The 230,686-nt window shown below is 46.9% G+C and carries 215 protein-coding genes, 4 pseudogenes, 2 riboswitches and 1 other annotated feature (1 of these 222 cut by a window edge); of the genes and pseudogenes, 89 read left to right on the forward strand and 130 right to left on the reverse strand.

Annotated features, from left to right (window positions below; genetic code table 11):
- Positions 1-314: 314 nt before the first annotated feature.
- On the reverse strand, positions 315-1,220 hold the full coding sequence (locus tag D328_RS0113465; protein ID WP_018885547.1) for a glycosyltransferase family 2 protein: 906 nt from the start codon (positions 1,218-1,220) through the stop codon (positions 315-317).
- Positions 1,221-1,317: 97 nt separating this feature from the next.
- Positions 1,318-2,505, reverse strand: coding sequence for a glycosyltransferase family 4 protein (locus D328_RS0113470; RefSeq protein WP_018885548.1), 1,188 nt, complete (start codon positions 2,503-2,505; stop codon positions 1,318-1,320).
- A gap of 269 nt (positions 2,506-2,774) precedes the next feature.
- On the opposite strand from D328_RS0113470, the gene D328_RS0113475 reads away from it, so the two are divergent.
- Both D328_RS0113475 and asd read left to right on the forward strand, forming a co-directional pair.
- The gene (locus tag D328_RS0113475) at positions 2,775-3,893 is read left to right on the forward strand and encodes a YheC/YheD family endospore coat-associated protein (protein WP_018885549.1); all 1,119 of its coding nucleotides are present in this window, start codon (positions 2,775-2,777) and stop codon (positions 3,891-3,893) included.
- A gap of 447 nt (positions 3,894-4,340) precedes the next feature.
- Positions 4,341-5,132: an archaetidylserine decarboxylase gene (gene asd, locus D328_RS0113480; protein WP_018885550.1), complete on the forward strand. Its 792-nt coding sequence runs from the start codon at positions 4,341-4,343 to the stop codon at positions 5,130-5,132.
- Between the two features lie 606 nt (positions 5,133-5,738).
- Here asd and D328_RS0113485 read toward each other — a convergent pair.
- Entirely contained in the window at positions 5,739-6,524 is a 786-nt protein-coding gene (locus D328_RS0113485) for an AraC family transcriptional regulator (RefSeq protein WP_018885551.1), read from the reverse strand.
- Positions 6,525-6,530: 6 nt separating this feature from the next.
- Positions 6,531-8,117, reverse strand: a complete 1,587-nt coding sequence (gene pdxR, locus D328_RS0113490; protein WP_033413037.1) for a MocR-like pyridoxine biosynthesis transcription factor PdxR — start codon at positions 8,115-8,117, stop codon at positions 6,531-6,533.
- A 156-nt stretch (positions 8,118-8,273) separates the two neighbouring features.
- Here pdxR and D328_RS0113495 point away from each other — a divergent pair, with 156 nt between their 5' ends.
- The gene (locus D328_RS0113495) at positions 8,274-8,891 is read left to right on the forward strand and encodes a pyridoxamine 5'-phosphate oxidase family protein (protein WP_018885553.1); all 618 of its coding nucleotides are present in this window, start codon (positions 8,274-8,276) and stop codon (positions 8,889-8,891) included.
- 146 nt (positions 8,892-9,037) lie between these two features.
- Positions 9,038-10,330 carry an aminotransferase class I/II-fold pyridoxal phosphate-dependent enzyme gene (locus tag D328_RS0113500; protein ID WP_018885554.1) on the forward strand — a complete coding sequence of 431 codons (1,293 nt, stop codon included), beginning with the start codon at positions 9,038-9,040 and terminating at the stop codon, positions 10,328-10,330.
- Positions 10,331-10,730: 400 nt separating this feature from the next.
- On the opposite strand, the gene D328_RS0113505 is transcribed toward D328_RS0113500, so the two are convergent.
- The 6 genes from D328_RS0113505 to D328_RS0113530 all read right to left on the reverse strand — a co-directional run bounded on the left by D328_RS0113505 (position 10,731) and on the right by D328_RS0113530 (position 16,797).
- Positions 10,731-11,510 (reverse strand): hypothetical protein, encoded by a 780-nt coding sequence (locus D328_RS0113505; protein ID WP_018885555.1) that lies wholly within the window; start codon positions 11,508-11,510, stop codon positions 10,731-10,733.
- A gap of 174 nt (positions 11,511-11,684) precedes the next feature.
- On the reverse strand, positions 11,685-12,899 hold the full coding sequence (locus tag D328_RS0113510) for an ABC transporter permease (RefSeq protein ID WP_018885556.1): 1,215 nt from the start codon (positions 12,897-12,899) through the stop codon (positions 11,685-11,687).
- Positions 12,900-12,903: 4 nt separating this feature from the next.
- Positions 12,904-13,656: an ABC transporter ATP-binding protein gene (locus D328_RS0113515; protein WP_018885557.1), complete on the reverse strand. Its 753-nt coding sequence runs from the start codon at positions 13,654-13,656 to the stop codon at positions 12,904-12,906.
- Between the two features lie 69 nt (positions 13,657-13,725).
- Complete coding sequence (locus D328_RS0113520; RefSeq protein ID WP_026281167.1) at positions 13,726-15,252, reverse strand: DEAD/DEAH box helicase; 1,527 nt, start codon at positions 15,250-15,252, stop codon at positions 13,726-13,728.
- Between the two features lie 231 nt (positions 15,253-15,483).
- Positions 15,484-16,263, reverse strand: coding sequence for an SDR family NAD(P)-dependent oxidoreductase (locus tag D328_RS0113525; protein ID WP_018885559.1), 780 nt, complete (start codon positions 16,261-16,263; stop codon positions 15,484-15,486).
- A 78-nt stretch (positions 16,264-16,341) separates the two neighbouring features.
- Positions 16,342-16,797, reverse strand: coding sequence for a chemotaxis protein CheX (locus tag D328_RS0113530; protein WP_018885560.1), 456 nt, complete (start codon positions 16,795-16,797; stop codon positions 16,342-16,344).
- A gap of 593 nt (positions 16,798-17,390) precedes the next feature.
- On the opposite strand from D328_RS0113530, the gene D328_RS0113535 reads away from it, so the two are divergent.
- From D328_RS0113535 to D328_RS30685, 5 genes and pseudogenes are all read left to right on the forward strand, one after another.
- Positions 17,391-18,293, forward strand: a complete 903-nt coding sequence (locus tag D328_RS0113535; protein WP_018885561.1) for a LysR family transcriptional regulator — start codon at positions 17,391-17,393, stop codon at positions 18,291-18,293.
- Between the two features lie 18 nt (positions 18,294-18,311).
- The gene (locus tag D328_RS0113540; RefSeq protein WP_018885562.1) at positions 18,312-19,121 is read left to right on the forward strand and encodes a histidinol-phosphatase; all 810 of its coding nucleotides are present in this window, start codon (positions 18,312-18,314) and stop codon (positions 19,119-19,121) included.
- 394 nt (positions 19,122-19,515) lie between these two features.
- Entirely contained in the window at positions 19,516-20,064 is a 549-nt protein-coding gene (locus D328_RS0113545) for a sigma-70 family RNA polymerase sigma factor (RefSeq protein ID WP_018885563.1), read from the forward strand.
- Entirely contained in the window at positions 20,036-21,106 is a 1,071-nt protein-coding gene (locus tag D328_RS29100) for a DUF4179 domain-containing protein (protein ID WP_018885564.1), read from the forward strand. Before D328_RS0113545 ends, D328_RS29100 begins: the two co-directional genes overlap by 29 nt.
- Positions 21,107-21,183: 77 nt before the next feature.
- Positions 21,184-22,123, forward strand: a pseudogene (locus tag D328_RS30685) (IS1595 family transposase).
- A gap of 12 nt (positions 22,124-22,135) precedes the next feature.
- Here the strand turns inward: D328_RS30685 and D328_RS0113555 are convergent.
- The 8 genes from D328_RS0113555 to D328_RS0113590 form a co-directional block, all read right to left on the reverse strand.
- On the reverse strand, positions 22,136-22,582 hold the full coding sequence (locus D328_RS0113555; RefSeq protein WP_018885565.1) for a DinB family protein: 447 nt from the start codon (positions 22,580-22,582) through the stop codon (positions 22,136-22,138).
- Between the two features lie 321 nt (positions 22,583-22,903).
- Positions 22,904-23,500: a GNAT family N-acetyltransferase gene (locus D328_RS29105; RefSeq protein WP_018885566.1), complete on the reverse strand. Its 597-nt coding sequence runs from the start codon at positions 23,498-23,500 to the stop codon at positions 22,904-22,906.
- 65 nt (positions 23,501-23,565) lie between these two features.
- Positions 23,566-24,300 carry a metallophosphoesterase family protein gene (locus D328_RS0113565; protein ID WP_018885567.1) on the reverse strand — a complete coding sequence of 245 codons (735 nt, stop codon included), beginning with the start codon at positions 24,298-24,300 and terminating at the stop codon, positions 23,566-23,568.
- A 60-nt stretch (positions 24,301-24,360) separates the two neighbouring features.
- Positions 24,361-25,323, reverse strand: coding sequence for a metallophosphoesterase (locus tag D328_RS0113570; protein ID WP_018885568.1), 963 nt, complete (start codon positions 25,321-25,323; stop codon positions 24,361-24,363).
- Between the two features lie 19 nt (positions 25,324-25,342).
- Positions 25,343-26,158: an aminoglycoside N(3)-acetyltransferase gene (locus D328_RS0113575; protein WP_026281168.1), complete on the reverse strand. Its 816-nt coding sequence runs from the start codon at positions 26,156-26,158 to the stop codon at positions 25,343-25,345.
- A 253-nt stretch (positions 26,159-26,411) separates the two neighbouring features.
- Positions 26,412-27,167: a succinate dehydrogenase iron-sulfur subunit gene (gene sdhB, locus D328_RS0113580; RefSeq protein ID WP_018885570.1), complete on the reverse strand. Its 756-nt coding sequence runs from the start codon at positions 27,165-27,167 to the stop codon at positions 26,412-26,414.
- Between the two features lie 83 nt (positions 27,168-27,250).
- Positions 27,251-28,996 carry a succinate dehydrogenase flavoprotein subunit gene (sdhA, locus tag D328_RS0113585; protein ID WP_018885571.1) on the reverse strand — a complete coding sequence of 582 codons (1,746 nt, stop codon included), beginning with the start codon at positions 28,994-28,996 and terminating at the stop codon, positions 27,251-27,253.
- A gap of 84 nt (positions 28,997-29,080) precedes the next feature.
- Complete coding sequence (locus D328_RS0113590) at positions 29,081-29,749, reverse strand: succinate dehydrogenase cytochrome b558 subunit (protein WP_025680175.1); 669 nt, start codon at positions 29,747-29,749, stop codon at positions 29,081-29,083.
- Positions 29,750-29,999: 250 nt separating this feature from the next.
- Between D328_RS0113590 and D328_RS0113595 the strand changes: the two genes are divergently transcribed.
- Complete coding sequence (locus tag D328_RS0113595) at positions 30,000-30,905, forward strand: LysR family transcriptional regulator (RefSeq protein ID WP_025680176.1); 906 nt, start codon at positions 30,000-30,002, stop codon at positions 30,903-30,905.
- 143 nt (positions 30,906-31,048) lie between these two features.
- Here D328_RS0113595 and D328_RS0113600 read toward each other — a convergent pair whose 3' ends face one another.
- The 4 genes from D328_RS0113600 to D328_RS0113615 all read right to left on the reverse strand — a co-directional run bounded on the left by D328_RS0113600 (position 31,049) and on the right by D328_RS0113615 (position 34,124).
- A complete protein-coding gene (locus tag D328_RS0113600) occupies positions 31,049-31,543 on the reverse strand; it encodes an imm11 family protein (RefSeq protein WP_018885574.1) in 495 nt (164 codons plus the stop codon).
- 148 nt (positions 31,544-31,691) lie between these two features.
- On the reverse strand, positions 31,692-31,874 hold the full coding sequence (locus D328_RS0113605) for a hypothetical protein (protein ID WP_018885575.1): 183 nt from the start codon (positions 31,872-31,874) through the stop codon (positions 31,692-31,694).
- Positions 31,875-32,058: 184 nt separating this feature from the next.
- Positions 32,059-32,724 carry a potassium channel family protein gene (locus D328_RS0113610; protein ID WP_018885576.1) on the reverse strand — a complete coding sequence of 222 codons (666 nt, stop codon included), beginning with the start codon at positions 32,722-32,724 and terminating at the stop codon, positions 32,059-32,061.
- Between the two features lie 59 nt (positions 32,725-32,783).
- Positions 32,784-34,124 (reverse strand): TrkH family potassium uptake protein, encoded by a 1,341-nt coding sequence (locus D328_RS0113615; protein ID WP_018885577.1) that lies wholly within the window; start codon positions 34,122-34,124, stop codon positions 32,784-32,786.
- A gap of 776 nt (positions 34,125-34,900) precedes the next feature.
- Here D328_RS0113615 and D328_RS0113625 point away from each other — a divergent pair.
- On the forward strand, positions 34,901-36,589 hold the full coding sequence (locus tag D328_RS0113625; protein WP_018885579.1) for a CPBP family intramembrane glutamic endopeptidase: 1,689 nt from the start codon (positions 34,901-34,903) through the stop codon (positions 36,587-36,589).
- Here D328_RS0113625 and uvrC read toward each other — a convergent pair.
- From uvrC to D328_RS0113645, 4 genes are all read right to left on the reverse strand, one after another.
- Positions 36,561-38,714: an excinuclease ABC subunit UvrC gene (uvrC, locus tag D328_RS0113630; protein ID WP_018885580.1), complete on the reverse strand. Its 2,154-nt coding sequence runs from the start codon at positions 38,712-38,714 to the stop codon at positions 36,561-36,563. The two genes, D328_RS0113625 and uvrC, sit on opposite strands and share 29 nt — an antisense overlap.
- A gap of 455 nt (positions 38,715-39,169) precedes the next feature.
- Complete coding sequence (gene trxA / locus D328_RS0113635) at positions 39,170-39,484, reverse strand: thioredoxin (protein ID WP_018885581.1); 315 nt, start codon at positions 39,482-39,484, stop codon at positions 39,170-39,172.
- 110 nt (positions 39,485-39,594) lie between these two features.
- Complete coding sequence (gene dnaI, locus D328_RS0113640) at positions 39,595-40,545, reverse strand: primosomal protein DnaI (RefSeq protein WP_018885582.1); 951 nt, start codon at positions 40,543-40,545, stop codon at positions 39,595-39,597.
- Between the two features lie 81 nt (positions 40,546-40,626).
- Entirely contained in the window at positions 40,627-42,141 is a 1,515-nt protein-coding gene (locus tag D328_RS0113645) for a replication initiation and membrane attachment family protein (RefSeq protein ID WP_026281169.1), read from the reverse strand.
- 422 nt (positions 42,142-42,563) lie between these two features.
- Between D328_RS0113645 and hemQ the strand changes: the two genes are divergently transcribed.
- Complete coding sequence (hemQ, locus tag D328_RS0113650) at positions 42,564-43,331, forward strand: hydrogen peroxide-dependent heme synthase (RefSeq protein ID WP_018885584.1); 768 nt, start codon at positions 42,564-42,566, stop codon at positions 43,329-43,331.
- Positions 43,332-43,432: 101 nt separating this feature from the next.
- Here hemQ and D328_RS0113655 read toward each other — a convergent pair whose 3' ends face one another.
- A complete protein-coding gene (locus D328_RS0113655) occupies positions 43,433-44,626 on the reverse strand; it encodes an NAD(P)/FAD-dependent oxidoreductase (RefSeq protein WP_018885585.1) in 1,194 nt (397 codons plus the stop codon).
- Between the two features lie 207 nt (positions 44,627-44,833).
- Between D328_RS0113655 and D328_RS0113660 the strand changes: the two genes are divergently transcribed.
- The gene (locus D328_RS0113660) at positions 44,834-45,838 is read left to right on the forward strand and encodes an NAD(P)/FAD-dependent oxidoreductase (RefSeq protein WP_018885586.1); all 1,005 of its coding nucleotides are present in this window, start codon (positions 44,834-44,836) and stop codon (positions 45,836-45,838) included.
- Between the two features lie 184 nt (positions 45,839-46,022).
- Here the strand turns inward: D328_RS0113660 and sda are convergent, their stop codons facing one another.
- Together sda and D328_RS0113670 are read right to left on the reverse strand one after the other, a co-directional pair.
- On the reverse strand, positions 46,023-46,166 hold the full coding sequence (sda, locus tag D328_RS0113665) for a sporulation histidine kinase inhibitor Sda (protein ID WP_018885587.1): 144 nt from the start codon (positions 46,164-46,166) through the stop codon (positions 46,023-46,025).
- A gap of 253 nt (positions 46,167-46,419) precedes the next feature.
- Positions 46,420-47,079, reverse strand: a complete 660-nt coding sequence (locus tag D328_RS0113670) for a YheC/YheD family protein (protein ID WP_018885588.1) — start codon at positions 47,077-47,079, stop codon at positions 46,420-46,422.
- Positions 47,080-47,275: 196 nt separating this feature from the next.
- On the opposite strand from D328_RS0113670, the gene D328_RS0113675 reads away from it, so the two are divergent.
- Entirely contained in the window at positions 47,276-48,808 is a 1,533-nt protein-coding gene (locus D328_RS0113675) for a Ppx/GppA family phosphatase (protein WP_018885589.1), read from the forward strand.
- Here D328_RS0113675 and ppk1 read toward each other — a convergent pair.
- Positions 48,774-50,912, reverse strand: coding sequence for a polyphosphate kinase 1 (ppk1, locus tag D328_RS0113680; RefSeq protein WP_026281170.1), 2,139 nt, complete (start codon positions 50,910-50,912; stop codon positions 48,774-48,776). The two genes, D328_RS0113675 and ppk1, sit on opposite strands and share 35 nt — an antisense overlap.
- A gap of 365 nt (positions 50,913-51,277) precedes the next feature.
- Here ppk1 and D328_RS0113685 point away from each other — a divergent pair, with 365 nt between their 5' ends.
- The 4 genes from D328_RS0113685 to D328_RS0113700 all read left to right on the forward strand — a co-directional run bounded on the left by D328_RS0113685 (position 51,278) and on the right by D328_RS0113700 (position 54,239).
- A complete protein-coding gene (locus D328_RS0113685; RefSeq protein WP_018885591.1) occupies positions 51,278-51,523 on the forward strand; it encodes a hypothetical protein in 246 nt (81 codons plus the stop codon).
- Between the two features lie 168 nt (positions 51,524-51,691).
- Positions 51,692-52,369 (forward strand): futalosine hydrolase, encoded by a 678-nt coding sequence (locus D328_RS0113690; RefSeq protein ID WP_033413044.1) that lies wholly within the window; start codon positions 51,692-51,694, stop codon positions 52,367-52,369.
- Complete coding sequence (locus D328_RS0113695) at positions 52,369-53,205, forward strand: 1,4-dihydroxy-6-naphthoate synthase (RefSeq protein ID WP_018885593.1); 837 nt, start codon at positions 52,369-52,371, stop codon at positions 53,203-53,205. The genes D328_RS0113690 and D328_RS0113695 overlap by 1 nt, the downstream gene beginning before the upstream one ends.
- Positions 53,206-53,312: 107 nt before the next feature.
- Positions 53,313-54,239, forward strand: a complete 927-nt coding sequence (locus D328_RS0113700) for a copper amine oxidase N-terminal domain-containing protein (protein WP_018885594.1) — start codon at positions 53,313-53,315, stop codon at positions 54,237-54,239.
- A 179-nt stretch (positions 54,240-54,418) separates the two neighbouring features.
- Here D328_RS0113700 and D328_RS0113705 read toward each other — a convergent pair whose 3' ends face one another.
- The 7 genes from D328_RS0113705 to D328_RS0113735 form a co-directional block, all read right to left on the reverse strand.
- Positions 54,419-54,730, reverse strand: a complete 312-nt coding sequence (locus tag D328_RS0113705; RefSeq protein WP_018885595.1) for a hypothetical protein — start codon at positions 54,728-54,730, stop codon at positions 54,419-54,421.
- A 261-nt stretch (positions 54,731-54,991) separates the two neighbouring features.
- The gene (locus D328_RS0113710; protein ID WP_233426199.1) at positions 54,992-55,273 is read right to left on the reverse strand and encodes a hypothetical protein; all 282 of its coding nucleotides are present in this window, start codon (positions 55,271-55,273) and stop codon (positions 54,992-54,994) included.
- An 88-nt stretch (positions 55,274-55,361) separates the two neighbouring features.
- Positions 55,362-58,241 carry an ATP-binding protein gene (locus D328_RS0113715; protein WP_018885597.1) on the reverse strand — a complete coding sequence of 960 codons (2,880 nt, stop codon included), beginning with the start codon at positions 58,239-58,241 and terminating at the stop codon, positions 55,362-55,364.
- Positions 58,238-58,600 carry a response regulator transcription factor gene (locus tag D328_RS0113720; RefSeq protein WP_026281172.1) on the reverse strand — a complete coding sequence of 121 codons (363 nt, stop codon included), beginning with the start codon at positions 58,598-58,600 and terminating at the stop codon, positions 58,238-58,240. The genes D328_RS0113715 and D328_RS0113720 overlap by 4 nt, the downstream gene beginning before the upstream one ends.
- A 25-nt stretch (positions 58,601-58,625) precedes the next feature.
- The gene (locus D328_RS0113725) at positions 58,626-60,266 is read right to left on the reverse strand and encodes a GGDEF domain-containing response regulator (RefSeq protein WP_018885599.1); all 1,641 of its coding nucleotides are present in this window, start codon (positions 60,264-60,266) and stop codon (positions 58,626-58,628) included.
- A 231-nt stretch (positions 60,267-60,497) separates the two neighbouring features.
- Positions 60,498-60,800 (reverse strand): hypothetical protein, encoded by a 303-nt coding sequence (locus D328_RS0113730; protein WP_154659060.1) that lies wholly within the window; start codon positions 60,798-60,800, stop codon positions 60,498-60,500.
- A gap of 232 nt (positions 60,801-61,032) precedes the next feature.
- Positions 61,033-61,389 carry a HesB/IscA family protein gene (locus D328_RS0113735; RefSeq protein WP_018885601.1) on the reverse strand — a complete coding sequence of 119 codons (357 nt, stop codon included), beginning with the start codon at positions 61,387-61,389 and terminating at the stop codon, positions 61,033-61,035.
- A gap of 347 nt (positions 61,390-61,736) precedes the next feature.
- On the opposite strand from D328_RS0113735, the gene mqnE reads away from it, so the two are divergent.
- Together mqnE and D328_RS0113745 are read left to right on the forward strand one after the other, a co-directional pair.
- Positions 61,737-62,843 carry an aminofutalosine synthase MqnE gene (mqnE, locus tag D328_RS0113740; RefSeq protein WP_018885602.1) on the forward strand — a complete coding sequence of 369 codons (1,107 nt, stop codon included), beginning with the start codon at positions 61,737-61,739 and terminating at the stop codon, positions 62,841-62,843.
- A 204-nt stretch (positions 62,844-63,047) separates the two neighbouring features.
- Positions 63,048-64,115, forward strand: coding sequence for an NAD(P)/FAD-dependent oxidoreductase (locus D328_RS0113745; protein WP_018885603.1), 1,068 nt, complete (start codon positions 63,048-63,050; stop codon positions 64,113-64,115).
- A 91-nt stretch (positions 64,116-64,206) separates the two neighbouring features.
- On the opposite strand, the gene D328_RS0113750 is transcribed toward D328_RS0113745, so the two are convergent.
- Entirely contained in the window at positions 64,207-64,461 is a 255-nt protein-coding gene (locus tag D328_RS0113750) for a YuzB family protein (protein ID WP_018885604.1), read from the reverse strand.
- An 88-nt stretch (positions 64,462-64,549) separates the two neighbouring features.
- Here D328_RS0113750 and D328_RS0113755 point away from each other — a divergent pair, with 88 nt between their 5' ends.
- Positions 64,550-64,798 (forward strand): NifU family protein, encoded by a 249-nt coding sequence (locus D328_RS0113755; RefSeq protein ID WP_018885605.1) that lies wholly within the window; start codon positions 64,550-64,552, stop codon positions 64,796-64,798.
- Between the two features lie 152 nt (positions 64,799-64,950).
- Here D328_RS0113755 and D328_RS0113760 read toward each other — a convergent pair whose 3' ends face one another.
- From D328_RS0113760 to D328_RS0113795, 8 genes are all read right to left on the reverse strand, one after another.
- Positions 64,951-65,757: an SDR family oxidoreductase gene (locus D328_RS0113760; RefSeq protein ID WP_018885606.1), complete on the reverse strand. Its 807-nt coding sequence runs from the start codon at positions 65,755-65,757 to the stop codon at positions 64,951-64,953.
- A 169-nt stretch (positions 65,758-65,926) separates the two neighbouring features.
- Positions 65,927-66,772 carry a MetQ/NlpA family ABC transporter substrate-binding protein gene (locus D328_RS0113765; RefSeq protein WP_018885607.1) on the reverse strand — a complete coding sequence of 282 codons (846 nt, stop codon included), beginning with the start codon at positions 66,770-66,772 and terminating at the stop codon, positions 65,927-65,929.
- Positions 66,773-66,833: 61 nt separating this feature from the next.
- Positions 66,834-67,502: a methionine ABC transporter permease gene (locus D328_RS0113770; RefSeq protein WP_025680200.1), complete on the reverse strand. Its 669-nt coding sequence runs from the start codon at positions 67,500-67,502 to the stop codon at positions 66,834-66,836.
- A complete protein-coding gene (locus tag D328_RS0113775; RefSeq protein WP_018885609.1) occupies positions 67,502-68,518 on the reverse strand; it encodes a methionine ABC transporter ATP-binding protein in 1,017 nt (338 codons plus the stop codon). Before D328_RS0113775 ends, D328_RS0113770 begins: the two co-directional genes overlap by 1 nt.
- Positions 68,519-68,635: 117 nt before the next feature.
- Positions 68,636-68,774, reverse strand: a riboswitch (SAM riboswitch).
- Positions 68,775-69,025: 251 nt separating this feature from the next.
- Positions 69,026-70,132: a rhamnogalacturonan acetylesterase gene (locus D328_RS0113780; RefSeq protein WP_051091153.1), complete on the reverse strand. Its 1,107-nt coding sequence runs from the start codon at positions 70,130-70,132 to the stop codon at positions 69,026-69,028.
- Positions 70,133-70,406: 274 nt separating this feature from the next.
- On the reverse strand, positions 70,407-71,132 hold the full coding sequence (locus D328_RS0113785) for a Cthe_2314 family HEPN domain-containing protein (RefSeq protein ID WP_018885611.1): 726 nt from the start codon (positions 71,130-71,132) through the stop codon (positions 70,407-70,409).
- A 401-nt stretch (positions 71,133-71,533) separates the two neighbouring features.
- Entirely contained in the window at positions 71,534-72,397 is an 864-nt protein-coding gene (locus D328_RS0113790; protein WP_154659085.1) for a COX15/CtaA family protein, read from the reverse strand.
- A gap of 354 nt (positions 72,398-72,751) precedes the next feature.
- On the reverse strand, positions 72,752-73,096 hold the full coding sequence (locus D328_RS0113795; RefSeq protein ID WP_018885613.1) for a thioredoxin family protein: 345 nt from the start codon (positions 73,094-73,096) through the stop codon (positions 72,752-72,754).
- 325 nt (positions 73,097-73,421) lie between these two features.
- Here D328_RS0113795 and D328_RS0113800 point away from each other — a divergent pair, with 325 nt between their 5' ends.
- Positions 73,422-74,717, forward strand: a complete 1,296-nt coding sequence (locus D328_RS0113800; RefSeq protein WP_026281173.1) for a DUF2515 family protein — start codon at positions 73,422-73,424, stop codon at positions 74,715-74,717.
- 1 nt (position 74,718) lies between these two features.
- Here the strand turns inward: D328_RS0113800 and D328_RS0113805 are convergent, their stop codons facing one another.
- The 9 genes from D328_RS0113805 to D328_RS0113845 all read right to left on the reverse strand — a co-directional run bounded on the left by D328_RS0113805 (position 74,719) and on the right by D328_RS0113845 (position 85,766).
- Complete coding sequence (locus tag D328_RS0113805; RefSeq protein ID WP_018885615.1) at positions 74,719-76,356, reverse strand: putative polysaccharide biosynthesis protein; 1,638 nt, start codon at positions 76,354-76,356, stop codon at positions 74,719-74,721.
- A gap of 20 nt (positions 76,357-76,376) precedes the next feature.
- Complete coding sequence (locus D328_RS0113810) at positions 76,377-76,856, reverse strand: DUF456 domain-containing protein (RefSeq protein ID WP_018885616.1); 480 nt, start codon at positions 76,854-76,856, stop codon at positions 76,377-76,379.
- Between the two features lie 79 nt (positions 76,857-76,935).
- Positions 76,936-77,679, reverse strand: coding sequence for an HAD family hydrolase (locus D328_RS0113815; protein WP_018885617.1), 744 nt, complete (start codon positions 77,677-77,679; stop codon positions 76,936-76,938).
- A 271-nt stretch (positions 77,680-77,950) separates the two neighbouring features.
- Positions 77,951-80,002 carry a peptidoglycan D,D-transpeptidase FtsI family protein gene (locus tag D328_RS0113820; RefSeq protein WP_018885618.1) on the reverse strand — a complete coding sequence of 684 codons (2,052 nt, stop codon included), beginning with the start codon at positions 80,000-80,002 and terminating at the stop codon, positions 77,951-77,953.
- A gap of 307 nt (positions 80,003-80,309) precedes the next feature.
- Positions 80,310-80,708: a YmaF family protein gene (locus tag D328_RS0113825; RefSeq protein ID WP_018885619.1), complete on the reverse strand. Its 399-nt coding sequence runs from the start codon at positions 80,706-80,708 to the stop codon at positions 80,310-80,312.
- A gap of 185 nt (positions 80,709-80,893) precedes the next feature.
- Entirely contained in the window at positions 80,894-81,712 is an 819-nt protein-coding gene (locus D328_RS0113830; protein ID WP_018885620.1) for a DUF2935 domain-containing protein, read from the reverse strand.
- A 238-nt stretch (positions 81,713-81,950) separates the two neighbouring features.
- Complete coding sequence (locus D328_RS0113835; protein WP_026281175.1) at positions 81,951-84,044, reverse strand: peptidoglycan D,D-transpeptidase FtsI family protein; 2,094 nt, start codon at positions 84,042-84,044, stop codon at positions 81,951-81,953.
- Positions 84,045-84,092: 48 nt separating this feature from the next.
- Positions 84,093-85,271, reverse strand: a complete 1,179-nt coding sequence (locus D328_RS0113840; protein WP_018885622.1) for a transglutaminase domain-containing protein — start codon at positions 85,269-85,271, stop codon at positions 84,093-84,095.
- 54 nt (positions 85,272-85,325) lie between these two features.
- Positions 85,326-85,766: a hypothetical protein gene (locus D328_RS0113845; protein WP_018885623.1), complete on the reverse strand. Its 441-nt coding sequence runs from the start codon at positions 85,764-85,766 to the stop codon at positions 85,326-85,328.
- A 260-nt stretch (positions 85,767-86,026) separates the two neighbouring features.
- Here D328_RS0113845 and D328_RS0113850 point away from each other — a divergent pair, with 260 nt between their 5' ends.
- The 3 genes from D328_RS0113850 (at position 86,027) to D328_RS0113855 (ending at position 88,072) form a co-directional block, all read left to right on the forward strand.
- Positions 86,027-87,160 carry an MFS transporter gene (locus D328_RS0113850; RefSeq protein ID WP_018885624.1) on the forward strand — a complete coding sequence of 378 codons (1,134 nt, stop codon included), beginning with the start codon at positions 86,027-86,029 and terminating at the stop codon, positions 87,158-87,160.
- A 163-nt stretch (positions 87,161-87,323) separates the two neighbouring features.
- Positions 87,324-87,410, forward strand: a complete 87-nt coding sequence (locus tag D328_RS31535) for a YjcZ family sporulation protein (RefSeq protein ID WP_231505463.1) — start codon at positions 87,324-87,326, stop codon at positions 87,408-87,410.
- A gap of 317 nt (positions 87,411-87,727) precedes the next feature.
- Positions 87,728-88,072, forward strand: coding sequence for a toprim domain-containing protein (locus tag D328_RS0113855; RefSeq protein ID WP_018885625.1), 345 nt, complete (start codon positions 87,728-87,730; stop codon positions 88,070-88,072).
- Between the two features lie 98 nt (positions 88,073-88,170).
- On the opposite strand, the gene cyoE is transcribed toward D328_RS0113855, so the two are convergent.
- Positions 88,171-89,109, reverse strand: coding sequence for a heme o synthase (gene cyoE, locus D328_RS0113860; protein WP_018885626.1), 939 nt, complete (start codon positions 89,107-89,109; stop codon positions 88,171-88,173).
- Positions 89,110-89,255: 146 nt separating this feature from the next.
- Here cyoE and D328_RS0113865 point away from each other — a divergent pair, with 146 nt between their 5' ends.
- Positions 89,256-90,239, forward strand: a complete 984-nt coding sequence (locus D328_RS0113865; RefSeq protein WP_018885627.1) for a metal-dependent hydrolase — start codon at positions 89,256-89,258, stop codon at positions 90,237-90,239.
- A 349-nt stretch (positions 90,240-90,588) separates the two neighbouring features.
- Here the strand turns inward: D328_RS0113865 and D328_RS0113870 are convergent, their stop codons facing one another.
- Positions 90,589-90,822: an alpha/beta-type small acid-soluble spore protein gene (locus D328_RS0113870; protein ID WP_025680214.1), complete on the reverse strand. Its 234-nt coding sequence runs from the start codon at positions 90,820-90,822 to the stop codon at positions 90,589-90,591.
- A gap of 118 nt (positions 90,823-90,940) precedes the next feature.
- On the opposite strand from D328_RS0113870, the gene D328_RS31250 reads away from it, so the two are divergent.
- On the forward strand, positions 90,941-91,108 hold the full coding sequence (locus D328_RS31250; RefSeq protein WP_018885629.1) for a hypothetical protein: 168 nt from the start codon (positions 90,941-90,943) through the stop codon (positions 91,106-91,108).
- A gap of 346 nt (positions 91,109-91,454) precedes the next feature.
- Here the strand turns inward: D328_RS31250 and trpS are convergent, their stop codons facing one another.
- On the reverse strand, positions 91,455-92,438 hold the full coding sequence (gene trpS / locus D328_RS0113880; RefSeq protein WP_018885630.1) for a tryptophan--tRNA ligase: 984 nt from the start codon (positions 92,436-92,438) through the stop codon (positions 91,455-91,457).
- Between the two features lie 79 nt (positions 92,439-92,517).
- Positions 92,518-92,802: a binding site (T-box leader), on the reverse strand.
- 144 nt (positions 92,803-92,946) lie between these two features.
- Between trpS and D328_RS0113890 the strand changes: the two genes are divergently transcribed.
- Positions 92,947-93,912 carry an aldose 1-epimerase gene (locus tag D328_RS0113890; RefSeq protein WP_018885632.1) on the forward strand — a complete coding sequence of 322 codons (966 nt, stop codon included), beginning with the start codon at positions 92,947-92,949 and terminating at the stop codon, positions 93,910-93,912.
- Between the two features lie 88 nt (positions 93,913-94,000).
- Complete coding sequence (locus D328_RS0113895; RefSeq protein WP_018885633.1) at positions 94,001-94,240, forward strand: alpha/beta-type small acid-soluble spore protein; 240 nt, start codon at positions 94,001-94,003, stop codon at positions 94,238-94,240.
- Between the two features lie 128 nt (positions 94,241-94,368).
- Here D328_RS0113895 and D328_RS0113900 read toward each other — a convergent pair whose 3' ends face one another.
- The 10 genes and pseudogenes from D328_RS0113900 to D328_RS0113940 all read right to left on the reverse strand — a co-directional run bounded on the left by D328_RS0113900 (position 94,369) and on the right by D328_RS0113940 (position 110,388).
- Positions 94,369-94,773, reverse strand: coding sequence for a hypothetical protein (locus tag D328_RS0113900; RefSeq protein ID WP_018885634.1), 405 nt, complete (start codon positions 94,771-94,773; stop codon positions 94,369-94,371).
- A 412-nt stretch (positions 94,774-95,185) separates the two neighbouring features.
- Positions 95,186-96,991 (reverse strand): M3 family oligoendopeptidase, encoded by a 1,806-nt coding sequence (locus D328_RS0113905; RefSeq protein WP_018885635.1) that lies wholly within the window; start codon positions 96,989-96,991, stop codon positions 95,186-95,188.
- Between the two features lie 114 nt (positions 96,992-97,105).
- Positions 97,106-97,393: a hypothetical protein gene (locus D328_RS0113910; RefSeq protein ID WP_018885636.1), complete on the reverse strand. Its 288-nt coding sequence runs from the start codon at positions 97,391-97,393 to the stop codon at positions 97,106-97,108.
- 45 nt (positions 97,394-97,438) lie between these two features.
- Entirely contained in the window at positions 97,439-97,849 is a 411-nt protein-coding gene (locus D328_RS0113915; RefSeq protein WP_018885637.1) for a hypothetical protein, read from the reverse strand.
- Positions 97,850-98,087: 238 nt separating this feature from the next.
- A pseudogene (locus D328_RS30295) lies at positions 98,088-98,650 on the reverse strand (CatB-related O-acetyltransferase).
- 192 nt (positions 98,651-98,842) lie between these two features.
- A complete protein-coding gene (locus D328_RS0113925) occupies positions 98,843-99,175 on the reverse strand; it encodes a hypothetical protein (RefSeq protein WP_018885640.1) in 333 nt (110 codons plus the stop codon).
- Positions 99,176-99,189: 14 nt separating this feature from the next.
- A complete protein-coding gene (locus D328_RS30690) occupies positions 99,190-99,339 on the reverse strand; it encodes a pre-toxin TG domain-containing protein (protein ID WP_081625278.1) in 150 nt (49 codons plus the stop codon).
- A gap of 326 nt (positions 99,340-99,665) precedes the next feature.
- Positions 99,666-100,460, reverse strand: a complete 795-nt coding sequence (locus tag D328_RS0113930) for a hypothetical protein (protein ID WP_018885641.1) — start codon at positions 100,458-100,460, stop codon at positions 99,666-99,668.
- Between the two features lie 28 nt (positions 100,461-100,488).
- Positions 100,489-109,605 carry a polymorphic toxin-type HINT domain-containing protein gene (locus D328_RS30300; RefSeq protein ID WP_018885642.1) on the reverse strand — a complete coding sequence of 3,039 codons (9,117 nt, stop codon included), beginning with the start codon at positions 109,603-109,605 and terminating at the stop codon, positions 100,489-100,491.
- 15 nt (positions 109,606-109,620) lie between these two features.
- Positions 109,621-110,388, reverse strand: a complete 768-nt coding sequence (locus D328_RS0113940) for a hypothetical protein (protein WP_018885643.1) — start codon at positions 110,386-110,388, stop codon at positions 109,621-109,623.
- 380 nt (positions 110,389-110,768) lie between these two features.
- On the opposite strand from D328_RS0113940, the gene D328_RS30695 reads away from it, so the two are divergent.
- Both D328_RS30695 and D328_RS0113950 read left to right on the forward strand, forming a co-directional pair.
- A complete protein-coding gene (locus tag D328_RS30695; protein WP_018885644.1) occupies positions 110,769-110,936 on the forward strand; it encodes a YycC family protein in 168 nt (55 codons plus the stop codon).
- Complete coding sequence (locus tag D328_RS0113950) at positions 110,933-111,163, forward strand: hypothetical protein (RefSeq protein WP_018885645.1); 231 nt, start codon at positions 110,933-110,935, stop codon at positions 111,161-111,163. The genes D328_RS30695 and D328_RS0113950 overlap by 4 nt, the downstream gene beginning before the upstream one ends.
- Positions 111,164-111,307: 144 nt before the next feature.
- Here D328_RS0113950 and D328_RS0113955 read toward each other — a convergent pair whose 3' ends face one another.
- On the reverse strand, positions 111,308-112,009 hold the full coding sequence (locus D328_RS0113955; RefSeq protein WP_018885646.1) for a DUF2225 domain-containing protein: 702 nt from the start codon (positions 112,007-112,009) through the stop codon (positions 111,308-111,310).
- A 36-nt stretch (positions 112,010-112,045) separates the two neighbouring features.
- The gene (locus D328_RS0113960) at positions 112,046-112,423 is read right to left on the reverse strand and encodes a globin domain-containing protein (RefSeq protein WP_025680219.1); all 378 of its coding nucleotides are present in this window, start codon (positions 112,421-112,423) and stop codon (positions 112,046-112,048) included.
- A gap of 439 nt (positions 112,424-112,862) precedes the next feature.
- Between D328_RS0113960 and D328_RS0113970 the strand changes: the two genes are divergently transcribed.
- Both D328_RS0113970 and D328_RS0113975 read left to right on the forward strand, forming a co-directional pair.
- The gene (locus tag D328_RS0113970; RefSeq protein ID WP_018885649.1) at positions 112,863-114,155 is read left to right on the forward strand and encodes a nucleoside recognition domain-containing protein; all 1,293 of its coding nucleotides are present in this window, start codon (positions 112,863-112,865) and stop codon (positions 114,153-114,155) included.
- A 184-nt stretch (positions 114,156-114,339) separates the two neighbouring features.
- A complete protein-coding gene (locus D328_RS0113975; RefSeq protein ID WP_018885650.1) occupies positions 114,340-115,143 on the forward strand; it encodes an NAD kinase in 804 nt (267 codons plus the stop codon).
- 62 nt (positions 115,144-115,205) lie between these two features.
- Here the strand turns inward: D328_RS0113975 and D328_RS29125 are convergent, their stop codons facing one another.
- A complete protein-coding gene (locus D328_RS29125; protein WP_233426201.1) occupies positions 115,206-116,144 on the reverse strand; it encodes a YutD-like domain-containing protein in 939 nt (312 codons plus the stop codon).
- A gap of 33 nt (positions 116,145-116,177) precedes the next feature.
- Complete coding sequence (lipA, locus tag D328_RS0113985) at positions 116,178-117,077, reverse strand: lipoyl synthase (RefSeq protein WP_018885652.1); 900 nt, start codon at positions 117,075-117,077, stop codon at positions 116,178-116,180.
- Between the two features lie 210 nt (positions 117,078-117,287).
- Between lipA and D328_RS0113990 the strand changes: the two genes are divergently transcribed.
- Positions 117,288-118,343, forward strand: coding sequence for a M23 family metallopeptidase (locus D328_RS0113990; RefSeq protein ID WP_018885653.1), 1,056 nt, complete (start codon positions 117,288-117,290; stop codon positions 118,341-118,343).
- Between the two features lie 194 nt (positions 118,344-118,537).
- Here the strand turns inward: D328_RS0113990 and D328_RS0113995 are convergent, their stop codons facing one another.
- A complete protein-coding gene (locus D328_RS0113995) occupies positions 118,538-118,780 on the reverse strand; it encodes a hypothetical protein (protein WP_018885654.1) in 243 nt (80 codons plus the stop codon).
- A gap of 345 nt (positions 118,781-119,125) precedes the next feature.
- Here D328_RS0113995 and D328_RS0114000 point away from each other — a divergent pair, with 345 nt between their 5' ends.
- Genes D328_RS0114000 through mnhG form a run of 6 tightly spaced genes read left to right on the forward strand, consistent with a single transcriptional unit; the run spans position 119,126 to position 124,978 of the window.
- Entirely contained in the window at positions 119,126-121,993 is a 2,868-nt protein-coding gene (locus D328_RS0114000) for a Na+/H+ antiporter subunit A (protein ID WP_018885655.1), read from the forward strand.
- 2 nt (positions 121,994-121,995) lie between these two features.
- A complete protein-coding gene (locus D328_RS0114005) occupies positions 121,996-122,337 on the forward strand; it encodes a Na(+)/H(+) antiporter subunit C (protein WP_018885656.1) in 342 nt (113 codons plus the stop codon).
- Positions 122,334-123,848 carry a Na+/H+ antiporter subunit D gene (locus D328_RS0114010; protein ID WP_018885657.1) on the forward strand — a complete coding sequence of 505 codons (1,515 nt, stop codon included), beginning with the start codon at positions 122,334-122,336 and terminating at the stop codon, positions 123,846-123,848. Before D328_RS0114005 ends, D328_RS0114010 begins: the two co-directional genes overlap by 4 nt.
- A 5-nt stretch (positions 123,849-123,853) precedes the next feature.
- Positions 123,854-124,333 (forward strand): Na+/H+ antiporter subunit E, encoded by a 480-nt coding sequence (locus D328_RS0114015; protein ID WP_018885658.1) that lies wholly within the window; start codon positions 123,854-123,856, stop codon positions 124,331-124,333.
- A complete protein-coding gene (locus D328_RS0114020) occupies positions 124,330-124,623 on the forward strand; it encodes a Na(+)/H(+) antiporter subunit F1 (protein WP_018885659.1) in 294 nt (97 codons plus the stop codon). The genes D328_RS0114015 and D328_RS0114020 overlap by 4 nt, the downstream gene beginning before the upstream one ends.
- Positions 124,607-124,978, forward strand: coding sequence for a monovalent cation/H(+) antiporter subunit G (mnhG, locus tag D328_RS0114025; protein WP_018885660.1), 372 nt, complete (start codon positions 124,607-124,609; stop codon positions 124,976-124,978). Before D328_RS0114020 ends, mnhG begins: the two co-directional genes overlap by 17 nt.
- 286 nt (positions 124,979-125,264) lie before the next feature.
- On the opposite strand, the gene D328_RS0114030 is transcribed toward mnhG, so the two are convergent.
- The 7 genes from D328_RS0114030 to D328_RS0114060 all read right to left on the reverse strand — a co-directional run bounded on the left by D328_RS0114030 (position 125,265) and on the right by D328_RS0114060 (position 135,829).
- Positions 125,265-126,188 (reverse strand): bifunctional helix-turn-helix transcriptional regulator/GNAT family N-acetyltransferase, encoded by a 924-nt coding sequence (locus D328_RS0114030; protein ID WP_018885661.1) that lies wholly within the window; start codon positions 126,186-126,188, stop codon positions 125,265-125,267.
- Between the two features lie 259 nt (positions 126,189-126,447).
- On the reverse strand, positions 126,448-129,435 hold the full coding sequence (locus D328_RS0114035; RefSeq protein ID WP_018885662.1) for a S8 family serine peptidase: 2,988 nt from the start codon (positions 129,433-129,435) through the stop codon (positions 126,448-126,450).
- Between the two features lie 345 nt (positions 129,436-129,780).
- Positions 129,781-130,251, reverse strand: a complete 471-nt coding sequence (locus tag D328_RS0114040; RefSeq protein ID WP_018885663.1) for a C40 family peptidase — start codon at positions 130,249-130,251, stop codon at positions 129,781-129,783.
- A 5-nt stretch (positions 130,252-130,256) separates the two neighbouring features.
- Positions 130,257-130,389: riboswitch (cyclic di-AMP (ydaO/yuaA leader) on the reverse strand.
- A 352-nt stretch (positions 130,390-130,741) separates the two neighbouring features.
- A complete protein-coding gene (locus tag D328_RS0114045; protein WP_018885664.1) occupies positions 130,742-131,269 on the reverse strand; it encodes a DJ-1/PfpI family protein in 528 nt (175 codons plus the stop codon).
- Positions 131,270-131,580: 311 nt separating this feature from the next.
- Positions 131,581-132,708 carry a carboxynorspermidine decarboxylase gene (gene nspC / locus D328_RS0114050; RefSeq protein ID WP_018885665.1) on the reverse strand — a complete coding sequence of 376 codons (1,128 nt, stop codon included), beginning with the start codon at positions 132,706-132,708 and terminating at the stop codon, positions 131,581-131,583.
- Between the two features lies 1 nt (position 132,709).
- Positions 132,710-133,909: a saccharopine dehydrogenase family protein gene (locus D328_RS0114055; RefSeq protein ID WP_018885666.1), complete on the reverse strand. Its 1,200-nt coding sequence runs from the start codon at positions 133,907-133,909 to the stop codon at positions 132,710-132,712.
- A 687-nt stretch (positions 133,910-134,596) separates the two neighbouring features.
- Entirely contained in the window at positions 134,597-135,829 is a 1,233-nt protein-coding gene (locus tag D328_RS0114060; RefSeq protein WP_018885667.1) for a Ger(x)C family spore germination protein, read from the reverse strand.
- A 226-nt stretch (positions 135,830-136,055) separates the two neighbouring features.
- Between D328_RS0114060 and D328_RS31885 the strand changes: the two genes are divergently transcribed.
- Both D328_RS31885 and D328_RS30305 read left to right on the forward strand, forming a co-directional pair.
- Positions 136,056-136,289: an HAD hydrolase family protein gene (locus D328_RS31885; protein WP_154659062.1), complete on the forward strand. Its 234-nt coding sequence runs from the start codon at positions 136,056-136,058 to the stop codon at positions 136,287-136,289.
- A gap of 83 nt (positions 136,290-136,372) precedes the next feature.
- Positions 136,373-136,597 (forward strand): HAD family hydrolase, encoded by a 225-nt coding sequence (locus D328_RS30305; protein WP_018885668.1) that lies wholly within the window; start codon positions 136,373-136,375, stop codon positions 136,595-136,597.
- Here D328_RS30305 and D328_RS0114070 read toward each other — a convergent pair.
- On the reverse strand, positions 136,586-137,056 hold the full coding sequence (locus D328_RS0114070) for a DUF2798 domain-containing protein (protein ID WP_018885669.1): 471 nt from the start codon (positions 137,054-137,056) through the stop codon (positions 136,586-136,588). The two genes, D328_RS30305 and D328_RS0114070, sit on opposite strands and share 12 nt — an antisense overlap.
- A gap of 139 nt (positions 137,057-137,195) precedes the next feature.
- Between D328_RS0114070 and D328_RS0114075 the strand changes: the two genes are divergently transcribed.
- The gene (locus D328_RS0114075; protein ID WP_018885670.1) at positions 137,196-137,615 is read left to right on the forward strand and encodes a MarR family winged helix-turn-helix transcriptional regulator; all 420 of its coding nucleotides are present in this window, start codon (positions 137,196-137,198) and stop codon (positions 137,613-137,615) included.
- A gap of 104 nt (positions 137,616-137,719) precedes the next feature.
- Here the strand turns inward: D328_RS0114075 and D328_RS0114080 are convergent, their stop codons facing one another.
- The 6 genes from D328_RS0114080 to D328_RS0114105 all read right to left on the reverse strand — a co-directional run bounded on the left by D328_RS0114080 (position 137,720) and on the right by D328_RS0114105 (position 145,383).
- Positions 137,720-138,739 carry a Gfo/Idh/MocA family oxidoreductase gene (locus D328_RS0114080; protein WP_018885671.1) on the reverse strand — a complete coding sequence of 340 codons (1,020 nt, stop codon included), beginning with the start codon at positions 138,737-138,739 and terminating at the stop codon, positions 137,720-137,722.
- 142 nt (positions 138,740-138,881) lie between these two features.
- Positions 138,882-140,267 (reverse strand): glycoside hydrolase family 1 protein, encoded by a 1,386-nt coding sequence (locus D328_RS0114085; RefSeq protein WP_018885672.1) that lies wholly within the window; start codon positions 140,265-140,267, stop codon positions 138,882-138,884.
- 39 nt (positions 140,268-140,306) lie between these two features.
- Positions 140,307-142,229 carry a beta-glucoside-specific PTS transporter subunit IIABC gene (locus tag D328_RS0114090; protein WP_018885673.1) on the reverse strand — a complete coding sequence of 641 codons (1,923 nt, stop codon included), beginning with the start codon at positions 142,227-142,229 and terminating at the stop codon, positions 140,307-140,309.
- 112 nt (positions 142,230-142,341) lie between these two features.
- On the reverse strand, positions 142,342-143,178 hold the full coding sequence (gene licT, locus D328_RS0114095) for a BglG family transcription antiterminator LicT (RefSeq protein ID WP_018885674.1): 837 nt from the start codon (positions 143,176-143,178) through the stop codon (positions 142,342-142,344).
- A 504-nt stretch (positions 143,179-143,682) separates the two neighbouring features.
- Entirely contained in the window at positions 143,683-144,477 is a 795-nt protein-coding gene (locus D328_RS0114100) for a TrmH family RNA methyltransferase (protein ID WP_018885675.1), read from the reverse strand.
- 243 nt (positions 144,478-144,720) lie between these two features.
- On the reverse strand, positions 144,721-145,383 hold the full coding sequence (locus D328_RS0114105; RefSeq protein ID WP_018885676.1) for a potassium channel family protein: 663 nt from the start codon (positions 145,381-145,383) through the stop codon (positions 144,721-144,723).
- 131 nt (positions 145,384-145,514) lie between these two features.
- On the opposite strand from D328_RS0114105, the gene D328_RS0114110 reads away from it, so the two are divergent.
- Complete coding sequence (locus D328_RS0114110; protein ID WP_018885677.1) at positions 145,515-145,748, forward strand: small acid-soluble spore protein SspI; 234 nt, start codon at positions 145,515-145,517, stop codon at positions 145,746-145,748.
- A 136-nt stretch (positions 145,749-145,884) separates the two neighbouring features.
- On the opposite strand, the gene D328_RS0114115 is transcribed toward D328_RS0114110, so the two are convergent.
- The 9 genes from D328_RS0114115 to D328_RS0114155 all read right to left on the reverse strand — a co-directional run bounded on the left by D328_RS0114115 (position 145,885) and on the right by D328_RS0114155 (position 154,285).
- Complete coding sequence (locus D328_RS0114115) at positions 145,885-147,468, reverse strand: peptide chain release factor 3 (protein ID WP_018885678.1); 1,584 nt, start codon at positions 147,466-147,468, stop codon at positions 145,885-145,887.
- A 426-nt stretch (positions 147,469-147,894) separates the two neighbouring features.
- Positions 147,895-149,442, reverse strand: a complete 1,548-nt coding sequence (gene zwf, locus D328_RS0114120) for a glucose-6-phosphate dehydrogenase (RefSeq protein ID WP_018885679.1) — start codon at positions 149,440-149,442, stop codon at positions 147,895-147,897.
- 162 nt (positions 149,443-149,604) lie between these two features.
- Positions 149,605-150,261, reverse strand: a complete 657-nt coding sequence (locus tag D328_RS0114125; protein WP_018885680.1) for a response regulator — start codon at positions 150,259-150,261, stop codon at positions 149,605-149,607.
- The gene (locus D328_RS0114130; RefSeq protein ID WP_018885681.1) at positions 150,251-151,318 is read right to left on the reverse strand and encodes a sensor histidine kinase; all 1,068 of its coding nucleotides are present in this window, start codon (positions 151,316-151,318) and stop codon (positions 150,251-150,253) included. The genes D328_RS0114125 and D328_RS0114130 overlap by 11 nt, the downstream gene beginning before the upstream one ends.
- Before the next feature lie 17 nt (positions 151,319-151,335).
- Positions 151,336-151,983: a cell wall-active antibiotics response protein LiaF gene (gene liaF, locus D328_RS0114135; RefSeq protein WP_018885682.1), complete on the reverse strand. Its 648-nt coding sequence runs from the start codon at positions 151,981-151,983 to the stop codon at positions 151,336-151,338.
- 148 nt (positions 151,984-152,131) lie between these two features.
- Entirely contained in the window at positions 152,132-152,830 is a 699-nt protein-coding gene (locus tag D328_RS0114140; protein WP_018885683.1) for a PspA/IM30 family protein, read from the reverse strand.
- A 2-nt stretch (positions 152,831-152,832) separates the two neighbouring features.
- A complete protein-coding gene (locus D328_RS0114145; protein ID WP_018885684.1) occupies positions 152,833-153,270 on the reverse strand; it encodes a PspC domain-containing protein in 438 nt (145 codons plus the stop codon).
- A gap of 7 nt (positions 153,271-153,277) precedes the next feature.
- Positions 153,278-153,949: a PspA/IM30 family protein gene (locus D328_RS0114150; protein ID WP_018885685.1), complete on the reverse strand. Its 672-nt coding sequence runs from the start codon at positions 153,947-153,949 to the stop codon at positions 153,278-153,280.
- Positions 153,950-153,973: 24 nt separating this feature from the next.
- On the reverse strand, positions 153,974-154,285 hold the full coding sequence (locus D328_RS0114155) for a LiaF transmembrane domain-containing protein (protein ID WP_025676927.1): 312 nt from the start codon (positions 154,283-154,285) through the stop codon (positions 153,974-153,976).
- Between the two features lie 405 nt (positions 154,286-154,690).
- Here D328_RS0114155 and D328_RS0114160 point away from each other — a divergent pair, with 405 nt between their 5' ends.
- On the forward strand, positions 154,691-156,451 hold the full coding sequence (locus D328_RS0114160; protein WP_018885687.1) for a proline--tRNA ligase: 1,761 nt from the start codon (positions 154,691-154,693) through the stop codon (positions 156,449-156,451).
- 206 nt (positions 156,452-156,657) lie between these two features.
- Here D328_RS0114160 and D328_RS0114165 read toward each other — a convergent pair whose 3' ends face one another.
- Together D328_RS0114165 and D328_RS0114170 are read right to left on the reverse strand one after the other, a co-directional pair.
- Complete coding sequence (locus D328_RS0114165; RefSeq protein WP_018885688.1) at positions 156,658-156,948, reverse strand: hypothetical protein; 291 nt, start codon at positions 156,946-156,948, stop codon at positions 156,658-156,660.
- 95 nt (positions 156,949-157,043) lie between these two features.
- A complete protein-coding gene (locus tag D328_RS0114170) occupies positions 157,044-158,504 on the reverse strand; it encodes a lipase family protein (protein ID WP_018885689.1) in 1,461 nt (486 codons plus the stop codon).
- A gap of 218 nt (positions 158,505-158,722) precedes the next feature.
- Between D328_RS0114170 and D328_RS29135 the strand changes: the two genes are divergently transcribed.
- Positions 158,723-158,998 carry a hypothetical protein gene (locus D328_RS29135; protein ID WP_018885690.1) on the forward strand — a complete coding sequence of 92 codons (276 nt, stop codon included), beginning with the start codon at positions 158,723-158,725 and terminating at the stop codon, positions 158,996-158,998.
- Positions 158,999-159,353: 355 nt separating this feature from the next.
- Here the strand turns inward: D328_RS29135 and D328_RS0114180 are convergent, their stop codons facing one another.
- From D328_RS0114180 to D328_RS0114200, 5 genes are all read right to left on the reverse strand, one after another.
- The gene (locus D328_RS0114180) at positions 159,354-160,250 is read right to left on the reverse strand and encodes a metal ABC transporter permease (RefSeq protein ID WP_018885691.1); all 897 of its coding nucleotides are present in this window, start codon (positions 160,248-160,250) and stop codon (positions 159,354-159,356) included.
- A gap of 2 nt (positions 160,251-160,252) precedes the next feature.
- Positions 160,253-161,182, reverse strand: a complete 930-nt coding sequence (locus D328_RS0114185; protein ID WP_018885692.1) for a metal ABC transporter permease — start codon at positions 161,180-161,182, stop codon at positions 160,253-160,255.
- Positions 161,179-161,913: a metal ABC transporter ATP-binding protein gene (locus D328_RS0114190; RefSeq protein WP_018885693.1), complete on the reverse strand. Its 735-nt coding sequence runs from the start codon at positions 161,911-161,913 to the stop codon at positions 161,179-161,181. Before D328_RS0114190 ends, D328_RS0114185 begins: the two co-directional genes overlap by 4 nt.
- A 1-nt stretch (position 161,914) precedes the next feature.
- Positions 161,915-162,874: a metal ABC transporter solute-binding protein, Zn/Mn family gene (locus D328_RS0114195; RefSeq protein ID WP_018885694.1), complete on the reverse strand. Its 960-nt coding sequence runs from the start codon at positions 162,872-162,874 to the stop codon at positions 161,915-161,917.
- A gap of 257 nt (positions 162,875-163,131) precedes the next feature.
- Positions 163,132-163,740 (reverse strand): LysE/ArgO family amino acid transporter, encoded by a 609-nt coding sequence (locus D328_RS0114200; RefSeq protein WP_018885695.1) that lies wholly within the window; start codon positions 163,738-163,740, stop codon positions 163,132-163,134.
- 108 nt (positions 163,741-163,848) lie between these two features.
- On the opposite strand from D328_RS0114200, the gene D328_RS0114205 reads away from it, so the two are divergent.
- Positions 163,849-165,288 carry an aminotransferase-like domain-containing protein gene (locus D328_RS0114205; protein ID WP_018885696.1) on the forward strand — a complete coding sequence of 480 codons (1,440 nt, stop codon included), beginning with the start codon at positions 163,849-163,851 and terminating at the stop codon, positions 165,286-165,288.
- 115 nt (positions 165,289-165,403) lie between these two features.
- Here D328_RS0114205 and D328_RS0114210 read toward each other — a convergent pair whose 3' ends face one another.
- The 4 genes from D328_RS0114210 to D328_RS0114225 form a co-directional block, all read right to left on the reverse strand.
- Positions 165,404-167,140: a hypothetical protein gene (locus tag D328_RS0114210; RefSeq protein ID WP_026281179.1), complete on the reverse strand. Its 1,737-nt coding sequence runs from the start codon at positions 167,138-167,140 to the stop codon at positions 165,404-165,406.
- A complete protein-coding gene (locus D328_RS0114215) occupies positions 167,137-173,781 on the reverse strand; it encodes a DUF7507 domain-containing protein (protein WP_233426194.1) in 6,645 nt (2,214 codons plus the stop codon). Before D328_RS0114215 ends, D328_RS0114210 begins: the two co-directional genes overlap by 4 nt.
- Positions 173,782-173,947: 166 nt before the next feature.
- A complete protein-coding gene (locus D328_RS0114220; RefSeq protein ID WP_018885697.1) occupies positions 173,948-174,601 on the reverse strand; it encodes a class I SAM-dependent methyltransferase in 654 nt (217 codons plus the stop codon).
- A gap of 78 nt (positions 174,602-174,679) precedes the next feature.
- Positions 174,680-175,372 (reverse strand): Crp/Fnr family transcriptional regulator, encoded by a 693-nt coding sequence (locus D328_RS0114225; protein WP_018885698.1) that lies wholly within the window; start codon positions 175,370-175,372, stop codon positions 174,680-174,682.
- A gap of 134 nt (positions 175,373-175,506) precedes the next feature.
- Here D328_RS0114225 and D328_RS0114230 point away from each other — a divergent pair, with 134 nt between their 5' ends.
- The 9 genes from D328_RS0114230 to D328_RS0114270 all read left to right on the forward strand — a co-directional run bounded on the left by D328_RS0114230 (position 175,507) and on the right by D328_RS0114270 (position 182,538).
- Entirely contained in the window at positions 175,507-175,845 is a 339-nt protein-coding gene (locus tag D328_RS0114230; RefSeq protein WP_018885699.1) for a D-lyxose/D-mannose family sugar isomerase, read from the forward strand.
- A gap of 17 nt (positions 175,846-175,862) precedes the next feature.
- A complete protein-coding gene (locus D328_RS0114235; RefSeq protein WP_018885700.1) occupies positions 175,863-176,210 on the forward strand; it encodes a cupin domain-containing protein in 348 nt (115 codons plus the stop codon).
- 12 nt (positions 176,211-176,222) lie between these two features.
- Entirely contained in the window at positions 176,223-176,978 is a 756-nt protein-coding gene (locus D328_RS0114240; RefSeq protein ID WP_018885701.1) for a class I SAM-dependent methyltransferase, read from the forward strand.
- Between the two features lie 216 nt (positions 176,979-177,194).
- On the forward strand, positions 177,195-178,328 hold the full coding sequence (locus tag D328_RS29140; RefSeq protein ID WP_026281182.1) for an ABC transporter substrate-binding protein: 1,134 nt from the start codon (positions 177,195-177,197) through the stop codon (positions 178,326-178,328).
- Positions 178,303-179,052: an ABC transporter permease gene (locus tag D328_RS0114250; protein WP_018885703.1), complete on the forward strand. Its 750-nt coding sequence runs from the start codon at positions 178,303-178,305 to the stop codon at positions 179,050-179,052. Before D328_RS29140 ends, D328_RS0114250 begins: the two co-directional genes overlap by 26 nt.
- 41 nt (positions 179,053-179,093) lie before the next feature.
- Entirely contained in the window at positions 179,094-179,789 is a 696-nt protein-coding gene (locus tag D328_RS0114255) for an ABC transporter ATP-binding protein (RefSeq protein WP_018885704.1), read from the forward strand.
- A 495-nt stretch (positions 179,790-180,284) separates the two neighbouring features.
- Complete coding sequence (locus tag D328_RS0114260) at positions 180,285-181,076, forward strand: ParA family protein (RefSeq protein ID WP_018885705.1); 792 nt, start codon at positions 180,285-180,287, stop codon at positions 181,074-181,076.
- On the forward strand, positions 181,066-182,094 hold the full coding sequence (locus D328_RS0114265; protein ID WP_018885706.1) for a ParB N-terminal domain-containing protein: 1,029 nt from the start codon (positions 181,066-181,068) through the stop codon (positions 182,092-182,094). The genes D328_RS0114260 and D328_RS0114265 overlap by 11 nt, the downstream gene beginning before the upstream one ends.
- A gap of 3 nt (positions 182,095-182,097) precedes the next feature.
- Positions 182,098-182,538 carry a DUF6075 family protein gene (locus D328_RS0114270; protein ID WP_018885707.1) on the forward strand — a complete coding sequence of 147 codons (441 nt, stop codon included), beginning with the start codon at positions 182,098-182,100 and terminating at the stop codon, positions 182,536-182,538.
- An 11-nt stretch (positions 182,539-182,549) separates the two neighbouring features.
- Here the strand turns inward: D328_RS0114270 and D328_RS29145 are convergent, their stop codons facing one another.
- Positions 182,550-184,583 carry a hypothetical protein gene (locus tag D328_RS29145; RefSeq protein WP_018885708.1) on the reverse strand — a complete coding sequence of 678 codons (2,034 nt, stop codon included), beginning with the start codon at positions 184,581-184,583 and terminating at the stop codon, positions 182,550-182,552.
- A gap of 103 nt (positions 184,584-184,686) precedes the next feature.
- Here D328_RS29145 and D328_RS29150 point away from each other — a divergent pair, with 103 nt between their 5' ends.
- A complete protein-coding gene (locus tag D328_RS29150) occupies positions 184,687-185,310 on the forward strand; it encodes a DUF3991 and TOPRIM domain-containing protein (protein ID WP_081625279.1) in 624 nt (207 codons plus the stop codon).
- Positions 185,311-185,383: 73 nt separating this feature from the next.
- On the opposite strand, the gene D328_RS0114285 is transcribed toward D328_RS29150, so the two are convergent.
- The 4 genes from D328_RS0114285 to D328_RS0114300 are packed head-to-tail and all read right to left on the reverse strand — an operon-like array spanning position 185,384 to position 190,705.
- Entirely contained in the window at positions 185,384-186,205 is an 822-nt protein-coding gene (locus tag D328_RS0114285; protein WP_018885710.1) for a YecA family protein, read from the reverse strand.
- 9 nt (positions 186,206-186,214) lie between these two features.
- The gene (locus D328_RS0114290) at positions 186,215-186,730 is read right to left on the reverse strand and encodes a hypothetical protein (RefSeq protein ID WP_018885711.1); all 516 of its coding nucleotides are present in this window, start codon (positions 186,728-186,730) and stop codon (positions 186,215-186,217) included.
- A gap of 29 nt (positions 186,731-186,759) precedes the next feature.
- Positions 186,760-188,751, reverse strand: coding sequence for a UvrD-helicase domain-containing protein (locus D328_RS0114295; protein WP_018885712.1), 1,992 nt, complete (start codon positions 188,749-188,751; stop codon positions 186,760-186,762).
- Positions 188,744-190,705: an ATP-dependent nuclease gene (locus D328_RS0114300; RefSeq protein ID WP_018885713.1), complete on the reverse strand. Its 1,962-nt coding sequence runs from the start codon at positions 190,703-190,705 to the stop codon at positions 188,744-188,746. Before D328_RS0114300 ends, D328_RS0114295 begins: the two co-directional genes overlap by 8 nt.
- 444 nt (positions 190,706-191,149) lie before the next feature.
- On the opposite strand from D328_RS0114300, the gene D328_RS0114305 reads away from it, so the two are divergent.
- The 10 genes from D328_RS0114305 (at position 191,150) to D328_RS0114345 (ending at position 198,561) form a co-directional block, all read left to right on the forward strand.
- Positions 191,150-191,632, forward strand: a complete 483-nt coding sequence (locus D328_RS0114305) for a hypothetical protein (protein ID WP_018885714.1) — start codon at positions 191,150-191,152, stop codon at positions 191,630-191,632.
- A complete protein-coding gene (mobP3, locus tag D328_RS0114310; RefSeq protein ID WP_154659066.1) occupies positions 191,541-192,848 on the forward strand; it encodes a MobP3 family relaxase in 1,308 nt (435 codons plus the stop codon). The genes D328_RS0114305 and mobP3 overlap by 92 nt, the downstream gene beginning before the upstream one ends.
- A 300-nt stretch (positions 192,849-193,148) precedes the next feature.
- On the forward strand, positions 193,149-193,856 hold the full coding sequence (locus D328_RS0114315; protein ID WP_018885716.1) for a hypothetical protein: 708 nt from the start codon (positions 193,149-193,151) through the stop codon (positions 193,854-193,856).
- 37 nt (positions 193,857-193,893) lie between these two features.
- Positions 193,894-194,754: a hypothetical protein gene (locus D328_RS0114320; RefSeq protein WP_018885717.1), complete on the forward strand. Its 861-nt coding sequence runs from the start codon at positions 193,894-193,896 to the stop codon at positions 194,752-194,754.
- On the forward strand, positions 194,748-195,266 hold the full coding sequence (locus tag D328_RS29155; RefSeq protein WP_205622128.1) for a hypothetical protein: 519 nt from the start codon (positions 194,748-194,750) through the stop codon (positions 195,264-195,266). Before D328_RS0114320 ends, D328_RS29155 begins: the two co-directional genes overlap by 7 nt.
- Positions 195,217-196,818: a VirD4-like conjugal transfer protein, CD1115 family gene (locus tag D328_RS29160; protein ID WP_051091147.1), complete on the forward strand. Its 1,602-nt coding sequence runs from the start codon at positions 195,217-195,219 to the stop codon at positions 196,816-196,818. The genes D328_RS29155 and D328_RS29160 overlap by 50 nt, the downstream gene beginning before the upstream one ends.
- Positions 196,818-197,156, forward strand: a complete 339-nt coding sequence (locus tag D328_RS0114330; RefSeq protein ID WP_018885718.1) for an Mbov_0395 family pilin-like conjugal transfer protein — start codon at positions 196,818-196,820, stop codon at positions 197,154-197,156. The genes D328_RS29160 and D328_RS0114330 overlap by 1 nt, the downstream gene beginning before the upstream one ends.
- Positions 197,157-197,218: 62 nt before the next feature.
- Complete coding sequence (locus D328_RS0114335; protein WP_018885719.1) at positions 197,219-197,449, forward strand: DUF6133 family protein; 231 nt, start codon at positions 197,219-197,221, stop codon at positions 197,447-197,449.
- A 62-nt stretch (positions 197,450-197,511) separates the two neighbouring features.
- Complete coding sequence (locus tag D328_RS0114340; protein WP_018885720.1) at positions 197,512-198,348, forward strand: conjugal transfer protein TrbL family protein; 837 nt, start codon at positions 197,512-197,514, stop codon at positions 198,346-198,348.
- Between the two features lie 3 nt (positions 198,349-198,351).
- Positions 198,352-198,561: a hypothetical protein gene (locus D328_RS0114345; RefSeq protein WP_018885721.1), complete on the forward strand. Its 210-nt coding sequence runs from the start codon at positions 198,352-198,354 to the stop codon at positions 198,559-198,561.
- Between the two features lie 91 nt (positions 198,562-198,652).
- On the opposite strand, the gene D328_RS0114350 is transcribed toward D328_RS0114345, so the two are convergent.
- Positions 198,653-199,909, reverse strand: coding sequence for a HipA domain-containing protein (locus tag D328_RS0114350; RefSeq protein WP_018885722.1), 1,257 nt, complete (start codon positions 199,907-199,909; stop codon positions 198,653-198,655).
- 141 nt (positions 199,910-200,050) lie between these two features.
- On the opposite strand from D328_RS0114350, the gene D328_RS0114355 reads away from it, so the two are divergent.
- The 17 genes from D328_RS0114355 to D328_RS31540 all read left to right on the forward strand — a co-directional run bounded on the left by D328_RS0114355 (position 200,051) and on the right by D328_RS31540 (position 214,583).
- A complete protein-coding gene (locus D328_RS0114355; protein WP_018885723.1) occupies positions 200,051-200,383 on the forward strand; it encodes a hypothetical protein in 333 nt (110 codons plus the stop codon).
- Entirely contained in the window at positions 200,380-200,805 is a 426-nt protein-coding gene (locus tag D328_RS0114360) for a prepilin peptidase (protein ID WP_018885724.1), read from the forward strand. Before D328_RS0114355 ends, D328_RS0114360 begins: the two co-directional genes overlap by 4 nt.
- A 39-nt stretch (positions 200,806-200,844) precedes the next feature.
- Entirely contained in the window at positions 200,845-201,603 is a 759-nt protein-coding gene (gene cpaB / locus D328_RS0114365; protein WP_018885725.1) for a Flp pilus assembly protein CpaB, read from the forward strand.
- Positions 201,593-202,441 (forward strand): ParA family protein, encoded by an 849-nt coding sequence (locus D328_RS29165; RefSeq protein WP_018885726.1) that lies wholly within the window; start codon positions 201,593-201,595, stop codon positions 202,439-202,441. Before cpaB ends, D328_RS29165 begins: the two co-directional genes overlap by 11 nt.
- Positions 202,441-203,784 (forward strand): CpaF/VirB11 family protein, encoded by a 1,344-nt coding sequence (locus D328_RS0114375; RefSeq protein ID WP_018885727.1) that lies wholly within the window; start codon positions 202,441-202,443, stop codon positions 203,782-203,784. Before D328_RS29165 ends, D328_RS0114375 begins: the two co-directional genes overlap by 1 nt.
- Positions 203,781-204,719, forward strand: coding sequence for a hypothetical protein (locus D328_RS0114380; protein WP_018885728.1), 939 nt, complete (start codon positions 203,781-203,783; stop codon positions 204,717-204,719). The genes D328_RS0114375 and D328_RS0114380 overlap by 4 nt, the downstream gene beginning before the upstream one ends.
- Before the next feature lie 12 nt (positions 204,720-204,731).
- On the forward strand, positions 204,732-204,941 hold the full coding sequence (locus tag D328_RS0114385) for a hypothetical protein (protein ID WP_018885729.1): 210 nt from the start codon (positions 204,732-204,734) through the stop codon (positions 204,939-204,941).
- The gene (locus D328_RS0114390; RefSeq protein ID WP_018885730.1) at positions 204,941-205,687 is read left to right on the forward strand and encodes a JAB domain-containing protein; all 747 of its coding nucleotides are present in this window, start codon (positions 204,941-204,943) and stop codon (positions 205,685-205,687) included. The genes D328_RS0114385 and D328_RS0114390 overlap by 1 nt, the downstream gene beginning before the upstream one ends.
- A 17-nt stretch (positions 205,688-205,704) precedes the next feature.
- Positions 205,705-206,577 carry a hypothetical protein gene (locus D328_RS0114395; RefSeq protein WP_018885731.1) on the forward strand — a complete coding sequence of 291 codons (873 nt, stop codon included), beginning with the start codon at positions 205,705-205,707 and terminating at the stop codon, positions 206,575-206,577.
- A 36-nt stretch (positions 206,578-206,613) separates the two neighbouring features.
- Positions 206,614-207,006, forward strand: coding sequence for a DUF4320 family protein (locus D328_RS0114400; RefSeq protein ID WP_018885732.1), 393 nt, complete (start codon positions 206,614-206,616; stop codon positions 207,004-207,006).
- A complete protein-coding gene (locus D328_RS0114405; RefSeq protein ID WP_018885733.1) occupies positions 207,003-207,545 on the forward strand; it encodes a hypothetical protein in 543 nt (180 codons plus the stop codon). The genes D328_RS0114400 and D328_RS0114405 overlap by 4 nt, the downstream gene beginning before the upstream one ends.
- Before the next feature lie 128 nt (positions 207,546-207,673).
- Positions 207,674-208,288 (forward strand): DUF6550 family protein, encoded by a 615-nt coding sequence (locus D328_RS30310; RefSeq protein WP_018885734.1) that lies wholly within the window; start codon positions 207,674-207,676, stop codon positions 208,286-208,288.
- Between the two features lie 79 nt (positions 208,289-208,367).
- Positions 208,368-210,110: a hypothetical protein gene (locus D328_RS0114415; RefSeq protein ID WP_018885735.1), complete on the forward strand. Its 1,743-nt coding sequence runs from the start codon at positions 208,368-208,370 to the stop codon at positions 210,108-210,110.
- 18 nt (positions 210,111-210,128) lie between these two features.
- Positions 210,129-210,800: a hypothetical protein gene (locus D328_RS0114420; RefSeq protein WP_018885736.1), complete on the forward strand. Its 672-nt coding sequence runs from the start codon at positions 210,129-210,131 to the stop codon at positions 210,798-210,800.
- A 198-nt stretch (positions 210,801-210,998) separates the two neighbouring features.
- On the forward strand, positions 210,999-211,625 hold the full coding sequence (locus D328_RS0114425) for a C39 family peptidase (RefSeq protein ID WP_018885737.1): 627 nt from the start codon (positions 210,999-211,001) through the stop codon (positions 211,623-211,625).
- A 13-nt stretch (positions 211,626-211,638) separates the two neighbouring features.
- On the forward strand, positions 211,639-213,456 hold the full coding sequence (locus D328_RS0114430; RefSeq protein WP_018885738.1) for a VirB4 family type IV secretion system protein: 1,818 nt from the start codon (positions 211,639-211,641) through the stop codon (positions 213,454-213,456).
- Positions 213,457-213,551: 95 nt separating this feature from the next.
- Positions 213,552-214,583 carry a hypothetical protein gene (locus tag D328_RS31540; protein WP_018885740.1) on the forward strand — a complete coding sequence of 344 codons (1,032 nt, stop codon included), beginning with the start codon at positions 213,552-213,554 and terminating at the stop codon, positions 214,581-214,583.
- Between the two features lie 506 nt (positions 214,584-215,089).
- Here the strand turns inward: D328_RS31540 and D328_RS31820 are convergent.
- The 15 genes and pseudogenes from D328_RS31820 to D328_RS0114505 form a co-directional block, all read right to left on the reverse strand.
- Positions 215,090-215,923: a methyl-accepting chemotaxis protein gene (locus D328_RS31820; RefSeq protein ID WP_018885741.1), complete on the reverse strand. Its 834-nt coding sequence runs from the start codon at positions 215,921-215,923 to the stop codon at positions 215,090-215,092.
- A gap of 294 nt (positions 215,924-216,217) precedes the next feature.
- Positions 216,218-217,048, reverse strand: coding sequence for an oxidoreductase (locus tag D328_RS0114450; protein WP_018885742.1), 831 nt, complete (start codon positions 217,046-217,048; stop codon positions 216,218-216,220).
- A 72-nt stretch (positions 217,049-217,120) separates the two neighbouring features.
- Positions 217,121-217,957: an SDR family NAD(P)-dependent oxidoreductase gene (locus D328_RS0114455; RefSeq protein WP_018885743.1), complete on the reverse strand. Its 837-nt coding sequence runs from the start codon at positions 217,955-217,957 to the stop codon at positions 217,121-217,123.
- Positions 217,958-218,010: 53 nt separating this feature from the next.
- On the reverse strand, positions 218,011-218,751 hold the full coding sequence (locus D328_RS0114460) for an SDR family oxidoreductase (protein WP_018885744.1): 741 nt from the start codon (positions 218,749-218,751) through the stop codon (positions 218,011-218,013).
- 58 nt (positions 218,752-218,809) lie between these two features.
- On the reverse strand, positions 218,810-219,943 hold the full coding sequence (locus D328_RS0114465; RefSeq protein WP_018885745.1) for an NADH-dependent flavin oxidoreductase: 1,134 nt from the start codon (positions 219,941-219,943) through the stop codon (positions 218,810-218,812).
- 302 nt (positions 219,944-220,245) lie between these two features.
- Entirely contained in the window at positions 220,246-220,818 is a 573-nt protein-coding gene (locus D328_RS0114470) for a TetR/AcrR family transcriptional regulator (RefSeq protein ID WP_026281187.1), read from the reverse strand.
- Between the two features lie 40 nt (positions 220,819-220,858).
- A complete protein-coding gene (locus D328_RS0114475) occupies positions 220,859-221,449 on the reverse strand; it encodes an NAD(P)H oxidoreductase (RefSeq protein WP_018885747.1) in 591 nt (196 codons plus the stop codon).
- A gap of 346 nt (positions 221,450-221,795) precedes the next feature.
- On the reverse strand, positions 221,796-222,233 hold the full coding sequence (locus D328_RS31550; RefSeq protein ID WP_233426195.1) for an aminotransferase class I/II-fold pyridoxal phosphate-dependent enzyme: 438 nt from the start codon (positions 222,231-222,233) through the stop codon (positions 221,796-221,798).
- Between the two features lie 54 nt (positions 222,234-222,287).
- Positions 222,288-222,548, reverse strand: coding sequence for a beta C-S lyase family protein (locus tag D328_RS31555; RefSeq protein WP_233426196.1), 261 nt, complete (start codon positions 222,546-222,548; stop codon positions 222,288-222,290).
- A gap of 268 nt (positions 222,549-222,816) precedes the next feature.
- Entirely contained in the window at positions 222,817-223,230 is a 414-nt protein-coding gene (locus D328_RS0114485; RefSeq protein WP_233426203.1) for a TetR/AcrR family transcriptional regulator, read from the reverse strand.
- 51 nt (positions 223,231-223,281) lie between these two features.
- Positions 223,282-223,389: pseudogene (locus D328_RS31770) on the reverse strand (TetR family transcriptional regulator); the annotation flags it as partial.
- Positions 223,390-223,425: 36 nt separating this feature from the next.
- Complete coding sequence (locus tag D328_RS0114490; protein ID WP_233426204.1) at positions 223,426-224,124, reverse strand: DUF4405 domain-containing protein; 699 nt, start codon at positions 224,122-224,124, stop codon at positions 223,426-223,428.
- A 79-nt stretch (positions 224,125-224,203) separates the two neighbouring features.
- A complete protein-coding gene (locus tag D328_RS29185; RefSeq protein ID WP_018885753.1) occupies positions 224,204-224,815 on the reverse strand; it encodes a flavodoxin in 612 nt (203 codons plus the stop codon).
- 41 nt (positions 224,816-224,856) lie between these two features.
- Positions 224,857-225,705: pseudogene (locus D328_RS30050) on the reverse strand (DUF3737 family protein).
- Between the two features lie 249 nt (positions 225,706-225,954).
- Positions 225,955-226,299 carry a winged helix-turn-helix transcriptional regulator gene (locus D328_RS0114505; protein WP_018885756.1) on the reverse strand — a complete coding sequence of 115 codons (345 nt, stop codon included), beginning with the start codon at positions 226,297-226,299 and terminating at the stop codon, positions 225,955-225,957.
- A 208-nt stretch (positions 226,300-226,507) separates the two neighbouring features.
- Between D328_RS0114505 and D328_RS0114510 the strand changes: the two genes are divergently transcribed.
- Complete coding sequence (locus D328_RS0114510; protein ID WP_018885757.1) at positions 226,508-227,614, forward strand: Gfo/Idh/MocA family protein; 1,107 nt, start codon at positions 226,508-226,510, stop codon at positions 227,612-227,614.
- A gap of 130 nt (positions 227,615-227,744) precedes the next feature.
- Here D328_RS0114510 and D328_RS31890 read toward each other — a convergent pair whose 3' ends face one another.
- Together D328_RS31890 and D328_RS0114520 are read right to left on the reverse strand one after the other, a co-directional pair.
- Complete coding sequence (locus tag D328_RS31890; protein WP_407667791.1) at positions 227,745-228,110, reverse strand: TVP38/TMEM64 family protein; 366 nt, start codon at positions 228,108-228,110, stop codon at positions 227,745-227,747.
- A complete protein-coding gene (locus D328_RS0114520; protein WP_018885759.1) occupies positions 228,111-228,368 on the reverse strand; it encodes a hypothetical protein in 258 nt (85 codons plus the stop codon).
- A gap of 347 nt (positions 228,369-228,715) precedes the next feature.
- On the opposite strand from D328_RS0114520, the gene D328_RS0114525 reads away from it, so the two are divergent.
- The 4 genes from D328_RS0114525 to D328_RS0114545 form a co-directional block, all read left to right on the forward strand.
- On the forward strand, positions 228,716-229,105 hold the full coding sequence (locus D328_RS0114525) for a sigma-70 family RNA polymerase sigma factor (RefSeq protein ID WP_018885760.1): 390 nt from the start codon (positions 228,716-228,718) through the stop codon (positions 229,103-229,105).
- An 83-nt stretch (positions 229,106-229,188) separates the two neighbouring features.
- Positions 229,189-229,386 carry a helix-turn-helix domain-containing protein gene (locus tag D328_RS0114530; RefSeq protein WP_018885761.1) on the forward strand — a complete coding sequence of 66 codons (198 nt, stop codon included), beginning with the start codon at positions 229,189-229,191 and terminating at the stop codon, positions 229,384-229,386.
- Positions 229,387-229,960: 574 nt separating this feature from the next.
- The gene (locus D328_RS29195) at positions 229,961-230,242 is read left to right on the forward strand and encodes a helix-turn-helix domain-containing protein (protein ID WP_018885763.1); all 282 of its coding nucleotides are present in this window, start codon (positions 229,961-229,963) and stop codon (positions 230,240-230,242) included.
- A gap of 75 nt (positions 230,243-230,317) precedes the next feature.
- On the forward strand, positions 230,318-230,686 hold the 5' end (the start) of the coding sequence (locus D328_RS0114545) for a tyrosine-type recombinase/integrase (RefSeq protein ID WP_018885764.1). It continues 843 nt past the right edge of the window; the window shows 369 of its 1,212 coding nt (coding positions 1-369); its start codon is at positions 230,318-230,320; the stop codon falls past the right edge of the window.

A 230,686-nucleotide genomic window follows, 5' to 3' on the forward strand; every position in this document is an offset into this window, starting at 1 on the left:
TGTCTGATATGGCGTCGAGGATGACGAACGGTATGGAAGGCCGTGTGATGTATAGTGTGATTTTTTGTTCGATGTACGATTGGATGTACGGTGTGATGATCGATGGAGTGGTTGTATTGCTAATTTAGAGACTGACTTGTGTAACGCCCCGAACGATGGCTTGGATGCGGCTCTCCCGCTCCACCGAGCGAGGGAAGGTGAGAGGGCCTTACGAGCGGACGATCTAACTGACAATCCTCCAGCTCTTCTTCCTGATTTTGTGCTACTTCTCGCTGTGCCTCCACGTTGCCTTTTATTTCTGCTGTGGCTTTGATTCATGATCGGATCACATCCATATGACGGAGCCGTTGCATAGCATCATATCCCATGCGCAGGCCTCTATGCTCCGCTAATCGTCTCCACGCCTCTTTATGATCTTCCACTACAATGTGCTGTAGTGGGTCCACACCACGAGTCGTTCGTCTAGGGTTCCAGCTTCCCACTGGAACGGACGCTGCCAGGCTCAGCTTCAAGCCATTCAGGACGGCCATCGCTTGCGCCAGCGGCGGTCTCTCCAGCACCTCATAGCCAAGCGTCTGGAGTGCTGTGCGGCTAAGAGCATGAGGCACCGCTGTCAGTGAGGCTCCACGCAGGTCGGGCCGTTGCAGCAACATATTCAACATATGCTTCGCTTCCACTACCGGGTGAACATTCCACGTCCGGACGGGGCCACTGTAATCGTTCAAAGCGATATCTGCCCCCTCCAATATAGCTCTTATGAAAGGCTGAAGGAGAACAGCGGGAATGATCATGTCTGCGTCCAGAAAGAGCAGGATCTCCCCTTTTGCCACCTCTGCTCCGATACGGCGTCCGATATCATGCCCCAAAGGATGCTCGTAGGAGAGAACCCTGGCTCCAGCGGCGGCGGCAAGATCACCCGTGCCGTCCTCGGAGCCATTATCCACGACGATCACCTCAACTGGCGAACTGACCAGCTGAGCCTGCGTCACCACGGAGGCAATGGTTCGGCTCTCGTTCATCGCCGGGATGATGACGGATACGAGCGGACGTGCTTCATGCAGCCAATCTGCCCGGATACTGTCCGAATGCTGCGCAGACCGAGCAGGTCTGCTCTTTCGGGACGACCTGGCATTTGTGGTGGTCACGCTTCTTGTCATGGAGCGATGCTTCATTTTGTTGTCCGATACTCCAGCTGATATTCTCTTCTTCTTCCGATTCATGCCTACCCTCCTGCTTTCCCGCTTCGGTGGTCGGTATCCGAACAGTTCCACACATGTTATGCTCCCCTTGATGGGGCGGTAACGGCATTTGTACTGGCTATCGAGTCCACCTTCTCCCAGAAGGAGGCTTGACGGCAAGCATCTGCTGTACCACATGATCCCAACGTTCTGCCGTGTGCTTCCAGAGCAAGCGCCTGCTAACCTCCCGTTGTCCTGCCATCCCCATGCTTCTGGAGCAGTGTGGATTTCTGAGCAGGTATGTGATGGCCTCTGCCAACTCCTCTGCCATGCGGGAAGGCTCTACCAGAAGACCCGTAATCCCATTCTGGACTACCTCTGGAATCCCCCCAATTCGTGAGGCTACCACCGGAATTCCTGTAGCCATGGCCTCGACATTCACCAAGCCAAAGGCCTCCTCTCCACAGGAAGGAACCACTGCGACCTCCGCAAGCATATATAACTCGGCAAGGGCAGGATGGGGCGTGTAGGGAAGGAAGACCACATGCCCTGGCAAGGCAGCAGCCTGTCTTCTCAGCGCAGACAGATAGGCTGTCTCCATATTTCTGCCATATCGAGGGCTACCGACGATGAGCAGCAGGACATTGGGGCACTGCCTGATAACATGCGGAAGCGCATGTAGCAGATGGTGAACTCCTTTTCCCGGTATCAGGCGCCCCGTATACAGAATAATGCGGCGGGAGGACCAGCCCAGCTGCTGCAATCTGGCCTCTCGAAGCAATTCAGTCTCTGGAAGACCACGCCTGGCGAAGTCCCGGGGGTCCACTCCTGGCAGATTGACGAACAAGCGACCTTGGGATTCAGGAGCCAGCCGCAGCACCTCATCTCTCAGAAAGCTGCTGTTCACTATGATCCCGTCGATGCTTCGCAGCATCGCTCGTAGTCGGCGCCGGGAGATCAGTGGCGGCTTGATGAACGTCGTGGAATGGAGTGTCAGCAGGACCTTCATACGGGGAAAGGCCTTCTTGATCCGCCAGGCAATGGCTGGCCTATTATGCACATCTGCCACCTCGGGCTGCTGGGCTGCCATAGCTCGCATGACGACACGCGTATAGCCTTTACCACGGGATACGCGTACGCAATGAACTCCGTGCACCTCTCCCCGCCGCGGCAGACCCTCTCCACGAATTCCATAAATGATAGTCTGCTCCCGATACACAGAGAGCGGTACCGTATGCTCGATGATGCGTTCTACAGAGCTGCTGTGTGCAGACGGCACCACGAACGATCCCGGCGAGATGACGGCGATTCTTGCAATCTCCCTCATGGGCGTCATCCTCCAATTCTGTTGCGGATACCCTACATCATATACAGAGAGAGCAGCGTATGGACACGGAGTATGTACCTATAAGGAGATTTTGGGCCAAGGCCTTCAGCCGTTGTCCATTACAGCAGGACAAGGACCTTCATATACTGCTAGGGACAGACACGTTCTGATTCGACACGCAAGCGAGGCATTCAGCCAATGGCAACGATCAGATGAAAGTACAAGGCTAATGAACTGTTGATCCAGGGATAACGTAAGGAGGAACGGTCATGCAAATGCAGTACGCCGGTATCTTACTGAATTCAGCACTATACCGGGGCATAACGACAGGAAGGACGGGGACAGAAGCCCTTGGACACTATGTAGAGGCAGCCCGAAAGTATGGGGTCATCCCCTGCTTTCTTCGACTGGAGGATATTCATCCGACGAAGCGTCATTGTGTAGCACAAGTACCAGTTGATGGAGGCTATCAGCGGATGCTTGTTCCGGTTCCTACGGTCATTCACAATCGGGCCATGTATAAGCATCGTCGTAGCTGGCAGCGACTGGAGGCGCTAAGAAGACGCGGTGTTCATATTTTCAACGGATATACCCGCTTTAATAAATACGACGTTCACCAGCTGCTCACGCGGGACCGCTCACTCCTTCCCCACTTGCCAGCCACGCACAAAGCATCCTCTGCAAGTATTACGAAGCTGCTGGAGGAGCATGGAGATGTCGTCCTCAAGCCCTGCAATGGCAGTATTGGCAAAGGCATCATGCGGTTGTACAAAGGCAGTGAATACTGGATGATGCAATACAGAGAACGTGCAGGAGAGCGAAAATGGCTAAATGCACCGCTGCTGAATGGACAGCTGCCTTACTGGATGCTTCAGCGTATGCACTCACAGGCTTACATTGTGCAGCAGACGGTTCCTCTGGCGCAGTATCACGGTCGTCCATTCGATATTCGCGTGACCGTGCAGCGTGGATATGGTGGTAGTTGGGGAATTACCGGCATGTTCGCCAAGGTAGCACCACCGAACAGCTTCGTATCCAACGTAGGACAAGGCGGAAGTGCGATCCACGTGGAGGAGGCTCTGGCCTTCAATTTCCCGCCTTATCAGGTGAGACTTCTGCTCTCCAGACTGGAAATGCTGGCCATACGCATAGCCCAATCCCTGGCATCCTCTCTGGTTCATAGCGGACCCTTAAGTCCTTTGGCCGACGTAGGGCTCGATCTGGGAGTAGATCAACGTGGTGAGCTGCACTTTATCGAATGTAACGGCAGAGACCAGCGCTATGGCTTCCGTGAGGCAGGTATGCCTGAGATCTGGCAGGAGACCTACGACAAACCTGTCGCATATGCCAGCTGGGTACTCCATCAACTGGCCCTGAAGCGTATGTGATGGGTCCAAGGCTACCTTGGCACAGCAGCCTACTAAGTGGGCAGAGATAAGTTGAATATCTAATTATTGGGCATTGAGGTGCTGATGTTGAGGTACTGATGTTGATGTACTGATGTACTGATGTACTGATGTACTGATGTACTGATGTACTGATGTACTGATGTATTGATGTACTGATGTATTGAGGGCGGAGGTACTGAGTATTGACGTATTGAGGTGCCGAAGAACGGAAAATATGAGGTGTAGGGCGGTGATGGGACTCGGGTCTGTGTTACCACCGCCTCAAATTCTCTTGCTCCATCGTGGTGCCAGCCCCCTGTTTATGCGGGTTGGTGCACCGATGTACTCCAAAATATTGATTTACATAACATTATGTGGCAATATAATGCAGTAGTGGCCGGATACGCTTCGGTTCATGGCCCGGAACAACCACAAGGGGGATCTGTAATGGCAAAACAATGGCTCCGGCTGATGACAGAGCTCTCATCACGCAAATGGGTCTGCCGATTAGTGGGAGGCTTCGCCCAGAGTGGCGCCAGCCGACATGTAATACCCACATTTATCCGTACATACCGTATTGCCGCTGAAGAGGCGGAGCGAGATTGGACTGATTATGCTTCGTTGAATGAGTTTTTCACACGGCGGCTGAAGCCGGGAATGCGTCCGGTAGATGAGACTCCGAATACGCTCGCAAGTCCCGTGGATGCCTTGATCACATTCGCAGGTGACGTCGAGGCTGGCACAATGCTGAATGTCAAAGGACAGGATTATTCCGTGGAGGAGCTGCTGAACTATTCTCCACGCTTCGAAAAATACAAACACGGTTATGCTTTTGTACTATACCTGAGTCCGACAGATTATCATCGGATTCATTGTCCAGTGACTGGCAAGCTGGTCGAGAAAGAGCACATCAAGGGCAAAGTCTACCCTGTCAATGATTTCGGTCTGACACATATGAGGACTGTGCTTAGTCGAAATGAACGGAAGATCGCCTACATCCAGCATAATTATGGTGAATTGGCACTCATTAAGGTTGGCGCAATGAACGTCAGCAGTATTCAGTATACCGATGAGCAGGCGAAATCCTGGACCAAGGGGGAGGAGCTAGCCTTTTTCCAATTCGGTTCAACAGTCGTGCTCATTACGGAAGACGACACCTTCAAGCCGCTGGAATCCGCGGTGGTCGGCAGTCGAATCAGAATGGGGCAGTCATTGGGTCACTTCGTAGGCCAAGCCTGACTTCGCTGATCTAAGAAGCTATCGAGGACATCATCTGCCCGCGTATGATATTCGATCATTTCGTCCATCCTCCACCAACATAAAAGGTCGAGACAGTAGCTACTCAGCTCCTGTACTCGACCTTTTTGTACGTCTGGCATTGCGACAATACGTGTTACCCCAATACTGTATGTATGACATGCCCTTTCAGGCTGTCGTATGCATAACGTGTTCGATTAGCGTCTCATTGTGTACGCCCTACGCAGATCAGAACCATACACTTTGTGGCTCTGCTATCCTAATTCTGCGCTGCCGAAAACGGGACTTCACCAGCCCGGAGCCGTTGCCTCTGCGTGTCAGCATTCTGCGTCGTCTGTTCATACCGATGTCTCCCTTCTCTATGTATCCCAGACCTTGCCGGGTGCTCTTAGAGAGGATTACCCAGCAGCTCTTGAATTGAAACGACGAGCAAGAAGTGAAGCTCCTTGCTAGAAGGGCACATTCGATTCGGATGATCCAGCAGTCAAATAGCCCTTTGAGCCAGTCAAATGTACGTATACAGCTGCCGCGAGTGGAAAGCTCCGTCAACCACGGTTCAACCTGCTGTTTTTTGAACGAAGATCATGGCTAACGTATCTCCGATGGGCTTTTCCCCGTATATTGCTTGAACTGTCGGCTGAAGAAAAAGATGTCCCTGTAGCCTAGCGCCTCCGCTACCTCCGTAACATTCATACCTGCATGCAGGAGCAGATGCTGCGCACGCTCAATTCGCATACGGATGATATGAGCTTGCACCGATATCCCGGTCAGCTCTTTGAATTTGATGGAGAAGTATCTCGGAGACAATCCGACCCGGGCCGCCAGCTCCTCCACGCGATGCTGCATACCTGGATGCTGACGAACATAATTGGCGATCTCATAGATCCCTTCCTCCAGATGATGGCTGACGGTACGGACTACCTTCTCCTGCCGATCTGCCCGCAGCAGATGGATAAGCAGTTGTTGCAGCAAGAGCCGCCCTTCCTCAATAGCGCCATAGGCTTGCTCCAAAGACAGTCGTACATACCTGGACAACATATGCTCGAAGTCCACCGTCTCCTCCAGCACCCGATAACGCTCAGGCACAGGCTCGGGGGTGGCCTCGACATCAAAATGAATATACGTAAGAACAAGTGGGCGCTGCGGATTGTGCACGGCACTTGTATAATCTCCAGGCCTGAACAGGAAGCAGCTGCCGGCTCCCACCTCATAATTCTCTTGATTGACCGTGACCGTGCCTTCCCCACTCCATACATAGAACAGATCGTAATTAGGCATCGGCTTCTCACGCGGCTGCCATCTCCAGCCTGGTTCACATACGATTTTGGCAAATGCCGGGAGCAGCACAAGCTGCGATGGTTGCATATGAAGCACTTCTTCCTACCTCCTGTCCAAATCCTGTTGTTCGCCTTGCTTCTGCAAGTCCAGCACATCCTGCCATGCCAGTTGCATACGCCGGGCCCCTTCCTCCAGCTGCTGTTCATCCAGATGCGAGAAGCCGAAGCTCACCGCTGGAACCGAGGGAGACAAGCTATAGTCCTTCATGTCCCTCATCCAGACACCACGCACAGCTGCAGCTCGCCTGAACACCTCGTAGCTCGCCGGGTCCTGCCGCCAGCGTCCGAAGACATGTAGACCTGCATCGGTTGGCTCCAGGTCAAATAATGAATCTGTATAATACTTCATCCATGTAGTGAAGACAGAATATCGTATCTCATACAAGCGCGTAAGACGACGCAGATGGCGAGCATAGCTACCTCTCGTCATGAAATAAGCCATAGCCCGCTGCTCCAGCTGCCCGGAAGGGATCGGATCATATAGCTGCTTGGCCGACAGCAAAGGTTCCACTAGTGAGGGAGGTACTACAGCGAAGCCTACACGGAAATCCTCCGGCATCGTCTTGGAGAAGGACCCTACATAGATCACGCGTTCCTCTGTGTCCAGTGCCTTCAAGGGCTCGATCGGCCTGCCTCCCCAGCGGAATTCGCTGTCGTAGTCATCCTCTACAATGACGGCCCCCGTTCGCGAAGCCCAGCTTAACAGCTCTCTTCTGCGCTGCAGACTTAGCACTGCTCCAGTGGGAAATTGGCGGGCTGGTGTCACGAATAGCAGCCGAGCCTTCCAGTCGTCCGGGATGATCCCTTCCCGGTCAAGCTCTGCGGCTACAATCCGCCCATCACAGACCGCGACTGCTCTGCGAATTCCAGGATAGCATAGCTGCTCCAGCACCACCTCATCCTGCTCCTGTATAAGCAGCTGCGTCAGCAGCGCAATGCCGTGCATTGAGCCATTGAACAAAATAATTCGCTCTGCCAATGTACGGATACCTCGTGTCAGGCGCAGGTGGGCAGCGATGGCTTCCCGCAATTCAAGGCTTCCTTTCGCATCAGTCACCCCTCGATTCACTGCGCTAGCCGCTGCAGCTGCTGAAAGCGACCTTCGCCATTCTGCATCGGGAAAATGATCCTCTGGCATGCGGCGAGGCACAAAGCTGATGTCGCTTGGGCTCGGAGCATCCGCAGTGCCTGGCGTGTGTATGGCACCCCCAAAGGAATACTGTGACGCCTCAGCCTCAGGTAAACGGTTTGACGACGTAAAGGAAGGGCACAGCCTACCTTCATCCTGCTGACGAGGGGGCAGCTTCGTGCTCATGACTCGTCTGGCCCATGGAGAGAGAAGGATCGGCGCTTCCTCTGTTGGACTGGAGACCGAGGTCGCTGCAAACGCTACGTAGGTACCGCTTCCGATCTCGGTGTGCACATAGCCATCCGCCTGTAGCATCTCATAAGCCTCGGCTACCGAACCACGCGAAAGTCCATAATGCTTGGCCATCCAGCGCGAAGACGGAAGACGCGTGCCCTCCTCCAATCTCCCCTCCCAGATGGCATCCTTGAGCGCATGGTAGAGCGCAGCATATTTATACCGATACCGCTCTATATAAGATTCCAGCGGCAGCATAAAGTCCATGATCTTCAACTCCATAAGAGTCAAAATTGACTCCAAATAAGTGGCCTATACAAATTACTTTAAAGTGGATCTATTTTCATGTCAATTTTCGTTTTATGCTAGTTACATATCTCGAACCGGCCGGCTAGAGCATACGATGAAGGAGGCTATTTGAGTATGCGAAGAAAAGAATTCAGCGTAGAAGAGGAGCAGGATATTCAGGAATTTCTGGATCATATGACGTTCGGCTTTCTGGGAACCGTGACCCAAGAGGGAGAGCCGCGCGTGACTCCACTTAATTTTGTGTATGAGAACGGAATTATTTATTTTCATGGTAGCTACGCTGGAGAGAAAATGAAGAATATAAAGGCTCATGCTCAGGTCAGCTTCACCGTGGCTGAGGAATATTCGCTCATCCCCTCCTACTACACAGATGCGGAGCTTGCCTGCCCAGCAACCGCGTATTTTAAAAGTGTTACCCTACTCGGACATGCGGAGGCTGTCACGGATCTGGAGGAGAAGGCAGCCGTACTCGGCGCATTCATGCGCAAGCTCCAGCCAGAGGGCAGATATGCCCCTATTCAGGCCAGTGATGAACGCTACCGTGTTGCACTCAAGGGCGTGTCCGTAACCCGGATCATGCCTTCCTCGCTGACAGCCAAGTTCAAATTTGGGCAAAACCTGAGTGCAGGGGCCCGGAAGGAGATGACTGAACGACTGGAGGAACGTGCTCAAGGTAAGGACTTTCAGACTGCAGAGCTCATGCGTAAATATTGTCCTTTCCATTCTTCTTGATTTTCCCTGTGACGATGCGCTTTTTCGGGTGACTGTGCCGCGGTGAAATGCTATAATGTATGGCAATTAGTAATTAGAACTAGATGGTGCCATGCTGCCCTGCGGTACAGGGTCATGCATTTCCATCGACTGGAAGGATGAACCGAATGAATTCATTGGCTGAGCAATTGAATCACACGCTTCACACCGAGCAAGTGCATGTATACGAAATGCTCTCCACCCTCGGCAAAGAAATCTACTTTCCGAAGGAAGGTATTCTGAGTCAATCTGCCGAAGCAGGGAAGCTGGCCCAAAAATACAATGCCACCATTGGTATCGCTACTGAACAAGGCGGCCCAATGCACCTGAGTGTCATTCAGGAGAAGCTGTCGGCTTTCCAACCGAAGGATCTGTATCCTTATGCCCCTCCTGCGGGCAAGCCTGAGCTGCGTACAGCTTGGCGTAGCAAAATGCTGGTGGAGAACCCATCCTTACAACATAAATCCTTCGGCACTCCCATCGTGACGAATGCATTGACCCACGGTCTCAGTATCGTGGCTGATCTGTTCGCTGACGAAGGCGATGCTGTCATTTATCCGGACAAGAACTGGGAGAACTACGAGCTGACCTTCGGTGTCCGTCGTCATGCTCGTCTCGTCAATTATCCGCTGTTCACAGAGGATATGCGGTTCAACAGTCAAGGCTTGCGCGAGGCGCTCATGGCTCAGCAGGAGCAGGGCAAAGCGATCGTGCTGCTCAACTTCCCGAACAACCCGACTGGCTACACTCCGGGTCTTGAGGAAGGTAACGAGATTGTTGCCGCCATCCGCGATGCTGCTGAAGCCGGGATCAACGTCGTGGTGGTTACGGACGACGCCTACTTTGGACTATTCTTTGAGGAATCCTTGCAGGAGTCCCTTTTTGGCAAACTTGCAAATATCCACCCACGGGTGCTGGCTGTCAAAATTGACGGTGCCACCAAGGAAGAGTATGTATGGGGCTTCCGCGTCGGCTTCATCACCTATGCTTCTGACAGCAGCGAGGTCCTCTCCGCTCTGGAGCAAAAGACACTGGGTATCATTCGTGCCACCATCTCCAGCGGTCCACACCCGTCCCAGACCTTCGTGCTGGATGCGCTGCAGTCACCGGAATTCGAAGCCCAAAAGGCTGAGAAATTCGCAGTGATGAAGGGTCGGGCGAACAAGGTCAAGGCATTGCTGGACACAGGCAAGTATGATGATGCATGGGAATACTATCCGTTCAACTCCGGCTACTTCATGTGTCTGAAGCTGAAGAAGGTCCATGCCGAGGAACTGCGCACTCATCTGCTGCAGCAATATGGCGTAGGCACCATCGCTCTTGGTGAGCATGATCTGCGCATTGCTTTCTCCTGTATTGCAGAGGAGTATCTGGAGGATCTGTACAATCTTGTGTACCAGGCCTATCAGGATTTGGTGTAATTACTGGAACTAGAAGAGGGCGATCACGCGTATGTACGCAGTGATCGCCCTTGTTTTTGCTCTGTTTATACAAGATATATTAAAGTCTAGAAGGAATTAATCCATAAAATAAAAGTCGTCCTCTATTCCCCCATCAAAGTTAAATAACACTCTGTGTAGTCCTATATTTTTACCACGGTACCTTATCGGAATAGATACAGCTACATGATTATAGTTGAAATGCGGATAATTTGAATATATTATGGACAATGATTGGATTTTCATTTCTAAGAAAGCAGTTGAATAATCAGGAAAATCCCCCACAAATTCTTACGGATATTTTTTCTATAACTTTTCCCTTGATTCAGTTCTCTCCTGACAAGTGAGGTGCTTACTGGAATATTGGCTCAATCCACCCCTTCTATTTAAAAGTACCATCCTGTAACTCACTAAGACTAATCTCGAACTCCGCATGGTCTCCAATCGCATGGGGTACTTCAAAGGAGATGCCCAATGAGTCATTCGTAATATATGTGTAGATACCTAATTCGTTCTGCTCGCTAAACTCATCAGAATGTTCCAAATAGGAAATTAACTCATGATTAGTATAACTATTAAAATAATCCTTAGCTTCTGATTCAACTTCTAAATCTGGATCATATGTTACATATTTTGCTTTTCTCAGCAGTTCCAAAAAAGTATCGTTTATAATTAACAAGTCTGTAATTCCGATCCTCTTCTCAGTGATTAAATCAACATTAGTTGTAAAAGAAATATTAACAGGGTAAGCGCCAGTTGTAGTGTAACTAGTACCCAGGTATTGAATACTCAGCAATTCTTTTCCGATGCGACGTGGAGTGAAGTCCAGTTGAATTTCCATGTCTGGATTATCCTCTATATAACTTTCCAAGGCTCTCAAAACATCATTTTTCAGCATTTTGTTGATTCTATTTTGTTTTTCTGAATCTTCTAAATGAACAAGCACAGGGTATAGACTCTTTACATTACCGTGAGTATAAATTGCCTTCTGGAAGTATTGTTTATTCTCACTTTGGTCAACGCTTTCTTTCCTAGTCTCTACATCCTTAAAATCTCTTGATAAGTTAGTAGATGTTTCGTTCTCGCTAGTCGGCAATCCATTGTTACTTAATCCACAAGAAGTCAGGATACACACGAAGATGATCATCATACACAATTTCATAAAGAAACTCCCTACCTAATCTAGTGTGTGTCTGTTCAGTAAACCCACTGTAGAATTGTTCATGGTACTTCCAAAATAAAACAAGGGAGCCTGACTTCGGCTCCCTCTCACTTTATAAATTCTATATTTACCTCGCTATCCCAACTCCCAACTAACCTCGCCAGACAAGCTCTGCTACTCATCCTCTTCCGCCTTAGCCCAGCGTCTGGCCTGAGAAGCTCTCATCAACAGCAGCACAACTCCACCGCCAGCCAAGGTCAATACACTCATCCCCAATCGCTCCATTCCGCCGCTAAGCAAAGGGAGCCAGAGCAAGATAACGATTGGTAGGATCATGCGCGTAATAAAACTAAGGAAAGCCTGCTTGCGCTGCTCCGACGTAATCGGATATAGCTGTAGCCACAGCGATTCCTGATGACTGCGACGCAGAGAGGTGATCTGAAGACCAATGAGCAACAGGAAGAGCAGGTACAACAGACTGCCAAGCCATCCGGATGCCGTAAAGCCAACGAGCAAGAGACCAAGCACCAATAAGCGGATGACAATCCCCGCAGCCTCGGTGCGAGTGAAGGTCTTGGTTAAGAGAAAGCGATAAGCATTGGCTCGATTCCAGCCCATCCCGGCTCCTAGCCAGGAAAGCCAACTGCGTGATGTAATCTGCTGTCCCAATGCGGGCACATCTACGAACCAGCTTAATACGCGCATCAGTCTGCCACCATTGCTCTTCTCTTGGGCGATCAACAGCTCCCATGGCACCGGATGCTTGATGGGGAGGCGCAGCAGAATCAGATACAACACAGCAATGAGCACAATGAATGGAAGGCTCCGCAATGGCGGATACCACCACCAGGCTCCCAGAATGAGCAGGGCAAGCACCCATCTACCTACTGCAAACACTCTTCGCAGTGATGGAGAGACCATTCTAAGCTCCTGCCATCCGCCATAGCCTGACAAGCCCTTAACCAACAGGAGCAGGACGACTGACAGAATCAGTTCTCTCGGCTCTACCTCACTGCGCACGTACAGCGGCCACAGGATCATCAGCAGCAATAGCATACCTATTGCCTTATAGGTGACTCCTCTTGTATGTACACTCCGAAAATAAGCCTGCATTCGATACTCTTGCGGACGCAGGAAGACGATATCCGCATCCGTCAGATAGGTCCGGTAGCTGCTATAAGCAACAGGAATCAGTACGAGCAGCATGATCCAACGGATGGGCAGTTCCGCTGGAACGTTCTGCAGCAGCGAGGTGTACCATGCTGCGAATGCAATCATGATAAAGGCAAACACAGCAGCAAGTCCACTCTGCAGCACATACCCGAGATAAGGTAGGATTTGCTTCCAGAACGACGCTCTTCTGTCTTGCAGAAGCTTGTTCAAGTCCATGGCTTTAATCCCTGTCCTGTACTAGAGAATAGAATACTTCCTCCAGCGGGACGCCCGGTTTCCCTGCCTGTGCTCTGACCTCATCCAAAGTGCCCTTGGCAATGATGGAGCCATGATGCAGCACCACGAACCGATCACAATAATTCTCAATGGTAGACAGAATATGTGAGCTAAGCAGAATGGACGAGCCTGAATTCCGAATCTCCAGCATGAAATCCAGCAAAGACCGTATCCCCAGCGGATCTAGTCCCAGAAATGGTTCATCAATGATATACAGCGGTGGCCTTGCCAAAAAGGCGCACATAATCATCACCTTCTGACGCATCCCCTTGGATAAGTGGATCGACAGACTGCCGCTCTTCTCCTTCATCCGGAACAAATCCAACAGCATCGCTGATCTCGTGCGAAAATCCTCCTCACTCACACCATAAGCACGAGCTGTGAACTCCAGATGCTCCATCACTGTAAGCTCTGGATATAGCTCAGGTGCCTCCGGGACAAAAGCGATTCCGGCCTGATATTGCTCCGGCTGCTGTTCCCTGGTCGAGCCCTGTACCCGAATTACTCCGCTATGCGGCGTCATGAGTCCCAGAATATGCTTCATGGTCGTGCTCTTGCCTGCTCCATTCAGGCCGATCAGACCGATCATCTCCCCGGGACGTACCTCCAGTGAGATATCGTGCAGTACAGGACGCTTGGCGCTGTAGCCGCCCGTCAGTCCGCTAATCTCCAATACAGGCTTCTGTTCCTGTTGCATGGCTTCCCCTCTTTTCCGTTCCGGGCGCCGCGACACATGACTCTCGGCAGCGCCTGCGTATTGATCTATTTATTCACGGGTTGATTCATCTGAGCGGGATGCTTTTTCCTTGAGCCACTTCGGTGCTCCTTTATTCTTGCGATCCCGATCCCGATCACGCTGACTCTTCAGCGGACTGCGACCAGATGTGTTGGCACTTCTCCCTGCACGTTCCGATCGCTCAGGGGACGGACCTGTACGACTGGTGCTCTTACGACCGCCATTCGTGGTGCTGGTGGTCTTACCGCTATTACTATTACTGCTATTATTCCCATTACCGCTGTTACCGCTGTTGCTCCTATTACTGCTACTACGTTTGCTGCTATCCTGCTTATGGCTATCTTGCTTACTGCCATTACTCATATTGTGACTGGCGCTGCCCGTTCTGGCATGTCGCGGGGCGGAGTAGGCCTTCTGCTCATCCAGACTGAGCACCTTGCCGTCCTGAAGCACACGCTGCTGAATGCTCTCCCCGATCTCCCGTGAGAATTTGCGCATAATGAATTCTTCGCGCTCAGTGACGATGGAGACCACCGTTCCCTTTTTACCCATCCGACCTGTGCGGCCTGCCCGGTGCACATAGTGCTCGGCATCGGTAGCCGGGTCATAGTGGATAACCATGTCCAGCCCCTCGACATCCAGTCCGCGAGCCGCCACATCCGAGGCGATCAGCAGCTTCAGCTTGTCATTGCGGAATTGCGACATGACGCGAGCCCGGGTGACCTTATCCGCATCCCCGTATAGAGCCGCAGCACTTAAGCCTACATAGTTCATCTTTGCTTCGACTTCGCCCAGATCGTCCGTGACGTTAACGAAGACAATGGCTTTGCGCGGATTATATTGCCTTACGATCCGGCGAAGCATATCCGCCTTGTCACGCTCCTCGCACACAAAATAAAGATGCTGAAGCCCCTCAGCCGTTACTCGGCTCGGATCAATACCTACCTCAGCTGGCTCTCTCATCTCCTGACGGGCCAGTCCCCGAATCTCATCATTCAGCGTAGCAGACAGGAAGACCAGCTGGCGGTCCCGAAGAGCGCTCTTCAGAATGTTGCGTACCTCGCCAGAGTCTCCGAGCTTGAACATCTGATCTACTTCATCCACGACGATCGTAGATACCTTGTGCATCTTCAGCTTACGCAATGCAAGCAGCTCACGCACCCGTCCAGGGGTACCGACCACCAAGGCTGGATGTTCACGCAGCTTGTCAATCTGGCGCTTGACTGCCGCTCCGCCGATCAGACCAAGCACCCCGATGCCCAGACTCTCACCGTAACGCTGCGCCTCACGGACGATCTGCATGGCAAGCTCCTGACTGGGAGCCAGCACCAGCTTCTGGGTACTCTTTTCAGCAGGATTAATAGACTGAAGAAGGGGCAGCAAGTATGCCAAAGTCTTCCCTGTACCCGTCTGCGATCTGGCGAGCACATCCCGTCCCTCCAGAATTAGCGGGATGGTCTCCTGCTGCACTGGCGATGGCTGCGTAATGCCATGCTCTGCAAGCTTGTCCGTAAGTGATTGTTGTATATTCAATGCTGTAAAATTCAATTCTGTCAAGATCGTCCAACCCCTATACATATTTTCACCGTTGTTCATCAACAGCTTTCCTGAAGTTCAGTCTTACATACTAGCTGCACTATTTTGCAGGTGAAAGCTCTGATTCATCATCATCTTCCATTATATGCGAAAAGAGCTCCCTGACCAAATTACGTTCTTTACAGGTCCAGGAAGCCTACATGCAGACAGCCCTTCTCACGCAAAAAAACCGGCTGTCAGTACACAGCCAGTCTATTTCTGATTCATAATCCCATGGGTAAGCCGATCGGCCAGCCTGGGAAATAGCTGATACAGCCGGATCGCCGCGGAGGCCAGTCTCGGCAAGTTGACCTCTTCCTTACGCTTCTCCATCGCACGTACAATCTGTTCTGCGACCTGCTCCGGCTTGAGCATCATCCATCTGACGTTGCTGACATAGCTTCCATTGGGATCGGCGATATCGAAGAAGGGCGTGTCTATCGGTCCAGGATTAATCGTTGTTACAGTGATCCCCGTCCCACGCATCTCCTGACGCAGTGCATTGCTGAATCCAAGCAAAGCATGCTTCGTGGCCGTATACGAAGTGGATTTGGCTGTCCCGATCTTTCCTGCCATAGAGGCGACATTGACGATTTGACCGTCCCTCCGTGCAAGCATCGCTGGCAACACAGCCTGAATGCACCGCACCGCTCCCATATAATTCACGTCCATCATACGTCCATATTCCTCAATGGGCATATCCGTGATCGCCTCAAATTTTCCATATCCAGCATTATTGAGCACGATATCTACCGCTCCGAACTCTTGCTGGATACGGGCCGCGGTCTGGGCGACCTCTTCATCACTTGTGACGTCCATGCTCATCCACTGGTGTCGGCCTTGCAGACGAGTGGAAATCGCTTGTAGCTTCTCTGCTGATCGGGCCGTCAGAACGGGAATGGCACCTCGCTGCTCAAGCAGCTCCGCACACATGGCTCCTATGCCGCTGGATGCTCCTGTAATCCATACAACCTTGTCCTTCAGCCTACTCATGATCGGTGCTCCTTTGACCTATCAGCATCCTGCATCGTCCATGCAACATGTCTGATTAGAAGAATGATATCTTCTATATTAGGAGATCATCACCTGAATATCCAGTTCACCGATTCCATCCATGACAAGAGGTATGCATAGCGCACGCTGTGGACTGATGTTGAGACTTGAGGAATTCACAACCTGCGGAGGAGTAATGTCTACTGCGACCCCTTGATTGGACAGAATCGTGCTTGCGTTACCGCTAATCATGTTACCCAGCTCGGAGATGGCACTTTTGCTCATTTCATCCATTTCTGTAATCACAAAGCCACCCATCATCGCTGACACGATCTTGAGGGCCACCTGCTCCTGAATACCGAACATCACATTACCACTCAATTGGCCCGTCATCCCGATCATGATCCAGATATGCCCGTCAATCACCTCGATGTCCTTGATACCGAGGGCTCCTGTCGAGGGAGAAATTTGAATCAACTGCTCAATGACATTACGAGCCGATTCCAGAAAAGGATTAATTACTTCCGCCTTCACGTTACCTTGCACCCCTTCGCTTATGGGTTTTTAGTCACACAACAAAAGTCCCATTTATCATTATTTGTATTATACTGTAAGATCAAAAACAATTCATTATAAATTAAAATAACACGTCACTTCTTCCTTATCGTCAAAAGGAAAGCCATTTTTTATAGCAAAAAGTACAATTTATACGAACTTTGTCCTATACGAAAATTTCACCAGTGATATTGGTAGTCTGTACCAAATTTAATTCTAAAGGACTTTAGTCTTATGTAATTTTTCGGGCAAATGAATGAGGGTATATAGCTTTCTCACATACTATTCACATACTTAAACGGTACAAGTGCTACATAAATGTAAACTACGGTCAGAGACAGGAGCATTGGGGGAAATAGCTCACTTATCCCATGATTTTCCGTTCATTTAATGAAGGAACACAATAACATGTGAGGAACCCGTAGCAGTAATTCCAGCTTGCACATGAAAAAAATAGCTGCTTTTATCACGTTCCGACGGCTCTCTCATTGCCCTAGCGCCTGGATTCACCTATAATTTAGGGATAGAAAAAAGAATTCCGGCATTGTGAACAACAGATTAGGAGGGATTCCATGAATATCAGCCAATTGGAGACCCTGCTTACCATCTCCAAAACCATGAGCTTTCGCAAGGCGGGAGAGCTGCTAAATCTGACTCAGCCTGCGGTATCCGCCCAGATCAAGAGCCTGGAGGATGAGTTCAAGACCGTGCTCGTCGATCGGAACCAGCCGGTGACCTTAACGGACCCGGGAAAGGTATTTTTAGAGCATGCCGAACGAATACTGGATGTCGTGGAGGAGCTACGCCAGAAGCTGACCGATCTGAAAGAGGTACCTCAAGGTCAGATCATTATGGGCACGACCACATCCATAGCCATTCAGATTTTACCGCGAGTACTCTCCTATTTTCAGGACCAATTCCCTCTGATCAAGACCTCCATTCAATCCATGCCCTCATCAGCCATTTATCAGCAGGTGGAGAGTGGACTGATCGATGTAGGAATCGGGTATTTGATTGAGCGCAATCCGAACCTCAGTACTTCGATTTTGTATTACGATACCTTCGAGCTTGTTGTCTCGCCCCATCACCCCTTGGCATCCAGGCCACAGGCGACGATGGAAGCTCTGCGCGAGATTCCCCTGATTCTCTTGTCACCTGATACGGTAGGCCGCCGCTTCGTTGATGATGTATTTAAGAAATTCAATATTGAGCCTCATGTAGTGATGGAATTGTCCAGCAGTGAAGAAGTAAAGCGGATGGTTGAGATTAATCTTGGAGCTGCCATCATTTCCAAGCAATCCGTAACAGCCGAGATGCGTGCCGGGACGCTCAAGCTAATCCCTGTTCGTGAGCTGGAAGTTAGTCATCCTGTAGGAGTCATCTATAAATCCACCCGTTATCTGAACTCTGCCATGCAACAATTTTTAAGCGACCTGAAGGGAATGCCGGAGACGCATTTTATCAGCTCCGAGTGACAAGGAGGAACAGACAACATGAAGTTTGACCTGCATACTCACCATTTCCGCTGCGGACATGCAGACGGCAACATAAGGGACTACATAGAAGCTGGCATAGCAGCAGGATTACAGGTGATCGGTATATCTGATCATTCCCCATACTTGTGCAGTGACAAGGATCAGGCATTCCCACAAATCTACATGGCGAAATCACAGCTAAGTGGCTACGTTGAAGAGGTTCTGAAGCTGCAGCGCGAATATGCAGGACGAATTGATGTACTGCTCGGTCTGGAGACAGACTATTTTCCGGAGCACTTCGAATTGTATCGAACAACGCTCGCTGCCTATTCATTTGATTACCTGATCGGCTCTGTACATCATGTGGAGGGTGTCAGCATTTTCAATGAGCGCCGCTGGAAGGGTCTTAGCACGGAGAAGCAGCAGGAGGTCAAGAACACCTATTACAGAATGATCAAGGATTCTGCACGGAGTGGTATGTTCCAGATTCTAGGGCATATCGACGCTATGAAGGGCAACTATCCTGCATTCTCGGATATCGAGGCCGAAGCAGCTATAGACGATACCCTGCAGACGATTGCTTCCTGCGGCATAGCCATTGAGATTAATACCTCTGGGAAGACCAAGCGAGTCGGTGGATGGTATCCGTCGAATAGCATTTTGGAACGTGCTTGTCATTATGGAGTCGAGGTTACCTTTGGTTCGGACGCTCATGTACCATCCCGTGTCGGTGATGACTGGGAGGAAGTACGCAGCCTGCTGAAGGAGATTGGCTATACATCCTGGGTATACTACAAGCAGCAGCAGAAGGTGACGGTTCCACTATAAGCTAGCTCAAGCAATCTCTCATTAGAAATGGGTCTGATCGTCACGGGCAGCCACTACGGCACTCTGGTGTGAAGGCCCATTTTTGTTTTGCGTTCTTGTTTTGCGTTCTTGTTTTGCGTATTTGTCTCACTTTTGCTTTCTTATCTTACTTTGTCCAGCTATTTTATCCTACTTTCAGGAACGTTCTAATCATTTCCATGCCTCTTCGTATCCTTCTCACCTCATGCTCTTTTCCCTGCGTATTCTTCTCCCTGTATGCCCTGCCTCCTCAATATGCCTCCCCTTATCCAGTATTGGGTTCTATATGACTCCTATGACAGCCCATTTCAAAGAATTTTGAAACGTTTTGCCAGCCTAATCTCTCTAATTCAGAGAAGAAGGAGGTAAATTAGCCTTGAGTACATATTCAGAACTGATTATCCGAGCCAAGCAGGGTGATCCGAAAGCATTTCAGGAGCTGGTCCACGCTGACAAAGAAAAGCTCTACAGAATGGCCTATATCTATATGGGGAATGAAGAGGATGCGTTGGAGGTTTTTCAGGAAACGATATATAAGGCTTTCAAGTCGATCTCCACGCTTCAGAACAACCAATACTACTCCACATGGATGACGCGGATTCTGATTAATACAGCTCTTGCCCTTCTAAGAAGAAAACAGAAAGTGATCCCTTTTAGTCCAGAAATACTTGAAAATCACGCCAGCACGGACAATGGACAGCTTGAAGATCAGCTTGATCTGCTGCAAGCACTGGACACGCTGGAAGAGAAATACAAGTCGGTGCTACTGCTACGCTTCTATAAAGATTTCACGATCAAGCAGATTGCCGAGATCCTGGATATTCCTGAAGGTACGGTCAAGACTCATATCCATCGCGGCTTGTCCAGCCTTCGCCAACAACTGAAAGGAGCCTATGATGAAGACAGAACAGATTCCTTCCTTTAAAAAGGAGATCGACAGCATCCCCGTGCCGATAGATCGACTCGATCAGATCATTTCAGCTACCTGTCAAGAGGAGCATCCGAGAAGACCATCGCCCACCCGGCTACGAAAAAAAGTGTTGTATCGTGCAAGCGCCGCCGTGGCCACACTTGGTCTGCTGCTTGGCTCAGGCTTCGTCTCTCCGGCTATGGCCAGTATCATGGCGCAGATTCCCGTAATCGGTTCAATATTTGTTCAGCAAGGAGATCCCGGGCTGAGGAATGCCAGTGAGCAGGGCTTAACTACGGCCATTGGAGAGACCCGAACCAACGATGGTACTTCGATGACCATTAACGAGGTGTTTTACGACGGAATAAGACTATCCGTGGCCTATTCCTTGGTATCGCAGCAGCCACTGGACTGGGATGCCCAACTAAGGACTGACATTACCGTGAACGGCAAAGAAACTTTCTTCAACAGAGGCCAGACCCGAACAGAAATAACACCAACCTATCATGTCGGAATTATTGACATCGACCCACCTGCTGATCTGCCGGATCAGTTCGAGCTAGGCCTTCTCTTCCATGAGGGAGAGAACAGGCAATGGAAGTTCAATATTCCTGTAATCATGCAGACTGACACGCAGCTCATTACAGTGAACCATAAGCAACGAGTAGCAGATATTGAGTTGAACGTGGCTAACATCAAAAGCAGTGCGGCTGGCATGCTGTTGACCTATAATACAATAACGAGCGAAGATGATCATTCAGATTATAGGATAACCTTTAAAGTGAAGGATCAGGAAGGCAGAAGGTTGGTAACATCTTCAGGAGGAACCAGCGTCGAGGTTCGTGATGGTATCCGTTACTCGTCCAGCACAAAATTGTTTGCACCGCTTGGTGCAGACGTCACAGCACTGACAATCACGCCATATCTGTCTTTTCCCACCAGTGGTGAAGGGGTTGCTATTGATGAAGGTCACAAGGAATCTCTGCCCGAACAGAGGTCCGCATCCAATCAGATACAGGCTACAGAACTCGACAGCTTCACGGTTATAATCCCCTAACAAAAAGGCTTTGTTAAACTTTGTTGTTGATATTTGATAATAACGAACAAACGTTCCATAACATAGGCAATATCACTATTCGGAGATGGTTTACCTATGGATTTAAAGGAACTGAAAAGCTTGCTACTGCCTTAAACGATAGCGAAAAACGAGAACTTGTTTACTTTTTGCAGACTCGAACGACGTGGATTGCTAATCAAATACCGGCAATTGATGAAATTCAAGAGCAGAAGCACAAAGATGGGCTTGTTTGTCCGCATTGTAAAAATCATTCTGTCTTGCGATTTGGAAAGTACGCTGTAAAAACATGCACTGGAGAGGTTAAACGTCAACATTACCGTTGTAAGTCCTGTCGCCAAACGTTCAATGACCTTACAAACACCCCTCTTCAACGCACGAGAAGACCTCATATTTAGGTTCGTTTTATTGAATGCATGATTGAGGGCTTTTCTCTGAGAAAATGTGCAGAGCAGTTAAACGATGAAGTCACGCATGTTCACCAAACGCAAGCCACGTAAACGTGGAGGTAAAGCTAATTATTGTGGTATAAGCCACGATCAAGTGTGCGTACTGGTTGCTCGTGACCGTCAGAAAATGACCTACTCTGGTGTGCTTGGGCGTGGACGTATTCGAACTACATAATTGGACGAAGCAATTGGCGGTCATCTCTCCGACTCAAACGTGCTATGCACTAATTCGTGGAGGGCATTCAGTTCCTATGCGAATTCAAAAGGCTTGGCTCATTATCGATTCAAGCCCGACGGAAAACAGCGTGTGAAAGGCATATACCATATCCAAAACGTAAACAGCTACCACAGCCGCTTGAAGAAATGGATGGATCGCTTTAATGGTGTTGCAACGAAATATTTGCAACATTATTTGGCTTGGTTTCGATACTTAGACAGCAAGGAATATGAGAATACCGCATCGAATAAGAAAAATATGTTGGTCAAATCGTGCTTGTTTACTGTAACCGACACGAATACCAAACTTCGGATTTCTGCTTATTCTTGTTAAGCTAGCTGTCAGTTATGTACTAAAAATTTGTTCGAGATGGTGTTCCAAGTGCTCAACATAGTCTTTTATAAGCCACTCTAACGTAACAAGTTTTTCTTCACCAATGTCGCATAAATACAGCAACTTGTCTTCAGGAATGTTTGCAATGACTTCAGCCACTTGCTTATTCAACATAACCCAAAGAGCCAAAATATGATCAATACTTAGGTTTTGGTAATTCATGAGTTCCACCCAATGATTCTGGGCGTATTTTAACACTGAGTAAGGTTGAGATTCATATTGAGAACGCACAAATCGTTGTAAATTAGTAAGTGCGGAGTCACACAGATGCCCTAGTATTTCCTTTTTTGACCAACTGTTTGGTCGGGTCCGAATAGAAAAATCGAGTTCAGAATAAGTATGGATTCTGGATGGAACATCCGTAATCCTAAAATTAAGATGTTGTAAGATGGCTTCCATGGTATCTCCTCCAATTTGTTTTATAGATTGTACCAACACTATTATTGTGGGTCAACAATTGGTTATTACGTGCAGGTAATTCTTAAACAAACGGGTACGATAGCTAATGAACCGCCTTTCAACTGAGGCGGTTTTCTTATGGTCAAATATCAACATTAGAATTTAACATAGCCAACAAAAAAAGTGGACCCGAAGCTTCGGGTCCCAAAATTTATAATATTCAAAAGGGGGTCATGTCATCATTGTACCCGTTGTCTGTTAGAGTCTTTTTGCATCTATATTTCAATTGTGTAACAAAACATAACGATAAGAAATCAGAGCTCAATATCGCGCTTGGTGAGTCCCCTCATTCGAAGTGATGAACTCCTCCGCATTGATGCCATAAACCTCTACGATCGTGCCTTCGTTTCCGATACCGTGATAGCCTAGCTTACGATCCAGCTTCATTCCGTTCTTCAGCAGCACACGTGCCGAAGCTCCGTTCTGCTCATGGCATCTGCCCTCGACTCGTTTGAAGCCCAGATTGCTAAAGCCCAGAGCTAGCCACTCCTTCACGATCTCACTTGCCAGCCCCTGCCCCCAATAGTCCCGCTCCAGAATATAGCCAATCTGCACCTGACCATTCCGCTCATTCCAGTGCTGATATGAGATCAGCCCAATCACCGTCTCATGCTCACGGAGTGTGATTACATAATGTAAGGCCTCCAGAGCGGCTGCGCTGGTATGGATTTGCTGTACAAGTCGAAGAGCCCGTTCCTCAGGTGGCTTGTTATTACGATTGACATATTGGACTACGAGCGGGTCTGACAGCAGCTGCCTCAGCCTGCCTCCATCCTCTGGACGCAGCTTGCGCATTCTGGTCCTTGCTGAATATAGCTCGGGAAGTGAAGCACGAATTGTCTGTTTCGTCAGCACCATATTACCTCCTTGGGTACCTCCGGTGGGCGTCCACAGCCTGACATTCATATCGCGGGACCGGAAGCTTAATCCTGCAAGCCTCTGTATATGGCAGTCCGTAATTCTCTGATGTAATAATTCAATGATGGCACCTTGGCCTCTTCAGCCTGTCTTACAGCCAGTTCAATATCGTACGGGACTCGAATGAACTGGATCGAGAAGCCTTCCCGTGTAGTGTCTCCTATATGCCCCTCCAGGATACAATACGAAGCCTCCGTCATATCCAGCGGATTGCCCACACTGCCTACATTGAATAAAGTTCTGCCGTGCAGGTGTTGCAGAAATGCATTATGTACATCTCCATACCCCACGGTATCAGGTTCGAAACGGCTGTCTTCCTGCTCATCGGGTGTTGGATCGAACATCCCCATTCGACTTTCAGCGGAATCCCACGGTTGTACCCGGTGGTAGACGCTCTGCGGAGAAGCATGGACAAGCCGAATACGGCGCCCACTCATTAGAAAATCATAATGGAATGGCAGCTCCCCTAGCTCACGAACTCGCTGTGGCCCCAATAGCTTCGCATGCCAACTGAAGTTCTCGTCCGATTCTCGTCCGATAAGCTCATCCCAGTTCCCTCTAATCATGATCCTGCAGTGCTTACGTGCACTTTCAAATACCTCTACAGGGTTCGGCCCTTTACCGACCAGATCTCCCAGGCAGTAGATTTCCGTAACCCCTCGTACAGATATATCCTCCAGTACTGCATTCCATGCAGCCAGATTGCCGTGCAAATCCGAGACTATAGCAATTCGTTGCATCCTGATTCCTCCTTCATCTCTAACCTCGCTGAACGAATTGCACCCTGAGCACTCCAGACGCTACACATCCTGTCCTCTTCGGAGCGTAAGCACCGTAAGCTCAGGCGGACACAATACCCGGACAGGCAGTTGGGTCATCCCGATACCTCGATTTACGTATACTGGCATCTTACGCTCTCCTACGCTATATAGCCCCTGCACGTACTTGCGTCCACCAGGTGGAGTCTTGAGCGCACCAAGGAACGGGGCCCGAATCTGCCCTCCATGGCTGTGCCCAGACAGCTGCAAATGAATGCCAGCTTCTGCAGCCTGATCTGCAAAATCAGGCGCATGCATGAGCAGCAGCTTGAACATGGTGGCTGGAATCCCTGCTATGGCTCTAGACAGATCCGGCTTGCTAAGCAGCAAATCCTCCAGGCCAACAATAGCTAATCGCTCTCCGTGACGCTCAAGGATCTCGTGTTCATTTTTGAGCAAGCGAAATCCAGTATGCTTATATAATGCCTGCACTCCTTCGGGTATACCCCGATAATCATGATTACCTAGCACAGTGTACTTCCCCAGCGGGGCCTCCATTGCAGCCAGCAAGGGAAGGTAGTCCTGCATGGAATCAGCATAATCATCGACAATGTCACCCGTGAAGCACAGCAAATCTGGCTGAAGCTGTCGAATAGCCTCTGCCATATTGTCAATATGATCATCATTCGTAAAGAAGCCCAGATGCATATCGCTGAAATGCACGATACGCATACCATCAAAGCTACTCGGCAGCCCCGGGAAGCTGAGCGACAACCGGGTAATCTCCAGCCTGTGTGGCTCCCAGACACTGGCATATCCGCCCGTCAGCAGGGCCATACCTACCGCCGCAACAGCCCCCTTCTTCAGAAAGCTTCGCCGTGTCATCTTGAGCTCTCCAGAGGCTACTGTCGGCCCAGATGTCATCTCATCCAGACCCTGCCTAGTATCTGTAGCTTCCTTCTCCCTATCCGACTCAGGCCTCCCTGCATGCGGTTTATCCACCATATGCATCAGGCCTCCTTATTTATAAAGTTCGGTTGACCGGTAGCCATGCTTGAGCATAATCGACTAACACCCGCTGTCGGCCCAAGAAACAGGATGCCTGACCGATCTCCATACGCCGAGCCTCACCTGGGTAATCCCGCTCAAAATCTGCCCCCAGGCGGTCAAAATCATCTGACGTAATATTGATATCCCGACGCTTAACCCATTGCTTGTTCCCCTGCTGTAGCACAGGCGCCAGAAGCTCCTGCTCTTCTTTCCCTGCATAATCCGTCCTGTACTCTGCAAGATGCAACGAGGTATTACTGTCATGTCCGCAGCCTAACAGTAACACATAAGCATCGTTCTCATACATTCTTGCCAGTGGAGAAGCCTCGCCAAGTGCAAAATCAAGACTGTGCTCAGCTAGCAAGGCCTCTGCAAATGGACCTTGAGCAGCAAAGGAGAGCTGGGGATGCATGCTACGTATCACTCCAGGCAACAGCCGAAACAGCTCGGCGACTCGCCCCATGCCATTTGTAACCGTCAAGTATGGATCATAAGCCGGCATCTCCTCGCGGATCAGATTCCACCATTTCGGATCTGCCGGAGGAGCCTGCCATGTTGCAGGATCTGTCAGATCACTCGATTGCGTCGGCATGACCAGCGTTCCTTGCGGCCCCAATGCGAGTCGGAGCGCCGTAATGACAGTGCTCGCGTCGCCTGGAATATATCGTCCGAAGCTGCGCAGCGAAGTATGTACGAGCAGTGTCATGCCTTCACGAACACCCAGATTATGCAGGGAACGCACAAGCTCCGTCTGCGTAAGGGGCTGCTCAATGATCATGTTATGAGTCATACGCTCAATTCCTTTCAGCTTGCTGTTCAAACCGCTATTCACCTTAAATCATGGAACAGCAGGCTTAAGAGCGTTCGACAAGGCTCACCGCTTGCGGCGACTCTATACTCAGCTGTAATCTGATTAAGGTACTGGGTCGTTTTTATTACACGTAGTATATCATAAGCCGGAAGTCTATTGAAAAAAAACGCTCCCCGCCAGACAACTGCTGTGCAGTTCTCATGACAGGGAGCATTTCAAGGATGCTGTACCGTTACACCGTCAGCCAACGCTTAAACATGTGCTTGGTCGTTTCCTTGTTCATTTCAGCAATTGAAGTTGTCAATGGAATACCTTTCGGACAAGCGCGTACACAGTTCTGTGAGTTGCCGCAGCCTTCGATTCCACCAGCCTCCATGAGCGCCTCCAGACGCTCATCCTTGTTCATCTCACCTGTAGGATGACTGTTGAATAGACGAACCTGAGAGATCGCCGCAGGTCCAATGAAGTCTGTCTTCTCATTCACATTCGGACAAGCCTCCAGGCAGACGCCGCAGGTCATACATTTGGACAGCTCATAAGCCCATTGTCGTTTCTTCTCATTCATTCTCGGACCGGCACCCAGGTCGTAGGTACCGTCGATTGGAATCCATGCTTTTACCTTCTTCAGTGCATTGAACATCCGTCCACGGTCAATGACCAGATCCCGTACTACAGGGAAGGTGCTCATCGGTGCCACCTGTACCGGCTGCTCCAGTTGATCGATCAACGCCGCACAAGCCTGACGCGGCTTGCCGTTAATCACCATGGAGCAGGCACCACATACCTCCTCCAGACAGTTGGATTCCCAGCATACTGGTGCTGTATCGCCCCCTGAGCTGGTGACTGGATTCCGCTGAATCTCCATCAGAGCACTGATGACATTCATGCCAGAGCGGTAAGGAATCTCGAACTCTTCCTTATACGGTGCCGACTCCGGCTGATCCTGACGGGTAATGACTAGCTTAAGCGTTTTTTTCACATCGGCCATCCTATTTCATCCTTTCCTCCGGCTGCCCGTTAATATAGGCGCAGACAGACCGGGTAGTCGTCACTTCAGCCATCTTGGCCGAATTATTTGCTCTTGGAATAGTCACGTACACGCGGTGGAATGAGAGATACGTCCACAGGCTCGTACGAGATTTGTGGCCCTTCCGGAGTCCAATCCGCAATGGTCGTCTTTAGGAACCCTTCATCATTCCGATCCGGGAATTCCGGCTTATAGTGTGCACCACGGCTCTCATCACGCAGCAGCGCACCCTTGGTCATCGCCTCTGCCAGCTCCAGCATATTCCACAGCTGACGTGTGAAGGCTGCGCCGGTATTGTTCCAGCGCGATGCGTCATTGATGTTAATTTTGCGGTAGCGCTGCTTGAGCTCCTTGATTTTGTTGATCGTCGCTTCGAGCTTATCGTTGTAGCGCACCACTGTCATATTGTTGGTCATCCACTCGCCAAGCTCTTTATGAATGACATAGGCGTTCTCGTTACCATCGTTGGTCAGAATACCTTCATATTTATCTACCTGCTGCTTGCGTTGCCCCTCGAATACAGAGGAAGCTACATCGCGAGCCGATTTCTTAAGCCCCTTGATGTACTCTACTGCTTTCGGGCCAGCAACCATGCCGCCATAGATAGCTGATAGCAAGGAGTTCGCGCCGAGACGGTTCGCACCATGATACTGGAACTCACATTCACCAGCAGCGAACAGACCAGGAATGTTCGTCATTTGATTGTAATCTACCCACATCCCACCCATGGAGTAGTGAACCGCAGGGAAGATGCGCATGGGCAGCTTGCGTGGATCGTCACCGACGAATTTCTCATAGATTTCAATAATTCCACCGAGCTTGACGTCCAGCTCTTTGGGGTCCTTATGTGATAAGTCCAGATAGACCATGTTCTCGCCGTTAATTCCGAGCCCCTGATCCACGCAGACACTGAAGATTTCACGAGTTGCGATATCACGCGGAACCAGGTTGCCGTAAGCCGGATATTTTTCCTCCAGGAAGTACCAAGGCTTACCGTCCTTATAAGTCCAGATCCGCCCACCTTCACCGCGAGCCGACTCGGACATCAGACGCAGCTTGTCATCACCAGGAATGGCCGTTGGGTGAATCTGGATGAACTCACCATTTGCATAGCGTACACCCTGCTGATATACCGCGCCGGCAGCAGTTCCGGTATTAATGACGGAATTCGTCGTTTTACCGAAAATAATGCCAGGGCCACCGGAGGCAAGAATAACGGCATCGGCTATAATGGTCGCGATCTCCATCGTCTTCAGCTCCTGAGCCACAATACCACGGCAGATCCCCTCATCATCAATAACAGCCTGAAGGAATTCAGAGTTCTCGTGCTTGGTGACAAGTCCTGCTGCTTCCCAGCGACGTACCTGCTCATCCAATGCATACAAGAGCTGCTGCCCTGTCGTAGCACCTGCAAATGCAGTACGGTGATGCTGAGTACCACCAAAACGGCGGAAATCAAGCAGACCCTCAGGGGTACGGTTGAACATAACACCCATACGATCCATGAGGTGGATAATACCCGGTGCCGCTTCGCACATCGCCTTAACTGGTGGCTGATTAGCCAGGAAATCTCCCCCATAGACGGAATCATCGAAGTGAATCCACGGGGAGTCGCCCTCACCTTTGGTATTTACTGCTCCGTTAATACCGCCCTGCGCACAGACCGAGTGTGAGCGCTTGACTGGTACCAGCGAGAATAGGTCTACGTGAACGCCTGCTTCTGCCGCCTTGATGGTCGCCATCAAGCCAGCGAGACCGCCGCCCACGACAATAATATTGGATGCTGCCATGAATTCTCACTTCCTCTTCAGTAATACTTGCCGATGAATCTTGTTATGATCATCTACTATGATGTAAACCTCTATAATCCATTCTTAGCTGTACAGAGCGGAAATGGTATTCAGCAGAGAGGTTGCCTCACTGAATTCAGCCCCACGGAACGCAAAGAGTGTCGCAATGAACATGACGGACATCACTGCAAATACTCCCATGCAAATGAAAGAGGAGACACGTTGAGCACGTGCACCTACTGTAATCCCCCAGCTAACCAGGAAGGACCATAGTCCATTGGCAAAGTGAAAGGATACGGCCACTACACTGATTGTGTAGAGGACGAACGATACAGGATTGCTCAGAATAGCATACATCTGGCCGCCAAGCTGCTCATGCGTAATGTTGCCCAATGCCACCTGCACTCGCGTATCATACACGTGCCAGATAATGAAGACGAAGGCAATGACGCCTGTAATCCGCTGTACCAAATAGCGCCAGTTGCGCTCATACCCGTAGCGATTCACATTCGGCTTCGCCTGGTAGGCAATGTATAGACCATATACACCGTGGAACAGCATCGGTAAATAGATCATTACGAACTCCAAAACCAGGATCAGCGGTAGACCATTAATGAAAGCCACGCTCTTGTCAAAGCCTTCCTTGCCGTTCTCTACTGCGCTGAAATTGGCGAGCAGGTGATTCACAAAAAACAGGCCCAGTGGAATGATACCAAGCAAAGAGTGAATCTTGCGGGAGTAAAACCCTTTCATATGCATTGTTCCCCTTCCCAAAAATAGCGTTTTCAAATTCTATATTTATCATATCTCCCAAGAGGAGTTTCGACAAATTGTTCCTAAACCTGACTGATTAACTGTGAACAACTTGTGTCACTTTTTATGTTACTCCTTTTCATCTTATAATGGAATTGCAATATATTTATTAATTGTTATAACATTTAAGCATATACCCGTTAAAACTAAGCTGTGGTTGGTTGATTTAGACGAAAAGGAGCTGGTAGCCCTGTTTGAGGATATGAGTGCGTTTGCCGTCGTTGTAGAGCAATCGAGCCTGAATAAGGCTTCAAAGCTATTAAATTTATCACAGCCTGCCCTGTCACGAAAAATAGCCAAGCTGGAGGAGGAACTGGGAGTCAAACTGTTCGACAGACGCGGTAAGCGGCTGGAATTAACTTCTACCGGTCGCTTTGTCTACACCTTCGCGCTGGAGCAAAGACAGCGGCAGCTTCGCTTCCTGAACAAGCTGTCGCAATACAAGCAGGAGGGGCAGAGCGAATTGACGCTGGGTGCAAGTCTGACGACGATTCAGACAACCCTGCCTACGCTGATGGAGGCTTTCATGAGCAAGCACCCCCAGACTGAGCTGAAGCTACTGACCGGCAAGACGCATGAGATCGTCGGCTTTGTGCGGGACAAGAAGGCAGATGCCGGCATCGTAGGCTCCTCCATTGAAGAGCCCGGGCTGAGCTGTGTCCCACTCTTCGATGATCATCTGATGCTGGTCGTCCCTGTCGGGCACCCGCTGGCCGCACAGCCGGGACCAACTGGAATGGCTGAGTTGCAAGGACTACCGATGATTTTCTTCTCCAAGGGAACGTGGTATCGTCGCCTCACGGACGAGCTGTTCCAGCAGAGTGGCATTATGCCGGACATTCGCATGGAGATTGATTCCTTCGAAGCGATCGTGCGCCTACTGCCTACCTGCAAGGCAGCCGCATTGCTGCCCAAATCCTATCTGCGCAAGGAGCTGGTACGGGATAGCGGCCTCGTAGCCGTGTTCATGCCCGAGTTGAAGGAGACTCGGCGAACAACCTGTCTCATCTACGCTGAGACCGTCGAGCATGGACCGACTGCCAGGCAGTGGATTAGCGAGACACGCGCTTCCTTTGCTGGGTACCGGATGATCTGAAGCACGATTGTAACTATCCGAAAAGAAAGCTGAATCTGAGAAAAATACAGATACAGCTTTCTTTTCATAGAAATGCTATTTACTTCAATAACTCACCTAAACGGGAGCCGAGAAACTTGCCAGAGCACCTCTCCAAGTTCTGACTACTCACCTCGTTCGACTTCATGCCACTTCAAATCCAAAAGAATTGGAGGAATAAAAATCAACTTGGCAAAATCGTAATTAAGGTCATAGGTTAAGTTCCCCACCAGCAGCTCCTTGCTTGCATCCTTTTTCAATTTCCAATGAGCACTAGCTACGGCTTTGCCTTCATTAAGAAGCTTCATAGCTGTATCCCAATCCATTTCGACTCCCTTATTCTTCTCCAATTCAGCTAAATAATGCTCATAACGCTCCTTCTGAGCAAGCTCGTCTGCTTTTGTGAACTCGGAATCCCATACCGGGATGAAATCTAATCCTTTCAGACCCGCCTCTAGCACAGCATCACGAAACTCATCTGACACATATACACTAGTTCTTACTAATTCAGGTATCTTGAAAATATGTCTTTTCTCCGTACGCAGCATTTCTTCTTTGAAGTATAAGCTATGATAAGAAAACAAAATATCATACTTAATTTCCGGATCAGAATTCTGCATGATCCACGCAGTCCAATATATTGGTTACATTACAGAAATAAAATTGATATTTATCATCTATTAACGGTAAAAATTCTACTAAATCCGCGATTAATGGCTCAAGAATTGTGATTGAACGTTCATGAAAAACATTCATAGCAGGTGCATATCAAGGAAAGTCAATTGCTTTGTTTTTATCTGTTTTATAAATTACTTTTAAAGGTTTCCATGTATCCTTTATAGGTTGTCCCCTTGATATATTACCAAGTATTTCATCAATTTCTGGTTTTGTTCCGTCTTCAATGTCAATCATTAAAGCATTTAATCCTGTAGCTAACTGCCAAATCTTCATTTTTTCCCTTCATTTTTTTGTGAATTTCATTGTCAAAATTTAATTGTACAACCAAAAAAAGCTGTGATATTGTTGCTATCTCCAGCAACAATATCACAGCCGTTTGAAATACTAAATCATATATTTGTAAAAAAAGTTAAAAAACATCCACGAAAGCACTGCTATTGAAGATAAATCTACATCCTTACTCATTAACGACCTCATCCTCGAAGCGCTCCAGATTATCATTGCTTCCGATGACGACCATGATATCATCCTTTTGCAGTCGATCCATGGCCGTAGGCGCAATGCGCACCCCCGCAGAGGTATGAAGGGCTACGACCGTGCAGCCGAAACGGGTGCGAGAATTCAGGTCTGCCAGTGTCATATCATGAAGACAAGCGGGTACCTTGAGCTCCACAATGGAGTATTCACCTGATAATTCCAGGTAGTCCAGCAGATGCGGAGTAACGAGCTGATGAGCCACCCGTATGGCCATGTCGCGTTCTGGGTATACAATACGATCCACGCCCAGCTTTTCCAGTGCCCGTCCGTGCAGCTTGGAGATGGCTTTGGCTATGACCGTCTTGACTCCCATTTCCTTGAGCAGGATCGTAGTCAGAATGCTCATCTGAATATCGTTGCCGATCGCTACGATTCCGCAGTCAAAGTTCCGTACCCCAAGGGAACGAAGCGTCTGCTCATCGGTGGCATCAGCCACAACCGTATGCGTCAGCAGCTCACTCATCTCATCTACTGCTTCCTCATCTTTATCAATGCCCAGTACCTCACAGCCCATCTCCATAAGCTGTATTCCCAGATTTGCGCCGAACCGTCCCAGTCCAATGATGACATACTGCCCTGTTTTCATGACCTCTCCGTAACTCTCCTATTCTTAACCCATGATGAATTTCTTCTTAACGTAACGAATCAACCGATAATCATCTTGCCCTCAGGATGTCTATACAGTTCTTTACCCTCGCGGCGACCTAATGCATACGCCATCGTAATCAGTCCGACCCGGCCAATGAACATTAGCATAATAATTAGCATTTTGCCGACGTCCGTGAGATCCTGAGTCAGTCCCATACTAAGCCCTACCGTCCCGAAGGCAGATGTAGCCTCGAACAGAATCATCAGAAAATGATGGTCCTCCGTCGTAGACAGGATCATCGTCGCTCCAATGACTATGAACAGGGCCAGCAGCACTATGGATAGAGCCTTGAGAACACGCTCCTGTTCGAGCCTGTAACGAAAGAACACGATATCCTCTCTTCCTCTAATCATAGCCCATACGGCACCCAGCAGCAGCACGAACGTAGTCGTTTTGATCCCACCTCCAGTTGATCCCGGAGAAGCACCGATGAACATTAATAAAATCATGAAAAACTGCGTAGCCTGCTCCATATTCGCAATATCCAGTGTATTTGCACCTGCCGTCCGTGTGGCCACAGACTGGAACAGGGAAGCGAGAAGCTTACCTCCCCCATCAAGACGGCCAAGAGTAGCGGGATTGACGAATTCGAAGATCAAAATAACCAGCATCCCTACCAAGATCAGGGCAGGAGTCACTGTTAGCACCACTTTGGAATGGAGAGACAGACGTCGTTTGCTCCGATATTCCACCAGATCAGACAGCACAACGAAGCCTAGTCCACCAGTGACAATCAGAAAAATCGAGATCAAATTAGTGAAGGGGTCTGCTACATAGCCGGTCAGACTACGGAAATCTCCGAAAATGTCGAACCCCGCATTGTTAAACAAGGATATCGAATGCCAGATACCGAAATACAAGGCTTGCCCCAAGGGCATGTCAAACGCCCAACGAATCGCGAATAGAACAGCGCACACCGCCTCAATCGTCAATGAGTAGATAATCACCTTGCGAATGAGAGCAACAATCCCCTCAACAGAGGTCTGGTTCATCGCCTCCTGCAGGATTAGTCTCTCCTTATAGGAGATTCTGCGCTTAAATACCAACGCTACAAGCGTAGCCATCGTCATGAAGCCCAGCCCACCGATCTGAATGAGTACTGCAATGACGATCTGACCGAATATGGTAAAATGAGTGCCTGTATCTACAACGACCAAGCCTGTAACACAGGTGGCCGAGGTAGCCGTGAACAGCGCATCCAGAAATGGCAGGGGCTCTCCCGATGTATTCGCAATAGGCAGCATCAAGAGCAATGTGCCCAGAAATATAATAAGAGCGAAGCCCCCAGCCAGAATACGGGGTGGCGATAATCTGAATTTTTGAATGTGAAGCTGCATGCCGACCTCCTCAAGCACAATTATCCCAAGTAGCCCCAAACCTATCCTCGTTCCCCCAGCTGACGAAGTGAACAAAAGGCTGAGCATAGGACGAACTACTCATAGCATTTCTTCTTTCAACGTAAAACATAATAAAAACATTTATCGTTGTACTTCACAGAAGACAGACCGCATTTAGCAGTAGTTTTTATTGCGATTACTGAATTGTTCAGCTCCACTGAAACTTGGAAATTCTGTAATCTTAATAAAAACATTTATCGTTGTAATTTCACAGAAGACAGACCGCATTTAGCGGAAGTTTTTATTGCGATTACTGAATTGTTCAGCTCCGCTGAAAACTTCTAAATTCTGTAATCTTAATAAAAACATCTATCGCTGTACTTTCACAGAAGACAGACCGCATTTTGCAGTGGTTTTTCTTGCGATTACTGAATTGTTCAGCTCCACTGAAACTTAAAAACAGACATTTATTTATTACGTACAGGATGTATTGTTGGATGCATAGTTGGATTAGCATACAAATTATAATCGTTCCTCCTGCACTTCACAAAGGGATTTTCAGTGAAATACTGCAAAATTTCTGCAAATCTCGGTAAAACCCTGACCTTTTTGCGGATTCACTGCTGATTATTGTGTTTCTCATACATTCTTGCTGGAGCATTCTATTGATGACGAAGTACATTTGGAGCACATTTATTGTAGTAACGCTTGCCTTTACTGGCGATTCAATTTCATCTTATGTTATCTTAGAATGGTGTACATAAAGGAGGTATTAGATGAATCCTGTTGGGAAACCAGCCGTGCTCAAGGCTAATTTCAAGCTTCTGAGCCTGCTTGGCGCCATTGGCCTGTTCATATTTTTGCTGCTGCAGGTCATCCTGCCGACACTGGCTGGCAATCAAGAGCTCGTCCCGAAGAAGACCATAAGTGATCAAGAGGCTGTCTCTTCAGCTACTACATTCATCAAAGAGACACTCGGTTATCAGGTAGAGACCCCGGCGAATCCTCTGGTCACCTACCGTGCTCATTCCGATCTATATGGGTATCTCATGAAAAATGAGTTGTTGGCGGAGTACAACCGAACTTGGGTGTCCGAATATCCTTACGATCTGTTCCGTGTTCATATCCCATATGATGATATCAATGCTACGCTTCGTGTCGACCTGGATATGGTCACGGGTAAGGCTGTAGGCTTTGTCGTCGATCGGGGTACCCCTTCATTTATGGCCGAAGGCGTACTGGAGGATGAGACCAGTGATACGATGCTGCGTTTTGCTGAAGGTAGCATTTCCCTAGCAGACAAACAGGCTGAGGCGAAAGCCGTCCTCACCGATATGGGCTATGATCCTGCTACGCTGGAGCTACTCACGAGCGACGGCGACACTGGGCTGCTCTATCGGGTTACTAATCATCAGATTGGCGAAGCACCACTTGAGCTGAAGTTCTTGTTCGAGAATGGTAAAATTCGATCCTTCGAGCCCATGTTCGTGGCACCGAAGCTGCACACAGATTATGTGAAGCAGCAGACAGCGCAAGCGAATTGGATGTATTATATCGGATTTGCCCTATTCACCTTTGTATTAGGCGTTTTGGCCATTGTGTATAGTATTGTGAAGCGCAGCTTTACCTCTTTTGGCAGAGGAATCGTGCTGAGCATCGTCTATTTCCTGGCTTCCATGATCAGCTTCTTCAACATGCTTCCCGTCTTCCAGAGTGAGAGCACAAGCTCCTTCATGCTGGTATTTCTGATTATCTTCCAGACGATCATTACGATTGTTATGGCTGGGTCGGTCTACTTCTCATTAGTCGGGGGCAATGCACTGTGGCGGGAGCATGGATGGAATCCATGGCCAAGAGCGAAAGAGCCAGGTTACGGGCTCTACGTCCTGCGCAGTATGTGGGCAGGTTACTTGTGGGCGTTCATATTACTGGGTGTACAGTCCATCATCTTTGTGATTCTCGGCATGACGATTGGTACCTGGTCGACGACGGACGAGACTCAATCGCCTTTTAATATGACCTATGCGTGGGTACTGCCCATTATGGCCTGGATGGCCGGCATTGGTGAGGAAGCGGTCTATCGTTTCTTCGGAATTGCCATGGTAAAAAGAATGGTCCGCAGCACCTTGGTCGCCAGCATCATCACATCACTGATCTGGGCCTTCGGCCATACGCTGTATCCAATCTATCCAGTCATTACAAGACCGATTGAGCTGTTATTCATCGGACTGTTGTTCAGCTTCATTTTCCTGCGTTATGGCTTCATTACTGTCATGTTCAGCCATGTGGTGTTCAACAGCATACTTATGGGCATCAGCCTGATGACGATGGGGCAGTTGTCCAATGTAACCGCTGGCGTGGTCGGCATCATATTGCCTGCCATTGTCGGGTATATCGTGTACAAATATAATCCTACACAAAAAGAGAAGTCGTATCCTACGACTCCTCCTGAAGGGCAGCTATAATCGTAGCTGCCAGCTTATCCCCTATAGAGAGAGGCCGGAAGTCTTCGACGCTGGCCTCTCTTATTTTTTTGATCGAGCCAAAATGCTTGAGCAGCATCTTCCGACGCTTCTCTCCAATCCCCGGAATCGAATCGAGTCGCGAGGTGACCATGGATTTGCCTCGTTGTTCGCGGTGGAAGGTAATTGCAAAGCGGTGGACCTCCTCCTGAATCCGCTGCAGCAGGTAGAATTCCTCGCTGTTGCGTGGCAGCACGACTGGCTGTGGTGGATCACCGAGCAGTAGCTGAGCTGTCTTGTGTTTGGAGTCCTTGACGAGTCCACTCACCGGGATGAACAAGCCAAGCTCATGGTGTAGCACATCAATCGCTGCAGCGATCTGTCCCTTACCGCCATCGACAATGATCAGGTCTGGCTGCGGCAGATTCTCCTTCAGCACACGCTCATATCGTCTACGAACAACCTCGCGCATCGTCTCATAATCGTCTGGTCCCTGTACGGAACGGATTTTGTATTTGCGGTATTCCTTCTTCTCTGGCTTGCCATCCACAAAGACAACCATCGCTGATACCGGGTTCGCTCCCTGAATGTTGGAGTTATCAAACGCCTCAATTCGGTACAGCGTCTCCAGTCCGATCGCTCGTCCCAGATTATCAGCAGCCTTGGAGGTTCGCTCCTCATTGCGTTCAATGAGGCGGAACTTCTCGTCCAGCGCGACTCGCGCGTTATCCGAAGCCATACCTGTCATCTGCTTCTTCAGGCCGCGCTGGGGAATATGCACCTTGACTCCGAGCCATTGTTCCAGTGCCGAGGCAGCTGTGCTTGGATCATCGAGACCTCCGGTCAGTGCGGGGGCTTCTTCAATTGCCTCCAAAGCCTCTGACGAATTCAATTCATAGGATACAGCTGCCTCATGGATAGATGAACCGTCCTGATCAGCAGATGGGCTCGCTGATTCCAGCGCCGTTATGTTATCCGCTGCTGGTGCAACTCTCGTCTGCAATACAGCCGAATCCTCGTCATTACCTAGGACAGGCGTTACCTCCTGTGATAATGCCTCCCCTCTTGCTTCAGCCTCTCCCTCTGCTGCGGTCTCTCCTCTCACTTCGACTACGGGCTGCTCGGTCTGCTCCTGCTCAGTCTTTGCCGCATGCTCGCTCAAGACGGGTAGCAGAATCTCCTGCGGCAGAGCCGGATTGTCACTATAATATTGGGTCACGAAGGACACAAAATCACTGTACGCCTCTCCATAGAAAGGAAAGGAGGACATGTGCCGCCCAATCATTTTTCCTTTGCGAACATACAGAATCTGCACGCTCATCCAGCCTTTATCCACAGCATAGCCGAAGACGTCACGATCCTTGGTGTCAGCCGTCGTAATCTTTTGCTTCTCCATAATCGCATCAATGCTGATAATCTGGTCGCGTAGCTCCTTTGCACGTTCAAAATAAAGCTCCTCGGCCGCTTCCTCCATCTTGCGCTGAAGCTCCTTCTTGATCTCCTCATGACCGCCACTCAGAAATGAAGCAATCTCTTTGGAGATATCCTCATAGGTCTCTTCGGAGACCTCCTGTACACAAGGGCCAAGACATTGATGCATATGGTAGTAGAGGCATACTTCCTTTGGCAGCACGCCACATTTGCGTAAAGGATACATTCGGTCTAGCAGCTTCTTCGTCTGATGGGCCGCATAGGAATTGGGATAAGGGCCAAAATATTTAGCTTTGTCCTTCAGGACACGGCGTGTGACCTCCAGTTTGGGATGACGCTCGTTGGTTATTTTGAGATAGGGAAACGTCTTGTCATCCTTCAGCAGGACATTATAACGAGGCTGATGCTTCTTGATCAGGTTGCACTCCAGAATCAGTGCCTCCATGTTGCTCGCCGTCACGATGTATTCAAAATCACGAATGTCGGCTACCAGGCGCTGGGTCTTGCCATTATGGCTCCCACGGAAATAAGAACGCACCCGGTTCTTCAAAATCTTGGCCTTGCCAACATAGATGATGGTGCCTTCCTCATTCTTCATCAGGTAGCACCCCGGCTGATCCGGCAGCAGCGCTAGCTTATGGTTGATGCGTTCTAATGCCTTTTCCTGCTCGCGTATTCGCTCTGCATGATGTTCCATGGCGCAGGGTCTCTCCTTCCAAGCTGATTCACTATATCAATATAAATTGAACTGAACATGTTAAGATTTCGGGTCCGTGCAAATGCGGTGAACGTTTGAACCTTCGGCCACTGTTGTCTCCAGGTTTCTTCCATATAAACGGCCTATAGCCGTGGAAATCCAGAGACAAAGGCGGTCGCTGTCGCTCCTCCAGTTCCAAACTTCCCCTCCGTTACTTGCCCCCTTATCAATTTTACAGTTCAACCTATATAAAATCTTATATCGTCCTTCATAGTATATCATGATCCGCTGCTTCTCATGGCTTCTTCTCCTGCCTTCTACTCTCGGCTGTTTCTCCCGACTTCTTCAGCAAGGCAGAGATCAAAATCAAAAACGCCCCCGGCATATACCGGAGGCATTCGTCAGTAATATTGGCAAGAAACGGTACGTCCGAATCGGACAACCGAATCATGTTATTACTGGTGTTTGGACAGCATGTTCTTGAGTGCTTCCTTGGAGTTCAGGCCTACCACTTTATCGACAGGCTGTCCATCCTTGAACACGATCAGAGTAGGAATACTCATCACGCCAAAACGGGAAGCAGACTCCGGATTATCATCCACGTTCACTTTCGCAATCTTGACATCCGACACTTCAGAGGACAGTTCCTCCAAGATGGGTGCCAGCATTTTACAAGGTCCGCACCATGGCGCCCAAAAATCAACCAAAACGGTTCCTTGTCCTTCCACCTCAGTATTGAAGGATTGATCGGACACGTTAACTATAGCCATTGGAAATTCCTCCTTATAGGAAAGTCATATATATTATAACCTCGAATGTCTGTGGCGACACCTTACGATTATAGCATACCACTAATTCAAATGTAAGTAAACTGTGGCAATTAAGACCCACGTTGATTCGTACCCTTGACCGTGATGACATCTACGAATGGCCGGATACGATCCATCAGCCGCTGTCCCTTGTACACTTCCTCGCCATCCTTGCTCGTGAAGCTGAGATGCTGCTCCAGGCCAGCTAATGAATAGTTGGAGGTAAAGAAGGTCGGCTTGCGATTCATCCGATAATTCAAGATGGAGCCAAGCACATGATCACGTACCCACGGACTCAGATTCTCGGCGCCGATGTCGTCGAAGACGAGCAGATCACAATTTTTGAGCATATCTGTCGTCTCCTTCAGCTTCTGACCATCCTGGAACATGGACTTGAGATCCTCCACAAAATCAGGCATGTACACGATGACTCCATTATAGCCGGACTTGGCCAGCTCATGCAGCATATAGCCTGCGAGGAAGGTCTTGCCTGTCCCGAAGGTACCCTCCAGGTAAAGCCCGCGCGGAGTTAGTCCTTGCGTCTTCACCTCATTAATGTAAGTAAACACCCGACTCACTGCCGGCACGCGCTGTAGATCCTTACGCGAGATCTCCACCGCATCATAGCCCTCACGCAGCGCTCGCTCATCCACGTAGAAGCTACGAATACGCTGCTTAACCTGCTGCTCATGCTCACGGGCCAACTGGAGGTTGCAGGGCGTACGGCTGTCTACAATCTGGGTGCGCCCTTGAGCCTCCTCTACCATGAGATTGCAATAATGGCCTTGAAAATCATTCGGACAATGCTCAAGTCCAGGACATTGGGCACAATTACTACGATCTCGCATGTATTGGTACAGTCTACTCATATTCAGACGCAGCAGCTCATCATCCAGCTCTGGATGCGCAGCACGGAATTCCTGCACCAGCGGGTGGTTCATCACCTGCTCGGTAATATTTCGTGACCGCTGCCGGAACGACGGGTTCTGCATGTTCTGCAGCAAATCACCTAATGATTCCATACCTTGACCTCCCTTGCGATCATTACTTCTATATTCATTGAACTTTGTACGTTAAAGTACGTTCACGTAGATTCACTTGCCTTACAAATTCGACTTTTTGCCAGACTGCATTTGCTCCGCCATGCGTAGCAACTCCTCCAGTTCTTGCTCGGATACAGGTGTCTCTGCCACCTGATCCTGAACAATTGGAATCGAGGGCTTGCCTGAAGCCCCCTTCACGGACCGCGGACGCTGTCCACCACCACTACTGCCCCCAGTTGACTTACGTCCTTTGACTTTGGATTGGTCTCGAATATACTGGACGGCCTTCTCATAAGAGTTCACCTGCTTGACGAGCATATTGGAGGCTACCGTCTCGACGAAATTCCGGTTGATGCGCTGATCACTTCCGGATACCAGCATGGTCATTAGATAATGAATAAGTACATTGATCACTTCACCAGGAAGCTTGTAGCTCAGATCAATCTTTTCGAATATATCCAGCAGATTGCCCGGGACTGTCCCCGGAAAAAACGTCTGTAATAAGCGATAGTAAGGCTCATTGCGGAGCATCATATTATATTGATGGATATCGCACTTGCCCTCGAATTGCGGAGGCACTTCTACATAATATTCCATCTCGACCGCTTGCTCGGCAGGCGGCTGTGCGGTCTCCTCTTCCACGCCTTGCCGCAATGCGATGACCTTGGCAGCCTTCACCTGCTGGTCCTCCATCCGCTTCTTGGCTTGTCTGAACTGAAGCTGTGCATGATACTGCAGCCGATCCAGCACAACCTCCCCCTGCTCCGTGAAGACATCCTCTTCATCCAGCAGGCGGCTTACATCCTGAGCGCTCAGATCATATTTGTGGGCCACATATTGTACCACACCGAATTGCTCATAATCAAAGCGCAGGCGCTCAACATGCTTGCGGTTCACCGATTCTCGTGGAAAACGCAAAATCATGTCTGCATAATTGAGTTCTCCGGCCTCATCCGCCGAAGCCCCCTTATGGCGAGACACCGCTACCTCAGACAAGGCCTGCTCCAGCTCATAATCAATGACATGGGTATTCAGCTCGAATATATCGTAAAAGGGGACTGAAATGTTCTCTTTATTGTGAAGCATCTGCTGCCAGTCGGCCGTCTCCTGACTCCATAGCGATGCACGCAGTGACAGGACGGCGAACTTGCCAATCTTGTCTCGCAGGAGCAAGGTCAGATGCTGTGTACGGAAAAATTCCGAAGGGGATAATGGCTGCTGTAGCTCATATTCATACATATAATCATCCGTGTCCGGAGCATACATTCTGGACGTCTGCAACAGTCCGACAGCTTCAAGCTTTGATGTCTGTTCAATCAGATATTTGCGTCCCTTCTCGCTCGGCTCCAGGCCTAGCGTCAGAAAAAGACCGCGCTGCTGCTCTACAGGCGAGTAACCGATCTGTCCAGCCGGAATTTGCTGGGACAGCAACTGATATAGACTGACAGCAAACGCTCCTACCATCGGCTGATATACCTTGCTCAGCATGATCTCATCGACATGCCCAAGCCCGAACTCGCGGTATACGCAGTATCGGTGGTGCTCCGTAAAATGCAGCAGATTCTTCATGCGCATAGTGTGCTCTTCCTTTCCTTGCATCACCAATCTCCAAGATGCCTTACTATTCTATCATACTTGGGCCGCTGATAAAGACGGAAAATATACGGATATATGCGAGGATTTCACGATCATCTTCAACCTACTTCGCCCTTAGGCGCAAAATCGGAGGATTTGATCATCGGCATGAATTTTACTGGCATCGTCATTTGCTCGTTTCGTTTCTTTTGCGCTACAATAAGATGAAGCCAGTCATTCCTTGCAGGATGCTGGTAGGTCAATCCACATGCTTATCCATACAGATTACATAGGCAGGAAATGATCCTGCAAACGTCAAATGACAGCACAGGGCCGCAATCAGAACAGCCGGGTATCCTATTCGTAGCGATCACCGACTCTTCCTTCGGCTCTTGCTGATTCAGCAAAGGAGTGTACGTAGAATGAATCAACCTGTAGCACATACGAATGAGGCCGCTGCAACGCTGGAGGGCTGGTACGCCCTTCATGATTTTCGATCCATCGACTGGACGGCCTGGAAAGCAGCCGATGACGAGGAGCGCGCTGGAGCACTGGACGAGCTGCGTGAATTCATGGAGGAATGGGGAACGACGGAGGCCGCTGGACTGGGCAGCTCCGCTTTGTACACCATTGTTGGTCAGAAGGCCGACTTCGTAATGATGCATCTGCGCGAGACGTTAGAGGATCTGAAGACGCTGGAAAATGAATTCAATAAGACTACCTTCGCCAAATATACGACCAAGGCTTATTCTTATGTCAGCGTCGTAGAGCTGAGCAATTACCTTGGTGGCAAGGACGAGGACCCGATGCAGAACCCTCAGGTTGTAGCCAGACTGAAGCCAATTCTGCCGAAGAATCGCTACATCTGCTTCTATCCGATGAACAAGAAGCGCGAGCTTGCTGACAACTGGTACATGCTATCCATGGAGGAGCGCCGCACAATGATGCGCAGTCATGGATTAATCGGCCGCAGCTATGCTGGCAAGGTGAAGCAGATCATTACTGGCTCTGTTGGCTTTGACGATTGGGAATGGGGCGTAACGCTGTTCTCTGATGATGCTCTTCAGTTCAAGAAGCTGATCTATGAAATGCGCTTCGACGAGGTGAGTGCGCGCTATGGCGAATTCGGTTCCTTCTATGTTGGCAGTGTGCTTAACGCCGAGTCCATTGAAGAGATGCTGAAGCTATAAGCAGCCCGGAGTAATTCCAGGTAACGGCTCACATATAAACAAAAAAAACAAGCCATCGAAATTTCGTATGGCTTGTTTCTTTATTTTCGCTTCCGTTGTAATTATCCGAAGAATCGCCCCTTCTTCATGACCAGTGGAATGCCACCAATAATGAACAAGTAGCGCATATCTACGACCTTCTTAAGCTGGGCTGCAACCCAGCCCTTGATCTTCTTTCCGCCCACGACAGCTACCGCCTCTCCTTTACCAAGCGAAGCTACTGTTCCCTTGTTGCTGAATACGAATTTGTTAAGCTCTCGCCCGCGAATGGAAGCAACTATGTTCCTCGCGCACGTCACACCCTGCTGCATGGCAATTTGCGCTGTTGGGGGATATGGCTTTCCAGCCGGATTCAACATTAAGGAGTTGTCCCCGATCACGAAAATATGATCGTACCCCGGGATTCGCAGGAATTCATCCGCCTTTACCCGGCCACGCATGACCTCGAAGCCGGCCTTTTCAAGCAGATGATTACCGCGAATCCCTCCAGTCCAGACTACCGTGGAAGCTTCTATTTTTTCTCCTTCGCCAATAATGACGCCATCAGCCAGACACTCCTTGATTGGAACGCCAATACGGAAGGTGACCCCTTTGCGCTTCAGCACATCCATCGCATATTCGACAAGCTCAGGATCGAAGCCTGGGAGAGCCGTTGGGGCAGCCTCGACGTTAATAATCGACACCTGACTCGGGTGGATATCATATTGACGACACAGCTGCGGCAGACGGTCAGCCAGTTCTCCCGCGAATTCAATCCCGCTAAATCCGGCTCCCCCAATGACGAAGCACAATCGCGATTCTAGTCCGTCGTTCTTGTATAGGGCCAGCTGATATTCGATGTGCTCACGAATGAGACGCACCGAATTAATGCTGCGGATCGTCAATGCATGCTCCAGCATACCTGGAATACCGAAGGTCTCTGGCTCGCCGCCTAACCCCAGTACCAGATAATCATACGGGATAGACCCGCTATCCAGAACGACAGTGCGCTCAGCTGGCTGAATCGCCTGAACGGAAGACTTGATCAGCTTCACCTTCAGACCATCAATCAAATCTCCGATCGGGATTCTTGAATGCTCAATGCTATCTGTTCCTGCCGCCGGCATATGAAGGTGAGTCGTAATATAGTGATAATCATGCCGATTGACGAGTGTCACATCTGCTTCCTTATGCCTTAATTCCTTTTGCAGGCGCTGTGCTGTCAGGATACCGCCATAGCCTGCGCCCAGGATTACAATTTTAGGTTGATCGCCCATGAGACCTACTCCTTCCGTATTCCTAATCTTCCCTGTCCTGAATCTGAGCATACACATAGCTTGCAACAAAAATGAAGGTTCTATTAACTTAGGGGGGATGAACTTCCCAATCAGAGTTCGTGCGTTTATAATGATAGTCAGTTGAATCATACGGATTGTGGCCTGATTCCCTGTCCATGAATGGTTCATAATTACAGCGGAGGTGTTATGAATTTGGCTACACCAACAGGTGAACATATAAGTGATCTAATTATTATCGGAGGCGGTCCAGCAGGGATTTTTGCTGCATTCTATGGTGGAATGCGTCAGGCCTCTGTTACTCTGATTGAAAGTATGCCCCAACTCGGGGGACAGCTTGCAGCACTTTATCCAGAAAAATATATATATGATGTAGCAGGCTTCCCGAAAGTTACCGCCCAGGAGCTCGTGAACAATCTGGTTCAGCAAATGAATCACTTCAACCCCAATGTACGACTAGAGGAGAAGGTCGTCTCTGTCGTGAAGAAGGATGAGCGTCATTTCGTAGTGACGACTGATACCGCAGAATATGAAGGACGAGCCGTCATCATCACAGCAGGTGTTGGTGCATTCGAGCCTCGTCGTCTGGAGCTTCCAGAGGCAGCCAAATTCGAGAAGACGAATCTGCATTATTTTGTGAGCGATCTGAGCAAATTCGCTGGCAAAAAGGTATTGATCAGCGGCGGCGGCGACTCTGCTGTAGACTGGGCCCTGATGCTGGAGCCAATCGCAGAGGAAGTCACTCTCATTCATCGCCGGGACAAGTTCCGTGCTCATGAGCACAGTGTCGAGAATCTGATGGCATCCAAGGTGAAGGTCATTACTCCTACTGAGATTGTTAGCCTGGAAGGGGAAGATCAGATCACCTCTGTCACACTGGCTCACGTCAAGACCAAGGAGACGCAGACGATTGAAGTAGACGATGTGATCGTGAACTTTGGCTTTGTATCTTCACTGGGGCCTATTTCTGAATGGGGCATCGAGATTGAGAACAATTCGATCGTAGTCGATTCAAGACAGCAGACGAATATCCCTGGCATCTTCGCAGCTGGCGATATTACCACCTACCCTGGTAAGCTGAAGCTGATTGCCGTAGGCTTCGGAGAAGCGCCTACAGCCGTCAACAATGCGAAGGTATATATTGATCCCGAGGCTAAATTGTCTCCGGGCCATAGTAGTAATATGAAGCTATAGCTCTCCATGTAGCATATGAGAATAAAGGGTGCTTTACTCCCGTATTTTTTCACGGAAGTAAAGCACCCTTTTGTGTGGGGAATCATATCTTGTTGGCAACGGCAGAAGAACGGCTTTGGAAGGCTCCTATACCAGCATCCGGCCCAGATGTACAACTCCGAGACAGCGTCTGCCTGGATGGAAATTAATGCAGAAGAGTCGTGTCATCCACAACTAGCTTTCTCTTCTGAATCTCTGCCAGAAGCAATGTGATAAAATCACGATCAAGCTTCAGCTTAATTGCCATGTGATAGGATTCCAGCAGCATTTCATCCGTCAGCATTCCCATCCAAGACACACCTTTCCTTTTTTTTCCTTATGACTATTCTAGCAAATTAACATCGGCAGAACAAGTGTTCCTGATATCCACAACCACCTGTGGAAATCCTGTGTGTAATTTGTTGGTAAGTGTCTCGATCCCTTATACATTGCAGTGGATAATGTGGATAATATTTATGCACAGGCTCCTACTCTATATAAAGCTTCCAAAAAATAAATTTGCACACTACTAGTAGGTTGGGAGACACACCACGAAAGGTGATTTATTGTGGCCTAGTGTTAACCTCAAGTAGCCAGATGCGCTTGTCACGGTCAATACCGTAGTCGAAGCCAAGCTCACCAATACCAGGGAACTGCTCTTCCAGAATGGAAATACATAATGCAGTCAAGGCTCTCATTTCCTTACGTTTGGGAGATACAGCCTTCGCACCTAGCGAACGCTTCAATGCATCGCGTCCCTGTAGCATCGTTCCTCCCTTGCAAAGGTTGGTTACGACGAGGCCTGGCTTAGCTACCCGGCCAACCAGGGCCCGTAGCTCCCAGAGGTCACCATTCTTGACCATCTTCAATCGGTAGTCCACAGGTCTACTTCCGATCGTCGCCAGTCGAATGCCTTGCTGAATCAAGTAAGGACGTTTCAGCTTGACGGCCTCAAGCTTCGTTATCATCTTCTCGAAATCTCTGAATCTGTGCGTTCGTTCCATTCGGTTAAAGGCATACCCTTCAGCTGTACGAAGTACCCGAATAACACCACTCCCGCCTCCGCCTCTTACAGGCTTGATGAACACCATCTGATAGCGGTCCAACATGAATCGAAGATTAGTAGCAGAGTATTCGCTGGTCTCCGGTATATGGGCTGCTACCTCGGCACTTCGCAGCAGCGCTTCCGTTTTTAGCAGTTTGCTAGCTAATTGTCTTGGCACATTAATGTCTCCTTTCTCGGACGGATATATTAACACTGTACTCAAATGGTAGCTTCACCTCTTGGATGTTTGTCCGAGGCGAGGGCCTGTTTTACCGTGGAATTCATGAGTGGGTAGCGTGTCACTCTCATCATTGATACAATATCTCTATATATTTGGATTGGGAGAATACCACTGACTAAGGAGATTAGCTCTAATGTATGAGACTGTAGGCATTATGGACATCGGGTCCAACTCTATCAGACTGGTGATATATGAATTCACTACAAACGGTGAATACCGTGTAATACAGGAATGCAAGGAATCGGCACGCCTCAGTGCCAAGATTGGGCCGGAAGGTAGAATGGAGCGGGAAGCGATTGCCGTGATAGCACCCATTCTTCGGCAATTCCGGCAGGTGTGCGAGGTATTCAATGCTACGCGAATCCGTGCTACAGCTACCGCAGCGATCCGCAATGCCGCGAACACAGAGGAGATCATCTCTTGGATTGCTGAGGAGACGGGTCTGGAACTGGAGGTTCTGTCTGGCGAGGAAGAAGGAACCATGGGTTTTCTTGGTGTAGCCAATACGATGAATGTGCTGGATGGAATCCTCATTGACATTGGGGGAGGCAGTACGGAAATTACCTTGTTCAGTAGACGTGAGCGTCTGCAGACGGTGTCTTTTCCTTTTGGAGCTGTGAATATGAACAGCCGCTTCGGGACAAATAGCGAACAGGATAGCTGGGACGATACGCGTATTGAAGCACTTCAGGCCGTTGTCCGTTCAGCGTTAGCCGACCATCCCTGGATTACCGAGAATCTAGGACTCCCCTTCGTTGGCCTGGGAGGTACGGCACGAACGTTGGCCAAGATCAGTCAGAAGCAACGGAATTATTCCCTGCCAATCCTGCATCATTATGAGATGAGCGTCGAAGAGATTAATGAGATGTACCACAGACTACCAAAGATGAGCTACAGTCAGCGCAAAAAAATAGCCGGCCTGTCCAAGGACAGAGCCGACATCATTGTATCGGGACTTATTATCTTGTACACCATCTTCTCTGCTGCCAAGGGAACAGCCTTTATGATCAGCGGAGCTGGACTACGAGATGGTCTGTTTCATCAGATGAGAAATGCACGGCAGCCACTTGTAGCAGATCCACTCGATGCAAGCATTCAGAATGCGCTGGCTTCCAGCAGTCCGGCTAGAAAAGAGCATCTGGAGCGGGTACTCAGCCATACTCGGCAACTATGCAGACTACTACAGGTCGATAACCTTCCATCAGATGAACGTATTCTTCGTACAGCAGCCATGCTGTACAAGAGCGGCGCTACACTGAACTATTACCAGTACAGTCAGCATAGCACCTACCATATCATGCGCGGTGGACTTGGTGGTCTATCACATCGGGAGACGGTGCTAGCCGCAGCACTTGCGGATTATCATCCGAAGCTGCGCACAGAGCAGCTGCTTGATTACCATCGTGACATCGTGCGGCATACAGATACAGCATGGGTCCATCAGACCGGCTCTCTCCTACAGCTTGCTATTGCCCTCGATTGCAGTGAGAGTGGAACGATTCAGCAGATGGAGGCCTCCCTGCAAGAACAGACGCTGCATTTAGCACTATTCTGCAAAGGCACCCCCGTACTTGAGCTCAACGAGCTGGAGAATAAGGCCAAAGATGTGCAGAAGGTATGGAACCTGCAAATTACTTGGTCCGTACAGTCCGTTTCCAACTCTTAATATTCATGGATTCGAACTGGCTGCGAATGGATGGCTCGCTATGAGGTACATAAGCGTAGCTTCCATTCGGCAGCAGTTCCCTCGCTTTGACATTGTCTTTTAGCTGCAGCTGCAATATTCGAATGACCGATTGCTTCAATGTATTATCGTTAACTGGACACATGAGCTCGATCCGTCTGGTCAGGTTGCGAGTCATCCAGTCCGCGCTAGAAAGATACACCTCCTGCTCTCCCCCATTCTCGAAGAAGAACAGTCGTGAGTGCTCCAGGAATCGATCTACGATGCTAATGACGCGAATATTCTCGCTAAGCCCCGGAATACCTGGACGCAGGCAGCATACTCCGCGTACAATCAGCTCAATCTTCACTCCAGCCTGAGAAGCTGCATACAGCTCATCAATCATTTCCTGATTAGATAAGGAATTGACCTTCGCCTGGATGTAGGCGGATTTGCCAGCTGCCGCATGACGTGCCTCACGACGAATCAGCTCGAATAGTCGGTCCTTCATGCCTGTCGGAGCTACCGTAAAGGCCTTAAGCTCATTCGGGGTTGAGAAGCCCGTGATCTCATTGAACAGTGTAGACGCATCCTCCCCGACAGATTCCTCTGAGGTGAATAGTCCAATATCTGTATACAGACGAGCCGTGCTCGCGTTGTAATTGCCTGTACCGACATGCACATATCGCTTGAGGGCGTTCTGCTCATGTCGTACGACGAGGATAATCTTCGCATGGGTCTTGAGTCCAACCAGTCCATAGACAACATGACAGCCAGCCTTCTCCAGCTTGCGGGCCCAGGCAATGTTACGTTCCTCATCGAATCTCGCCTTCAGCTCGACCACTACAGTCACCTGCTTGCCGGACTCAGCGGCATGTGCCAAGGCCGGAATAAGCTTGGATTCCCCATTTACCCGATATAAGGTCATCTTGATCGCCATGACATTCGGGTCCTCCGAGGCTTCAATGACAAAATCCGTCACAGCATCGAAGGATTCATATGGATGGTACAACAGCACATCCCGGCTCCGCAGAATCTCGAAGAACTCTTCCCTGAGCTCAAGCTCTTGAGGATAGACAGGCTTGATAGGTGGGAAGCGCAGGTGGGAATGACCTTCCAATCCTTCAGCAAACGAGGACAAGAAACTCAAATCCAGCGGACCATCAATCTCAAAGACATGATCATTCAGCTGGAAGGCATACTGAAGCTCCTCAAGCGCATAGGGGTGGATTCCTTGCTCCACCTCCAGACGTACAGGCGCCCCGCGACGACGGCGACGAAGCTCCTTCTCGATCTCCTCCAACAAATCCTCAGCTTCCTCTTCATTAATAAACAGATCAGCATTCCGTGTAACCCTGAACCCATGAACTGCCTCTGGCGTGTAACCCCCGAATAACGTATGGATATGATTCTTAATGAGCTCCTCAAGGAAAATGAATGACTTGCGTTTGCTATTCGCCCGCCCAGGAATCGGCACTAGTCGCGGTATATTGGAGGGTACCTGGACAATGGCAAAATAGAGATTATCATCCGTAGCAGCCTCTTTGGGCTCGGATTTTTTGAGCTTGCCCTTGGGCATGACAACGTTACGCTTCAGAACTACCGCCAGATACACGTATTTATTATGAACGAGCGGGAAAGGACGGCTCTGATCGACAGCCATCGGCGTCAGGACCGGAAATACAATATCATGATAGTAAGCATCCAGTGCCTTGCGTTGGGTCGGGCTCAGATCCTCATATTCCAGAAAACGCAACCCTTTTTTGACCAACTGACGTGATACCTCACGGTAGGTCTTGTATTGGTCAGAGACCATGGAGCTGGCTCTCTTCATCAGTCGTTTATATAGGCCTTGTGGGGCATAACCGGTAAAATCCTTTTGCATGAAGCCTGCTTTAATCTTTTCTAGCGTCTCAGCGACGCGAACACCCATAAATTCATCCAGATTGCTGGAGACGATCGCAAGGAACTTGGCCCGTTCGAGCAGTGGGGTCTCCTCATCCTGTGCCTCCTGAAGCACCCGGCGATTAAATTCAATCCAGCTCAGATCACGGTTAAAGTACCGAGAGGAGCCGGATTTGTCTATAAGCTGACGTTCATTAAGCATCATCGATTCATTAAGCATAGGGCCTCCTGTGTACAATCAAAAAGTGTCTAATAATGTTGAAACTCTGTACATTACTATTGTACTACCCGCTGAACTGGTCAAGCATCTGCCGAATGTTATGGGAATGTAAAATCCATGTAAAATAAGATTTAATCTTTACATCTGCTGTACGATAAGGTAAAGTCATTACGTCCGTCGGCATACCTTCCATCCATGTATAGTACCATCTCTTCGGTCAACTGATCAGGAGGCTTGGATACGTGATGGCATGCTGAAAGACACAACAGAAATATTACCTTTATTATACCTAATTTCAGGCACAGTGCTCGATGTAAGTCTGCATAAATTCAGGAGGATAAATCAAAATGGATTCCAAAAGGAAAACGTTCATACTGCAAAAGAATATCGACTTCTTCACTGCAGCCCTCTCACAGACACCCGTCTCGGTCTGGCAGGAGGATGCTACAGGCGTATATTGCGAGATTGGCCGTGGCTGCATCGAAATGTTCTCGGATCAAGTCATTCGCATCGCCAATCCTGATCATACAACGAGTCATTACGAGCGAGGCTCCACGATGTTCCAGGCTGTCATGCAAGACAAGCCCATCTAGCTCTCGATCAGTTAGCCATTATCTCTCGATGAATTAGCCATTATATGATATGTATAATCCCGGCGCCAATTATGGCGCTTTTTGTCATTTCATTACATGATTTTTTTGAACCTGCTTCTGAAAAGGTGTAGAATGCTTGTATTGGTTAACACGGAAGGGAAGATACAAATGACAGAAGCCAGAATACATACGAGGTCTGATACAGCAGGCCGTGTGTTGATTATGACCGCAGTGGAGGCTGAGCGTGCCGCTGTGCTTAGAGGTGTCGGAGATGACCCTCGCTTTGTCGTGTCGCTCGCTGGGGTAGGTCCTGCCTCAGCCGCAGCACTCACTGCTGCCCTACTTGCGAAGGATTCCTATGCAATGGTGATCAGTGCTGGAATCGGAGGGGGGTTCAGTGAGGTCGCAACGATCGAATCCATCGTGGTAGCAACCGAGATCATTGCTGCCGACCTAGGGGCTGAGACACCGGAGGGGTTCAGTAGTGTGGAGGAGCTAGGCTTCGGAAGCAGCAGGCTGGAGGTAGACCCTGCCATTGCTCAGCAATGGGTGGACTTACTCCAGGTTGCTACCATTCCGGCTTGCGGGGGCCCCATACTCACCGTCAACACAGCCACAGGTAGTGAGAAGCAGGCGTGCGAGCTGCGCAAGCGAGTGCCAGGCGCCGCTGCCGAGGCTATGGAGGGATACGGGGTCGGCATAGCCGCCCGCACCTTTGGGTTACCCTGTTATGAAATACGCAGCATTTCCAACGCCGTGGGACCGCGTAACCGCGAAGCATGGCGAATTCAGGAGGCACTTCACTCGCTGGAGCTCGCATTCCGCACATTAACGGAGGTCATGTAATGCAGATTGCTTTTTCACCTTGTCCAAATGATACCTTTGTCTTCCACGCCTGGGCTCATGGCCTACTGCCAGACGCACCGCCGTTGGAAGTTACATACGCCGATATTGATATTACCAACAACCTTGCAGTTACACCAGATGGACTGGAGGTTATGAAGATTTCCTATGCTGCCCTGCCCTGGGTGCTGGATGAATACGCTCTGCTGCCTTGTGGCGGCGCATTGGGACGTGGCTGTGGTCCCCTTGTACTCACACGTACGGGAGCCATCTCACCAGAAGAATTGTCTGGCAAGCGAGTGGCTGTTCCCAGCGAACGCTCCACAGCCTATCTGCTCTTCCGACTCTGGGCGGCCAAGTATGTTCCAGGGGGCGTGGGAGAGATCATTGTGATGCCTTTCGATCAAATTATGCCCGCCGTTCAGGAAGGCAGTATTGATGCTGGACTGGTCATTCATGAAGCCAGATTCACCTACACCAATTATGGACTGCATATGCTGGTAGACCTCGGAAACTGGTGGGAGGAGGATACAGGATTGCCCATCCCGCTTGGAGCCATTATAGCTCGTCGAACGCTTCCACTCGCTCAGATTTCACAATGGATTCGTCAATCTGTAGATCACGCCTGGAAGCACCCGGAAGCCTCGCGTGAATATATTCTCTCCCATGCACAGGAGATGTCTCCAGACGTAGCAGAATCCCATATTGCTCTATACGTGAACGAGTTCACGGCGGAGCTTGGAGAAGATGGCTACGCTGCTATTGAAGCATTGCTTGGACGAGCTTCTGCGGAAGGACTTGTACCCGCCTTCGATCTGGCCAAGCTGCGTAGCTTGTAAGCTAGTTCTGATTCATAAGCCTCACCATCCGGGTATGTAGTAAGAAAGTCTGAGAAGTCACCACAATACACGACTGGTTCGACCATCCAGAGGAGGGATGAGAATTGATGAAGAAATGGGTATCACTGGTTCTGGCGGCTGCATTATCCGGCGCACTGTTCGTTTCGGTATCTCATGCAGCATCCGCGCTGCAGGTCACAGGACCATCCCCGATCCATACTGGTGCATTACAGGTATCAGTGAACAACAAGATTGTAGAGCTCCCCTCCGGAGCATCCGTAATCATTTATGAAGGTACAACTCTGGTTCCCCTGAACGTTGTTCGCTCCCTTGGACATGAGGTGAATTGGGATAACAGCAGTAAGACCGCATCGTTAACAACATCAAAGGGAAGTATTACGCTCCGGCTTGGTGCAACCTCAGCTACACTGAACGGCAAGCAGGTGACGCTTAGTCAGCCTGTGATGCTGCGCAACAACTACGTGATGGTACCACTACGCTTGATCGCAGAATCCTCAGGAGCCTCTGTTGGCTACAGCTCATCGAATCAGGTGGTCTACGTCGCCTCAGCCACAGAGCAGGAGCTTGCTAATTTGGCCTTACCTTCACTAGCCACTGCCCGAGCAACCGCGCTGTCGCTGCCATTGGTTGATATGCTCATTGAGCTGGAGAAGGCACCTACTGATAATCGCTCGCTGGTATTTTTTCAAGAAGGACGATCTGACCGATTCATTTCGATACAAAATGATGTCATGAGCTATTATCAGGTTATCAATGGGGTGAAGTACAAAAAAGGTACAGCCCAAGTACGTGCCGGACAGTCTGGAGCCGCTCCCTTTGCTTCAATTCCATACAGCTTGACTAGCTCCTACATTGGCGCAGAACGCCCGGAGATGTCTGGACGGATGGTATACTTCCGTGCCTTGCCTGGAGGAGGCCTTGAATATGGCTATGCCACTGCGAGTGGAATGGCCAAGGTCGGGGAGACGACTACGATGGAGCTAGCCATTCCTGGTGAGCAGCGAGTGAACTGATCAGAGTATAGCAGATGAATGATGAAGCATGATTATCTTGCTAAAATCTGTGATACTACATAGTGCAAAATGCGCACAGAACAGTGCAAGAGCACACAGGAATAGCCCTGCTGTCGATCACCGTCAGCAGGGCTATTCCTTACGTTCTTAGAGCTTGTGCGGAGTGCTTCAGTACTTTATTACTGCTCAATAAACTCCGGCTTGAAGACTTGATCCAGCTTTGCACCTAGTCGCTTCACCAGCGGAACCTTGATATCTCTTCCCAGCTCCTTCAGGAAGACGTCAGGATCACATTGAACCTGCTCCAGCTGCAGCTGAATGGCTCCTTCCTCAACAATGTTGGGATTGTCCTCCTCGGGCACCACTACCGAGACATCATACTTTTTCGTCAGCGTATTGCTGTATCTTGCGAAAATTTCAAGCAATTCATCGTTAGTGAATTTCTCAACCGCTGATTTCCCTTTGTTCGTAAAATGCAATTTCACTTTCAATGTAATGCCCCCTTTTCATCAGATCCTGCGTGACATTCTCTATGGCGCTGTGAAAGGTTGTTCGGACACAGTCAGTCAGGCGACTGGGATCGAATATTGCAGAATGCTGGCATATGTTATCTATACTACAGTATATCCTTCTTTCTTATTTATATCTACTGGTTGTAATCAACTGTTTCCACGCATCCTGTAAAATTTTCATAATTTTCAATCATGCGGGAAAATATTTAGACAATTATTACAATTCTGCTGCTAAATTGGCTACACACGCTTGGTGCAGACCCAGCCATGGGACTCGTACTCACGAGCAGCGTCACGTAAATCCTCCACATCACTAGTATGGATCGTAACTGATGGAAGCACCACCCAGCATTCAGCGACGGAGTAATCAAGCATGACGTCTTCTACTTCGTAATACAGCATATCACCAAAGGCGGCATCCATAATTTTATGTCCGATATGAGGAATGGCTTCTGATTCAAATGTGCGTGAAACCTTCGTATACTCATTCACTCCTGTAGCCTTAATTTGCTGAGAAATCACAATGTTCAATTTTTGATCCTCCTGTGTGGATGTCTGTGAGTCCACGCTCCTGAGAGCCCCGGTGACAAGCGAACGTACCATATCCCAGTTATTCATTATTGGGAATAGGGCCGGGGACAAAGATCGAGCCTCTCGCATGCTGATGATCATTAATGATCTGCAGAAGCGCCATAGACAGCTTGTGGGGTAAGTAGGGCTTCACAAGATACCCCCGGGCTCCAATATCCAGGGCACGCTCTTTTTCCTCAAATGCGCTAGAGATTAGAATCGGTACATGCTTGAGTGCATCCGTTTGCTTCATCTTCTCAATCACTGTCCAGCCACTCATACCATGAGTAAGAACAAGATCCAGCACTACCGCAGTAGGAGGCTGTTCCAGCATAGCCTCAAATGCTTTCTCTCCACTCGTGAATTGTACTACCTGGTAGCCGCTTCCGGTCAGCTCCTCAGCCAGCAAGTTGGACAGACTCGCATCATCCTCGACAATAAAGATGGTTCTGGATGCTTGGCCAGACTGCCACTCTGATCCCCTATAGCCCTCATTCACAAAAGGCAGCAGCAGCGAAAAGGTACTGCCTTGGCCATATGTGGATGTTACTTGTACGTCACCACCGTGATGCTGCATAATCTCTTTTACAATGGCGAGGCCGAGTCCAGTTCCGCCAATCTGACGGCGATCTGTATTGTCTACACGATAAAATTTTTGGAACAGCTGTGGAATAGCTTCTGTTGGTATGCCCAGCCCTTCATCCGAAATATCGACTCGCAGATAAGAGTCCTCAATACCTAAAGTAATACCCACCTTGCCACCTGAAGGTGAATACTTGACCGCATTTCCGACTACATTCATGAGCACCTGTTTGATTTTATCCGAATCAGCCTTTACCGTCACCTCTCCAGCCAAGTTATCGAAGACGAAGGTATGCTTGGATGCCTGCACCCGCTGCATATCTATCGTCTCTTCAATCAATTCGGCCAAGCTGACCCGACTGAAATGGTAGGTCTGTCCGCCCGATTCCATTCGCTGCAGATCCAGAAAATCATTAATTAACGACGTCAGTCGGTGAGCCTCCTGATGAATGGTTCGGATATATTTCTTCTGACGCTCTGCGGTCAACTCCTTGTGCAGCAGAAGCTCAGCAAAGCCGAGCACACTAGCCAGCGGGGTCCTCAACTCATGGCTGACGGTGCTGACGAATTCGGATTTCATTTCATCCGCCTCGTACTCCTTCGTAATATCACGGTGTACCAGCAGCGTCCCTGCATGATTACTTCCCGTGAATAGCGGCTTGCTGTACATCTCGATCATTCTCCGATCCGGCACAGCCATTTCATATATGATCCGTTGCTGCTCAGCAGAGCGACCATCCATAAGATCAGCTAGGTACTGGCGAAGGGGAGTAGCATCCGCTAACAGAGGGGACAGCTTGGTTTCCATTTCCTCCGATGTCAAATGAACCTCGGGATTATCATCGTGATCGAGCTTCATCATTCGCTTCCAGCTTGAATTCACTTGAATGGTCGTTCCATGCCGATCCAGAAGCTGGACTCCAACATCAATTGTATCCAGAATATCCTGGGTCAGCTTCCGATGACTCTCGGCATCCTCATAGATAGCCAATTTCTCCAACGAGAGTGAAATTTGCTGGGCAAAGGACCGCGTCTCCTCCTCCTCTTTGGAGGTAAATTCTCGTGAAAAGCGTGTCAATGCCAATATCGCAATAATTTCACCATTTGAATGAAGAACGGGCACAAAAATATCGCTCGCTGACAGTTGCCCCAGATGGTATCCTTTCTCTGCGTCGCTTGCTTGACGATGAATGCTATAAGGCACCTTGGTCTCTTCCAGTCGCGGCAAGATGCCCTCTCTATAATTTGTTACAAACTGGATAATTGAGTGCTCGGACAGACCAAATGAGGCATAATCTGTCTGTGCACCCGGGAGCAGCAATACGCCTTTATCAGCTTTCATGATGGCTGCCATATGTGTAATAATGCTCTGAAGCAGCTCTTGTCGGTCGAGTGTTGTCGAGATGGAGCGTATGAATTGATTATGCTTTTGAAGGCTATGCTCCTTTTCCTCCATTTTGACGAGGGCCTCGGTAAGCTCCTCCTGCTGCATCTGAAGCTCATCCTGCTGTGCCTGCAGCTCCTCATTCTGGGCGACAAGCTCCTCTTCCTTCGCTTGAATCTGGATCATCATGGATTGCAAAGAGCGGGCCAGCACGCCAATCTCATCTGGGCGATCTGTGTAGTTGACCTTATCCACACCACCAAGCGTGAAGGCTTTGGCACTGCCCGCCAGCCGAATCATAGGCATGCCCAAATCCCGAGCGGTCTTGATCATCATCAGGAACAACAAGAACATTATGAAGAGCACATATACGATGTATTGGACATTTTGAGCTTGGAGACGTTCCATGACCTGTGTCTGTTTTTCTTGTCCACGAGTGCGATATTCAGCATTTAACGAGCTTAGCTCCTCAAGAAGGTGATTCATTTGCATCGTGGCGCCTTGCTGGGATAAATTGCGCAACTCCCCATAATCCCCGTTCTGAGATAGCTCGGTAGCCATAGGCAAAACACGGGTAAAGAAATCCTTCAATAGCGAATCCAGATTATCCATCACCTGAATTTCATTTGCACTAGCCTGGTATTTCTTATATTCAGCTATATTTCGTTCCACTGCAGCCTTTTCTTCAAACATTTTCTTATACTCTTCTTCATTCTGAAGCATAAAGTACCCGCGAGCACGAAAAAAAACACCAGTAAAATGATGCGATAGTTCATCCAGAATTTCCTGCTTGGCTACCAGTACCTCATCGGCCTTCCGAAATTCTTCTTGCTCCCGCTGCTCGTTCAAGTATAGCGCCCCTGCACCGATAAAAAATAGCACCAGAACAGTCAGCATCATACCCATGAAGCGCATCATTAAATTTCTGCGGAATGGAATGACCCACTTGCTCATACAAGCATTTCCTCCACCTTGCGAACCAATTCCAGTGGACTGAAGGGCTTGGACATGAAATCATTGGCTCCCGCCATCCTTACCCGGTCCTGCTCCCGATGCTGGTTCTTGGCTGATAGCATCAGAATTCGAGTATGCTGTCTGTCTGGCATAGCTCGGACTTTCGTAATGACATCCAGCCCTGTTAATTTAGGCATCATATAATCCAGAATGACCAGATCGTAGCTTGTCGAAGTAATCCGCTCCAAAGCTTCCTCTCCATCACACGCGACATCCAGCTCGTATCCTTCATCTTCAAGCGTATCTGCAACCAGCATACGCAGCACAGGTTCATCCTCTGCAAGCAATAACCTTCTCAACATTTGTTCCCCCTCAGACTTATGTTTAACTTTTGATGGCCAGATTCATGCGGGCAAGCAGCCGCTTCATCCGGGCCTCTAGCTCACCGATATGAAATGGCTTAGTCAGATAATCATCTGCACCAAGCTGCAAGGCACGTACAATATCGTTCTCCTCTTTGCGACCCGTAAGCATAATGACAGAATACATACTGGACCTCGGTAGCATTCGAATACGCTCCAGCACCTCCAGACCATCCATTTTCGGCATAACACCATCCAGAACGACCAGGAACGGGGACGATTGAGCATGCCAGGGGTCCGCAAAAAACATTTCGCCATCGCGATAAGCCCTCACCTCTACCGGCATGATCCCACCCATCGACTCCTGCAAGGATTCCAGCAGCAGCGCGCGAATGATGGCATCGTCATCAATAATCGCGATGTTCAATTTACGGGAGTATGTCTCTTTGACCATACCCGTATAGCCAACCTCCACCCTATTGCGACCACGCTCCTTGGCTTCGTACAATGCCAAATCAGCAATGCTCAGCCACTCGCGACACTGCTGTGGATCAGCATCCAGTACTTCCACTACGCCAGCCGAGAACGTCATCCGCAAGCTCGCATCAGGCGCCCCCAGCTCCAGAGTCGAGAATTCCCTAAGCAGTCGTTCAAGAACCTGCTTGGCTTCTTCAGCACTGGTCTGCGGCAATAATAGTACGAATTCCTCACCACCAAACCGTATCAAAATGTCTGCCGTGCGAATATTCTCCTTCATGTACGAGGTGAATCCAAGCAGCACCTTGTCGCCAACAAGATGGCCATGCTGATCATTCACCTTTTTGAAATAGTCCAGATCAATGACCGCTAAAGAGAAGTTGGAATTCAGACGATTGCGTTCACGGCATAACCGCATATATGCTTCATCCAGGTATTTCCTGTTCATAACTCCCGTTAGCTCGTCCATAAATAACAGGTTGTCGATTTGCTTCTTCTTCCGCATTTGCCGATTCAAGCGCGCCAGCAGCTCATCCATATCTAGCGGTTTATTGAGAAAATCATCTGCTCCCATCTCAAACGCCCTAAGTCGGCTCTCTTTTCTGGTATCTGTGCTGATGATCGTTGTCGGAATGAAGCCCTTGCTGATCCGATCCTTCAAGGTAGCAATAACCTCGAATCCGTTTTTTTCGGGAATAATCAGGTCCAGAATCAGACAGTCTGGCCATAAATCATGGAAGTAGTGAATCGCTTGATTGGGATTGACCGTAGCGATGACAAAAAAACCCCTCGACTCCAACTCTTCCTTCAAAAATTGAAGCAGAGCAGCGTCATCATCCAAAATGAGGACGAGCGGCTGCTCGGTGGGGATCTCTGCTCTTGTAGGCATCGGATGCTTCATCTCAAGCTCCTGGCTATGTCCAGTGGTGTAGCTAGTCTTAATGATAGGCATTAGGAAGGTACGTAGCTCGTGAGGCGTCCATACATAATCGGAGATGGGCTCTAGTTGCTCCAGCAACGAGCTGGACAGCTCGGATAGAGCTGACATCTGCAATGTGCCTGCGGTGCCCTTGACCGAATGAAGGAATCGACGCACTTCTTCATGCTCGATAGCTTGAGAGAGATCGAACCAGTCATCCATTTGAGTACGTATGTTAGCCAGCAAGAGATCTATGTATTTTCTCAAGATTATTTCCCCTTCTCGGATCTGCTGCTTACGACAAGTTCCTCTTACCGAAGTGACAGCCTGGCCGAATCTTCCCTAACAGAGATACTCAAGATCTGACTAGTAAGTCATTCCAGAGAAGAGCACTGCCCTTTTCGCTAGATTTAAATAAAAAAGACCACCAGCAAAAAAAGCGGCAGGAAGGGGTTCACCTGTTCTAAATTGGAGAGTTTTGTCGAATAGATGATTTGATTATACCATAAGCTGCTTTGAAATTTGATAGCTTACCTTTTTTTCAACATGAACAAAGATATTCTGACAATCAGTGATCATTGGCTGAAAGCCCTCGTGGATGAGATCATGTACACAAGCGATCATTGGAACATAATAATCAGTAAGCAGGGGATGAAGTTCATTCGCAAATTGAAGAAGGGCCCTGTACTTTTCTAGATCGACATTGGTGTACGTAGTAACAGATGAGATGTCTTTCAATAAAGCTGTTAATTTCTCAGCGGTCGGTCCCAGAAGGACTACTCCAGTTGCCTGATCCATCACGGCAGAATAGACTGCTATTCTAGACAACTGGTTAGATATTGCCGTGACTTTTTCTGAAGTCAGATCTTAGGGGTATAAAAAAGACACTATAAAAACAAAGCAAAAAGACCTCCATAACGTAATTAGTACGAGACTAATACGCCATAGAGGCCGCGTGATTCACAACCCCTGCAACGAATTTCTGGGATTATTAAAGTCCCTCATTCAAGGTTATTGTTAATCTACAAGAACATTAGCATTCCTTGTCAGGGACACCGGCTTCTTCACGAGTACGGAAGCTAGAGCCGCAGCCGCAAGTGGCAACAGCATTCGGATTGTGGATGGTGAACCCGCCCGTCATACCAGATTCCTCGAAGTCAATCTCAAGGCCGTCCAGGTAACGTAGGTTCTCCTTCTCTACAACAACCTTCATATCCTGTACATTCATATATATATCCTGATCAGATTCTTGATCGTCAAAGCCCATCGCATAAGAAAATCCCGTGCAGCCGCCTGGAGTCACGCCAAGACGCAAGAACATATTAGGCGTCTCCTGCTGAGACAGCATCTCCTTCAGCCGATCTGCCGCAGATTCCGAAATGGTAATCATGCTATTTCCTCCTTTATTTCTTCAGTTCTATTTCAGTATACTCCACATACAGAAGGTCCTCAAGTCATCATTCACAACGCAAGCTGCCGCCCGAACACCCTTTTTCACAGCAATTGTATTGAACACCTGCAACGTCAGGTTTATAATAGAAACGACGCAGTAGATGAACTGTCGGAATTTTGTCAACAAGAAGTCGCTCAATCGACACATTTATCATTGTAACATTTTTCACTTATTGTGTGAGACCGTGAAGCCGGGACTAACCGACGAAAGCGGGCATCCTGTGTGCATCGTGAAGCCAGCTATTCCTTCACGCATCACCCAGCAACTTGAAGGAGGAAATTGGTATGTCCACATTAACAACACCTTTTACAGATAAACGCATGGCGGAGATCGTAGAGAAGGTACAGCAGGGTCAGCGCCTGTCTCTAGAGGACGGCATTTATTTATATGAAACGGATGATCTGCTGACGCTTGGGCAGCTTGCGAATGAAGCTAACCTGCGCAAGAACGGCAAGAAAGTATACTTCATTGAGAATATGAGTCTATACTTCACGAATGTATGCGAGGCACGCTGTGCCTTTTGTAATTTCCGAAAGGATCAGGGCGATGATGGTGCCTACACCCTCTCTGGCTCTGAAATGATTGAATATGTAGAGCAGCATATCCATCCTGGCGTTCGGGAATTCCACATTGTAGGTGGACATAATCCGCATGTTCCTTTTCAATACTATGTAGACTCCCTGAAGGCTCTGCACGAGAAATATCCGAATGTCACTCTCAAGGCCTACACGGCTGCGGAGATTGACTTCTTCACACGTATCAGTAGACTCAGCATCTCCGAGGTGCTGCATGAGCTGCGAGGTGCTGGACTGCGTTCCCTGACTGGCGGTGGTGCCGAAATCCTCAGCGATGAGTATCGCCAAAAAATGCGTGTCGACAAAGCAAATGTGGACCGCTATCTTGAAGTACACCGTACAGCCCATAACATGGGTATGCGCACGCATACGACGATGCTGTACGGCTCAGTAGAATCCTATGAGGATCGCATCAACCACATGCTGCAGGTTCGCCAGCTACAGGATGAGACGAACGGGTTCATGGTGTTCATACCGCTGTCCATGCAGCCTAAGAGCAAGAATGCCAGCATTATGCGCCGCAACTCGGCTTACGAAGATCTTAAGACAATTGCCATCAGCCGTCTGATGCTGGATAACATCGATCATATCAAGGCTTACTTCATTAACATTGGACCTCAGCTGACACAAGTGGCTCTATCCTTCGGCGCATCCGACGTGCATGGCACGATCGTTCGTGAGAAGATCAGTCACGCTGCTGGCGCACTGACTCCTGAAGGCTTGACTCGCAAAGAGCTGATCTGGCTAGTGAAGGGTGCAGGACGCATTCCCGTTGAACGGGATACCTTCTACAACGAGATCGAAGTGTACGAATAAGCCTGAAGCAGATACCTTCTAACAGGTTAAACAGGCATTGTTCACTGGAGAGATCATAAAGCTTGGCACGGGTAATCTGAATTAACATACAGCAAGAATAAACAGAATGCAATGAATCGACTCACAAGCCATAACAGGCACGAGCCAACATGAGCTAAAGGATAAAGCCTAGTAACAGCACAACACAGAAAGGGCTGACCTGATATGAAGAAATTCGTCATTCTGGGGGGCGGCTACGGCGGCCTCACCATTGCCAAAGAATTGCTGGATAAGCACGTTCCCAAAGACATCGAGATCATCCTCGTCGATCGCATGCCCTTTCAGGGTCTGAAGACCGAGTATTATGCACTGGCTGCGGGGACTGTCTCTGATCTGGAGCTCAGAGTCTCCTTTCCGGCACATGCCGAGCTTACTCGCCGCTACGGTGAGGTTACCTCGATTGACCTGGAGAACAAGACCGTGCACTTCATGATCGGTGATCCTCTGGAGTATGACCAGCTTGTGATTGGGCTAGGCTGTACAGATCGGTTCCACAACACACCCGGTGCCAAGGACTATGCCTCCACAATCCAATCCTTCAACAGTACTCGCCAGACCTATCTACGCCTGAACGAAATCAAGCCATACGGTCAGGTGCACATTGTTGGCGGGGGATTAAGTGGCGTCGAATTGGCTGCTGAGCTTCGCGAGAGTCGCCCTGATCTTAACATTGCTATCCTGGACCGTGGAGAGCGCGTCTTAACCGCCTTTCCACAACGATTGTCAACGTATGTCCATGCCTGGTTCAAAGAGCATCAGGTGGATACCATGTCCCATGTAGCCGTATCCCGCGTAGAACCATCTGCCATCTACAATCGGGATGCGGAAATGCTAACCGATGCCGTAGTGTGGACAGCAGGGATTCAGCCCGTCAAGGCTGTACAGGACCTGCAAGTAGCCAAGGATGCGCAAGGGCGTATATTGCTGAATGAGCTATATCAGATTCCACAGCACCCGGAGGTATACGTGGTTGGGGATTGTGCGAGCCTTCCTTTCTCTCCAAGTGCTCAGGCAGCTGAAGCTCAGGGTGAGCGTATTGCCCATATTGTGAGAGCACTATGGAAGGGAGACACTCCGCATCCACATCCGATTAGATTACGTGGCACTCTGGGCTCTCTTGGCAAAAAGGCCGGCTTCGGCTATGGCTTCATGGGAGCAGCTTCTCTCCGCGGACGTATTCCGCGTCTGCTCAAGAGCGGTGTCCTATGGAAATCCAAGCGTCATTTCGGATAGCATCTAGGGGACAATTAGGTCGGCTGCAACATTCGTTAACACAGTAAAGGGTTCCCCGCTTGGATGTGCTCAAGCGCGGGAACCCTTATTTTTAATCCAAATCAATCTCCAGCCATGCTTCAGCTTCCTTGATCTTGGCAATAACCGCCTCATACAGCGCATCAGCCGAATCTGCTGCCACGATCTCGCCATTGACCATGGCATAAGGCTCCATATAACATTGCCCGCAATTGGTCAGGCATCCATATTCGATCACATCATAGTCTGGATTCTCTTCCAGACGAGTCATGACCTCCTCTGTACCCAGATGAATATTACTGCTGCAAAATTCGATAATTGGTCTCAATTCATTTCACCTGCTTTTCGTAAGGCCATTTTAATTTAACCTGAATTGTACTATAATAATAGGTATCAGGAAAGGAGTTGAATTCTAAATGAGCGATAACACGCAAAGCATCACCTTGTATGATGAAGTACTGGAAGTGTTGGACAAATTGCGTCCTTTCTTGCAGCGCGACGGCGGTGACGTGGAACTGGTAGATGTTGAAGACGGCATCGTGAAGCTGAAGCTGATGGGTGCATGCGGCAGCTGCCCGAGTTCAACGATCACGTTGAAAGCAGGTATTGAACGTGCCCTTCTCGAAGAAGTGGAAGGCGTTCAAGAAGTGGTACAAGTATTCTAAGATATGCCCCTGCATATTTTATGACAGAGAGTCCTGGCTTCAGCTGAAGCCAAGACTCTTTTTTTTACGCATGTTCATGTATCCACCCGGGCTATTGGTTTTGTTGCTCTCGGCTTCTCATACGAAGCACGGACCCTTATTACCCTTAGTCATCAATCCACTATATTAGCTTGCTCCGGCTTCACTGAAGATTTACCGATGGAAGGTCGGATTGGGTCCAGCCCCCCTGAGATGTCCATAATGTTCCCAGTAATAAAATCCGAATCATCCCCGCACAAATAAGCGATGACACGGGCTACATCCTCCCCGCTGCCGGGTCTTCCTCTAGGTGTCTCTGGATCAGGCAGACTGCTGACCTCTGCGATCGTCTTTTCTTTATTATCCCCCCGAATATCACCAGGACAGATCATATTTACAGTTATGCCAAATGGGGCCTCTTCCACTGCCAGTGTCTTCGTGAAGGATACAAGTCCTACCTTGGCTGCCGCATATACCGCTCTGTGCGGCCACGATCTTGCTTCTCCAGCATGTCCGAAGCCAAAGTGAATAATTCTTCCCCAACGCTGCTTACGCATGTGGGGCAGCACATAGTGATCCAGGAGCATGGCTCCTACCAGGTTCCCCTGAATTAAGGATTGAATCTCCACATGGGTATACTCGGCAAATAAACGGCGTTCACGAATGAATGGTCCTGCATTATTAACCATGATATCCACGCCGCCGAGCTCCTGCTCTACCCGGCTAATAAGTTCCTCAATCTGGTCAGGCCTCGATATATCCGCCTGTACTGCAATACACCGCACGCCCTTCATTCTGATCTGCTGCTGAAGCTCCTCCGCTTCCGCCTGACTGTGTACATAATTCAGTGCGATGTCGCAGCCCAGATCAGCCAGCTGAAGAGCCGTCATTCGGCCAAGACCTTTGGCGCTTCCAGTTATAAGGGCTATTCTGTGTCTCAACATCCTTCCTCCTCTGCACAGAGAACGGTCACAGCAACAGTATATTCGATTTAACACCTCCCCACAAGAAGAGCACCTGTTAACTCAAAAAAAGCCAGCATCCGTCGAAGCGGAGGCTGGCTGTTCTGACAACGAATAGCTGTATGTTATTTGGACCAATGATGCCAACTTAGAACGCTGGAACGATCGCACCTTGGTACTTGTCTTCAATGAATTTTCTAACTTCATCGGATTGCAGCGCTTTGGCCAGCGCTTGAATTCCCTCGGAATCCTTGTTATCCGGACGGGATACAAGCAAGTTCGCATAAGGAGATTCTTTGTCCTCGATGAACAGTGCATCCTGTGTAGGATTCAATTGAGCTTCCAATGCATAGTTCGTATTGATAACGGCCAGGTCGAGATCCGGCAATTGACGCGGCAGAATGGCTGCATCGGCTTCCTTGATATCAAGGTTCTTAGGGTTAGCCGTAATGTCAGCAATAGTGGAACCAACATCCGTGTTATCTTTGAGCGTAATCAGCCCTTGTTTAGCAAGCAATACCAGAGCACGTCCACCATTCGTTGCATCGTTAGGAATACCTACAATTGCTCCATCCTTCAGTTCGTCGATGGATGTAAGCTTCTGGGAGTAGGCACCCATAGGTTCAACGTGTACAGATACGACAGGCACGAGGTCCATGCCGCGTGTCTCGTTCTCGCTATCCAGGTAAGGCTTGTGCTGGAAGAAGTTCGCATCCAATTGCTTGTCGAATACTTGTACGTTCGGCTGTACATAATCATTAAAAGTTACTACCTGCAAACGAACACCTTGTGCTTCCAGGCTTGGCTTAATAGCTTCCAGAATTTCCGCATGCGGAACTGCTGTTGCTCCTACCTTCAGCTCAACTTGACGCGGTGCGCCTCCTGGTGTCGGCTCAGCTTCGCCTGCCGCCTGATTACCTTGGGAATTGTTGCCGCAAGCTGCGAGAACCGCCATCAAGGTAATGCTCAGTAACAATAGAGACCATTTTTTCATGTGTACCCCTCCAATGTGATTAATAAAAATAGTGACATAAGGATCTATATATATGTTTTCCTTATTTCCGTGTGTAATGCCGAACCAGACGGTCACCGACCATCTGCAGCACCTGTACAATGACAACCATCAGTGCAACAGCCACAATCATGACTGGCAGATTATACCTGTAATATCCATAGTTGATGGCTAGGGCACCCAGCCCGCCACCACCAATCATTCCCGACATCGCGGTGTAGGATACAAGCGTAACAATAGTAATTGTCAGCGCAGCCACCAGACCAGGGAGCGCCTCGCGTAGCAGGACTCGGAAAATAATCTGGGTCGTGGAGGCACCCATTGATTGGGCCGCCTCAATGACGCCTCGGTCTACCTCGCGCAAGGACGTCTCCACCAAACGGGCAAAGAACGGCACGGCTCCTATGACAAGTGGTGGAATCGTACCCTCGACACCAATAGACGTGCCAACGATAAGACGCGTCAGCGGAATCAGAGCCACAATCAGAATGATGAATGGTACGGAGCGCAGAATATTTACAATGACGGATAATATATTATAGACAATCTGCAAAACGACATTAGACGAACGGCTCGTCAGAAATAGCACTACGCCCAGGGGAAGCCCTAGAAGTAAGGTGAAGAGCCCGGAGGCACCCAACATTCTCAGGGTATCGATCGTCGACTTGCTAACCTCTTCCCAATTTATCTGGGAAAAATCCAGATCCACTATCATTGCATGACCTCCACATCCAGCCCCTGGGCAGTGAGCTCGGCTATTGTCCGGCTAATATCAGGAGCAGCACCCTCAAAGCGTACGATAAGCTGGCCATAAGGCGTATCCTTCAAGGTAGAGATGGTTCCCTGCAGGATCGCAAAGTCCACACCCGTATTACGCACAGCCTTAGAGAGGATCGGATCATAGGTCTGGCTACCAAGGAACGAGATCTTCACAATCTGGGCTGAATCCTGATGGGCCGCCTGGAGAATCTTACTAAGCTCTTGCTGCTCATCGGCTTCTCTCAGTATGAAATCTCTCGTAACCGGATGCTTCGGCTTCAAGAATACCTCTGATACAGGGCCTTGCTCAACAATCCCACCCTGATGGATAACACCTACTCGATCGCAAATGCTCTGAATAACGTGCATCTCATGCGTAATGAGCATAATAGTTAGATTAAAGCGCTGATTAATATCTCGCAGGAGCTTCAGAATAGAATTCGTCGTCTGCGGGTCAAGTGCCGAGGTTGCCTCGTCACACAGGAGCACATCTGGATCACTTGCTAGTGCTCGTGCAATTCCTACCCGTTGCTTCTGTCCCCCGGATAGCTGAGCTGGATATTTGGAGCTATGCTGCTCCAGTCCTACCAACACCAGTAGTTCTCTCACTTTGGCATCCAGCTTAGCTGCAGGAGTGTGAACCAGTCGCAGGGGGAAGGCTACATTCTCATAGACCGTCGCAGAGGACAACAGGTTAAAATGCTGGAAGATCATGCTGATCTTACGTCTCGCCAATTGCAGCTGATTGCGGGGAAGCGCCGTCAGATTCACGCCCCCTACCCATACCTCTCCTGAGCTTGGGCGTTCGAGAAGATTCACACATCGAATCAATGTACTCTTGCCTGCACCGGAGTGACCGATGACACCGAAGATTTCACCCTTTTCTATAGTCAAGTCCAGATTGGACAAGGCGATATTTTTTTGATTTCCCTTACCGTAATACTTCGTTAATTGCTTGATTTCAATCAAAGACGTGCCCCCCTTTCTTACCTTTACCCTATCCTGCCGTAACTGCCCCGAAATATACATAAATAGAAGAGCCCTTATCACAGAAGGATAAGGGCTCTTGCATGAACTGCACCACTTGTCTCATCTGCCAATACAATCTATTCATAGATGTATTGTTGGAATTAGCACCATGACGTTCGCCCCGCTCGTCTATACGACGGGGATAACCGGTTGCCGGGCTTCAAAGGGCCAGTCCCTCCACCACTCTCGATAAGAATTATGCTATTATAATCAGATCTCAATATCTGAATGAATACGACATGTAAATAATCAAAATATATGAAACTAGCTTTCAGTATAGATAGTTTACACACGTTTGTCAAAGGTCAATTTTTGTAGTTACGCATGAAAGCCCCCGGACAGTCAGCAAAGTGACGCCTGAAGGCTATGGATGAATCCTGTTTGTAATAGATTCTCAATTTGTAATGGAATGCATTTCCAATTGATGATGAGGTTACATATAGAGGCTTACCACCCCTCCAGCCCCTGCCGTCTCAGATCCTCGGCTACAAGTCTAGCTAGCTGCTCAGCTCCCTGACGGTTCGGATGCAGAGTATCTCCTGGCATATAGAGATTCAGAGTCGCCTCTGGTCCAATAGAGGTAAAGTAGGCTGAGCTGAGCACATTAAGATCGACCAGCGTTACATTCTCCTCCTGTGCCAAAGCTAGCGTAGCCCCTCTGTACCATCTGTTCACGGATGAATGTACCTGATTCGCATTGAAATCTGTGGCTCTACCTTGTGGTGTCGATAATATGACATGGGCCCCTTTGGCCTTTGCCTGAATTACCATATCCCGCATCGCTTCCTTGAATTGAGCCTCGCTGACCTGATGCTTCGCATTCGTATCATTAATGCCGAATTGCAGGATGAAGTAGTCGCCAGGCTTAATATATTGTAGAACACTCTCCATCTGTCCATCATCGCGGAAGCCCCTTGCAATCTGACCACCTGTGGCCATGTTACGCACCTGGAACACATCTCCATCTACATATCCTGGCAGTAATTGTCCCCAGCCGCCCTGTGCACTGCTATCCAACGGGTAATAGTTGCACACCGTCGAATCACCACCAATGTAGATTGTACGATTCGTCGCCAGCTGACTTGATAGCTGCACGATTTCGAGCGCACTCAGTGTAAAAGCTGTCCCCTCTTTTCCCTCCGTAACTAGCAGGTTCAACTGCCCGTCAGTAACCGGGATTTGGAAGCGATCGACTGCTCCATTACCGGTCAGATTCATCAACTGGTAGACCCCTTCTGCAGCGACACTGGCTCTGCTCGTATTACCAAGTGTAACTTTTACCTCATAGAGACCTGTTGGCAGATCCACATTAAAGGTATTGCTGCTCTTGATACCGAATTGTCTGAATTGCACCGCGTCCGACTTGACTCCTGTACCCGAGGCCGTCACATTACGCATATGCTCGGGTGTCTGAAAGCCGTATCCTTTGCTAGCAGTATAGCCATCCTCTGCCCTGACCCCCACGTATCCAGGCTCTACTGCCCCCGCTCCAAAATCAAAACGATATTCAAGCCCGGCAGCCGATGTCTGTGGAGAGAACATTCCTAAAGACATTAATAAAGCGCTTACAATTATCAATACACCAACCTTCCCTTGCCTCTTTCGTCTACGCATTGCTATTCTCCTCCTTCAAGATATGGATACAAGCCTAAGAAAGTAATTCGCCACTTTATTTCCATTTCCTTCAATATATGATTTGTTTTTTACACCAAAAAAGACCATCTTACCGATGGTCCTTCTGTCACTTTTGCATCGCTTTACACTACACTACTCTACATTACGATCATCGACTGCAACAATTCATTGTTATCATCTACTGAAGCTAAGCTTAGTGGATTTTGTTCTTCTGCGCTCTCCTCAAGAAATCATTGGTGTAGTCGAATGCCACTGTTACACTCCGACACACCATCTCCAGACCCTGCCTCAGATCCTCCAGATGTGCATCCACATCCTCCAGTCGGATTGGACCGAACAAGGCTCTATGCCTTTGCCACAGATCATCCTGCATTTCAGGGCTCATATGATGTACCTCGATATTTCGACGCTTGCGCAATCGGTCCATCGGCGCCCTGTACTCATCCTTCAGATCAAACAAACGGTTAGCAAGTGTACCGTGTACCTTCAGATATTTGAACTGGCGAAGCACCGTGTAGTAGGAATAATGTGCTTTTACACGGGTTGTATTGAGATCGTACAGATCATTTAACAGATTACCAAGTTTATCGAGCATGGAGAATACCCGTATGAATCCATCTTTGTAAAAATAGACATACCTTGAGTAATCGGGCTGATCGCTTGCAGACATCTGATCTCCTGCTCCCGCCTTCACCTTTGAACGAAAGTAACCAGCGACGAAGGTGCTCTGCTCCAGCTCATCCAGGGAAGATATCAGGCCTCGGGTCAGAATATCCGTCTTACGGTCCTCATGGGAAGGATCACCATGCTTGTGTATCCGCCGCTGCAACAGCTGCAACGTCTCGTTCATGCTGTTCATGGCTTCCAGCAGGACTCCTTCGTCCTTACGGGGCTCCTCCCCAACTAACGTACGCAGCAATCAACTCGCCCCTTCCTCACTCTCACATGTCAGTATTATTAAAATGATTACTCTCAGCTATCCATAAGCTTGATGCTGTCTCCATGGCGTACCTCGACAGATCACCCTTGTGGATTTATAGCCTACGTAAGACTGGTATCCTTATATCAGCTCGTTAGGTGCGAAATGATGGAAGGCAGCGAATACAAGCGACAAAGCTTAACATACCGTTCTCAAGCTTACCTTATATCATGTCCTTGATCCGTCCCCGCTCATTCCCCCAATGCCTTAAATACCTATGACAAAGTCCACGAGAAACTCGCGGACTTTGTCAGTACTATATTCATTATAGCTACACAGTTACTTAGAGGCAAAACGAATTCTGAACGAGTACTTTCCAGCAAGGCTACAGCTTACTAGCCCTACTCCAGTGCCGCTTTCTTCATCCGTTCCGGTGAGAGCTGCCATACGCGGAAGCTCATATAGCACAGAATGGCAAAGGCAGCCGCAATAATAACCATGTGGGACAGCACGACGAACATGTAGATCTCCGGTCTGCCCGCTACAACCAGCAGAATCATACCTACGATGACCTGCAGCAGCAGCAAGAGCGCTGAAGCGACCCCCAGCATACGAAGATCACGATGATCAGGATGCTTGTGATACGCGAAGTGGCCGACAATCAGAATAACAACGAACAGTAATCCACCTGAGATCTGATGAATCGACAGCGGTGCAATCCCGAGGAAATCATTGATGTTCTTGGTCGTAGCATGGGTCAGAAATGCTCCTGTATACACAGCCAAGTACGTGTAGATCGTAGAGCCCCATACAAGCCATCGGAAGCCTTTCTTGACCGGAGCTCCTTGCGTTCGCTTGCTCTTGGCCGAATCCGATGCCTCCTGCCACACTCCCAGCGTCATCATCGTGGCACTGGCGAAAGCAATGAGCGCGAATCCGAAATGCAGCGCCATCACTGCCGTGGACTGAGAGAACACGACCGCGAACGCTCCCATGATGCCCTGTATGATGACAAAAGCCAGTGTCAGGCCAGAGAACACTCGCAAATCCGTACGGCGCTTGCGGAATACCAGCATAAATCCGGCAAAGCTCGATAATGACAACAATCCAGCCATTGCACTAACGAAGCGGTGTGAATATTCAATCACCGAAGCGACCGTATGCGCAGGCACCAGCTTGCCGTTACAGGTCGGCCATTCCTGACCGCAGCCCAGACCTGAGTCCGTCCGTGTGACGACACCGCCACCAAAGGTAGCCAAAAACATAAATAAACAAGTTATTAGCGCCAACCATTTCAAGATTTGAGTACCCTTCAATTTGTTCTCACCTACAGCTTTATATTTTTTTTGGTGAATGTTATGAAAACTTAACTAAAATAATTATAACTGATAGATTCATCACAGACATGGTTAGATTGTGACAAAACATGAACGACTATCACGAGATGACCAAACCAAAAAGGCCATCCCCACTTTGCTAAGCAAGGATGCCTTCCTGTCATTTGCTACGCATTTGCATTTGCATACGCATTCGCATTTGCCTCATACATCAGATGAGGTCCATCTATCCTTCTGTCTGCCATCAATTCACAAGCTACCGTCCTACAAGCACTCGTTGGATTACAGAGTCATCGCTCCATGCACCTCTGATGCCCGATCCAGAAATTGTTCAATTTCTTCTCTGGATTTGCGCAGCCTGTTCACCAGACGAACGAGCTCTTGGCCGTTGCTAAAAGCGATGAAGCTTGGAATCCCCAGCACATTATGTGCTTCACTGATTCCTTCCGTATGCTCTACATCCACTTCAATCAAAGTGAGCTGATTCGCATATTTTTCCTCCACCTCAGGCATGAAGGGATCTATGAATTTACAATCACCGCACCAGTCGGCTTTGAACACAGCTACAGTTAGACCGGGCTTCTGAATTAATTCATCAAATTGGTCCTTGTTACTTACTTTTAGCATGAGATATTCCACCTTTCAGTTCAATTGAGCATTTCCTAGGGAACAATAATTCTGTGGACATTAATCCTACGGGCAATAGCTCTGCCTTCTGCATGCATCATGTAGCGTGGCTACCTACTTGCTGGTATCAACTACCAATAACCCTCATTATTATTGTACCCGTAATTATACAATTTGCACAGCGCTCGCACATTCTCATCTAAAAGTTCATACAGGTTCTTGCTGTCAGGGTTAATCAGGGTCAAACAAGCCATACTTAGAATAACATGATCTCAGTGCCGGCTGATGTTAACCACTCCAATCCAGGCCAGGCAGGAAAGGAAGGATCAATATGTCGGATTGGCTCCACCAGATTGCTGTCGGATTCCGTGATACGCTTCGTCTTGCACGGACCATCCCCCAAGCTCTTGAACACAAGTGGACGGGTTCTCAGGCGGCCTGGTCCGCATCACGCAGATTGCGCTTGCCCATCCGCCCTATCCCTTGGAACCATGAAGCTGCCGAAGCCGCTTTGCAGGAGCTGGAGCTGTTCCTTCCCTACCTTGGCCGTAACATTCGCCATTGCTCTACCGAGCATACCTTGTGCCAGCAGGATCAAGAGGTGCTTGAGCTCATTCAACATGATACAGCGCAACATAATCGTAGCAATATTACACGCACCGCTGCTTATCTGGACTGTTATCAAGCCTACCCTGAGCTGCATTGGGCACTACTAGCACATCTTGTCTCCCGTAACGGGGGGTATAACATGACAGATCTGAAAGGCGGACTGCTACAGGACCTGCTATCAGATCAGGACCGAAGTTCTCTCTACCGATTGTTGGAACGCAGCAATGCGCTCATTTTCCAAGATGCCTATCCCCAGCTTCAGTTGTATGCACACAGCCGGCGACTGGGACGGAGTTGCTTCCATCTGCTCCCTCACTTCCATATCTCTGCCTTCATGCATCCTTTCTGGGAACGCTTCTGGACGAAGCGCGATAGTGTCATGCTAAGCGTTGCTCTTATTATTAATGAGCAGTATTATATCGAGGGTCGAGTTATCCAGCATCCCTATTTCCAGAAACATGTTACCAGTACACTAGGGTTCAAAATGAATCAATGGCTGCAATTGAACCAAGTGCTCTTTCCCCTTGGGGTAAATGGTCACCTCGCCGGGCTTGTGCTGGAGCAATTCGGTAGCCTTAGCAAACGGATTGCTTTCGGTAAGCAACTCTACGGCATGCTATTCGGTTACAAGCAAGTACTTGAACAGGTCACTGCCTTTGTTAATCAGGTCCCACATGAAGGCTCTCGAAGCGAATATTGGCCCGGATTATTCACCCCGCATAGGCAACAAGCGCTGCGCTCTCCTGTAGAGAGTGCAGCGCTTGTATCCTCGCAATGGTTACCAGAAGGGCAGAGACTATATAGTCCCAAGCTTCATGAGGTGTGGACGGATACCACCTATGAGCCCATTCCGCATTATGACTGGTATCAACAACGGATGGTCATGAGTTACTTAACCAAACCTCGCAGGCCACTCTTGTTCGAGATCAGCCATGAGCATCGCTTCGGAATTCAGAAGCTCGCTTGGGCTCATGATGCCGAAGCGAATCTCACCTTGCCAACAAGCTTATAGCCTACTCCCTGCCGGCCTCGGACTGAGCTTGTCCACGCTGCAGTCGCATCAACGGCCTGAGCAGCTTCTGGATAATCCGTGGATAGCCTGCAAGTTCTTCTCTGGTAATCACTCGCAGCAGAATCATCAGAACAACAAAGGCAAGTGCAACTGTTGCACCCGACACTCCGCAAGCCAAGAAGAAGACCAGACGCGAAGGCGTTGCTCCGAAGGGTAGCCGTGTTAATACATTCATACCATAGCCTGCAGCCGCTGATATGACGACCGTCACGAGCAGGCCTGGCCATTTGCGTCCCAAAATAGAGAATGGAACGATGCCCTTGAGCACACGGATGTTAAGCAACGTAATGACCAGGAAGCACAGTGCAGTCGCGGCAATGATCCCGTACACATCGAACCAGATCGACAGAATCCAGCTTGCAGCGAGCTTCACTACCAGGCCGACCATGACATGAATGGTAGAGATATTGGGCTTGCCCATCCCGATGAGCATGGAATTACTGGTCATCATCGTAATCTGGAAAATGGTCCCCAAGGTCAAGGCGGCAATAATTCCGCTCCCGCTCAGGTCCTTGAATAGCAATCCATTAATGGAATAAGCTGCCGTAGTGAGTGCAATAACAATCGGCAGACCGCTCAAAATAGAAATACGCAATGCCAAGGTCATCTGACCGCGCAGATGATCCATATCCTTGCGTGCAAAGGCTGCTGACACGACTGGAAGCAACGATTGGCTAAGGGCTATGGCAAGAATAGGCGGAATACCAGCTACACTCTGAGCCTTGGCACCGAGTACAGCGAGTGCTCCAGTTGCACTGGCCTCGCCGATTTTGTCCACCAATAGCGTCTTCAAGATCGATGTATCAATAAAATATACAGCAGGTACTGCGAGTGAGGATAATACAATCGGGATCGACAGGGTAAAAATGTCCTTGTAGATCCGCAGTAATGGAATGGGTGCTCCCAATGCTTCACCTGTTCCGCTCTTTCGGTCCTCACGGCGCAGCTTGAAGGTGAAGTATAGCATAACCGCGAAGGCTCCAATGCTGCCAATCACCCCGCCGAAGGATGCACCAGCAGCACTAAACTCTTCATTATAGCCTGCCTGCACCAGCATGTACCCTAACAGGATCGCTACCCCAACTCTGGCGAATTGTTCGACGATTTGCGAGATGCCGCCAGCCGTCATGTTGCCTCGTCCCTGAAAATAGCCACGCATCATGGCAATGGCCGGGAACAGCAGCAGGGCAGGTGCTAACGCACGTATGGCAAGTGCAGCCTCAGGCTGCTTGATGACATTGGTCGCATAATAGGGCGCTCCCACATATAGCAGTATCGTCATGATTATACCTGCGCCGACAGCAAAGAGCAGAGCCGCCTGATAGATTCTTGCGGCCTCATGCGGTCGATTCAAGGCATAGCGCTCCGACACCATTTTGCTTAAGGTGCTGGGAATACCCGCTGTCGCCACGGTAAGCAGCATCAAATATACAGTGTTGGAGGCTGTGAATGCCACGTTACCGACATCTCCGAACATGTGCTCCAAGGGCACTCGTTGCACGAGGCCCAAGACTCTGGCCACCAGCGCTGCGGCAGCCAGAATCAATGTTCCTCTTATAAAGGATTCCTTCTTAGACAATAGTCGTACCTTCCTCGCGCTTAAAATATCCAGAACAGGAACAGGATAATCATAGCCAGTTGCAGAACAATCTTCATGACCGTGCTAGTAAACAGTCCTACAACCGAGCCGATTCCTACCTGAACGGCCTTCTCCAGCGACTGACGCTGCAGCAGTTCACCCAATACGGCGCCAATGAACGGTCCCAATACAAGTCCGAATGCCGGGATGACAAATGGACCCACAATAACCCCCACTGTGCTTAGGATGGTCGATAGTCGTGAACCGCCGAACTTCTTAACACCCCAAGCATTCACCACATAGTCAGCTACAAAAAGAATGACTACGATTAACGTCTGGATGATCCAGAACCAGATCGTGTAATGCTCGAACGTAAAGAACCAGCCGTACACAAAAAAACCGAAATAAATGGCAAGTGCCCCTGGTAATACCGGATACACCGCACCCAGCATGCCTATGGCAAATAAAGCAATAATCAGAATCCAGCCCAATACGTCCATACAAGACCTCCTCTACTCCCAGCTCATGTATAAGATAACTTATAGATGTATTGTAAGATCAATGTAAGATCAAAAACGATTAGACGAGAATATACTTGCGGATTACCTCGACAATGCCATCATCATTATTACTCGCTACCACTACATCAGCAGCCTGCTTCACTGTCTCCTGAGCATTGCCCATAGCCACACCCAGACCAGCTGCCTGAATGACAGCCAGATCATTAAGGCTATCACCAACAGCAACGACTTCCTGCATCGTGATCCCCAGCAGGTCGCATACCTCCTGAATGCCTGTTGCCTTGCTAATTCCTCCAGGGTTAATCTCCAGATTAACAGGAGATGAATTCGTAATTTGAAGTCCACCAAGATCCTGCAACTTCATCAAGATGCTATGGCGCTTATCATCATCACTTGTATTGTATCCGAATTTAAGCCACTCCAAGCTGTCCAGCGATTCTGGCCAACGCTCGGCGTTATAGAGCTCCTTCGTGCTATAGGCCCAATACCAGGAATCATGCTCAAGTGCGATCTCTCGCATCTTGCGAACCAGCTCTACATCCAGCAAGGATCGTCTCCACAGCTCATGAGGAGATTTCCATACCTCACTGCCATTCACAGTAACCATCGGCGTCTCCAGGCCAAGTTCCTGAGCATAAGGCAGTGCATGCATGGCGGCCCGTCCTGTAGACAGACAGACGTGAATTCCCTCTTTGATCGCACGGTGAATCCAGTTCGTCGTCTCCAGTGAAATTTCATGATTGTCGTTCAGCAATGTACCATCCATATCCAAGGCCAGCAATTTATACTTATAGTCTCCCATGAAGCTCCTCCTCTGTGCATCACGATTCTACACGCTTGTGGTGATGCTTCTTCTCTACTTTATCAGGGCATTTACCCAACGACATTTTACCACTATCACGCAGCAAGGGCTACAGCATCATGTCCAAATGGAGACTTGAGCGAGCTTGTTTGATTCAAACGCTACCGCGAGTAGCCACTTTTTCACAGCTCCAATGCAACAAATAAAAAAATCACTCATTGGAAAAGATAGAGGTTGCGCTCCCCATTCCAGACGAGTGATTTCTTCGGGTTCAGTTATTGCCACTACCCTCATCGGTGGCAGCCCTGTTGCCTTTCGGCACACCGTCAAGTCCGTAGACCTGATCGTATGCGTCGAATATCTTGCGAGCAATCGGAGCTGCACTCGTCGAGCCAAAGCCACCCTCAGGTACAACTACAGCCACGGCCAGCTTTGGATTGTTACGGGGAGCAAACGCGATGAATACCCCGTTATCCTTGATACGTCCGCCTACGCTTTGCTGTGAGGTACCTGTCTTACGGGCAAAATCATACGGGAAGTCGCTAAAGGCAGAGACATTGGTCGCCATCCCCCGAATGACCTCGTCCCAGTGGGCTTGTTCGAATTCTACCTCATTCAGCACCTTGGGCTTGATCTCACGCACGATATTACCCTCACTGTCTTTAATATGACTGACCAGCTGAGGCTCCATCCGCTTGCCCCTATTGGCAAGTGTCGCTGTATACTGCGCGAGCTGAAGTGTCGTATATTTGCCCTGCTGACCAAAAGAGCCTTGCACCATACGTGTCAATACACTTTCATTGGTTTCTTCTTCTTTATACTCAAGTCTACCCAGATACTCCCTTGGCAGGTCTACACCTGTCGAGACCCCTAGCCCAAATTGCTTCATATAACGGTCCCATATGTCGATAGCTTCCGCTCCATAACGGCTATTGAGTCTCTTCCCGATCATATCCACCATGAACGTATTGGATGAGACTTGAATGGCTCGTGCCGGACTTAAAGAACCATGGGCACTTCCTCCCGAGTTACCAACTCTGGAGGAGTCGTTGCGTCCGTAGAAAGCCGAACCGTTATCGAAATAACGATCTCCTGTAGTGAAGAACTTCTCCTTCAGCCCGATCAGCACCGTGAGTGGCTTAATGGTGGAGCCTAACAGCAGGACAGACTCGGGATGCTGACCCGGACGATTCGGACGGACCGGGGAGATGGTCCCGTTGCGATACGTATATTGAATCTTCTTCCAATCCTCTGGCGACGTTCCGCCTGTCTTCCAGACGTTGGCATCATAATCCGGCATGCTCGCCATCGCCACGATGTGTCCGGTATCGACCTCCATTGCCACGGCATAGCCAGTAGTAGCTTCCCGAGTCTTCGGAGAAGACTGAAGCTTTCTTAGCTGATCCGTTATCGCCTGCTCTGTGGCCATCTGGATATCCTTATGAATGGTAGAGTAGACATCATAGCCCTTGCGGGGCGGTGTCACAGACACGACCCCATCAGGCAGGTAGCGTGGATTGATGGAGATTGTCTTGTATCCGTTCAAGCCACGCAGCTCATCCTGATACTGTAGCTCCAAGCCATCATAACCGACTGTCTCACTCTCCCGATAGACCAGACCAGGATTGAGCTGGGCATTCTGATTGTCATGAATCTCCTTATATTTATCAACATTCGTGCGTGCGTTCTGATAGGTACGAATATAGCCAATGGTCTGGACCGCCACAGTATCGGGATCGTACTGACGCTGGCTTTCCTCGATAATATCAATTCCTGGATACTGATCCTTATGCTGTAGAAAATAGGCAATCTCCTCCGAGCTTAACCCCACCTTCACCAGCCGTGGAGTGAATCCACGCTCTACTACATAATTACGATCCAGTCGGTTCATGATCTCCGCCGCATCCAGCTTCTCTCCATCAGGATCACCGTATTCGGCAAATTTGTCTGCCAGCTCCTCCGTGAATTGCTCAAGTTCAGGCAAGAGCCTGTTCTCTTCTTCGCGTAGGGCTTCGGTCTTGTCGCTATAATCCTTCTGGAGCGTGACATAGAGTGATTGGATAGGTGTCGAATAAGCTAACTTATTCTTGCCAGTAGCATCATAGATTACGCCTCTAATCGGCGAGAATGGAACGTTTCGGGTACTGGAATAAGCTACTTCTTCCTTGAGCTCGTCGGCCTCCAAAAACTGTAGCACAGATAGTCGAACGATAAGGACAGTGAATAGTAGGAAGGAGCAGAAGAAAAACACATTTAGCCGGAAGGTAAAGCGCTTCCTCTCTGCTGTAGTCACTCCGGACTTCTCAATCTTACTCAACTTCATTATGCCAAATCCTCCTGTAGCACAGAGATATTCCAATGTTACCACAGCTTACCGGTCAACTGGTGACAATCCAGATACCACTTCTTTTACCAAGTAGGCTAAGCGATCTCAACCGAAGCAAAGACTCGATGCTTTTGGACGAGCCTATCCAGACCACCGGTCATGGGACCGGCTTGAATACGCTACCGAATCTCTGCAGACTCCTTGCACAACAAATGCAGAGATTGCAGCGAAGTATCCGGCCCTTTCAACAAGAAAAGACGAGCCAGTAGCTGCCCGTCAGTGTTACAGTTGTTTGTTTGGAAAATTAATTACGGTACTCTTCCTCATCTCCAGTATTTCCACTGTACCTATGAGCGTGGGGAATTCTACCATTCACCGTTGTATACCCTTCGAAATGGTGATAATGTCCACCGCCTGACAAGCGAATGGCTGGTCCTGTTGTTCCTCTGATGGTGTGTAAATGCTGATTGTTAAATGATGTTTCTGCATAATAATGATGAACATGCGGAACACCACTTGGAGCTGGCTCTGTTACTCCAACGTAATGGTGGTAGTGCCCCATATCAAATGATGTATCCCCTTTAAATGGATGCACGTGAAGATTAACTGCTCTACCTTCCCACGAAGTAATAAAAAGCTTATGCGAATGTTTGGAATCTGAATCATCGGAATGCACAATAAACCCTGTTATTGGTATTTCCATCAGTTAACCCCCTCTCTTTATCGAACTGCTACATGCTATGAATGAGGTGATGTAAATGTTCAATGATTTGTGTTGATCCTGTAATTCATCAGGAAGGGCGATCAGAACAGATCGTATTTCGTCACATTATGGGCAATAGAAAAAGCACCTCAAAGGGTGCTTAAACATCCATCTAGATACCTACCTCACATCATGATCTCTCTCTTGTCTACCTTCATGCCAGACAATGACCGATCGAACATATCAAGAATAAATAAGAATCGTTCAGCTTCACGAAAAACATGATCTGCTAATAGAGGATGAATGATACTTTTGATTCGACACTCCTCAATTAAGTCGCGCGCAGTCTTCTTAAAATCTCGCAATGATTTGACCGAGACGCGGTTCTCATCAACAAATTGACTTAGTAATGGATGGGTCTGCGATTGTGGGCGCATGGAACTTAGGTCAATGGCTTGAAACATCAGCGTATCAAAATCTTGGCTGAATTCCCTTGCTTGTTCCACTAATTTTCGCTCAGATGGATCAAGCAGATGACCTATAAATTTTGCGTGGTCAGCCATGATTTTCAGGAAAAAGACATTTTCATCAATAATCGCATCAGGTAATGGTTCAAGTCTCCCGCTATTGAGCTCTTCTAACCGATTTCTGAAATAATTTGCTTCTCGGCTAACATGATCTACAAGCAAAGGAAAGTTGGTTCCCCCAGGAAGTTGGCAACTTAGTATAAGCCCAAGTACCTTTCTCTTAAATGCCCAAATATATGAAGCGGCTTTGTGAACTTCTGAATTAAACTGTCTAATTACTTGGGGATCAGCATCTTCTTGAAAAGAATGTGCTCTTCTTTCAATATCCTCAAAGATTGTATGAAATTGATTAGCCTCATTAATTAACTGCGTGTCCTCACACCGAAACCCAAGTCGAAGAAATAAGGAATGTTCTTTCATTATGCGCGACCAAAAACGTATCTCATCTAATGATCTGACTACAAAAGGATCCGACAAACCATTTTCCACCTTTCGGGCCAATGAATAAGACAACCATTTGTATTGGCTTGATAGCAAAGTATATGGGCATGACATGTTTCAATATGCTATTGGAAAATAAAAATTAGTTCTGTTGCGCCGGAAACAGTGTACATTAAATGGGTTAGCAGTAATAACCAGCCTACCTAAACATACGAAAAAAGACCCCCACCCGTTAATACAGGGGGAGGTCCTACCTCTCGATACAACAGCTAAATTAAGGATTAGTATCACTACTATTGTTGGCATTGCCGTCTTCCGCATTCTTTTGCTTCTTTGGAACACCATCCAGACCGTACACTTCATCGTATGCGTCGAAAATCTTGCGTGCAACCGGTCCCGCACTGGTCGCTCCGAAGCCGCCCTCTGGAATCATCACAGCGACCGCAAGCTTCGGATTCTGACGTGGAGCAAAGGCGATAAATACCCCGTTGTCCACGAGCTTGCCGCCAACGCTCTGCTCAGAGGTTCCTGTCTTACGGGCATAATCATAGGGGAAGTCGTTAAAAGCAGCCACATTCGTTGCCATCCCCCGAATGATCTCATCCCAATAAGCCTTCGGGAAATCGACTTCATTGAGTACCTTAGGCTCGAACTTCTTCACGATATTGCCTTCATGGTCCTTGATCTGACTGACCATATGCGGCTCCATGCGTTTTCCACGGTTCGCCAGCATGACTGTGTATTGTGCCAGCTGCATCGTCGTATACTTCCCTTGCTGGCCAAAGGAAGCATAGGCCAGCTTCGACAGATTACTCTCGTTACTCTGACTGTAATATTCCTTCCGACCCGCATATTCACGAGGCAAATCTACTCCAGTCGGTACTCCAAGTCCGAATTGCTCCATGTAATTATCCCAGACCTTGACCCCTTGATCCTTCTCGGCATCATTACGGTATTTGTTATATAGTCCCTCACCGATCAGATCAACCATAAAGGCGTTGGAGGAGTTCTTGATAGCCGTATCTGGGTAAAGTCCCCCGTACACGTGTCCTGAGGAGTTACGTACACGTGAGGAATCATTCCGACCGAAATAAGCCGCACCACGGTCCTGATAATAGGTTGAGGTCGTGATCAGCCCCTCCTGCAAGCCGATCAGCACGGACAGTGGCTTCACTGTTGAACCCAACAAAACAACGGATTCAGGGTGAGAGCCCTTTTGGCCTGATAAGAAAGCGCGGATCGTACCGTTCTGATACACATACTGTACCTTCTTGTAATTTTCTGTCGAGATACTGCCTGATTGCCAGTAGTTCGTATCGTAATCCGGCATACTGGCCATCGCCACGACATTACCGGTATCGACTTCCATCGCTACAGCAAAGCCCGTCTGTGCGTACGGATGCGTGCGGCCTGACACACGATTAGAATGCAGCCAACGAAGCTGATCCATAATAGCATCTTCTGTCTTGAGCTGGATTTCCTTATTGATGGTCGAGATGATGTCGTGCCCCTTCTTAGGTGGCGTGATTGACTCTACGCCCTGGGGCATATTTCGCAGATCCACCGGGACGGTCTTATAGCCGTTCTCTCCCCGTAGCTCATCCTGATATTGCAGCTCCAGACCATCAAAACCAACGGTCTCATTGTCCATATAGACCAATCCTGGATTTTGCTGCTGCGACATGTTGGCTTCAATATCCTTATATTTATCGAGCGAGGTTCGCGCGCCCTTGTACTTGTTAATGTAACCGATCGCTTGTACAGCTACGGTATCTGGATCATAATGACGAATACTCTCCTCGACGACCTCCACACCTGGGAACTCGTCCTTGTGCTGCATGAAGTAAGCTGTCTCCTGCTCCGTCAGCTCCGCCTTGATTAGACGAGGCGTAAATCCGCTATATTTACGATAATTCCGGTCCATCAAATCCAGAATCTCGGCCGCAGTCAACTTAGGTGCCTTGGAATCGCCATATTTAGCGAAGCTGTCAGCCAGCTTCTCTGACATCTGCTCTAGCTCAGGCAATAGCTTCTTGTCATCATCTCGGATATTCTCCGCACTATCACTATAGTTTTTAGCCAGCGTGATATAGAGAGACTGAACGGGTGTCGAATAAGCCAGCTTATTCGTGCCTGTTGAATCATAGATGGTTCCCCGAACAGGAGGTAGCGGCACGTTCTTCGTAATACTACCTGTCTCTTCCTCTCTTAACTGCGGCCCCTCAACGAACTGCAAAATAGCCAATCTAACAATAATTACGGTGAATATCAAAAATGCACTAAAGAAGAAAAGGTTGATCCGGAAGCTGAATCGTTTACGAGCGGTTGCCGCCGTGTCCTGATTCTGCCCGTGATCTGTCTTTCTCATCATGTGTCCGGTCTCTCTCCTTCCTAACTACCTGAATGCCTTTCGCACTCAATTGGTGATTGCAGTGTCTGCGTACTCATCTGGAATGTGTGTCTGTGCAAAGCCTGATGGATTGAACCAGTTGCCACTCTGTGCCCATGTAGCATCCAGCGGAATCCATGCTTCCTGCTCGGCAATGTACACTTCATTCCAGGCATGAGGCCCATAGCCCCCTGCTCCATTATAACCTAGCCCCGTCACAACCTTCACCTGCAGCCCCTGTGATCTTGCCATCACTGCGTACAGGCGGGCATAGTCAATACATACACCCCTTCGGGTGTCAAAAGTATCGCGTGGAGTCTGCTCGCGCCATTCCCCTCGCTGCTCATAAGCCTCCACTTTATCGTAATCATACGCAATTCTGCTGCCTACCCAATCATACAGCCTTCGGGCCTTCTCCTCATCCCCTGAAGCTCCACGGACAAGCTCAGCCGCAGCCCCTTCAATATCAGCAGGAATGCTACGATCAATAATCTCATATTTCTGTCGTAGAATGTCACTGAATTCCTTCGTTACAGCCTGGGTCAATACCGGCAGCTTATCCTTGATGAAGCCTCCAGTCAGCGGAGCCACTACCGTCTGGGCACCCTTGCTGTAGATTGGAGAGGCCTGTACATAGCTACTGAAGGAACTACTTGGGTAAAGACTGACGCCAATGAACAGCACTGCAATGAGCATCATGGCGCGCGCTGCACCGATGACTACACCAATGCCTGCACCAGATAATCTCCCCAGAAAGCTGGATGCCCCCGTTGTATGAGAGGTCGAATCCTTATCTCGCCCCATGACTAACGCATAGATTCCCCGTAACAGCGACATAACGATAATATAGCTGAGAAGGAACAACAGAGCAAAGCGCAGCAGCGGGAACATCTCCACCACCTGAAGCACAGCCTCCATCATATCCCGGAAGCTGCTAGTGCTCGTGTCGCGTTCGTTCAACACAGTCATATAATCGGCGAGCCAGCTCTGCACGATAGGAGATAGCCAAGCAGCAAGCCCGAAAGCGCCAAGAATACCCGCAACCGTTATTACACCATCTACGATCAGATTGAAGAGTGCTCCAGCAGATCTGGATGCCCCTCTACGCCAGCCCTGCAGTAGGGATATTACCACCACAACGATTAGCGCAACGGTTACCCCATTCCAATTCCATGACGTCAAATTCTCAAGCCAATCTTGCTCCATCTCTACCTCCCTGCTTCAGGCTACAGCGTTCAGTCAGTGAGAGCTCAACCCAGCTTAGGGCGAGCTGCTCTTGGCCTGATCTATAAAGGTAGCGACGGTATCACTGACACTCCACTCCCCGAGTGGCACACCCTTGAAGGATACCTTCACTTTATCGCTGCCAGCTGTCCCTGTAACCTCCAGATTTGGACTCGTAATCGTAAAGCCCTCGTCTCCATTGGAGGTATACTTCGCTTCCTTGGCTTCCTGCGCCATAACCTTGACCGCTTCCGATTTCATGGTCTCCACCGCCTCATCTTTTACACTCATGACGGCCTCTTGAATCTGATCCATCGATATACCACTGTAGATTAACAAACCAGCTACAATGACAATGACAATAAGCCATTTCAAGACGGTCTTGACTACATTCAGCACAACAAGCAGCACCACTAGCGCGATTAGAATCACCAGCCAGTTCTGCTTGATAAATTCAATCCATACATTCATATCCATATTCATGACACTCCCGCTTCAGCTTAGCAAATATTCCACAAGGCTAGCAAGCCTCATGCACTCTATCATTATACATGATTCACTATTTCCCTGTCAGCTTGCCCTGCATGGCACTTTCAAAGGAATATAGCACGAGGAGATGGTAGACATTTCACCCCAATAACAAGATAGACGTACTGTAATATTTCAAAAAAAGGTCTATGTCTGTCCCAAGTGGAGTAGGCTCTACAAAGAGCCCGTACAAAGGAGTGGAAACCTGAGTGAAAACTGCCTTGTGGTTGTATCTGTTCCTGTTCATCGCCTTCTTCGATCTGCATGCCCAATACCCGATTCTTACTCCCTTTGCCATTTCCTTGGGAGCCGCCCCTACCTTCATTGGCTGGATGATGGGTATCTACTCCCTGACACATCTTCCTGGTAATCTGCTCGCAGGGCCGGGTGTCGATCGCCACGGCAGCCGAAGATATATTATGTTCAGCTTGACAGCAGCAGGCTTTATTTTGGTGCTACAGGCATTTGTCAACTCCCCTTGGGAGCTGCTGGTGCTCCGTGCATGCAGTGGTTTTGTACTGGCTTTCTTGTCTCCCGCCTGTATGACACTATTGGCCCGTCTATCTGACGATCCTGTCACCCAAGGAAAATATATGTCTGGTCACGGAGTCATACACACCCTTGCTTCCGTCATCTCACCAGCTGCCGGTGCATTTATAGTAGCCAGCCTTGGCTTTCAGAGCACCTTCAGCTCGCTTGGCATCATTCTGATCCTTACCGGGATCATGGCTTATTTCACCCTGCCCAAATCCTCACAGGTGCATACGACACTTGCGCAGGAGAAGGACACAGATACCCCACTACCGAATTGGCGGTACTTTCTTCTGCCGTTAGTGATCGCCTGTGCTCAAGGAATCTTATTCTATGAGCTTCCGCTCCGTAATGCAGGGACGGAATCCATCCTGTCAACAGGGCTTCTGTTCTCGGTCATTAGTCTGGGCGGCCTGGTTACGTTAAGCATGCTATTCCTGAATAACTATTCTCCCTTGCTCAGATTAGTTAGCGGCATGCTTCTGATGGCGCTTTGTTTCTTTTATATGGCAGCCTTCGCCGATAGCTCGTTGGTTCCAGTCTTGTTCGTACTTGGCACAGCCAAAGGAATCATCTTTCCAGCCATGGCTGCTTTGTTCATTCGGTTGGGTGGCAACCGTCTTGGCAGAATCTTCGCCCTGCATTCCATTGTTGTATCTGTTGGCTCCTTCATTGGACCGGTCGTGGCGGGTCAGCTTCGTGATCAACACTCGCCTTTCTTCCTAGCCTTTCTGATCATGACATGTGGCCTGCTCTTTCTGCCCTTGCGCCGCCCTACCCCTGTACCTCCACTCTCCACGAATGGCTCCTGAACTATCTGAGCCAGTCGCCTATTTATACAATATAAGGCGAATGCACAGGAGATCTGTCCCTGGGGCACATATCATACATTGTAGTCAGCAAACAACTTAAAACATAAGAAATCCCCACGAAAGCGAGGTACAGCACATGAGTAACTGTAACCCTTGTGGTCCAATGTACGGCGGTGTCTGGACATCTACAGGAACAATTCTGGTATTGTATGTGTTGCTGGTCATTATTCTGCGTACTTTCTGGATCTAATCTACTCCGATTCGAATTGAATTCAAATTGAGTCAATAGCAAAAGGGACCGGGAGCTCCAGTGGAGTTCGCGGTTCTTTTTTTAGATAATCCAATATAGGTTTGAGCGTTATTAGCTTTCAATAGAGCTGAACAATTCGATGTTCGCAAAGAAAAACCTCATCCCAACGTGGTTTGTCTCCTGTGAAAGTACGTCGATAGATATTTTTCTTTTGCTGCTTTTTGCATCTTATTTGTCATTATTGCTACACTAGACCTGAGCCCTCATCATTTCCCGGGGAATTCATATCCTACGCCTAGCGATTAGAGGTGAATCCATTGTCAGTAACCATCATTGTGGAAGGCAAAAATGACCGCAGCAAGCTTAGACGCCTGCTAACGCCCGAGGTAACCATTCTCTGTACCTTTGGCACACTGAATACGGTCAAGCTGGAGCATCTGCGAAAGGAAGCACGACATGACGAGGTCTATCTCTTTCTGGATAATGACAGCTCAGGCAAAAAAATCCGTGGTGTGCTAAGCGACTCTTTTCCCGATGCCACGCATATGTATACCCGAAGAGGCTATGCCGGTGTCGAAGGCACACCTGATGAGTATGTCATTGCACAGCTTGAAAAAGCTGGCTTGGATGAATTTATCGTCTATCCAGCGGTACTGGATTAATTTCTTCTAAATACAAAAAACTCCGCAAGGCTGCGGAGTTCATATCACGTATTTGATGATGAGAAATGAATGACGATCATAACGATGACAGCTCACAATTACTTATGCACCGTATCGAAGATCATCAACAGGAAGCTGATCGTCAAGTAGTTAATGGAGAAGAAGAATACTTTTTTGGCCCATGCATCCGTGTCCTTTGCTTTGAAGCCCTTCAGAGCAAAATACAGCCATAGCAGGGATAAAAGCAAGGTCGCAATCATGAATACAAGGCCGGTATAGTTGTACACATACATCAGAATGGGTACAGGAATCAGTAGTATAATGTAAGGAAGCGTCTGCCACTTGGTGCGCTCAATGCCTTTGACCACTGGCAGGAGCGGGAAGCCGGCGGCACGGTACTCCTCCACTCTTCGGATGGCAAGAGCCCAGAAGTGAGGGGGCTGCCACAAGAACAACAGAGCAAACAGCAACCATGCACCTAGGTCAATCTGACCAGAAGCAGCTACGTAACCGATGACTGGCGGCATAGCACCAGAGATGCCTCCAATGGATGTACTCCATGTCGAGGTACGTTTAAGCCATAGGGTATAGATTACTACGTACACGAACATACCTAGCATACCCAGTAAACCAGCTAGTGGCCCGGATAGCAAGAACAAGACGGATAGGCCTACAATTCCCAAAACAATAGCGTAGATCAGCACAGTAGTCGGCTTGAGACGGCCTGTTGGTAATGAACGCTTGCGTGTGCGCTCCATCTTCATATCCAGCTCACGGTCAAAATAGTTGTTAAACACGCAGGAGGAAGCCATAATAAGTGCGGTTCCGATTAGTGTAAAAAGCATTTTCATGTAGTCGACGTTCCAGCCGGAAGCCAGCCAAAATCCACCGAAGGCTGCAACCATATTGGTACGCAGGATACCAGGCTTGGTAACTGTAATAAAATCCTTCCAGGTACCTGCCTCAGCACCAGGTGGCTTACGACCTACTGTAACTGCGGCAGCGTCCGATTGAGTCTTATATTGTATATTATTCACGTTGGATCATGCCCCCTTCATTATCAGTCAGAAAAAAATGGAGGTTTTCTGCCTCCGATATAAATTTTATCACAATTATTTGCCAAAGAGTTTGACAAAGATCGTACATTTCCAATTTTAGAGACATGAAAAGGAGCTGTTGTCGTGTGGATACAGCAACACATTTTGCCATTGGCTTCGGTCTGGCAGGTCTTGCCTATATTGATCCAGTAGTTGCAGCCGATCCCGTCACTGCTGGAGCTGTTATGCTCGCTACTGTGCTCGGATCGCAGGCGCCCGATTTCGATACCGTACTAAGAATGAGGGGGAATGCAGCCTATATACGCAATCACCGCGGATTATCTCACTCTCTTCCCTTTCTGGCCATATGGACGTTCCTGATTACGGCATTGATTATGTTACTGTTCAGAGAAGCCGCCATATGGCACGTAGCCCTGTGGACTGGGATCGCCGTATGTCTGCATGTCTTCACCGATTTATTCAACACCTATGGTACACAGGCTCTGCGTCCCTTCAGCCGTAAATGGATTTCCTGGGACATCATTCATATTTTTGACCCATTCATCTTCGGAAGTCATGTCGTCGCAATTGTACTTTGGGCACTGCAATTATTGCCACCTGCCCCTCTGTTCACGGCGCTATATGGACTGCTCATCTTCTATTATATATGGAGAGTGTGGAATCATCGGCTGGGGAGACAGCAAGTACAGCAGCTGGATGCTGGATACAAGGAGGGAGACACCTATTCTCTAATTCCAACGATGTCCTGGAACAAATGGCATGTCGTGAAGGCATCACGTAATGGCAGCTATGAGCTCGGCATCTATGAGAACGGTGAGCTGAATTGGAATCGACGCGCCAAGTCCTCTACGCACGCAGCTGTGGAAGTCTCCACCCAGCACAGTGACATTCGTTCCTTCTTGTATTTCTCCTCGTATGCTGTGGCGGATGTAGAAGAATTTGCTTGGGGATATATTGTTCGTTGGACCGATGTTCGTTATCGGCACCGAAAGCAGTATCCGTTCGTAGCAGTCATTGCTATGGATCGCAACTTCGAGACACTTCACACCTATGTCGGCTGGCTAAGTGACGAGAAAATGCAAAAAAGACTGTCCCCTCACATGAACTAGACAGTCTCTTGGTTATACTCGAACGAATCACAATATTGCAGTTGGCAAGGAACGCTATTAGAGCATCCGTTACAGTTCCAACCTGAATAATGGGCATGAGTGACACGATAACTGACACTCATGCCTTAAATTTTCGAAATACTTCCGCTCGACAGAGGCACAAACGTCCCATTCCAGTGTTACTATGTAAGCGTACTCTTGACGAAATAGTGGCGTTTGATTCACAATACAAGAAGGAATACTTAAAAAATAAAGGAAACGGTTAAATTCCGTCTAGCCATGACGAGAAAAAGCCGGAGCACTTACGCTCCGGACTTTCATTCATGCAGGTATTGCTGAAAGTCGAGTCTTACAGTCCTGTCTGGCCTGCTGAAGTACCTGCCAGCGAAGCTTCTGCCTGCTGTACCAGCTTTTTGGTAATATATCCACCCAGGGAGCCAGCTTCACGAGATGGCATGTTGCCATAGTAGCCGTCTGCTGGAATTGTAATTCCAAGCTCCTGCGCAGCCTCATATTTCAATTGCTGAATGGCACTGTTAGCTTGTTGAACAACCAGATTGTTTGAACGATTACGTCCTGCCATATTTGAATCTCCTTTCAGTCTTGTGAATGAAGTTCCTTGCAAGCTTGCAAGCTTAGTATGGCTCAGACCCGGTTGCTTATTCCTGAAATGATCATATTCAATTATGGAGGTTTTTGCCATGAGTAAGTCTCTGTCCATGTGGTTCGCAGCTTCTTCCATCGTACTATTGACCGCTTCCGCTGTTGCGATCAGCCATTCGATCTGGCTGGCTCTTCTGCTTGGTTTGCTGTCTGTAGGAAATATTGGCTGGGGCTTCGTCGTCAAAGCCAAGCGCAATCGAGCCTAGTACCACGCCCCCTATGGGTGCAGCCGCTGCAAGCTTTAATAGTACGCTTATGCGATATGGTTTGGGTAACCGCTCTCTTTGTTCAAGATCTATTTGCTCAGCCATGCTGTATCCATAGCCAAAAAGAGGAGCCCATAAGGGCCCCTCTTTTTGGTGTATCTAATACATAAGATGCAGCTATTGCACCTTCATGCATTGAAGGCTAGTGTACAAAGAGGGACTGGCCCAAAGAAGCATGTCCTACGAGTTTATCCTACTCCTACAGAGTTTAAACTACTGAGTTTAGCTTACGGAAGCCTATGCTATGGCCGGATTTTATAGCTAGCTCACTTGCGACGAGCTAGCTTTATCTAGGCAAAAAGCCCATCCGATGCCTTACCTCAGTCAAAGTACGCTCAGCTGCCTCCTGCGCTCTTTCAGCGGATTGGGAGAGAACACGGGTCAACTCTCCGGATTCACGAATGTCTCGATAACGCTGTTGCAGTGGCTCGATGACGCTAAGCACGGCCTCAGCAAGCTCTTTTTTGAAGGCGCCATACATCTGCCCCTCGAATCTTCTCTCCACCTCGGATAGCGACAATCCAGAGCATTGACTATAAATACTCATCAGATTGCTGACCTCAGGCTTGTTGGCAGGATCATAACGGACGTCGCTTCCCGAATCCGTAGTTGCCCGACTGATTTTCTTACGAATGACGGACGGCTCATCCAGCAATGCAATATAGCTGCCTGGGTTAGGATTGCTCTTACTCATTTTCTTCGAGCCATCATCCAGTGACATGATTCTAGCCCCAACCTCAGGAATATAAGGCTCTGGAATGGTGAAGAACTCCCCGAATCTGTGATTAAAACGTCCTGCCAGATCACGGGTCAGCTCCAGATGCTGCTTTTGATCCTCGCCTACGGGTACGAGATCCGCATTATAGATCAGAATATCAGCAGCCATCAGTGCAGGGTATACGAAGAGTCCCGCACCGACTGATTCCTTCCCTTCCGACTTGTCCTTGAACTGCGTCATCCGCTCCAGCTCACCCATATTAGTCAACGTCGTCAGAATCCATCCGAGCTCTGCATGCTGTGGCACATGGGATTGGATGAACACACTGGATTTCACTGGGTCAATGCCAGCAGCCAGATACAACGCAGCTACAGCCTCTGATTGCTCCCGCAGCTTGGCTGGCTCCTGCTGGACAGTAATGGCGTGCAAGTCCACAACCATGAAATAACACTGATGCTCATGCTGTAAGGCCACAAAATTCTTCATAGCCCCGATGTAGTTGCCAAGGGTCAGTTGACCGCTGGGCTGAATACCTGAGAGCACTGTTTTCATAATTACACTCCTCCTATTTCCGATATGATCTGCAATTCCACTGAGTCTCCCTAGCGAACGCAAAAAAGGCCCCACATCCCCAAGGGACGCGAGACCGTGGTACCACCCTAATTCGCTGTCTCTGACTATGGCCCGAGAGCTGTTCTGTTGAACAGCACGGAAATCACCAAGAATAGAAGACCAGCCTTCAGGTTCCTGTAACGGGGAACAGTCGTTCCTTCATACTGACAAGCAAACAACGTAAGCTTGGGTTCTGTCGGAAACTCCAAGGTCCATTCGGCATTCCTCTCCCGCCGATTCACATCAACCATCGGCTTTCTGTAGAGAGTCTGGATTGCTTACTCTTCCTTGTCATCGTATTCAGCGGTATGCGGGACAGTATCATTTGACTGTCTCTTTTACTTAACAGTATGATAATTCCAGTTCACCTGAATGTCAAATAACATGTTATCATAAGAATGTATATTGCAATCATTATCCGATCAAAAGTGAACAAAGGAGCATGGATATGAAACAAGTGACCAAAGGACATTGGAATGGTTACGACACGTACGTCTTACATAGCGAAGAGCTGGAAGTCACGGTACTGCCGCGGCTGGGAAATCAGGCCATCTCTGTCCAGGATACCCTCAGTGGACGCGAGGTTGTACGTAGACCTGAAGAACAGGATTTGTCCTTATTTCAACAGAAGCCCTACCATTTCGGCGTTCCACTGCTTGTTCCTCCAGGACGCATTCGTCAAGGCCGCTTCACTTATGAAGGAATTGCATATCAATTCGATCAAAATACCGATAACCACAATCATATTCACGGGCTTCATCGCAAGCAAGCCTGGTGCGTAACCGACATTGAAGAAGACGAAGACGGATGTACATTGACGTCGGAATTGCTGACTGCAAATGATCCGCATTGGCTTGAGCAATTCCCGATTCCTCTGCGGCTGCAGATGAGCTATCGACTACAGGGGAATATGTTCACGCAGACACTGGAGGTCACTAACTTAGGGGAGCATAACGCTCCTTTCGGCGTAGGTTACCATACCTGGTTCTTGCTTGACGGTCAGCCTGAACGTTGGCAGCTCCAGCTACCCGTCAGCGGTCTCTACGGTCTGGATGAGCAGTTGCTTCCTACCGGCGAGCTCCAAGAGCTCGGGAACCTAGCTTGTCTCACAGATGCACTCCCGTTGCAAGGTACGAATCTGGACACAGCTCTTCGAGCTGCTCCGGGGCCTGCCGTGGCGAATCTGGTTCGGAATGATGGTTATACAGTTCGTTATACGGTGGATGAGAGCTACTTCAAGCACTGGGTGCTGTATACTAAAGGTGAATGTGAGCAGTATCTATGCATTGAGCCTTATACCTGGCTACCAGATGCTCCTAATCTGAGCAAGCGGGATGATTTCACGGGTCTCATTCGTATTACTCCTGACGAGACTGTTCGACTGACCTCCAGCATCCAGATTTTGCAACCATAAATTACCTTCCTAATAACCTCTCCTTCGGCGAATAGATTCATAATGATGTCACATACTATCCTTACCAAAGCCGAAGGAGGTGACAACGATGTACGGATCTACACAACAACAAGGCAGACGTAACCGTAGTAATAATCTTATCGTACCTCAAGCCAATGCATCTCTGCAGCAGCTGAAATACGAGGCTGCACAAGAGCTGGGGATTACGATTCCAGCAGACGGCTATTACGGTAACATGCCTTCCCGTGAAGCAGGCTCCCTGGGTGGTTATATCACCAAGAAGCTGGTACAAATCGCCGAGCAGCAATTGTCGGGACAAGGCAAATAAGAATAGTGCAGAAATACAGCTAAGCGGTCTCCTAAGGAGGCCGCTTCTTTGAGTAATATAACCTTCAATACCTTTTGCTAATTGCACATTACTACTCGCACAATGCTGATCTGGATGGCTGCCTATGATTAAGATGATTCCGAATTCGCTCCTGAATATGTATTTCTGGGATAACGAATCATCAGATTAGCCATGTTATAGTTGGACTCCAGCGTTGTGTCTACTACAATCTTACCTTGCATTACCGCGAACTCGTACGAGATCTCCCCATGGGTCCAGCTACGCTTCAGCTTCAAGGCATCAAGGGCCAGACTCCGAAACGTTGTACGCTGCTGAGCTGTTAATCCTGACAGGGCAGCATCCAGCTCATCTGTTCGACAACCAATTGGATGATGCTTGATTCCGAATTTGCCAATCACATTATTGCGAATCTGCACAAACACGATACCAGATGTCAATCCTGACAGCTCCTCATCCAATTCTTTAAACACCATATCCAGTTGTCTAGGAAGTGACAGTTGCTCTATTTTCATCCCACCTCCTCCTTTCGACTTATTTAATCCCTAATTCGAAGATAAAAACTAGGTCTTATGGCTCAATTATATGAAAATATATAGCTTCTTTCAACGATATCCAACATAAATGGGTTAAAATCCCTACAAAGTTAACGCATTCATACATTCCAGTCTTACTGGAAATTTAATTACCATTTAAATCGACAATTTGTGCGTCAACTCGATATCAAAAAGCCCATCCGTTGTTCGGATGGGCTATCAGCATTTTGTCGAATCATCGTACTTGATGCATCATTCAGTTATAAAAGGTTAGACTACTATGCACATTCAGCTACGAAAGGAGCACGTATCCAACCATTTTCTTCACTGAACCGTATGCTTCCTCGCCCGCAGCGCAGCACGTAATGGTTAGAAGAGACCTAAGAGGTCCTTAGGAGACAGAGGAATCCGTCAAAGTCAGGAACGTCTCGATATCCTTAACTGCCAATTCGGCTGCACCACGCCAGAAATCAGGCTGTGTCAGGTCTGTCTGCAAATGCTTCTTCGCAAGGTCTTCCACTTTCATCCGACCTGTATCACGCAGCAGCTCATCATACTGATCAGCAAAGCCAGTACCCGTGCGCTGTGCATGAGCATAGATTCCGGCGCTGAACATGTAACCGAACGTATACGGGAAGTTGTAGAACGGCACGTCTGTAATATAGAAATGTAGCTTCGAAGCCCAGAAATGCGGATGTGTCTCGGCAAGCACGTCGCAGAATGCTTCCTTCTGCGCTTCATTCATCAGCTCTGATAATTGTTGAGCGGTCAGCAGACCGGATTTGCGTTGCTCGTAGAAGCGTGTCTCGAACAAGAAACGAGCGTGAATATTCATGAAGAACGCCACAGACCGTTGAATCTTATCCTCCAGCAGTGCTATGCGGGCCTGTTCATCTGTTGCACTCTCCACCAATGCATCCGATACAATCAGTTCAGCCAGGGTAGATGCTGTCTCGGCCACATTCATCGCATAATTTTGATTCAGTACAGGCAGCTCATCCATCACGTGCTGATGGTAGCCATGTCCCAGCTCATGAGCCAACGTAGACACGTTCGAGGCTGTACCTGCATAGGTCATGAAAATTCTTGTCTCCTTGCTCACAGGAAGCGAAGTACAGAATCCGCCCGGACGCTTGCCAGGACGATCCTCAGCTTCAATCCAGCTTTTGTCGAATGCCATTTCAGCAAAATCAGCCATTTTCGGACTGAATTTACGGAATTGTTGCACGATGTCTACAGCAGCCTCGTCATAGCTAATCTTGTCGCTCGCTTCGCCTACAGGAGCCTCGACATCATGCCAGCTTAAGCGCTCGACCCCAAGCAGCTTTGCCTTGCGCTCCAGATATTTTACAAGGACAGGCTTGGTCTCATTAATTACGCTCCACATCATGTCCAGTGTCTCACGTGACATCCGGTTAATATCGAGAGGTTCCTTGAGAATATCCTCCCAGCCGCGATTCTCATACAGCTTCAGACGGAAGCCACCGAGGTGATTTAACGTATCCGCGCAGTAATCGGCTACATCCTCCCAAGCCTTCTCCCAGCTCTGAAATACCTCTTCCCGTACTGCACGATCCTGATGATGCAGCTTGTTCGCCGCCTGACCTGCAGACATTGCCACGATTTCACCATTGTCATCCTTAACCGGAACACTCACCTTACTTACAATCGTATCATAGAAGCTACCCCAGCCATGGTAACCGTCAATAGCCAGGTCCAGTGCCAGACTTTCCAGCTCAGGGCTCATCTTCTCTCTGGAGGCCTCACGACTCTCAGTTAATACAAAGCTTACGGGAGCAATCTTATCACGCTGCATCCAGCGTTCCCATACCTTGTCCCCAGTCTGACCGAGAATGTTGTGGTACAGGGTGGTAGCTGTCTGGAGCAGGGCGAAGAGTGCATTCATGCGCGCACTAAGACGAACAGCCTCCTTGTCATGCTGATCCTGTGCCGAGAGGCAACCGACGAAGGAGGATGCTTCAGAGGCACGTGCAACACAATCCTGCAGCAGCTCCAGAATGGAATCAAGCTCCTCCGTATCCAGTACAGTCTGAGGCACCTTAGCTACCTTCACATCCTGCAGTAGCTTGCGGGCATCCGCTTCAAGAGTATCAAGATAAGCGGTGAAGTCCGCTGAGGTAGAGCCTCCTTTGAAAATCGACTCCAAATCCCAAGTTTGATTTAAGGGTGTATTCATTATGCCCCAGCCTTTCCTTATAAAATATCATGTATTGAACCATGTACGCCAAATAACAGCTGTCATCTCCATATGTTACCATACTTAACGGAGTCATCTCCAATCCTTATTTCCTCAGAATGGCAGCACTCCTTTTATGGCTGCGAACTGATTTACGACAGCTCCCCTGGACTCCAGATGACTAATGGCCTGCTCAATCTGTTCGAATTCCTGAATCTCCTCCGCATCGTAATCCTCCATCACCTGAATTTTGGACTCCGGGATGTGGAAGCAATAGGTTAAGTATTTATTCCCTACCTTCTTCATGGCATATTGATATATGTACCGCTCTCCAAGGAGCAACTTGTACTCCTCATATCCTCGCACCTTGCCTCGCTCCACTGCTGCACACCAATCATCCATGCTCATATTCCTCCGAATCACTCTCACCTTCTCGCAACAGCGATTCTAACTCCCTGTAACCAGAAAATCGTTCGCCGCTTCCTGAACCTCATCATTGTCTGAGGACAATCCTCGCTTAATGAAGCCACCCAGGAGCTGTGGTAGGCTCTCTCGGGCCAGCTCTAGCAACCTGCGGTACTCCCATTCATCATCAAAGCATACCCGCTTGTGGATTACATCAGGGGCATAGGTCAACAGCCACTTAACAGGAATCTGCCTAATTCGATCACGCGCAATTAGAATAGAGCTGATATTAGAGCTCTGACAGGCGAATTCTATTAATATCTCCAGTAGACTCAGACCGGTCTGACTCGGTAAATTTTCAATCGTCTCAAGCCTGTCATACGCGCCAGGCAGGATGTGATCAAGAAGCTGTCGTATGCGTTCTTCATAAGGGTTCGTTAGCTGATCATCCACAGTGACTTACCTCCTTTACTGAACTTGCTCTAATCCTACACCGCACCGCAGCGAACTTCACATATTCTCCACCATGAGCCTCACTCACATATTCTACACCCTTAACCCTGCATCCTGCTCACTACAGCTCTGGTCTTGGCGTTGAATTACCGGATTTTTTGGATCACACAACTTATGGTCTTTTGTAGGATCACGTTCATGTCTAATGAAAAAAACGAGCACCTTGGCCCGTTTCTGGTTATTCGGTATGTCGCTCTATAAATTCCTGGATGTCATTGGCGAGCAGCAAGCTCCAGTTGTCTTTGATCTTAACCATCTCCCAATCCCACCACTGGATGGCAAGCAATTGCCTGATCTGCTCGGGTGGAAAGCGATAACGAATAAGCTTCGCTGGATTGCCACCTACTACCGCATAGGGTGGAACATTCTTCGTAACCACACTCCCAGCGGCGACAACCGCTCCATCGCCGATGGTTATACTTGAAAGAATCAGCACTCACGAGCAAGCCACACATCATTGCCGATCACAACATCGCCTTTAGTGGCTGGATGACCTGTATACCCACTGGCATCCTTGAAGATCGCATTGAAAGGATAGGTGGTCACCCAATCCACACGATGCTCACCACCAAGCATGATGTTAGCAACGTCGGCAATCGAACAGAACTTCCCGATCTCCAGCCTTGAACTGAATTCCCATTGCCAGATTCGTGGAGTACCGTAGGTCCAGTCCCCGATCTTGTAGCTAGCGTAGGCCGAGAGCTGGTTCGTGAATACCGTTCCTTTGTTGATAGATTCCATAGATTCCATAGATTCCATAGATTCCGTAGCAGCTTCCCATTCCTTTCACTCCGGGCATGGTGAATGCGTCTAGCTCTCTGATTAGTCTATGCGTGGTATGGGAAATGTGTGTTGTTCTTCTGTATTTCTCTGAATTCTGTATCACGATAAATGTTCTTCTCTTCTCATAAGGTGTAGTCTTAGGCTAACATGCTAATCTAGGACATCTTTATTCTCTTCTACCCACAACTTGATTATTGCTTTTAATTCAGCTGTTTCGATTTCACATTCAACTTGCATCCCCTCAGTCAGAAAATTATTAATAAACTTGGTTGTATCTTTCGTAATTTCCAAACTACAAATATTACCGCCTATTTCTTCGAGTTCGCTCTCTTTATTTAGTACTTTTTCAATATAGGATAGAAATATAGGCGATCTGAAAGACTCCATGTCATATAACAAGTACTCAACTACCGATATTTCCTCAGGCAATTTAAGTCGCTTGTATCCATTTTCACTGTTGTTAATTTTAACTGGAAATTTCATATCTTCTATCCTCTTTAAATTATCGAACCCGGAACCGGAACCAGGCCAATCGCTGATCCAATCCCTTCCATCCAGCGTTCCGCTACAGACAGCTTCTCACCTGTCAAGAGGTTCACGCCCGTGAAGGCCTGCTGGAAGCCTTTTACCGCACTACTCCCGGTAATAGATCCAGCAGCATGTCACCGCCGCACAGCATCAGGGAGTCGCCATCTCGACTTAAGCCGAATGGGTCGGGTACGAGATCGTGTTCCCGTTCACGTACGCATATTGGTTCAGGATTGGTGTATCCGAGATCGTAACTGTCACGACATCACGGATAATGAATCGCTTGATATCTGGAAGCATATTAGAGGAATATTATACGGGAGTGATGAGGGTTAAGTTCTCTTGAACGAAGCCCCCTATTCATTCGGCACTGAATAGGGGTAAAAGAAAGACCTTGAAGATTGTAGCCCCCAAGGTCTTAACACAGCTTACTATCATTTTAATTTCATTGAGGCAAATTAAAAATAACGTCAATTGGGTCTTTACCTTCAAAAAATGCAGAGTAAAGTCCTTTCTTCACCACTGATGTTAAATGAACTTTCTCATGTAGTAATTGACCTAACTTGATAAACACCTCTGCTTCCCGTAAAGTCACTATTTTCGAATTAATAATATGATCGGTACTGCCTGGCAATCTCCAAGCCCAATCGTTTCTTGCTGACTGCATTGTAGGATAATGAGCAGCTAAATGATTAATATAAGAATATTCGCGACACAAAGGATGAACAAAATATAAAAATTGGGAAATAATAAATGTGCGATTCCTCATCCTTATTCCCGAACGGACTTGGTCATCAAATTGTTGATACTCTGCTGGTATCTCTCCCCAATTAGATCCCCCGACCCCAACCAAAATCTCTAACGCTCTTTGTTTATCTGTGAATTGAGCAAGCCTTAAGAAAATTAATTCTTTAAATAAGTCTTGTACAGTAAAAGATTTTAGACATCTTATAGCATCTTCATTGTTGGTTTGATAATCAAATACCAGTGTTAGATATTCGTCTAATATTTCGTAATCGAAATTAAAATCTGGAAATTCAACCATTGTTTCAATTATAGCTGCTCTAGTTCTCTTTTCTTTAATATGAGGAACTGCTTTTTGTAACTCTAAAAACAACTCCTCACCTAGCTCAACTACAGAATATTGTTCCTTAATTGTTTTTAATAATGCAATTATGATCTCATCCTGGTCGCTCTTTACCATAGCATTAAATAATAACTCTGCTAATCCCTTAGACACGTTCACTCACCTTTCCAATAACTAATAACTAGTGATTTTGAATTACCTTCCATTCTATAGCACCATTAACTTCACGGTAAAGCAGTCTCATTATATTAGAAGCTCCATTGTCTGTTGCAAGATCAAGGCTCCACCAACCATCATCTCTAAGATGAGGCCTGTAATTAGATAGTCTTTGAACTGCTGCGTTATCTCCATACTTGGATGCCATTAAATCGTTAATGTGCTGGTTAGCTATCTTCTTTTCATCTACTGTTAAATGCCTTTTCGAACCTGGACCCAATCTAGTATCCCGAGGGACTTTCTCATTAAGAGAAGATCTTATATTTCCAGCAAGTTTAATTCCTAATAATTGTTGTGGCGAAGGGCTAATATCACAATTATGCACCCAAATCCCAAGGTTAGATACAAAGTACGAATGATAGTCTTCAACCTCAAAGTTGTAAACGGTCGCTTCCCGTGACTCCTTCTCAATCTTATCAATCGCCAGCTTGGTACCGTCGCTCGAAATAAGCAGATCGCCAACCTTCAGGTCTTTGACATAGGTCCAGCCCCTACCATCCAACCAGAACGGATGCTCACCCGTGACCTCAATGATCTCATCACCGACGTGGACATAATAGATTTCATCGGCCTGTTTTTGGAACAGACCAACGACCTCTTTATACGCCACTTCTCCGGTTTCGTCAGACTTCGCAAGTACCTTGTCTCCTACCTGGATATCCTCGATTGGTTTTTCACCATCGTCGGTAAGCACCTTGGTTCCTGCGGAGAAGCAGTTGCACTCTGTAATTACTTTAGAGACCTTCCCTTTACCAAACCATCCTGTAGCCTTCTTGCCCAGGGTCACGGCGCCTTCCACGCCATACTTCCCGATCGCCTTCGAGCCTGGAATCGGAATCAGACCAATCGCTGATCCAATCCCTTCCATCCAGCGTTCCGATACAGACAGCTTCTCGCCTGTCACCAGGTTCACACCTGTGAAGGCTTGCTGGAAGCCCTTCAGTGCGCCTACTCCCGGTACGAGATCGAGCAGCATGTCGCCGCCGCGCAGCATCAGGGAGTCGCCATCACGACTCAAGCCGAATGGGTCGATATACGAAATCGGGTTCCCGTTCACGTACGCATAGCGGTTCAAGGTCGGTGTATCTGAGATCGTACCTGTCACGACATCACGGTTAATGAATCGCTTGATATCTGGACTGTAGTAACGGGCACGCATATGGTACAGACCATTCGCATCGGTCATGACTCCGTCACGTCCATTATAGCGGAAAGGCTGCTCCGTTGCGCCCTCATGTCCGATCTGCTCTCCGTATGGACCGTATTCATACGTATCCGTAATCGTTCCATCCAATGCGGTCATCGCCACCGTACTGCCGCGACGGTCATAATGATACGTCTGGTATTCACCACTAGCATCTTCGCGACCGAGCAAGCCCAAGCCATAGACATAATAGGCTAGCGGCTTCCCGTCCGCATCGCTCTCCATCAACACCTGAGACAAGGCTGCATTCGGGTTGATCACATAACGAACTGTGTTGCCGTCTGTTGTGACGGAGGTCCGCATATTCTCTGCGTTATAGCCGTAGCTTACGCCGCCCGCAGACTGCAGACGATTACGTGAATCATATACGTAGGATTGCATGTTCCCTTGCAGCGGTCCTGTCGTCATATTGCCATCGGCATCATAGATGACCGGTTCGCCATTTACTGTCGCCAGACGATTGTCCGCTGTATACGTCATTTCCAGCGGGTACACGTCTGCTGTGACGGCAGTCGGATCAGTTCCGTTCAATTCCGCTCCCAATCCTTCTTCCGGTGCAGGGGATAGCCCTGGACCGTACACGTCGAAGGTCACTTCAGACGGTACAGTACCCTGCACGCCGCCGGTCTCGGAGACAACATTACCTACAGCATCATAGCTGAACGCATAGCTCGTCAGCAGATTTCCATCTGCTCCGCGATTCGCCGAGCTCAGCAGCTGCCCGTTCGCATCATATGTACGTGTCTCCTCGCTGGCATCTGGACGCTGGGTCGAGATGACCTGTCCATTCGCGTTATACGTATAGGTTGTCTTGCGACCTGCCCAGTCGGTTACAGTCCTCATTCGGCCTGCAGCGTCATACGTATAGCTGACTTGCTTGCCATCTGGATACGTCAAGGCTGTCAGTTGTCCTATAGCATCATAGGTGTATTTGATGGTATTGCCATGCTCATCGGTATATTGCTTCACTCGATTCAGGGCGTCATATTGACGACGAATCGTCCGTCCATCCTGATCGGTCACAGCGGTGACATTGCCATTGGCATCATAGCTGTAGGCTACGCTGCCATCTGGATCGGTGAACTTCGTCAACTGACCAGCAGCATCGTAGGCGTAATCTACGTTCTGACCGCGTTTATTGGTCTCTTGAGCGAGCAGCCCGATGGCATTGTACTTGTATGTGTGCACGCCGCCAGCTGCATCTGTCTCGCGAGTGACACGTCCTACCGCATCATAAGTGTAGCTAGCCGTATTCTGATTCGGGTCTGTCACCTGTGTCAGTCGATTCAATGTATCGAAGCTCTGACGAGCCACGCCCTCCATCGGGTCCTGCACTGACGTCAGTCGATTCAGATCGTCATAGGTGAAGATCGTCTTTCTGCTGAGCGGATCAATGCTGCCTGTTAGACGGCTCAGCTTGTCATATTGACTCGTATAGGTCTGCCCCAGCGCGTCCGTAGTCGCTACCGGATTGCCTATCGCATCATAGGTGACCGCATAGGCCCGTTGATTCAATGCATCGTATGCCTCGGTTACACGGTTCAGATCATCATAGACATAACGGACCTTCTCACCCAGCGGGTTGGTCTCGCTAATGACATTCCCTACAGCATCATAGGCAAAAGTACTCTTATTGCCCAGCGCATCCATCGCTGACACCATTCGTCCTTCACGATCGTAGGCGAAGGCAGTTATTCCTCCAGCCGCATCTGTCATCTGGAGCAGATTGCCGTTGCCGTCATAGGTATACTGTGTCTTCAGCCCCCGTCCATCCGTCTCCTGACTCAGGAAGCCTTGGCTATCGTAAGCGAAGCGATACGTGTGACCCAACGGATCTGTATACGACAGCAGCTCATCTGCTGCGTTGTAGACCGATGTGGTCTCATTGCCTTCCTCGTCTCTCACACCGCTCATGCGGCCAGCTTCATCGTACAGGAACGTAAGCTCCTCGCCGACAGCCGTTGTGAGCTTGGTCAAGCGCCCACCTGTATAGGCATAAGCCGTCTTGTTACCCAGCGCATCGGTTGCCGATTGCAGGAAGCCTTGCGTGTCATAAGCGTAAGCCGTTGTACGATTTTCGCTATCAATCACAGACAACAAGCGATCCTGTCCATCATACGTATATTTTACCTGTTTGCCGTCAGGACCCGTAACGGTCTTGAGATTATCCCGTTCATCATAGGACAGCGTGATCGTCTGCCCCGTATGATCTACGGCACTCTTCAGATTATCTTTGGCATCATACGTATAAATCACGGTCTGACCCCGTGTATTGGTCACACTTGTACGGTTGCCTCGGTCATCATAGGCATAGGAGGTCGTTCGACCCAATGCATCCAGAACCTGCAGCAGCTCATACTTCGCACTATGCGTGCGCTGCTGCTGTCGTCCATTCCGATCGGTGATCGTCGTAATTAGCTGCTTGTCCTTCTCTTCGTAGGCAAAGGTCGTCGTAGCTCCCTCAGCATCACTTTGAGTTACAATCCGCCCTTTATCATCATAGATGTTCGTGAAGAGCTGGGCACCCTCACTAACCGCCGTATCAATACGGTGATCGGCATTATACGTATAGGTCGTCTCTCTTCCAGCAGCATCCGTTATACTATTCAGCCGCCCACTACGATCATACGCAAAGCCTACCTCTCTTCCAGCAGTATCCGCTACAGTGACGATGTCACCTGCTGAATTATAGGCGAATGTCAGTCCCTGACCCGTCACCGGCTCTGTCACCGCGATGAGCTGACGTGCCGCCGAATAATCAAGCTGCAGCTTCATTCCCCCGCGATCCTCAATTGACATTGGCAAGCCATCTGCGGCGAAGCGCAGTGTCGTACCCTGATTACGCACCAGTGTGAAGGTACCATCAGCTTGCCGGCTCAGCACATCATGCCGGACCGATGGGTCCTGCGAGGTATATGTGCCATCTGCACCTAGAACGAACGTATTCCTGCGGAAAGCATTCCAGAATACCTCGACAGATCTACCATCTGCGACTGGCTGCACCTTCAGTTCATAATTATGGCTCCAGCCTTTGCCAAGTGCTCCTTCCCCACCTAGTAGCGAGTAGTACTGCGCCTGGAACGGTACTGGTACAGCACCATTTGCGCTCAATAATGTGCGATTGATGATTTGTGCTCCGGTCGCTGTATCTACAGGATCAGCATATAGCGTAGCTGGATCGTATTGGCTTGGGTCCAGCTTGCTAATCTGCTCGGCCGCAGCCTCTCCGGATATCGCTTCCTCCAGCTCGACTGTGCCATCCTCATAGCGGAGCAAGCCATACGGGCTATACATCAGATAAGGTGCAGCTTCCATGCTGCGCACCAGAATTTGAGCACCGGAGGATACAGTAAGCGGACTCCGTCCTGACTGCTCCTCTCCCTTGCCTACCCGGTAGGCAAAAGCGCCTTCTGCTTTCAGTGTATGGTTCTTATCTGTCACGTTCGTGATCTTCAAGGCCCCATCCGGCTGAAGTGTCGCTTGGGTCAAGGCCAGATGCTGCTTGCTCTCTACCTGTAGAACGTCGTATGGTCCCCATAGCTCCAGAGAAGCATTGCTCGCAGCACTCATGCGTAATGTCTCACCTGCATTCAGATTGTACGAGCGTCCTGCATCGGCTGCCTTGTAATCCGTCACATTCGCTGCGGAATCAAGTCTCACCCAATCTGCCGTACCTGTCACGGACAGCTTCAGCGATACGTTGCCTCGATTCTTGATATCGTAGCTACTCTCGGCATTCGCTGTGACGATCCTCAGCGCAGGCTCCTTGCGGCTGGTGAATGCCAATACTCCCGCGTTGCCCTGAATAATGGTCGGGCTCGCCTGCTTACCGGTCACTATCGCATAGTGATTGGCAGGAATGGACTGAGAAGCCCCACCTGTCCCACGAGTGTAGCTTACAGGCTGATTAGCCGCGTTGTACATGACAATATCATACGTTCCGGTCAGTGCCAGTCGAGCTGGAGCTGCCGATGTATTGGCAACTTTGACGGTCTCATCCAGTCCAAGACGCTTCACAGCCAGCTCTTCGCCCTGGCTCACAAGAATGGCCTCCGTCGGTGCAGTGACAATGACTGGCTCCACACCTGGATTGATGATGACGATTCTCTGACCTGCCTTCATTGACTTGAAGGTATAATCCGTATTATCGAACGATGAAGCCAATTCTCCTGTGGCGTGGTAGGTCCGCACATGATGTTTCCCTTTGACCTTCGCACTGAATGTATCGGGAGATACATTGATAATCGAGAAGCTTTCCCCCGTCTGCAGAGTCTTGATGGTTACAGGCGGTATAGCGATATTTCTGATCTCGAAGCCATCATAAGGTCCACGCACCGTAAGCGGGCTACTGTTCGCTGCTTGCAGCACAATACGGTTCCCTTCCTGAGTGACCTGCGTTCCTGCGGACTCCTCTGCCCCAAAACCATGGACTGAGCCATCATCCTTATATTCAGCGAAATGGTACAATCCGCTCATCTTCAGGCTTAGTTGTCCTTTGGATGGTTTTCTGGTAAATTCCACAATTCGGCTAGGCGACAGCGCCTGCTCAAAAGTTACGGGCTGCTCTCTGGACTCGATTCTGAAGTCCTCATAGGCACCGTAGAATACAATACTCTTCTCATCTGTATTCTGTACAGCCAGCTTCTTGCCCGGCTTGAAGGTATGTCCTGTCGTCTGCTTAATTGCGTATCTGACCAGCATCCCCGAACTGTCATATTCAGCTTCGTCATACATCCCTGTAGCACGAAGAACTGAGTCTGCTGTGCCGATACTCGTCACGGTAGCGCTCCGCTCCGGCTGAAGCTGGATCTTGGCCAAAGCTGGTACTGTCCGCTTCTGGAGCTGGAACGCATCATACGAACCTTCGATGGTGACCGTGGCTCCGCCGGAATTGGATACAGCGATGCGCTGACCATTTCTAATGATCTTGGTGCCTGATTGCGTCGCGTAATCCAGACTGGACATTTCACCATCTGCATTGCGCAACACCATATCGTAGACACCTGTGAAATACGTGTAGAAAACTTTGCTAGCATGCTTATTCAAAATATCCACATGCTCTCCTGCTCCGAGCGTATGACGGAACGTTACCGGATTGGCACGCGAATTCGTCTCAAATACGTCATAACCGCCATATACGGTCATTGATTGCTGCTCGGCAGTATTCATCATGGCGATTCTTTCGCCCTTGTGCACAAGCTTCGGAAGCGTATCGTTTCTGGAGTAGAGATCCAATGCTCCGTCTACGAACATGGCATGATCAAATGTGCCTGTCGCATATACCTTACCTTGCCCTGGTCCGGTATAGGTGGCCTCCATACTTTTCCGTGGCCCCAAAATCCACTTGAACACGGCTGGGTGCTGCCTGCCGCTTATAGCGAATACATCATATGGACCTTCTACAAGCATGGAGCTTCCTGCTGTATTTGTAAGAGCTATTCGAGACTGACTGCTGATCAATCTCGAAGCCAGGGTCTCCTGCAGCCCTACATCCTCAACATCTCGATCCGCGCCGTATTTGGCAAAATCATACGTACCTGCCGGATAGATGCTGAAAGGCCGTCCGGTATAGTTGCGGAAATCTGCACTCTGTCCGGTTTGAAGCGTTCGACTGAACGTAACCGGGTTCGCACGATCTTTTAATTCAAAAATCTCATAAGCACCATATACATCAATCGGTTGAATATCTCGGTTCATGATCGCTACACGCTGTCCAGCAGATACGGTATTGTACCCGGTGACGCGTCCACGATTATAAGAGAATGGACTTCCATCCGCCGTATAATCCATCAGATCATGAATCCCGGTCATCCGTATCATTTCGGACTGTGCCGTTCTGTTCACGAACTCTACACTCTTGTCTGCCAGCAAATGGCGGATAGCCAAAGCAGGCGTCTGACTTACCTCCGCGTTAATGACATCATACGGAGCCAGAAGGACTAATTGCGTGTTACCCGAGTTCGTCACAGTTGCCCGCTCATTAGGGTATAGTGGCAGTCTACTCGTTGTCTTGCGGTCCATGGATCGCAGGCCATTGTCTTGACGGTAGCTTGCCTGATCGTAAGTACCGTTCAGATCGACATTGAATACCGCACTGCTGCCACTCTTGAACTTCAGGCTCTCTCCATAATTCACATAGCCTTTAAATAGCGCAGGTGTCAGGCGTGCATTGACACTGAAGGCATCAAATGGAGCCTTGACCGTCATCGCAGACAAGCCGCTGTTCGTTACGATATGCCATTCACTGGCTGTCACAGAGTGAGTCTCCCGCTCAATCGGGTTGCCATAGTGGCTGACTCTGTTCCCCTCCGTATACGTTACATAATGATGCTGTCCACTCACATCGACTGAGAAGGAACGAGCCGATATATTGTCCAGCTTCAGCGTATCTCCTGGCTGCAGCGTCCGATTCAGCGTAACCGGATTGTAACGATCCAGATAACGGAACATCTCGTATGGAGCTGCAATCGTCTTGCTCTCCGTGTCTGTATTCGTGAAAGCTACACGTTCGCCGCCCAGAATCTCCATTCGACTCACATAATTCGATGGCGTATAGGATTTGATCCCATTTTCATCATATCGCGCATAGTCATAGGTACCATTTATTAAAATCGAACCGACATACTGTGTCTGATTCAAGGCTACGAAGCTGCCCCCGACAGGCACTACACGCCGGATTAGCGCAGGATATGCACTCCTATCCACCTGATAGGCATCCCTTGCTCCACTTACGATTACAGGGCTAGAATTACGGTTCGTTACGACTACATACTGACCAGAGTACACAGTATAGCCAATACTGCTATCACTTACTGCATCTGCAGCAATGTGAACCTCTTTTCCATTAGCCTCATATTTAACCATGTCGTATTTCCCTCGAATATTGAGGTTGAGACTTCTGGCCTGTGTATTGGTGAATTTATAGCTCTCTCCATTATTCAGGATTTGGCGGAACATGGATGGATCATTTTCGTTAGTAACGGTAAAAGCATCATAAGCTCCGATTACCTCTAGCCAACCTGTTCCACGATTCGTTACGACAAGTCTCTTGCCTTTGGCGATCGCATCAGAAACCTTCTTGTCCGTACCAGACGAGCTTACAGAGCCGTCCTCATTGTAGACGACATATTCATAGGAACGTGTCCCTGCGCTCTCGTAATAGACATAGAAGGTTTTATTCTCCGTATTGATCGCTTCGAGTGTCTGTCCTACTCCAATACGCTCCCGGAACGATGCAGGTCCCGAATTGTAGAAGGAGAATACGCCATTGGCACCACTGACTTCAATCGTCTGCGTATCCCGATTTGTCACCACCATTCGGTTACCAGAAGCCAGTTGGGTTCTTCCGCCCTTGTCGTCACGTTGGAAGGTCGTTAGTACCCCACTATCGTTAAATTTGACATTATCATTGAGACCACTAATCAGAAATGATTCTGCCGCACTCGTCAAATTGGTTACCGCTACACTCGTTCCAGGCGGCAGCATACGCTTCTCGAACGTCGGTATACTTGTAGTTACGAACTTCAGCTTTTTCGTCTTGCTGCTTGTCGTCAGTTCCAGATTATAATTAGACGTATTTGTGAGATTAATCTGCTGACCTGCTAATATGACCGCATTAAAATTGCGATCATATTGCGCACTTGTAGACAGGGTTCCATTCTTGTTTAATTTAACGTAATCGAAGGAAGGTGCTGTGCCTTTGTGATATACAGTGACCTGCCCGGAATCAAATGCAGTGGTAATCTGCACATTCCCCCCTGGTGGCAATGTAAATTCCGTTGCCTCAAGGGCATTCGCAGTGAATACTCGCATACCGCCAGCCAAAATGACTGCAAATACAACCGTCAGTAGTATCCGTGTCCATCTTTGCCTCATCATTATGCTCCCCCAGCCCTACAGTGCAGCGGCCGGAGCAAAGGACAGGCCTACAAAGCCGGCTTGGCCCGAGCCTTGCGGCTGCAGCACGGTAATCTGCAAATGAACTCTAGCCTTCACTGCACCAGCTGGTACGGATAGTCCCGCCTGGAAGGTCTCCCAGTCTGCGTTGGTCTGCTGGTAGATCGCTACATGCTGATAGCTGAGAAGCTTGCCTGCAGCATCATAATAGTTCACTACCACCTTCACGGCCGCCTTGTCCAATTGCATGACCTTCGCTTGTCCTCTGACGGTATAGCTCTCTCCTGCTGTCACTGCCATATCGCGATACATATTCGCGCCTCCGATCTGCGGAGAGCTTACGTCTATATATTGAATGACACGCTCCTGGCCCTCTGGTACAGGCTGCTGGTACACGTCGTCTGTTATCGTGTATACATCACCCGTTACAGTGCTCGTTCCCCCTGAGGATGCCATATATGCGTCTTCCGTGACGGTGCTGAAGCTGGCTTCCACTCCACGAGTCGCATAAGACTTCCAGCCCTCGGCCACCTGTCCCTTCACGGGAGCAGCACCTGCATCCCGAAGAGTTGCCTTGACTGTGAGGAGGTTCCCCCCTGCATCATATGTATACTGGACACTCTTCTTTTCCTGCTCTACGCTAACCAGTCGGTTCAGACTGTCATACTCATATTGTTGCGCAGACAGCTCTGGCGCCGCTCCTCCAAGTAACACGACCATGACAACAACAACACGAATCCATCCAGCTATTGCTTTCCTTCTCATTCGTTAGTGATCTCCTCTCGCCGTTCATTCAGCAATATGTATTAATTCTCATATTAACCCAGATTATTTTCTATTCTCCTTATTTTCAAAAATAGATTTCATTTGGGAAATTGAGACTATTCTATCTATACTAGATTAGAAACATTTTCTAGGTCAATAGTTTTAGCCAAGTTTTTGTAAAAGGAGGAAATTAAGAACCAGAGAGTAATTACTTGGAGTCCTAATTTGGCAGAACCTCGGCAACATGCTATATTGGATTACGACAAGCCGCTCATAAATGGGGGACGTAACTGAAATTGTGGGTACCAGCTTGAGGAGACTTGATTAATGAAGACACCCATTACGGGTAAGAATATATTGCAGGAGAGGAGCATCTTTCGATGAGACCTTTACAAATTTCTCCAGACACAGCCATCAAGCTGTCTGAGAAACTGAACGTTCCATTGGAACAGCTGATGCATATGCCGCAGCATATTTTAATGCAAAAGCTGGCCGAGCTGGCCAAAGAAGAAGCCCAAAAACATGATGATGAGGCTTCTGAGTCATGATTCCTTTTAGCCATACCTGGCCTTATGAGATCGTTATGGGTGATATTTATGTAGAGCAATGCCCCTTCTGCAGCCAGGAGCATGTGCTCCTCCCACTTAAGCCTAAGCAACTGTCCGCCATTCATGACGGTCAGAAGAAGCTGCTGGTCTTCCCCTGCTGCCACAACCGGATTACCTTACTGGATTGTGATGATGATTATCTGCTGGCTGACATAGCACTTCGTTAGCAATCGACACAGGGTAGTAACTGTCGTAATAAGCTGCCTATGATTAGTACACGGAAGTAATTCATGTCCGATTAAGTCCATAAATACATAAAGAGCTAGCCTGAGTACTCCCGTACTCAAGCTAGCTCTTTATGTATAACCTATTTAGGCCTGCTCCATCTCGGTAGGCAGCTGTTCATTACTAGCCAGCATTTGCTCACGCAATACGCCCCACTGTTCACGAGATGCTCGAATCATGGCCGCATCCACAATACTCTTGTCGTTAATGACTCGCGAGAACCAGCGAACGGCCTCACGGAAGTTACCTACTCGCCGATTCAATTCACCAATCAGGTACAGCAGCTTGGCATTGTTAGCCCCGACACCCTCCAGCTCATAGACCCGGATGTAGGATTCAAGACAGAACCCCAGGAAGCGAGTCTCCTCCTCCTGCAATCCTTTATACCTGTAGAGCCATGCTATGTGATGAAGCAAGCTGGACACGACACGTTCCTTTTCCTTTACGGTCTGAGCACACAGGAGACCCAGCTTGTACGTCTCAAGAGCAACCTCCCAGGTACGGGCTCCACCATAATCCCGCTTCGTCCAGCGGGTACCGATCTTGTCCATGAATGCCTTCTTCTGATGATCACGAAGGTTCGTCTCTGAATTCTCCGTTGTGGCGAACCCACATTCCGGACAGATCCGGATGACATAGAAATCAGGATTCTCATTCTTGTAATATCCGCAGAAATCAGAATCTGTACGGATCGCCTTCTTCAGGCTCGGACGTACGCGAGAGGTCTGGAACTCATGCTCGCAATTGGGACAGGTTACCTTGATCTTAAATAACGGTTCAATTTCCAAAATAGCTCCAACCCTTTCTGGGAAAGCATCACAGGGCTAAGGGGTGTTCACGAAGTGATAGGCTGGTCCGGATAGCCGCTTGATGATAAAGGAGTGAAGCTCACCTTCAACCCCAACCTCTGTAAGCGCCTCTGCCATACAGGACAGCCATGCCTCTGCTCGCTCTTCCGTCACAGCAAACGGCAAATGACGTGCTCGCATCATCGGATGCCCGACGGCTTCCGAATACAGCGATGGCCCTCCGAAAAACTGGCTCAAAAACATATACTGCTTCTCAAGGACTGGTGTAATATCTTCCGGAAACAAAGGAGCCAGTAAGGGATTCTTCTGGACTTTGGGATAAAAAGCCTCCACTAACGAACGCACTCCATGCGCTCCTCCAAGATTGTCGTAAATTGATAAGTTAGGATTCACATGCCCGCCCACTTTCTATAATTCAGAAATGATAGACCTAATCATTATACCATTAATAATAAAAAAAGGCGCTGTGAGCGCCGTTACACTTCATTAAATTTCCTGCAACGATTGTACAAACTTTATTCAGCTCACTAACACATGTTATTCAAGGAGACATGCTAGTAGCTTCGCCAGTCCTCTTCACCGGGATGGACGAGAGAAGCACGGATGACATACACGAAGACACAGACCAGAATACCAGCAACGACACTCATGATTATCACTCCATCCTTAAGAGTTTTATCGTTGGTCTCATTATTTTAACATACCCGTTACAAATGTACACCCTTGTATGAAAAGGTTTTCTCGTTTTTTTTGGTACTCTTTGTCCACTTATCATCATAAGGATAACCAAGCTTGTAATACATTCCGGCAATACGTTCATGAGGAGGCAATCATGTCATTCCTGAGAACATGGGGCTTTATTCCCCTCTCCTTATCCCTGCTTGCGGTGATGTTGATATTAACCGCTCATCCCGGGCCTGCGCTGGAAGCAGGAATACGCGGCCTGTCCATCTGGTGGGATGTACTTTTCCCCTCCTTATTTCCGTTCTTCGTCCTGTCTGAGCTCATGCTGGGCCTAGGCATCGTTCACTTCGCTGGATCATTGCTTGATCCCGTTATGAGACCTCTATTTCGCATCCCGGGAAGCGGGGGCTTCGTCGCAGCGATTAGCTGCGCTTCTGGCTATCCTGTAGGAGCCAAATTAACAGCTCAGCTGTGGGAGCAGGGCAAAGTTTCGCGTGAGGAAGGTGAACGACTCGTTGCTTTTACGACCTCATCAGACCCGATCTTTCTCATCGGAGCTGTGTGTGTCGGCTTCTTCCATGATCCTTCTCTGGCTCTCATTCTCATGCTTGGTCACTATGGCGGAGCATTGTGCATAGCTCTACTCATGCGTTATCACGGAGCATCTCATACCGTCTCGCATCCCTCGCAGCCAGCATCGACTGCAGCTCACAAGACAAGCCTGCTGAAGCAGGCGCTGCTTGCCATGCAGCAAGCACGAATAGAGGATGGACGTTCAGTTGGTACCATACTGCGGCAGGCAATCATCTCTTCCCTCAAGCTTATTATGGTCGTAGGAGGGCTCGTTGTATTCTTCTCTGTTTTTTTGCAGAGTCTGATGCTCTCGGGTCTGATGACGCAATTGAATAGCTTCGTGGCAACAATGCTCAGAACAGCGGGCTTCCCGGTATTGTTGACCGATGCAATCACCGGAGGAATCTTCGAAGTCACCCTTGGTGCCCGTGCGGCTGGCCAGACGGAGGGAACTCCGCTTGTATTCAAGGCCGCGGCTGCAGCATTCGTGCTATCTTGGGGAGGATTATCTGTTCATGCCCAGATTGCAAGTATATTGAATCATACGAATATTCGGTATTGGCCCTTTCTCATTGCACGTTGTGTACATGCCATTATTGCCAGCTTACTTATACTGCTACTATGGAATGTCGTACAACCACTTCAGGCACTTACGCCCGTATGGCTCTCTCTGAAGGATTCTACACAAGTAGTGCCCACGGTACTCTATAAGCTAAGTATGCTGCACACCACCGATTGGTACATCACCATTAGTGCATTCTCTATATTACAGTTCCTGTTATTCCTATCCTTGCTCACGGTTATCCTGTTGCTGGCTCTGGTGGTTGCCTTCATACGCAGCTTCCTACGTCAAAGACCATCGCTTTGATAAAGGCTGCATTCTACCCCTGACGAATTTACTTCTAGATATGTACAGAAGTCTGATCTCACCAGGACCGTCCTCACCCTGACACCTTTGTCCATTTTTCGTGTTGATTCCTGCGGATTCGTTGTGTTCTTGCTGATAATTGATTATGATCGTAGTATACCCAATGACAAAGGAGCTTTTCATCTTGAGATACTATGTTCTGGATCGCGGGGATCGCCATTCCATTGATCTGAGTCAGCAGTTTCACCTTCTTGCCAAAGCCAAGGGCTTCAAGCTTGATGCCGAATCCCCTGAGATCGTCGTATCCATTGGCGGTGACGGGACGATGCTGCACGCTTTTCATACCTTTATCGACCGTATTCCTGATATAGCCTTCGTTGGTGTGCATACTGGGCATTTGGGCTTTTACGCTGACTGGCGTGCGGACGAGTTGGAACAGCTCGTAGAATTGATGAGTCAGGCTCAGAATGAGGAAGCCATGCGACCACGCATTGTGAAATACCCCCTCATTGAGCTGCAAATTCACAAGAAATCTGGAAGTGCCTCCTATATCGCGCTTAATGAATTTACCTTGAAGGGTGTAGACGGGACCGTGGTTGCCCAAGTAGACATTAATGATCTCACTTTTGAAATGTTCCGCGGTGACGGTATTTGTGTATCCACGCCCTCGGGAAGTACCGCATACAACAAAGCACTGGGCGGAGCTATGATCCATCCGACGATTGAAGCGCTTCAATTAAGTGAGATTGCTTCAATTAATAACCGGGTATATCGTACTCTGGGCTCACCTCTGATTCTTCCCAAGCATCATCATTGTGATATTTTTTCACGTAAGGAGCAGCGCCTGCTGCTTACTGTTGATCATATTAATATTCCGCTTGATGACCTGATCTCCGTTCGCTGTCAGGTGGCTCATCAAAAAATCAGCTTTGCCAGATACCGCCCCTTCCCATTCTGGAGCCGGGTACGCAATGCCTTCTTGAATTAAACTGAATCTATGTAAAAAAGCTTCATACACTAGGTGCCATTAAAAAAAGCAGTTCCTGAATATCAGGAGCTGCTTTTGGCTTCATTTCCACTTGCTACAGGAGTCTGCTCCTGATCTCTACGTTCCTTATGCTGAGGGCGTTCTTTATTGCTCTGGGCACGTTCCTTCTGTCCTGAACGTACGTCTCCTCTTCCCTGCTTGGCCTCCGCCTTGGGTGAACGCTGCTCCGACCTGTCTCGCTCTGAACGATTGCGACGGCCGTCACGCCCCTCACGGTTACGACGTGGTTCCTTTGACTCTCTGGAATCACGACCGTCTCGTACCTCACGAGACTCGCGCGCCTCCCTTGGCTCACGAGAATCCTTGGATTCGCGAGGCTCTTTAGGCTCACGCATCTCTTTGCGATCGCGCGACTCTCTAGGCTCACGGGCTTCACGCGACTCTCTGCGTTCCTTTGCTTCAGAGCGAGCTTCCCGTGAATCATTGCGCGATTCACTTCGTGCTTCCTTCCGCGACTCTGCGCGAGACTCATTTCGGAATTCGTTACGTGATTCGTTACTGCTACGCGATTCACTACGCGAATCCTGACTCTCGTTGCGCTGCTCTCTTACAGTCCGATCTTCCTTGGGAGAGCCATCTTCCTTGGGAGAGCCATCTTCCTTGGGAGAGCCATCTTCCTTGCCCAGCTCGACAGCTGTGTCCTCTGGCTCCATAGGAATATCAATCTGCCCCTGAGGTTGATGGATACGACGTAACACAAAATAAGCACAGCCGAAGTTACAATATTCGTTAATATAATCTGTGACCACCGCAATTGTACTATCCCTATGTGCTTTGGGATGACCATCACGGAACAATCCCTTCAGGCGAAGCTGATTATAGCCCCAATCACCGATAATATAATCATAGCGGTCCAGAACCTCGCTGTATCTCTCCCGGAACATTTCCAGGTTCCAGCCGTTTCTATAGTCTTTCACAACTTCGTATACTTTTCCGCCCACTTGAAACAAAGCTTCTTCCCGCCCTTCCTAGGGTTAAGCTTTCATGGCCTTGTGCTGCTGATGCTGCGTGGCGGATTGAACCTGCTCATGCGCATGATAGGAGCTACGGACCATCGGGCCAGACTCGACATGGCTGAAGCCCCGCTTTAAGCCCTCTTCTTTTAATTTAAGAAAATCCTCTGGAGGATAGTATTTCTTGACGTACAAATGCTTATCAGATGGCTGCAGATATTGGCCGATCGTCATGATGTTGCAATCCACCTCACGCAAATCATCCATGGTCTGCAGAAGCTCATCCCATTCTTCGCCTACACCAAGCATTATACTCGACTTCGTCGGAATGGTAGGCTGCATTGCTTTGGCCCTTCTTAGCAGCTCCAGCGAGCGCCGATATTTGGCCTTCGCTCTCACCGTATCTGACATTCGTTCTACGGTCTCAATATTGTGATTCAAGATGTCTGGCTTCGCATCCATTACGATACGCAGCGATTCCTCATCTCCCATAAAGTCTGGGATCAGCACCTCGACTGTGCACAGTGGCAATTTGCGGCGAATCGCATGGATGGTCTCGGCAAAAATCGTAGCGCCACCATCCTTCAGATCGTCACGGGCTACACTCGTTACTACACAATGCTTCAGATTCATCTGCGCTGCCGATTCTGCTACACGCTCAGGCTCTTGTAGATCCAGCTCCGTAGGCATGCCAGTATTAACCGCACAGAAACGGCAAGCTCGTGTACAAATGTCCCCCAAAATCATGAAGGTAGCTGTACGGTTCGCCCAACATTCATAGATATTCGGGCAACGTGCTTCCTCACATACGGTATGAAGTGTTTTGGAGCGCATCATGTTTTTGATTTCCTGGTAGTTCTCACCTGTTGTCAGCTTAATGCGTATCCAGTCAGGCTTAGGTTCTTTCACTTTTTTAGACAATGTCATGAACCTTCTTTCTAGTCAGGTTATATCATGCCACATATTATAACATGAAAGCGGTGGGAATACCTCCATTCTTTGTTTTCTGCAGGCGGGATAAAATGACAGGCTATTGTTCATGATAATCACAACTTTTTATTCCGTGGTGAGAGGTAACAAATCCATCTGCCATTGAAGCGGAATATATAATTTTCGGAAGGGGGTTACACCTTGCTGCTTCGCATAAGGCTGCGCTGTACCGCCCGGTGGTGCCTGCTGCTTCTGGCCATGGCTATAGTTCAGCACGCCTGCAGTTCTCACGTCGCGGCTGCTCCCGCAGAGCAAGCGAAAGGTCTGCAGCAGCAGACCGAAGAAGACATTTTTCGCTCTAGGGCCATGCTATATCAGCAGATCAGCAAAAAAACAGGCGTGCCCTGGTACCGCCTTGCTGCTATAGATCAGTATGAGCGAACGTTAACTAGGGTGCATCCGAAGGATCGACAGCATGCTGAACGAGTAAGTGGTATATTCGTCAGCTCTCATGTCTGGTCTGGTCAGTTCAATCCGGATCAGGAGGATCAGAATCCAGCATCTATCGCTTTTTTTGAGGGCTTTGGTCGGGACGGATCAGGAGACGGACAAGCTAACCCGGATGATGATATGGATCTACTGTTCAGTGTAGCAGCCTATTTGACGAATTACGGCCAAGCCGAGGATAAATTTCATATTGCTCTGTGGGAGTATTACCACAATTCCCGTTCAGTTCAGCGCATTCGGCAATTCACCAGGCTGTATCAGACCTACGGCACTCTTAAGCTTAATCAGCATGCGTTCCCGTTGCCGCTAAGTAGCGACTATTCTTATCGAAGCACCTGGGGAAGTGGACGAAGCTGGGGAGGCAATCGAATCCATGAGGGGACAGACCTTTTTGCCCGATACGGCGTCCCTGTTCGAAGCACCTGTCATGGTGTCGTAGAGGTGAAGGGCTGGAATCCATTTGGTGGGTGGCGCATAGGCATTCGCGATATCGATAATCGGTACCACTACTACGCACATCTATCCGGCTTTGACAAGAAGCTATCCTCAGGGGATCTTGTTACCCCGGGGCAGACCATCGGTTGGGTAGGTAGCTCAGGCTACGGCAAGCCAGGAACGCAAGGCAAATTCCCGCCGCATCTGCATTATGGAATATACCGTGATAGCGGATTGAGTGAATGGTCCTTCGATCCCTACCCGCTGCTCAAGCACTGGGAGCAAATGGAGCGCAAGCAGCTCAAAAAGCGGTAGTCTACCATCATCTTCTCTTAAGAGACAGAATATTTCATACCGTCTTTACATGAAGATTCGTCCAGTGAACGATCTTAGAAAATACTACAGACAAGTATGTCCGTCCGCACAAGCAGCGAGGTTCCACCTGTGGAATCTCGCTGCTTGTGTTGATTCGTGGCGGCAGCAGGTTAGTCCTTATTGAGGGATCTAGCTTACCGCAGCACTTTGACATATTCACGAGGCAAAAAAATAACCCCGCTCTCCCCTGAAGTATCACCATTCAAGGAAGATATACTGATCCTCTTGGCATGCAAGTTTGCTCTTTGACCCGTTTGACCATACGCCTGAGCTTGGCTCATCTCATGACGAGCATAAGAGTCCAGCCCCATGCCGATGACCAGCAATAGAACAAACATACTGAGACATAGTGTACATTTGTAATGATATTCGCTCATCATTCCCTCCCTTCACTAGAGAGTCATTCCCCATGCTCTGCAATTTCATGCCGCTGGCAATATCTTTTGACAACGATCTGATATCAGGTTATATTAAGTAGGATGTCCACCACATGATGTCAATGAGGAACTTAATTGCATAATAGTGTGTCTGTTCGCAGCCATCATTGCGGGAGACATTTTTCTGGAGGAGCCTGTCACATACGGGCTCTTTTTGCGTTTTTTAGGACATACTTCTTATATTTCCACCATCAGATTAGGACGATTCCATGTGCGAATTGCCTTTATCTTGATGTATTACAGGTCTCACATCTTCGGTCTATTGACGATTAAGGAGGAGAACACTTGTCTTTGCTGCATCTTGCTATCGTATTACCCTTTCTGCTCGCTGTGCTCATTCCAATTATTCATCCTTGGACGCAGCGAATTCATGCGGGGTGGCTGGCACTGCCTCTCCCATCCGCATTATTTATTTATTTTCTTACGCTTATTCCAAGCATCCGAAAGGGGCAACCACGCTCAGCGGAATTATCATGGATCCCTTCGCTGGGCATCGACTTCAACGTCTATGCTGACGGTCTGGGATTGCTGTTCGCACTGTTGATTAGTGGAATTGGCGCCCTCGTGGTGCTCTATTCCATCTATTACATGGATAAGACAAAAGAGGCTGTACAGCGTTTCTATGTATTTCTCCTGTTGTTCATGGGAGCTATGCTGGGTGTTGTGCTATCTGACAATGTCATGGTGCTCTACGGGTTTTGGGAGCTTACGAGCGTATCCTCCTTCCTGTTGATTGCTTTCTGGCATAAGCGTGAGCGTTCCTTGTACGGCGCTCTAAAATCCATGCTCATTACCGTATTCGGCGGCTTATGCATGTTCGTCGGCTTTATTCTGCTGTATGTCATAACAGGAACCTTCAGCATCCGGGACATGGTGGCGCAGGTAGAGCTGATGTCCGAGCATACCTTAATGCTTCCAGCCATGCTCCTCCTTCTGCTCGGTGCCTTTACCAAATCCGCGCAGTTTCCGTTTCACATCTGGCTACCTGATGCGATGGAAGCCCCAACACCCGTCAGCAGCTATCTGCACTCCGCTACGATGGTGAAGGCAGGTATCTATCTGGTAGCGCGCTTCAGTCCCATATTCGCAGGCATGAGCGAGTGGTTCTGGCTTGTCACAGGCTTTGGCCTGATGACCTTGATCTATGCATCCTTTCGGGCGATCAAGCAGACGGATCTCAAAGCCTTACTGGCTTTCTCGACCATCAGCCAGCTTGGACTGATCATGAGTCTACTCGGACTCGGCTCAGCAGCAGCATTTTACACGGGTGAGGATTCCATTTTCTACACCAAGGCTACGGCAGCTGCTTTCTTCCATTTGATCAATCATGCCGTCTTCAAGGGAGCCTTGTTCATGGTAGTGGGCAATGTGGACCATGAGACGGGGACACGGGATATTCGCAGGCTGGGTGGACTTATGGCCCTGATGCCAGTTACCTTTACAGTTGCGGTGGTAGGAGCCTTCTCCATGGCAGGCCTGCCTCCCTTTGGCGGCTTCCTGAGCAAGGAAATGTTCTTTACAGGTGTACTGCAGATTATGGATATGAATCTGTGGAGCTTGCATACGTGGGGAATACTCGTACCTATCTTGGCCTGGGTCGCCAGCATCTTTACGTTCGTGTACAGTATGATTCTCGTATTCCGGACGTTCACCGGACAGGGACATACCGAACAGCTGCCCAAGAGTCCCCATGAGGCTCCACTCGGGATGCTTATTCCTCCTGTTATCCTTGGCTCTCTTGCTATTATTATCGGGTTATTCCCGAACGTGGTCTCTTATGCCATCCTGGAGCCTGTCATGGCTGCGGTCCACCCTGCGATAATTTCTGGGGGGGGGAGCTTTGCCATTCATATTTCGTTCTGGCATGGCTTTACGACAGAGCTGTTCATGACGATGGGTGTTGTACTGGCAGGGATGATAGTCTTCCGTCTTCAATGCCGATGGGCTCCATTACATCAACCTATATTTAATGCCTGGACTATTAACCATGTATATGATCACGGACTGGTGCACATGGAACGCTTCTCCAATCGCTTCACGAAGGGGTATATGACAGGGTCTATCCGCCACTATGTTATGTATATTTTTGTGTTCCTGATCGCGGCGCTAGGCACCATGCTAATAAGGACGCCGGGTCTAACCTTCGATTTGTCTGGTTACGCACCCATCTCGTTCTATGAGGCTATTGTGATGATCGTGCTTGTACTGGCAGCCGTGATGACGATTTTTGCCCCTACACGCCTCATGGCGATTATTTTGACAGGAGCAGCTGGATACATTGTAACCTTATTTTTTGTCCTGTTCCGTGCACCTGACCTGGCCTTGACGCAAATGATCATTGAGACAGTATCGGTGACATTGTTCCTGTTATGCTTCTATCACTTGCCCAAGCTGCGCCGGGAAAAGTTGCGAATTCCCTTCAAGCTGACCAATCTGGTCATCTCGCTCGGGGTCGGCGCTGTCATGACGATCATTGCCCTGGGTGTAAGTGGCAGTCCGTTGTTCGATAGCATTGCCAGTTATTATTTGCAGGAGAGCTACAATCTCGCTGGAGGCAAAAATGTAGTCAATGTCATCCTCGTCGACTTCCGTGGCTTCGATACACTGCTGGAGATTACAGTGCTGGGCATTGCCTCATTGGCTATCTACGCTTTGGTGCGTCTGGAGCCATCGGAAGGACTCAGCTCCGTGACTCGACCAGAGAGGGAGAATTCCGCAGGTATGTATTTTGCCAAAAGCAATGATGTCATTCTTAGAACCGTATCCAAGTTCGTCATTTTCATTATTTTGACCTTCTCGCTATATCTGTTCTTTGCGGGTCATAATGCACCTGGCGGAGGGTTCATCGGGGCACTGATGTCTGCAGCTGCGCTAATCCTGCTTACCATGGGCTTCGGGATGAAGACAATGCAGCGCATCCTTCCGTTTGATTTTCGCAGCTTGATTGGCCTCGGTCTGCTAGTGGCCCTGCTGACGGGCATGGGCTCCTTCGGATTCGGAGCAGCATTTCTTAGTCATGCCTTCGGCTATTTCGAGCTTCCGCTGCTTGGCAAGACCGAGCTGGCTACAGCCGTATTATTTGATCTGGGTGTCTATCTGACCGTCATTGGCGTAACCATGACAATAATCTTCTCGATCGGGAGGGATGAGTAACTGTGGAGCTATATATGTCACTAACCATTGGGATCCTGTTCGCTGCAGGCGTGTATCTGGTTCTGTCAAAAAGCCTGCTGCGCATCATCTTGGGTACCTCTCTGCTGACTCATGGTGTACATCTCCTGCTGCTTACAATGGCTCGGCTAAAAAACGGTGCACCACCTCTGCTGGCTGACGGTACCCGCGAATATGTTGACCCGTTGCCGCAGGCACTGATCCTGACCTCCATCGTCATTAGCTTCGGCGTCACCTCGTTCTTTCTCGTCCTGGCCTATAAGGCGTATCAGCGGCTAGGCACAGACGACGTGGAGCAGCTGAGAGAGGAAGGTGAGGAAGCATGAACAATCTCGTCATTCTCCCGTTGCTCATTCCTTTATGCACGGCGATTGCGCTGCTATTCATGCACAAGCGAGTTCGCTTGCAACGGTTAGTTAGTCTGCTCGGAGCACTGGTGAACCTGGCAGGTACGATAATCCTGGTCTATCAGGTACGAACAGCAGGCATTCAGACTCTATACATGGGGGGCTGGATACCTCCCTATGGCATCGTCTTCGTAGCAGATATGCTGGCTGCGCTGCTTGTACTTACGACCGCCATTGTCAGCATTGCCTGTCTGATATTTGCCTTTGGTACTATTGGAGAGAACAAGGAACAGCACTACTTCTACCCATTCTTTCAATTCCTGATTGCAGGCGTCAGCGGCTCCTTCCTGACGGGAGATCTGTTCAACCTGTTCGTCTGCTTCGAGGTGATGCTCATCTCGTCCTACGCCCTGCTGGGTCTGGGAGGGAGCAAGCGTCAGCTACGGGAAGGGCTGAAGTACATTCTTATTAATATTCTGTCCTCGACGCTGTTCGTTGCCGCAGTAGCCTATCTATACGGGATTACAGGAACGTTGAACATGGCGCATTTGTCCCAGCGAGTAGCTGAGGTAGGTCAGGGCGGAATGCTCTCTGTAGTAGCCATGCTGCTGCTCATCGTCTTCGCTCTGAAGGCAGGGCTGTTCTTGTTCTACTGGCTGCCTGGTTCCTATAGTGCCCCCCCTACCGTCGTAAGAGCACTGTTCGGCGCACTGCTGACGAAGGTGGGCTTGTATGCCATCATCCGTACGTTCACATTGATCTTCTACCATGATGCCTTCATAGCGCAGGGTTGGATTGGCTGGATGGCTGCGCTGACGATGATTCTAGGAGCGATTGGTGCTGTTGCATACTCCGATATTCATCGAATTTTTAATTACAATATCATCATCAGTGTCGGATTCATTGCAGCTGGTATCGCTATCTCCAGCCCTGATGCACTGAATGGGACCGTATTCTACCTGATTCATGACATGCTAGCCAAGACGCTGTTATTCCTACTCGGTGGTATGATGATTACGGCTGCTGGCTCAGAGCGTCTACAAGACATGGGCGGATTGATTCGCAAATGGCCTATTATAGGCTGGATCTACCTAACGACAGCCCTGGCATTGGTAGGCATTCCGCCACTGAGCGGCTTTGTGGGGAAAGTATTAATCGTAAGGGGCGGTCTAGAGGCCGGGGCTGACCATGCTCAATTCTACGTCCTTACTGGCATTGCAGTAGCTTCTAGCTTCGTCGTTCTATATTCCCTCGTTCGGGTATTCATGCGTGCTTTTTGGGGCGAGACGACTTCATCTGTAGGTCCTTCTGGGGAGCGCTCTTCTACACAAGTCCGGATGCCACATTCCAGCATGATTCCGGTTGTTGGCCTGTTGGTTCTCATCCTCTTGGTTGGCTTTGGCTCCGAGGGCGTATACACCTGGATCTCGCAAGCTGGAGAAGTCCTCACTCATCCAGAGCTATATATTGAAGCGGTATTAAAGGAGTAATGGAGATGGCCTATCAACTTCTATTAAATATCATCGTCGGTCTCGTCTGGATGCTGCTGAACAACGAGTGGTCATTCCTGCAGTTCGTAATTGGGTATCTGATTGGCCTATTGCTCATTGGACTGCTTCAGCGCTTCTTGCCTCACGCTTTTTATGGTAAAAAATTATTGTCTATTGTAAAGCTGCTGTACATTTTCAATAGAGAGCTGTTCCTGTCCAGCTTCACGGTGATTCGGCAAGTACTGAGACCTAAGCTGGATATACGCCCAGGCATATTCGCTTATCCGACTCGCTTAACCTCGGATTGGGAAGTGACACTTCTATCCTGTCTAATCTGCCTGACACCCGGAACACTGACCCTGGAGGTATCCCGAGAGGGCAGCACCTTGTACATTCACGCCATGGACATCGGTGACGTGAACGAGTTGACTGTACAGATTCGCGATACGTTCGAGAAGGCCATTATGGAGGTGACTCGCTCATGATGGATATCATGCTGCTATTGGCACTATCTCTAATTGCATTGGCGATATTGGGATGTATGTTCCGCTTGCTCAAAGGCCCGTCAATCGCCGACCGAATTGCTGCACTGGATACGATCGGCATCAGCATTCTATCCATGATTGCCATTCTGTGCATGCTGCTGCGTACCGAGGCCTACCTGGACATTATTCTCCTGATTGGGATTCTGACCTTTATCGGAACGGCCGCATTCGCGCGTTATATAGAAAGGGGGCACGTTCTGGAAAATGGAGACGATGAGATTCATCGCTGAGCTGCTGGTAGGAGGGATTGTGCTGTTCGGAGCGCTGCTTGGCGCGCTCAGTGCCTTCGGGCTTATTCGGTTGCCTGACGTGTACCTACGTTCTCATGCAGCAACCAAGAGTGCTACACTCGGCGTACTGTTTGTTCTTGGGGGGACCTTTCTGTATTTCCTGTTGTTCATGGATCATCTCAGCATCAAGCTGCTGCTCGGTATTGTGTTCGTCTTCATTACCGGGCCTGTAGCCGGGCATCTCAATGGTAGGGCTGCCTATCGCTCTGGAGTAGCCATGTGGAAGCACAGCGTACAGGATGATCTGGGTCCAGCTTTGAAAAAGGAGCAGACACAGGCAGATAAAGCCAACTAATGCTTGGGTGAATATAAGACGGATCTTTACAAATCTAGGGAAGTCTATGGAAGAACACGGCGTCAAAAAAGAAAACGCGATATCTATAGTAGCTCCAACTATGATCAGGCTTCTAAATACAGCGCTGTGCACCCACTACGATTAGGGCGTACAGCGCTGCTTCTTTGTGTTTGGCTTATTCTCTGCTGTACCTGATTTGGTTTAGCTTGAACTGGTTTCGTTTGACTTAATTTAATTTGACTTGGTTTGACTTGAATCACGGTTAAAATCACGGTTTAAATTACGGCTATAGTCGCAATGTCCAGGTCTCACCGATTAATTCGGGACCAAATTGGGTATGCGGCTCCTCGTGAATGAGCTGGAAGCCCATTTTTTTATAGATATGTCTAGCTTCCGTCAGTACGTTATTCGTCCATAGCACCAGTTCCTCGTACTGCTGCTGACGGGCAAATTCGATGGCTTCTCGCACAAGGCTGGTCCCGAGCCCAAGTCCACGCGCTTTGGGATCGACCAGTAGCAGGCGTATTCTGGCTACCTTCTCCGAATCCTGCACGACCATGATGGAGCCGACCACCTCACCAGCCATTTCCGCTACCCAACAGCGTTCTCGATTAGGATCATGCTTTTTCAGATAATCCAGCGCAATCTGTGATACCGCGGCCTCAAACCCCTCATTCCATCCATATTCACGCTTGTACAACATCGCATGCTTGTGAGTAATAATTCCCATATCTCCTGCCACGGGCTGGCGCAGCACGAAAGGATTGGCATGTTTGAAGTCAGGAGTCAGAATGCTTTCAATCGTGTGCATGGCCTCCAACAGTCTGGACTGCTCCTCCTCCGGGATGCTCTGCAACAGCTCGGTGACCTCCTCATTAGAACGCTGTTCAAGCGGGGCATAGGCCTGCTCACCCTCTTGCGTAAGCTTCAGCAAAAATTTTCGCCCATCCTGCTCGGAGCGTATCTTCTGGAGAAAGCCCTGTTGATCCAGCCGGGTAAGAATCCGGCTCAAATAACCCGGGTCAAGCCCGAGGTCCCTGGTCAGATCGGATGCCGTTACCTCCTCACGATGAGCAAGCTCGAACATTACACGTACCTCTGTGAGCGAATAGCTGCTTTGCAGCAGTCCTTCCTGTAATACGCCGATTTTGCGAGTAATGAAGCGATTGAAATTTCGCATTTGATGTACGCGTTCTGCCAATTCGACCATGTATGTGCTCTCCTTCTAATCAGTAATTTATTTTAATTTATTGTAGTATATAATTTGACTTTGTCAACTAATTAATTTGACATAGTCAAATTGTTCTACTAATGAAATCATTAAAATCAATCTCACTGTGACTTAGCTTACAGGGAAAATGAAATCGCAGAGTTATATCAGTACATAAAAAGGCGACCCATCTGGGTCGCCCTCTTGTTCAAAAGTGAATATCCTGCTCGTAATCATCTTTTTACTGTGACTTAGGTATTTATCTACTGATAGTAATGCGCTTTGTAGCAGCATCGTAGTTCACTGTGTAGCCCGCAGCCTCGTTGATGACCCGTAGCGGCACCAGCGTATAGCCATTCATAATGATCGGAGCCTGACGAATCTGCGAGGAATAATTGCTGATTACCCCATTATCCTTAATCATGATGAGACGATTACCGATCCAAAGCGACATCTCACGCTTCATTTCCAGTTGATTCACCGTGACCTTCTTGTCGGTCTCACTGTAATCCACGATCGAACCTGTTGCTTCACCAATGAAACGCAGAGGAACCAGCGTCACACCATTGCGTACGATTGGGCTTTGTGGAATTGTCACCGATCTGCTATCAATCGAAGCTTGTGGTGAACCAATGGTCAATGTAATTCTACGAGGCGACGTAGACGATGTCGCTACTGGATTACTAGCCTGAGCTACCTCAGAAGGGAACACCTCGTAACGGATACGCCCCAATCTCAAGAGCAAGGCATCCTTGTTCAAGCCATTTTCCAGATCCTCTGCTGCATCTCTGGCATCGTACCAATCCGTCTGACTTAGCGTTCTTTCTGCCCGTTCCACTCGGCTCGTCGCCCGTTCCAAGTCACGGCTGTTTCTAGAGCTGGAGCTAGAACTACTGGAGCTGCTGGAGCTCGAAGATGCTCTAGTGCGACCAGTAATCTCTACCCCTGGCGATTCATATCCACTCGAATTCACAGTCGCCACGCGAATATCATAAGTCCGATCGGATCGAAGGCCGCTAATCTCATAATTAGATCTGGACGTGTTGCCCTCTAGCTTGTCATCTACGTAAATCTTGACTCTGCTAATAGCACTTGGAATTCTGTACTCAATCTCAAGCGAGGTTGTTCCTCTGTAGGAGACGGACAGATTCGTGACCTCTACCCGATTGTTCGTTGATCCCGAATTGCTCGAAGAAGCCGAAGTCGTACCTGATACACTTGCACCAGGTGCCACCAAATTCCCACGCTTCGCTCTCACCATAAGTGTATAAGTCGTAGATGGGTTCAGGCCTGTAAACGTAAATGATTCTCCTGTAATCTGCTGTTGAATCAAGTTCCCGTTCAAGTAGACATCTGCAGCATCTGTGTTAACGGGCTTCGTCCAGGCGATCGCCAGGGAATTGGTACCCGTGCTAGTGACGCGCAGATTCGTTACATCGGCTACCGGACTTGTATCTGCTGCCGTTGTGCCTGGAACGCTGACCCCAGATGCAATCTGAGAACCGCGTTTGGCTCGTACGGTCAACGTATATGTTGTTGAAGGATTTAGGCCCGTGAAAGTAAATGCCTCTCCACCTGCCTCCTGAACATAGTTGCCGTTCAGATACAGATCAACTATGTTAGTATCGGCCGGATTTGTCCAACCAATCGCTAGGGCATTGGTCGTGACGCCAGTTACGGTCAGATTCGTTACGTTGCTTACAGGTGTATTATCTACCGTAGCCGATGTCGTCTCCGTAAGGATTTCGTTATCTACAGAGATATTCCCGCTCGTATCCACAGCTCTAACCTCAATCTTGTAACTTGTGCTAGGCTGCAGAGAGTTAATTTTAATATTATTCAGGCTGGTTCTTCCATACTCTTGATCGTTTACATAGATCACAAATTCTTTGAAATCCGAATCCGCTGGTCGAGCATAGGCTATCTCCAGAAAATCCGGACCTTTGGAGGTAACACGCAGATTCGTCACTTTGCCTGGTGGCGTTGTATCTACCGGATCGGTTGGATTTGTCGGATTCGTTGGGTTCGTTGGATTAGTCGGGTTTGTTGTCTTATCCGTTCTGAACGTCACCGACTGCCCGCTGGATTCAACTGGAGTCCCTTTGGAATTGTATACCGTTTTTACGATGTAGGTATATTGGGTATCCTCATCCAGATTCATCAAAGGATACTCTTCGTTATATACGGCCTGCTGAACATTGACTCCCTGATCATTATAGATGTTCACGTGACTGAAAGCCTGATCAGTTGGTTTCTTCCAGGTCAGCACCGTACTAGTCTGTGTAGTTCTTACCGCCTCCAATTCGGTTACTTCTTTTGGTAGTAATTTGAAGGTGGCGAGACCATGACCATAACGCTCATCTTTTCCAACAGCACCCAGATCCTCTGCGTTATTAAATAGCTGTGTACGCAGGTCCGACGCTGAAAGCGTTGGACTTTGTGACTTTAATAATGCAAGTAATCCGGTTACATGTGCAGCAGCGATCGCTGTTCCGTTACTTGTAGTATATGTAGATCCAGACTGCGTCGTCCTTACTGCTACACCTGGAGCTACGACTGCCAGAGATGCACCTGTAGCTGAGGAATCTGCACGCTGATTCAGATTATTAATAGAACCTACACCTACTACTCCATCATATTTTGCTGGATACTCAACGGTATCATCATTACCAGCAATAGAGCCTCCGTCTCCAGCAGCAGCTACAACCAGAATTCCTGCATCTGTGGCTGCTTTGATAGCTGTACGCAACTGAGCTTCCTTAGTTAGATCGCTAAGAACAGGACTAATATGAATAATATCCACGTTTCTACTTACTGCCCAGTTTATACCCTGGATCAGTGAATCTGCTTCCGTAATCCCATCATCCTTAGTAACTTTAGCTACATATAATTGTACAGAAGGTGCAACACCCACATTATCACCAGAAATGACACCCGCTACCTGCGTTCCCCGACCAAAAAGATCATTACTGGTAGAAGAGCCTGGCTGATTCGACAAATCTATTTGTTGCACAGGAGAGTCAAGCTCCACATGATTGTTCATGCCCGAATCGAGCACAGCGACCTTCACACTTTGACCAAGTATGCCTGCTGCGTGAGCCTCAGGCACATTCATAGCTTCCAGATCCCATGCTGAAGCCGCATGAATTGAAGATGGCGTCAGCACCACAAATTCAGTCACTCCCGCCAGAAGAGTCAGCGATAATATCGAAGCCGCAATCTTTCTCAATCGTTGTTTCTTCATCATACCACCCTTTAAATATCCTTATTTTTTTGAACCTATTTCATCTGCACAGTTGCACCATAGCTAATGATCGTTCACGATCTATCCCTGTCAGACCTAAGCTTTCATCCTAAATAAATACGTCATGAAATAGATTCCGTTGCTCTGCAATTACTCAACAGTTAAGCCCTGCTGACAACAAAAAATAAAAAACACTTCTACTCTTTATCGGCAAATATTCCCTTTTGTATTAGAGAAAATGAAGAATTGATTGAGATGAATGCCTAAAAGAAAGACCCACAGTTGTATTCACTGTGAGTCTCAAAAGAATGCCTATTTAATTGTTGCTTGCCAATTGTGGTCAAGCTACTAGTTCATGGCTACCATTTTCTGATAGCTGCTCTCGCTAACCACACGTCTTGCGGTAACATAGCGCTTGCTGTAATAAGAATCGGACAGCTTGCTGACTGTCACACCCTTGCTGCTTGAAGAATGTGCGAACTTATTATTTCCTACATATATACCTGCATGGGAAATGCCGCGACCGTTCGTGTTAAAGAATACCAGATCTCCTGGACGCAAATTGCTCTTCGCAACTGCCTCCCCTTGCTTCGCCTGAAGTGCCGAGGTGCGCGGCAGGCTCAGATTGAACTGGTTGAATACGTATCTTACGAAACCTGAGCAATCGAACCCGGAGGAGGTCGTTCCTCCATATTTATACGGAGTCCCCTTCACTTGGGAGACCTCCTGAACCAATTTCGCCTCACTGGCATATGTACTTGCAGCAGTACCTGTAAAAAGAACAGCCGCTCCGAGCAGGGACAAGATGACTTTCTTCACGAACGTAGTTCCTCCTTTGATGCCTACGGAGTTAGCTTAAGGATTCGGTTAAAGGTTCCCTATATTCCCTGTATACGAGAATAATTCACCCACACTGGTTCCCCCGTTTTCAATGATGAAATTCGGCAATGAATAAGTTAATATTTTGTAACCATATACATGTTAATATATTTACTATTAGCTTGTCAATCTTAATAAAAATTACTATTTTTCATTCGTAAATGCACAACTTTTTCAGAATCATTGCGTATACACTTAACGAAAAAGTCAAATACAATAGGGATTTATAGCCAGTCCCCCATTTTATTACCCTTCATAAATCCTTCCATGATCCAATTCTATTAATTTACATTTAATCTCAATAAGATTTCAAAATTGTAACAATACACACATTAGTACAGCTAACATAGTGGAATTCACATGCCAAAAAAACCCTCCTGGCACGCAAGGGGGTTAGGTTGTTGTTGTTTACTTTTTTTGCATTGTAAATCTATCCATTTCGATGATATTTGAAATACTGTATGGTCTCCTCCAAATCGGCCTCGTCTTTGTAAATATTCAGCATGCGCCCCAGTTCAATGGCAAAGTCCGCATAACCGTTCGCTCTTGCTGTAATTAAATTACGATCCACCCTGACGAGATCATCAATATGGGTAGCAGCATTAGTTACAGCATACCTGTCTTCCAGCATTCCATAATGCTGGAGCAGATCTGTAGCTGAACAGATGGCCGCAATGAACCTCTCCTGCGCGTCTAGCGCCTGCACTAGAGCTGCCAGATGTGTATGCTCTAGCAATCCGCTAATGTCTCCTCCTGGTATAATCAAAAGATCAATTTCTGCCGCATCGATATCCTCAAGGCTGGTTGACGGCATGACCAGCAAATCCTCATAAGTTCTCACAGGCTCCCTCGTTAGACCGACCGTAACAATGTCTCCCTTGGTCTTCATCAGGTAAGTTGCCAGCATAATTTCGAAGCTTACATATCCATCATAAATCAATACATGTGTGTGCATCATACATCTACTCACCTTCTATGTAGTACATATCCTTTCTCATCCAAAGTATCGCCGTCTAACGTAAATTTGTCCAGCCTTGCATGATGAGCAGCATAGCAAGAAATTACACATATCACATGATCAGCTTCATATATATATGCACTCTGTTGAGATCAGAGGCCGCATGGCGATTGAATCGACGAAAAGGGGGGCCTGGTTAGGGCACCCCTGTCGTATTCATATCTATATTACTAGTGCATAGTTGCATTACAATACCCTAGCTTATGATACGGTACATAATTAAGATGATACTACATCTGCATTTGGCAAGATTAAGCCAATCTCATCTTGAAATCATTATAACCAAATTGGCGTACGACTTCGCAATCTCCGTCCTTGCGTTGTACAGCAATGGCTGGCAATGCCATTCCATTGAATGTCGTATTCTTCACCATCGTATAGATCGCCATATCCCCGAAGGTCAGACGATCACCACTCTTCAGTGGTTGATCGAATGAATAGTCGCCAATGATATCGCCAGTCAAGCAAGTCTGTCCCCCGAGGCGATACAAATGCGGCTTCTCACCAACCTCACCAGATCCGAATAATGGTGGGCGGTAAGGCATCTCCAGTACATCCGGCATATGGCAGCATGCGGACGTATCCAGTACCGCGATATCAATACCATTTTGCAGCGTATCCAGCACCGTAGTTACCAGATAACCTGCGTTCAGAGCAATCGCTTCACCAGGCTCCAGATAGACTTCCAGGCCGTATACTTCCTGCATGCGCTTGATGCATTTCTCGAGGCGTGCGATATCATAGTCCTCTCTGGTAATATGATGTCCGCCACCGAAATTGATCCATTTCATCTGACTAAGCCATGGACCGAATTTCTCCTCGACTGCATTCAGGGTTGTCTCCAGATCGTCAGAGTTCTGCTGGCAATGAGTGTGGAAATGCAGACCCTCTACGCCCTCCAACTGCTCCGGACGGAAGTGCTCCAGCGTCACGCCGAAGCGTGAGCCAGGCGAGCATGGATCATAGATCGCATGCCCTTCTTGAGTGGAGCATTCCGGGTTGATGCGCAGTCCGATGCTTCTGCCCGCCTTCAGTGTCCGTTCCTTGAAGCGCTCCAATTGGGAAAAGGAGTTGAAGATGATGTGATCGCAGATCTCAATGATCTCATCAATCTCATCCTCACGATAAGCCGGGGAGAAGATATGATTCTCCTTCCCCATCTCCTCGTAGCCTAGACGCGCCTCATACAAGCCGCTTGCCGTCGTACCGCTCAGATACTCACCGATCAGCGGATACATGGTTGTCATGGAGAAGGCTTTTTGTGCCAGCACGATCTTGCAGCCCGTACGTTCCATGACACCGCGTAGAATTTTCAGATTTTTCTCCAACAGTCCCTCGTCTACTACATAGCAGGGTGTTGGCAATTCCTCAAACTTCATATTAGTCCACTAGCTTCGGATCGAAGCTCTCCTTCCACGGAAGTCCCCATTTGTTCAGCGCGTCCATAAATGGGTCTGGATTGAACTCTTCAATGTTGTATACGCCTTTGGCATCCCATTCGCCTGTCATCAGCATCATTGCTCCGATCATCGCTGGTACGCCAGTTGTGTAAGCCACAGCCTGGGAGCCCACTTCTTTGTAGCATTCTTCATGATCGCAGACATTGTATACATAATATGTTTTGTCCTTGCCATCCTTCTTACCGCGGAAAATACAACCGATATTCGTCTTACCCTTCGTACGAGGTCCGAGAGAAGACGGATCTGGCAGTACTGCCTTCAGGAATTGCAGTGGAATGATTTGCTTGCCCTCGAATTCGATCGGCTCAATGGAGGTCATACCTACATTCTCCAGGCACTTGAGATGCGTCAGGTAGCTTTGACCGAACGTCATGAAGAAGCGAATCCGCTTCAAGCCTGGAATGTTGGCAGCCAGAGACTCCAGTTCCTCATGGTACAACAGGTACATATCCTTCTCACCGACTTCAGGGAAATCATACACGCGCTTGATCTCCATTGGTGCCGTTTCAATCCACTCGCCATTCTCCCAGTATCTTCCGTTAGCGGATACTTCACGAATGTTGATCTCAGGGTTAAAGTTCGTAGCGAACGGATAGCCGTGGTCACCTGCATTGCAGTCCAGAATATCTATATATTCAATTTCGTCAAAATGGTGCTTCAGAGCATACGCGGAGAAGACGCCCGTTACACCTGGATCGAATCCGCTACCCAGCAGTGCTGTAATACCAGCTTCCTTGAAGCGTTCACGATATTCCCACTGCCAGCTATATTCGAATTTCGCCGTATCTTCCGGCTCATAGTTCGCTGTATCCATATAATTTGTCTTGGTCGCAAGGCAAGCGTCCATGATTGTCAAATCCTGATAAGGCAGAGCCAGATTCATTACAACGTCCGGTTTGAAATCTTCGATCAGAGCAATCAGCTCGTCCACATTATTGGCATCGACTTGCGCCGTCGAAATCTTGGTTTTGCCGCCATCCAATTTTGCCTTCAGGTCGTCGCATTTCGATTTTGTCCGACTTGCGATACAAATCTCCTCAAATACCTCACTGTTTTGAACGCATTTATGAATGGCTACTGATGCAACGCCGCCACATCCGATAATAAGCGCTTTTCCCATGTCCATCTCTCCTTAATCCAAGTAATTTTTTGTCGATACATTAGTTATCCAATTTTAAATTTCCACTAAAAAAACAACAAAAAAAGCAAGTGCAAAACGCAGCATTTGCGCACAACACTTGCTTAAGATATATACAAATATTAATGAAGCATAACATGTCCATGACATGAGGTCATGCACATACACAGCCATAACAGTCATTCGACATTACGGCAGAAAGCTCTTCTTAATATTCAAAATATATCTTTGAGTAGGATCAGAGTCTATATAGCAAATAATTCGCCTTTATCACTCTTATTGACCGTTTCACAAGTTGATGTGCAGATGCACTGGTTGTAAAGTAACCAACTTATAAAATTTGAGCTTTTAACTCAATCAATAAGGCAACCAAAAGTTGCCAATCGGCATTTGACCCGGCTGTCCGTATGGCCTTAACTTCCTGTACTCAAGAAGTGGTCAAAACAATTATCTGCTTGGAAAGATCCAGATATATTTTGAGCATATCAGCACTCAATCACAATCGCGATGAGCGAAGCATGCTTCCTTGAATATTAACTTTCCAAATCACACTTCTGTATGCTATCAAAATGAAACCCAAAAAGCAATCAAATTTTAAAATTTCTTTTGTAAATTTTTTGTGTAGCTAGTACAGTAGTCTTTTACAATTGGTTCGGCTGCTATCCTCTCTTATTTCTTCACTTCACTTAGAAAAGACTTATCAAGTGTACCAATTCGGTTGATCTTGATACTCGCTGAGTAATGTACCGGAATCTTACCCAAGTAGTGTTCGCCGTATCTTCCCTTTAGCTCGGACCAAGCTTCAGGATTGTGTTGATAGATCAGATGTCCGAAGCCCATTGCATCGATATTGTACTTGGATATGATGCGGGTACAGGAGGTTCGTAACAATTCTACAAGCTTGTTCTCTGCTTCCTTGGTTATAAAATTGATCGCCTGAGGAGTTCCGATGTCCATTTCACTCGGTACCTCCTGTACATTCGTTAAGAGCTTTACATGAATGAAGATGTTAGGCACACCATTCAGCATCTTAACCTTGCGCTCCGTTTTCGCTCGTAGCGCCTCTACCACGATGGGTCGATTATCCGTTCCCATGACAAATCCCGTATTTGTCACGACTTTGTCTGTGATGTAATTGAGGCCCACGGCCTCATCTTCGTCCAGCCACCCCTTCATTTTATCCTTCTCAAAAATAGCTACACCGCGGTATCGTAGCTTCGTCCGGGGCTCGACACTTTGGACATTCGATCGCTCCATTCCTTCCCTTGCGCTGCCATCCATGAGGACGCCTGTAAGCACTGGACTAAGTCCTTGTGAGAACAAATCGTTGATTACCTCATCCAGCGTGGCAGTTGTCGTCTTTGCACTGGCCTTATGGGAACGAGACAGCGAGTTGAAGAGCTTGATTGACGGAATCTTCTCCAGAGGTGTGAGCACACTGAGCACCTCAGATGCGAGACTGTCGCGCGCTACCATGACGTAGAAATCCGATCGCGGCTCCCGACTTCGCTTGAATACATCCAACACAGGAGCAATCCCTTCCCTAGCCAGTTCCTCTCCGATTACGAGCACCCGAATATGTCCCAGATAGGACTGTCTGGGGCTCATCAAGGTGAATTCCCTTAAGGCATCATATACGTTATCCACAGTACTCTGATACAGAGCTACAGGTGTACTGTATCCCGAGGACTTCCCGGCAATCTCAGAAGGTATCACCGCCTGCATAGAGACGTTGTATTTATCGCCCACCTTATCAATCCCTACCCCAAGTACAAAGGCAAGCTCATTTAATTCCTGACGTTCCCAGCAACCTGTAAGCAATAAGGAAATGCATAACAGTAGTGTCGTCCATGTACGCCGTCTGGTGGAGCGTAAGAGACAGTTACGGAGGATTAGCTTCATATGGAACCCTCTGTTCTTCCAAGATGATGAAATGAGTTCGACGGAACCAGCAATGTCCCTTTTAGTATGAGCGCGAATTCCATAAATATGCATGTTGCTAGATTACCAAAGTGCATGTAAGGTTCTAACCCATTCATTTACTCAAATCAAAAAAACACTTACAAACACTTAAAATAAACAAAAAACTTAAAAACAATTAACAAAATACTCAAAAACGTCTGCAAGAATGCCAAGTTCTATCATAGAACTTCAAAAGGCGTTAGCCATTGACTCTCCTATTATTTGTTATAGTGGCGCTCTAGTATTGGGGAAAGATAGTAATCATGGACAAAGATCCATTATTGATAGCACCAACTTATCGCAAGAGGCTGTAAAAGGAATTATGACTGTCGTGGACACACTAGCGTTTATTGAAGAAAATCACGATATTCATAAGTGTATGTGCATGGGAGAACCATAGACTATTAAACAACTTGAATCCACATTAAAAGATAGATTTCCTAATTTAACTATCTATAAGTCAAAGGATACCTACTTGGAGATATGTCAGGAGATGCTTCGAAATCTAATGCCATTAAGAAGCTAATAAATCTATACCAGATTACAAGTCAGGAAATCATGGCCGTTGGAGATAACTTTAATGATATGGATATGTTAGAATACGCAGGTTTAGGGGTTGCGATGGGAAATGCACCTCGACTTCGTATCACTTCAAAAGAAAGTAAAACCCTTGCCCAGCAAGGGTTTTATTTACAACTATGTTGTTGATGCAGCCGCCGGTGGATAAAACCTCATAAATACAAATCGAGTCAAGGGACCAACAATAATAAATTGTAGCGGAAGTGCACAAATGAAATTTTGCAGAACTGACCTCAAGTAAGCATGAAGCAAAGCGGCCGTAAAACCCACATGAACGACGGCTCCATAGAAAGACATCAGAAGAACCATGGAACTTACCATACAGAATGAAATCAGCATTACTCGTTTGAACATCGGATCATCTGGTTTGATGAACTTATGAGCGATACTCTTAGCCAATCTTCCAACAATAAAGACATCTAATACTAACGCGACTAAAAACGCCGGCACATATCCAATAACTAAATCTTTGAAGAACGAATTGGAGAATCCGCTCAACAACAGCACATTGTAAATTGACATGCCGAGTACCATCAATACACACATAATCAGCGTGAAAATAAAGCTTTCCTTTTTATTTCTTCCCATTACCACATTCCTATCCTTTCTATATTGTCTTAGGTTTACGTGCTTTACAGTATCATTGGCATTTTTTATTGTCAACTAGGTTGACAATCATCATGAATATCTTTAAATTTATTATCAGGAGTAGAATAGGAGGGGCAAAGTGGAGAACATTTATCCAGATTTAAACCTAATTGATCTCATTAGTGAAAAACATCTAGCCCTGAGAAGGGCTGTTGGCGAGCTTGACGGAAATCGTCTAAACAAGACTGAGACCCACATCCTGTCTATTCTCGAACGGTATGAACCTATGTCAATTTCGGAGATCAGTCGGCGCATTCACATTTCTCGTCAAGGTACTCATAAGAGCATTCAAGGCTTGCTGGCTCAGAACATGATTATTACGACAGATACAAAAGAGAATCAGCGCGATCGGAACGTAACAATTACACAAAAGGGTCGGGACTACAATCGCCAATTGCTAGAATTGAAGCTGGAACTTGAGCAGCAGATTGTTCTCAGATTAGGCGAAGACAAAATTAAAGTAATTAAATCTATTCTGAGCGAGGAATGGTTGGAATGATCATCAAGTTTCATTTCTGTCTCATATGTAAAAAGCACAAAAACCCTTGCATTGGCAAGGGTTTTACGAGTCCAGATTTTCAATGTAGTCGGTCCAAATTCAACTTAGCTACAAGCTTCAATTCCTTTTTCTAATATTTCCATTACAGCCAGCGTCTCTTCATCCTTAACGGATTTTTCTTTACCATGCACAATGGCTTGGTACATATCATCGTACACCCGAGTATAATCCCCTTTTTCCGAGACAACCTTCTCTTCGTGGTACACTCCTTCTTCGTCAATATACGTTAACGTGCCATAATGCTGAGGCAAATCCAGGCCGAAATCAGCATGTCCCTTAGGCATGTAAAACAACTTCAAATGTTCTTCCTGACGATCCTCCGTCTCTTTGACAAACATTCCTTTTTTACCATACACAACAGCACATGGGCGTGGTTTGATACGGAAAAAGCTTGATTTGATGGATACTTTTAAAGTTCCATAGAATAGATCCAGATCAAAATAATCATTCATACGTCCTTGTCCCAATAATTGACGAACCTCATAATGAACTCTTTCTGGTATACCATAATACGATATGGCCTGATCAAGCGTATGACTCGCATGTCCATACAAGTAACTATTATATTTTGAAAAATGATGAGTATTATTAGGAATCTCAGGTCGAAAATAATCATAGTGCATCTCTACTTCGAGTAAGTCTCCAAGTTTGCCAGATTCGATTACTTTTTTTGTAGTTAAGAAATTTGAATCATAGCGTCTATTCTGGAAGCACTGAGCAATCAAATTTCTTTCTTTTGCATAATTGAAAATAAATTCAGCTTGCTCCTTGTTTAACATAAATGGTTTTTCAACAAGAACATGTTTCCCATGATCAAGTGCCATTTTTGCATAATCAAAATGGGCTTCTAAATGCGTACATACGACAACCAGTTGAATCTCGTCATCCGTCATCAAAGAACTCAGATCATCCGTATATTGAATGTGTGGAACTCTATCCCACTCCGTTTTTTCCAGGTTCCTAGCATATATTGTTTTCACTTTGATATGGTCATGATTTAATGCGAAAGGAAGATGGTAGCGATTCGTACTTTTTCCATTAGCAATATATCCAATTGTAAGCATGTTCAGTTCCTCCTAGATGTTTTGGTTTCATTATAATTGAAAGCTGCCGTTATGGACGGCAATGCCAGCAAATAGGTAATTTTGATTACATATTCGCCTCTTATCAGGACTTTTTTTGAACAATATGTTCATCCCTTGTGTCTCACATGTACTCTCCATTGCTGGAGATCACTTTTTTGAACCACCCATAACTTTTCTTTCTGTATCGCTTTAGATCCTTTAGATCCGTTTCGGTTCGATCCACATAGATAAATCCGTACCGCTTCTTCATTTCTCCTTGCGAGCTTAATATATCGATGGGGCCCCATGTTAGGAAACCCATGAGATCGACACCATCCTGCGAAACTGCCAATTTCAGTTGCTTAATATGCTCACGAAGATACTCAATGCGATAATCATCCAATACGGTGCTATTTTCATCCAACATTTCATTGACACCAATTCCACATTCAATAGTAAACACGGGTAGCTTGTAGCGATGATACATTTCTTTCACTGCAAGTCTCAACCCAAGCGGATCGATTGCCCATCCCCATTCACTTTGTTGTAAGTATTCATTCTTTGGTGATTTCCCACCAAGAAAGAGATCCCAAATCGACTCAATATTCACTTCAGTATCAGAGCGAACATTCAGGGATTGATAGTAACTGTGAGCCAGGAAGTCCATCTTGGCCTGGCTCAAATATTCCAGATCCCCCTTCGCAATTGGCAATGTTACATTGTTCATACGCCATTCTTGAAGTTGATCCGCCGGGTATTCTCCATTAACGAAGACGTCCAGCATACGGTAGTTGTATCTACGATTTGCTTTTTCTGCTGCAAACACATCTTCCGGGTTACATGTAGCAGGATAGAATGGTGCAAAATTTATCATTCCACCCACCTTTGCGTGAGGTGCATATTGTTGTGCAATGTTCTTTACAGCAGCTGAGGACATGAACATATGATGCTGAACTGCTGCGACAATATGTTGTTTATTCAATTCGGACACATCTGCAGATAGCATTTTCATCTGAACCGAGACTGCAGCGTTTTGCTCGTTGAAAGGAATATAATACCTAACACGTTTGCCGAACCGCTTTATTACGATCTCCGCATATGCCTTGAAAGCTTCATAGGTTTGACGCGACTCCCAGCCGCGATACTTGTTAGCCAGGGCTAGTGGCATGTCAAAATGATGCAAGCAGACAATCGGCTCTATTCCATATTTCAACAATTCGTTCACCACATGATCATAGAATTGCAGCCCTGCTTCGTTCACTTCACCTTCTCCATCAGGCAAAATGCGCGCCCAGCTCAATGAGAACCGATAGGCATTGAACCCCATATCTGCAAACAGGGCAATGTCCTCCTGATACCGATGATAAAAGTCTATGGCTGTTTTCCAGTCTGAAGCAGATTCAGCATTACTTTTCATTAATCCGGCGTCATACACCGTGGGACCTTTGCCATCTTTATCCCAGGCTCCTTCAATTTGCATACTTGAGACGGAACCGCCCCACATAAAATCTTTTCTTAAATCACTCATGTTAATAGGCTCCTTTATAGCTCTGTAATTAGCTTAAGCTTATTGGATGACGGTAAGCAGATCATCATGATATGAGATACGTTTCTTTTCGGTTTCAATAACATCCAGGAACTCTTGTGAATTAGTAACAATAACAGGCGTAAGAATACTAAATCCTGCTTCCTCAATTGCATTTATGTCGAATTCCAGTAGAAGATCTCCTTGTTTAACCGCTTCCCCTTGTTTCACTTTCGGAGTAAAGTGTTTGCCCTTCAGTTTGACGGTGTCCTTACCAACATGAATGAGAATCTCAATGCCATTTAAGCCAGTTATGCCAATGGCGTGCCCAGATGGAAATACATTCGTTAGCACACCATCAATAGGCGCATACACCTTCCCTTCAGAAGGTAAAATAGCGATCCCCTTACCAAGCGCTCCGCTAGAGAATGCTTCGTCTTTGACCTCATTCAATGCTATTACTTCACCTTTCATTGGGCTTTGTACAGTTTGGTGATGTACTGCTCCTTGAACAGATCTTACTTGTTGCCCATTCTCTTTATTTTCTACTATGGGTTCGTTGTCTTTATAGCCACGGAAGAATGTAAGCAGAAATCCTAGCGCAAAGCTTACAAATGAACCAATAATCATACCGTAGAAGCCTTTGTCGATACCCTCTGGCCCAATAAAGCTTGGAAAAGCAACAATTCCCAAACCACCAATCATATATGCCTTGGTTCCCATGAATCCAGTAATACCGCCACCCACTGCTGCTGCAATACACCCCATAATGAACGGTTTTTTACGTGGTAATGTAATGCCATAGATTGCAGGTTCGGACACTCCAAAGATTCCAGAGATGATGGCAGGGATAGATAGTGATTTCAACTTTTGGTTTTTTGTCTTAATGAAGATCGCCAGTACAACGCCAACCTGTGAGAACACCGTAAGAATAGATGCTGGGATAATCATGGGGTCATATTTAAGGACAGCCAGATTATTGAAGGCAATAGGCACCAATCCCCACTGCACACCGAAAATAGTGAATACTTGCCAGAATCCATTAAGTAATGTGTTAGCAATAACCGGGCTCGTGTTATAAAGAAACATGGTTCCATACCCAATTAATTGACCCACCCATGTTGATACAGGACCGATAACGATCAATGCCAGAGGAACCACTACCAGCAATGTACAAAAGGGAACGAAGAAATTATTAATGACATTGGGAATAATTCTTTTGAATACTTTCTCAAACTTTGCAGCAACGTAAGTTGCCAGGATAATAGGTATAACACTAGACGCATAATTCATCAGAATAACAGGAATCCCTAGAAAGGAAAGATACACTGATGATTCGATAGCGGTGCCACCAAAAATTGTGTATAGTGGCTGACCAGTCGAAGTCAGGCTGGAAAAGCTCGGATACACCAAACAAGCACCGATCGCCATACCTATAAAGATATTGGCATTGAACTTCTTAGCTGATGTATATCCCAAAAAGATCGGAAAGAAATAAAACAGACAATCACCAATCGCGCTAAGAATATGATGTGTTCCTGAAGTTGTACTCAGCCATCCGATCGCTACCAACAAGGCGGTAAGCCCCTTTATCATCCCTGTTGCGCCTAGAATACCAAGCACCGGAGTAAACACACCTGAGACGATATCAATAAAGGCATTAAACACATTCTTCTTTGCTCCTGAGGAGTCATCAGATTCCTGTCCTGTGTCTAGTTGTAGTCCTCCTACTGTAGATATATTCGCAAAGACCTCAGGAACATGATTACCGATGACCACTTGATACTGTCCTCCACTTTGCATCACCGTGATGACACCATCCATGTTCTTCAAGACGTCCGTATTGGCTTTACCTTCATCCTTCAATTTGAACCTAAGACGAGTTACACAATGGGCCAGACCTGCAACGTTACTCTTTCCACCGACATTTTCAAGAATGTCCTTTGCTAACTGCTCATACTTCATATGTGCTCATCCTCTCAATGATGTGTATAAAAAAAGGCAAGACCCCATGGGACAAAGCGTAAGCGCAATGTCCAAGTAGTCTCGCCTGCATTACCAGTAACAATCCATTATTTTATTCAGTTGTTTTCCGGGTGATACGTTCAATGTGTATCGTCAAATACAGTTTTTCTTCATCTGACAGTTCAGTATTCAAATACTTTTCGATCTTTAATGCACAATCATACGCCTTTTTGTATTTGGATCTAACCTGTCTGAATAAAAAATCGTCTTCAACGATCGCCTCTCTTCCTTTGTTCAGCCTTTGGAAAAAGAATTTCAAGTGAGTAAGGAGGCGTTCATAGCTAACTGACTGTTCATCAAGGGTAATTCTAAATGTATATTGGATGATAGCCAGAATATCATTAATCTTTTCTAACTGTCGTCCCAGATCAGCAACGTTAGGGTACTCACTGTTAACTTTGGGATTAATTAAGTGTTGTGCAATGTTCGCGGCCTCATCTTCTGGTAGCCTCTTCCCCACCGTTTCTTCGATAAAGTCCAGCGCCTTGAAGCCCACATCATATTCTTTTGGATATATCCTTTTGATCTCCCAGGCCAGTGGATTAACTATTTTAATCCCCTCATCATATAGTTTGATGGTATTGTTAATGTGATCTGTGAGAGTCACATAAATATACTCACTAAGGGGCGTTTTCAATCTGTTTTTGGCATATTCTATAATGTCATAACACAGCGAAACATATTCGGATGGAATATCCTCTAGCAAGGATTTAAATTTCTCTGAAGTTTCATTTTGTTGCAGAACAAACAATTTTTCAATCAAAGTTTCGTCTAGACTGTCTCCTACACTTTTTTTAAAACCGACCCCTTTGCCCATCACTACAAACTCTTCTCTAAGGCCATCTTTAGCTACAATTGCATTATTGTTAAATATCTTTTTGATGATCATGCAGTGCCCCCTTTCATCCCTTTACAGACTGCAGTGTATGTTTAAAGTGGCGCCAGTAATTAAATTCCCACATCATCAACAAAGGTTTTTAACTTTGCATTAGCTGATTATAAAAAAAAGACGATATCCAAAACATACATAAATAGCTGTGTATGCTTTGGGTATCGCCTTTTCAGTAACAATCCCAAAGTTATAATAACATCTAGCAATTGATTAAGCAAGCGCTTTCTTTATTTTTTCTATTTAGTTATACATCGATTTAACTTTACTTTCTACAAACGCGAACACGATTATGCACAGCTAGCTATAAAATCAACTAGTATCAGTCGTCATTAAAAACATAGTTTCAATAAAATTCCCACTTCTTATCCACAAATGAAAAATAAAAAAAACCCCTTGCTTAGCAAGGGGTTTTCCAGTCCAGGTTTACGTTATAACTTATCCAGATTGATCTTATAATTTGTCCAGAATTACGTTACTAACTGACAGTAGGACAGGAAATTTTCATTTGTTAAAATTACGCTGTCTCATTGCCTCAAAGAGTACGATCGTAGCTGCCATAGCCGCATTCAGCGATTCTGCCTGACCGACCATTGGAATTCGAATAGATTCATCGACGAGAGCCGTAGCCTCCGCAGATACCCCCTGACCCTCACTACCAATGAGCATCCAGACCGGACCGCGAAAATCATACGTATAGCAAGAATGTGTGGCATCCAGTGCCGTGGAGATGATCTGTGCCCCATGACGTTTGGCCTCAGGCAGCAGCTCCGCTAGCTCTCCTTCCACGACCGGGATATGGAACATCGAGCCCATCGTCGAGCGGATCGTCTTGGGATTGTACAGATCTGCACAGCCTTGCCCCAGAATAACACCTGCCGCACCTGCTGCATCTGCGCTTCGAATAATTGTTCCTACATTTCCCGGGTCCTGCACCCCATCCAGTACGATGACGATACTGTTCGGCTTCTCCCACAATCTGTCCACAGCCGTAGTCTCTTTGCGAACGACTGCGAATACAGACTGTGGTGTCTTAGCCTCCGTACATTTGGCGATCACGGCTGCCGATACCGCAATCCATTCCGGAGCATCGGGCGATGATCTTAAGCCCGTCAATTCCCTTGGAATACCGCGCTCCATATCGTATGCTACACATTCAATATCCGCATTTGCCTGCAGGGCTTCCATTACAAGATGAATGCCCTCGATCAGATACTTGCCTTGCTTGCTGCGATGCTTCTTGTCGAGCAACTGGGCCCAGCCTTTGACCCGCGAGTTGCTTGGCGAAATAATATCCATATTTAGACCACGTTCCTTTTACACTCCATAATGTCTAACTTACGCTATTGTCCTCAAGACACTAATGGGAATTATTCCCCGCCATCTAGCATCTTAACACCTATATATCAATGCAGTTACATGAGCATACAGCTACGTAATCGTACCCATCCATATTTATGTACCATGTCTATACACCTTCACAAATGTAACTTCATTCATCATGTACCTTTATACCAAATCTCCAGATCATGACCTGTTCCTCTATTCAGGAATCGCCTGTTCTAGTCGAACAAGATCATTTTTGTGTCCTACGATAATCAGCACATCTCCTGTCTGAATCAGGTCCTCAGGATGCGGAGAGATATTCATCTCCTTCTCACGCCGAATACCCAGTACATTACAACCATACTTCGCCCGAATATCCAGCTCCTTCAGATTCCTGCCGATCATGAAGCGCGGGGCCTGCATCTCGAATATACTGTAGTCTTGGGACAACTCAATATAGTCCAGAATGTTCGGCGAGGTCAAATGATGAGCTACCCGTAGTCCCATGTCCCGTTCCGGATAGATCACCTTGTCCGCACCAATTTTTTGCAGTACCTTGCCATGCAGTTCGTTCTTCGCTTTGACCAGGAGCACGGGTACACCCATATCCTTCAGTATCAGTGTTGTCAGAATACTGGCTTGTATATCCTCACCAATCGCCACCACGACGACATCAAAATTACGAATTCCCAGCGCCCGTAAGGCTTCCTCATCCGTTGAATCTGCCGACACGGCATGGGTCACCATTTCGGAGACCTCCTGTATTCGCTGTTCATTGGCATCGATCGCAAGTACATCGTAGCCCATCTCGCTTAACGCGTATGCGACGCTGGAGCCGAATCGCCCCATGCCGATAATCGCATATTGTTTTTTTGCCATTTGTCGTTTGGCCTCCCGAATTCATACTATGCCTAAGTATAGCATACCTGGAATCCTTATTTGCATACCATCCAGTCCGGCAGGTCACACTAGGACAAGGTACTTGAATCTAACCTATCAGGAGGATCACAATGCCCATTACACTCGATTTGCGACAAGCTATCGTTCACAAAGTGCATGGTGAATCAGAGCAAGGCCTGACCGAGATGATTGAGGGATCGGTGGATGGTCCGGAGGCTGCCCTGCCCGGCCTTGGTGCTGTGTTCGAGATGATCTGGAAGGACATTAACCCGTCTCAGCGCGAGGAGCTGGTGCATATCCTGCATCATCATTTGCAGGGGGTTCAGCCTCCCAAGCTATCCTGATTCCTGATTGGTAGCTCACAGTACACGAACAAGCCGGCACTGTCATAAGACAGTCAGCCGGCTTGTTCTACTTGGACTTTTTACAGCCTCCAGTATATGTGTGTGTCATAATCTCGCCCGTAGTCTCGACGCTAACTTAAGGAGCCGTCTCCAGGAACTTCGCAGTCGGATTTTTCTCCATCGCGGTACGCATAGCATATTCATTCTCGAACAGCACAACGTAATTTCCTTTTTTATCCTTCACTAGCGTGGAATTAATACGGAATTTACTTGGATCAATCTGATCATCCACAATCCAGCGGGCGAATTGGAACGGCATGCGTTGTAGCTGTACATCCACGCCATACTCGCCCTTCATCCGATATTCGAACACCTCAAATTGTAGTTGTCCTACTACGCCCAGAATCGTATCGTCGAAGCTCACCGTGTTGAACACTTGGATGGTGCCCTCCTCGGTCAGTTGATCGATTCCCTTCTGATACTGCTTATGCTTAAGTGCATTCTTAACTGTCACCTTGGCAAAAATCTCTGGCGAGAACGTCGGCAGCTCATCGAAGACAACCTCACTGCCCTGACTAAGCGAATCTCCGATGCGGAAGATACCTGGATCGAAGAGTCCGATAATATCCCCAGGATATGCCTCCTGAACAATATCACGGTCCTGTGCCAGGAACTGCTGTGGCTGCGAGAGCTTGATTTCCTTACCCGCACGGACATGCTTCACGCTCATACCGCGCTGGAAGACACCCGATACGATCCGCAAGAACGCTACACGATCCCGGTGGGCTGGGTTCATATTCGCCTGAATTTTGAAGACATACCCACTGAATTTCTCATTCGTCGGCTCGATCAAGCCAGCTGTACTGCGACGTGGCTCCGGCTTCGGTGCGAGATTCAGGAAGTTCTCCAGGAAGGTCTGTACGCCGAAATTATTGATGGCACTGCCAAAGAAGACCGGTGTCAGCTCACCGCGCTGTACCTTCTCCATATCAAATTGGTCGCCCGCGATGTCCAGCAGCTCAAGGTCCTGGCAGAGCTGGTCATGATGGAACTCTCCTGCCATTTCGCGGATCACAGGATCGTTATAGCCCTCAACCTTCTCTACCTTGATCTTGGAATGATCGTCACCCTGGAATAGCTCAACCTGGTTCAATGTACGATCATATACGCCGCATAGCTCACGTCCCATGCCAATAGGCCAGTTCATCGGCACCGAGCGAATACCCAATACCTGCTCCAGCTCCTCCATCAGATCGAAGGGACTACGTCCTTCGCGGTCTAGCTTGTTGATGAAGGTGAAGATGGGAATCCCGCGCTTGGCACATACCTGGAATAGCTTGATCGTCTGAGCCTCCACACCCTTGGCAACGTCAATCAACATGACTGCACTATCCGCGGCCGTCAGTGTCCGATATGTGTCCTCACTGAAGTCCTGGTGACCTGGCGTGTCCAAAATGTTAATCCGGTGCCCGTTATAGTCGAATTGCATCACGGAGGAGGTTACAGAGATCCCCCGTTGCTTCTCGATCTCCATCCAGTCACTCGTTGCATGCTTGCTGGCTTTGCGTGCCTTGACGGAACCTGCCTCACGAATCGCGCCGCCGAACAGGAGAAGCTTCTCCGTGAGCGTCGTCTTCCCCGCATCCGGGTGAGAGATAATGGCAAAGGTCCGTCGTTTGTCGACTTCCTGTTGCAGTACTTGTTCGCTTGTTTTACTCATTTCACTATTCCCTTCATCACATGAATACAATTACATTTCATTGATTTGTGCACGAATGTCCTTTCGGCGCTGAGCTTTACATGGCAAAAAGGAAGCTGTGTATTATCACTTAATCCGGCTTTTTCGCAAAACTTCTATATTGATACACTTTATAAAAAAGTAGAAATCAACTCACAAGGGATGACGCCTCACTTTATCCAGACTTTTTTACCACACTGAACTATATCCACTTTCTTCATTTCATTATATATAACGGACTTAAGCAAATCCTAGTTATTATACCATATTTGCCACACAAATCATCCTCTAACGAACGCAAATCATCCCCACACGTTTATAACGTATGAGGATGATGGAAAGTACCCTCGCTCCCGAGAGACCTGCAATACCTTATGCACCTTGGATGCTAATGGTGCCTGTCTTAGACTAGCTCATGCGCCATACGACCCGGTCTTCGTCCTGACCGTTCACAGGCCACCAGTGATAGCCGTCCTTGCGGAGCAATTCGTCCGCTGCTTCAGGCCCCCACGAGCCTGCTGGATATTGCTCCAGGCTGTCTGGTGTCTCCTGCCATGCCTGTGCTATGCGGTCCACATAGGACCAGGCTGTCGCCACCTCATCCCAACGAGTGAAGTAGGTCGAGTCTCCTTCAGCCGCATCATGCAGCAGACGCTCATATGCCTCAGGAGAATTGATACCGATCATGCAGCTTTGGCAGAAATCCATAGCAAGCGGCTCAATCTCGGATTCCGAGCCTGGCTTCTTGGCATTGATTTTGATGTAGATGCCCTCCATCGGATTCACTCGAATGACGAGCAGGTTGGGCTCCAGATTATATTTTTGACCCAGATAGACCTTGTTTGGCGTGCTCTTGAACTCAACGACAACCTCCGTGGTCTTGACAGGTAGACGCTTGCCTGTACGCAGGTAAAAGGGCACGCCTGCCCAGCGGAAATTATCAACGAACACTTTTGCTGCAAAATACGTCTCGGTTGAGGATTCCGGATCGACTTTATCTTCCTGACGGTACCCCTTCAGTTGCTGACCGCGGTGCGTCCCCTCCGTGTATTGCCCGCGCACGACGTTGCTTCGCACATCGTCCGCCGATTCGAAGGGACGCAGCGAGCGCAGCACCTTCACCTTCTCGTCCCGAATATCCTCAGGCAGAAGGCGGCTTGGTGGCTCCATAGCAATCATGGTCAACATCTGCAGCATATGGTTCTGTCCCATATCACGCAGAGCACCGGAATGGTCGTAGTAGCCACCACGCTCCTCGACGCCAACCGTCTCCCCTAGTGTGATCTGTATATTAGCGATGTGCTTATTATTCCAAAGTGGCTCGAAGAATGCGTTACCGAACCGGATTACCTCAATGTTCTGAACCATTTCTTTCCCGAGGTAATGATCAATTCGATAGATCTCCTCTTCCTCAAATACCTGGCGGATCTCTTCGTTCAGCTTACGAGCAGATTCGAGGTTATAGCCGAACGGCTTCTCGATAACCAGACGATTCCAGCCGTTCCCATCTAGCATGCCACCTTGCTGAAGACTGTTCGACACACTGCCAAAGAGTTCTGGGGCCAATGCCAGGTAGAAGAGCCGATTGCCGGGAATACCGAACTTCGATTCCAGCCGTTCCGTCTGCTCACGCAGCTCACGGAAGCCATCAACATTGTTAATATCCAGCGACTTATATTCAAAATGCTCGGCGAATTGCTGCCACTGTTCATCATGATTAGCCTTGTAGCGGCAGAACTCCTGAATGGACTCGTAGAGGTCATTGCGGAACTCCTCGGGACTGCGGGGACGGCGTGCTACGCCAACAACGGCAAAATCCTCTGCCAGCTTGCCCTCCCGGTATAGACTATATATAGCAGGAAACAATTTGCGACGAGCCAGATCTCCCGTTGCCCCAAAAATAAAAAATACCGCGCCTGGTGTTTGCATCGTATCTTCTCTTAGGTTATCAGCCATGGCTTATTCTTTCCTTTTCTTGTTAAAGTATTGTGAAATGTAATTGGCTACAGTGTAGCATATTCCACATTCTTCATGCTATCTTGTGAGCTATAAGAATTGTTTATGGAATGAAAAAAACCGCAGACCACCATGCCTCCGGTTTTTCGCCTCATCTTATTATCATTCCGCCAGACCATTCTTGTATGCATAAATGGCTGCCTGTGTCCGATCCTCCACACCTAATTTGGACAGCAGATTCGTAATGTGGAACTTAACGGTCTTCACACCGATGATCAGATCATCCGCAATATCCTGATTGGATTTTCCCTGCGCAAGCAATCGTAGCACTTCCATCTCTCGCTCGGTAAGATCAGCATGCGCCGGAGCAGCCTCCTGAGGCTGACGGAAACGATCCATCATTTTGGAAGCTACCTGGGACTCCAGTACAGACTGTCCACGGGATGCCGCACGAATCGCGTCAGCGATCTCTCCAGCACGGGAGGTCTTGAGCAGATAGCTGAAGGCACCAGCTTCAATGACAGGATACATTTTCTCATCATCCAGATAGCTCGTCAGCACGATCACCTTGCACTGGGGTAGGATCTGGAGTACCCGTCGCGTCGTCTCAATGCCGTCCATTCCATCCATAACCAGATCCATCAGGATGACGTCAGGTTTATACTCCTCCGCCAGACGGATTCCTTCCTCACCACTGCCAGCTTCGCCAACAACCTCGATACCGTCCTCAGTCCCAAGTACAGCGGCCAGCCCGATCCGGACCATCTCGTGGTCATCCACTAGCAATACCTGAATCGGATGTTCATCTTCATTGGACATGCTCATTCCCTCCCTTAATCTCTTCATTCATCACTGGCACAGTCATCTCAATCCGCGTTCCTTTGCCAGGTGCCGTCACGAATTGGATGGCCCCTCCTACCTCGCTAATCCGTTCCTGCATGGTGGACAATCCATATGAAGCCTGCTTGCGCTCATCCAGCTCGAACCCAACACCATTGTCCCGGATCATGACCCGTATAGCGTCATCCCGCTCTTGAATGCGTATCTCCATGCGCGTAGCCTTGGCATGCCGCAGTGTGTTGGACATAGCCTCCTGTATAATACGGAACAAATGATTCTCGACGCCCTTGACCAGCCGGATGCTGCTATCCATCTCAAAGTCGATCTCCATGGGCACCTTGAGCTCCAATTCCTTCACAAGCTCCCTGAGTCCTTGCTCTAGATGCTTGCCCTCCAGATACACAGGTCGCAAATGCAGCAGCAATGCACGCATTTCAGACTGTGCTACGGCCGACATCTCCTCAATCAACGCGACCTGACGCTTGGCCTTGTCAAAATCCTTGTCTAATGTCCGCCCTACAGCTGTAGCCGTCATTGATATTGCGAATAGCTGCTGAGAGACGGCATCATGCAGCTCACGTGCCAGACGCTGTCTCTCTTCTACGATAGCTGATACTCTTGCCTGCTCAGCCAATTGGGCATTATTTGTAGATAAACGCTGCAGCGAGGATACCTGCTCCTCCCATTTACGGGCAATCCGCCCTAATTGCTCTCCTAGTCTGCCGATCTCATCCCGTCCTAGCTCCGGCAGCTCGCGGGAGGGACTCCCCTTCTCCCACATGAGCAGTGTCTCTCGCATCATCTCCAGCTTCCGCTTCACTCGATAGCTCTGGTAGAAGCCATAGCAGGCCCCGATCCCAATCAGGGGCAGAAGCATTGCAGCTGCGAGGTTCAGCAGATCCCGCCAAGTCGTAGATAAATCCAAATAACCATATGTATACAGCATATATAGCAGGGCTGATCCTAAAAATACACACAGGAGGATGCCTTCGCCCATACTGCGAGTAATCATGTTCGATGTTTTATGATCGTTCATTATAGGCCCCTCCTGTATTATATGAAATGAATGCGGACATCGCCTACAACATAAGACACGATGACCTTGACTTTGAATTCACATGTATCATAGTTGGGTGATCTCCAGGATACGCGATTGAGCGCCCCTGCATCCCGATCTCTTCCAAGCTGAATCTGTCCAAACATAACGAAGGCCTCAATCTCTACACCATAGTATTCTGGAATCCTGAACTCCACATCCCCTAGCACTCCTTGTGTGAAGAAGACCGTATCCCGCTCCTCTGGCAGTGCCAGAGACAAGTCTGCCTTCATTTCACCAATAACATGCCACACGCTCGTATCCTGCAAGGTCCAAGGAATCTCATCCCAGCGGTAGTTGGACATGAAGTTCTGCTTGAACAGTGCTGTCCCTTGAGGATGCAACTTGCGACTACGCCAATAGTATACTCCTAACGAAATAGCAATCAAGCCGAATACCAGCAGCAGATTATCCAATACAATCAGACCGCCGCCGACAGCCATAAAGGTATAGCCCTTCTTGATCTTTCCCTTGTGCAGCTTATATAGACCAAGCAAGATGAGCAAGAGTGCGACAATCGTGAAGAAGCCCATCCAACGACCTGTAAGTAGTAGAATCCCAATGACCATGACAGTAATCACCATCATTCGATTTCGTGTAAGCATGCCGCACCTCCTGTTCATCTCGTAGTATCCCTTGGTCTCTTGCAACAGAAAAGCCATTACGAGGCGACCTGCCCCGCATGGCTTCTCTCCATTCAATGCCTTAGGCCCATTCGCTTCAGCATATCATAGTGCACGTGGATCTGAATAGTTATTCCTTGGAATCAGTCTTAGGCTGCTCTGTTTTGTTCAGCTTGCTTCTCAGCTGCTCCAATTGCTCATCTACCTTGAAATTACGCTCTGCTTCAGCAGGGTTGGTGTACGTACCATTCGAACGATATGGGGCACGCATCACATCTGCTTCCGCCTCCATCTGCATGATTTTCTCTTCCATGCGATGGAATCCGAGCGAAGCACTTCCGCTCTCAATGGAGTGAACACTGCTGATGGAGTTCATTTGCTTTTTGGCATTAGCCATTTGGGCACGGGATACAAGCTCGTTGCGCTTGTTGCGCATTTTGTAGAATTCGTCCTTCATATCATGCAGTTGCTGTACAAGGTCTTTGACTTGCTCTTCTGCCTGATGATGCAATTCGCGGAATTCATCCTGCTTTTGGTTGAAGTAGATCTTCTCCTCAAGCAGCTTGCGGGCTACATCCTCCTGGCCATTACGCAGTGCTGCTTCAGCCTGGCGCTCACGCTCAGCTGCCATTCTGTCCGCTTCCTCCAGACGCTGCTTCATGCGACGCTCACTAGCCATTTGCTTCGCTACTGTAACTTCTGCCTCATGAATTTCAGATTCCATATCACGCAGGTATTGGTTCAACATAACGATTGGGTCTTCTACTTTATCCAAAATATCATTCACAGATGCTCTAGTCATATCCTTCATTCTTTTAAAGATTCCCATAATTAACGTTCTCCCTTCTCGTAGCTGGATAATTTTTTGCGCAGTTCTTCTATTTCCTTCTTCATAGCCTTCTTCTCTATATCCTCCATCATCGAATCCAGATCCGGGTTGCCTCCTTGAGAATAAGGCTGCTGGTTGGATTGGGGCGGCTTGTGAAAAGAATTGGATTGTCCGTATCCTCCACCGTTATATCCACCCTGGTTATAATTAGGCCCTTGCTGGTAGTTCATCCCGCCAAGTCCGTTATACGGACCGTAGGGTTCCTTCGGAATGACCATAGCAGCGATCAAGTAGATCAGAATCGTAAGACCGCTTGTCAGGAAAATGCTGATCACCAGCAAGATCCGAATCCATGTGGAATCAATACCGAATACGTTAGACAATCCACCGGCAATACCGGTAATCATTCGATCCGTTGTGGATCTGTACAACTTACTCATACCCGTTCTACTCCTTTCCTTGCTTGCCCAGTTTATCTTTCAGTCGGGCGAGCTCCTGCTCCAGAACCGAAGGCTGCCGGAGTCCATCCTGCGAATAAGCATTGTCTGAGCGTCTCAGGTCTCGTAAGGAATACGTCTCAGCTTCCATATCCGCAATTCGGTCAGCCAGTCGGTCGAACATACGCGGTACGTTGCGTCCGCCATATGTACTGACCCGTTCGTTCATTTGCCGCTGCAGGTTCAATGTCTGCATCCGTGCTACATAATATTGGCGCTTGCTGTATACAGCCTGGTATTCCGAGCGAAGCTCCTCCAGCTGCAGCTCCAATTCGCGAAGTGATTCACGGCTTTGTTCCCACAGCTCACTGTATTGCTCAGCCTTCTCTTCATAGAGAATCTTCTCCTGCAGGGCCAGCTTAGCTACATGCTCCTCCTCTGCCTTGATAGCGAGCATGGCTTGCTCCTCTCGCTTGAGCTTCATCGTCACAGCCTGATCCATCTGCTGCTTCATTTGCCGGGTATGGCCTGCATATTGCTGATGCAAGCGCTCAGCCTGCTCAATATCCTTGCGAGTATTATATAGAAATTGATCGATCATACGGACGGGATCTTGGCTCTGCTCCAGATTTTCATTCAAGGTAGCTACCGTAATGTCCCGCATTCGACGAAATACACTCATTCTCATATGCTCCTTTCACTGGGCTCAGTAATGTCTGCGCCGATTCTTCAACATGTTAATTCCAAAGAAGATCAATGCGATTGCGAGCAGCGGCCCGATCAACCAGGACAGCTTGCCGAGTAGAATCAACAGACCGATGATCAGAATTATCCAACCTGCTACGGTATTGCCTCTCTTCACGCCGTAGTAGCCAAGTGCAACCATCGCTACTGGGATTAGATATCCCATCAATTCTCTTACCAGATGTCCAAACACAGGGGTGAAGCTGCTCAGCAACATCAGGGAACCTACGACAATCAGTATAATCGCCAGACTATTTCCTTTATTCCATCTCATTGCTTTATCACCGCCTTTCTTGATATGCATCCTTATTGTATCTTTACGATACGGGTTCAGTTCCGGTTGCTTGTGTATGTCTCAACCTTATGTCCTTATTCTAGAGAAAATTTCGATTTTTCAAAACGGACCGTGGACGGTTTTTGAACCTAGACTCAGGTCGGGGATCGCGCAGGACTTCAGACGGTACACGGCCTGGCTGGTGCAGAACACCACTATTCAAGCTGGCATAAATGGGGGATTCATCAAGTCCAAGAATGGAATACATCCGGTGCTCTCATAGCTTGCCGATGCGAGAATCTTCCTTTGAAGCAGGAATGAAATATGCTTTAATAGATGTAATTCTTCATCTAGAATATTCCAATTGACGAAACGAATACATAACTATCCGAGGAGTGATCCGTTTTGCGCCAGCAGCATCTTCTTATTCCTACTCTTAGAGAAGCTCCGACTGAAGCCGAGGTTATGAGTCATCAGCTCCTTGTACGAGCTGGATTGATCAGACAAGTCGCAGCAGGAATATACACCTATCTGCCCCTTGGGCTCAGGGTGCTACATAAGGTCGCTCAGATTATCAGACAGGAAATGGATGCAGCGGGAGCTCAGGAGATTCTAATGCCGGCCCTGCAGCCTGCGGAGCTGTGGCACAGCTCTGGTAGATATGGAGATTATGGACCGGAGCTTATGCGGCTTCAGGATCGTCATCAGCGTGAATTTGCACTCGGACCTACACACGAAGAAGTCGTGACCGTCCTGGCCGCGGACGAAATATCCTCCTATCGTAAATTACCTGTCATCCTGTATCAGATTCAGACCAAATTCCGTGATGAGCGCAGACCACGCTTTGGACTCATGCGGGGCCGGGAATTCATGATGAAGGATGCTTACTCCTTTGACGCTGATTGGGAGAGTCTTAATGAATCCTATTGGAGGATGTATAAGGCGTATACTCACATTTTCGAACGGCTTGGCTTGAACTTCCGAGCCGTCGAAGCGGATGCCGGTACGATTGGTGGCGAGGACGAGACTCATGAATTCATGGCGCTCGCCAAGATCGGGGAAGATACGATTGTGTCCTGCTCCTCCTGTGACTATGCAGCCAATCTGGAGAAGGCCACTGCAAGCAGCCAACAAGCGGAAAGGCCGGAAGGGTTGGGAGAATCCATCCATGTTGCTTCTGACGAGCCTGCAAGTAATCCGACAGCTAATCAGGTGGAGGCCATAGCGCGCATTCATACCCCAGGTATCAAGTCAATTGCTGAATTGACAGCATTCACAGGTGTAGCTCCTCAGCTAATCATCAAAACCTTAATTTACAAAGCTGACCAGCAATACATAGCTGTGCTGATCCGTGGCGATCATGAAGTGAATGAGCTGAAGTTGAAAAGTGTACTGAATTGCCATGAGCTGGAGCTGGCTGAGCACACTCAGCTGAATGCCACAACTGGGATACCCATCGGATTTGCTGGCCCTGTGGGACTGAATCTCCCCTTGCTTGTAGACCATGAGGTCGCCTTGTTGAGTCAAGCCATAGCCGGGGCTAATACCGTGGATTATCACTATGCTCATGTAGTGCCTGGGCGAGACTTTGCTCTTGATCGCGTGCATGATCTGCGTAATGTTCACGAAGGAGATCGATGCCCACATTGCGGGAAAGCTCTTGAATTTGATAAAGGAATTGAGATCGGACACGTCTTCAAGCTAGGAACCAAATACAGCGAACAACTCGGGGCCCGCTATCTGGATACAACAGGGAAAGAACAACCATTTATCATGGGATGCTACGGCATTGGCGTCTCACGAATTTTGTCCGCTGTAGTAGAGCAAAGCCATGATGAGCATGGTATCATCTGGCCCGTGAGCATCGCTCCTTTTCAGGTGCACATTATCCCTGTCTCTAGCGCTGATCATGCACAGCAGGAGCTAGCCGCTGAATTGTACCAGCAGCTACAACAGCAGGGCCTGGAGGTTCTATTGGACGACAGAGACGAACGCCCGGGCGTCAAATTTAAAGATGCCGATCTCATCGGAATTCCCGTCCGCATCACAGTTGGCAAACGAGCAGGGGAAGGCATTGTGGAGATAAAGAGACGAACACAGGTGGAAGCGGCTCATGTCGAGGTTAAGGAGATCGAAACGACAGTCAGAGCGCTTCTTTCGATATAAATAGATAAAATGATAATCGGCACTGGAGCTTGTTATATCATTCTCGTTGTATAAATAGTAGGTTTGCGTGCAAAAATCGGGTCAACAAGCAGAAAGCGGCTAATCTTCATCTCTGGAGATTGCCGCTTTCTACATCATCTATATCCAATTTCTGCATCTCATAATCCTTCAACGCGCCTCTTACAAGAGACATGCCTGAAGGTAGCTTATTGCGCCTGACGCTGTCTTCTTTCCTCGCGATCCGCCGCTTCCATCTTGCGTATATAGCTCTCAAGCTCCGCCTTATGAGACTCTAGCTCCTGCATTCGGGCGGATGCTCCCTGTACGAATGCCTCCATTTTACGGGACAGCTCAAGTGCCGATTCCCCTCTCCATTCCTGTAAACGGGTGTAGATACTCCGCATCTGCTGCTCCTGCTGCTGCAATCTCTGCCTTAATTGTTCACACTGCTGGACTGCTCTTCTAAGATCGGATAAAGATACGGATATTCTGCTCATGTCTTATGCCCCCTGTACATGCTGCTTCAACATTTTGTCACCCAAGACTCGCTGTTAAATTCATCAAGCTGCTCATGGTTTCCTTACAGCCAGACTCACTGGTCAATAGCAATAAACTCCTCACCCTTACGGTCAATGTACTCTGCAATCTCTAGGATGGACTCCTGATACCAACGATTGATACGCTGCAGTGTCGCTGTAGCATTATAGGCGATTGGCGTCAGAGACTGACTCTCGCTTGTGCCGATCTGGGCCTGAAATAGCTGGATGGACGCTTGTGTATCATTCGCGAACCCGTCCAGGCTTCCCCGCATCTGCTTGGCTGCATGGCGCAGCTCCTCCGGTGTTAGTTGAATGGTCCCGCCATCTTTTCGTCCAATGAAATACGCTCCTGCTTGAGCTGCCAGATTTCCGTGCAGATGCGCAGCCAGGCCTGCTGCTGCCAATTGTCCACCTGCTCCGGCCTGTGGCCCATATCGCCCCAGAAGATCCCCTACAGCTTCCTGGAACACTGCTCTTGCAGCTATCCTGTCCTCATAAGCCTGCCTACGTGGATTACCATTCACAGGCTGCCCATCCATCGTGAACAGCTTGTTGCTAATGTCGCCTGTACCTCGTTCAAATGTGAAGTTGTCCATTTTATGAGGCGCATCTTCTCCAATAATGGAAGACAAGAATTTTTTTAAGGGTCCCTGACGAACCTTGGGCAGATTCTCTGGATCAAACGCCTTATGCGCATTCTCTGGCCCCAATATTAGACTGGCAATTTGCTGATCACGCAAAGAGGGATTCTTGAGCGAATTGGCAAGGGGATGGTCCACCTGGTTGGCTTCTTCAAAGGTGAAGTCAGTATAGTAGGTAGCACCTACATGTGGCTGAGGATCTCCAACACCTGAACCAATACCATCCGCTGGATGCACGTAGGCTACATTGGTTTTATTAAATTCTCCGGCCTTCGACCTCCTCTGCAGATCCTCAGGCAGTAAATGAACAATTCCAGGAGCATTGTAGCTCGCAGAGGATATACTGTTTCGCACAGCCACATATTCAGCTAAAGCACCTCCTAAAGAGTGCCCTGTCGTTGATATTTCAGACTTTGGGTACTGCTGCTGGACAACATCGTATAGATCCATAGCCTGCTTGAACTGATTATTATGTTCGTACTGAGCGTCATATTGTCTGATATGCTCTTGCATCGTTAGGGGCAGTTTTTTGATTTCCTCTGGATTCTCCTCCACATACTTATTCAGACCCTCTAGGTTCTTGACTCGACCGAATACCACATCATTAAGGTCGGTCTCATAGTCCACAAGCATGCTAAGCAAGGGACGATCGGGTGGTTCTGTTCCCCGGTAGCCGATGATTATCTGATTCGTCTTCTCATTATGAAACACCTCAGCGTCGAAGCCTGAGCCCTCTGTATCGTGAAGCAATGCCCCTTCTGGCCTCACTACTTTCCAGCCCGGCGGATTCTCCTGCTTCTGTCCAGGAGCAAGCGAGCGATCATAGACGCTATCTGATATAGTCCAATATGTTTTGTCATCAATGAAAGTCATGTATGTATCCCGCCTTGTCTATTTAGAAAATATATTATAAAGTTTCAAACAAGAGGTGCTTTCCAAAAAAGTAGTATTCTGCATAGTCCTTAATGCACGCCTCATCTTTTCAAGTCTTGGACGCAACATGCTGGCAAAGGAGAATCTACTTGAAACGAATTACTTTGGTCACCCTATCATTTATCATCATGGCAAGCTTGTTAGGAGGATGTTCCCACATGTCAAAGCAAGAAGAACAACAAATCTTAGATCAGGCCCTCGCAGCTGGAGTACAGCATATCAAACAGCACTACGACGCCGATTTTGTAATGAATAGTTACGAGATTGAGGATTCTGCGAATCGCTCAAGAGTGTTCCTTTATGGATATGTCACGGGCCACGAGGAAGAGAGCATTACCATCTCGTACAGCTTCATGCAACATGAGATTGTCAATGTGACTGGACCAGAATGGTTCATAGACAGCCGTCTGCCTGAAGATACGTCTGTCAATTAGGCACTTACTTAATTTCCAGTCTAAGGAAGTAGAATTATTATAATATAACTTCAGGTAAGAGGGTATGAAGCGCATGAAAAATGCGAAAAAGGTCTCAGTTTGCCTCACTGAGCAAGCCAAACCTCCCACTAAAGACTGAATACAATAGTCCGGATTGACCTCATATTCCTCATGGTCACCATTCCAAAATTACTAATAAGTGTTCATAAATGTACATTGGCTGAACCTTAAGCCGACAGACCCAAAAAAAAGCAGGGATACGATATCCCTGCTTTCATTATTTTCATAAAAAAATCATTAAAAAATCAATATAACGAATCAGGATGACGAATCAAATTAACGAGGCTGAACCTATTTAACCAGCGACATGCTGCTCCTTCGAGGTAGAAGTAGCAGGACGAATGAATCTAGACAGCAGGCCATGGGTTGGTGAGCATAAAAAACTAACCATGAATACAATTCCTGTCGCAAAAGCCATCGTACCTGAGATCGACGTATCCAGCCAGGTTGCCACATAATACCCCAGTACAGCTGAGATCACCCCGAAAGCCCCACTCAACACGAACATAATAGATAAGCGATCGGTCCACAGATAGGCAGCTGCAGCGGGGGTAATCAGCATGGCGACGACCATAATAGCTCCAACGGCATCAAAGGCTGCTACGGTCGTAACCGAGACAAGGGACATGAATACATAGTGCATCAGCACGACAGGAATCCCCAGACTAGCAGCCAGTGCAGGATCGAACGAAGTAATCTTCCATTCCTTATAGAAGGCCAAGATCACGACAACAACGATACACAGCACAATAGTCAGCAGAAGCACCGCCTCTGGAATCTCTCCCAGCCAAGGCACGGTTGTCTTTTCCCAAGGGATGAACGTGATCTCCCCCATCAGCGCATGCTTGATGTCCAAATGGGCATTCCCGACCTGTGTGGCAATCAGAACGACCCCGATCGCAAAAAGAGTTGTGAACACGACGCCAATCGATGCCTCCTGCTGTACCCCTCGCGAGTGAAACCACTGCACCAACACCGATGTCAGCAAGCCCGCAATCACCGCACCTATGAGCATATGCACACCACTTAGCTCACGTGTGACCATATAGGCGACCACAATTCCGAGCAGTACAGTATGGCTGATGGCATCCGCCATCATCGCCATTCTCCGTAATATCAAAAGGGTGCCAATGATTCCACAGGATAGGCCGACCAGGGATGACGTTAATAAAATCCAGCCTGCGTAGCTCATCTTTATTCCCCCTTCTCTGCGAGGCTCTGGCGATGCTGCACTCTACTGTATTCCCTGCTCTGTAACCGCTGCTGTATACGTTGTTGTATCCACAGCACCAATAATCCTTTACGAATACCGAAGGCCAAGGATATCACGAAAATGCACGAAGCAGATATGACGATGAAAGGCCCGGTAGGCCATCCATTCCCAAAGGTACTAATCAGGGTTCCCAGCATGCCTGAGCCTCCACCGAATAGTGCGGACAAGACAAGCATCCATTTGAAGGATTGGGTCCAGTACCGAGCACTCACCGCAGGAATGATCAGAAGTGCAGCCATGAGAATTACGCCCACAGCCTGAATGCCAACGACAATCACCAGCACCATAGCCCCCACATACAGAATATTCATCCAGCGGCTGGACAATCCTAAACCCTTCGCAAAGTCCGGATCGAACAGGAACAGCTTCCATTCCTTGAAGCCAATGAATACGATCAGCAGCACCAGCAGCGCAAGTCCTGACATGATCAGCACATCCTTGCGTACCATCGCAGCGGCCTGCCCGAAGATGAAGCTATCCAGACCGCTCTGACTAGCCCCGGCTGTCCGGCTGACGATCGTCATTAGCATGATGCCTAGTCCGAAGAACACGGATAGCACAATTCCCATAGCCGCATCCTCTTTGACACGGCTGGACGATCGAATCCAGTGCACCAGCAACGCTCCGAGTAAGGCACTGATGGTCGCTCCGAGCATCATAATGGGCAGGTTCTTCGTTCCAGCAAGGGCAAATGCGATGACCACACCTGGTAGAGCTGCATGGGACAGCGTATCACTCAGAAGGCTTTGTCGCTTCCAATAAGCAAAGCATCCGAGCAAACCCGCCGCAGTACCCAGAATTAATGTGCTTAGCAGCACCCACTGTGCGTTAGAAGATAGCTGTAGCATCATCCGGATCGCTCTCCCATCCAGCGGATGACTCCGCCATAGGTCTGGTAGATATTTTCCTGGGTAAAGGTGGTCTCCGTCGGACCATGAGCGATAACTGTCCGGTTCAGCAGCAATACATGATCGAAGTAATCCTCTACCGTCTGTAGATCATGATGGACGACCAGCACCGTCTTGCCTTGGCTCTTCAGCATGTTCAGTGTCGCCATAATGGCCCGTTCAGTCGCGGCATCCACACCGGCCAACGGCTCATCCAGAAAATACAGGTCTGCATCCTGCACCAAGGCTCTCGCCAAAAACACGCGCTGTTGCTGCCCTCCGGAGAGCTGGCTAATCTGACGGGAAGCATAATCCCCCATTCCCATTTGCTCAAGAGCTGTCATAGCTCGTTCTTTATGCGATTTCCGAGGCCACTTCAGCCAGCCGATCTTGCCGTACAGGCCCATCGTAACGACATCCAGCGCATGGGTTGGAAAATCCCAATCCACCGAACCCCGCTGAGGCACATAACCGATCCGAGCTTTGGACTGAGTATATGAAGCGTCAAAATACGATACGTTACCGGCCAAGCGGGGATGCAGCTCTAGCATGACCTTGAGCAGTGTTGATTTCCCGGCGCCATTGGGCCCGATAATACTGGTCAGCGTCCCTGGCTCTACCTGAAAGTTAACTTGGTCCAACACCTTGTTCCTGCGGTAGGCTGCGGATAGATTCTCCACCTGTAGTACGGACATGCTACTCACTTCCTTTACTTAATGCAGTATAGATCGTATCTACATTGTGACGGTACATTCCGATGTATGTGCCTTCCTCTGTGCCTGCATCGCCCATCGCATCAGAATAGAGGTTCCCACCTTCACGCACCTGAAGACCCTCCTTCTGAGCCCCTTCAATGACCGCATTGATGGATGAAGGATTGATGCTGCTCTCTACGAATACAGCCGGAACCTGATGCTCCATCAGAATTCGAATAGTGTTCTCAATATCGGATAATCCGATCTCGGCCTCCGTACTCAACCCCTGCAGACCGACGACCTGCATGTCATGCATCCGTCCGAAATAACCAAAGGCATCATGCGCCGTCACCAAGACACGCTTCTCTGCTGGAATCTGTCCCAGCTTCTCGGACGCTTCGACCTTCAAGGCATCCAGCTCTGCAAAATACTTGACCTTGTTCGCTTCAAAATAGTCCGCATCCTCTGGAGCATATTGCTTAAGCTCCTCAGTTCCTGCCTCAAGTGCTTGCTTCCACAAGTCAATATCGAACCAGACATGCGGATCTGTAGCTCCCGTCTCGTCCTTCAGACGCTGATCGTCCGGGATGCTATCACTTAAGGCTAATACGGGCTTGTTCTTGCCGATCTCCTCAAAGACCCGTACCATATTCGCCTCCAGATGAAGTCCACTGTACAGCACGATATCACTGCTCTCCAGCTTGGCTATATCCCCCTGGGTAGCATTGTACAAGTGTGGATCTACTCCTGGCCCCATGAGACTATCCACCACAACACGATCTCCACCAATGACGGACATAGGCTCGGCAATCTGGGCAATGGTTGTCACGACTTGAATCTTGTCTCCATCCACTGCGTTATCTTGGGTTTGGCCATTGGAGCAGGCTGAGATGGCCAATGACATGGCTAGTATAAGTCCTGTAATCATACGCCTTTTGTTCTTCCATCTGTTAATTCTCATCTCTCGCTTCCTCCACTCTCATCTTAGTATTTATGCTGCTAGCTTAATAATTACTATTTTTGTAAATAATTTTTCCTTAGGGAAAATATTTTTTATACGTTTAAATTACTTTCTATCAACCAAAATGTCAACGTTTTTCTTTCTTAAGACTAATTTTTTTTACCAGACGCAACTTTTTGATAGAAAAAAAGCCCATACCTATGCTTTTAGCCAGTGTATGAGCCTAAATATGATTTTGTTCATCTAATTTTCGAAATTCAGCGAATCAGATCCAACAGCAGCCATAACGCCATCGACCAGATGAATATTGCCGAGCCTTTGTTCATGACGACTAACAGCTTCCCTGATCCATCCAGCCGCTTCAGTAAGCGTCCCGCTATAGCCAGGATGAAGAACCATATCCAGGAAACCAGAATGCAAGCAGTAGTGAACAAGATAAGCTCCGTATGATCATAACGTAATGAGCTGGTACCAATGACACCTACTGTATCCAGAATCGCATGCGGGTTCAATAATGAGACGGATACAGCAAAGATTATCTGCTGTCTCATTGACAGTGGGACTACATGCTGCTCCTTCACCCGGCTCTTGGATCGCCACATGACATAGCCCATATACCCCAGGAATAAGACGCCGAGTGCCATGAGCACTGTACGTAACCAATCGATCGCATTCACGAATACGGATAAGCCCAAGACAGCCAGCAGGATCAGGATGGTGTCACAGATGGATGCGGTGATCGAAGCTGGCATAGCTTGTCCCAAGGTTCGCTGAGTGGCCCCCTGTGAGAATATGAACATATTTTGCACGCCCAAGGGCAGAATCAACCCAAGCGCAAGTATACTTCCATGTATCCATGCTTCCACGATATTCGCTCCCTTCTGTTCAACTCATTATAAATGTGTTATAAAAATTGAAAACAACCAATTGGATGACATACGAACCAACCAATTGACCAAAAAGGAGTATACCGCATGGATTGGAAACCACAGCGTGGCTCCCACCTCTCTTTGCATCAGCAGATTCTCAGCTGGATGAAGGAGCGCATAAGTCAAGGACAATGGCCGATTCATACCAAGCTCCCGCCACAGCGCAAGCTGGCCGAAGCCCTTGAAGTCAATCGCAGTACAATTATCCATGTGGTGGAGGAGCTCGTTGCGGATGGGATTCTGGAGACAAGATTAGGTGATGGCACCTATGTCATTAATAATAGCTGGACTATGCTTGCACGGGCCCGTCACCTGGACTGGCAGCAGTACATCACGTCCAGTATGCACGAGCCGAATATGCTGACAGTCCAGCTCATCAATGAATACGAGCAGCGTAATGATATCATTCGTCTGGGAACGGGAGAGCTCGCTCCTGACTTGCTGCCATTGGTAGCCTTGAAGGAGTCCATACCGCAGCTGACATTAACGGCCAAGGATATCGGATACTCTGAGCCAAAAGGCAGTCTGGCACTGAGAAGGGTACTGAGCACACATTTAGCGGGTAAAGATATTCATGCTTCGCCCGAGGGCATCCTGATCGTATCTGGTTCCCTGCAGGCGTTACAGCTCATCTCTTTGGGCATGCTGGAGCCCGGATCTCATGTGTTTCATGAGGTACCCAGTTATCTAAATTCCGTTCATCCCTTCCGCTCAGCAGGCATGAGGATGATTCCTCTTGCACAGGACAAGCCGCTGACAGAGGTCTTGCATGCTTATCCACGCCAAAAGCAGTCCCTCCTCTACACCATTCCCACGCTCCGTAATCCATCGGGCAGCATTATGAACAGGGAGGACAGACTGTCACTGTTGGAGGCTTGTACCGCTAAGCAAATTCCAGTCATTGAGGATGATGTGTATGGTGAGCTTGTATTCACATCTGCGCCGCCCCCTCTGAAAGCGCTGGATACCTCGGGGCAAGTGCTCTACCTTGGAAGTGTATCCAAGACCCTGAGTCCAGGACTAAGGATTGGATGGGTCGTTGGGCCAGAGCCTGTCATTGACCGGCTGGCTGATATCAAGATGCAGACGGATTATGGCTCCAGTGCTTTCTCGCAGCATATTGTACGATATTGGCTGGAATCAGGTATGTATGAAGCACATCTTTCAGACTTGAAGCAGCAGTTGCAGCAACGTTCTGCGCTTGTAGAAGATGCCCTCCAGCGTCATTTCAGCCACTTAGCTACATGGAGACCCTCCGAAGGTGGCTTCTATATCTGGCTCCGCCTGAACAAGCCTCTGGTGCAGAAGAATCTGTTCAGCAAGCTGATTAAGCAAGGTGTCCTGATTAATCCCGGTTATATCTACGATCCGAAGGATATGTATCATATTCGCCTCTCCTACGCCTATGCGAGTCCCGAGCAATTACTGCGTGGACTGAGCATTCTTCAGCAGGTGGTGGAAAGAGAAGCTGTGACACAGAATTAGAAACGTCAAGAAGACTCCAACTCCGCAATAATGGCAGGAGATTGGAGTCTTACGCTGGTGACCTCAACATTGATTCCGTCGTGGAATATCCTGTCTTGATCTACTTAATTCAAGCTTATTCATACTGATCATCTACTAATATCTTGTATCCATTGGAGCGAACTCTGTCGTGATATTCCGTGTCATTCAATGTGTAGCTATACAGTGCGAGCACGTAGCCTTGCATGTATGAGCCTTCCTTCATCTCGTCTACCCTTGCCTCATAGCGAATACAGACCTGCTGGCCAGGCAATACATTTCCAAGTGGAAGGAGCCCTGAAGGTACAACTTGTGCGTTACTTCGACCTTCGACTACAACACTGCTCATGATGGGGTGAGTCTGAGAAGGAAATAATTCAGCCAAACGAACATCAGCCTGAAGGTTACCTCTATTGCTCAGCACGATCTGAAAAATCACCCGTTCGCCTACCTCAACTGTAGCTGGAGTAGCCTTTATCTCAAGACAAATGATTGGAGCATACAGCGAAGTACATACTGTATTGGATAAAGTTGTCTCGCGTACGCTTCTCCCGTCAGGCATACGGTAGATATAATACAGACTCGCCTGATTCAGCCACTCGTTCCTCCGTTCCAATGGCTCTGCCCCGTGGTCCTCTGAACTCTCCAGAGCCGAAGCCGGGACTGTGACAGCAAAGGACACAACCTTTTCCGTATGCGCCCGTATCGTACCCAGATTAATCCCTTCGGACAGCTGAACACCTTTCATGACCTGGCCATCTATCGTAATACTATCCCAAAGAAACAGAGCCCCCCTCGGCAGGCAATCACGTAGCACACCATCTATAGCCAAGTCACTGGTATTATATGCCGTGATTTCATAACGCAGCATATCCCCTCTGGTCGCCTCCGTCATATTAACCTGCTTGCGCAGTGTCACCTCCAGGCGAACGACAGCAATGGTCACCGTGTTCGTCATCTCCTCATAGGGTACTTCCTTAACTTCGCTTCGGACCAATGCCTGTACCGCGAGCTGATGTGATTCAGGAACCGCAACCATTTCCATACGAAATATGACCCTGACGAAGCTTCCCGGCAATATCTCTCCCACGGTGATCCCCTGACACGGATCTGATGATGGAATGTATACATCGTCGATCGTCACGCTGCCGGGCACTAGTTCTCCTTCTGGCGGAATGAGAGGCCACAGTATGGTGTGCTCCATTCGGCAATTCCCCAAATTAGCGATGGCTACAGTAAAAGTAACAATATCCCCAATAAAGGAATGCACGGTATTTGCCGACAGATGAGCGGAAAAGCGAACACCTTCGACCTTCACTCTTTCTTCATTAGAATAGATCGTATCCGTGATTAGCCGCCCATCCTGCGTCTGAAATTCATAGCATGCATGGGCCTGATTGATGATCTCCATGTCTGGGGGTATCATGACGACCATGGCCTGAAAGGTAACATGAGTACAGGAACCCGCCTCTACCCTCCCTAAAGGAATACCACTGCCGGGTTTGATCCCCGGCAGCGGTACGCCATTCATAAGCAGGCTGTTCACCACAAATGCTGTTCCTTTTGGAGCTTCATCATACAATGTCACCTTTGCCGACCGATTGCCTGTGTTGCTCAGCTCCAACCGGTAGGTGATCACTTCATCCAACGCTGCACATCGCGGCTCTGCATGCTTCACGAGTGACAGCTTGGGTCCAATCAACGGCGTAATGACGGTATTCGAATAAGTCGTCTGCTCTGCATGACCGGAGTGGAAGGAGACAAAGGATTGATTCAGCAGCCTCGTATGCGATGGTGAGTGGTGATTCAGCTTTCCTTGCGACTCGGTATTCATATTTCAACAACCCTTACCTGGAAGGTCACAGTTACGGAATCGCCGGAAGCAATCGTGCCAATCGGTACACCTACATTTGGATTCGCTGTCGGTCTTGCCGTTCCATCTACAGTCACACTACCTGTTACGAAGGTGGTACCGACTGGTACAGGGTCAACCATGACAACATTGTTCACCGGCGACAGACCATTATTAGTAATGACTACTGTGTACGTAACCACATCTCCTACTACAGCGTCTACCGCATTGGTACTCTTCACAACGGATACATCCGGCGAGGATACTGGAATGACAAGCTGGTTAGACAAGACGCTACCCGTACGTGTCACTCCATCTGGCAAGGTGAAGGAATAATTGCCCGTCGCCTGATTAACGAGCTGCTGAGGTGAAGGCAGAGCATCTACAGTCACCTGCAATGACACCCGAATATTGACTGTCTCGCCAGGCGGAACGTTACCTACTGGAATACCTGTAGTCGGATCGGCACCGGGCACGGGTACCCCATCAATCAAGACACTATTCGGCACAAATACCGCTCCAACAGGGATGTTATCTACTACAGTAACCTGTGCGCTCCAGTTGCCCGTATTGGTGACATTCAGGAAATACACAACGGTATCGCCAACGGTGGCATTGCTGGTATTAGCGCTCTTGTTCACCCCGATAATAGGCTGGTAAATCGGAGTTACCAACGTATTCGAGAAGGATGCTCCAGAGAAGGCTCCAGACGTGAAGCTGACGAGTGAGCGGTTGCTAAGCTGTGCTGGACTTGGCAGCGTAGTTACCCTGACACTGAACGTGACGATGACAGAATCTCCAGGTGCAATGGAGCCCAATTGAATTCCATTAGCAGGATTGGCTGAAGGCAACGAAGTACCATTGACTGTGACACTGCCTGCATTGAAGGTCGAGCCTGTCGGAATCGGATCTGAAAATACGACATTGTTAACCGTCTCCAGACCGCTATTCGTCACGGCGATGCTATACGTAATCGACTCGCCAACTGCAGCAGCGACAGTCGTGGAGGATTTGACTACGCCGACATTCGGAGAGGACACCGGAATCGTCACCGTATTCGTGGTTAAGGAGCCCGTCAAGGTGCGTCCATCTGGCAATGTGAAGGAATAGGTAGCCGACGCCGTGTTGACCAACTGTTGCGTGGCTGGCAGCGTGTTAATCACGACTGAGAACGTTACAGTGGCGATGTCTTCCACATAACCTACGGGAATGCCTGTCGAAGGATCAGCACCTGGCACCGATGCTCCATTTACAAGCACACTGTTAGGCACAAATGAAGTTCCTGCTGGAATTGTGTCACTCAGAACGACATCTGCTCCATCGCTTCCCGTGTTGGTCAGAACGACTGTGTAAGACACGGTGTCGCCGACTGTTGCATTGGACGTACTAGCGCTCTTGACGCCAGCCAGAATCGGCTGATAGACCGGAATAGGCAGAATGTTAGACAGCGACACACCCGAGAAGCTTCCTGATGTGAAGGTGACGGAGGACTGATTGTTCAGCACGCTTGGCGACGGAAGCGAGATAACAGTCACATTGAAGGCTACGGTGACCGTGGCGCCTGCTGGAATCGTGCCGATGGTTACTCCGCTGATCGGGCTGGCTGTTGTCCTTGGAGCCCCGTCTACAGTGACCGAGCCTGCGATGAATGACGTTCCCGTTGGAATCGGGTCCGTGAATACCGCATTACTTACAGGATCAATACCGGTATTCGTAATGGCTGTTGTATACGTAATGGTATCGCCAACAGCAACTGCTGTAGAAGTACTGCTCTTGACGGTGGACAGATTCGGTGCAGAGACAGGAATAATTACTGTATTGGATGTCGCTGAGCCATTCAAGGTCCGCCCGTCAGGAAGTGTGAAAGTAAAGGCTGCTGTACCCTGATTGCTAAGCTGCTGCGGGCTAGGAAGGGTCTGAATGTTCACAGAGAACATTACTGTCGTGGTTGCACCCGGTGCTACAGTCCCTGCGTTAATGCCAGCAGATGGGTCCGCGCCTGGTACCGGGAAGTTGTTGACCATTACGCTATTCGGAACAAGAGTAGTCCCTGCTGGGATATTATCCGTAAGCGTAACCGCTGCTGGATAATTCCCGGTGTTGCTGATTGCGAGTGAGTAAGTAATGGTCTCCCCTACGGTAGCAAGGTTATCATTTGCTGTTTTGGACACATCGATAATCGGCTGTGATACTGGCGTTGATACCGTATTGGACAGCGATGTACCGGAAAAAGCACCTGATGTGAAGCTGACGCTTGCCTGATTATTCAACACAGCTGGAGACGGTATAGCGTTCACACGGATGCTGAACTGTACAGTGGCTGTTGCAGACGGAGCAATCGTTCCTAATGATATTCCTGACGCTGGCACCGCAGCAGGAGCAGGAACACCATTGATCACAACGCTGCCAGCTACGAATGAGGCCCCAGGTGGAACAGGATCAGAGAAGATGACATTGTTGACCGCTTCAATACCACTGTTCTGAATCGTTGTTGTATAGGTTACGGTATCCCCTACTGCGACAACTGTGGAAGACGTCGACTTGGTTACGGCAACATTCGGTGCTGAGACTGGGAAGGTTACGGTGTTGGATACAGCCGTACCTGAAAGTGTTCTGCCATCTGGTGTCGTGAAGGTATAAGTTGCATTAGCTTGGTTGCTGAGTTGCTGTGGTGTCGGCAACGACTCGATCACAACCTCGAAGGTGACACGCACGGTCGCACCCGGGGCAACCGAGCCCACTGCAATGCCACTGGTAGGTGAGGCCCCTGGCTGAGGAGCGCCACCTACATTAACACTATTCGGGGTGAAAGTTGTACTCGCCGGTATCGTATCAAACAGCGTGACAGTCCCAGCAAGATTTCCGGAGTTGCTCACATCAATTGTATAGACTACCGAATCACCTACGGTAGCATTCGTTTCGCTTGCGCTTTTCGTCAGACTAATCTGCGGCTGCGTGACTGGAGTGGTCGTGATGTTTGAGGAAGAGGATGCGGAAAATGTGCCTGACGTAAAGCTGACCGTAGATTGGTTATTGATTTGCGTTGGAATCGCCATCGTTACGTTCACCTCGAAAGACACGGTAGCCGCGACGCCGGGAGCGAGGGTACCGATTGGAATGCCGGAGGACGGGTTGGCGTTCGGCTGCGGTGAGCCGTTCACTGTTACGCTTCCGGGGATAAATGCAGTGTTAGGCGACAGAATGTCGCTTAGTATAATATTGTTGATACTGCTGATTCCGTTATTCGTCACCACGTTGGTATAAGTCACGATATCCCCTGTGGCTACAGACGTCTGAGGACTAGCGCTCTTCACAACACTGACGTTAGGAGCGGATATTGTCATCGTAACCGTATTGGACACGGACGAGCCTGTAATCTGACGTCCATCAGGCAAATTGAAGCTATATGAAGCAGCAGCCTGGTTGACCAGCCGCTGCGTGGTTGGGAGCGAGACGATCGTCGCCACAAAGCTGATAATCACGGATGTTCCTGGCGAGATCGAAGCGATCGGAATTCCTGTCACTGGACTCACCCCAGGTGCAGGTACACCCCCGACGATGACGCTGTTCGTATTAAATACTGCACCTGGTGGAATCGGATCGGTCAAGTTGATGGATGCCGCGATATTCCCTGAATTGGCTACTACAATGGAATAGGTAAACGTATCTCCTACGGTTGCAGTCAATGTACTAGAACTCTTAGTAACACCAATAATAGGGGCATAGACAGGGGTCACAACCGTATTAGAGACCGAGCTTCCATTGAAGGCCCCGGATTGAAATGCTGCCGCGGCCCGATTCGAAATCTGGGCAGGATTCGGTAAAGAGGTGACTCTGATCTGAAAGCGAACGGTGGCCGATGTCTGTACCCCTAGTGTTCCGACAGTAATACCTGCATCTGGGTTGGCTCCAGCCACACTAATCCCATTAACGGTAACGCTACCTGGGACGAATGCTGTGCCCACAGGGATCGGGTCCGTTATCAGGACATTCGTCACGGGATCAAAGCCATTATTGCTGACCAGGACCGTGTACGTGAGAATATCGTTTAAAGTAGCTGCTGTACGATCAACACTCTTCGTGAGCGCAACAGCCGGAGCTGAGGCAGTGACCGTGATGGAATTGGACGTGCTGGCCCCAGAGACGGTACGCCCGCTTGGGAGCTGGAATGTATACGTTGATGCACCCTGATTGACAAGAAATGGCGGTGAGGGTACCGTCGTAAGCGTTGTCTGAAAAGTGACCGTGACTGAAGCATTAGGTGCTATTGTTCCAAGAGGAATCCCTGCTATCGGCGATGCACCCGGCTGGGCGATCCCTCCAACGGTTACGCTGCCTGGGACGAATGATGTACCCGCTGGAATGTTGTCCGTCAGGGTGACCTGAGCAGCAATATTACCGGTATTCCTTACCACTAGGGAGTAACTAATAGTCGTTCCAACAGTAGCATTCGTACGGTCTGATGACTTTACAATACCTATGATTGGCTGGTACACAGGCGTGGTCGTTGTATTGGTTAATGTAATTCCGGTGAATGTTCCTGAGCTGTACGAGATCGATGCTTGATTCAGCAATTGGGCTGGCGATGGTAGTGAAGTGACAGTGACCTGAAAGCTGACCGTAGCCGAAGTTCCCGGGGCCAAGGTACCGATGGTGACTCCACTTGCAGGGCTAGTTCCTGACCTCGCTACACCATCAACGCTTACACTGCCTGGGATGAGCGTAGTCCCTGACGGAATTGGATCTGTCAGCACCACATTCGTTACGGCTGCTACTCCATTATTGGTAACTACTGAAGTGAATGTTACGGTGTCTCCAACTGCTGCATCTGGAACACTGATGCTTTTGACGGCCGCTACATTCGGGAGCTGTACGGGCAACGTTAACGTATTGGATGTGGCAGAGCCTGATACTGTACGGCCATCCGGTGGCTGGAACGTATATGTAGCTACTGCCTGATCCACTAGCTGTGGTGGCGAAGGCAAGGAGTTGACCAGCACCTGAAACGTTACAACGGTAGTCTGACCAGCACCGATGGTGCCGACAGAGAAGCCGTTCAGTGGGTTCGCTCCGGCAGCAGGAGTACCATTAATGGCGACACTCCCCGGTACGAACGTGCTACCTGCAGGAATGTTATCGCTAATCGTTGTAGCTGCCCCGATATTCCCGCTATTTGTAATCTCCAGCCTATAGGTGACCGTATTCCCAACCGTTGCATTCGCAACATTTGCCGTTTTGGCGATGCTGAGTATTGGTGCATATACAGGTGTGGTTACCGAATTCGATGGAATGACCCCGGAGATGATAGGCCCACCGGCTACGCTTTGGAACGTAAAGGCGGCATTCGCCGCATTAACCAACTGCTGTGGCTGCGGGATTGACGTTACATTAACCCGATATGTAACCGTTATGGAAGACGCAAGGCCAAGTGAGCCCAGAGATACACCAGTCGTTATGTCAGCCGTTGGCCTAGGTATTCCTGCAACAGTAACACTACCTGGCACAAGGGTTGCTCCGGTTGGCAATACATCCGACAGCACGATACTTGCTGCACCGGCAGTGCCTGTATTGCTAACAGTCACGGTGTAAGTGATCGGGTCTCCGTTCACCACTCCGGATACGTTAGCGCTCTTGGTCACATTGATCTGAGGCGCATTAATGTTGACTTGAATAGCGTTGGCGTTGACGACATACGCATCCCCGGACGTAGTAAGACTTAGTACAGCAGAGGATTGATTGTTCACCAGGCGAGCAGATACATCCACGTTCGTGATGTCCCATCCCTGCCGCCCACCAGAAATGTTGCTGCCTGGAGCTCCATTCGTCTGATTGCGGGTACCGAAGGTGCCTGTCGTATTTAGTTGACCCGCATCGTTGTTGATCTGTGAAGCAAAAAAGTTACTCGCAAAATTGTTCGGACCTGATAGGGCTGCAAGAGTTGAAGATGTAGGACCGAACAAAGCCTGATCTCCCGTCCGGTTCGCATCTCCCTCCTGCGCGCTGAACAAGGCTCTTCCCCCAAGCGCTCCCGTCACTGGCGTAGCAAAGCCTGTAATCGTTGTGTTAACTGGCCCCGAGGTCGATTGCACCAGAACAGCACCTGCGCGAATGGACATGTTGCGAAAAGGCAAAGATCCGTTCTGATAAATAACCCCAAGCGTCCAGCCCGCATGATTGGCGGTTGAATCATTGTTCACGACAATAGTGCCGACAACACCGCCCGTCGTATAGGTACCGCTCATTCCCTGCTGTACAAGCGAAGTGACATTCGCCGAACGAACATAAGCAAATGCACCATTGCCCAGATCCACCTGATTGGCAGTAGCTGAGTCTGGAGTGATGCTGGATGTTCCAGCAGGGGTTATAAAGGAGACAGGATTGTTAATAGCAGCGCTAAGATTGACGTTGCCATTTATGTACGAGCCTCCCCAGATCAATTCGGCATATAACACTGTACTGCCCGAAGGCAGGACTAGCTGGGCCGATGAGCTGTTGCTCTGATACAGACTCGTCGTACCTGCCGGATAAGTGCCAAAGACGGAGGCCGTATTCGTCGTAGTAAACGCACCAATGCTGTCCTGTGTTCCTGGTACACCTGTGGTATCGGATCTGCTTAATCCCAACGTATTACCGGTGAACGTGATGGCACCTGTTGCATTAAAGGTAGCTCGAACGATGAGAGGAATAATTCTCCCCCCTTTAGCTGAATGTATTGTCCCTTGTTGCGGAACTCGATCCTCAACCCTATACCTATGCTGCGATTACCGATCCATGTCTGTCCACAGAGAATTATCCGAGTGGTTCTTCAATTCCCAATGGTGACGGGGAACGAAGCACAGATGGAAGCGGATAGGTCTGCCTGCTCATCCATTCCAACTCCCGCTCTGAGACCGGCTGCTTCACGGCAACCACATAATACAGGATCTCATCCACTACATTCGGCTGGATGCGCTGAAGCATCTCAAGCTCCTCCAGTTCATATAAGGGAGGGACAAAGGGAGGCTGGTATTGTAGCTCCATTCGTAATAGGCGAAAATCAAATGCGGGGGCTGTGCTATTATCATACCTTGCATAAGAAGTAGGCTTAGGGCAACGTGGTCCTAGTGTAGGCTCATAAAAGTGGGGGGTCCAGTATAGGGGGCTGGATTCATCAAATTTTTGTTTGAGATGAGGATTAACAATATGATTGTAATGATGGGCATAAGGAGCAAGAATACACATCACAGCCTTATGCATACACATCCGGTAGAGATCAGCCAGCACCTGCATGATATCCTCTACATAGGGTAGCGAGCGGCTAGCCATCACAAATTCCACCGAATCATCCGGCAATGGAATCGGCTCATTGATATCACATACCAAGTCCACCCCCGGAAGCTCCAGCCGATCAATTCCAAAGTATCCGGGATGCTTATTCGTACCACAGCCAAGATCAATTCTCACACCGCTTTCCTCCCACGATCCGTCTTTAGACACTTTAGTATATTAGCCCTGTGGGAGGTGGGCACGGTGTATACCCAGCTAGAGTTCACTAATTGACAGCTGATGCTCAGCATCCAACAGCTCGAACTGATTTTTGGAAAAGCGAATTAGCCCCTCCTGCGCCATCCGCTGCAGCTCACGGGACAAGGCACTGCGGTCTACTGTAAGATAATCGGCAAGATCACTGCGAGAAAATGGTATGGTAAAGCTCGTGGCATTATTCTTCTTGGCCTCAAGCGTTAGATAATGCATAATTCTGTCCCTTAGAGACTTATGTGACACAAGATCCAGCTTCTGATAGATCAAGCGGTTATTCTCCAGCAATAGCGTGAGCAAATTCTCGATAATTCTTCCGCGCAGATGGCAAGTCTGCTCGTAGGGACGTACGATTTTATTCATTTTAATGAACAGAATCTTGCATTCCGAGCCTGCAATAGCCTCATAGCCACTGTGCTCTCGCGTTAGACGCATAGCAGTCTCCCCCACGATATCCCCGTCCACCAGCTCAGAGAAGATAAAACGCATCCCTGACACATTCTCCTTGCATAAGAGCACCTGACCATGGAGTATGATGCCGACAGCATCCAGTACATCCTCTTTGCGGAAGATGATCTCTTTCTTATTAAAGTCCCTGATGCTTCCCTCCAGACAGCTCAAAGCCTGATGAACCTCTTGATCAGTAAAGCCCTTAAATAAAATCGTGCTGCTTATGATATTGAAATATTTTTGCATGTTGTCAGCCTCCTGTTGCCATGGCAACCGAGTTATGTGGATTACTCTGCTACACTTAAACAAATGAGAATAATTCTCATCACACTCTTATTATATCAGATATAGGGGAGCATTCAATACAGCAGGAGGATCGAATGAACAAGCTTACCGATAGCAGTGTATTTTATTTGAAGGATCTCATCGACGTCAAGCCAGGACGTATTGCCAGCCGGAATCTGTCACTTCCAGTCCATCCGGATGGGGCTGCTACAGAGCAGGAATGGGTGCTATATGCCATGGATCAGCAAGAGACAATTAGTGCCGAGACATCACCGCTCCATAAATTAATACAGGTGTTAGACGGAGAACTGTCTATGATGGTCGCTGGACAAGCGCGTAGCCTCATGCCAGGGATGTCCATCATCGTTCCTGCCCATACATGGCATGAATTCGAGGCCAGCAAGTCATGTATATTTTTACAAATTAGCCTATAACTCAGGAGGGATACACCATGAAGCAAGGTGAATACATTAAAAAACTGCCAGTATCGGCAGTCATTGATCTGAAGGACATCATTACCATAGAGGAGCAACAGGTATCCAGTCTCACCTTGGTACAACGCCCCAGCCTGGCGATGACTCTGCTCTCTCTGGATCAGGGTACCTCTATTGGTGGACATTCTTCCCCAGGTGATGCGATGGTTCATGTACTGTCTGGACAGACAGAGATCACAATCGGAGAGGACAAATATATTGTGAACGCTGGTGAGAGCATTGTAATGCCTGCTAATGTTCCTCATGCGCTCCATGCACTGGAGGCCTTCCAGATGCTGTTGGTCGTAGTCAAACCTAATTCATAAGGAGTGAAGAGCATGAAAAGGGAAGTCGGGCATAACTTTCTCGCCAAGCTTGGAAAGAAGAGATTGCGCCCTGGTGGAGTCGTAGCTACGAACTGGCTTATTCAGCAAGCACAGCTGGGTAAGGACAGCCGGGTGCTGGAGGTAGCCTGCAATATGTGTACAACATCCATTCAGTTGGCTCAACGCTACCAGTGCCGAATTACAGGCATTGATATGGACCCCAAAGCGCTAGAGAAGGCCAAGCGCAATATTCAGGAAGCAGGTCTGGAGAATTACATTCAAGTACAGCAGGCTAATGCGATGAAGCTTCCCTTTGCTGATGAAAGCTTTGATGTCATTGTCAATGAAGCTATGCTGACGATGCTGAATCAGGCGGCTAAGGAGAAGGCTGTCACTGAATACTACAGAGTCCTGAAGCCGGGCGGGATTCTGCTGACGCATGATATTACTTTTACCAAGGAACACATGACAGAACTACTGACTGAACTGCGCGGTACTATAAATGTTCAGGTTGAGCCGCTACCCATGTCGAGATGGGAGCAGTTATTTTATGGAGCTGGTTTCTCCAAGGTGTCCCACGCTTCAGGTGATATGTCGCTTATGAGGCTACCTGGACTGATTCGGGACGAAGGCTTCTGGGGTGCCATGCGCATTATCAAGAATGGCTTGAAGAAAGAAAATCGGACTCAATTCAAGAAAATGTATTCCTTCTTCAATACGTCGGGAAAGGATCTTCAGTACATTGCTGTATGCAGCCGCAAGCCTTAACTGCTCCCCCATTACTTATCATGTACTCGTGGTAGGTAATTATTTTGCCCACTAATGAGAATGGTTATCAACAATAGCTAGCCGAGATATCTACTCATTTAAAAATGAACACATCCAAAAAATAATACAACCAAAATAGGTAGAAGAAAACTAGCTAAAAAAAGATAGAACAATAGCTGTAACTAAATAAGTTTACACCATGAAAGGATTTCTGCTATGAAATTAAAATACACACCTATTTTATTCATGTGCTGCTTGCTCACTCTATTATTCCTGTTAGGGGGATGCGGCTCACAGCCTGCTGCGAATCAACAGCATCCAGCTAATTCCGAGAATTCAACATCATCAACTACAGTAGCCTCTGGCGAGTCTACTTCTACATCTACTCCAAGCGCCGAGCATGCGAGTACATCCACAAGTAATAGCACGACTATGAGCGGAACTATGAAAGGAACTACGGGTGAACCGATGACTCTTACAGTGGGTGGGCCACAATCACCTCCATCATTACCCATCTTAAGAATGATAGATTCCCATGCTATGGGCGAGAACGTGCAGATTGAATTCAAGACATGGGAGAGCATGGACACTCTGGGCGCATTGGCAAAGGACAAGAACGTCAGCTTTATAGCCTTGCCGCTCAATAACGCAGTCATTATGTACAACAAGGGAATGGACCTGTCCCTCATGAATATCAATACCTGGTCAGTCATGGGAATGGTGACAACAGACCCCTCTGTTAAGGGGTGGAAGGATCTTCAGGGTACCGTGCTATATGTTCCCATGAAATCTTCCCCTGTGGACTACATCACGCAGACCTTTTTGAAGCACAATGGACTAATTCCAGGGAAGGACGTTACGCTGCAATACAGTCAGATCGCAGAAGGGGCACAGTTGCTGTTATCCGGTAAAGCTTCCACCATAGTTAGCATTCAGCCACAAATAACGGCGATTCAGATGAAAAATGAACAGGTACGCTCTATCGTAGATTACAAGAAGGAGTGGCAGGACGTCACGCAACTAACTACGGATTTACCGAACGCTGGTCTGGCCACTAAGCAGTCTGTGATCGCCAGTGATCCAGAGCTCGTTGCACGCTTCCAAGAGGAATATAAGCAGGCGCTGCAATGGACTTTGGACAACCCCCGAGAGGCGGCGTTGCTTGCTAATAAATATTTCAAGCTGGATAGCGCGGTCGTAGAGAAGGCGATTCCGCATATGGCACTGGAGTTCGCCCCTGCCTGGGAGAGCAAGGAGGTTCTGACCAAGTACTACGAGACGCTGTTCGAATACAGCAAGGATAGCATTGGAGGCAAGCTCCCGGATGAGACATTCTATTATCAGCCTTAGCAAAAAAGGGCTATCTCTGCTGCTCCTACTCTTGCTATGGCAGCTGCTTGCCCTTCAGATGGAGCCTTTCATTCTTCCGGGACCACTGGATACTATTCGAGCTGCTATCGCCTACCTTGGAGATATCACCTTTTATCATGCTGTCTATCGTACCTTGATTAAGCTGCTGATCGGTATGGTCTGTGTACTACTAATTGGCGGTAGTCTGGGACTAATCATTGGCCTACAGCCCCGTTGGAAGCCTTATGTGGAGCCACTCATTGATGTTATGCAATCGGTGCCTCCCATTGCCTGGCTCGGGATCGCCATTATCTGGTTCGGTCTTACGGACGTACCTTCTATTTTCATAATCGTGCTCTCTACTACACCTGTGTTATTCACCAATCTATATGAAGGCTTTGTAGATATTGATCACCAGTTGATCCGAATGGCCAAAGTGTTCAATGTTCCTCGGCGAAAAGTAGTATCTAGCATCATTCTGCCTTCCTTGCGCAACTACTTCAAATCAGGAATGATTACTTCTGCTGGCCTCGGCTGGAAATTGGCTGTTATGGCTGAGCTCTTAACCTCGGTGAACGGTATCGGAGGACTACTCTCTGATGCGAGAACGAATCTGGATACACAGAAGGTGCTTGCGCTAGCTTTGTTCATGGCTGTGCTCTGGAATATCATCAAATGGCTTATTTCTATTCTATTCCGCAGCAGAGTCAAAACCATTCAATAGTTCAATCCATTCAATAAATACGGTGAAGGATGCGGTGAAGGATGCTCAAGCTACACGGAGTCACAAAACGCTATGAAGGTACGACCATTCTGGACAACATAGACCTTACTATTGAGCAGCAAAAGATTATTTGTGTGCTTGGCCCTTCCGGGGCTGGTAAATCAACATTACTGAATATTCTCTCTCAGGCAGAGCCCATAGATGCAGGTGCAATTACGCTTCAGGCTGAGCTGAGAATCTCCTATGTCTTTCAGGAGGATCGCCTGCTTCCCTGGTCCACCGTAATGGAAAACATTGCTTTCGTCAAAGGTGATGCCGTGCAGGAGGATATTCAAGCCTTGCTAAATGAGGTGGGTTTGGCTAACTACCATGACCACTACCCTGATCAGCTATCTGGTGGGATGCGCCAACGATGCTCTATTGCTCGCGCTTTCTACTATGGAGGGAACTTATTGCTCATGGACGAACCATTTCATTCCTTGGATTATCATCTTCGGTTTGAGCTGGTACAACAATTGATTTCTTTATGGGAGCGCAGTCGATGCTCCATTGTGCTGGTCACTCATGATATTGATGAGGCCTTGCTGCTAGGGAATGAGATCATTATTCTGTCTAAAAACCCGGGGATGATTGCACATCGTTATACAATCCCCACGCCTCAAAGAAACCGTTCGCTAAAGGAGCCTGAGCTGCTACAGCTACGAGCCGACATATTGGAGTGTTTGCTGAGCGTATAACTGCCTGCTGATATATCAAGAATGGCAAGCAGTAGCTGGCTGCTTTATTCTTCATGGCATAAACCATGCTATCAGGAGGCTCAGAACTCCGACAAATGACCTAAAGAAACTTCAGCCAATCAAATGAAGTACACAAAATAAGAACAGCTCATTAGATATTATTTCTAATGAGCTGTTCTCTGTTAAAGTATACCGGCGAGAGGACTCGAACCTCCACGGTTTCCCACTCGATTTTGAGTCGCACACTCTATTGCGACATGAGCAGAAATTAAGTCCAAGAAGAGGAATATAAAACCCGCGAAAATCCTTGTAGAATCAAGGTTTTTCGCGGGTTTTTTTGTTGAATTCAGAGCCAGTCTGACTTCCCGAGAATCAGCGAAAAAGAAGCCGTTTTTAGACGTTGGAAAGAACTCGGAAAGAACTAAAACAGAATCAGCCCGCTCCCTACCATTGACAAAATTAACGGAGCGATTGCTCCAGGGAGGGTATAATTTCATGTCCAAAACAACCGTCATCACCATTGCTAATCAGAAAGGCGGCACAGGCAAAACGACCACCGCCTACAATCTTGCTTACGCCTTATCTAATGAAGGAAAAAAAGTGCTGCTCGTCGATTTTGACCCACAAGGCAATCTGTCCATGTGCTTTGGCATTGAGCAGCCGGATCAGCTTCCATTCTCAATGTTCAATGTCATGAACGCTATTATGAGCGATGAACCACTTCCTCCTACCGAGGAGTATATCCACTCCCACGGCAATATCGACCTCATTCCGAGCAACATTGAGTTGTCCGTTGCCGAGATTAACTTGCGGGATGAGATGGGCGGGGAAAAAACGCTAGCTTCCCTACTGGAACCGATGAAGCCGAACTACGACTACATCATCATTGACACCAATCCTTCACTTGGATTGCTGACGATCAATGCTCTTGCAGCCAGCGATAGCGTGCTGATCCCCGTGAATCCGCAGCTATGGTCTGCTACGGGATTAACCCAGTTGCTCAGAATTATTGTAAAAGTCAAAAAACGCATTAACCCGCGCATTAGTATTGAAGGTATTCTCATGACCATGTGCAACACCCGCACCAACTTGTACAAGGAGGCTTTCCGTCTGGTCAAAGTCTATTACCGCGAAACCTTCCGCATCTTCGATGTGCAAATTCCTTTGTCCGTTAAAGTAGGCGAAGCTAACTTTTATAGTCAGAGCATTATTCAGTTTGAACCCAAATCCAAGGTAGCCGCGGCGTATCAAGAACTGGCGAAGGAGCTGATGGAGAGTGGCAGCTAAACGACCTGTTCCCAAACTTTCCAGCATTGATGAGTTGTTGTTGCTATCGGAAAAAGACCAGCCTTTGCTTGAACAATCCGCTGGAATTCAAACTATTCCCATAAATAAAATCAGAATGTACAAAGATCATCCTTTTCGCTTATATGAAGGTGAGCGATTGGCGGATATGGTAAGCAGCATTGAAAACAACGGTATTCTTGTCCCGGTCATTGTGCGAAAGATTGAAGTCGATGAGAACGGTTGTGACCACGAAATGCTGGCTGGACATAACCGAATGAACGCGGCGCAATTACTAGGGCTTGAAAAACTACCTGCTGTTGTAAAGGAAATGCTTACTGATGAAGAAGCCCTTATGTATGTGGTCGAAACCAATGTGTTGCAACGCTCTTTTACCGACATGCTCCCTTCTGAAAAGGCCAAGGTACTGACTCTTCGTCACTCTGAAATGTTCTCCCAGGGCAAACGAAACGATATTATTGAGGAGCTTAAAAGCCTGGAAAACCCGCAGTACATCAGGAGAAATACAACTTCTGCCCCAGTGGGGCAGAAGTCTACCAGTCGGGATAAAGTTGCTCAAGAATACGGTTTATCTAAAAATTCCGTCTCCCGATTGCTCCGTATCGACAAGCTGATCCCTGGACTAAAGCAGCGTACCGATGTCGAGGAATTGCCTTTGCGTAGTGCTGTGCAACTCTCTTATTTATCGGACGATGAGCAAATCATGGTGGAGCAGGCTATAGCAGAGAATGGTTATAAAGTGGATATGAAAAAATCAGAATTTCTACAAGGCTACTCGGGCAAACTCACCGCCGAACAAACCATTAAAATTCTATCTGGTGAAGCTATACGTAGACCACGTAGTAAAACACCCGCACCCTTTAAGCTGAAACATAAAATATTCACCAAATACTTTTCTGCTAACACAAAACCTTCTGAGATTGAAGCAACTATCGACGAAGCATTGAAAATGTATTTTTCTCAGCATCTATGTTTATCGAATAATGAAACGGAGGAATGAATTATGCCTAGAATTTTTAAAGACATTTCACATGAGCAGTTTTATGAGGGTAACGTAATTCGTGCGAACCGCGAACATGACCCCTATCGAAGAGCACTGTTTTACCTGCTGGGCCTAACTGATGAAACCCGCCATCACATTCATGACGTGTATGATTTCCAAGAAGAAAGCATCCGCTTAGAAGGGATTCAATCAGGTTGGCAGACAGGCACTTCCTCTCGCCTCACCCGCCTAGCCTTTAATCTTTACTCCGGCTATACGGGTAAGGACGAGCTGAATGCCTATCTATACAGTCCTTACTATCTTTTTGATACTCAACTGATGCCTTTCTTTTTTGAAGCTGTTAGGCTGCGGTATCCGGAATATAATCAGAGTTTTGAGCCGAATATGCGACTTATTGAACCATCACTTCAAAACCAAGAGTATGAAGAGCTAGGGCATTAACAGTAAAACTCTTATAATAAATAAGTTCTTTCTCTAATTCTATTTATCTTAAATAATTCGTTATCTCTAGTGTAATCCGAGATCCAGCCCTTTCGCTTAAGTGCAGTTAGTAATTGTTCATTAGCCACGTTTATTTCAAATCTAGGTCTGGTGTGAGGCTCGAAAATCTTCTGGTACTCTACTGGACCAAGCTCTCTTAAATATCCCTTGCAAGTAAACAAGTCCATATTCTTTAATGACAGAGCTAATAATCCAATCTTCTCGTTAATATCTAGGTCTTCAGTAGAGATTAAAACCTTGAATAAAAATTGGCATATTTCAATTTCTTCTGAAATAATGTATTCTATTTTTTCCTTAGCTAATTCAACTATTATTTTTTGAACCTCTGCTCCCCACTTCCAATATGTTAAGAACAGCTGTGGAAGATCATTTTCATTAAGATTATGGTTTATGATATGAGCTTTAATAGGATCTGAGTAATTTTTATTCAAGATAGTTAATTTCTCTGGCGTAAATTGGAGAAGTTGAAGTTTTAACTTGTCTGCAATATTCCATGAAATCACTTCAATCATCTCTTCAATTAAAAATGTATCTTGCGTTATTAAATCTACGTAGCCCTCCAAATTTTTTCTAATGTAATAAAAAATTTGATCAGAATAATTCGCTCTTATAAAAGTTAAGGTTTCAATGTTTAGTGGCACAATTTCTTTATCAACGATAATACAAAACTTCTTATCAGAGATACCTTCAAAATTAAACACCTCATATGGAATGTGTAGGGTGGTTAGTATCTCAGTATACTTCTTATCCGTAAGTTTGTTACACACAATTATTTCATTAAAAAAGTTCTCTAAATCACTATCATACGTATTAAAATCCAGAACTTTATTATTGTCATTTATAAAATTTATTAATTCGTCAGTTAGCGATTCATTATGTTCAAAGTAATTTATAATATTTTGTTCTGTGTAGCTTACCAACCGTTTATTTATAAGCTCCGTCCAAAGCTCACTCCCATCCACTGAAGTTATATACACTATACAGGTCTGGAGATAATGGATGTATTTTTTCTTCTGCTCTATTGATAAGGTTTCGTTATTTAGTATTCCTAGTACAGCACCCTCATCATCATTAATTTTTTGTTTATTGTTTTCTACAATGATACGAATATAATCAGAAAAATTATCATGAATGTACTGAGATAACTCTGAGTCAGGTCGAGAAAGCACTAAAGTATAATTTCGATGGAGTATATCCTCTTCATCCTCTATAGAATAGAACGTTCCTAACATAAGAGCCAGGTTTTCAAAGTTAAGAGCGTATAATGACTCTTGATATACTTTCTCTAATAGAATAGGATTTGCCTTTTCAATTCTTAAAAATAAAACATCTAACTTCTTAAACAACTCAATTAATTTATCAGGCTTAGGATCATTTATGTCTAAGTAATCAGCACTTTCTGAAATATACTTGGTTAGAACATCGTTATCGTTCATAACTTCAATATCCTGCGCATTTGAATAGTACAATGTATAAATTGAATACAATCTGATTTGTTTAGCCGTCAGGTGCCTTTCTTGAAGAATTACCTGAAACATATCAGACCATTCCCTATTCATTGATTTAACAAAAGCTTCTACTTCTCTTTCTGTATCAAAATAAGCCCCAATAAATTCAAAGTTTTTCGTATCTTGAAGTTGATTTAAAAATCGATTAAGGTATTTTTGTTTATTGCTTGTCTTTAAAAGATATTCGAATAAATCGAAATTAAGTATTTCTTCCTGCTCTAAATCGAACTCCCTAATTCTGGATGTCACCAGTTCAGGATTCTTTAAAGAATAGGTATAGTCTTTAGCTCTTTTATCAGTAATACTTCGCAAAAAAGTTTTGTCTACTCTGCTAATGCTATTTGCATAAAAGTAAGTCATATAATCCTGATAAGATTCATCAATAAACCCATTACGAATCAAATATTTCAACAAAACAAAATATTCACTACTTTTGATTTCATTAAAATTAGTTTCAATACCAATTTCGTTTTTCACTGTAATTTTAAAAATTGAATCGATATTATTTCTGTTTATTAATTCTTTAAGCTGCTTAGCTTGAATAGTAAGTATTTCTTTTGTTGCTTGGTATTTAACTCAAGTGCGTGGAATAGCACCTAAAATAGTCTCATTACTTATGCATGAAAAGAAACTTTACCAGCAAGACAAAACGGGTAATTGCGTTTTTGTTGGGTATGACCAAGAAGGAGTTGCACGATATTGCTCTATGCGCGGCACCGCTCTAAACAAGCCTTTTAAGCAAGATCAGGAGTATTCTGACAAAAGTTATCCGTTTCATCTTGCCGGCTACCCTGACAGTAAACGGGTATATGTATGTGAAAGCCCTATTGATGCTGCGAGTCGGGCTACAATTGAAAAAATACGAGGGCGGGACTGGAGAACCGCTCATTACATTTCGCTCGGTTGCTTATCCGACCAGGCACTTGAGCAGTTTCTTAAAGACAATGTAATAAATGAGATTGTGTTTTGTCTGGATAACGATGCAAATGCTACTTATAGCAATGGCAGCCCCGCTCCCAATTGGGGACAAGAGGCTGCCGTAAAGTTTTATCAAAAGTTCAGTAAACTTAGATATGTAACATTTATTGAAACGCCTATCCTTAAAGATTTCAATGAGGCTTTAACAGCAGCTTGCCAAATTCCACTTAAAGCAAAATCGTACTTAGTGGAAGATGAATATGAGTTTTATGATTTCATAAAATAAACACACTAAAAATTGAATGAATTATTAAGAACAACTTATTAAAAACAGTAATGTACACGATCTCTAGGACATCTCACTTCCATGAATTAAACATTTTCACTGGTATTCTTTTTTTAGGAATATCCGTATAAATAGTTATACGATGATGATCAAAAAGTTCATCAACAGTATTATGACAACATAACTTATACTTTTTTTGAGAATTACAGGGACATGGGGCATTCCTTCCTACCCCCACAAATTCTATCCTTTTTTCTTTAATTGTCTCTAACCCCCAGTCATCATAGGGACCAGACAATTGTTCCAAAAGATTTTCTAACATGGAGTAGTTATATTCTAAACCCTCGGGAAAGAGTACGGCATATTTATCAAAAGGATTTTGAACAACTGATATCGCAAGTAACTGAGCCTCATTAATTCTTCGGATGCAAAGTTTACCATCATAAATTTCTCCAACCTTATGCCCACAAGAATCTCTCAGTGAGGCTATCTTACCGCAAATTGAACAAGTAGATTTTCTGATAACCGATTCTCTACTGAAAAAATATTTGTATGGAAATAGCATTTGATATTGAAAAATGATTCGATCATAAAACTCTAAATTATACGTCTCCTCAGCACTTAGATGTCTCCTTAAATAAGAAAGCCTAATTTCAATTTGATCAAATAAACACCAGGCAGCATAGTATTCTTTATCGTTCAAATTATTAAATGCCTCTAGGTAGTGATGAATAATTTTATAAATTTGTTCTAAACACCAAATCTCTTTAGCAATTATCTGATTGTTTTGTGATACCACATTCTCTTTTAATATATTCAAGAAAATTAAAATTTCTTGATCTAGAATGTCTCCTCGAAAACTATTTAGGTATTCTTTAATATTATTTATATCCATATTAATTACCTACTTATCTATACGTTTAATAGCTCTTATCGTTGATTCAAATTTATCCGGATCACCTTCATATGATACCTTTTTCGACTTACCTTTTGACTCAATAATTAGTTCAATTTTCACCTTTGTTTCTGAACGACTTCTTTTTATTTTGTCACTCAAATAATTCGTTATTAATCCAGTAACAATTGGAAACACAATACTTGAAAGAATAATTGTGGGTAGTGTAATTAGGTCCGCATGAAGTTCAAGTTCTTGAAAGTTCTCATCTGAAACACATATATCTAGCACTACATCTGTCTTAGTTGAGGCTTCCTTCATATAGTGATAAAACTCTAATGTTTTTTCTGGAAATAAAGGACTACTGTGGTCTAGGAAATCTTTATCATAAGGAATAATAAGAGCATTTGCTTTTTGAATTTCATCCGAATATTCTTTTGAAAAATACGTATTATTATAAATTGTCTCAAAATTTGTTTCTACTTCTTCTATTTCTATTTTCACACTTTCATCACGCTCGTACATTGAGTCTTTCACCCCTTAATTCTAATAACTTATTTTCCCACCAGTTCCTCATTTCTATTAATCACTTCTTTATCATCCTTAAAGTTAATCCGCTTAAATCCAAATGATTCTATCTTGCTTCGATCCTTATCCTTTAATCCTGGAACGGCCCATAATAAAGAGTATTTAGGCCTCGTATTTGCGACATAACCGATTCTCTTGGGTTCACCGCTACTTTCAATCCATTGTTTCCAATAACCGCTTCCATTACTTTGACTTGACACAACCATTACACTGTCAAAATCTTTTCCTTTAACAGAATGAATCGTATGAACTGAAGGTAACACCTTATTGTCATTGGAATAAGAACAAGAAATAAGTGTATTCGCAGTTCCTGAAGGGGTGCGGTAAGGAGTCAAATTAAGAAAGTCGCGTTCCTTACAATCATATCCTCTCAATGAAGTATATGAATTTCGAAAAATATCACTTGAGATTGAGTTAAAAGCGGCATACCAATCTTTATATAGTCGATTAGAGATATTTAATAGTTCTGGATATTTACAACATTCATCTAAAAAATCTTTAATGAAAATTCTCCAACTAAAAACAGAGTCAACATCCGCGGGACAATGATAGTTTTTTTTGGTTTTAGCTCCACCAAAGTGCTTTTGGAGGTATCTACCCGCTAGATCTATAGCATTCAACTGCGATGAAGGTTTATTATCAAGCCAATACTGAATAGCATCAATTAATAAATGTTTACTTCCATTGTTAAATGATTCAAGAGCCCATTTTAAAGTTTGTTGTCGGACTAAAACTGCTGCTTTATTAATTGGAATATTAACCTGTTTCAAATAATTCGAATAACGCTCTCTTAATGATTCTAACTCATCGTATTCTAGATAACATACACTGTCATCAAATAATTTATCTTCTGAATGACCCATAATATCTGATGCTATATTAAGAATACTATTAGCGCTTTCAACTATTCGATGGCAACTTCTAAAATTATCAGTTAATTTATAATTTTGAAACTTCGAAATAAATTCTCTTGTGTATGTTGGATCAGCATTCTTAAATTCATATATAGCTTGATTAAGATCACCTATAAAATGCAAATAAGAACCACATTTCGCAATACTATCAAGTATATTTATTTCAATCCAAGAAAGATCCTGACACTCATCTATAAATATCACTGGATACTTCTTTGCTATGATCTCAGCAATTTCAGGGCTTTTTAATAGAATCCAGTATGCCATATAGTTCATATCTTCAAAATTCGCAAAGCCATCTTGCAAAAACTTTGATTTGCTTTTTCTAATTTCTTTTTTCCAATAATCAAGCTGATAACGCCAGTCTTCCCCTTTTTCTTTCCGAAGATTAATTACGTATTGTTGGAATTTATCGGAATTATAATACTCCGTCAAACTTGTTTGAGAGTTTTCTGATAATCGAATAACAAAATCTTTAACTTGAGGATCAAAAAATACCTGATTGGCAAATAGCTTCATTTTCTTATTATGACTAATTATTCTTGGAATCCGCAAGACATAGTTACTTAACCAATGGTTGCTGTATATCTCAATATCTTTATCAATTAACTTATATGTCGTGTCAGTTTCTTTCATTTTATGATTAAAAAATTTATATCCAAATTTCTGAGAAATCATACCATGTATAAAGCCAGTTAACGTTCCTATGTAGTGTGGGTACAATGAAGAAGATCCCGTAAATTGTTCTACACGCTGGGTTATTGTATCAGTGGCTTCATTGGTAAAAGTCAGCACAGCTAGACCATTGTTTTTTCCACTCCACCGACTAATTTCGTAAGCAGTTTTCATACCAACAACTTCTGTTTTCCCACTACCTGCACATGCCTCAAGAAAAATATTTTCATTAATAGGTGAAAGCACATACTCTAGCTGCTGCTTGGTTTTCTCTTCAACTTTACAAGATATAAATGAATGATATGTATCAGATGACTGTTTACTAGTTAATGATTCAAAAATCATTTGCTCCATATCTTTTTTATCCATCTACTTCTACTCCTTCACAAGACCAGAGAATTGCTCTACTAATGTAATTTGGAACTTTAAAAAGATCACTTATTTTGCTTAACTTATCTAAATCTTCAAGATCATTATTATTTTCAATTTTACTTACCTCTGTTTCAAGATAGTACGTTAACTCTTGTGCGTAAATTCCTTTGCCCAATTCTTTACTTTCAATATGTTCAAAAATATATTTAGCATCCTCAACTTGGGAATTATCATCTGCGTACTCATCTTTACTATCAACAATGACCTTACATGTACTACTCACACTACCCTTATCAGAGGGCCAGGCATTCTGAAGAACTTTAGCCATTACAGAAATATTTCCTTCCATGAGCAAATCATATTCAAATGTTTTAAGTGGAGAAACAAATAATCTTCCCCACTTACTTGACTCGATTTCAGATATCAAGGTTATTGCGCTGTTCTCACCTAATGGGTTATCACTCCATTTTGGATATACTTCAACTTTTTTCATTACTGGCTTTCCGTCCTTGTCACCAACGATAATTTCTTCTTTGGGTGGATCATTATCTGTTATTCCAGAACAATAAATAGGTAAATGTTCTTCTCCAACAGAAGAATCACAACTAGCAAACAATTTTAGGAAATGCTTAAAATTAACCCCACTTATATTAATTGTAGAAATACCAGCTTCTTCTAATGAATTAGGTAACATAGACTTTGCACTACTTAAAGCATTCTTATTGTAGTGTGCCAAAACAATTTTAGCAAAAGAAGGGATAATCATAGCCTCACTAATTCCCTCTACAAGTATAACTCCTTTAGAAAATAACAAAGTAGACTTCGTTACATCCATCCAGCGATTTATATACCTTCTACTATTACCCAAATCAATATTTTTCAATGAAATCGTGTTAATTTTCCCTTCTTGTTGCGTAACATGAATTAAACGGTCAATATCAATAGATGATGCAAGAACTGGCGAATGTGTAGTTACAATAACTTGTAAATTCTCACTTTTTTGCGTAATCTCTTCAAGGTGCTTTATAAATTTTATTTGTAATTGAGGGTGTAAGTGGGCCTCCGGCTCCTCAATAAGCAAAACAGTCATCATGTTATTCTCTTTTAATAATTCAAATTCAGCAAACACAGTAGCTATGTACAATAAATTATTGTATCCCAAGCTGTTGGTCGCTATATCTCTAAACTTTTCTGGGTCTTCTTCCTTAATACCCGGAAAGAAAACCATCTTTATGCTCTCAACAATCTTGTTAAAAGTAGACTCCGAAAATTGCAAATTAATACTTTGTCCAAATCTTTGCCCCAAAGTCTCTTCAAGTTTCATATTAATATTAGATTTTGCCTCTTCTATTTGGTTGTATTTATTCCCAACATTGTTTGTAATTTGCTTATTAAAATCTTCTACGCTTTTTACTAACTCATCCTTTTTATCACCATACTGCTTTCTTAATAACTGAGCTAATCTTGATTTCTTTCCATTAACAAGTTTCTCCTCTGCATCACGTAGTGGAGGAAGATAAATACAGTCTATACAATCAAATGTCTCCTCTTCAAAAGCACTTGATTTAGAAGATCCACCCCAAACATCTTTTTTATAATAACCTTTTCTATTTGGATTTGAACTAACTTCCAGATGCAATTGGGCTTTGAAATCTGCATCACACCAAGTTAGAAATGTAACTTTTTCGTTAGGGCTCAGAGCATCAAACGTCAGATCAATTCTCATTTCAGAAGCTGAGTAACTTTTATCCAACGATCTATAAAAATCATCTTCGTTTATGTTCATGTATGAAAATTCATTTTCTTTTAAGGCCAGCCTTAAAGCATTAATTATTGTAGTTTTTCCTGATCCATTTTCACCTACTAAGACATTAAGTCCCTTATTAAGCGCCAAAATGGACTTTTCTTTGGAATTCTTATAGCCAGCAATTTTCAGAGCAGATATATACATTCAATTCCCTCCCAACAAACTATTGTGTGTATCCCTATGCCTTCCTATTCTATTTATCTAGTAAAATCATTCTATAGAATGATTCGAAAGTCCTGCCAAATCCTCCATTTTTTTGACAAAATCCTCTAGGACTCATCAAAATATCATGCTTTTTTAGCTACCCATGATGTGCCATGTTCTGAATGAATATGGCTTTTATTATTTATATCAAAGGAGTGGATCAACATGAAGTTCCCTTATCTCATTCACGGGATAAGCATTCTGCCCTTCCACTCTCCAAGAGGCCCGCCCTTTGGACGCTTGGGAGTGGTGTAAAGGCAGGAATAGCCAAATGTCATTTGGCGTAAGAAACAGCGTGGAAGCAGAGCTTCCACCGACATTTTTTGATGTTTCTCCCCGATAATCGAATGTCGCATGTAGATTGCTTAAAGTGAGGTGAGGCCCTTGGCTCAACCTGAAAAGACCGTGCAAATTACCGTCAAACTACCCAAGAAACAATATGAAGCATTGAAAAAGTATGCGGCTTCCAAACACCTTACCATGGCGGATGTAGTACGAGCCTTTGTGCAGAAAGGCATGTCTATTGAGTCCTACACACAGGAGATTGACTTCCTCACCACTATCATCCGTCAGGAGATCAACATCGCAATCGGTGGACTCAGCAATCGACTGGCTGGACTCGCCAGCAAAGACCTCATCATGTCTGCCGCGGCGTACTATTCGACCATCGCAATTATCACGGATCTCATCGACACCAACCGCTATACGACCTTTCGAGAAATTGAAAAGAAGGCCAGACAGCTTGCTGTGGAGTATACCAAGATGAAACTGAGCGATGCCGAAAAACTGTTTCTGTCTGGCGATGCCTTCGAGCAAAATATTGAACGATTGCGCGGAGGTGATACCACTGTCAGTCCTGATTTATAAGCAGCGCTTCTTCCATCCCAACCACCACAAAACTCCCGTTAGCAACTATGTCCATATCGGATACATTGCCACACGCCCCGGTGCTATCCGACATGAGAACTTGCCTCACGGACTTTTCGGCAAAATGCAGCCAGGCCATTTACAAACCTATCAATCTTGGCAAGAAGTCGCTCGAATTGCCCGAGATATTTCACGAGAAGGAAAGAACATGTATCGAAGCGTTATTTCCTTTCACACAGAAACAGCGATGGAATTGGACTTGAATGATTTTGCAGCTTGGCAGCAGTATGCAGAACAGCATATGGCCACCCTCGCCGCTCACAACGGAATCCGAACTGAAAATCTATGCTGGGCTGCTGCCTTCCACAATGAGAAAGATCATCCCCATCTACATGTTGTCTTTTGGGACAAAAATCAGACGATCATGAAAAACTTTACCCATCCGGAAATTCCAAACCGAATCCGCAAACAGCTCATCAAAGACACGTTTGCTTATAAAATCAAAGTATTTTGTGAACAACGTGATCTGGCTAAGTCAGGCATAACGGAAATCACGGATCAAGTTATTGAACAGTTTGAATCCCATATGAAATCACTAAGTCCCAGAGCATTTCGAGAATTTCAGCAACACTTTGAAGACAAGGATGAGGATTCTTTACTTCATCTCCCCAAACATCATCTGGTGGATAAACAAACGATTACGCTACTTGCCTCACGTCTCATGGATTTACGTAATCACATGCCGAAAACAGGCCGGCTCGCTTACAAGCTGTTGCCACCAGATACAAAAAAACAAGTGGACGAGCTGGTTCAGGATTTACTGAAGGCCAACCCTTATTTATCTCAAATGACAGAAGAGTACGTGCAGGCCAAATTGGAATTAAGCAGGCTGTATACGTCCGATCCAGAGCAACTTGAGAAACAGCGAATCCAGTATCAGGCTGAAGCTGAAAAGCGTATTGCCAATCGCATCCTCTCCACCATTCGGACAATTATTAAATTAGAAAAAGACGTTGATTTTCACCTTTATCAAGCTGAGAGGCAGACAGCAATGGCAGAGCAGCTTCTACTAGAGCTGCTTCATCTAATGGAAGGCTTAACGATGACCGCTCAATTGGATTTGGATGGAAAATTGAAAGTGATCGGAGGAGATTTATCAAAACAAGCAAAAAAGGAGTGGCTGTTACGGCATAAGGATCAGGGATTGGATCGATAAACACGCTATGAGAAGCGTTTTTTTTGGACAATATCTTGGATAACTTATGCATAACACCCCTCCCCTGTGGACAAATACTCGCTACTTGAAAGGAAAGATACCATGCTATTTACAAATGGTCGGCTGCAATCTTTTGAGCAGATGATGAAGCAACCTCCGCATCACCCTCATCGCAGCTCCAAAAAACAGCCCCAATCGAAAACTTCCGTTCCCCCAAACTCATTGAATCAGAATGCAAACCATCGTGAAGAAACAGGAGAAAAAACACCTCCTCGTACTGACTTATAGGAGTGACACGATATGAAAAGCAAACAAGAATTTTATAAAGCCTTTTTTGCTGCGCTTACCACTCAAGGTATTGAAGTTCGCCGCTCCACCTCTGCCGACTACTTGGCTGACCTTTATCAAGGAGAACAGCTCATTGCTTTCTTCACCCGCATGGACAGCATTGAGAAGAATCCATTTGTCACTGTCTCGGACAGGCTGATGAGTAGTATCCATGACTTAGCTAGAAAAACAGCATTCCAATTAGGAATCTGCACGGAGAAGCCATATCACGACAAGACCGAAAAAATCGCAAATGGCGTATATAAACTCTGTGAACATGGCGATGTCATACTGGCCTGCAAACATCACCCACTATTTGAGTATGTCTTTTCCACTTATCGTCTGGCCCCGGACAACCAAGTGCCCGTTCAACGGCAGTATTTTTACAACAAAGATGAAGCTATGGAAAACTTCGCCGCCCGTAGCGGTTTAGTCGATGCACGCAAACTGTTCAGCGAATCTGAACTGGTACTCATCCACGATGAAATGGTCAAGTTCCTTATTACTCCCAATGACAAAACGATGGAGCAATTTGAACAGGTACAGATCCTGATTGATCGTCTGGAAGATTTGTTACCTGCGCTGAAAGAAAGGGACATTCATCTAAATTATGATACCGAATTTTCTCATGACCTTGACGGTAATCCTGATGTGATGGATGTTACCGAACTGTCACGCTAAGTCTTATCCGCATTCATTGTAGAAAGAAGGGATTCTTATGCCACAACCGCAGACCTCTATATGGGGAACCATCTTGACTTGCGTTGAAATTGGGCTGAATATTTACGCCCTGCAAGCTGAACACAATCAGGGACTCGTAGTGGATGCCAATTTCGCCAGGGAAAAGCTCAGTGAGGAAGCGTTGAAGCTGGGTCAGCAACAGGGCGACCACATCTATTTTGATGATGTTAAAAGCATTGTTCCCACCTATGAGTTAGCTCAGCAAGGTGCAATCAACTATCCGGAGCTTAGTGAAGTCATAGCCAATCCAGACAAACTAGCTCAGGAAGGTCGCTATTTTGCCCCCGAATACTTTGGAGAATTTGACCCCCCACAAGACGCAGCAGCTAAAGAGTTTAACTCCTATCAGCGCTGGGACAATGGAATTTACTTAGCAGAACGGCATGGCGTGGAGCAGCTTGCTGTACATCAGACTGCTGGGAATCAAGTATTGTCGGATATGGCCCTCCACCACGCTTCTGGTCAGGGCGACTACTACTTTTTTCCGATTAATGACTGTTCCATCCCAGTTTATGAACTGTCGGCCTCGCATCCTGGCGTGCTTGCTCAGATCATTAATGAAGATAGTCTGCTCCACACGCTCTGCGATGATTACCCCCAATATGTCGGGATGCATAACCTGCATTCAGAGGAATGGGGACATATTCATGATTGCCCGGCCCCCAAGTCGCTCTTTTTACAAGTACAACTCGATCACGCTGCTAAACACGAGCCATTTCAGTCAGATACAGATACACATCTTTCATCAACCTATGTTCAATCGAACCACTCCCCTGTCCTCCAAGCCAGGGAGTCTGCCGAGACATTTTTTGAACCTAGCGAGGGAATGGAGTGGTGACACTCAAACCCAAGCTTTGGCTTTCATTGCTGTTCTTTGCTTTTGGTGCCATCTTCAATTTGTTTTTCACCACAGCCCTGCATAAGCTTTTGTCTGGAACCACAAAGACATTGGCTTTTCCTTCATTAAGCGATAGCCTAAGCAGCCTGCTTCACACGAAAGCCCATCTGCTACTGTTCCTCTGCTTTCAGGGTATCGTGATGGTGCTTTCAGTCCTGTTTTTTCTTGCGAACAGTCAGCCTTATCAAAGCAAGCTAAAGCAAGTTGCCCCGGGAATTGAAACGCCTGTTCCAGTCGGACAGCATCAGCACGGTTCAGCACGCTGGATGCGTGAGGAGGAGATGCCTCTCTTGTTTGAAAGTCACACGGTTGACCTTCGGCATCCATTCATCCGTCATTTGATCGACACTGGCTATGACGATCTATCGTTTTTACATCCAATTGATAAGAAGGAGTCTACCGATGCAGTTGAACCACCCGAAAGGAATTCCAAGACAGCATCCACCGAGTAAAATGGACAAGCTCCTCATATCTTCTCCTGTTGTTTCTTCTGGTGGAATTGTTCTTGGCCAGCGACAAGAACGTAACCTGGAGCGCCTCTATTATATTGGTGATGATGTACATTCTCTCTGTATAGGTGCAACCCGTAGCGGCAAGTCGCGAACAGTCGTGCTGCAATCCATTGGTCTGCTAGGGTTGGCTGGAGAGTCGATGGTCATCAGTGACCCGAAAGCCGAGCTTTACCACTATAGTCATGTTCTCTTGAAAAAGCTGGGTTATACCGTGTGGACACTGGATTTTCGGCATCCTGAAAAAAGCCACCATTATAACCTGTTGCAGCCTGTCATTGACGCAACGCTTGCTGGCGATCAAGAACAAGCAGAAATGCTCGCTTGGGATATGACACAGGTGTTGGTAGGTAAAGCGCAAGGCGAGAAGATATGGACAAACGGCGAAATGTCGGTCATTGCGGCTTCCATCCTCAGTGTCGTGTGGGACAATATCAAACGACCCGAATATCAAAACCTGACCAACGTATACTGGTTTCTCGCAGAAATGAATAAGCAAATTGGCAACAAAACGCCAATGCAGGAGTACATCAAGCGCTTGCCCCAACAGCATCCAGCACGTGCTTTGCTTAGTATTTCTGACATTGCCCCTTCACGTACCAAAGGTAGTTTTTATACTTCGGCGCTTACCACCCTCCGGCTGTTCACCTCTAAATCCATTTATGCCATTACCCATAAAAGCGACTTTTCTCTGGCTGACCTTGGTCGTGAGAAACAGGCGCTCTTTATTATTTTGCCCGATGAAAAAACGACCTTCTATCCCGTTGCATCGCTAATGGTGTCTCAGCTTTATGAGCTGTTGACCACCCAAGCTGACGTGCGCGGCGGGAGATTGGAACGGCGGGTTAATTTCATTCTGGATGAATTCGGGAACTTCACGCCGATTGCCGACTTCACCAACAAGCTCACTGTTGGTGGCGGGCGCGGAATGCGCTTCAATCTATTTTTGCAGAGTTTCGAACAGCTCAAGGAAAAATACGACGACCATGCAGCCAGCACCATCAAGAGCAACTGCCAGACTTGGATTTATCTGCAGGCTGACGATTTGGAGACGCTGCGAGAAATTAGTGAAAAGCTGGGAACATACACGACCTCCAGTTATCAGATTTCCGCTTCCCACGGTAAATACTCCACACCAAGCACTTCCCACTCGCTCAATTTGCTGGAGCGCAAGCTGCTAACAGTTGATGAGGTACGCCGCGTATCTCGTCCTTATCAGATTGTTCTTTCCCGCTCCCATCCCGCCATGATGTTCTCCCCTGATCTGAGCCAGTGGGCATTCAATCGCATGATGGGCCTCGGAGACAAAGAGCATAATCGCAAGGTTCGGGAGGAACGGGAACAACGGCGACCTATCCTGACGGATACGAGAGAGGAGGTGAAACTGTGGAACATCTGGATTTATTACCAAAAGGATATTACAAGACAACTGGCAGGGCAACGCCAACAAGCGGCCACTTCCGCTGGGGGAATGCCGCCCTCCTTCGACGATTAATGGGTGGCAATAGATACTTTCGGCAGCTCATCGTAAGTGCTTACGCAGCCCTGTGGCTTTTACTAGACTCTCCCTCTGTTTTGGCATCAGGGGACATTAAAGGAAGTAAGCTCGTCACTGGAACTGAAAAGCTGATCGGTGACGTTACTACCTGGCTGATGATTCTAGCGCCTATCGTATCGGGTTTGCTCATTATTTATTTCTGTATTCGTCGCTCTGCTGCGGATGAAATGGACACCAAGAAGTGGAATAACCGCATCATTGTTGCTGTCGTCTCTTGTATCGGTGCTGTCCTTGGCTCTGCTACCCTAAACATTCTCATCGGTTACTACAAGTAAATCGAGCTTGCCTCATGCGGCAGGCTCTTTTTCATTCAAATTTAACTTGGAGGTTATGAAAAATGAAAAAATGGATGAAGGCAGTAAAAGAAAAGAGCATGTATACCATGGTCATGACAAAATCAGTGCTTCGTAATCGCCGCGGCGAAGGTTTCATTGACACGGCTGTAAAAATCCTGATTGGTGTCGTTATTGGTGCATTGATACTGGGAGGATTGTACGTTCTCTTTAGCACAACAATCCTTCCTACTTTAAATCAGCGGATTATTGATATGTTTAACTACAAACGCTAATTTCCCAACTACTTTCGGCAAGGAGCGGTTCACGCCGCTTCTTGCAAAAAGGAGGCTCACCTTTGGAGAAAATTATATTATTTCTTATTATCGCCTTACTGAATGGTTCCTTAATGTACATGGATACGCTCTTGAAAGACATTATTCCAATTTCGCTTTATGCTGAACGTTACATGACCTTGACCACGGGAGCGAATCTGCTCGAAAACCTGTACGATATTGTATTTTCCTTTGGTGTAGCGCTGATGATTCTCAAATTTCTAAAAAAGGGATTTGAAATCTATGTCCTGTGGACGGATGGCGATCCGGACGAGGAACCCTTGTTTCTGCTTACTAATTTCTTTCGTGCAATGGCGGTTGCCGTCTGTTTTCCAACCATATACACTTGGCTTGGCAGCATGGTAGAAGACTTAACCAATCGCCTACTTGGTGCAATCGGGCAATCTACCAATTACGATTGGCAATTATGGGTCGAAGCGCTGGAATCAGCCGGGTTGGTTACGGCAGTGTTTGGTCTGATTTTCATTGTCTGCTTTTTTATTCTCTATTTCCAGTTTTTGATGCGGGGGCTGGAGATGTTCATTCTGCGAGTGGGTATTCCCTTAGCTTGCGCGGGACTATTAGACAACGATAAGGGCGTATTCCGTGCCTATGCTCAAAAATTCACCCAATCCATGTTGGCTGTCGTCATTCAAATCGCCTTAGCTAAGCTAGGTGTTGGTCTAATGCTGCAAAGCCATGTATTTTGGGGTATGGCTTGCATGATGTTAGCCATTCGCACACCACGATTCCTGTCCGACTTCCTCATTACAACGGGCGGTGGAGGCGGTGTGGTGAACAACGTTTATCACAGTGTCAAACTGATCGGCATGGCCCGTAAGCTAAGTAAGGTAGGCTAGACGATGACCACACTAGAGGAATTGGCCCAGGCTGTTGTTCTCCTCATTCGTGTAGGCTGTGCCTTCCGCTTCATCTACACCATGATCCGCCTATCTGGGGCAGATGAAGAATCCAGTAAATATAAAAAACGCGCCCGCAATGTGATCATCTTTTATGTTCTTGCCGAAAGCATTTGGCAGTTGAAGGAATTAATCTTGTTTTACTACAGCTAATAACGATATGGAACTAGCACCACAAAAACGCCTCTACGATTTTATCTTCGTAGAGACGTTACAGTTAAAATTGAACATCAAACCGTCTATCTTATCTTTCCCATTCGTCTTCTTCCTGCAAACCACTGTACGCAATATTTTCTTTCACATCGGTGCTGTGATCGTCCACCCAAACCTGTGGTTCACGACTATAAATGATTTCCTGCATACGTTCAATGCGCCCACGCAGAGCCTGACAAATCGCATGACAACGGGTCTCATCTACAAAGAGCGAACCACGGAAAATGTTCCGTACTTCATCTTCAATTCCGTCTAGTAGAGATAGATCTAGCCAATCGAAGGATGTCACCAGCTTAATTTGATCATTGTGATCAGGCTTGAACGGTTTACAAGTCAGCTTGCCATCTGCGCGAATCAGACCAAGCGGCTTAGAAAACCAGAGTGACGAACCACTATCGTAAATCGGCGCTGGTCCAATCCACTCCAAGGTCCCTGCATGGCGAATCACACCAAAATTGTTCTGATGTCGATCTTCATTGGCAATCAGATAATCCACCACCATCATCTGGTCAAGTGACTCCACAATGCCGGTAATGCCCAGCGCTTCACAGCAGTTCACATAATGTTGATAGACCGATATATGATTTGGCTTTTGGCTAGTATGCATCACATACCATGCTGTAACGAGTTCGGTCTGAGGAGTAATGAAATTTTCGCACACGCTATAGGGGTAATCTTCCTGCTCCATCAACGTGTAAGGAACATGTGGTATCCCCAATCGCTCCATGATCTTGCTGGCAATGACCTCATTGTACGGCTCCTGTTGAGTCGCGCCGCTTCCACCTTTCACCAAACAACGCTTGCCATCTATAATCGCCCATTTCTTTTTCAACCAGCCATCAGAGGTATTGTCTGGCGACATCAGACTCATCGCATCAGATGAACCTTGCCCAAACAATACATTCCCTACGTCCTCCGAAAAAGGATTGTGAAAGAAGTTGATGGCACTCCATTCCAACTGTGATGCAGATGGACGAATCCAATATTGATCGGACAAACTAAGTCCGTAGCTTTTATCTAACAGTTTTTGTGTCGCAGACAAGTTCAATTCAAGCAGCGCTTCTTTAATTCCGTCACGACTAGCCGGAATCGCTCGTCCCCGCCACCATTCATTGAGTGCCGCGCGATCTATTTTCCCCTTCTTAACAGGTATGCCCACTGGCACATGCCCGGCTGCATAGACTTGTCCAATCGCTGAAATGGAGACTGTTGCTTCATCCAGCTCAATCTCAGCCACGGGTTCATTTTTGTGCATGAGTGTGTAGGATTTGTTCCAGGATTCAGCCACTATCATTTCCTCCATTTCTTAATTTTCTTATTTTTATTAATTTTATTAATTCTATGATTTCTATTATATCAAGTCTGCAGAGATTTCGTCATACAGGCTTTTTATTTTTTCCATTTTCTTCTGAAAGGAGACCACATTTGTATGAGTCAAGAACCTCAAACTTTATATATCCCCATGGGTGTTAAGCCAGAAACAGAATGGTTCTCCGGTTTTGGCAAACAGCAATTATGGCAGAGCGCCATTGGTTCCATGTTGGCGATTGCTCTCGCCTTTATCATCTGGCTAGCTAAAGGCAGTGTTCCTTTCGCTGTCGTCACCTTTTTAAGTGGAGTAGCAGCATCCGTCATGATCACAACAAAAGATCGGCATAACTTGTCAGTGTTGGATCAACTACGTTTTATGGCGAAGTTCAAGAAAAGCCAGAAACATTATCCTTATCGCACTTTACCAGAATGGGACGAGTTTCCTTTATGAGCATGGTAAACATAGAAGCCCTATGTTTTATCCTATTGCTGCTTATTGCAAGCTTCTACGATCTCCGAACACATCAGATCCCAAATAGCCTGTCACTGGTTATCGCTGGCATGGGATTAATTCACAATTCTCCATTCACTGCCCTAATTGGCCTATTCATCACATGCTTGCCCTATTTATTAGCGGCGATCTTTTCTGGTGGAAAAATCGGCGGCGGTGACATCAAACTGATGGCTGCTTGCGGCGTTGTACTCGGTCCTATCTACGGAACGCTGCAAAGCATACTCGGTCTGACACTGGTACTGCTGTTTGCATTAGGAGCTTTCTTCCGTCATGGCATCCATTCAACCAGGCAAATGGCATTACCTTTGGCTCCCTTTCTTACTGTTGGTGGAATTGCAGCCTATATCCTTTCCCATTAAATAAGTACGTCTATCCCAAGAATCAAGGAGGTTTTTCTATTGAAATCATGGTTCCGAAATCGCACAATCGTGGGCATCGTTTGTATTGTGTTTTCTCTTATTCTCACCCTGGGCATAGCCCCTCTTTTAAACCAGGCAAGCAACGAGCAGATTGCTATCGTCCGTCTCGCTAAAGACGTTCCGAAAGGCGCTATTATTACCGCCGATCAAATCGAGTCTGTTCAGGTAGGAGCGTATCACTTACCCCAAGAAGTATTGACTTCATCTCAAGCCGTTATTGGTCAGTACGCTGCTGTTGACCTAAAAAGAAACGATTATATCCTGCCTTCCAAATTATCCAACACCCCGCTAGATGCATATCTTAGCCGCTTGGACGGAAATAAACAGGCTATTTCCGTCACTATTAAAAGCCTCGCTGCCGGGCTGTCCGGTAAGCTCCAGCCTGGCGATATCGTGACGATCATCGCTTCAGATTACGGTGAACTTCGTACTACAACTCTTCTGCCGGAGTTGCAATATGTGGAGGTTTTGGCTGCAACAACAAGTAGTGGACATGATGCACAACAAAATAACCAACCTGACCAAGAGCAGGACGAACAGGCGCTGCCTTCAACACTAACTATGCTGGTCACGCCTGAACAGGCCAAGCTTTTAGCTGATCTGGAGAAAAAGAGCAAGCTCCATGCAGCGCTCGTCTATCGCGGTGATGCCAACACTGCAAAGGCATTTACCGATCAACAGGATGCCTACTTTGCTTCCAAGATGACACAGAAAGAGGAGGGTGCTCATGAGCAATAAATCCTTGATAGCCGTTTGGGGCAGCCCAAACAGCGGCAAAACCGTCACGACGGTCAAGTTGGCACAAGCCTTCGCCGCGCAGAAGCAAAATGTGCTTGTCCTCTGCTGCGACGCACTCTGCCCTTCCGTATCTACAATTGCCCCACAGGGAGCTGCTAACCATCATTCTCTTGGAGAATTGCTTAGTCTGCCAGCCTTAACACAAGAAGACTTGCTTCGTTATGCGCTGCCACTGGACGTGTCGCCTCACATTGCCTTCTTTGGCTATAAGAAGGGCGACAACGCCTTTACCTATGCCAGCTACAATCGGGAACGTGCGGTAGACCTATTGACCTTGGCTCGCCATTTGGCAGATGTCGTATTGGTGGATTGCAGCAGCTTTCTCTCTGCTGACCCACTTTCCACCGTTGCGCTGGAGCTTGCAGATCATGTCGTTCGTCTGCATAGCTGTGACTTGAAAAGCCTGATGTTTTACGCTTCCTATCTACCGCTCGTATCTGATGCCAGATTCCGCCGTGCCTCCTTGGTTTCTGTCTTGTCCAATGTAAAGCCAGGGCAGGACAGCCGAGAGTATAGCCAGGTGTTCGGTGGTATTCAGGTGATGCTCCCTCATATACCTGATTTGGAACAACAAGCGGCTGCTGCTCGATTGCTGGATGAAAGTTCTGGCAAAGAAGCAGTCGAATATTCAAAAGCAATTCGACTCATCATGGCTCAGCTTCACCCTGAGGATCAGCCATCCTCCGCACCAAGACAGAAGAAGAACCTCTCTATTTCTTTATCAAGATTGCTCCTCCGATTACAGCAGTTATGGCCGAAGCGCCGAGGTGACAAGTAATGAACAACGCTTCTCTTTTTTTCACAGCCACCGAATCTAAGGCATTTACTGATGTCCTGCAAGACGTACAGGGCTACTTGTCTGGCAAATATGCCACACTGATGAGTCACAAGCCAGAAGAGCAAAAACAACAGTTAATTTCGTATATGAGTCAATATTTGACGGACAAACGGCTACATGTTCCGGGAATTTCCTTTGACGAATTGATTACTCGGCTCTACGCCGAGATGGTTGAATACTCCTTTTTGACTCGCTATTTATTTGCCAAAGAGGTTGAGGAAATCAATATTAACGGCTATAACGATGTGAAAATCAGCTATACCGATGGACGCATCCTGCCAGCCGATGAACAGTTCACTTCACCCGATCATGCTGTCGATGTTATTCGCCGGCTGCTGCATCAGTCAGGGATGATTCTCGATTACTCGCAACCTATCGTGCGCGGCCACTTGGCGAACAACATCCGTATTACCGTGTTTGGCCCACCAGTTACAGATAAGGAAAAAGGCATTGCCGCTTCCATTCGGATTATTAACCCACAGAAGCTGGCACGAGAGGACTTTATCCAAAACGGAACAGCAACCGCTACGATGCTCGATTTTTTAAGCCTTTGCTTGCGCTATGGCCTGTCCATGTGTGTAACCGGAGCGACAGGAAGCGGAAAAACCACGCTAATGAGCTGGCTGCTATCTACAATCCCCTATGACAAACGGATATTTACGATTGAGCAAGGCGCACGAGAGTTTGATCTGGTCATTGTCGATGATTCAGGCCATGTATTAAACAATGTCGTGCATACGGTTACCCGCTCCAGCGAAGACCCTCGTCAGCATATTGACCAGGAGAAGTTACTGGAGTTTGCCCTGACTGCCAACCCCGATGTCATTTGCGTAGGGGAAATGAAATCCGCCGAAGCTTTTGCTGCCCAAGAAGCTGCCCGTACAGGGCATACCGTTATTACGACTACCCATGCTAACTCCTGCCTTTCCACGTACTACCGAATGGTAACGCTTTGTACGCAAAAATATGAAATGAACGATACCACGTTGTACAACCTCGTCACAGAAGCCTTTCCCTTAGTATTGTTTGTTAAAAAGCTAGAGGACAATTCGCGGCGCATCATGGAAGTAACGGAGTGCTGTATTCTACCCAATGGCAATCGTGAGGTTATTACTCTCTATCGGTATGCAGTTCATACCACAAAAGAAATTGCCGGAAAAACCGTTATTGAGGGTGACTACGAGAAGGTTAACGACATTTCTCCTAGCCTTCAAAAACGGTTGCTCGAAAATGGACTTCCGCTGTCTCAACTCGACATGTTGCTCGGAGGTGAAAACGCGTGATTCTACTACTACTTCTAGCTTTTTTCGGCCTTTCCGCTGGCATTCTTTTTTTGCTCACTCTCTCTCCACGAACTTTCTTTCAAGAGTTTGCTCATCTGCTAACTCATGTTCAGCCTCGCAAGCTTCCTATCGGCAAGCGTATCCGTACTGTTCAACATCCAAAAAAACTCAAGGGCTGGCGTGCCACCATTCAGGAAGCGAAAACGATTCTTAGTCAAACAGGACAATCTGACAAGTTTGGACTACTCACCGTCATTTCTCTTGGGCTGACCATCGTCGGTGCGGTATTAGCCTTACTGCTAGACAACATGTGGCTGGTACCAGTCCTGGCAGCAGGCTTTGCGCTCATCCCATTCTGGCTGGTACTGTTTACTTCAACGTTCTATAAAAAACGACTCCATACTGAACTGGAAACGGCACTCTCGATCATAACGACCTCCTATTTGCGAAGTGAAAATATATTGGCCGCAGTAGATGAAAACGTACCATACTTGAATCCCCCTATCGCTGATGTTTTTCAGGCATTTTTAGCGGAATCTAAGCTTATTCATGCAAATCTTCGCCTTGCTTTGGAGCAGCTCAAGGGTAGAATCCATGATAGCGTATTTCAGGAATGGTGTGATGCTTTGATTGCTTGCCAAGAAGACCGGACGTTAAAAACAACTCTTATGCCTATTGTATCCAAGTTATCGGATATGCGTGTCGTCTCAGCCGAACTCGATTACCTTCTGTACGAGCCGTTAAAGGAATATATCACCATGGCACTGCTCATGTTGGGCAATATTCCGCTGCTTTACTTCCTAAATCGGGATTGGTTCGTCACCTTGACGTCCAGCACACCGGGTCAGATTATTTTGGCACTATGTAGTGTAACGCTATTTGTCTCTTTTGCAGCCGTCATCCGTTTAACCCGACCACTGGAGTACAAACGATAGAGGAGTGATACGATGTCTGCATCCGAAACAACTAACATGTTGGGTGAATTGCTGGAGGTTTCTCCTCAAGAGCAGGGGCAGTTAGCTAGGCTAATGTCACAGAATGGAACCGTTCAATTTTGGAAGAGACTAGAAGATTGGGACCTGTCCGCTGAATTATTAGAGAAATTAAAGGCGGTAAAACAAGTGTTACAGGCTATGGAGGGAGGAATAGATACCTGATGGCTACTCCTCCACTCGATGAACTAATGATTGCGGACTACGTGAAATCTCTTCATAAGTTGACAGGAATCCCGCTCCGCAAACTACAGCAATATGGGGCTCATAACAATTTACTCAATGCAGTTGAGCATCCATACGCATTAGAATTGACGACGAAACAGCTTCACAAGGTGGAGCAGCTCAATGCCTTTCTCCGCTCTCATCGAGTTCTGCAGTGGGAAGAGGAAAATGCAAAACAGAAAATCTCTAGTCCCGAATCAGCTCATCGCTATTTTTCCGCTTTTTTAAGTGGTGTTAAGGATCGGGAACAATTTATGGCCGCTTTCCTCGATATTAAAAATCAAGTCATTGAGACGCGTATCATTTCCGAGGGAGGCGTTTCGGAAGCACTTGTACATCCACGCAGCGTATTGAAAGCTGCATTAAACTGCGATTGCTCCTCCATCATCTTAGCTCACAATCATCCAAGCGGTATTCCAACACCATCTCATGAAGATATGATACTGACACAGCGGATGGTCACCATATTTGATCCGCTCCACATTAACGTGTTGGATCATATCATTATTGGCGGTACAAACTTTGCTTCCTTGGCTGAATTGGGACAAATGCCCCGTGTAGCGGAAAAGGCTCCTTCTTATGAAGTTATTACAGCAACAGCCCGTGAACGATCCATTAAGTATGCTTTCGAAGAGTTGGGGCATGAAATTGGAGATGAGCTTTCAGATGATGAATGGGAGCGCTAAAGGAGATGTGAACGTCAATGATAGGATGGTTGGTTAGCTTCGACTTGTTTATGACGGTCGGGGCTTATTTGATTTTAGCTACTTGGCTCAAGTTACCTACAATTGCATCTACACGTGCCATCCTCAAGGTGGCAAAGATCGGGAAGCAGAAAGATTCATCCGTTCAAGCGCTTCTCTTTCGTTTGTCTGCGTGGCTGGCAGGGAAGATGATACTTAGCGACTACTTTAAACGAAAGACAGCAGCGACCTTGCGCTCAGCGGGGATTCAAACGACGCCAGAAGCTTATATAGCCGGTGCCATTGTTAAAGGTACGATTATTTTCGGAAGCGGTTTGCTTCTGCTACCGCTCTTGCCGCTCGTATTCCCTGTGTTTGTCTTCCTCGCTATTGCTATCTTTTTCAAGGAATCTCGAAGCGCAAACGAGATTGTAAGGAAAAAGCGGGAGCAAATCGAAGTGGAGCTGCCGCGCTTTGTCGCTACGGTTGCCCAAGAATTAAAAGCTTCAAGGGATGTTCTGCGTATAGTTGAGGTTTACGCCAAACATGCAGGCGACAGCTTGCAAAGTGAACTTTGGATGACGATTGCCGATATGAAAAGCGGTAATCAAGAAACGGCACTCTTGCGGTTGGAGGCGCGTATTGGCAGCACCATGCTTTCGGATGTCGTGCGGGGGCTACTGGCAGTCATGCGCGGCGATCAAGGCGTTGTGTACTTTGAAATGCTGGCCCACGATTTTAAAATCATGGAAATTCAACGACTAAAGCTTATCGCTATGAAGCGTCCGGGCAAAATCCGCAAATATTCCTTCTATATGCTTATGTGCTTCATGTTGATGTACATGGTCATCTTGGGCATGGAGATTATGAAGGCGATGAGCAAGTTGTTTTAGCCTCTCGTCCAATTCCATGTAGAAAGGAGTCTCCTTATGAAGTTTCTCACCAACAAGCGAGGCGAGGGCTATATAGATGTGGTTGTCCTAATATTGGCTATCATGCTATGTATTGCGCTGGTCGTAAAGGTGCTGCCTGTATTTATTGCAAAACATCAACTAGACACGTTCGCAGCTGAATTGGTACGTGAGGCCGAAATCTCTGGCAGAGTCGGGTTAGAAACATCAGTACGTGAAGCAAAGTTGCAAATGCAGACAGGACTTCGTCCTACGATCACATGGAGCAAAACAGGGCCAATCCAGATTAATGAGGAAATCTCTGTTACGCTGCAAACGTCCACTAATATTGGCTTATTCGGTAGTTTTGGGTCTTTCCCGATTGAGTTAACCGCTAAGGCCAGTGGAAAAAGCGAGGTGTATTGGAAGTGAAACGTTTCTGGCAAAATCGTTCCGGAAGCGGCTTTCCTTTAGTGATAGCCATTGTCCTGGCAGTGCTGATTGTTTCCTGCGCCGTATATGAATACTTGCGCCTGACCATCATCGCTGCTGGTGTTCGTGATGCTGTCCAAAGCGCCATCATTTCCGTAGCAACAGAAAACTACAGCAATGTATATCCGGGTCTTCGCCAAAGCTATTCCGGTGGTTTCGGCCGCTCCTCAAGCCAATGGACGGAACAGCTTTCCACAGGTGATATTTACTCACAGCTCACTGAAACACTAGGATTGATCCCAGAAAACGGCCAATATGTAAAGCGAACAGGGACTCAGCTCGAATATTCACTGTCCAACCTGACTGTAACGATCCTCAATGCCCCTTTTGCCCCAAGTGATCCAAATAACATTCGACAATTTACCGCTCAGGCTGTAATCCATCTAAAGGTTCCTTTATCCTTTGGCTGGAGTCACTTGCCTCCAATGGAAGCAGATCTCTCCATACAGGCTGTATATCGACCTCGATTTAGTAAATAACATGCTCCAACAAAATTATTCACTCATTGACATCCATGTTTCTATTGGTATTTACAGAATTATACAGTATGATAGAGATATAACTCTATCTCACATAAGATATTTCAATATAAAGGAGTTGGGTAAATATGAAAAGAAAGTCCTGGCTGCTTGCTGGTGGAATTACCATCATCTTAGCCCTTGGTGCATGGACCATATGGAACGGAGTATCTAAGCATGCCGAGGATGAGATTCCGTCTAAAGCTGTTGTAATTCCAGAAACATCGACTTCTCCTGCCATCAAAGTACCAGAAATTTCGACACCCCCTACCGAGCATTCTTCCACTCCGTCTTCCTCAGATTCACAATCTACCAACTCTACATCTGTTCCTAGTGTTGATTCTGCAACCAAGTCTGAGCCAACAACATCTGAAACACCTGTTCTTCAACCGGAAAAAGAGAAGAAGCATGTTGAAGTACAGATTACGAAACCGGAAAAGACAGCACAACCTACAGAGCCACCTAAACCCAAGGTAAAGGAGCCGGAAAAAGAGCAATCTCCTGCTGCTCCACCTCAGTACGAGGAAAAAGAAACTCACCCAAATAAAGAAACGACTACCACACCAAAAGCCGGGGATAAAAATAGCAAAGGTCAGGTTTATGTTCCAGGCTTTGGCTGGGTTGAGGATCAGGGAGGCGGGACTCAGGAAATTGATACTGGCAATGAAGGAGATATTAATAAACAAGTCGGAAGCATGGATTAAACCGAAAACATAGATTTTCAAGAAAAGGTACAGCTCATTCTCATAGCTGTGCCTTTTTATTTTGGGAGGGTTATAAGTAATGAGAAAATTATACAAGTCTGTATTTGCTTTAATTATCATTGCTGTGATGTTCTCATCGACTATCATCTATGCTGATGGAAGCGGTGAAGGAAATATTGATAATGGTGGCGGCGGGATGGGCAATGGCACCGGGACAAATTTCTGGAATACAAATGATGAAGGCGTTAGAGTGACGGTTATCCGAGCTAGTGATGAGACTCCTGTCACAGCTCCAATTGATTTTACAAATCGCACTCCTTCAAAATCACTTATTCATTTTGGAAAATACAGCAAAGTACATTATCGAAATGGGACTACTTTGCGTCCCTCCACCGCTTCTTATACGTATGTTCAGCCTGATGAAAAGCTTCCTTACATCATTAAGACAAATCGAGCCACCCCTAGTCTTGAAGAGATAAAAAAGTATTTTTGCTCGGAATATATGGCCAAACGAATTGCAAATGCTACTCATATTGATTATGAGACGTTAATAAACGGAAATTACAAACTTCTCCTTGAACCTATCGCCTATATTACCTTCCAAGGTACAAAAATGGCGATGACTGCTCATGAAGCAGCCTTGTACGATCAAATTCTTAGTGGCGGTTTGCGCTCTAAAATGACCAGCCTTACTCATCAGAATTTACCGTTGGCAATGTTCCTCGAAACCCCTGATCTTGGTTTTCCTGCTTGGAACGGTTCAACCAGCAGTCGTGTGAGTAATGACCAAATCTTATCTTCTCTGGGTATTGGTATTGTCCGTTTCAAGGATGCTCCGACTACCCCGCCACCTGTTAAAACCCATGTTGAGTATCGAACAAATACCGATGTCATTACCTCCGTTGTTCTCTCCACTTCCAATCAGATTAATCCCAAAGCGCCCGCCAGCGTAACCTTTTCTATTATAGGAAGTAGCCTCACCGTGACGAATATTGTTATTCCCGAGGGAGATAGTCAACTTGTATGGGTAAAGTGGCGAACGCCCAGCACACCACAAACAGTTTCTATTCAGGTCAGATCCACAGATGGCAGCTTAAGCGAAAATGTCATCCAAGCAGCTATTGTAGATTTAGATCAAAACCCTCCTCCCGATCCTAAAGCCACAGATCGAAACTCCGCTTTTAAACTACCCTCTGTCCCTGCTTATTCCGGTAAAACCTCAACTTCCTGGGGTGTATGGTCAGCGCTCTGGCATGAATATTGGGTATGGAAATCAAACTGGCAATGGCACAGCTCCGGAAAGGACAGTGGATATTGGCAAGATCACGGTTATTGGAAAGACGAAGGCTGGTGGGATTACCATCGTACAAGCTACACCGCCTCACTATCCGCAAGCCAGTCCATTGCTCCTGATTCCAAATCTCCTATTCGCGCAACCAGTCAATTGAAATCCGGTTATGGCATTGAGATAAACAGCACCACTTCACTATCCTCCAATTCGCCAAGCAGTCATATCACCGGCGCCCAACATGCCCTCTCTTACTTTCCTGAATTCACATATCAGAAATACTGGCGTCTGCACGACGTTAAAGCACCAGGATATAACGCCAACTTTTGGCTAAAGCCCAATGAATATTCCACCTATAATAGCCGGGTTCATTTTACTCCCATCTGGTTCCCTGACGGCCGTTACACCCCCATTACCCGCATCCTGGATGCATGGACCCCTGCTGGGATGTTGACGCTTCAACTACAAAGTACGATTACGATTTCTGGCAATCTTTTCTCAGACTGGCACATTGCTCCCCAGAATCCCAAATAGAAAGAAGGTGCTGCTTCTATGCTGCTGCCTATTATCATCCTGCTCCTCTGCCTTGTCGGTGGGGGGGCTGTTTTATTGTACCTGAAATCGAGCAAACCCAAATCAAGGGAACAAACGAGCCAGAACGGTCACACGGCTCAACAATTCGTGAACGTACAAGATATTCGCGGGAATTTCCTTTTTACACAGGATGGTTGGCTACTATGCTATTTGCGGATTTTCCCTATCAGTCTTGACTTGCTCAGTGCTTCAGAGAAAAAACTACTCATTCAAAAACTGACAGCCGAATTATCTTCCATCCGCTTTCCCTTCAAATTTCTTGCGGTTAGCCGTCCGGTGGATATTTCTCCTCTCATTTCCGAGCTGGCTTCCGCACTTCCCGCTGCTGATCCAAAACAGAAGGAACTACTGCGGCAAGAAATTGCTGAGATGAACAATCTAGCTTTATCCGGTGAAGTCGTCGAACGGCAGTTTTACTTGATTTTATGGCAACGTCAGGAAAGCGGTGAGCGTGACCTGTTAGAAAAAGCAAAGCGACTTGTACAGCATTTTGAGGACGGACAAGTCCAGACTCATGTACTAAAGCAGCATGAAATTGTTCAATTGTGTAATTTGGTCAACAACCCGGCTTATACCCATTTGGAAGATGCCGAGACCAAAGCAGCTATTCCGTTTATTAGTGAGGTGTGAATCATCGAGCCTACTACTGCAAAACTGCTTGCCAAGCTCGCTGTCAAAGTTGCAACAGATGAAAAAACACGCAAACGGTTATGGATACTCATACTGGCGCTTATTGTTGGTTTCCTGCTTCTCGTATCTCTGGTGCTGCAACTTCTTACCTCTCCGATTGAATCCCTCAAACTGATGCTGGGAGCCGGAGAGGAACCTGTGGTTAATGAGCTGCGGATGAACTATGGCTTCACGCAACTGCTCCAAGAGACAGATGAAGGCTATACCGAGAGCTTGGGGCAGCAATACGAAGGGGTTATTTTGAAAGACGGAAGTCGGGAAGTGGTCTATTTCAATCAGTTGGATCAACGTTGGGACGATAAGCCTTACGGCCCTCGTGGCACCATTGGTGTTTCCGGTTGTGGGCCTACTTCGCTGGCTATGGTCGTATCGACGTTGACCGGAACAACCGTCGATCCAATTGCCATGTCCAAGTGGGCATATGACAACGGATATCTGGCAGAAGGTAACGGCAGCTACCATAGTCTGATTCCTGATGGAGCCAAGCATTTTGGCTTGCAAGTTACCGGGGCCTCGCTCAAAGATTCGCAAAAAGTATTGGATGCTCTCTCCAACGGAAAATTAGTCATTGCGATTATGAGCAAAGGGCATTTCACCTCATCCGGTCATTTTCTGGTACTGCGCGGCGTAACTACGGAAGGGGAAATTTTAGTTGCAGATTCAGCCAGTCGCAAACGCAGTGGGCAAACGTGGGACTTCTCCATCATTTTGAATGAAGCTCGCAAGAATGCCGCAGCAGGCGGTCCTTTTTGGATCATCAGTTAGAGGAGGCACTCGCATGGTAAAAGCCGAAAAAAAAGAAATGAACGTCAACACTTCTTTGTTAAATGTCATTACCCCCATGGGATTGGAGTTTTCACGAAACAGTCTTATCATCGGTGAGCAAGCTGCGAAGCTATATGGTGTTATACAGTATCCACCCAAAGCAAACGTAGGCTGGCTATCCTCCCTTACCAATCTCCCTTCCACAATGGTATCCATCAGCTTCCAGCCTATTGATAATAGTGCGCTCATCACAGCCATATCCAAGTCTATTACACAAAATCGCAGCACAGCCGACAGCGCCAAAGACCCTCTTACTCGTCAACGTGCAGAAAAGGCTGCTACAGATGGGGAAAACATTATGTTGCAAATTGACCAAAACGGAGAAACTGTTGGTCTGATGAATGTCACCGTCATGCCTTTTTCCCATAATGATCAGCTCTTTGCCCGCACCTGTCGGCGTGTTGAAAACACCTTCAGCCTGATGCGTTGCAAAATACGTACACTGGCCCACTTGCAGAAGGACAGCCTGCGCCATCTTTCTCCCATGTATCCCGCACAAGAGACACTTGAGAATATTTTAAATAGAATTATGCCGATGAGTACCTTCATTGGAGGCTTCCCTTTTGCCAGTAGCGGCTTTAACGATGGCAGCGGCTATTATCTGGCAAAGGATGCTAGCGGCGGATTAATTATCATTGACCCTTGGAAACGCGGTGGAGATCGAACCAATTCCAATATCGTCGTCATGGGCGTAGCAGGCGTAGGTAAATCAACCGCAGTCAAGCATATTGCGCTCAGCGAATATATGAAAGGCACCAAAATCATATTCATCGACCCTGAATCCGAGTACAAAGAACTTTGCCAGCAGCTAGACGGGGATTGGATCAATGCTGGCGGCGGCTCCAGCGGCAAAATTAATCCTTTGCAAATCCGTCCAGCTCCTCGCGATGAGGAAGACGAAGAACATCCGCTCTACAAGGATGAAGGACTCGGTATGTCCGATATGGCCTTGCACCTCAAAAATCTGGAGATCTTCTTCAACCTGTATATCCCCGATCTGAACATGATGCAAAAAGCGGTTCTCAAGCAATGTCTCATTGAACTATATAATCAGTTCCATATTACCTGGACAACGGATATTACCAAGCTGCAAAACATTGACTTCCCCACATTTGCTGACTTATACCAGCTCATTCAATACAAGGTGCAGACCTTGGGGGATCACGTATACAAAGAGCTTTCTCTTCTGCTCTATGACATTGCCCATGGCGGAGATTCCTTTCTTTGGAACGGTCACAGTACCATTCAGACGCGTAGCCGCTGCATCTGCCTGGACACCCACTCCCTGCAAAATACGAGTGATAATATTAAGCGGACGCAATACTTCAATTTGCTCTCGTGGTGCTGGGAGCAAATGTCGCAAGACCGCACGGAAAAGGTATTGCTGATCTGCGACGAGACATATTTAATGATCGACCCACAAGTCCCGCAAAGTCTGGTATTTCTACGTAACGTAGAAAAGCGCTCCCGGAAATATGAAGCGGCATTAGCGATTATTTCTCATAGTGTTGTGGATTTTCTGGCTCCAGAAATCAAAATGTATGGTCAAGCCTTGCTCGATATCCCCTGCATCAAGATACTAATGGGAACCGACGGGAAGAATCTTCAAGAAACAAGGGAATTGTACAACTTGACCGATGCTGAAGAAGAGTTGCTGGCAAGTAAGAAACGTGAACACGCTTTACTCATGATTGGCTCCAAGCGTATCCATGCGCATTTTGAAATCCCTGACTACAAATTTGCCTATATGGGTTCGGCTGGAGGGCGATAAAGATGGATAAACGGAAGCAACTCATAGAGTTGTTCTTTTATGTCGTTCTGGTCATTGTCGGACTTATTTTATTGATTATGAAAGAGGGATGAATCATGATTCTATATTTGACCCGCGATGTCCGTGTCAATTTGCTGGACTTTTTAGAGATGGAACAAGAGCTGCCTGTTAAAAAGCTGGTCGGAACTTTCTCCCTCTTATCCTTTGTCATTAAAGATATGCGACATTTTGCTCATGCACGCTATTTAGCTCTGGATCGAGAGGCAATAACAGAATCTGATGAAGAATTGATTCAAGCCCTGAAATCTTATCAAACTATCTATGACATGCGTATAGTGATTATTGCAGAAGGTCTTTCATCAAGCAGTCCATTTCTTCATGATCTGATTCAATTTGGGGTACTTAATATCGTCACTACTACGGAGATTGGGGAGATCCAGGCGGAACTACGAGAATGCTTTTCAGAGGACGGAATGCAACGCTTTAAGCCTGATACTCTCCCACAAGTATCAGAGGTAAAGAACCCGCCAATGCTTCTGGAAGAAAACATACAATATCACTTCAATTGCTCCAATCTCAAAATCGCCGTTGCAGGATGTGACCGACGTGTTGGTGTTACTACCACCGCAATGAATCTAGTATGTTGGATTAATGCTCATGGGGGAAAAGCCTGTTACGTGGAAGCCAATACAAACAATCATCTAGCCCATATCATTCATTTGTTTGAGCCAGAAAAGAAGGGGAATGCTTACGTTCTTGAAAATAATGACTTCTACATGACTAGGGAATTGAATCGAAACTATAATATAATTGTTTTGGATTGCGGCGTTATTACTGAGCAGCGCTTGCAAGATGATTTTGCATCAGCTAACATCCGACTACTCTGCGGTTCTTCTATGCCTTACGAACTGGTAGGTTTTTATCGGGCTGTTGAACGGTGCAAAGATTTGTCCATACAACCACTAGGGCTATTTGTTCCTGATGATATTAGGAATTATCTTACACAAACAATTGACAGAAATATTATTTTTGCAAACCACTCACACGATTTGTTTGATTCTCAAATTAATGGAGAACTGTATAAAATGCTTCTTAATAATCACCTAGGAGGTAATAGTATTGATTAGTTTTCAGTCGAAAAAGCCTTGATTACTGAAGGCGCTCCTAATTCCTAGGGCACTTAACGGTAGCATTCTATTCGGAGAAAGCTCCCATGACTTAATTAACTCAAAATACAAATAATAGGAAATATGAGATGTTACTTGCACCTTACTATTGAGTCACAATTTTTATAGGACATTTCCAACTTATCTCCTAGCACACAAAAGTCTTCTTTTCTAACATAATTGACAGCATCTTGGGGGCTAAGATCGGCACGGAACATATATAATTGATACTTTTGGAATATGGTTTAGGTGTGTGGACGTTTCAGCTGAAGTGAATTGCTGGGAATCCCAGGTGGAAGTAATAAGTAAGAACATTTACTACTATGAGTAGAGCGTTTCTCTTCTGGACCAAAACATTTCCCAACAAACAGGATTTCTACACCCCCACAAAGGGAAGAAAAATCTCTGTTTGTTATATTTAGTAACACAGGTAGGGGAACAAAACCACTGGAAAGCATCATATAATTTTATATGGAATAGCTGATTAATTGCTCAGACAGAATTTTCATCCGATTGCCGGTTTCATTCAGCTTTTCAATGACATCGGTAAAGGATTGTACCAGTGTGGCTTGTTCCTGAGAAGAGGCCGCAATATGTGAAACATCTACTTCCATCTGTTTAATAACTTGTTGCACATCTTTCAGACTGGCATTAATATCTGTGGTTGCTTGTTTTGTATCTACAGACAACTTACGAACCTCAGAAGCTACGACACCGAACCCAGCTCCTGCTTCACCTACTCGAGCAGCTTCAATCGCAGCATTAAGTCCAAGCAGATTGGTTTGTTCAGAAATTTCCCGAATGAATCCAGCCACTTTGTTGATCTGGGAAGAGTTTTGAACGGCAAGGCGTGCGTTTTCAAGTATGTGCTCGCTGGTCGCTTGCAATTCTTCGGCATGAGCCGCAACGTGTTGTACCATCTCAACAAGATTTGCATTAATGTTTTGATTTTGCTGTATAATATCTTCTAGCTGATTTTGATTAGACTGATCGTAAGCAATAGTGAAACAAGCGACAACTTGATCGTCATCATCCATGATTGGGATATTGAGAACTTGTAGTTCAAGACCGAAAACATCTTTTGGAATGATAGTCTTAGTGGCTTCACGTCCATTAATCAAGGCACTGAAGTTTTCGTACTCAGGAAGAATCGGATCGCCTGCTTTGAATCCAAGATCGAATTTATCTGTAGCAACTGAGTGCAACACTTTATTGTGATCAATAATGTTTATACAAGCTGGTTCTCTAAGGATCAAGCTAACATAGGGCATTACTTTAAGAAGAGCTTCTACAACGTTCATGAGGCAGTATCTTCCTTTCGAACATCTAAGAGTTTTTGTATTCTAAAACACACGTACACAACACGTATCTTTTATTGGAAAAAAGGGGGTGAAGGAATGTAGTCCCATCTTGATTCTATTCATGTTCACATATTTCTAAGGAGTGTAATATTGGATAATACCAACAGTTGGATTGTTTCCTGACGGCGGATCTTCCGTCGTCATTTCTTGTTCCATGATCACAGTTGATTTCAGAATAAACTAACGACCGTTCCCCGATAGAATGCCGGGAAACGGTCTCAGCTATAACACTCTTTAAATGGCGAAGTCGGTCGTCACACTTTCCCTTTTCCAAGCCTCCACTTGAGCACGATCATCTTCAAGCGCAGTACTTACCACTCGAACCGCATCGCTTCCCAATAATAACAAGGAAGGAGGATCGACAGCTTCAGCTGCCTTAATCATAAGTTGAGCCCCCTTAGAGGGATCACCCGGCTGCAATCCATGGGAGTGGTCATGTTCTTTTCGACGCTTTCCGGAAGTTTCTGCATAATCCGCCAATGTAGTTTTAGATTGCTCTAAAGAGCGACCTGAGAACTCTGTCTTAAACGCGCCTGGTTCAACGATGATCACCTTAATACCCAGAGGAGCGACTTCTTTCTGCAATCCTCTGGACATCCCTTCCAGTGCACATTTTGTTGCTGCGTAATAGCCTGAACCCGGTGCAGTGTTACGAGCCGCAATGGAAGATATATTCATAATAATTCCGCTGCGTCTCGCTCTCATACCAGGCAGTAGCGCCTTGATCATGGCGACAGGCCCGAAGAAATTAGTATCAAACAGTTTTTCAACTTGTGCTTCATCCGCTTCTTCCACAGCAGCACGGTAACCGTACCCTGCATTATTAACAAGAACATCCACTTTCCCAAAATGAGATTCCGCCTGATGCACCACTTGAGTAATCTGCTCATGGTTTGTGACATCCAATTGGAGAGCTAACGCCGAATCTGGATACACATCCACAAAATCCTGAATATCCGAAATTGTCCTCGCTGTAACGATTGCTTGATCTCCTTGCTTCAGTACAGCTTCTGCAAGACTGCGACCGAGACCACTGGAACAACCCGTAATAAACCAAACAGACATGTGAATAACTTCCTTTCCTTAAAAATGAATATAGATAGAAGACCTGATCATTTATTAACTCTTAAATTACGTTTACTCGTAAGAGAGGGATGATGACAAGTCTCGGAAAGCGTTAATTTGTTGCTGTAGTTCAGCGATCTTCTGCTCGACGGCAGCAATGGCATCTGCACCTGCAATCCAGCGCAGTGGCGGTTGTTTCTCGTTTGCAATGGTAAGCAATGCAACAGCAAGTTTGGCTGGATCTCCGCCCTGCGTACCGTTCATCGACTCCCAGACGGCGCGCGTTTTCGTCGTACGTTCTGCATAATCTTCGATGCTCAACTCGGCCCACAGGGTTGACTCAGGTTCCAGCAATTCAGTGCGGAAGAAGCCTGGTTCTACGATGGTGGTGTTAATTCCGAATGGTTCTACATCGAATCGCAAAGACTCCATCCAACCCTCAAGACCGAATTTTGATGCAGAGTAAGCTGCGCAGAAATCTTGTCCGATTAGACCGGCGAGCGAAGAGATCGAAATAATATGACCAGAGCGTTGCTTGCGCATCAAAGGCAACACAGCTCGAGTGACATTCATCGGGCCAATTAAATTGGTTGTAAGCTGCTGATCGATCTGAGCTGGGCTCAGTTCCTCAAAGTAGCCAGCATAGAAGTTAGCAGCGTTATTCACCAATACATCAATCTTGCCAAAACGCTCAACGGCTGCTTCGACAGCGGCTTCTGATTCTGCAAGGCTGGTGATATCCAACTTCACAACCAGCAGATTCGCTGATTCACCTAAAGCTTCGAATACTTTATCTGTGTTCCGGCCAGTGGCAACAACCTGATAACCCGCAGCCAAAGCTGCTTTGGCGATGTGAACACCCATTCCACGACCTGCACCTGTAATAAACCATACTTTTTTGTCTGACATTTTATTTCCTCCTACTGGATAGGTAATTTTTATGTTAAACGGATTTTTATGTTTTAGAGTGATTGGATGGTTGGACGGATGATCATTTCATTGATTGCAACATCTGCTGGCTGTTCGATTGCAAATGCAATGGCACGTGCAATGCCGGATGGATCAATCGCAATTTTCATCGCTTCAGTAATATTAGACTTTAATTCTGGGCCTGAGATGGCTTCAATTAATTCCGTATTGGTTGATCCTGGTGAGATAATCGTTGTGCGAATGTTGTTTACACATTCTTCAGCACGGAGACCTTCAGTAATGGCTCGTACTGCAAATTTGGTTCCACTATATACGGAACTCGCAGGGAATACCAAGTGACCCGCTATAGAGGAAACGTTGATGATGTGCCCTTCTTTTCGCTCTCTCATAAATGGTAGAACGGCTGCAATACCATAAAGTACACCTTTAATGTTTACATCCACCATCTGGTCCCATTCATTGACCTTCAGTTCAGCGATGGGTGATAACGGCATGACCCCGGCATTGTTAACGATCACATCAATTTTTCCAAATGCTTGGAGTGCTTCCTTCGCCAGCTCTTCCATTTGTGTATGGGAAGTTACATCCGTTACATGATAAATTGCTTTCCCACCTTGTGCTTCGATCTCTTGCTGCAACTTTTTCAAACGATCTTCACGACGTGCGGCCAAGACCAGCTTCGCGCCTTTGGCTGCCAGTTCCTTCGCAGTGGCTTCTCCAATCCCGCTAGAAGCACCTGTAATAATAACAACTTTATCTTGAATATTTGACATTTAAATAACATCCTCTCTTATATAGCACTGTGTTAAAACCTGACAAATTGTACGAAGACTACTCTTCGATGTTGAACCATGATCCTGAATCTTGAATGAAGCTCCACAGTTTTTCCGGTAACTCAAGCTCACTTACCCTAGAAGCTTTGATTGATGTTTGAATCTCAGCTTCTTGTCCACGCTGAACCTTTTCAACCCAATCCGGGTTCATGATTAACGTGTGACCAATTGCAGCCAATGACACACCCTGTTCTATAGCTTTGGCGACATCATCTGGAGTTACCAGCGAACCGGCAGCCAATAAAGGCACTCGGCCATTCACATGTGCGACAATTAGTTCCAGATATGTTTTGTCATCTTGTGTATCAACTGGCTTGGCTGTAAGAGCCGCTCCCAATGAAGCATGTACATAATCAACACCCACTTCAATCAGGCGATCAATTAATACATACGTATCCTTCATTCTCAGACCACCTTCCTGATGTTCGTCAGGAGAAATCCGATAACCGAGAATAAACGGTTTGGAAGCATGTTTTTGAATGACACGTTTCATTTCATCAATGACAGCCAGCGGGAAGCGTAAGCGATTCTCTATGGAGCCACCCCATTGATCTTCTCGTCTGTTGAAGAAAGGAGAAAAGAAGTTTTGCAGTAAAAATCCATGGGCACCATGAATTTCGACCCCGTCAAACCCTGCCTCAATCGCACGTCTGGTGGTTTCTCCAAACGCATGAATTACTTCCAGTATTTCATCATGTGAAAGTTCTCTAGGCGAAACAGAAGGCGCATATCTAGTGGCTTCCGTCTCTACAGCACTAGAGCTAACTACTTCTCCATTTGGTGTAAGAGCAGGTAATGCTTTGTTGCCAGCATGGAAAATTTGAAGAACTGCAGGAGCACCTCCACTTTTTGCTGCATCTGCTAACTTACGCAGACTCGGAATGAATGTATCATCGTAACCGGCAAATTCATTCGTAAAACCGATCCCGTTAGGTTGTACATGAGTACATCCTGTGATAACCAGTCCTACGCCACTCACTCTCTTTTGATAATATGCCACCTCGGCATTTGAAGTCGTGTAATCGTCATTACTTGACCAAGTGGTCATTGGAGCCATAACAACTCGATTTCGAAGAGTAACTCCATTTTTCAGTGCAAAAGATTCAAACATGTTGTTGTATTGTGCGTTCATTAGTTAACCTCTTTCTAAATGTTTTATATTATCAATAACGCTATTCAAATAAAATCATATGGTGATTATCAAATTATTAAAATAATCCTTACACAGAAGCATATCCTACGTAAGCCTTCCAACTTATTGAATAGCATGTTCTATCGGATGGATTCATATCCTGTAACCAAGAAGACGTTTCATCTTAACTTTGATAAGTTTATCTAAATTTTCACTCTTATAATAAACGATTAATCGATTAATTTAAAAGCATTTTATTCAGAGGGATCTCAAGATTGATATTTCTCCCTCTGAACGTTTGCCTAAGCTTTCATAGCATCCCAGGTCATTTGAATGATTTCATCTATACGATTTTGCTCCAACTGAATTCTACCACCAAAATATTCTTTAAAATAATGCATCACTGGATTGAACATAAACATATGAAGCAGACCAGCATCGACTTGCTTAAATACATGTTCATCTTTGCCCTTTTCAAACAAGTTAAAAAGCGGCTGGAATAAATGGGCTCCTTCAGTTCGTGATAATTTGTTAAGGAGAGGTGAATTGGAGAACTGCTCGGCAAATAGAAATTCATCTTTATGAGACAGTACAAACTTTACATAATTTCTTAACGCATGCTCAAATGCCGATTGGATTGAGATCGAATCATCATAATTGTGGAATACTTCCAGACTCATATCCTTTTTGATACATATATATAATTTATTCAGCATATCCTCCTTATTCTCAAAGTAGACATAAATGGTTGAAGCCGACACTCCTGCTTGTTTGGCAATCTTGGACATCGAGGCTTGTGATAATCCCTGATCATTGATAAGTTGAATTGCTGCATTAAAAATGTTTTCTCTTTTATTATCATCTTTGTGTCTCATGAATTTATATTAAACGATCGTTCGTTTAAAGTCAAATGATTCAAAAATTCTTACCTATTTGATAAGCTTGCAAATGCAACTGTTCGAAATGAGCCTTTAATGCGACTTCATGTACCATACCTTCTGCACCCATGGAATCATACAGAAAGCATACTTCGGAATCACGTACACCAACATAATCAGCGATTCCAACATTAAGATGGTGCTCCATCATCAGTTGATAACCACGTTTTTTAAACCCGTATCTTGAATCAGCTGCAATAGCAACCCATCTTATTTTTTCAATCGGCAATTTACTTGTCCCATAAGCAAAGCCACTGTTAAATACCCGATCAATATACCCTTTCAGTATGGCTGGAGTGCTATGCCACCATACAGGGAACACAAAAATAATAGCATCATGATTCCTGATGCGTTCCATCTCACGCTGAACTTCATCGGAATAGACTTTATCTGGATTTCCAAAGTCAGGCTCGTCTGCCGGAAATAATAGAGGATTGAATTTTTCCGCATACAAATCCAATATTTCATATTCATGTCCAGTGTTGATTAACCCCTCAGTCAGTTTTTTTGTCAGACTCCATGTCAATGAATCTGTCCGTGGATGGGATACAACTACAAGCGTTTTCATATTATATATCTCCTTTGGATAACTTCTTTAGTCATTATTATTTTGGGAATTATGATTTTAAGACATGTTCTAATCGTTCAAGACCTAGGATCATTAAATATCTGAAACAAGCAATATTAATGCGGATGAACCCTGCACCTGCTTCACCATAGGTAGAGCCATCAATGATTCTAAGTCGTCCCTCTTGCAGAATTTTTTCACAAAACTCCTTCGAACCTATCCCCAGATCCGAACAATCAATCCAGATTAAATATGTGGCTTCAGGGATCACAACCTTTAGCTCTGGAAGCCTTTCATTCATAAAAGCGACAAAATAATCCCTGTTTCCCTCAAGGTAGTGCAGTAATTAGTTTAACCAATCTTCTCCTTCGTTATAGGCGGCAATCAGTGCCTCAATTCCGAAAGCGTTAGGCTCAATTACCTCATTAACATTGAGTGAGCGATTAATTTTCAATCTGTACTGTTCATTTGCAACTATAATATTAGATGTTTTAAGTCCGGCAAGATTAAAGGTTTTACTAGATGCTGTGCATGTGATGGAATTCATCAGAAAGCTTTCACAAATGGATGCAAAAGGGATGTGCCTGTGCCCCGTATACACCAAATCCCTATGAATTTCATCTACCAAAACAAGTACATTATATTTCAGACATATATCTCCTAAACGTTGCAGCTCACTGATTCTCCAGACTCTTCCAACAGGATTATGTGGGTTACAAAGAATAGAAATTTTCACTTTATCATTTGAAGCTTTCTCTTCGAAATCCCCCAAAATCAATTTCATAACCCTCCCCGTTGTACTTTAATTCATTAATTACGATATCGCATCGATTGTTAGTTATTGAGGTATTAAAACAGGTGACTGAATGATTACTTTATCGCCTGGCTCTGTGAAAGCCTGGATGACAGCAGAGAGCGATGGAATAACACCTGTGCTCACTTCAATCCAGTCTTTTTGGATCTTGAAGTTATGACGCTTGTCCCACCAGTTAACCTCAGCTTCATAATAGGTATCTGGAATGGTAGTATATCCATAAATTCCATGCTCAGCTCTCTTTTCAAGTGATTTGATGATGGGATCTGCTGTTTGAAAATCCATATCAGCGACCCACATGGGTATAAGCTCTCTTTCACTAGATGAGTCCCATTTAACACTATTCGTATTTTTTCTGCTTATTATATGGTCAAAGTCATACCTCAAAACACATGCCTCTTCTCAGTTACTATTTTTCATGAACAGTGTATTTACTGCTCTTATTACCAGGAATTTCCGAACAAAAACTCGAATGTTCGTTTAATTTATAATAAACAATCACGAACAGAGGGATTTTCCATGTTGAATGTAGGCTCCCTCTGATAGATCTTTCCTAAGCTTTAATAGCATCCCAGGTCATTTGTATTAATTCGTTCAAGCGTTCTTGCTCCAACTCGATGCGTCCGCCAAAATATTCTTTAACATATTGCATCGTTGGATTAAATGTAAACATATGAAGCAGGCTAGTATCCACTTGCTTGAAGACCTGTTCACGCTTACCCTTCTCATACAGATTAAATAGAGGTTCGAACAAACTGGCTCCTTCCATCAACGACAACTTATGAAGAAGTGGTGAGTTGGAAAATTGCTCAGCAAATAAAAATTCATCTTTATGGCTCAAAATAAAGTCTGAAAAATTTTTCAACGCATGCTCGAACGCCGACTGGATCGAAATCGAACCATCATAATTATGGAATACTGCTAGGCTCATGTCTTTCTTAATACTTAAATACAGCTTATTCAGCATGTCCTCCTTATTCTCGAAGTATACGTATATCGTCGAGGCAGATACGTTTGCTCTTTTGGCGATCTTGGACATTGAAGTCTCTGATAAACCATGTTCATTAATTAATTGAATCGCTGCATGAAAAATACGCTCTCTTTTATTCTCATCTTTATGTCTCATGTGATTTATATTAAATAATTGCCTGTTTAAAGTCAATCAAGGTTGCTTTTTTTGAAGAACCTTCCCGGTTGTCTTCTTCTTAGGTATCAGCTTCAGAGCATAATGCGTCCCGGCGATGTAGATTCCCATAATCATGAGATGATCCAATAGAACCTTCATGCCGGATTGATTAGAGTTCTGCTCCCAATTGTCAAAGGTATAATATAAGATTAACTTGGGACCTACATTCCTATCCAAAGAAGCCTGCACTCCATAGACAACAATCAACACAGCGAATACACGTAACGCAATTGTACGTATTTTGTTCTTGTCTGTAATCCCTGTAAGCTTTCGTGCTGCCCCAATAATCATGATCCAGTGCATTCCTATGTGCAATGCGATCAGGATTAGCCCCCAGTATGCAGCGAGTGTATGAATCTGCCTAACGATTATTCCATTCTCAATTGGAATAAAGGCAAATACGGTACGAGATATTGGTATCGCACTTATGATCAGTACTGCCATCGTTACAAGAAGAAGGAGATTGATAGTTATGGTCAGAACACGACGTATATTCATTTTCCCTTTAAAGATGCTCTGATACCACTTTCTATTTAAAATATTGTGAATTATAAACAATATGAATATGGAAACTCCAAATATTTCATGGAACATATTCCCTGTAAAATGGTACGCCATCTCCACGACCATAAGGATTGTCATCACAAGGTCAATACTCAATCGAACTAACATCATCGGTTTCAATAGTGTTTTACCCTCCGCATACAGAATCTTGAGGATGAAGAGATATGCAACAACTCGTATTCATTGAAGTTTAATTGTTAATTCCCAGATCAGCCAACCACTCAGCTACATCTTCCTGTGCTGAATCTGCGCTTCTCCCCCGGACGGAGAAACCATCCACAATGGTTGATTGAGGGCTAAGCTTTTCAATATCTGCAATGCTACGACCAAAGCCACTTCCATCATGTGTAGTGAACGGAACTATCGTTTTTCCGGAAAGATCATTTTCTTCCAAAAAGGTAAACAGTGCCATAGGTATCGTTCCCCACCAGTTAGGATAACCCAGGAAAATCACATCGTATGATTCCAAGTTATCTACTTGGTTTGCTAGTTCGGGTCTATAGTTATCATTTTGCTCTTGCTGCGCCTGATCTGTAAGTGCATCATAGTCGGCAGGATAAGGAACTACTGTTTCAATTTTGAAAATGTCTCCCCCAACGGTTTCCTGGATTTGATTTGCTATTGTTTCTGTATTTCCGCTAATTGAGAAATATGCAATCAGAATTTTCTGATCGGTGATATCCAACTCAGATGCTGTTGTTGTCTTTGTAACATCCCCGGAACCAGTTGTTGTGTTGTTGCTACAGGCAGCCAAAGCAAAAGCTGTTATTAGCGCTAATATTATCAATTGTAATTTCTTCATCACTTTTCTCCTCCATAATATTCTTTTTCAGGAAAAGGACTTCATGTTAATTGTTTACTTAGTAAAAGAATTACTGTATCAGAAACATTTAACTCGGGATCATCCAGAATGAATTCTTTTATATCTTCAACATGAATAACACCACGAATGGGGTTTTTGACACTGTCAATAGTATTAATGATCTGAGCTTGCACGGTTGAATATTCAAAGCTTAAATCAGCGTCTATCATTTCACAATTTTCTAAAACTATATTTTCTGCATAACAGAGTGGCTAGGTCCCAATAATTTTACAGTTAACCAGTCTAAGATTTTTGGAATACCATCCTAGGTATTCTCCTTCTAAAACAGAGTCATATACGGTAATATCTTTTGTATTCCAAAAGGAATCTTTTGATTTAATAACACAATTTCTAAACGTACCAATATGAACATGCTGGAAAGAATAATCTCCATCGAGTGAGAATTGATTGATTTCAAGATTGGCACCATGTAATAATAGATAATCCCCTCTGAATTTAGAGTTAGTGATCTTAACCTTGGAACAGTCCCACAGGGTTTCATTCGTATTCATTTCTGTTTTATTAATCGTAATGCCTTGACTATCTCTAAAAATTTTAGGGGCATCGACTCTGCAATCATTCATGATTATATTGCTGGAGTACCATATAGCCGCCCGGCTACCATCAGAAAAATAACTACTTTCTATTTCCACATCTTCATTGTGCCAAAATGGATATTTACTCGAAATGTTACATTGAGAGACTTTCAAGTGCTTACTCTCTTTTATTGCAGATTCTCCTGGTAGAAACTCACTATTCTTTACCCTAGCATTACGAAGTTTATATAGTGGGCGTTCTCCTACAAATGTTTTGTTTTCAATCAACTTCATCGTAGCCCCTTCTTTCTTTTTCTGTTAAATTTCTGTAAGTGATACTATCGAAATTTAATCGAATGTTCGTTTAATTACTGATAAATCAAAAAAATGTTTAGTATCACTTTCAGTCGTTTTTATCTTAAACGATTGTTCGATTAAAATCAAGTGCAAAACTTTCTTCCTATCCAATTCATTAACTCAACAGTTTTTTAAAGTTGACTAATTGGGAAATTGCTTCAAAATATGCCCCTTCATTACGACTTATTAAAGTTTGATTTGATCCAAGGGTTTGAGAATTAACTTTTCGCCCCAATCACACATTTGAGTTAGAAGTGGTTTCAAAGACCAGCCCAGCTCACTGAGTTCATACACAACCTTAGGTGGAATCTCACTATATATCGTACGTACAATGATCCCATCTCCTTCTAACTCCCGCAGTTGCTGAGTTAACATCTTCTGACTAATTTTTGGAATTTCTTTTTTTAATTCACTTGTCCTCTTGGCTCCAAATATTAAATGATAAATGATAAGAGTTTTCCATTTTCCACCGATGACCTCAAGTGTAGCCTCTCCAGGTATATTATAATTTGTATCTTTATGCGATTTCATAATTCTATCCTCCATTGTATAGGTTACTTTTATACCCTATAGCACCGTTTGGTTCCTATGGGACTAAAAAGTGCGTAATTTATAATAATCATTTTATCGTATACAATCCTGTTATAGTTCAAAATGGCTACTTTTCATGAGCTTAATTGAATTACTTACACGTTATTGACACAAAATTGAGTATGCAGATTTAAGTAGGAGGAGAAGTATGAAAACAAAGAAAATAGGTGTTGGTATTATCGGAGCTAGTCCATATGGTGGTTGGGCTAGCATCTCACATGTCCCAGCTATTCAAAATCTATCAGAGTTTGAACTAGTAGCCGTGTGTACTTCACGTCAAGAAAGTGCTGATGAAGCAGCGAAGAAATTCAATGTTCTTGCTCTTACCGATCCGTATGAACTTTCACTCCATCCGGATGTAGATGTTGTTGTTATTACCGTTAAAGTTCCTGAACATGCCAGATTAGTAAAAGCTGCATTGAATGCAGGAAAACATGTTTACTGTGAATGGCCGCTTGCAAGAACAACGAGCGAAGCCTTAGAACTCTTGAGCTTAGCAGAAGATAAAGGTGTTCGCCATGTAATTGGTCTGCAAGGGCGCGCTAATCCCGCAATAAACTATGTTAAAGATCTGATTTCTGACGGGTATGTTGGAGAAGTGCAGTCTGTCAAAATAAATTATGAAATCTCTACCTTTCCCAATATGGGCAATACGATAAATGAATCTCATGTGTACTTTCTCGATGAATACAATGGCGCTGATCAACTGACCATCGGAGCAGGTCATCTATTAGACGGTATCCATCATATCTTTGGAGAGTTTTCGCAGGTATCCGCTAGACTGGAAACCAAAGTTAAAGAAGTTAACGTAATAGAAACAGGAGATATCGTCTCAGCAACTGCACCTGATCATGTCGAAGTGGATGGCATTTTAAGCAACACTGCAACCATTTCCCTCCGTGTAAGTAATACAGATTCTGATATTTTCAGCATGAAAATCAGTGGTACCGAAGGTATGCTGCACCTTAACTCCAAAGATAAGCTAATGTTCGAAATGGATCCATTTACGCTGGAAGGATCTCAAGAAAATGGTGATCTTAAGGAATTGGAAATTCCGTCATCCTATTATCTTGTTCCGTCAGAACTCCGTTCAGGTGCTCAGTTCAATGTTGCTCAACTTTATGCCCAATTCTATCAGGACCTAGCCACAAATAAACATGAAACACCCGACTTCCAGATAGGTGTACAAGTGCACCGTTTGATGGATGTGATTCGTGAAGCTGCTACAACAGGAACAAAACAAGTCATCCAATAAGTCTAATACCAGTGACAGCAATCGTTGTGCCTGTCGTTGAAATCTAATGGCGGCCGTTTCTTGGTAATATACCGGGAACGGTCGTTTATATTTCCGTAGCCTGTTCCTAAGACTAGCAAGGGCGGAATTCCTACTTTCTATTACTTAACAAACCTCTGTTTCGATAGATTATGAATAACAATAACAAAAAGGCACTATAGATTAAAATAGCTTGTAGCCATTTCTCATTGCTGGACCAAATTCCATCCCCTACGTAGGAGAAAACTAGCATAGCTGGAATCTTCCCTAAGAACGTGGCTAGAATAAATACGCTAAATCTTAGTTTGAATACGCCTGCATACACATTGATTACAACGGCCGGAAAGATTGGAATGATTCGCCCTATGAGAACGGTCCAGAACAGATGGCGTTTAATCATCATTTTTAGCCTTTCCAAAAACGAATATTTAATGAGCAACTGGCTTCCCCATGCATGTAGAACGTTCGTAGCCAACACCTAAATAATCATAGCTGCAAATGTAGATGCTGATATATTTACAATACTCCCCCAGAGCAGCCCATATTTTGCACCCATTATTCCACCGACAATACCAAAGGGAATAACGGGAAAAATAGCAAAAATCGTCACCGTAATAAATACCAAAGGAAAATAAGGCGTATTATCCGCACTTATCCATGCATATAACATGTCTCGATTAATCATGATGATTATGATAATTAGTATATTTACACTAAGCAGTACCCATTTTTTCAAATCTCATCTCTCCTATTCAATTGATGGATCGCTGTAGGCTCAGTTAAGAGTCCATATGCTTGCTAATTCCTATCTTATCCATCCACATCTTTGTGCTGTTCTTTCTCAGACCAAACCCAACTATCAGGCAAAATCCCTCAGACATTAAGAAACAGGTTGATAAAGAGCACGCCTAAACGACTCTATTACTTCTCATTGTTTGATCATATACTCACATATAAAACATTTATTATATGTTGATAAGCAGCAAAAATAGAGTTTAATCTTCCATTTATTATTTTTTTTGATTGTAAGTTGCCTTTTTCGACTCTGCTCCCCATTTAATTACTGAGAGGAGATGATATCTTATGACTTCAGGAGTTGGAGTTAATAATTTCATTGAAAGAGCATTCAGTAGTTATGTTAAAACATGTCTCCAACATGCTAAAAAAGATTATTCTGGGAAGCTAAGGCGTGATTCAGCTTATGTTGTTCCTTTAGATGCCGTAAATTTCGAGATCAATATAAACTTTTTAGTTCGTCATCACGATATACTACAGACTCAAAACGTTCCTATACTTTCTCAAATTCCTGAAATATTACATCTTACATCAAAAGAACAAAGGCTTTTATACCATAAGTATTGCGAAGATAAAACAGATAAGGAAATTGCTCAACTTTTAGGAACTAGCAGACAAGCTGTTTCGAAAATGAAATCAAATGTTCTGGTGAAGCTTAAAAGCATTATGGAGAAATAAAGGCTCGTTTGCTTGTCGTAGCCCTCCCTTTTTATCATACATCACTTATCATTCAGTTCTAAGCGATAAAAAGGAGGATGAATATGAATAGCGTTTCTACTCTACTTCAATTAGCACAAGAAGGTAACAAAGAAGCTGAAGCTAAGTTGATTACCCGTTATGGGCCAGTTATTAATAAATACGCCAAACGAAATGGAACCATCGATGAAGATTGCAAACAACAGTTGACAATTGCCTTTATCCTGGCAGTTCGTCGCTTTGACCTTAATCGTTACAAGTAATCGCGAGCAGGGCCATGTGGATTTTATTCCACATGGCCTTGCCCGTATTTTACATACTCTTATATTAGCAGCATTGTGAACATTTCACGAAGCAAGTTGCCTTTTTTAATTCAAGCTCCCATTTATATTACAGGAAGCAATCAGGTAGATAAGCAAATCTGCTTTGATTGATTCTTGATCTTTGAAAACATCATATTACTTGTTTCAAGTACGTTCCTTTCTCTGCTGTGAAAACAGAAGCGACGAAGCGGAAACGCCATGATAGCTCTCTATTAGGGCTTGAGCGACCACATCTCCGGCTATAATCATCCTGTGGTGGGATGAATCGCCATAACCAGAGTAAGGGGATCATGATACTTCTGCCCGGCCAACGTCACGGTATTGGGGGCAGCTCGCTCGGATGAGGGGGAGCTTCATCATATTGTTGAAGCTATGATGCTGACTTACCATCAGCAGCTTGAAATAACATTTATCCTTCACTCTATGGAGATGAGAGCATTATGATGTCATCTTATTATGCACGCAGCCCACCTCGACCCAACTACATATCCAATTGAAAAGGAGACTTTGTTATATGCCAGAACAATCTGTGCTATTACCTTTAGCCACAAAGCATCTTCTTATATCCATGTTTGAACAATATCCTGATGTTGTGAATGTTCCCCAACTATGCGAAATGCTCGGTGGCATTAGTTGCAAGAGCGCCTATAAACTGTTGCAATCAAATCGCATTCAACACTTTAAAATCGGACGAGCATACAAAGTACCTAAAATTCAAGTTATTGTCTACCTTCATTCATTGATGCAGTCACAACAGTTACATTCGAAAGACAACTTTAATACATTAACGCATTGAACCGCTGTCTTTACTATGATATAATTATCGTGTCAATGGTAGAGATACGGGCTGCTAACCAAGAGAGGATCGGGTATGATAGCAGGCCACCTACAAGAGAAAAAAAACCTTTTCTATATTGTATTAAACTGTAAAGATGAACATGGGAAACGAAAACCTAAATGGATTCCTACTGGGCTTAAGGTAAAAGGCAACAAGAAAAAAGCTGAAATTATGCTTCAAGAAGCCAGAAAGAATCATTACCTGGAGGAACAAGCTCAAGCAATAGAAGCCGAAAAAAAAGCTGTAATAGCTACGACGGCCGCTCCATCTGATGTCAACAAAAGACTGTTTGCAGACTTCATGTTGCAATGGTTAGAGATGATGAAGAATAGTATCGAGCTTATCACCTACATCTCTTATTCTAACGCCGTAAAAGGCCGTATAGAGCCTTATTTTCGTGAG

The organism is Paenibacillus massiliensis 2301065 = DSM 16942, assembly GCF_000377505.1.
Taxonomy (GTDB): domain Bacteria; phylum Bacillota; class Bacilli; order Paenibacillales; family Paenibacillaceae; genus Paenibacillus; species Paenibacillus massiliensis.

Excerpts from the sequence above, each read along its gene's own strand:
- D328_RS0114020 (WP_018885659.1), top strand. The coding sequence starts at position 124,330 with ATGATGGATATCATGCTGCTATTGGCACTATCTCTAATTGCATTGGCG.
- D328_RS0113660 (WP_018885586.1), top strand. The coding sequence starts at position 44,834 with ATGAATTTGGCTACACCAACAGGTGAACATATAAGTGATCTAATTATT.
- licT (WP_018885674.1), bottom strand. The coding sequence starts at position 143,178 with ATGATCATCAAAAAGATATTTAACAATAATGCAATTGTAGCTAAAGAT.
- D328_RS0113840 (WP_018885622.1), bottom strand. The coding sequence starts at position 85,271 with ATGGAGCAAGATTGGCTTGAGAATTTGACGTCATGGAATTGGAATGGG.
- D328_RS0113900 (WP_018885634.1), bottom strand. The coding sequence starts at position 94,773 with ATGAAAATAGAGCAACTGTCACTTCCTAGACAACTGGATATGGTGTTT.
- D328_RS0113470 (WP_018885548.1), bottom strand. The coding sequence starts at position 2,505 with ATGAGGGAGATTGCAAGAATCGCCGTCATCTCGCCGGGATCGTTCGTG.
- D328_RS0113870 (WP_025680214.1), bottom strand. The coding sequence starts at position 90,822 with ATGGCAGGACGTAATCGTTCAAACAATCTGGTTGTTCAACAAGCTAAC.
- D328_RS0113735 (WP_018885601.1), bottom strand. The coding sequence starts at position 61,389 with ATGATTACCATTTCGGAATCTGCGGCAGATCGGCTGAAGGAGATGCTG.
- ppk1 (WP_026281170.1), bottom strand. The coding sequence starts at position 50,912 with ATGCTTAATGAACGTCAGCTTATAGACAAATCCGGCTCCTCTCGGTAC.
- D328_RS0113745 (WP_018885603.1), top strand. The coding sequence starts at position 63,048 with ATGAAGAAATTCGTCATTCTGGGGGGCGGCTACGGCGGCCTCACCATT.
- D328_RS0114415 (WP_018885735.1), top strand. The coding sequence starts at position 208,368 with ATGAGAAAATTATACAAGTCTGTATTTGCTTTAATTATCATTGCTGTG.
- mnhG (WP_018885660.1), top strand. The coding sequence starts at position 124,607 with ATGAGATTCATCGCTGAGCTGCTGGTAGGAGGGATTGTGCTGTTCGGA.
- D328_RS0113615 (WP_018885577.1), bottom strand. The coding sequence starts at position 34,124 with ATGCAGCTTCACATTCAAAAATTCAGATTATCGCCACCCCGTATTCTG.
- nspC (WP_018885665.1), bottom strand. The coding sequence starts at position 132,708 with ATGAAGTTTGAGGAATTGCCAACACCCTGCTATGTAGTAGACGAGGGA.
- D328_RS0113755 (WP_018885605.1), top strand. The coding sequence starts at position 64,550 with ATGAGCGATAACACGCAAAGCATCACCTTGTATGATGAAGTACTGGAA.
- D328_RS0113925 (WP_018885640.1), bottom strand. The coding sequence starts at position 99,175 with ATGAAATTTCCAGTTAAAATTAACAACAGTGAAAATGGATACAAGCGA.
- dnaI (WP_018885582.1), bottom strand. The coding sequence starts at position 40,545 with ATGGAATCATTAGGTGATTTGCTGCAGAACATGCAGAACCCGTCGTTC.
- D328_RS0114250 (WP_018885703.1), top strand. The coding sequence starts at position 178,303 with ATGAGACATTCTATTATCAGCCTTAGCAAAAAAGGGCTATCTCTGCTG.
- D328_RS31535 (WP_231505463.1), top strand. The coding sequence starts at position 87,324 with ATGTACGGCGGTGTCTGGACATCTACAGGAACAATTCTGGTATTGTAT.
- sdhA (WP_018885571.1), bottom strand. The coding sequence starts at position 28,996 with ATGGCAGCATCCAATATTATTGTCGTGGGCGGCGGTCTCGCTGGCTTG.
- D328_RS0113515 (WP_018885557.1), bottom strand. The coding sequence starts at position 13,656 with ATGCAACAGGAACAGAAGCCTGTATTGGAGATTAGCGGACTGACGGGC.
- D328_RS0114235 (WP_018885700.1), top strand. The coding sequence starts at position 175,863 with ATGAAGCAAGGTGAATACATTAAAAAACTGCCAGTATCGGCAGTCATT.
- D328_RS0113505 (WP_018885555.1), bottom strand. The coding sequence starts at position 11,510 with ATGAAATTGTGTATGATGATCATCTTCGTGTGTATCCTGACTTCTTGT.
- D328_RS0114055 (WP_018885666.1), bottom strand. The coding sequence starts at position 133,909 with ATGGGAAAAGCGCTTATTATCGGATGTGGCGGCGTTGCATCAGTAGCC.
- D328_RS0113475 (WP_018885549.1), top strand. The coding sequence starts at position 2,775 with ATGCAAATGCAGTACGCCGGTATCTTACTGAATTCAGCACTATACCGG.
- D328_RS0113940 (WP_018885643.1), bottom strand. The coding sequence starts at position 110,388 with ATGAGAAGGAAAGCAATAGCTGGATGGATTCGTGTTGTTGTTGTCATG.
- D328_RS0113465 (WP_018885547.1), bottom strand. The coding sequence starts at position 1,220 with ATGAATCGGAAGAAGAAGAGAATATCAGCTGGAGTATCGGACAACAAA.
- trpS (WP_018885630.1), bottom strand. The coding sequence starts at position 92,438 with ATGAAAACAGTGCTCTCAGGTATTCAGCCCAGCGGTCAACTGACCCTT.
- D328_RS0114035 (WP_018885662.1), bottom strand. The coding sequence starts at position 129,435 with ATGATGAAGAAACAACGATTGAGAAAGATTGCGGCTTCGATATTATCG.
- D328_RS0113525 (WP_018885559.1), bottom strand. The coding sequence starts at position 16,263 with ATGAGTAGGCTGAAGGACAAGGTTGTATGGATTACAGGAGCATCCAGC.
- D328_RS0114270 (WP_018885707.1), top strand. The coding sequence starts at position 182,098 with ATGCCTAGAATTTTTAAAGACATTTCACATGAGCAGTTTTATGAGGGT.
- D328_RS0114335 (WP_018885719.1), top strand. The coding sequence starts at position 197,219 with ATGAAAAAATGGATGAAGGCAGTAAAAGAAAAGAGCATGTATACCATG.
- D328_RS0113835 (WP_026281175.1), bottom strand. The coding sequence starts at position 84,044 with ATGAGAAAGACAGATCACGGGCAGAATCAGGACACGGCGGCAACCGCT.
- pdxR (WP_033413037.1), bottom strand. The coding sequence starts at position 8,117 with ATGGACTTTATGCTGCCGCTGGAATCTTATATAGAGCGGTATCGGTAT.
- D328_RS31250 (WP_018885629.1), top strand. The coding sequence starts at position 90,941 with ATGAGTAAGTCTCTGTCCATGTGGTTCGCAGCTTCTTCCATCGTACTA.
- D328_RS0114060 (WP_018885667.1), bottom strand. The coding sequence starts at position 135,829 with ATGAAGCTAATCCTCCGTAACTGTCTCTTACGCTCCACCAGACGGCGT.
- D328_RS0114455 (WP_018885743.1), bottom strand. The coding sequence starts at position 217,957 with ATGTCAGACAAAAAAGTATGGTTTATTACAGGTGCAGGTCGTGGAATG.
- D328_RS0114140 (WP_018885683.1), bottom strand. The coding sequence starts at position 152,830 with ATGGGAATCTTTAAAAGAATGAAGGATATGACTAGAGCATCTGTGAAT.
- mqnE (WP_018885602.1), top strand. The coding sequence starts at position 61,737 with ATGTCCACATTAACAACACCTTTTACAGATAAACGCATGGCGGAGATC.
- D328_RS0114290 (WP_018885711.1), bottom strand. The coding sequence starts at position 186,730 with ATGTACGAGCGTGATGAAAGTGTGAAAATAGAAATAGAAGAAGTAGAA.
- D328_RS0114360 (WP_018885724.1), top strand. The coding sequence starts at position 200,380 with ATGAGCATGGTAAACATAGAAGCCCTATGTTTTATCCTATTGCTGCTT.
- D328_RS0113590 (WP_025680175.1), bottom strand. The coding sequence starts at position 29,749 with ATGAAAGGGTTTTACTCCCGCAAGATTCACTCTTTGCTTGGTATCATT.
- D328_RS0113765 (WP_018885607.1), bottom strand. The coding sequence starts at position 66,772 with ATGAAAAAATGGTCTCTATTGTTACTGAGCATTACCTTGATGGCGGTT.
- D328_RS0114230 (WP_018885699.1), top strand. The coding sequence starts at position 175,507 with ATGAACAAGCTTACCGATAGCAGTGTATTTTATTTGAAGGATCTCATC.
- trxA (WP_018885581.1), bottom strand. The coding sequence starts at position 39,484 with ATGGCTATAGTTAACGTGTCCGATCAATCCTTCAATACTGAGGTGGAA.
- D328_RS29135 (WP_018885690.1), top strand. The coding sequence starts at position 158,723 with ATGTCAAAGCAAGAAGAACAACAAATCTTAGATCAGGCCCTCGCAGCT.
- D328_RS0113890 (WP_018885632.1), top strand. The coding sequence starts at position 92,947 with ATGAAACAAGTGACCAAAGGACATTGGAATGGTTACGACACGTACGTC.
- D328_RS0114110 (WP_018885677.1), top strand. The coding sequence starts at position 145,515 with ATGCCCATTACACTCGATTTGCGACAAGCTATCGTTCACAAAGTGCAT.
- mobP3 (WP_154659066.1), top strand. The coding sequence starts at position 191,541 with ATGCCGAAAAACTGTTTCTGTCTGGCGATGCCTTCGAGCAAAATATTG.
- D328_RS0114170 (WP_018885689.1), bottom strand. The coding sequence starts at position 158,504 with ATGACTTTCATTGATGACAAAACATATTGGACTATATCAGATAGCGTC.
- D328_RS0113645 (WP_026281169.1), bottom strand. The coding sequence starts at position 42,141 with ATGCGCATGAAGAATCTGCTGCATTTTACGGAGCACCACCGATACTGC.
- D328_RS29160 (WP_051091147.1), top strand. The coding sequence starts at position 195,217 with ATGCAGTTGAACCACCCGAAAGGAATTCCAAGACAGCATCCACCGAGT.
- D328_RS0114205 (WP_018885696.1), top strand. The coding sequence starts at position 163,849 with ATGGATTGGAAACCACAGCGTGGCTCCCACCTCTCTTTGCATCAGCAG.
- zwf (WP_018885679.1), bottom strand. The coding sequence starts at position 149,442 with ATGGCTGATAACCTAAGAGAAGATACGATGCAAACACCAGGCGCGGTA.
- D328_RS0114015 (WP_018885658.1), top strand. The coding sequence starts at position 123,854 with ATGGCCTATCAACTTCTATTAAATATCATCGTCGGTCTCGTCTGGATG.
- D328_RS31550 (WP_233426195.1), bottom strand. The coding sequence starts at position 222,233 with ATGAAATTGATTTTGGGGGATTTCGAAGAGAAAGCTTCAAATGATAAA.
- D328_RS0113910 (WP_018885636.1), bottom strand. The coding sequence starts at position 97,393 with ATGGATGATTGGTGTGCAGCAGTGGAGCGAGGCAAGGTGCGAGGATAT.
- D328_RS0113500 (WP_018885554.1), top strand. The coding sequence starts at position 9,038 with ATGAATTCATTGGCTGAGCAATTGAATCACACGCTTCACACCGAGCAA.
- D328_RS0113625 (WP_018885579.1), top strand. The coding sequence starts at position 34,901 with ATGAATCCTGTTGGGAAACCAGCCGTGCTCAAGGCTAATTTCAAGCTT.
- D328_RS0114320 (WP_018885717.1), top strand. The coding sequence starts at position 193,894 with ATGCCACAACCGCAGACCTCTATATGGGGAACCATCTTGACTTGCGTT.
- D328_RS0113950 (WP_018885645.1), top strand. The coding sequence starts at position 110,933 with ATGATTCCTTTTAGCCATACCTGGCCTTATGAGATCGTTATGGGTGAT.
- D328_RS30300 (WP_018885642.1), bottom strand. The coding sequence starts at position 109,605 with ATGATGAGGCAAAGATGGACACGGATACTACTGACGGTTGTATTTGCA.
- D328_RS29185 (WP_018885753.1), bottom strand. The coding sequence starts at position 224,815 with ATGAAGAAATTACAATTGATAATATTAGCGCTAATAACAGCTTTTGCT.
- D328_RS0114460 (WP_018885744.1), bottom strand. The coding sequence starts at position 218,751 with ATGTCAAATATTCAAGATAAAGTTGTTATTATTACAGGTGCTTCTAGC.
- D328_RS0114260 (WP_018885705.1), top strand. The coding sequence starts at position 180,285 with ATGTCCAAAACAACCGTCATCACCATTGCTAATCAGAAAGGCGGCACA.
- D328_RS0114195 (WP_018885694.1), bottom strand. The coding sequence starts at position 162,874 with ATGAGAATTAACAGATGGAAGAACAAAAGGCGTATGATTACAGGACTT.
- D328_RS29105 (WP_018885566.1), bottom strand. The coding sequence starts at position 23,500 with ATGGTGCTGACGAAACAGACAATTCGTGCTTCACTTCCCGAGCTATAT.
- D328_RS0113795 (WP_018885613.1), bottom strand. The coding sequence starts at position 73,096 with ATGCTAAAAGTAAGTAACAAGGACCAATTTGATGAATTAATTCAGAAG.
- D328_RS0114420 (WP_018885736.1), top strand. The coding sequence starts at position 210,129 with ATGCTGCTGCCTATTATCATCCTGCTCCTCTGCCTTGTCGGTGGGGGG.
- D328_RS0114330 (WP_018885718.1), top strand. The coding sequence starts at position 196,818 with ATGGGTGGCAATAGATACTTTCGGCAGCTCATCGTAAGTGCTTACGCA.
- D328_RS31540 (WP_018885740.1), top strand. The coding sequence starts at position 213,552 with ATGATTCTATATTTGACCCGCGATGTCCGTGTCAATTTGCTGGACTTT.
- D328_RS0113690 (WP_033413044.1), top strand. The coding sequence starts at position 51,692 with ATGACAGAAGCCAGAATACATACGAGGTCTGATACAGCAGGCCGTGTG.
- D328_RS0113510 (WP_018885556.1), bottom strand. The coding sequence starts at position 12,899 with ATGGACTTGAACAAGCTTCTGCAAGACAGAAGAGCGTCGTTCTGGAAG.
- D328_RS0114285 (WP_018885710.1), bottom strand. The coding sequence starts at position 186,205 with ATGGATATAAATAATATTAAAGAATACCTAAATAGTTTTCGAGGAGAC.
- D328_RS0114465 (WP_018885745.1), bottom strand. The coding sequence starts at position 219,943 with ATGAACGCACAATACAACAACATGTTTGAATCTTTTGCACTGAAAAAT.
- D328_RS0113655 (WP_018885585.1), bottom strand. The coding sequence starts at position 44,626 with ATGGGCGATCAACCTAAAATTGTAATCCTGGGCGCAGGCTATGGCGGT.
- D328_RS30695 (WP_018885644.1), top strand. The coding sequence starts at position 110,769 with ATGAGACCTTTACAAATTTCTCCAGACACAGCCATCAAGCTGTCTGAG.
- D328_RS0114475 (WP_018885747.1), bottom strand. The coding sequence starts at position 221,449 with ATGAAAACGCTTGTAGTTGTATCCCATCCACGGACAGATTCATTGACA.
- D328_RS0114180 (WP_018885691.1), bottom strand. The coding sequence starts at position 160,250 with ATGAGCTACGCAGGCTGGATTTTATTAACGTCATCCCTGGTCGGCCTA.
- D328_RS0114525 (WP_018885760.1), top strand. The coding sequence starts at position 228,716 with ATGACTTCAGGAGTTGGAGTTAATAATTTCATTGAAAGAGCATTCAGT.
- D328_RS29165 (WP_018885726.1), top strand. The coding sequence starts at position 201,593 with ATGAGCAATAAATCCTTGATAGCCGTTTGGGGCAGCCCAAACAGCGGC.
- D328_RS0114070 (WP_018885669.1), bottom strand. The coding sequence starts at position 137,056 with ATGGGAAGAAATAAAAAGGAAAGCTTTATTTTCACGCTGATTATGTGT.
- D328_RS0114185 (WP_018885692.1), bottom strand. The coding sequence starts at position 161,182 with ATGATGCTACAGCTATCTTCTAACGCACAGTGGGTGCTGCTAAGCACA.
- D328_RS0114030 (WP_018885661.1), bottom strand. The coding sequence starts at position 126,188 with ATGGTCGAATTGGCAGAACGCGTACATCAAATGCGAAATTTCAATCGC.
- D328_RS0113895 (WP_018885633.1), top strand. The coding sequence starts at position 94,001 with ATGTACGGATCTACACAACAACAAGGCAGACGTAACCGTAGTAATAAT.
- D328_RS0114145 (WP_018885684.1), bottom strand. The coding sequence starts at position 153,270 with ATGAGTAAGTTGTACAGATCCACAACGGATCGAATGATTACCGGTATT.
- D328_RS0113575 (WP_026281168.1), bottom strand. The coding sequence starts at position 26,158 with ATGACTCATAACATGATCATTGAGCAGCCCCTTACGCAGACGGAGCTT.
- D328_RS0113905 (WP_018885635.1), bottom strand. The coding sequence starts at position 96,991 with ATGAATACACCCTTAAATCAAACTTGGGATTTGGAGTCGATTTTCAAA.
- D328_RS0113540 (WP_018885562.1), top strand. The coding sequence starts at position 18,312 with ATGAAGTTTGACCTGCATACTCACCATTTCCGCTGCGGACATGCAGAC.
- D328_RS0113970 (WP_018885649.1), top strand. The coding sequence starts at position 112,863 with ATGTCATTCCTGAGAACATGGGGCTTTATTCCCCTCTCCTTATCCCTG.
- D328_RS0114400 (WP_018885732.1), top strand. The coding sequence starts at position 206,614 with ATGAAGTTTCTCACCAACAAGCGAGGCGAGGGCTATATAGATGTGGTT.
- D328_RS0114155 (WP_025676927.1), bottom strand. The coding sequence starts at position 154,285 with ATGAGATGGAATAAAGGAAATAGTCTGGCGATTATACTGATTGTCGTA.
- D328_RS0113715 (WP_018885597.1), bottom strand. The coding sequence starts at position 58,241 with ATGAGCAAGTGGGTCATTCCATTCCGCAGAAATTTAATGATGCGCTTC.
- D328_RS0114295 (WP_018885712.1), bottom strand. The coding sequence starts at position 188,751 with ATGGATAAAAAAGATATGGAGCAAATGATTTTTGAATCATTAACTAGT.
- D328_RS0113815 (WP_018885617.1), bottom strand. The coding sequence starts at position 77,679 with ATGGGAGACTATAAGTATAAATTGCTGGCCTTGGATATGGATGGTACA.
- D328_RS0114430 (WP_018885738.1), top strand. The coding sequence starts at position 211,639 with ATGGTAAAAGCCGAAAAAAAAGAAATGAACGTCAACACTTCTTTGTTA.
- asd (WP_018885550.1), top strand. The coding sequence starts at position 4,341 with ATGGCAAAACAATGGCTCCGGCTGATGACAGAGCTCTCATCACGCAAA.
- D328_RS0114385 (WP_018885729.1), top strand. The coding sequence starts at position 204,732 with ATGTCTGCATCCGAAACAACTAACATGTTGGGTGAATTGCTGGAGGTT.
- sdhB (WP_018885570.1), bottom strand. The coding sequence starts at position 27,167 with ATGGCCGATGTGAAAAAAACGCTTAAGCTAGTCATTACCCGTCAGGAT.
- D328_RS0114300 (WP_018885713.1), bottom strand. The coding sequence starts at position 190,705 with ATGTATATATCTGCTCTGAAAATTGCTGGCTATAAGAATTCCAAAGAA.
- D328_RS29100 (WP_018885564.1), top strand. The coding sequence starts at position 20,036 with ATGAAGACAGAACAGATTCCTTCCTTTAAAAAGGAGATCGACAGCATC.
- D328_RS0113685 (WP_018885591.1), top strand. The coding sequence starts at position 51,278 with ATGGATTCCAAAAGGAAAACGTTCATACTGCAAAAGAATATCGACTTC.
- D328_RS0114045 (WP_018885664.1), bottom strand. The coding sequence starts at position 131,269 with ATGATGCACACACATGTATTGATTTATGATGGATATGTAAGCTTCGAA.
- sda (WP_018885587.1), bottom strand. The coding sequence starts at position 46,166 with ATGGGAATGCTGACGGATGAAATGCTGCTGGAATCCTATCACATGGCA.
- D328_RS0113555 (WP_018885565.1), bottom strand. The coding sequence starts at position 22,582 with ATGGAAGCCATCTTACAACATCTTAATTTTAGGATTACGGATGTTCCA.
- D328_RS0114085 (WP_018885672.1), bottom strand. The coding sequence starts at position 140,267 with ATGAGTGATTTAAGAAAAGATTTTATGTGGGGCGGTTCCGTCTCAAGT.
- D328_RS0114150 (WP_018885685.1), bottom strand. The coding sequence starts at position 153,949 with ATGAGTGTATTTCGTCGAATGCGGGACATTACGGTAGCTACCTTGAAT.
- D328_RS0113695 (WP_018885593.1), top strand. The coding sequence starts at position 52,369 with ATGCAGATTGCTTTTTCACCTTGTCCAAATGATACCTTTGTCTTCCAC.
- D328_RS0114255 (WP_018885704.1), top strand. The coding sequence starts at position 179,094 with ATGCTCAAGCTACACGGAGTCACAAAACGCTATGAAGGTACGACCATT.
- D328_RS0114165 (WP_018885688.1), bottom strand. The coding sequence starts at position 156,948 with ATGAGCAGAATATCCGTATCTTTATCCGATCTTAGAAGAGCAGTCCAG.
- D328_RS0114115 (WP_018885678.1), bottom strand. The coding sequence starts at position 147,468 with ATGAGTAAAACAAGCGAACAAGTACTGCAACAGGAAGTCGACAAACGA.
- D328_RS0114090 (WP_018885673.1), bottom strand. The coding sequence starts at position 142,229 with ATGAAGTATGAGCAGTTAGCAAAGGACATTCTTGAAAATGTCGGTGGA.
- D328_RS0114315 (WP_018885716.1), top strand. The coding sequence starts at position 193,149 with ATGAAAAGCAAACAAGAATTTTATAAAGCCTTTTTTGCTGCGCTTACC.
- D328_RS0113700 (WP_018885594.1), top strand. The coding sequence starts at position 53,313 with ATGAAGAAATGGGTATCACTGGTTCTGGCGGCTGCATTATCCGGCGCA.
- D328_RS30310 (WP_018885734.1), top strand. The coding sequence starts at position 207,674 with ATGAAAAGAAAGTCCTGGCTGCTTGCTGGTGGAATTACCATCATCTTA.
- D328_RS0113535 (WP_018885561.1), top strand. The coding sequence starts at position 17,391 with ATGAATATCAGCCAATTGGAGACCCTGCTTACCATCTCCAAAACCATG.
- D328_RS0113570 (WP_018885568.1), bottom strand. The coding sequence starts at position 25,323 with ATGGTGGATAAACCGCATGCAGGGAGGCCTGAGTCGGATAGGGAGAAG.
- D328_RS0114105 (WP_018885676.1), bottom strand. The coding sequence starts at position 145,383 with ATGGCAAAAAAACAATATGCGATTATCGGCATGGGGCGATTCGGCTCC.
- D328_RS0114225 (WP_018885698.1), bottom strand. The coding sequence starts at position 175,372 with ATGCAAAAATATTTCAATATCATAAGCAGCACGATTTTATTTAAGGGC.
- D328_RS0114125 (WP_018885680.1), bottom strand. The coding sequence starts at position 150,261 with ATGTCCAATGAAGATGAACATCCGATTCAGGTATTGCTAGTGGATGAC.
- D328_RS0114450 (WP_018885742.1), bottom strand. The coding sequence starts at position 217,048 with ATGTCTGTTTGGTTTATTACGGGTTGTTCCAGTGGTCTCGGTCGCAGT.
- D328_RS0113790 (WP_154659085.1), bottom strand. The coding sequence starts at position 72,397 with ATGTTTTTGGCTACCTTTGGTGGCGGTGTCGTCACACGGACGGACTCA.
- uvrC (WP_018885580.1), bottom strand. The coding sequence starts at position 38,714 with ATGGAACATCATGCAGAGCGAATACGCGAGCAGGAAAAGGCATTAGAA.
- D328_RS0114240 (WP_018885701.1), top strand. The coding sequence starts at position 176,223 with ATGAAAAGGGAAGTCGGGCATAACTTTCTCGCCAAGCTTGGAAAGAAG.
- D328_RS0114505 (WP_018885756.1), bottom strand. The coding sequence starts at position 226,299 with ATGAAATCGCATAAAGATACAAATTATAATATACCTGGAGAGGCTACA.
- D328_RS0114190 (WP_018885693.1), bottom strand. The coding sequence starts at position 161,913 with ATGTCCGTACTACAGGTGGAGAATCTATCCGCAGCCTACCGCAGGAAC.
- D328_RS31820 (WP_018885741.1), bottom strand. The coding sequence starts at position 215,923 with ATGAACGTTGTAGAAGCTCTTCTTAAAGTAATGCCCTATGTTAGCTTG.
- D328_RS0114485 (WP_233426203.1), bottom strand. The coding sequence starts at position 223,230 with ATGCTGAATAAGCTGTATTTAAGTATTAAGAAAGACATGAGCCTAGCA.
- D328_RS0114100 (WP_018885675.1), bottom strand. The coding sequence starts at position 144,477 with ATGGATATTATTTCGCCAAGCAACTCGCGGGTCAAAGGCTGGGCCCAG.
- D328_RS0113810 (WP_018885616.1), bottom strand. The coding sequence starts at position 76,856 with ATGGACGTATTGGGCTGGATTCTGATTATTGCTTTATTTGCCATAGGC.
- D328_RS0113780 (WP_051091153.1), bottom strand. The coding sequence starts at position 70,132 with ATGTCTTTAGGAATGTTCTCTCCACAGACATCGGCTGCCGGGCTTGAA.
- D328_RS0113605 (WP_018885575.1), bottom strand. The coding sequence starts at position 31,874 with ATGAAGATTTGGCAGTTAGCTACAGGATTAAATGCTTTAATGATTGAC.
- D328_RS0113495 (WP_018885553.1), top strand. The coding sequence starts at position 8,274 with ATGCGAAGAAAAGAATTCAGCGTAGAAGAGGAGCAGGATATTCAGGAA.
- D328_RS0114080 (WP_018885671.1), bottom strand. The coding sequence starts at position 138,739 with ATGCTTACAATTGGATATATTGCTAATGGAAAAAGTACGAATCGCTAC.
- hemQ (WP_018885584.1), top strand. The coding sequence starts at position 42,564 with ATGAATCAACCTGTAGCACATACGAATGAGGCCGCTGCAACGCTGGAG.
- D328_RS31885 (WP_154659062.1), top strand. The coding sequence starts at position 136,056 with ATGCCAAGTTCTATCATAGAACTTCAAAAGGCGTTAGCCATTGACTCT.
- D328_RS0113565 (WP_018885567.1), bottom strand. The coding sequence starts at position 24,300 with ATGCAACGAATTGCTATAGTCTCGGATTTGCACGGCAATCTGGCTGCA.
- D328_RS0114390 (WP_018885730.1), top strand. The coding sequence starts at position 204,941 with ATGGCTACTCCTCCACTCGATGAACTAATGATTGCGGACTACGTGAAA.
- D328_RS0114130 (WP_018885681.1), bottom strand. The coding sequence starts at position 151,318 with ATGAACGATCATAAAACATCGAACATGATTACTCGCAGTATGGGCGAA.
- D328_RS0113995 (WP_018885654.1), bottom strand. The coding sequence starts at position 118,780 with ATGAGCGAATATCATTACAAATGTACACTATGTCTCAGTATGTTTGTT.
- D328_RS0113610 (WP_018885576.1), bottom strand. The coding sequence starts at position 32,724 with ATGAAAACAGGGCAGTATGTCATCATTGGACTGGGACGGTTCGGCGCA.
- D328_RS0113845 (WP_018885623.1), bottom strand. The coding sequence starts at position 85,766 with ATGGATATGAATGTATGGATTGAATTTATCAAGCAGAACTGGCTGGTG.
- D328_RS29140 (WP_026281182.1), top strand. The coding sequence starts at position 177,195 with ATGAAATTAAAATACACACCTATTTTATTCATGTGCTGCTTGCTCACT.
- D328_RS0114530 (WP_018885761.1), top strand. The coding sequence starts at position 229,189 with ATGAATAGCGTTTCTACTCTACTTCAATTAGCACAAGAAGGTAACAAA.
- D328_RS0113820 (WP_018885618.1), bottom strand. The coding sequence starts at position 80,002 with ATGAAGTTGAGTAAGATTGAGAAGTCCGGAGTGACTACAGCAGAGAGG.
- D328_RS0114395 (WP_018885731.1), top strand. The coding sequence starts at position 205,705 with ATGATAGGATGGTTGGTTAGCTTCGACTTGTTTATGACGGTCGGGGCT.
- D328_RS30305 (WP_018885668.1), top strand. The coding sequence starts at position 136,373 with ATGTCAGGAGATGCTTCGAAATCTAATGCCATTAAGAAGCTAATAAAT.
- D328_RS0114510 (WP_018885757.1), top strand. The coding sequence starts at position 226,508 with ATGAAAACAAAGAAAATAGGTGTTGGTATTATCGGAGCTAGTCCATAT.
- D328_RS0114210 (WP_026281179.1), bottom strand. The coding sequence starts at position 167,140 with ATGAATACCGAGTCGCAAGGAAAGCTGAATCACCACTCACCATCGCAT.
- D328_RS0113825 (WP_018885619.1), bottom strand. The coding sequence starts at position 80,708 with ATGGAAATACCAATAACAGGGTTTATTGTGCATTCCGATGATTCAGAT.
- D328_RS0113675 (WP_018885589.1), top strand. The coding sequence starts at position 47,276 with ATGTATGAGACTGTAGGCATTATGGACATCGGGTCCAACTCTATCAGA.
- D328_RS29195 (WP_018885763.1), top strand. The coding sequence starts at position 229,961 with ATGCCAGAACAATCTGTGCTATTACCTTTAGCCACAAAGCATCTTCTT.
- D328_RS0114010 (WP_018885657.1), top strand. The coding sequence starts at position 122,334 with ATGAACAATCTCGTCATTCTCCCGTTGCTCATTCCTTTATGCACGGCG.
- D328_RS0114355 (WP_018885723.1), top strand. The coding sequence starts at position 200,051 with ATGAGTCAAGAACCTCAAACTTTATATATCCCCATGGGTGTTAAGCCA.
- D328_RS0114470 (WP_026281187.1), bottom strand. The coding sequence starts at position 220,818 with ATGAGACACAAAGATGATAATAAAAGAGAAAACATTTTTAATGCAGCA.
- D328_RS0113600 (WP_018885574.1), bottom strand. The coding sequence starts at position 31,543 with ATGCAGAATTCTGATCCGGAAATTAAGTATGATATTTTGTTTTCTTAT.
- liaF (WP_018885682.1), bottom strand. The coding sequence starts at position 151,983 with ATGCTTACACGAAATCGAATGATGGTGATTACTGTCATGGTCATTGGG.
- D328_RS0114375 (WP_018885727.1), top strand. The coding sequence starts at position 202,441 with ATGAACAACGCTTCTCTTTTTTTCACAGCCACCGAATCTAAGGCATTT.
- D328_RS0114490 (WP_233426204.1), bottom strand. The coding sequence starts at position 224,124 with ATGATGTTAGTTCGATTGAGTATTGACCTTGTGATGACAATCCTTATG.
- D328_RS31555 (WP_233426196.1), bottom strand. The coding sequence starts at position 222,548 with ATGGATTTTCAAACAGCAGATCCCATCATCAAATCACTTGAAAAGAGA.
- D328_RS0114345 (WP_018885721.1), top strand. The coding sequence starts at position 198,352 with ATGACCACACTAGAGGAATTGGCCCAGGCTGTTGTTCTCCTCATTCGT.